Origin of the sequence: Gilliamella sp. B2785, from assembly GCF_026537005.1 — a bacterium.
Lineage (GTDB): Bacteria > Pseudomonadota > Gammaproteobacteria > Enterobacterales > Orbaceae > Gilliamella > Gilliamella apicola_E.
The window spans coordinates 115343-346028 of record NZ_JAFNNC010000001.1 but is presented as its reverse complement, the minus strand read 5'-3'; the positions used below and the strand labels follow the sequence as shown (position 1 = coordinate 346028).

Genomic DNA, 230686 nt, shown 5'->3' with positions numbered 1-230686 from the left:
TCAAAGATATGTCTGATGAAGAGATCTTCAGACTAAACCGTGGTGGTCAAGACCCCGAAAAAATGTTTGCTGCATTTGCAAGAGCAAAAGAGACAAAAGATCGCCCAACAGTTATTTTAGCCCACACCATTAAAGGTTATGGAATGGGTGAAGCCGCAGAAGCGAAAAACATTGCACACCAAGTCAAAAAAATGAATATGGATGGCGTTCGCCATGTTCGTGACTTCTTTAACATTCCGGTTACTGATGAAGCACTTGAAAAATTACCTTATATCAAATTCGAAGAACATAGCCCTGAATACAAATATATTCATGAACGACGTCAAGCATTACATGGTTATGTGCCTTCACGACTAACTAAATTCTCAGGAACGGTTTCTATCCCTCCTTTAAGCGAATTTGCGCCATTACTTGAAGCACAATCTAAAGAAATCTCAACCACTATCGCTTTTGTGCGTGCGCTTAACATCATGCTAAAAGATAAAGACTTAGCACCGCGACTAGTACCAATTCTCGCTGACGAAGCGCGTACGTTTGGTATGGAAGGTCTCTTCCGCCAAATTGGTATATATAACCCACATGGTCAACAATATACCCCACAAGATAAAGAGCAAGTTGCTTACTATCGTGAAGATGAAAAAGGTCAAATTCTCCAAGAAGGTATTAACGAATGTGGCGCGACTGCATCATGGTTAGCGGCTGCTACTTCTTATAGCAATAACGATTTACCGATGATTCCTTTCTACATCTATTACTCAATGTTTGGCTTCCAACGCATTGGTGATTTAATGTGGGCGGCGGGTGACCAACAAGCTCGAGGCTTCATGATTGGAGGAACTTCTGGTCGCACAACATTAAACGGTGAAGGCTTACAACACCAAGATGGTCACAGCCATATTCAAGCATTAACCATCCCTAACTGCTTATCATACGATCCAGCCTACGCTTATGAGGTCGCGGTTATTATGCAAGATGGCTTACGTCGTATGTATGGTGAACAAGAAAATGTTTACTACTACATCACAACACTAAATGAAAACTATGCCCAACCTGCAATGCCTGAAGGTGCAGAAGAGGGGATTCGTCGTGGTATTTATAAGTTAGATACCGTTGAAGGCCAACAAGGCAAACCAACAGTTCAATTATTAGGTTCTGGATCAATGCTACGTCATGTTCGTGAAGCGGCTGATATCCTTGCTAAAAACTATGGCGTCAGTTCTGACATTTACAGTGTAACGTCATTCACCTTACTTGCTCGAGATGGTCAAGATTGCGAACGTTACAACATGTTACATCCAAGCGAAGAAGCAAAAGTGCCATATGTTGCTCAAATAATGAATAACAATCCTGCTGTTGTTTCCACTGATTACGTGAAACTTTATGCAGAACAAATTCGAGGATTTGTACCAGCAGAAAGCTACCGAGTACTCGGAACAGATGGATTCGGTCGTAGTGATAGCCGAGAAAATTTACGTCATCATTTTGAAGTCGATGCATCTTATGTTGTGATTGCAGCACTAGGAGAACTAGCTAAACGTGGTGATATTCAGCCAAGTATTGTTGAAGACGCGATTAAAAAGTTCGAAATCAATGCTGACAAACTCAATCCACGTATTGCATAAGAGGTAAAAATAATGAGTATTGAAATAAAATTACCTGATATCGGAAGCGATGAAGTTGAAGTAACAGAAATCCTAGTTAAAGTCGGCGACAAAGTTGATGTAGATCAATCACTATTAACTGTCGAAGGCGATAAAGCATCGATGGAAATACCGGCACCACAGGCTGGTATTGTGAAGTCAATCATTGTCAAAGTTGGCGATAAAGTGACGACAGGTGTTAGTATTATGGAATTTGACGAAGAGGGCGCAAGCGCGTCAAAAACGCCTGCTCCAGAAGTTTCAGCTCCAGCTCCAGCTTCTGCGCCAGCACAAAATAGTAGCCAAGTCGTTGATGTTAATGTTCCAGACATTGGTGGCGATGAAGTAGAAGTGACTGAAATATTAGTTAAAGTTGGTGACTCTGTTTCAGTTGATGATTCACTCATCACCGTTGAAGGTGACAAAGCTTCAATGGAAGTACCGGCAACCCTAGCTGGTACAGTAAAAAGCATCACTGTTAAAATTGGCGATAAAGTCAAAACTGGCTCCAAAATAATGGAGTTTGAAACGAATAGTGCACCCGTTAAAGCTGAACCTGCGCCAGCTCCAGCTCCAGCTCAAGCTCAAGCTCCTGCACCTGCACCAGTTGCTGAGACAGCTAAACCTGCACCAACTGCAAATGAATTTGTAGAAAACGATGCTTACGCACATGCCACACCATCAGTTCGACGATTAGCAAGAGAATTTGGTATCAATCTTGCAAAAATCCAACCTACAGGCCCTAAACATCGTGTACTTCGTGAAGATATCCAAAACTATGTCAAAAATGCCGTAAAACAAGTTGAAAACGGTGGATCATCTGGTGCATTCCCTGGATTATTACCATGGCCAAAAGTCGATTTCAGTAAATTTGGTGAAATTGAATCTTTACCATTAACCAAAATTCAAAAAGTATCCGGTGCAAATTTACATCGAAACTGGGTGATGATTCCTCATGTTACTGAATTTGATGAAACAGATATCACTGAACTAGAGGCATTTCGTAAGCAACAAAATGCTGAAGCAGAAAAGAAAAAACTCGACCTCAAAATTACTCCGCTCGTGTTTATCATGAAGGCCGTAGCGAGTGCTTTAACTGCTTATCCGCGTTTTAATAGTTCATTGTCAGAAGATGCACAAACCCTTATCATTAAAAAATACATCAACATCGGTGTGGCAGTTGACACGCCAAATGGTTTAGTTGTTCCTGTATTTAAAGATGTAAATAAAAAAGGCATTATTGAACTTTCACGTGAACTTGCTGAAATCTCCAAAAAAGCGCGAGACGGTAAACTCACAGGTAGTGATATGCAAGGTGGATGTTTCACTATTTCAAGCCTTGGTGGCATCGGAACGACATCATTTACCCCGATTGTAAATGCGCCAGAAGTGGGCATACTTGGTGTATCTCGCTCAAGTATGAAACCAGTATGGAATGGTAAAGAATTTACACCACGCTTAATGTTACCTTTATCATTATCCTTCGATCACCGAGTGATTGATGGCGCAGATGGTGCACGCTTCTTAAGCCATATTGTTAATGTTTTATCCGACTTACGTCGACTAGTGATGTAAGGGGGGAAATCAGTTATGAGTCAAGATATCAAAACACAAGTTGTTGTATTAGGTGCTGGGCCAGGGGGTTATTCCGCTGCTTTCCGTGCCGCCGATCTTGGATTAGATGTGACATTAGTCGAACGCTACTCAACCTTGGGTGGTGTTTGCCTTAATGTTGGCTGTATTCCTTCTAAAGCATTATTGCATGTTGCTAAAGTGATGGATGAAGCAAAATCCCTCACCGAACATGGCATCCATTTTGGAACGCCAAAGCTAGAACTCGACAAAGTTCGTGCTTGGAAAGAAAAGGTCATCAATCAGCTTACTAACGGGCTGGCAGGCATGGCCAAAATGCGTAAAGTTAATGTGATTCAAGGTGAAGCGCAATTCACCGGTAGTCACACAATGGATGTTACCTCTGCCAAAGGTATAACTAAAATTACCTTTGATAATGCTATTATTGCAGCAGGATCTCGACCAATAACCTTACCTTTCATTCCTCATGACGATCCTCGTATATGGGACTCAACCGATGCGTTAGCATTAACCACTATTCCTAAAAAATTACTGTTAATGGGTGGTGGTATTATTGGTCTGGAAATGGGTACCGTATATCACGCATTGGGTTCAGAAGTGGATGTGGTTGAAATGCTAGATCAGGTGATCCCAGCTGCGGATAAAGATGTGATAAAAGTCTTTACCAAACAAATTCAAAAGAAATTTACCTTACGCTTAGAAACTAAAGTAAATACGGTCGAAGCCAAACATGATGCAATCTATGTCACCATGGAAAAGAAAGATGGAACCATCGAAACTCACACTTACGACGCAGTACTAGTGGCGATAGGTCGAGCGCCAAATGGTAAACTTATCAATGCTGAAAAAGCTGGAGTAAATGTGACCGATCGTGGTTTTATTGAAGTCGATAAACAGATGAGAACTAACGTTCCACATATCTATGCGATCGGTGATATTGTGGGTCAACCAATGTTGGCTCATAAAGGGGTTCATGAAGGGCATGTTGCAGCTGAAGTGATAGCTGGTAAAAAACATTATTTCGATCCGAAAACCATACCATCCATTGCCTACACCGAACCAGAAGTTGCTTGGGTAGGATTAACTGAAAAAGAAGCGAAAACAAAAGGTATCGATTATGAGGTCGCCATATTCCCATGGGCAGCATCAGGGCGAGCAATTGCGTCTGATTGTTCAGAAGGGATGACTAAACTAATCTTTAACAAAGCCGATAATCGCCTTCTTGGTGGTGCGGTAGTTGGAGCGAACGGTGGTGAACTACTTGGAGAGATCACTCTTGCTGTGGAGATGGGCTGTGATGCAGAAGACATTGCATTAACCATCCACGCTCACCCAACCTTACATGAATCAATCGGCCTCGCGTCCGAAGTGTATGAAGGTACGGTTACCGATCTACCTAATCCAAAAGCGTTAAAAAAATAATTAGTATTTTCCTAGTATTAATGAAATAAAACCATGCCGTTAGTTAACTAACGGCATTTTTATATGTGTTTAAAGAAATATCATTTTATAAAGAAGTGAGTACCAGAAAACTTTATAGTTAGGAAAATCCAATTGGAAATGATATATCAAAACGATATAATTTAATATTTGATATGGTTTTCAGATTATATTGTTGAAACTTTTATTATTTTTCTTAATTCTTTTAACTTATTAATTGTCATGATAAATAACAAAAAGAGGAATTTATAAAATTCCCCTAATTGTTTCATGGTAATCCTTTTTAGCTTTTCTAAACTAGGAATCTATTTGACTAGAATATACCAATCACTACACCTACCGATGTAATAGCTGTAATGATCAAAATGACTTTTGTCGCCGTCATCTGTTTTGCTGATACTAACCACCATGCCAATAGCACCATAGATAGAGGTAATATTTTCGGGAATATACTATCAAGTACACTTTGTAATGATTTCATGCTTTCGCCCATAGGTATTTCCAAGGAAGAATTAAGCACAATATTACCTGCAGCTAAACCACCTACGACCATTATACCAAGTACATTAAACGCATCAGTAATACGTTTGACGTTATCACCAATAATATTATCAATCGCATTAACTCCCAATTTATAGCCGTAATGGAAACTAAAATAGGAAATCAATGGGCCTAAAATACCATAAGATAAAATATAAAAAATAGGACCGATAGCATTACCACCCGCAGCCATTCCCATGGCTATTGATAACAATATTGGTACGATAATACCTTGAATGAGGGAATCACCAATTCCGGCTAAAGGCCCCATTAGCGTGGCTTTAATATTTACCGGTAATTCTTCTGGCACATTTTTACCTAAGGCGATCTCTTCTTCCATAGAGGCAACAATGCCGTTAATAATTTGGCCTGTTTGTGGTTCGGTATTATAAAACATAGAATGTCTGACTAATAAGCGGCGCTTCGCTTCAGGATCATTTTTATAATACTTTTCTGCAAAAGGAATATAGGAAAAAGCCCACGCATGTGCTTGTAATTTTTCATAACTCATTGATGATAAATGGGTAAAACCCCATCGATACCAAATTTGACGTAACTCTTGTTTTGTTAAACGTTGTTCATCCATTAATTTATCCATGTTATTCTCCTTTTTAAAACAGATCATCATCTTCAAAAACATCTGAATTTGATTGATTTGTTTCTTTAATTGTTGCTGCCGATTTACTGCTTGCAATAAAATATAAGTAAGCAACTAAAGCCGAGATGAAGACTAGGGCTATCATACTTAACTCTGCAAAAGCTAATAAAACAAAGCCAGCGAAGAAAAAGATTAACTGAACTTTCGATTTAATCACAATATTCATCAGCATTGCGATACCTAATGCTGGTAAAACACCACCCAATACTGAAATAATTTTAGTAATTATTTCTGGTACATTAGTTAATAACCATTCCACCAATCCAGAGCCATAATAAATAGCTAAAAAGACTGGAACGGCACGTAATAGAAAAGTGGTAATTTGTGGATAAAATAGGTGATTTAAAATAATACCACGAGTATTGTTTGTTTCGGCTGCGTGTTGAGCTTTACTATTCCAAAATGAATATAATGCCATTCGAGTATTATAAAATATCAACCCAAAAGTTTGGCCCAATAAAACAGAAAGCGTTACTGCTACGGCAGGCTCTTTGGTTGTGGCAAGAGCTAAACCAATACCGCCATAAGCTGCATAAGTGATTTCACTATTCGTTGCCCCTCCTGTTGATAAATTGGCAATAAAAACAGCTTGAACAGCTAAACCGCACAATACACCAGCTTGTATATCTCCAAAGGCTAAACCAACTAATAAACCCGCAACCAAGGGTCTTCCAACTATATAAAATCCACCTGACATACCAAAAAGCCATGGTGATTCAATCGCGCCTAAATAACAAAATATCCCTGTTAATAAAGCGGGAATAAAAAGCGTTGTTTCCATAATTTTTCCCTCTGAATATGAAACTTACAAAGTGTCGTATTTCTTTTTCATTACGTCCCAACTTTTAACTTCATCATCAGGTAGTAATTGAAATTCGATCTTAATTCCTTGGCTTTCAATATAATCAAACGCTTTGCAATCGTTTTCATCAATGGCAACTGTTCGTCCTAAAACTTTTGCTCCTGCTCTCGTATTCATACAACCGATATTTAATGTTGCAGGCAATTTAGCCCCAGCTTTTAACAATTTTTCAAATGTCTGTGGTGAATCACTAATTAAAAAAAAGTTTTTATTCGACTCAATCCCTTGTTTTATTTTTTCTACACCTTGTTCAACTGTATAAATCCCAATTTTTAGTGTTCCTGCTGCTGCTTTCAGAACACGTTTGCGTAATTCGTCAGCAGCTATATTGTCACCAACTACCAGGATGCCATCGACAGGTCTGAATTTTGTCCAGCGAGTCATTATTTGACCATGAATCACACGATCATCGACTCGAGTTAAAGTAATTGTCATAAATATTCACTCCTATCATTTAATTAAAAATCTAAGTCTTCATTTTCATTCTCAGTGATTGATGCCATTGATACTGAAGTTTGTCCCACTTCTAAAATTGAATCGATAGCTTCATGAATATTGAGTTCGTTAATTAGTGTTCCTGCTTGAATTAGCATAGGTAAATTTAATCCTGTTAATAAATGAATTTTATCTGGATGACCTAACATATAGCGAAAAGTTTCGTTATAAGGTGTGCCTCCTTTAATATCACTAAGTACAATCACAACTTCATTATTCATAATGTATTTATCTAAAACAGTTGTTAATCGTGATGAAAAATCACCGATCCCTTTATCATCAAGCTTGACAGCAATAAATTGAGATATATCACCAGCGATCATTTGGTAACTCAATAAGATGCCTTCGCATAATTCCCCGTGTGAAGTAACAACTACTTTCATTCTGATCTACCTCCTTAAAATATTTTTCAAATATATACTTACATATTTGTCATTCAAAAAAAATATATTATGATTTATTTTTCATTATTTGAGAGGTTTGTCACATTTCAACTAACATTTCTGTTGACAAAAAATAATTAATTTCTAGTATATGTAATTACATATATTATTGAGGAAAAAACATGAAAAACTACTCTTTACGTGAATTGAGTCAACTTATTGATCACACCAATTTAAAACCAGATGCAACGATTGCTATGATGGAAAAACTATGTAAGGAAGCCAGTGACTATCATTTTAAAATGGTTGCAATCAATCAAGTTCAATCAAAATTGTGTGCTCAATTATTAAAAGGCACAGAGGTAGATATTGGCGCTGCAATTGCATTTCCTTTAGGTCAAACAACGATTGAATCGAAATGCTTTGAAACAAAAAATGCAATAGATATTGGCGCGACCGAAATTGATTACGTCATCAATATTTCTGAATTAAAGGCTGGTAATTTAAAATATATTGAACGTGAAATGTCAGAAATTGTAGAAATTTGCCGTCAACATAATGTTATCTCAAAAGTAATTTTTGAAAATTGTTATTTAACCAACGAAGAAAAAATAGCACTTTGCAAGATTGCAGTTAAAGTAAAACCTGACTTTATTAAAACATCTACCGGATTTGGTCCTTCAGGTGCGACAATTGAAGATGTAACATTAATGAAGTCACAAGTAGGTGATTTTGTAAAAGTTAAAGCAGCCGGTGGTATTCGTAATGCTGAAACATTTATAAAAATGATTAAAGCAGGGGCTGAACGTATTGGAACAAGTGCAGGGATTGCAATTATTGAAGAGATCAAAAAAGATTTACAAACAAGAAATAAACAGACAATGGAAATTTAACAAATTAATTATATAAAATATTATCAGTAATATACCCACTTATTGAGTGGGTATATTTTATCAAAATTAGTTCGAATGATTTAATTCAAAAACAAATGAGTTAATATCGCCACGATATTTAGATATTGAATATTCAACTGGTGTTCGATCATAGCTATAACCAATCGAATGGAAATAAAAAATAGGATCACCTTCTTCAATATCTAATAAATCGCTGGTTGTTTCATCCGCTTTCAATACATCTAACTTTCGACGTATTTGAAGAATTGGAAAACTCATTTTTTCTAAAACTGAATATAGTTTTTCTTGTTTAAAGTCATTATCTAAAAAGTTAGGTAATAATTTTACAGGTAAATAAGTCGTTACTAGCACGATTGGTTTGTTTTCTGCATAACGCAGTCGTACTAATTTGTATATAGCATCAAATTCATTGATACCTAAATGGTTTGCAATATCATTGGTTGCTTTATCCAATTTAAACGTTAATACTTTGGTTGTTGGATGAAGTCCCTTACGATTCATTTCTGAATCATAACTTTCAATAATATGGGTAAATTCTTGATTGATTTTTTGCTGTTTAACAATTGTTCCCCGACGTTTACGGCGTTCAAGGTATCCATCATTAACCAAAAATTGAATAGCTTGACGAACAGTAGGGCGACTGACTTGATAAATAGCCGTTAATTCAGACTCTTTAGGGATCAATTGCCCTTCAGCATATATCCCTGATTGAATTTTTTTTAATAAATCTTGCTGAATAAACAAATGACGTGGAATTTTATTATTAGAATCCATGATGCTTATTTTTGATTATTATATTAAGACATATTAATATAATACAATTGTCATGTAAAACAATCATATTTAACCTATTAATAGTTAACTATTTTTTTAATCATCAACCATTAAACAAATGCTTTAGCTAAATATCCCGTACCTTCATAATAATAAGAACCTGTTTGATAAGCGATAAAAGCTGATTCCCCTTTTTGCAATATTAGTGATTCTGATTTTGTGGTAAATGTGACTTTACCATCTAAACACAACACAATCTGCGCACTTTTAACTTGTTCAAAATGCTTACTTTCATCACTCTTTATAATTTCAAATTTAAAGTCATCAACGGGTACAGGAAAATAAAACTTATTCTCCCTCACAACAGGTTTAGTTAACAATTGGTTTAATGGTGTGCTTTCAAAATCAGTATTATTAAGTAATTCGCTACTATCGATATATTTATGTGTTAGGCCTGCTCTTAATACATTGTCTGAATTAGCCATAATTTCAAGCCCACAGCCAAACAAATAAGAATGTGGAGTCTGCGCACATAAGAACATAGCTTCCCCTGGCTTAAGCTCAATGATATTTAAAAGCAGAGGCATAAATAAACCAATATCATTAGGGTAATCGTTTGCCAACATTTTAATGGTGCAAAACGGCTCCTCATTAAAAGAATCGATATTAATTAAAAGTTTTTTAATCAAAGATGTTTTACTTGGATAGGATAGTGTCAATAAGTATGCAAAAAAATGCTTTAAAGAATGACGATTATTTTTTAAGAGTGATATTGGCGAAATTAAATCGGGAATGGCTACTTTTTCAAAAAGGGAAATAATTTCGTCAATAGCACGAAACGAACGCATGGCTTTAAAGGGTGTTAATGCATAAATAAGTTCGGGCTTATGATTTGGATCTTTATAATTCCGATTGGGGGCATCTAATGGTATACCTAATTGGTTTTCTTTGGCAAAGCCCAGTTTTGCATTTTTAAGAGTTGGGTGAACTTGGATTGATAACGCTTTTTGGGCTGAAAGAATTTTAAATAAAAAGGGAAGTGTTCCAAAATAGTTAAAGGTCTTATTACCTAACATTTCTTGAGGATTATCTTGGATTAACTTATCAAGCCTGATTTTTCCAAGTTTAGCATCAATAACTAAAGAACAACCAAGTGGGTGAGTCCCCATCCAGACTTCTGCCATCGGTTCTGAAGTTGGGTTTGGAATACCAAATAAATTGGTTATGCCATCTATACTGCCCCAATCATAATGTTTAATTGTATTTTCCAGTTTCCATATCGTCTGGCTCATATTGACACCCCTAAATACGTTTTTAGATATAAGTTAACTATACTCTCCACGTAACAACTTGCAATAAAAAAGCCAGTTTTAAAAAGCATTAAACTGGCTTAATCGAGAATTTACTGCAACTAATTAAATTTACTTCAACTAATTAAAAGAAGTATTTAAATCTTACACGAGCACCATAACGATCATCGGTGTTATCGCCATGAGATTTACTTCTATCAAGTAATGACCAATAAGCACCTAAATAGATATTAAAATTATCCATATCTAACACATCATCAATTAGATATGAGGCATTAACAGTATGAATTTTATATTTACCTTTGCTATTTATATGGCCATCTTTAACACGATTATATGGATTAAATTTTTTGATATCATTGTTCGCAAATAAGTAACCTAAGCCGATTTTTTCCCAAACAATATTTGTGCCAATGGTCATATCTTTTTCATCTTTAGCATTCATATAAGCAAAGCTGGCATTAAATCTGAATCCTGCTGCATCCCAATCGCCTTGATTGTTCCATGAAAAAGTCGCGCCATAACCAGTTCTTTGTGATTGATCGCGGAATTTACCGTTATCATCATGATAACCGTAAGCATTTTTTACCACATTGGTTTCGGCAGCAATTGCGGTTGAAATGCTTTCATTTTTCCAAGATAAAACGGGACGTAAATAGACCACGTTTTTCTTCTTATCGATTTCATAACCATGATAAGCCGATTTATTAAACATTTTCTCGCCATTATTGACCAATGCATTTAACTCAAAATTGACATTATCAAATAGCGGTGTATTTAACTGAATACCGCCACCATTATTACTACGTCCACGACCCTCTTTCAACATATAGATATAGCCAAAGCCGTCTTCATATAAATCATTGGCAGTATTACCTGAATATTCAATAAAGGTATCTTGTCCAAGCGGGAACATATCATAAGCTTCATAACGACCAATTTTAATATTCCACTCGTTTTTCTGACCAAAATAAAATGCCGCATCATCCAGATTCACATCACCACCTAAATCTGCTAAGGGTTGCACCACGAATCCAGCAAAGTTTTTGTTGTTAATTTCACGATAGCCATCTAAACCAATCAATATACGACCATTGATATCCCAACGATCTTTGTCAGAAGGTTTATTTTTTTTATCAGCAGTCTCCCTCAAAGAGCTAAGTTGCTGTTTGCTACTAGCGGCATCCACATTAAATTCGACGTCTCCATATAACTTTAACTGTCCTTGCGGAGTATCCCATTGAATAGCCGCATTTGCCATTGAACTTAACCCAATCAGACTACACATAAACATCTTCTTCATAAAATTAACTCCTTGAATAGTTATAATATTTAACAACAGTTTTATGTATGCGATAACAAAATTTAAAGCAAAATGGTGGTTCAATCTTAATAAAAGCGTTATTGATTCGTGATGACATCGTTTACAAATGATGTTATATGGAGTTAAGTAAATTTAAAATGACCAAAATTGAAATCTGTGACACGTGTAACATTTTTTATTCAATCTAATAATCATATCCTCACCAATACAGTGCGATTAACAATATTGTTTAGCTTAGCCATAAGTAAGTAGAAACTGTATTTTAAAGGCAATTAAGTATATAATGCCGGGCAAATTCAATTAATCATTATCAAATATATAGAGTTATGAAACCTTCAATTATCAGTAAATTGGAAACGCTACAAGAGCGTTATGAAGAGGTTCAAGCATTACTATCTGATGCAACGGTTATTGCCGATCAAAACCGATTTCGAACCCTTTCAAAAGAATATGCACAATTAACCGATGTGGTTAAGTGCTTTGCTAATTGGCAGCAAACTCAAGAAGATATCGAAACTGCCAAGATGATGCTATCTGATCCTGAAATGAGTGAAATGGCTCAAGAAGAGTTAAATGAAGCCATGGCTCAAGTTGAACAGCAAGAAAAACAATTACAAGTACTTCTGTTACCGAAAGATCCGAATGATGACTACAACTGTTTTGTTGAAGTTAGAGCGGGCACAGGTGGTGATGAAGCTGCAATCTTTGCTGGTGATTTAGCCAGAATGTACACAAGATACGCCGAATCTCGCAACTGGCGTGTTGAAATCATGAGTGCAAATGATGGTGAATATGGCGGTTATAAAGAAGTGATCATGTTAGTCAGTGGTGATGGTGTTTATGGCCACTTAAAATTTGAATCAGGTGGACATCGTGTTCAACGCGTACCTGAAACTGAGTCACAAGGTCGTATTCACACATCTGCTTGTACTGTTGCTGTTTTACCTGAGATTCCTGAAGCAGAAATGCCAGAAATCAATCCAGCGGATTTAAAAATTGACACCTACCGTTCATCCGGTGCAGGTGGTCAGCATGTTAATACCACTGATTCAGCAATCCGTATTACCCATATTCCAACTGGGATTGTGGTTGAATGTCAGGATGAACGTTCACAACATAAAAACAAAGCGAAAGCGATGTCAGTATTAGTTGCACGTATTCAAGATGCCGAAGCGCGCAAACGTCAACAAGAAGAAGCATCAACCAGACGTAACTTATTAGGCTCGGGTGATCGTTCAGACCGTATCCGAACATATAATTATCCTCAAGGACGGGTTACTGACCACCGTATAAATCTTACCATTTATCGCTTAGATGAAGTGATGGAAGGTAAATTAGATATGCTAATTGAACCAATAGTACAAGAGTACCAAGCAGATCAGCTTGCAGCGTTATCGGAACAGGATGAATGACCTATTTAGAATGGCTTAAATTTGCGTCGCAAACCTTAACTGAAAGCGAAAGCCCAAAACGTGATGCAGAAATTTTATTGAGTTTTGTTACTCATAGAACACGCACCTTTTTAATGGCTTTTAGTGAAACATCATTAACTGACGATGAAGTCATTGCGTTAGATGCTTATTTAAAAAGACGTCAAGAAGGTGAGCCGATTGCCTATATTACGGGCGAAAAAGAATTTTGGTCATTAAAATTTAATGTCTCCAACTCGACATTAATCCCGCGCCCCGATACTGAAAAGCTTGTTGAACTTGGTTTAGAATATTTGCCAAAGGCACCTTGTGAAGTTTTGGATTTAGGGACTGGAACCGGAGCGATAGCAATCGCCATGGCAACTGAACGTCCTGATTGCTTATTTACCGCAATCGAAAAAAACAAAGATGCGTTAATATTAGCTCAAAAAAATGCCAAGCAAATCGATGTTAATAATGTTTACTTTTTACTGGGAGATTGGTATAAACCAATAAAAAATCGTAAATTTTCTATGATTACCAGTAATCCCCCTTATATTGACCCGACCGACGTTCATCTATCGCAAGGCGACGTTCGTTATGAGCCTCGCAGTGCATTAGTTTCTGAAGATGATGGACTTGCCGATATTAAAGTCATTGTACAAGGCGCAACTAAACATTTAAATCAATATGGTTGGCTGCTAATCGAGCATGGTTGGAAACAGGGCTTAGCGGTGCAAACTATTTTTAAACAACACGGATTTCAATTAGTCGAAACCTTCACCGATTACAGTGGCAATGACAGAGTCACACTTGGTCGTTGGTTTAAACCTTAACTAGGAATGAGTTTATGATTAAACAAAAAAAAGTAAAAGTAGGTAATATTACGGTAGCTAATGATTTACCGTTTGTATTATTTGGTGGTATGAATGTGCTTGAATCACGTGATTTAGCCATGAAAATTTGTGAACATTATGTCACAGTAACCGATAAACTGAATATTCCTTATATTTTCAAAGCCTCTTTTGACAAAGCTAATCGCTCATCAGTTCACTCTTATCGAGGACCTGGGTTAGAAGAAGGGATGAAAATCTTCCAAGAATTAAAACAGCAATTTGGTATAAAAATTATCACTGACGTTCATACCGAAGAGCAGTGCCAACCCGTTGCCGATGTCGTTGACGTTATTCAATTACCCGCTTTTTTGGCAAGACAAACAGACCTAGTTGTTGCAATGGCGAAAACTGGTGCGGTAATCAATGTCAAAAAACCACAATTTGTTAGCCCAGGACAAATGGGCAATATTGTCGAAAAATTTGAAGAAGCGGGTAATGACCAAGTTATCCTTTGTGATCGTGGTAGCTGCTTTGGTTATGACAACCTTGTTGTTGATATGCTTGGCTTTAACGTAATGAAAAAAGTTAGCAAGGGTTCGCCAGTGATTTTTGATGTAACTCATGCGCTACAATGTCGTGACCCAATGGGAGCAGCGTCAGGTGGTCGTCGTGGTCAAGTTACTGAATTAGCTCGTTCAGGGATGGCGGTAGGTATTGCTGGATTATTCTTAGAATCACATCCTGATCCAAGTCATGCAAAATGTGATGGTCCATCAGCATTACCGTTAGCAAAACTTGAACCATTCTTAAAACAGATGAAAGCCATTGATGAATTAGTAAAAAGTTTTGAAGAGCTAGATACTGAAAACTAATAGCGCTATCAATTCCTAAGAGAAATGTTATACATTTCTCTTTTTTTTACCCATTACTCACCCCATTAAACTTATTCATTTCATTACTAATTCTGCCCATAATTTCATGACTTAAAAACCATCAAAAAAATAGAGCTTGATTAATTTATCACGTAAAAAAAGAGCCGAAAATCCCACAAAAATAAGCCGAATTCTCATCATTTTGGTGATTTAGATCACGAATTTAGATTAATTAATTTGCGAACTAAAATATGTTTATGCATTATAAAAATGCATATTTGTCCAATCTCCACCTAAATATGTTTCGTAGTTTAGAAAGCAATTCAAAGTAATAAACAATTCAGTTTGGCTTATAACATCCGATTAAGGAAATTTAACGGTCAGTTATATAATTATGGGAATGAAATTATGAGTCTGGATAATGCACTTGATTTACCCTATCGTTTTAATCATTTTACTAAACTTTTTTTATCGATAACCATTTTAACCAGTATATGCCCCGCACAAGCTCAGTATGCTAGTGAATTTATTGATGATGCATCATTAACCGGTAACGTATTTTTTTGGAATCGTGATCGAGAAAGAAAAAATATTGAAGAACATAAATATGAAAAAAACCTCAGGCACTCATCATTCAACACAAATTTAGATTTTAGATCAGGCTATATTGCTGATCACCTTGGTATTGAACTGGGCGGATATGGTGCATGGGAAGTCAGTAACGGTGGCAATGGTCATCCTAATGAAATTGGTTTTAGTGGCGCCCGCACCCGCTGGGATGAGGATTGGAAAAAAGATGTCAGTGGTGTGAGTTTTTATAAAGCACAAGTCAATTTTAAACAAGATGAACGGTTTTGGCTAAAAGCCGGTTTTATTCAGCCATCTGGTCAAACACTATTAGCCCCTCACTGGAGTTTATTACCGGGTACTTATCGAGGTTTTGAATTAGGCACAACGCTCGATTTTGATCAAGCTGGTGCCTTATCGATGTCTTATATGTGGACAGATAAATATAAAGCGCCATGGTACAAACGCCTTTATGAATTTAAACAATGGGGAAAAGGGAAGAAGATTGATTATCTACACTCAGCCGGTTTGAAATATGACTTTAAAAATGATTTAGTGTTAGAAACCGCCTTTGGTCAAGCCAAAAATTACATGAATCAATATTTTGGTAAAGCATCTTATAAAACAGATATGCTTGATAATCCGTTAACCATGAGTTATCAATTTTATGGCGCCAAAGACCAGTCTCATAAAGGGGATAAGGTCTATGACGGCTTAGCATGGTTACAAGCGGCAACATTAGCTTACCAAGTTGGACCAGTTGGTCTACGCCTTGAAGGGGTAGCAATTAAGGCTGAAGGTAAACAAGGCTTCTTTTTACAACGTATGACGCCAGATTATGCTTCATCTAATGGACGACTAGATGTTTGGTGGAACTCACGATCGGACTTTAATGCTAATGGTGAAAAAGCCCTATTTGCTGAAGTGACTTATGACTTAGGGAATCTATCAACGTATCTAACCGGTTGGAGAACGGGGGCATCTTATGCTTTTGGTTGGGATGCAAAACCAAATTCAATAGCAAAAAATCAAAAGAATCGCTTAGTTGAATCAGCTTACAATTTTGATTTAGGCTACACTATTCAAGACACTTGGGCTAAAGACACCTCTTTCCAATTACATTACACCAAATATAATAACCATGAAAATCATATCAACAGTTGGGGTGGTGGATATGGCAACATTTTCCAAGATGAACGAGATATCAAGTTTATTGTCACAATACCTTTCACTGTGTTTCAAGCAAAGCAAAAATAGGGAAATATTATGAAAAAATCTAAAATATTGTTTACTTCAATCGTTTCTCTGCTAAGTTTTGGAGTAGCTTCTTCGGCTTACGCCTCTCAGAAAATTGTTGATGAAATAAGTTCAAAGCTTAGTGTCAAATATACTATTGTTGATAATCAAGCTGGTGAACATGGTGTTGATTGTGCAATTTTAGGTGCTGATTGGGCATCTTGTTTCAAAGCTACAATCTCGTTAAACAATGATGGCGAAGCTATCAACGACAAAGATTGGGCAATCTATTTTAGTAGTATCAGAATGATATTGGCGGTTGACAATGATCAATTCAAAATCACTCATCTTACCGGTGATCTTCATAAAATAGAGCCAACTGAAAAATTTACCGGATTTCCGGCTAAAGCCAGCATAGATATACCTATTATCGGTGAGTATTGGCAGTTAAGCGAATCGGATGTTATCCCTCGCTGGTATGTAACATCCACCGACGCCACACCAAAAGTGATCAGTAATACTGAATTGGATGATTTTGTTTCCCTAACTGGTGAACAGTGGAAGCGCACGCCCGATGATCATAATATTTTAATGACGACGGTTAATCGATTTGAACGTAATGCCGATATTAAGCCACTTGATAAAAAGGCCATGCGCGGGCAAATTATTCCAACGCCGGTGAAACTTACCCTTGCTGAAAAAGATATACAGCTTGGTAAAAATGGCATTCATCTTCAATTAAAAGGACTTAATGACGCCAGCTTAGCCGTACTCAATCAACAATTTAACAATTTAAATATCCCATTAACGGATAAAGGTTATAAGATTGTAGCAAATATTGATGCGGCCAAATTTAAAAATGGCGTATCAGGTGCTTATCAACTGAATATTGGCGATAAGCAAGCGACTATAACTGCCTTTGATGAACGGGGAATTTTTTATGGTGTAGAATCGATCTTATCGTTGATTCCCGTTAACGAAAACCCAACCATTGCTATGCTAAAAGTCGAAGATTACCCACGCTTTGACTATCGGGGCATTATGTTAGACACCGGACGTAACTTTAAAACAAAGCAAGCGGTGTTAAGATTACTCGATCAAATGGCGAGTTATAAATTAAACAAATTCCATTTTCACCTAAGTGATGATGAAGGGTGGCGAATTGAGATCCCAGGTCTTCCGGAATTGACCGAGGTCGGTAGCAAGCGTTGTCATGATCTGAGCGAAAACAAATGCCTATTACCGCAATTAGGATCAGGACCTGATAGTGATAATTTAGGTAGTGGCTACTTTAGTCGTGATGATTACATTGAAATTGTCAAATATGCTAAAGATCGCTTTATTGAGGTGATCCCTGAAATTGATATGCCAGCACATGCCAGAGCGGCAATTGTGTCTATGGAAGCACGTTATCAACGCCTAATGCAAGAAGGTAAACAAGCAGAAGCTAATGAGTTTCGTTTAGTTGATCCAAGTGATGATTCAAATACCACAACGGTACAATTTTACGATCGAAAAAGTTACCTAAATCCTTGCTTAGATTCATCTAAACGCTTTGTCGATAAAGTGATCACTGAAATTGCCAAAATGCATAACCAAGCAGGACAACCACTGACTGTTTGGCACTTTGGCGGTGATGAAGCCAAAAATATTCGTCTTGGTCCAGGATATCAAGATATCCACGCAAAAGAGGCGGGTAAAGGCTTAATCGATCAGAGCATTGAAGATCTACCATGGGCAAAATCCCAAGCCTGCCAAACATTGGTTAAACAAGGCACCATCAAAGATATAAAACATCTACCGAGTTATTTTGCTATTGAAGCCAGTAAAATAGTTAAAAATCATGGCATCAATCACATGCAAGCATGGCAAGACGGCGTAAAATATGCCGAAAGTGCCAAAGACTTTGCTGTCGATAAAGTCACTGTTAACTTTTGGGACACACTTTACTGGGGAGGTTTTGATTCAGCGAGTGAATGGACCAACAAAGGTTATCAAATAGTGATATCGAATCCTGATTATGTTTATCTTGATTTTCCTTACGAAGTTAATACGTTAGAACCCGGTTATTATTGGGCTACTCGTTTTAATGATGAACGTAAAATATTTAGCTTCGCGCCGAATAACTTACCCCAAAATGCTGAAACATCCGTTGATCGTGATGGAAACCCATTCAATGCTAAAGGCACGTTAGATTGGTCTGGCAGTTACGGCTTATCAGCACAACTATGGAGCGAAATTGTTCGTACTGATAATCAGATGGAATATATGATATATCCAAGGTTAATAGCTGTCGCAGAACGAGCATGGCATCAAGCTGATTGGGAAATAGCTTACCAAAAAGATCGTGAATTTTCGAAAGGAACGACGCATTATGTCGATCAAAACCAATTACTTAAAGATTGGACATTATTTGCTAATTTAGTGGGACAACGCGAATTATCCAAACTTGATTTAGCCAAAATTGTTTATCGCTTACCAACACCGGGGGCGAAAATTGAAAATGGTAAACTCATTGCTAATATCGTCTATCCGGGATTAGCCATTGAATATTCAACTAATCAAGGCGAAAGTTGGCAGCGTTATAAAGGACCCGTTGCCATTAACAATGTTGAACATGTATTGGTTCGTAGTGTCTCTCCAAATCAGAAAAGAACCAGTAGGGCTGTAGGCTTAAAAATGTAAAATATAATTCTTATCCGCTATTTTAGCGGATAAGAATAAATCCCAAAAAGTTGAAGGGTGATTAAGAAGGGGATTAATTAGTGCAAAGTTTCCACATCTTCAGCATCATCATCACTGCCATCCTCGAAGTAGGTTCCCCAACCGTCATAATTAACCCCGAATTGGTTTGCCAATGTAATCACCTGAGCAATTTGATTATTGATTGACTCAGCATTTAACGGACTTTCAGCGATAATATCAAAACCAATAACAACATTGCCTTCATCATCAACATCCTCATCAGGATCTGTTGCTTCATAGCCTAATTTATAAGCTTCTACCGCCACTTTTTCGAGCTGATCGAAGTTTTGTGATGAGATATGGTGCTCAATAATATACATAGCATGTGGATCACTACCGTCTTCTAAAAGTTCCTGAATAATAGCAAGAGTGTCTTGCTGAGCAAGCTGAATTTGATCTTTCATAATATACCTTTTAGTGGTCGTGCAAATTGTGTGGTATATTACACGTTTAAAAATAATTTTCGAGAAAAAAGTGATTGTCGACTTACATTCGCACACAACTGCATCAGATGGCATCTTAACGCCAACTGAACTGGTTAAAAGAGCTGCAGATAATCAAATCAACATGCTAGCTATCACCGATCACGATACGATCAAAGGTTTGCCTGAAGCAAAAGAGACTATCGCGCGTGAAAACTTACCAGTAAAATTGATTCATGGTGTAGAGATATCGACGATATGGAAAAATAGCGAAATTCATATTGTTGGATTGAATGTCGATATTGAAAATTCGCAGTTGCTTGAATTGTTATTAGCCCAAGAAAAAGGCCGAATTGATCGAGCAATAAGCATTAGTGAAAAATTGGCTAAAGTCAATATTCACGACGCTTATCAACAAGCCCAACAATATTCGAAAGGCGATATCGTTTCTCGAGCCCATTTTGCTCGCTTTTTAGTGGCTAATGGTTATGTCAAAGATATGAAACGAGCATTTAAAAAATACCTAGGCAAAGGTGGTTATGCTTATGTTCCGGCCAATTGTTGCGGTATTGCTGATGCGATTAATGCCATTCATTCTGCTGGTGGACAAGCTGTATTAGCACACCCATCTCGTTATGATTTGACCCTAACTAAATTAAAATTATTAATTAGTGAATTTAAAACATTCGGCGGTGATGCGATTGAAGTTTCACAAAGCCGACAAACACAAGATGATTTACAAAAACTAGCCAAACTGGCTAATGAATTTGAGTTATTGGCTTCGCAAGGCTCTGATTTTCATGATTTGGTTAATTATCTTGATTTAGGTAAAACAACACCATTGCCGGGTAGCGTAACACCTATATGGCATGATTGGGTATAAATTAAACCGTGATGAAAAACCCCGTTCCTCACATTTTTTAACCAGCAATCAACAAAGAAGAATATTATGAGCCAAACATTTTATATTCACCCAGATAATCCACAAACAAGATTATTAGATCAAGTTGTCAAAATATTAAATGACGGCGGTGTAATAGCATTTCCGACTGATTCCGGTTATTCGCTAGGTTGTTTGCTTGATAACAAGTATGGTGTAGATCGCATTTGCCAAATTCGCAACCTTGATAAACACCATAACTTCACCTTAATGTGTCGTGATCTATCCGAACTCTCATCTTATGCGTTCGTTGATAACACCACTTTTCGGTTGCTAAAAAACAATACACCCGGAAAATACGTCTTCATCTTACCTGCAAGTAAAGAAGTGCCACGACGCTTAATGAACGAAAAACGCAAAACCATAGGACTTCGCATTCCCGATAATAAAATAGATTTAGCGCTTCTCGAATTACTTGGACAACCTTTAATGACCACCACGCTAATTTTACCTAACGAAAATGAAGCCCAGTCTGATCCTGAAGAGATAGAAGATAAAATCGGTCATCAACTTGATGCCATCGTTCATGGTGGCTATATCAGCGAACAACCAACCACAGTTATTGATCTAACTCACGATTATCCTGATATTATCCGAGAAGGAAGTGGTGATACTTCACCTTTTAAATAAAAAAGATTAAACATTATATAGGGAAAGAAATGAAGAAAATAATGGCACTTATTTTAATTATAAGTATTGGATTAATGTCATTGGTACTCTATCTATCGATAAAACAGATCAATTTTATCAACTCTTCACTAAGTACTACCGGCACCGTTATTGACTTTGAAGAGTCGTATTCAAAAGATTCTAATGGCAATCGATCCGTATCTTATTATCCTATCTTTCAATTTGTTGATACTCAGGAACAAGTCAGAAAGGTTAAATCAAATGTTGGTAGTAATCCTTCAGCTTATCAGAAAGGTGATGTGGTTGATATTATCTATGATCCGCAAAACGCTGATCATGCTAAAATTAACGATACTTTCTCAATGTGGCTTGGAGAAATAATTTTAGGCATACTCGCAAGCCTACTATTTTTAACAAGTGGTGGTTATTTTTATTTTAAATCTAAAAAAAATAAACTAAAACGTGCATTGCTAGCAAGTGGCCGACAAATTGAAGCCAAGATAAATTCGATTGAAAAAAATACCTCATTAACTGTCCGAGGTCGCTCTCCTTACATCATTTATAGCCAGTGGCAAGACAGAACAGCACCCGATGAGATTCATCTTTTTAAAAGTGAAAACATTTGGTTTGATCCAAAACCTTTCATTAATCAAGAGACAATAACCGTCTATATTGATGAAGCAAACCCAAAACGTTATTATGTCGATATTCGTTTTTTACCCAAGGTAAAATAAACCAACTTTAGATAAAGATACCTGTGAAGGTAGCGAGGCAAAATGAAAAAATTGAATTCTGAAAAATTACAAAAAGTATTAGCCAATTTAGGCAATGGTTCTCGTCGTGAGATTGAAGCCATGATCGTAGCTGGCAAAATTAGCGTTGACGGTAAAATAGCAACGCTAGGCGATCGCGTTGACGTCAATGCCAACCCTAAAATTCGCATCAACGGCCACTTAGTCCAGTTAAGAAGCAAAGAAAAAGAAGTCTGTCGCGTACTAGCTTACTATAAACCAGAAGGGGAGATCTGCTCTCGCCATGATCCGCAAGGTCGTGCAAACGTATTTGAACGATTACCACGAATAAAAAACGCACGCTGGATCAATATTGGTCGGCTTGATATTAATACCTCTGGATTATTACTCTTCACAACCGATGGCGAACTAGCCAACCGCCTTATGCACCCAAGGCATGAAATCGAACGGGAATATGCGGTACGAGTATTCGGCAATATTACCGACCAACAACTGAATCAACTTCGCAAAGGTGTACAGCTTGAAGATGGTCCAGCTGCATTTAACTCCATCAAACCACAAGGTGGGGATGGCTTAAATCAGTGGTTCAATGTGGTTATTACTGAAGGTCGCAACCGAGAAGTCCGTCGCATGTGGGAAGCCGTAGGTGTCCAAGTTAGCCGATTACTCCGAATTCGCTATGGTAATATCACCTTACCGAAAGGCTTATCTCGTGGCACATGGATGGAACTAGGCATAGATTCGGTTAATTACTTACGACAATTAGTAGGCTTACCAGAGGAAGTAAAAAGCTTTACCAGCAAATCAACCTCAGAAAAGCGCATTCCAAAACGGGTAAAACTCAATCCAAGAACGAATAAACGCGTAAGCAAAACTCGTATTTAAAGTGCGATTAACCCTTAAATAAAATATTATTTAAGGGTTAAAAAATCTTAACTTCTTTCATCAAGATGATCCCATTTTATCAATAGACCCATGAATTAAAACAATTATACGCATAATCTATCTTCAAATTTCTACAACTCTAATCAAAGCAGATTAAATAGTGAAAAGACGATACGTAAGTAAGCTAAAAATAAAAAAATAAAGAGAAATGAAAACTATCGTCTATAAACAAAAAAATCCCACAAAAAGTGAGATTTTATAAAAATTTAAAATCAGATTTCTAGGCAATTATTCAAGCCCTAAAACCATTCGCCCATTTTTGGTTGCAACATTCACCACATTATCTAAATCAGTATAACGACAACCCGTCACGAGTAATTTAAGCTCTTCCCACATATTACCGGTTGAAAAAGGTAACATATAATCACTCACATTATCCGTACCGATTGCAACAGGAATACCCGCAGCAGCCAGTTCATCCACAGGCGTTAAAGAATTACGAGTAGGGCCATGTTCTTCACGACGAGGGCTATCAATCCAAGCAAATGGACAAGCAATCACCATCATCTTTGCCTCTTTCATTTTTTGATAAAGTTTTTGGCGATATTCCAAACTATGCGCAGTAATCGAAATACTATGAATGGCGACCACCTTACCATGCATACCATGCTCAATAGTTTTGTCGGTAAGTTGCTCAGTTTCGATCTCATCTGATGAATTAAATTGATCAACATGCACATGTACCATTTTGCCTAATGATTTACCTGTTTGCATCAACACATCTAAATGGACAAGCCCCATACCTTCACCATGATCACGCTCATCACGACGAGGCAAGCCACCGATAATATCGACTAAATCAGCCCCTTTATCAAACCAATAACGCGCCTCTTTATCAATAACCCCTTTAAGCGTTTGGTTCACTAATTTAATGGTAATATCTTTTTTATACGTCTCACGCGCCCGCAGAGCACCTCGAATCGCCCGTTCCTCAGCAATCGGATCAATATCAACAAACGACCCCATTGCTGACACACCTTGCTCAATCATCCGCTCAACTGCCATGCTAAAATGGCGATAATAATCATCTTCGCTCATAGCGGCTTTTACTTTATCAAGCGTATCCCATTTCTCAATCAACGTCTGTTTTTGATAGACATCAAAACTATCAACCGTAATGGTAAAAGCACGGTCTGCGTGCATATGTGAATTAACCCAACCACCATTTTGCTTAATTTTATTCATCAAATATGCTTTTAAACTTTGATCTCGACTCGTTGATAACAGGGTTTTACTATCGGTCATAATGGGCCTCTACAATTGAGTTACTTTTAAAATTAATTGGACAAAAAAAATCCCCCAAAAAGGAGGATCAAACTACTTTACATTCATTATTGTTTAGGACTGCAAAATTACAATTTGTCATAAATAGTTAACTTTAATCTTGAATAAATTGCAGAGAATTCTAATCATTTGAATGATAAGATCAAGCACTTTAAATTAAAAAATATTTAAACAAATGAAATGGTTAAAGTATTATTTTTGAGATTTTAACCCAACCAAATCATCATAAAATAGTCTATAGTTTCTAAACAAATAACCCAAACTTAGCTAACTGATTATTTAATAATAATTAACGAGAGTCGAAAAAATGAGATTAACATCATCAATGTAAAAATAATTGAGGAGTCTATACCGTCACAATATTGTATTGACTGCAAATTTAATAATTTATCAGCACAAAACAATAAAAGGGTTAATTCCAAACTCAACACAGCGCGACCAAATTTAACGCCAATGTTTACTAATCAAGGTGATATTCAGAAAAATTAGTAAAATCTTTAGAAAATGCCAAGTCATAACAATAATAGACAATCATTAAACCCAGTGAATGCCTTCTACACAATATTCTTAATCCCAATAAATAATATCTAAAGACAGCATAAAAGCGTTGAAAACGTATAATCTTTTTAATAAAAAGTTGAGGAGTGGGGTTTTTGATCTTCTAAATTCCATTTCAAAATTATTTAATGATCAACGTCATTGATTTTAAACTCAAAGATAAAATCTTCAGGATCAATAATCACATTCTTAAAGATTTGTAATTGAAATATATTTAATTAAAACAACAATTAACCAAATATCATTTTGATCCTTTTTAGATCTTATTTACTAAAGTTAACGCAAATGAGCGAAAAAAAGTGTTGCATCGTGTTTTTCCAATCACTATACTTTTTACACGGTTTTAGTTACGAGGCTAAAACATAACTTAGAAGTGTAAAATTTTAAATAAATCAAAAAACTACTTGACAGGATTGTCGTACATGTTCTATAATTTTCAACAGGCAACAGGCAACAGGCAACTTGGCCAACCTATAATTTAAATTCGTCTAAGTTCAGCTCCCATCTTAAATTTTTTACTGACGTTTATTTTTCTGCGCAGTCAAGTGAAATTCTGCGAATTTTCGCGCGATTGCTTCCGCGATCCTCTTTTCGATCGTTTTCCGGATCCATTTTCAGATCCTTTTCGCGATCCTTTTTCGGATCCTGTTTTCGATCCTTTTCTAAATTATCCCGGCAGATTGTTTTTTTCGTGGTCTTTTTCCTTCCTTTTTCGGGTCACGCATTGACATCACAGACAACAGCAAATCAGATACAGGGCACTCCTCCTTATCTGACTTTCGACGGTGGTCGTACACGTGCTGTCGATACTAACGGTCTGCTTGGGATTACACTATCTGATGGTACGCAATATACGCCATCAACTAATTCTTCATCTTATTCAAGACCTATCGTCTTGCCGGTTGAGGGTCAGACTTTAGCTGATATTCGTATGTTCGTTCCTACTGATACAAATTCAGTCGATTTAAGTACACTTATCGGTCCACCTTATAATTATTGGGGGGATGATGATGGTGATAGTGACATAAATGCTACTGGTTCTTTAAGTTTATTGATCTTAGATAGATTTAATCAAGCTGTATCACGTAATTCCGTGTTAATGACTTGTAATTCTCCTTATAGTATTACGTTATCCAGTACTAACGGTACATTATACACACGTTATGGTGTTCCTAATCGTATTGATTTCAGTGCTCGTAATGCGTATTATCACGTAATTCCTAAGACTACGCCGGTGCTTTGTTTTGTAAGACCTGCTTCGTTTAGTGGTATAGATGGTCCTTCTTCGATGTGGAACCCTAGAGGTGGTTTTATCCCTCAGTCAACTGACCCATCACATTACGGTTTAAACTTTCCTACAACTGGCGCTAATGGACTGTACTTTGAATTAGATATTAGAGGTAGTCTTCAGCCATTGTCTTGGTCTTCGTCTCCAGTTTCTCAGGGTGGTATCACAGTCACAATGTCTAATCCTACTGCTACACGCGTTCGTGTTACTTTAACTGGTCCTTACGCTACCACATCCCAGCATAATTCAGACAATCCTGGTCGTGTTTCCACTCCATCTTTGCCTCAGACCTTTGAGTTGGTTGGTCGTGACCGTCAAGGTAATCCTGTCGTTAAATATGGTTTTACTTTGAAGCAGTGGTTTGTTCACCGTGGTGATAAGGCTGATACTTATCCTAATACTTTATCTTGGTGTAATAGTATTGGTTATCGAATGCCTCGCGTAAAGGATTTAACCAACGCTGTTCATACTTATCCTGGTGTAGTCGTACCTAGTGCCACCCCTTCCTCACCAGGAAATGAGTTTATGCGTCATATAGGTTCTGGCTTTTTCTCGGAGTGGGGCGTTATGTCTTACTATCGCGTTGGCTTCATCAGCCATTGGCACTGGACTAGTGACCCCTATGTCTATGGTAATGCCCAGGATACCAATTTTGTCGTGCAAACAAACTCCGGTCATGTGAATGGGTACTCCTATCCTTATCCCCACCCGGGGCTTTGTGCTTATCCTTAGTTCTTATTTCTTCGTCCTTAATCCATAATCCATAATCCTTAGGGCGGGGGTGGGAGTGATAAAAAATAGTATTAGGTGATTAAAAGTAAGCTACGAGTCAACGTCGTTTAGCCATAAAAAGCGATTTTGTGGCTAAGCGACGCTACAATTACCCGCCTAGGCGGGTTTATTTTTGCGGGTTTTTATCGTAAAAAAAGTTGAGGAGCGGGGTTTTTGAGGTTTTAAATTTCATTTAAAAAATTATTAAAATATCAAAATCACTAAATTTCTAATTCAAAGCCCTAAAATAAAATTTTTAAGGATCAATCGGCCTAATTTTAAAAATTTGTAATTGCAATATATTCAATTAAAATATCAGTTAACCAACTATAATCTAGATCATTTTTAGATCCTCTTTGCAAAAGTTAACATAATTGAGTGAAAAAAAGTGTTGCATCGTGTTTTTCCAATCACTATACTTTTTACACGGTTTTAGCTAATAGGCTAAAATTTGACAGAAAAGTATAAAATTGTAAATTAATCAAAAAATTACTTGACAGGACAGTCTAAAATGCATTATAATTTTCAACAGCCAACAGCCAACAGCCAACCTGCCAAACCTATCTTTTAAATTCGTCTAAGTCCAGCTACCAGCTTAAATTTTTTACTGAAACTTATTTTTCCACTCAATCAAGTGAAATTCTGCGAATTTTCGCGCGATCGCTTCCGCGATCCTCTTCTCGATCTTTTTTCCGATCGTTTTCCGGATCCTCTTTCAGATCCTGTTTTCGATCTTTTCCCAAATTATCCCGGCAGATTGTTTTTTCCGCGGCTTTTTTTCTTCCTTTCTCGGGTCACGCATTGACATCACAGACAACTAGGAATGCGATACAGGGTAGTGCACCTTATCTGACTTTCGACGGTGGTCGTACACGTGCAGTTGATACTAATGGTCTGCTTGGGATTACACTATCTAACGGAGCTAATTACACGCCTTCTAACAATTCATCATCTACAACCCCAATCGTCTTGCCGGTTGAGGGTCAGAGTTTTGCTGATATTCGTATGTTGGTTCCTACTGATACTGATTCAGTCGATTTAAGTACACTTATCGGTCCTCCTAATAACTATTGGGGAGATGATGATGGAGATTCTGGCGTTACTGTTATTGGTTCTTTAAGTTTATCTATCGTCGATAAAAACGGTCAAACGGTATCACGTAGTGCAGTGCCAGAGATTTGTAAGGCACCTTATAGTGTTAAGTTATCTAGTACTAACGGTACATTATCTACTCGTTACGGATTTCCTAATCGTAGTTCTTTCAATGCTAGTAATGTGACTTATTACGTCAATCCTAAGGCTGCGCCGGTGGTTTGTTTTGCCAGACCTAACTTAAGGTATGGTAAGCTTGGTGATTATACTCCTAACCCATCTTGGGATTTTGCTGGTCCTGCTTCGATGTGGGACCCTTATGATGGTTTTATCCCTCAGTCAACTGACCCATCACTTTACGGTAGAAACTTTCCTACAATTGGTGCTAACAAACTGTACTTTGATTTACTCATTGGTGGTGTTAATCAACCTTTGTCTTGGTCTCCTGTTTCTCGTGGACGTATCACAGCTACAATGACTAATTCTACTACTACAAGCGTACACGTTACTTTAACTGGTCCTTACGCTACCACATCCCAGCATAGTTCATCTAGTCCTGGCCCTGTTTCCACTCCTCCTCTGCCTCAGACATTCGAGCTGGTCGGTCGTGACAATAATGGTACTCCTGTCGTCAAATATGGTTTTACTTTGAAACAGTGGTTCGTCAATCGTGGTCGTAATCTTTACACTTATCCTAATACTTTATCTTGGTGTAATCGTATTGGTTATCGTCTTGTTAAGGTAAAGGATTTAACCAATGCAGTTCGTACAGAATCTCCTGCTATCTCTGGCGCCACTCCTTCCTCATCTGGTAATCATTACCAACGTAGAATTGGTTCAGGCTTTTTAACTGAGTGGGGGGATATAACCGGTTACTCTGGCGTTGACTTCGGCTACAATTGGTTCTGGACTAGTGACCGGAATCCTAATAGCCAGTCTGTCGTGAACATAATCGTTGGTAGTGCATCTTGGACCCAAGTTAACGACCACTACGTGCTTTGCACCTATCCTTAGTCCTTATTTCTTCGTCCTTAATCCTTAGGGCCGGGGTTGGGGGTGAGGAAAAAAGTATTAAGCAATTAAAAGCAAGCTACGAGCCAACATCGTTTAGCCATAAAAAGTGATTTTGTGGCTTAGCGATGTTTGAATTACCCGCGGGTTTATTTTTTTTATTACAAAAAAAGTTGAGGAGCGAGGTTTTTGGGGTTCTAAATCCTACTTTTTAATATTGTTTTATATGAATAATCCAGCTTTAAGCTGTGGTGTTTAGTTGTGTTTTTATATCAAAAAGTTGAGGATTTTTTGGGGATGAATTTGGTTTTATAAAACTTCCCTCAATTTTAAACGCTGAAATTTTTAAGATGTTTTTAAGTGGCGATATACCACCGATATTGAACAATATCGGTGGCTGGTTTTGTTACATTTTTTCAACCGTTTTAATACCAAGCATATCTAAACCGGTTTTAAGGGTTTTTGCCGTTAAAGATGCCAGTTTTAGACGGCTATGTTTCAAGTCTTCATTTTCGGCAGCCAAAATTGGGCAGTGCTCATAGAAGCTAGAAAATAGGGTGGCGATATCATACAAATAGGCGCACAGCACATGCGGTGTGCCTTCTACAGCAACGGTTGAAACGGTTTCATCAAATTGAATTAATCGAATTGCTAATGTTCGCTCTTTGTCCGTGCCTAAATTGATATTACCAGTTAAGCTATCTTCGTTGATATTTGATTTTCTAAACACCGACAGTACGCGTGTATAGGCATATTGTAGATATGGTGCAGTATTGCCTTCAAATGACAACATGTTATCCCAATCAAAAACATAATCGGTTGTACGATTTTTGGATAGGTCGGCATATTTCACTGCGCCAATCGCCACAGCATCAATCACTTTGGCAAGTTCTGTTGGAGAAAGATCGGGATTTTTACTTTTAATGAGTGCTTCTGCACGCTCTGTTGCTTCGTCAAGCAGGTCGTTTAATTTTACGGTATCACCTGAACGAGTTTTAAACGGCTTGCCGTCTTTACCTAACATCATACCAAACATGTGGTGTTCAAGTTTTAAGGATTCTGGTACATATTTCGCTTTATGCACGATATCCCAAACTTGTTCTAGATGTTGGTGTTGACGTGAATCGGTATAATATAAAATACGTTCAGCATGAAGTGTTTCGTAACGATATTTTACACAGGCAATGTCGGTTGTTGCATAAAGATAGCCACCATCACGTTTTTGGATAATAACGCCCATTGGTTCGCCTTCTTTATTTTTATATTCATCTAGAAATACGACGATGGCACCGTCACTTTCAACCGCTAATTTTTTCTGTTTTAGATCGGCAACAATGCCTGGTAGCATACTGTTATAGATGCTTTCGCCCATTGTATCTTCAACCGATAAGGTGACATTAAGGCGTTTATATGTGGCAATGTTTTGTGTCATGGTGATATCCACCAGTTTTCGCCACATTTCACGACAATATTGGTCACCACCTTGAAGTTTTACGACATAATTACGGGCTTTTTCGGCAAAGGCTTCGTCTTCGTCGTAATGTTTTTTTGCTGCGCGATAGAACGATTCTAAATCTGAAAGTTCCATGTCATTGGCATGTTCGTTTTCCATTTTTTCAAGATAGGCGATTAACATCCCAAATTGGGTTCCCCAATCTCCAACATGGTTGGCTCGGATAACATTATGACCAAGAAAGCTTAATACTCGGACACTAGCATCACCAATAATAGTTGAGCGTAAATGGCCGACGTGCATCTCTTTTGCTACGTTTGGTGCAGAGTAATCAACCACAATAGTTTGTGGTTTGGCTGGTAAAGTAATATTCAGTTTATCACTATTTAGCGCGACTTCGTTTTGTTCAGCAATCCAACTATCTTTTAAAAAGATATTAATAAAACCAGGACCGGCGATCTCGATTTTATCGGCAATATCATCAATATCAAGATGTTGTAAAACTTTTTCAGCTAATGCTCGTGGTGGCATTCCCAATTTTTTAGCGGTAGACATGATACCATTTGCTTGGTAATCACCAAATTGGGCTTTAGCTGATTGCTTGATTAAAGCGTCGCAGTTTTTATCAGCACCCGCCATAATCATTGCTTGAGAAACACGTTGTGTTAATAGTTGTTGAATATTCACACTGAACCTAATCGATTAAAATAAAATGCCCAATATAATACTGATAAATTGATAAATTGTCACTGTGGGATTAGTTAAGGACAAGTAAATAGCTGATTCTTTTATAAACAAAATTTTTTTATTTAGATGTAATTTATTAACTTAATTATAAAATAGATAAAAAAATAAAGAGAAAACAGGTGCCGAAATTTATTTAACTACCTGATTATCAATATCCTTTTGCTCTTTTCAACGTTGGTGTTTGCTCAAGGCCATCTGCAACAACTCAGATTCACAATTGACAAAATAGTATGATAATTATGGTGAAAATATCTTTTTGGATGAATATGCAAAACTCACTCCCCCCTTAAATAAGCAAGAAATCGATTTTCCGATTACAAATGGGGCTAAGCCGAAATTTTATAAAGCTATCAGTTTGATCAAGCGCAGTTACTCTCTTCCAAAATCATAGATAAGTTTGCAGGCAACCGTTGAAGGTAACTATTTACAATTATACCTTCACCCTCTAAACTAATGTCGTTCTCAACGGGGTGCCCTAGTGGGCTGAGAGTGTCAGATTGACTGACATAACTCGTCGAACCTGAACTGGATAATGCCAGCGGAGGGATTTGAGTTATTATATCTGCTCAAACCTTTTGTCTTTTACCTATTTCTTTGGAGGCAAAATGTTTTGTAAAAACTTTTTACTACCTGTTATTTTTCTATTTTCACTTTTTAACCCATTAGCCAATGCAGAACTGCCTACTTTGACGGTTTATAGCTATAATTCCTTTATGTCACAATGGGGACCCGGTGAGGCTATCAAAAAAGGGTTTGAAGCCCAATGCAATTGCCAACTTGAGGTTGTGACATTAGGTGATGGTGTGTCGGTTTTAAATCGTATTCGTCTTGAAGGCGATAAAACGAATGCGGATGTTATTTTAGGGTTAGATAACAACCTATTAGAGCAAGCCAAACAAGCGAATATTCTTATTCCTCATCAAATCGCTAAACCCGACAATCTCAACACCAATTGGTGGGATGATAGTTTTATGCCTTATGATTTTGGTTATTTTGCTTTTATCTACAATAATAACAAAGTCAAAAATCCACCTCATTCTTTACATGAATTGGTCGAAAATAAAGCCGGTTGGAAAATCATCTACCAAGATCCAAGAACCAGTACACCAGGACTCGGTTTACTATTTTGGGTAAAAAAAGTTTATGGTGATAAAGCAGCCGAAGCGTGGCAGCAAATCGCTAAAAACACGGTGACGGTCACCAAAGGTTGGAGCGAAGCTTATGGTATGTTTTTAAAAGGCGAAGCGGATTTTGTCCTTAGTTACAGTACATCGCCAGTGGCACATATCATTAATGAAAACGAGCATCACTACGAGGCAGCTATTTTTGATGAAGGGCACTATCGTCAAGTTGAAGTAGCCGGAATCATTAAATACAGTCAAGAAATTGACCTAGCGCGCCAATTTTTACGTTATTTGCTGACACCTGAAGTCCAACACCAATTTGCTGAGAAAAATGTGATGTATCCGATTATCAAAACGGATCTACCTAATGCCTTTGCGCAAATTAATTCGGTCAATAAATCGTTAGAATTTGAGCCAGCAGAGATTGAAAAACATCAAAAGGCTTGGATTCGAGAATGGCAATCGGCAATTAGTAAATAGATCCGTATCGCCAATGTTGAAATTTAAATCGTTATTACCCGGAATGAGTGCAGCGAGCTTAATACTCATTATTTTAAGCTCGGCACTTATTGCTATTTGGCGATTTGCCTTAGAGTCAGGAAATTTGACGATTTATCTTGATAGTTATGTACTTCATATTGTTTGGATCACTTTTTATCAAGCTTTGTTATCGACAATACTTTCGCTGGCATCAGCAATATTAATGGCTAAGGCGCTCTCCTTTATTGATTTTAAAGGTAAAAAGTTACTGATAAAAATAATGCCAATTACCTTTATTTTACCCGCTTTAGTGGTTGTGACAGGGTTGTTGTCGGTATATGGGCAACAAGGTTTACTGGCTTACATTTGCCAAGTACTGCATATCCCATTTTCATTTCCTATTTATGGCTTGCAAGGTATTTTGTTGGCTCATGTTTTTTTGAATTTTCCTTATGCTTGTGTGCTCTTTTACAAAACATTAAACAGTGTTGCGATAGAACAAAGACAGCTAGCGGCACAACTTAATTTTTCAACATTTACCTATTTTAAATTACTTGAATGGCCGTTACTTCGTAGACAAATATTGCCTATGGCAGCACTTATTTTTATGCTCTGTTTTTCGAGTTTTGCCATAGTGCTTGCATTGGGTGGTGGTCCAAAATACACCACGCTGGAAGTGGCTATTTATCAAGCGGTGCGAGACTTTGATCTATTACAAGCCGCATTACTATCTTGCGTGCAGTTGGTTTGCTGTATTGTTTTTATCAGCTTGATGCAGAAAATAAATAGAAATGATAGAAAGCTGAGTGTTAAATTTAGTCACTCCAACTATCAATTACCGATAACCAATTGGCTAAAAATGATTAGCATGATCATTATCGTAATAGGGGGATTATTTATCCTGTCTCCGATGATTACCATACTTTTTCAAGGTTTCTATTTTTTCCAAATCTCATTACTCACATCGATGTTGCAACAAGCCTTACTCTATTCAATCCTTATTGCTATAGGTTCGGCTATGATAGCGATGTTACTTGGGTTACTTTTGCTATGGACCAATTGCCGACTATTGATTAACCAACAACGTCAATTAAGTAATCGGCTTATGATGGTTGCCTCCTTGATATTAGCTATACCAAACATGGTATTAGCATCGGGATTGTTTTTATTGTTATTCGGTTTTAGTCATAACACTGTTTTTATCTGCTTATTAATTATGGTTTGTAATGGGTTAATGGCGTTACCTTTCATCCTTAAAAATTTAGCTACGCCGATGTATGATATTACGGCACGCTATTGGCAGTTAACCCAAACCCTTAATATCAATGGATTAATGCATTTTTATTTGGTCGATTTTAAGGGGTTAAAAAGCCTTATGTTGATGAGTTTTGCCCTTGCTGCCATATTGTCATTGGGCGATTTTGGGGTAATAGCTCTGTTTGGCGGGCAGTCGGTGACCACGTTACCTTATTATTTATACCAACAGATATCGCATTATCATTATCAAGAAAGTATCGTGACAGCCGCGATATTATTACTTTTATCTTTTAGTTTATTGGTTGTGATGGATTATGATCGAACTTCAAAAAATTGAATATCAATATGACAACTTCAACATGCACTTTACGCTAAATATTGCTGCTAAAGAGCGGGTTGTTATTGTCGGACCAAGTGGCGCGGGCAAAAGTACATTACTTAGCTTGATTGCGGGGTTCATCTTTCCTAAATCAGGACAAATCATTTTAAATAACCAAAATGTCACAACAACGTTACCCGGTAAACGCCCTGTATCGATGCTATTTCAACAAAATAACTTATTTAGCCATCTAACGGTTGAACAAAATATTGCTTTAGGCATCAAGCCGACATTAAAACTGAGTCGAGCTGAACAAATGACTATTAATGATATTCTGGTTCGTGTCGGGCTGGAAGGCTTTAACCATCGCTATCCCGAACAGCTATCGGGTGGCCAACGGCAACGCGTGGCACTGGCTCGCTGTCTTATACAACATCGTCCTATATTATTATTAGATGAGCCATTTTCTGCTCTTGACCAAGCTCTGCGCTTTGAAATGTTGGCATTGGTGAATCAGGTTTGTAGTGAATTTAATCTGACCTTAATGATGGTATCGCATTATCTGGATGAGTCACTTAGCCATTTTTCTCGCTGTGTGGTTATTGAAAATGGAAACGTCATTTTTAATGCAGAACCAAAACAGCTAGCTGAAAATCAAGAGATAGCTAAATTGTTAGGGATAAGTTATTATTCATAATTAGAACCTTCCGTAAAAAAAGTTGAGGAGTGGGTTTTTTGGGGTTCAAAATTCTGTTTTGCAATGTTGTCTCAAATAAGTAATTCCGCTTTAAACTATGGCGTTTTTTAGTAGCTGTTTTTTCCATTAAAAAAAGTTGAGGAGCCGGGTTTTTGAGGTTTTAAATTTCACTTAAAACTTTTAAATGATCATAACCACTATTTTAAATACTAAAATAATTTTTTCAGGATCAATAACCGTGATTCTAAAGATTTGTAATGATGATAATCTTTAATTAAAACAGCGCTTAATCAATTATCATCTAGATCCTTTTTAGATCCTATTTACAAAAGTTAACCCAATTGAGCGAAAAAAAGTGTTGCATCGTGTTTTTCCAATCACTATACTTTTTACACGGTTTTAGCTAATAGGCTAAAATTTGACAGAAAAGCATAAAATTGTAAATTAATCAAAAAATTACTTGACAGGGTAGTCTAAAATGCATTATAATTTTCAACAGGCAACAGGCAACAGGCAACCTGGCCAACCTATCTTTTAAATTCGTCTAAGTCCAGCACCCAGTTTAAATTTTTCACTGAAGCTTATTTTTCTACTCAATCAAGTGAAATTCTGCGAATTTTCGCGCGATCGCTTCCGCGATCCTCTTCTCGATCTTTTTTCCGATCGTTTTCCGGATCCTGTTTCAGATCCTGTTTTCGATCCTTTTCCCAATTATCCCGGCAGATTGTTTTTTCCGTGGCTCTTTTCCTTCCTTTTTCGGGTCACGCATTGACATCACAGACAACAGCAAATCAGATACAGGGCACTCCTCCTTATCTGACTTTCGACGGTGGTCGTACTCGTGCAGTTGATACTAACGGTCTGCTTGGGATTACGCTATCTAACGGAGCTAATTACACGCCTTCTAACAATTCATCATCTACAACCCCAATCGTCTTGCCGGTTGAGGGTCAGAGTTTTGCTGATATTCGTATGTTCGTTCCTACTGATACTAATTCAGTCGCTTTGAGTTCTCTTATCGGTCCTCCTAATAATTATTGGGGAGATGATGATGGAGATAGTGACGTTACTGCTACTGGTCGTTTAAGTTTATCTATTGTCGATAAAAACAATCAAGTTGTATCACGTAATTCCGTGTTAACGACTTGTAATTCACCTTATAAGGTTACGTTATCTAGTACTAACGGTACATTATCTACTCGTTATGGTTTTCCTAATCGTAGTACTTTCAGTGCCCGTAATGTGACTTATTACGTCAATCCTAAGGCTGGGGCTGTGGTATGTTTTGCTCGTCCTAATTTGACTTACGGTACAGGTGATTTTGCTGGCCCATCTTCGACGTGGGACCCTAATAAAGGTTTTCTCACTCGGTCAACAGACCCGTCCTCTTATGATCAAAATTTTCCTACTACTGGCGCTAATCGACTGTACTTTGATTTAGATATTAGTGGTAGTAGTCAGCCATTGTCTTGGTCTCCTGTTTCTCATGGTGGTATCACAGTTGCAATGTCTAATTCTACTGCTACAAGCGTACGCGTTACTTTAAAGGGTCCTTACGCTAGTTCATCCGAGCAGGAGTCATCCATTCCTGTTTCTATTTCTAAACCTACTTTGCCTCAGACCTTCGAGTTGGTCGGTCGTGATAGTCGAGGTAATGCTGTCGTCAGATATGGTTTTACTTTGAAGCAGTGGTTCGTCAACCGAGGTTCTAAGCAGGACTATTATTCTCGTGCTTTATCTTGGTGTAATAGTATTGGTTATCGAATGCCTAGCGTAAGGGATTTAACCAATGCATCTTGTCCTGACAACGATTCTTTCTGTCGTAGTTCAGTCGGCGCCACCCCTTCCTCACCTGGTAATTGGTACATGCGTCATATAGGTTCTGGCTTTTTCACGGAGTGGGGTGGTATGTCTGATTATTCAGGCGTTGGCTTCCTCTACGACCCTTGGTACTGGACTAGTGACCCGGGTGTTGGTAACCAGTCTATCGTGGACCCGAACGACGGTCACGTGAGTTTGTTCTACCACAGCAACTACACACTTTGCGCCTATCCTTAGTTTTTATTTCTTCGTCCTTAATCCTTAGGCCGGGGGTGGGAGTGATAAAAAATAGTATTAAGTGATTAAAAGTAAGCTGACTCAACGAGTCAACGTCGTTTAGCCATAAAAAAGCGATTTTGCGGCTAAGCGACGTTTGAATTACCCGCTAAGGCGGGTTTGTTTTTGAGGTTTTTTATTACAAAAAAAGTTGAGGAGCCGGGTTTTTGAGGTTTTAAATTTCACTTAAAACTTTTAAATGATCATAACCACTATTTTTAATACTAAAATAATTTTTTTAGGATCAATAACCGTGATTCTAAAGATTTGTAATAATGATAATCTTTAATTAAAACAGTGCTTAATCAATTATCATCTAAATCTTTTTTAGATCCTATTTACAAAAGTTAACGTAAATGAGCGAAAAAAAGTGTTGCATCGTGTTTTTCCAATCACTATACTTTTTACACGGTTTTAGCTACAAGGCTAAAATTTGATATAAAAGTATAAAATTACAAATAAATCAAAAAAATACTTGACAAGGTAGTCTAAAATGCATTATAATTTTCAACAGGCAACAGGCAACAGGCAACCTGGCCAACCTATCTTTTAAATTCGTCTAAGTCCAGCACCCAGTTTAAATTTTTCACTGAAACTTATTTTTCCACGCAATCAAGTGAAATTCTGCGAATTTTCGCGCGATCGCTTCCGCGATCCTCTTCTCGATCTTTTTTCCGATCCTTTTCCCAATTATCCCGGCAGATTGTTTTTTTCGTGGCTTTTTTCCTTCCTTTTTCGGGTCACGCATTGACATCACAGACAACTAGGAATGCGATACAGGGTAGTGCACCTTATCTGACTTTCGACGGTGGTCGTACTCGTGCGGTTGATGTTAACGGTCTGCTTGGGATTACACTATCTAACGGAATTAAATATACACCTTCAACCAATACTTCATCTTCTTCAGCACCAATCGTCTTGCCGGTTGTGGGTCAGAGTTTTGCTGATATTCGTATGTTCGTTCCTACTGATACTACTTCAGTCGATTTAAGTACACTTATCGGTCCTCCTAATAATTATTGGGGTGATGATGATGGAGATTCTGGCGTTAGTGCTACAGGTTCTTTAAGTTTATCTATCGTCGATAGAAACAATCGGCCTGTATCACGTGATACAGTGTTAACGACATGTACTGATTCTGCACCTTATAAGGTTACGTTATCCAGTACTGACGGTACATTATCAACTCGTTACGGATTTCCTAATCGTAGTACTTTCAGTGCTCGTAGTGAGACTTATTACGTCAATCCAAAGCCTGGTACTCCAGTTTGTGTTAGATTTGCTCGGCCTAACTTAAGGTATGGTAAGCGTGGTGATTGGCCTCATGACCCATCTGTTGATTTTGCTGGCCCAGCTTCGATGTGGGACCCTGCTAAGGGTTTTATCCCTCAGTCAACTGGCCCATCTTCTTACGGTAGAAACTTTCCTACAACTGGTCTTAATGGATTGTACTTTGATTTACTCATTACCGGTAGTAGTCAGCCATTGTCTTGGTCTCCTGTTTCTCAGGGAGGTATCACCGTCACAATGTCTAATTCTACTGCTACAAGCGTTCGTGTTACTTTAACTGGTCCTTACGCTACTCAATCCCAGATTAATTCATCCAGTCCTAGTCGTGTTTCCACTCCATCTTTGCCTCAGACCTTCGAATTGGTCGGTCGTGATACTAATGGTACTCCAGTCGTCAAATATGGTTTTACTTTGAAGCAGTGGTTCGTGAACCGTGATTCTAAGCGGGACTTTTATCCTAATACATTATCTTGGTGTAATAGTATTGGTTATCAAGTACCTAAGGTAAAGGATTTAACCAATGCATCTTGTCGTGGTAGTCAATCAGGCGCTCACTGTCAGGGTTCAGTCGGCGCCACCCCTTCCGCCCTCCATAATTTTTACATGCGTCATATAGGTTCTGGTTTTTTCACTGAGTGGGGTCGTATGCCTGATTATTCAGGCGTTGGCTTCAGCGACTATTATTACTGGACTAGTGACCCGGATGGTAGTCGCCAGTTTGTCGTGTACACAAGCTACGGTCACGTGATTTTGGACTACACCTCCTCCAGCTACTCCGGACTTTGCTCCCATCCTTAGTTCTTATTCCTTCGTCCTTAATCCTTAGGCCGGGGGTGGGAGTGATAAAAAATAGTATTAGGTGATTAAAAGTAAGCTGACTCAAGGAGTCAACGTCGTTTAGCCATAAAAAGCGATTTTGCGGCTAAGCGGCAAAAATGCTGGGCACCGAGGTGGTGGTTAAAAATATAGATATTAAAGGAGTAATATAAAATGAATATTGAAGACAAAATCGCGTTAAGTAAAAGTCCGGTTCAGTTTATTGCTGAAGGTAATTTTTTAAAGCTTTATAATCAATCATTATATGTGGTTCAGCAATTATTGGGTTTTAACTTAAAGGCAACGGCAAAATATATAAAAAAAATTGATGAAATTATTATTTGCGGTGGGTTTCCTACCCGTTCTATTACTAAACGCTATCCCAATGCAAGCCCTAATTTAACGGGGTATGAGTTATTGGGTGATTATGATTTAAGTGGCTATGAGCTATGGTACCAAAAGCATTGCCAAATACCGAAGCAAAAAACACCACAATCCCTTCTCACAACATCCCAAGAGATAAACGAACAGTTAAACGAATTCCACGATATGAATAAACCCTTAACGGTTCAACATCTATTATTTTTACAATCATGGCAGGCAAATAAATATCCTGCTATGGTAGATAGTGCGTTTATTCAGGCGTTGAAGAATTATTTTAGTGAATTGCATTAATAGCAGAGGGATATTGAAAATAAATCATCCGTTTCAACTAGGGTGGTTTTTTTAATTTTTTATCGAAAAAAAGTTGAGGAGTGGGGGGGTTGGGGTTTAAAATTCTGCAATGTTGTCTAAATAAATAATTCGGCCTTAAACTGTGTTTTTTTAGTAGCCGTTTTTTGCATCAAAAAAAGTTGAGGAGCGGGGTTTTTGAATCCCTTTCTTCATAATCAATCAATAAATAATCTTTATTAGTTCCATCTTAAGGTTTTGTTAATCTGTTTTTGTTAGTTTAGTTGCACTTTTATTTGTAATTATTGGAGCAAAATTTGGATAGAAATTTTAGTTGGCGCTCGTTGGTTTATGCTATTTTGTATTTCTGTTACTTTTCTTGTGCATTACAACTTTACATTGCATTGTCAGGACATGCTAATTTTATTGGGCTTCGTGACTCGATAATTTATAGTATGATTTGGCTGGTGCCTATTCTCTTTTTTCCTAATATTACCAAAAAATTTGCTACCGTTTATGGCATTATCGTCGGTGGGTTGTCACTAATTTCGATTGGTTATTTTACGATATATCGACAGGAGTTTTCGCAGAGTGTTTTTTTTGTGATGGCGGAGTCGAATTATAATGAGTCGCATGAATTTATTTCCCAGTACCTTAGTATTAAGCTCATTGCTGTACTATTGATTTATATTTTAGTTGGGGTGTTTTTGTGGTTTAAGGTTAAACCGGTTTATGTAAAAAATATGACTAAATGGTTAGTGTCGATAATCATTGTGGTTTATGCGTTGATGCCTTTGTTTATTAGTGTGGCGATTAAGAAGACTTCGTTTGAGCGCGCTACCCAGCATCTGTTAAGTCGGATGGAAACGACGGTTCCATGGCAATTGCTCAGTAGTTATATTGCTTATCGTTCTCAGCTTTCTAATATGGAAAAAATCTTAAATCATCTCGAAACCTTGCCTAAATTCGAAAATTTAACTGATGCCAATGGAAATACTCCAAGAACGTTAGTGCTGGTGATTGGTGAGTCAACGACTCGTAGCCGTATGGGGATTTATGGTTATGAGCGTGATACGACGCCGTTAATCGAGCAATTTAAAAAAGATAATCCTAATTTTCTTGCTTTTAATGATGTTGTTTCATCAAGACCTTATACGATCGAGATTTTGCAACAAGCGTTAACTTTGGCCGATGAGCAACATCCTGATTTATATCTTTCTAAGCCATCATTAATTCATTTGATGAAACAGGCCGGCTATAAGACTTTTTGGATTACCAATCAACAAACGATGACTAAGCGCAATACGATGTTGACGATGTTCTCTAAGCAAGCTGATGAGCAGTTTTATATGAATAATGATCGTAACCAGAGTTCCAGACAATATGATTCGTCGGTTTTTGAGCCGTTTAAGAATGTGCTAAATGATCCTGCTGAAAAGAAATTTATTGTTATTCATCTGCTCGGTACGCATATGAAATATGAGCTGCGCTATCCGGAAGGTGAGGAGTATCAGCGTTTTAAAGATAAGACTGGCGTAAATTTTGATTTGGATAATGATAAGTTAAAAGTTTATAACAGTTATGATAATGCGGTCGCGTTTAATGATTTTGTTACTACTGAGCTGTTTAAGCTATTTAAGAATAGTGATCCAAATGGTTTTATTTTGTATTTTTCCGATCATGGTGAGGAAGTTTATCAAACGGCTCCGCATGATGTTTTAGGGCGTAATGAGAAGGCGCCAACTAAAGCTATGTATACGGTTCCTTTTATGCTTTGGCAATCGCCTAAGTGGTTAGTGAGTCATCCTAATAATCATTTTGAGTCTTATGTGAATCGAAAATTTAGTACTCAGGATTTGATTCATACTTGGTCTGATTTGGCTGGGTTAAGCTTCGATGATTATCAACCCGAAAAAAGTATTGTGAATGAAAAATTTGCACAGCCAACTCGATGGATTGGTGATCCTCATGGTAAGGAGGGGTTAACCGATTTCGATCAGCTCGCTAAATAGTGATTTACAGATAAAGTAAAGGTATGGTATTGTATATTTATACAGTTATTTTCTATATACTAATACCTTCATTATGCGAAAAATTATTCATGTCGATATGGATTGTTTTTATGCAGCTGTCGAAATGCGAGATAATCCACGTTATCGCAATGTGCCGATCGCCGTAGGTGGCGATCCACGTAAGCGTGGTGTGGTGGCAACTGCGAATTATATTGCTCGTCAATATGGTGTGCATAGTGCGATGTCAATGGCACAGGCAATTAAGCTGTGCCCTAATATTAAGGTCATTCCTGGTCGTCATGCTGTCTATAAAGAGGTTTCCAATCAAATTCATCAAATATTTAAGCGTTATACTCAAGCCATTGAGACGCTTTCGCTTGATGAGGCTTATTTGGATGTGACGGATTGTAAGCTCTGTCATGGTTCTGCTACGTTAATCGCCCAAGATATTCGACAAGCAATCTATAAGGAACTTGAGTTAACCGCGTCAGCAGGTGTGGCTCCACTTAAGTTTTTAGCTAAAATCGCATCTGATATGAATAAGCCAAATGGGCAATATGTGATTACACCCGATCAGGTTGAAGGATTTATTGAGCAACTTCCACTGAAGAAGATCCCCGGTGTCGGTAAAGTGACCGAGAAGAAGCTAGCAGAGTTGGGGCTTTATACCTGTAAAGATGTGGTTAATTATGATTTGACTAAGTTACTTAATCAGTTTGGTAAGTTTGGACGTATTTTATATGAGCGTTGCCAAGGGATTGATGAACGCGAAGTCTGTAATGATAGGCAACGCAAGTCAGTTGGGGTAGAGCGCACGTTGGTTGATGATATTCACAGTTGGGATGAGTGTTTAGCGCAATTTGATCCGCTATTTGAGGAGTTGGAGAAGCGTTTAAGCAAAGTTCGCTCCGATCTCTCTATTGCTCGCCAAGGTGTGAAATTTAAGTTTGATGATTTTCAGCTTACGACTCAAGAGCATGTTTGGTCTAAGTTGGATAAAGCTGATTTGATTGAACAAGCTCATAAAGTTTGGCTAGAAAGGCGCAATGATCGGGGTGTTAGGTTAATTGGTTTTCATGTGACGTTGATTGATCCACAAGTTGAAAAGCAACTTATTTTTAAGTTTTGATTGATGATGTGTTGATTAGATGAGAAAGGATCTGATTTTAATTCGCAAATCAGATCCTTTATATTATTAAATGATTATTTTAAGTTTTGACCATTGGTCTTAATTACATTTTTATACCATTCGAATGACTCTTTTTTATAGCGTTTCATGCTTCCGTTACCTTCGTTGTCACGATCAACATAAATCACGCCATAACGTTTTTTCATTTCGCCAGTGGTGAATGAAACGACGTCGATAATCCCCCAAGCGGTATAACCAATCACATCAACACCGTCGTAATCCATCGCTTTTTGCATCGCTTTAATATGCGCGCCGAGGTATTCGATTCGTGGTTTATCGTGAATTTGGTTGTCGTGCTCAAGTTCATCAATCGCCCCAAAACCATTTTCAACAATAAATAGTGGTAGTTGATAACGATCGTATAAGCGATTAAGTGTGTAACGTAATCCTTCTGGGTCGATCGGCCAACCCCAGTCACTGCTTTTAATGTATGGATTTTCAACTGCATTTGGTAATGCACCATTGACGATGTTGTCACGGTTGTCGTTTTTAACATCCGCTTTTACGACCGTTGACATGTAGTAACTAAAGCCGATGTAATCAACCGTACCTTGTTTTAAACAAGCTAAGTCTTCTTCTGTAATATCAAGTTTGTAGCCTTCGCGTTCAAACTCTTTTAATGCGTATGATGGATAATATCCACGAACATGTACATCAGGGAAGAAGAAGCGTTGATGCATAGCAATTTCTGATGCCATCATGTCTTCAGGGTTACATGAGTATGGGTAAATTGGCACGTGAGAAATCATACAACCAATTTCAAAGTTAGGGTTGATTTTTTTACCAGCAATAACCGCTTTAGCACTGGCTAATAATTCGTAATGCGCAACTTGGTAAAGCACTTCTTGTGGATTTTCACCTGGTTTAACTTGTACACCTGAGTTGGTCCAGAAGAAGATTGGGTTACTGGTGTCCATTTGGTTGTTGATTTCGTTAAAAGTCATCCAATATTTAACTTTGTTTTTATAACGTTCAAAACAACTTATAGCAAAACGTTCAAAAAACTCTACGGTTTTACGATTACGAAAACCACCATATTGGCGAGCAATGTGTAATGGGATTTCAAAATGTGAAAGGGTAATAACCGGTTCAATTCCATTCGCAATGAGTTCATCAAATACGTCATCGTAAAATTGTAGGCCTGCTTCATTTGGCTCTAGCTCATCGCCTTTAGGGAAAATTCGAGTCCAAGCAATTGAAGTACGGAGGCATTTTAGTCCAAGTTCAGCAAATAATTTGATGTCTTCTTTATAATGATGATAGAAATCAATTGCTGTATGATTTGGGTAAAATTTGCCTGCTTCGATATCTTGAGTGATTTGTCTTGCAACACCATGTGCGCCAGCGGTCATGACATCAACCACGCTTGGTCCTTTGCCCCCTTCATTCCAGCCGCCTTCGAATTGGTGAGCGGCTAATGCACCGCCCCATAAAAATGGTTTTTTAGTCATTTTTGATTCCTTGTTATTGCTTAATTTCGAATATGATATCGTCAAGATTCACGTCTTTATTTTCAGTTAATGTGATCAATTGGTATTGATCTGTATTAACAATAATAATTGGTGTAATTAATGGATAACCCGCTTGTTTGACCGCTTGTGGATCAAAGCTGATTAGCAAATCACCTTTTTTAACTTGTTGACCCATACTGATGTGATAACTAAATTCGTTATTAGTTAAATTAACGGTATCTATTCCAACGTGAATTAATAATTCTACGCCGTTATCTAGGACTAAGCCGATAGCATGTTTTGAACTTTCAAATACCGCACTAACTACGCCATCAAATGGTGCATAAACATGGTTATCTGTTGGTTCGATAGCAATACCTTCACCCATTAATTTTTGTGCAAAAGCGGGATCTGGCACTTCGCTTAGTGGTAATGCTTTACCGATCATTGGGCTAGTGATATTCACTTTATCAAGAACGACTTTTGGGGTGTCGTTTTCAATTTTTTCATCACTTTGTGCTTTTTCATTAGTACCAAAAATTTGCATTAAAATCACTGGCCCCAATAGTGCTATTGCTGAACCCAGTGCTACGCCGATGATTGATCCATAATGTTCTGGATTAATTGCATTAACAATAGTTAGTGGTCCAGGTAATGCTGCATAGGTGTAGTAGTAAGGCGTAAAGATACCAGCGACCATCCCACCAATTGCAGCACATATACAGCCATAAATAAATGGTGTTTTAAAGCGTAAGTTAACCCCATAAATAGCTGGCTCTGTGATACCAAATAGACCCGTAATAAATGCAGAGATTGATACACCTTTCATCTCTTTTGAGCGAGTTTTGATATAGAATCCTAATGCTGCACCGACTTGTCCAATTACCGCGATAGTTTGGTAGGCTTGGAAAGAGTCCTTACCATATTGGTTAATGTTTTCGATAATAACTGGTGTAATACCCCAATGCACACCAAATATAACCAGAACTTGCCAAAATGCCCCGATAATTGCACCCGCGACCCAAGGCGCAAGGTTTACAATCCAGTTGTATCCGCTTGCAAGGTAGTGCGCTGCACCAGCTGTAATTGGTCCAATTACTAATAAGGTTAATGGAACCATAATCACTAAGCAGATTAATGGCATGACTAATGGTTTAATAATGCTGTGTAAGCGAGGTTCTAAGAAACGCTCTAAATAAGAGAGTAACCATACTAAAAATAGTGGTGGTAATACGGTTGACATATAGGTGGTTTCAGATAACGGTAAACCAAATAAGTCAAATGTTCCCCCATTTTTTATTGATGTTGCAATTTCTGCCCATGTTGGTGATAGTAGCGCTGCACAACATGCTACTGCAATATAGATGTTGCAACGGAAATGTTGCGATGCAGTAATGGCAATAAAGATAGGTAAAAAGGTAAATGGCGCCCAAGAGATAAAGCTAAATACTTGGCAAGTGCCAGTTTGTTCAAATTCTGGATAGGCAAGCTTAATTAAAATTAAGATCCCTTGTAATATACCTGCTCCCGCTAAAACATAAACGAAGGGAGCAAAAACAGCTGACATTGTGGCGATAACACGATTTAACATACTACTTTTGCTATTTACATCAACTTTATTGTTTCCACTCATTAATTGCGTAAATGCATTATAGACTTTGTCTACATTTGTGCCGATAACAACTTGAATTTGTCCACCTTTTTCAACCACGGTGATAACACCCGGCAAACTGGCGATTTTCTCTTTCGCTTCTGCTGGGGTGGTTTGAGTAACGACACGCAAACGAGTTGCACAACGCGCGACAGAAACAATATTATTTTCGCCGCCTAACTCATTTAATATATCAACTGCTAATTTATTATAATCTCTAATTTTAGATGACATCAATTAAGCTCCTTTTAACAGGTAAGAGAGCATATCTTATCCTTAAATTGAAAATTGTTAATGACCAATTTTATTGTTTGTGATCTAGATCGCGTTTTCTAGCAATTTTGATTTATTTAATTAACGATAAGTATAGAATGTCAATCATTTATACCAATATCAAAGAACGACTAATGTTAAAATACCAAGATGTGGCAAAGAAAATTCAACAGTCGATTTATCAACAAAATCTGCCTAAAGATACACAATTGCCTAATATCGAAGGGTTAATTCAACAATATCAAGTTAGTCGTACCACCATTATCAAAGCACTTAATCGCCTTGAAAGGCACGGTGTGATCTATCAAATTCAAGGCAGTGGTATTTTTGTTAGGCAACCCAAAAAACGGGGTTATCTGAATTTTTTAGAGAGTCATGGTTTTAGTGTTGACCTAAATGATTTACCAGGCGCTTCACAAGTATTTAATGTTGACGTTATTCAGCCTAATGCCAAAGTAAAAGAGAACTTACAGTGTGAAGATGGTGAAGAAGTCTATTATATAAAACGATTACGTTTGGTTGAAGGCAAGGTTTATGGTTTTGAGCAATCTTATTATCGTAAAAAGATCATCTCTTACCTTAATCGAGAAATTGCCGAAAACTCAATTTTTAGTTACGTTAAAGAGATTTGTAAAATCAATATTGGTTTTTCTGATAAATATTTTAAAGCGATAAAGTTAGATGAGGAGATCGCCCCTTATTTAGGATTAAAACCTGGCGATCCCGCTTTATGTGTTGAAGAGATTTTTTATACTACAGCAGGCGAACCTTTCGATTTTTCAAGAATTATCTATCATTACGACAATGCAAAATTCTATGTACAAAGTCATTCAAAATAGTCGAAGGTATTTCATTTAGTTAATAAAATAAATTACTAACTAAATGAAATTTTATCAATTTAACAGCTACTACTTTTGTTCAACTTTTTTAAGTGTTTCGAATGTACCTGATAAAGTTAATGTGACTTCATATTCTGGTGGGGTATTGATATCTACATCCATAGCATCATCAACACTTCTATCCATACCTAGATAACGGTTTTGACTTTTGGCGTTGTTAAATGATGAATATGATGTATCAAAATCTCTTGAGTCAAGTGAAAGTGTAATTGGTGCGCCTAGTACATACTGTTTATCCAGTAATCGTTCAACTTTAGCGCTTAATTTGTTTAGTAAAAGGGTTTCATGCTCGTTTAGCGCAGCTTGAATTGCTTCAGGCGAAACACTATAAGAGATGTTATTGTTGACTTGCATCTTTAATTCTTGCGCTTTAGCAATAATTTTACCAATAAGATCTAATTTATTTATTTTTATTTTTAGTGTGTTATTGACGAAATAGTGTTTTTCTTCAATTTCTTTAGCCTCCATTTCGCGTACCATATATTTTTTAATTGATACGTTCGTTAAGCCTATCTTTTTTAATTCGTTAGCGATATTGTTAAAGTCTTTGTACAGATCATCCTTTGCTCTACTTTCTCTATTACTGGTTGTAGCAATGGAGAATTCATAGTAGTTAGTCAAATTTTTATCGTCAATCTGATAAATGTTGTTTATACCATATTTATCAAGTATTTTATTAAGATTGATGAAGCTATCATTATTATCAATCGTTAATACAACATTAAGAATAGCTGCATAAGTGGTATTGTTTTTACTATCTGGTTTCGTAACAGTTCTAACACTGTTTTTGTAGTCGGTGGTAACTAAATTATCGTCGGTAATATTAAGTGTATTTAAATAAGTTTTTAACTTCTTCATTGTTTCGACATTAAGATTAGAAGCTTCCGTTGATGTTTCACCCTCTGTTTCTAAGGTTACATAAAATTCAACTGTATCGGGTTTTAATATAATGTTATCAGTAATTTTGGAGGTAATTTCTCCAACAGGGATAAGGTTCTTTCCATATTTTAATTGCTGTAGTTCTAAATAATTATTGCTAACGTTTAACGCATTATTTTGGGCGTGAGATGGAAAGATGGTACTCATATTCATTAATAGGATTAATAATAAGGTTTTTTTCATTTTATTTCCTTTATTCAGTCTAGTGAAATGGGCTAGTAAAGTAGGTTCAATGTAGAAAGATAAGATGATTATAATTAATCTAATTGGAAAGTTGTAAAAAAATTGTAAAACTTTATGAATATAAAAAAGCGTCTTACGACGCTTTATTATTTTATTCCATATTCAGCACGATAGGCTTCGACTTGGGTGACTTGGTCTTTTCGTGATGGATCTTGGTAGAGGTATTGGATCAAATCATCTAAAGTAATAATTGAAATTACATCACAATGATAAGTCTGTTTGATTTCTTGAATAGCAGATAAATCACCTCGGCCTTTTTCTTGACGATCTAAGCAAATCAATACGCCAGCAAGTTTAGATTGATTGTCTTCCAAAATTCGCATTGATTCACGAATTGCTGTACCAGCGGTAATTACATCATCAACTAACATAACGCGTTGTTGATATATTGAACTACCTACTAGATTACCACCTTCGCCATGGTCTTTCGCTTCCTTTCGGTTAAAGCAGTAAGGAACATCAACATTGTGGTGTTCAGATAGGGCAACCACTGTTGATGAAACGATTGGAATGCCTTTGTAGGCTGGACCAAAGATAACATCATATTGTAAATCTGCATCGATTAATGCAGCGGCATAAAAACGACCTAATAACGCTAAATCTTTACCGGTATTAAATAGTCCTGCATTAAAAAAGTAAGGGCTTTTTCGACCTGATTTTAAAGTAAACTCGCCAAATTTTAATGCTTGCCTATCTAAAGCAAATTCTATAAATTCACTTTTATATGATTTCATCGATCCTCTCCAATTAATCTTTTAAAGCTTGTTTTTGCGCTTCTGTAATAGTTTTTATACCATTTTTTGCTAGTTCTAATAGGGTTAATAATTCTTCATGACTAAATGGTTCACCCTCGGCAGTGCCTTGAACCTCTATGATACGACCATCATCTGTCATAACGACATTCATATCGGTTTCAGCATTAGAATCTTCAATGTATTCTAAGTCGCATAGAGCTTCACCGTTTACAATGCCTACCGATACGGCAGCCACTAAAGATTTAATTGGATTTTCTTTGATTTTTCCATTAGAAATTAATGTGTTTATTGCATCAACGAGTGCAACACAAGCTCCGGTAATCGATGCAGTTCGTGTGCCACCATCGGCTTGAATAACGTCACAATCTAAGGTAATGGTGTACTCACCTAATAATTCAAGGTCAACCATCGCACGCAGTGAACGGGCAATTAGGCGTTGGATTTCCATTGTTCGGCCAGTTTGTTTGCCTTTTGCAGCTTCTCGTTGTGTTCTTGAATTTGTTGCGCGAGGTAACATGCCATATTCAGCAGTGATCCAACCTTGATTTTGACCTTTTAAAAAGCGGGGTACAGATTCATCAATTGTTGCATTACAAAGTACTTTGGTTTCACCAAATTCGACTAATACAGAACCTTCTGCATGCTTAGTGTAATGACGGGTTATTTTGATTGGGCGGACTTGTTCCGCAGATCGACCAGACGGGCGCATGCAATTCTCCAGCAGTTTATTTTATCTTCGAATTAATTTTTTAGGGGGACATCAACAAGAAAGCGTCGATGTTTAGCCTAAGCTAAGGGCACATTATACAGAATTTGTGATACAATGCACACTAAGTTTTTATAAATTTAGGAACCTATTATGATTTCTAGTATGACCGCGTATGCGAGAAAAGAGTTGAACCAATCATGGGGTAATGCGTCTTGGGAGTTGCGTTCGGTCAATCAACGCTACTTAGAAACCTATATTCGTTTACCAGAACAATTCCGCTCACTTGAGCCGATCGTTCGTGAGCGTCTTCGTGCTCGATTAACTCGCGGAAAGATTGAATGTAACTTACGCTTCGAACTTGATCCCGCTACTCAGAACCAAGAGTTATCATTAAATATTGAGCTGGCTAAACAGATATTAAATGCAGGTGATTGGATTAAACGTGAATACCAAACCGGTCCAATCAATCCGCTTGATGTGTTACGTTGGCCGGGAGTGATGTCGAGTAAAGAACAAAATTTAGATGCAATTTCGCAAGAAATTTTAGCTTTACTTGAAAAGACAATCGATGAATTTATCACTGTTCGTGAACGTGAAGGTAAAGCCTTAAGCGAATTAATTACTCAACGCTTAGACGCAATAACTCTGGAAGTTAATAAAATTCGAGATTGGATGCCACAAATCTTAGATTGGCAGAAAGAGCGTTTAAAAAGTAAACTAGAAGAAGCCAATATTGAACTTGATAGCTCACGTCTTGAACAAGAAATTGTGATGGTTGCACAAAAAATTGATGTGGCTGAAGAGTTAGATCGATTAATGACTCATGTCAAAGAAACTTATGCAATCTTAAAGAAAAACGAAGCAGTAGGGCGCCGACTTGATTTTATGATGCAAGAATTTAATCGTGAATCAAATACCATCGCTTCAAAATCAATTAATGCGGATGTAACTGCAAGTGCGATTGAACTTAAAGTATTGATTGAGCAGATTCGAGAGCAAGTACAAAATATCGAGTAATTTAATGAGCAAGTATTTTGTCATCGGCAAAGTCCTTCACTCAATATAGTCTTAAATGTTTATATCGATTAACAGACTGATTTATTATTTACTCTAAAAAACAATCAATGTAGATTAAATTAACAATAGGGGCGCAATGCCCCTTTTTTATATCAAGATATTATGAATTGCTTTTTCAAAGATTATTTTTAATTAAAAAGAAAAATCTTTACTTTTATCTAGTCTAATAAACTTTACTTTTCATAGAGCAAGTTTAAAATGCACCAGTCAAATTAATAACTCAGTCCTAGTTATTGGAAAAAATAACAAAAATTGACAATTATCATTTAAACATAGCTAGAAGTTTTTTTATTAGTATTATAATTTTTAAGGAATAATAAGGAATAAAACAATGAGCTCTACAGTTAGTCATTATCAGTTGTCACAAAAATTTAATCCGCTTTTAACCATTATCTTTACTTTAATAGGTATTTTTGTCGCAATTGCTTTGGGCATTATCTATTCAATCATCTCTTATTATTCTCCGTTTGTCATAATTGATATTGGTTTAGTCGTTGTAATGGGATTGACGTTAGCCTATCTTGCTTCATTTCTTGCAAAAGCAGCAAAAGTAAGAAATACCATGGTTAATTTTTTTATGGCATTCTTTATCTGTTTATTTGCTTACTACTCAAGTGTATGTGGATTTGAAGTAGGCCTTTTTTCGGGTGATTTTACAGATTATATTGAACTGTTTTTTTCACCATTCACTGTCGTTGACATCATGTTTGATGAAATTCTTCCATACCGTGAAATATCCATCACCAGAAAATCGAATACAAGTCAGATTTCTGGTTTAATGTTGGGTGTTGTTTATTTAATTGAATTACTTGTTTTCTTCTATCCATTAATCGTTTCATTTCATATTGACGATTATTATTGTGAAGATTGCCAAGCATGGTACAAAAAATATCAATTCTTTTCATTAAGTAATGAAAGCCTAGAAACTAAACTTTCTGCCAATTTAACTGGTAGTTATGCCGATGTATTATCGCAAACAACTTTTTATACTGATACAAAAGGAATAGTTAACCAAGTCGATCAATCAGCAGGAAATATCGATGTATTAGAATATCAATATTGCCAATGCCCAAAATGTCGTCAGAAAAGCATTCTTACCATAGAGAAGAAATTATTGAAAAAAGACAAAAAAGAGTATGAATTAAAAGGTGTTAGTGATGGATTTATAGTCCAAGATGCCTATATCGATAACAAAACCGATGCATTATTTGAAAAAGAAATATAAATTGGTAAAAAAGATAAATGAATAAGAAAGATAAAAGGGGACTGATGTCCCTTTTTTTAATGGTGATTTTTAGGATAGTGTCGATTTTTAATTGATTTAAAGTACCAATATAACGCAGCATAAGCGATCCCCGTCGATAACAAATCAGCAGTTGGTGATGCTGCCCATACACCATCTAAATCAAAGAATAATGGAAGAATATAAAGTGTTGGTAACAAGATTAAAATTTGTCTTGAAAGGCTTAACAAAATAGAAATTTTTGCCATACCAATACATTGGAAGAAACTGGTAGTTACCATTTGGAACCCAACAAACGCAAAAGAAAATGTAGTATAACGTAGTGCAATTGCAGATATTGCTACTAAATCAACATCAGAGCTAAATGCTCTAACCAGCACATCAGGAATAAAACAACCTAGTACAAAACCAACGCTAGTAATGACGGTGGCAATTTTAACCGCATAAATAAACGTTTCCTTAACCCGAGCATAATTTTTGGAACCGTAGTTATAACCAATAATCGGTTGCATACCTTGGTTTACGCCAATAACAATCATAATAATCAGGGTAATTAATCGGTTAGCGTTAGAATAGCCGGCAATTGCATCATCACTTGAAACATGTGATATTGGTGCATAATGGGTTAACTGCCAGTTGATAAATACCACAACAACCGACGCAGCCACCTGCATAGCAAACGGTGACATACCAATCGATAAAATAGATTTAACATAAGTAAAATCGAGCTTAAAGTTGCGACGATATAATTTAATATTGCTGTTTTTGCTGATAAAGTGTTGCATTACAAACAAAAAGCTAATAAACATCGATAGCGTAGTTGCAAACGCTGCGCCACGCATTCCCCAACCTAAAGCAATAATGAAAATTGGTGCGAGAATAATATTAGCAATCACACTGATAAACATCGTTACCATGGCTTTGAAAGGATAACCACTGGCGCGCATCATGTTGTTGTAATTAAATGTTAGTGTGATAAAAATACTACCCGGTAAAAATACCTCTAAAAATTCCCGTGCATAAATATGATTAGTGGGGCTTGAACCGATAAAGTGTAAAACCGGATCAATAAAATAAAGTAATAATGCTAAAGTAATACCGCTAAGCACGGCAGTTAACATAAACGATGTGCCTGCTACTCTTTCGGCTTTATCTATCTCGCCACGACCTAAAAATATCGAAATACGGCTTGCCGAACCAATACCGACCAACATACCAATGCCGGCAGCAAGATTCATCACAGGCAAAATAATACCAGCGCCACTTAACGCTTCGCGACCGATCCAATGACCAATAAAAATTCCATCAATAATATTGTAAAGCGTATTTACTGTTGTCCCAATAATTGATGGTAGCGCATATTGCCAAAATATTAGGCTAATTTTTTTATGTTTAAAATCATCATAAATATCGCGTGAGTTTGTCATTTTTATTCACATTGAAAAAAAGTTAAAGTTGCTAAGAATTTTAGAATATACGTAAAAGTATAAAATTGACTTGAATAATCATAACTAGTTTAACAGAGATAAAAATTGATGATAGCACTTTTTTAGTGCTTTGATAAAATAGTCGATTATCAAATCGTCTAGCGTAATAGGAATTTTCATGAGTGTACAAATAGAAAACGTTGTTTTACATAAATTAATAAGAAAAAGCGATACGGAAATCGAATTACAACTTCGTGACTCACTACTGAACAATGAACAAGCGGTAACCAACTTGATTGAAGATATAAACCGCGTTTATAACAACAAAAGTAAAGCTTATGGACTATTTAATAGTGAAAGCCTTTTTGAACAGTCGCTTAAAGAATTACGTATAGGTAATCAAGACTTCCTTAATTTTAGTCAAGAATCTACCAAACAATTACGTAATGAACTGGCCAAATATCCATTTGCTGAAGGTGGCACCGTTATTTTTTGTCATTATCGATATCTAGCTGTTGAGTACCTTATTATTGCTGTATTAAATAGCTGTTTAAGTATGTTAGTCAACGAACAACTCAATATATCAGAAACCCAGTATTTAGATATTGACCATGCCGACATCATTGCTCGTATAGATATAACCGAATGGGAAACGGCTCCTGACTCAAAACGTTACCTAACTTTCCTAAAAGGACGAGTAGGGCGTAAGGTTTCTGACTTCTTTATGGATTATTTAGGTGCGAGTGAAGGATTAGATGCTAAAGCGCAAAATAAAACACTTGTTAAAGCGGTTGATGACTATTGCCAAGAAATGCAATTTGACAACAAGAATAATGCCCGTGAAAATGTTTATAATTATTGCCAAGCGCAATTACAAGCAGGTGAAGAGATTGAACTGAAAAATCTTGCTAACGAATTGCCAGCGACTGACGAGAATAATTTTATGGAATTTGTCAAAAATAGTGAATATGATCTAGAGGACACTTTCCCCGTTGATCGTAGTGCACTACGCCAACTTAAAAAATTCTCTGGTAGCGGTGGTGGATTAACCTTAAGCTTTGATTCTGATCTATTAGGCGAACGAATCAAATGGGACCCGCAAACAGACTCACTTGTGATTAAAGGTGTTCCACCTAATTTACGTGACCAACTTCAACGAAACAGTGGCTCAAACTAGGAAAAAATTATGAAATATATTGGTGCTCATGTGAGTGCTTCTGGTGGTGTCGATAATGCTCCAATTAATGCTTATCAAATTGGTGCAACGGCTTTTGCTTTATTTACTAAAAATCAACGCCAGTGGCATGCAAAACCGCTTGAATCAGCAGTGATTGATAGTTTCAAAAAACGCTGTGAACGATATGGATTTACTAGTAAACAAATCCTACCGCATGATAGTTACCTTATCAATTTAGGTAGCCCTGATAGTGAGCAACTCGATAAATCCCGAACAGCTTTTTTAGACGAAATGCAACGCTGTGAACAGCTAGGGTTAACTTTACTCAACTTTCATCCTGGTAGTCACCTACAAAAAATTTCGGTGGATGAGTGTTTGGCGCGTATTTCCGAATCGATAAATATCACTTTAGATAAAACTAAAAATGTTGTCGCAGTGATAGAAAACACCGCAGGGCAAGGGTCTAATCTTGGTTATAAATTTGAACATCTTGCACAAATCATCGATAAAATAGAAGATAAAAGTCGTGTTGGTGTCTGTATTGATACCTGTCATGCGTTTGCTGCCGGTTATGACTTACGCACTGAAAAAGCCTGCAAAGAGACCTTTGAAGAATTTGAAAAAATTGTTGGCTTTAAATACTTACGAGGTATGCACTTAAACGATGCTAAAAGTGAATTGGCAAGCCATGTTGATCGTCATGATAGCTTAGGCAAAGGAACCATCGGCGAAACGGCATTTAAATTTATCATGCAAGACTCGCGAATCGATGAAATCCCTCTCATCCTCGAAACTGTCGATCCGGATCTTTGGAAACAAGAAATAGCGTGGTTAAAAGAGCAGGAAAAATGAAAATAATAAAAATAAAGTTATTAATATTATTATTACTGAGTTGTTTTGTAAATGCTAACGAGGAAATACAAAATCATTCAGATAACACTATAAAAGACTTAGATATTTTTATCGTTGAGAAAAAAGACAACCCCATTTTCTATTTTACTTCAGTATCAGAAAGAATTAATTTTAACTCATATGATGAAAATGGAAATACTCGAATCGTTCCACACTTAATTCCAGATGAAATAGGTAATTATAAGAAAGATAGCTATAAATTAACAAAAATCTATCGACAACGTTTTTTGAAAGAAGCTGGAATATCTGAAGACGATAATTTCTATCTTTATGATTACGAACATAATCGACTAATTACTTACCCTATTCGCAAATTAGAAGCTTTTGCAATCATAAATATTTATAGTATCGGTAAAGCACCACATCATGATGAGAAGAGTTATCAATTTGGTTTTAAACTGAACCTTAAGCAATTACCCAACTTAAACCCTAAAAATACATTTGTTTATATCGGTAAGGAAAGTCCGTTTGCTATGCAACAACTAACGCGAATAGACTGGCAAAAAATTGACAATCAAGATTTTCCAAACGTCTCGAAAAATAACGATATACCTGTTCAAAATAGCATTACTCAAAGCTATTTAGCTCAATTAAATGAATTAAATTACTATCTTCAAGATGAAATAATTAAGCATGACAACTTTACTGGGACCTATCATAGGAAATTGGTAATAGCTGATAATGAAAAAAACATTTTTACTTATTTTGAATATTTCCATACTGAAAGTTCAAGGATTGGAAGTCTAACTGACAAAGATTTTAATGAAATGAATAAAGACAAATGGACTGGCAAATTGTTTAAAAATCAACCTTTAGTGGCATTTGGATTTGAATCAATGATATTTCCATATTCATATATTTATTATATTGATCCATTATATACATTTAAACGTTTAGATATAAAATCTGATTATCGACAGGAAGATCATAGATCAAGATAAAATTCAGATTAATTTTGTGGATATGTACTTAAGGAGTAGGTAAACAATGAAAAAAATACTAATTGTATCTATTATTTCTTTAATAAGCTTTGGTGCTTATTCTCAAACATCAGTGCATCCAAAAACAGTGAATCATTCACCATCAACTGAAAAAGTAAATCTTCATCAACTAACGTTTATTGATTATATAAAAGATAAAAAGCCATTTGCATTCGTTTCTGTGACAGAAGATTTACTTGCTCATGGCGATAAATCAATTGAGGCTTTCTTTTTGATACCAGATGAAGAACGAACTCACTCAGATCCTGTCAATGCACAATATTCAAAACCCTATTATTCAATTGACGGCAGATACCACGACATTTTTCTTGGCAAAATAGGTTTACCAAATTCGTCAATATTTATTTATGACAAAGCCACTAAGCAATCAGTATCATTTGATATTAAAGATCTCAAAATATCAGCGGTGATTAAACCGAATCAAAACCAAGGTCCATATTTCGAATCAGATTATTTATATGGTTTTGAAATTGATGCAGATAAAGTTAACAACTTCGAACAACCCTTAGTCTACATTGGTGAACAAAACCCATTTATTCAATAACGAAGTTAAATTAATAAGCATGCTGGTCAATTAGTTTTTTCTTCAATTGAGGTAATTAAATCGATGATTTCCGGAAGAATATCCAAAATCAAAGCTAACTGTTGCATGACCAGCAAATCATTATCTTTATCATCATCGGACACAATCTCAAGATGATCATCCACCATTTTCTTTAAAGGAAGATATTCAGAGTCGATCTTCTTATTGCTCAAAATGGTAATAATATAAAGCGAAACATCATCAAATAGTTCAAGCGTGTGGGGCGAGATGTTTTTATCACGATGCGCCCCTAAGGTTGATAAGTAACTGATAAATGTATGATTAAGTGTTAATAATCGGAAACCTTGCTCAATCAGATCGGGTTTTACATGAGGCTCTTTGGTCATTAAGCTGATAAGTGAAGATAAATCGGCGTTACTATCATGTGCAGCTCGCCGTGCAACACGGTATTTAGGATCATTGGTTTTACCTGATACGTATTGACTACCAATTAGCGCCAAATAGTGACTATCATCATGGCAGACTCGATCAAGTAATTTAGGTAAGTTTCTAAACTTCCAATCAGGCCAGATAAAACTGACCGCAAACCATGCAATAAAACATCCAATTAACGTTGCTATAATACGTGATATTGCCACCGAAATACTACTTTCACCGATCAAGCTAAAACTAAAAAATACTAATAAAGTAATGAAAGCAGTCGCATAGGCATATTGCGAATTCTTAAATAGAAAAAACAACCAGCCGGTCAAAATAATCAACACTAATTGTGCTTCAATACTTGGAAATAAATAGGTTAACGGAATCCCGATGATGATCCCTAAAATTGTCCCGATTACTCGCAATTTTAAGCGGTATTTAGTGGTGGAATAGTTAGGTTGGCAAACAAATAAACTGGTTAAAATAATCCAATAGCCATGTGAAAGATGAGAGAAGAAAATCACCATATAACCCACAAAAAGCACTAGACTCATACGAATAGCATGGCGAAATAATGATGATTTCAAAGTTAAATTTTGTTTAATTCGTGAAAATATATCATGAAAGCGAGTTAGTTCCTCATCAATCAACTGATTATCTTCTTGTATCTTAGATAGGTGTTGCTCGGTATCAATATTGGCCAATAATAAATCGATGGCTTGCAAATTTTGATAGAGATTTTGCAACGATTTAATAAATAACATATTGGCATTAGGATGCTGTTGATATTGGACGATTGCCTCTTCTAAATAAGCAAAATAACGAGCAAACAGCGGATCATGGTGATAAGTTTGATTTAATTTAATCGATACCGCCAATTTGGCACAAGCTTTAGCTTGTAAATTCAAAATTCTTGCAAAACGAAATAACAGATCGCTATGCTTAAAGTGTTCACTGAGCGCTTGATAATCACCATGAGACGAACTTGCTCGTTCGTGAATATCTTGGGCAACAAAATAATAACTAAGCATCTTTCTAATATAAGATTGACCACGAAAGCCTTTTAAACGATTAAATAGCGAACGCTTGGTATCATTAAACGCATTAATCACTTGAGTGTTGCATTCTGTCAATTCAAGCGTTTGTCGTCTAAAGCCATCAGTTTCATCAGGATCAAACATCGCTGCTTTGGCATCAAGATAAAGTGATAATTTCAAGAAGCAATTTGCTAATGTCTGCTGAGTTGTACGAATCGGTTGTACTATAGATTCAATTAATGAAACAATGTTATACCAAAGTGCACCCAATAGTAGAAAGCAAGGCAGAGTATAGTTATCATCAAACAGATTGTGGCCCAGCATGGTATACGCAGCAATCAATAACGAACCAAAAGCAATCACGCCATATCGTTGTCCAAGCGTACCAAGCATAATAAACATAAACGTCGAGCTAACTAATCCAACAATAAATAACAAAGGAAAATTAAACAACAACTCGACCGAAAACGTTGCAATCGCAAAACAAACTAACGTAAGTAAAATATTGATACAGCGACTGAGCAACCGGGTATCAATCTCTGTCAGGCCTGCGGCAACCACGCCTAAAGTGAGTGGAATCACCAACGAAACTGAACCAAAATACCAAGGCACGAGCGTAGAGCCAGTTAAACTAACCAGCATACGAATACTAAATAGCAAATTACTGCTATAAAAAACTTTACGCAAAGATAAGATAAAAGAATGCACGTTATTTAGTGTTTGAAATGAGTTAACATCATAATGCAAAGCATACTATATAATTAGCGAAAGTAAATTTATTAATATCAAATCAGACTTAAAAGTATTGAATGGTATACTTTTTAAACCAAAAAAAGTTGAGGAACGGGGTTTTTGAAGCCTAAAAATTCGCCTTTTAACAATGTTAATTATAACTTTTACTCAATTTTCACCCGCATGTTGATAATTTTTTTTTATTATTAATTCATTTGATAACACGCTATATTATGCGTTCAAAAAATTTTACAGGATTAAATCATGAAGCGTCTATTTAAAATTGCCTCGGTAGCGATGTTGTTAAGTTGTGCTTGGACAATTCAAGCCAAAGTGCCTGAATCGATTAAAATTGGGTCGGATACATCCTACGCACCGTTTGATTTTATTGATAAAAATGGTGAAATCAGTGGCTTTAATATCGAAATCACCAAAGCACTTTGTGAAAAAGCCAAGATCAAGTGTGAGTTTCAGACTACTGATTTTGATGCGTTAATTCCCTCTTTATTGTCACGCAAAATCGACATGATATCCTCTTCATTGATGATGACGGAAAAACGTAAAAAACAGATAGCTTTTTCCGACGAAATTTTTATTACTAATTCTCGCTTAATCGCAAAAAAAGGCTCTGATTTGTTACCAACCATTGAGTCATTAAAAGGTAAGCGGGTTGGCGTTGAGCAGGGGACTTCTCAAGAGCATTTTGCTAATGATAAGTGGCGCCCAAATGGTGTAGTGATTGTGCCATATCAAAATCAGTTACAAGTGTTTTCGGATTTAGCAGCGGGGCGTTTAGATGCGGCATTGCAAGATGAGGTTACTGGTAGCTACGCCTTTTTAAAACAGCCTCAAGGTAAAGACTTTGCGTTCGCTGGTGATGTGCTTAGTGATAAAGGCTATTTTGATGTTGGTGTTGGGCTAGGATTCCGTAAAAAGGATGATGAGCTTCGTGAAGCGTTTAATCAGGCACTTGTTGAAATTTTAAATGATGGCACCTATAAGAAAATCAATGATAAGTATTTTGATTTTAGCGTTTATGGCAATAAAAAATAAATTATATGCAAGGCTATAGTTCATTAATATTACAAGGTGCACTAGTTACAATTGAATTAGCGATTTGTTCGCTAATTCTTGCCATAATGATGGGGGTAGTTTGTGCTCTTGGCAAATTATCTCAAAAGCCTATTTTGCAACTACTTTGTCAGGCTTATACCTCATTAATTCGCGGTGTGCCTGATTTAGTTTTGATGATGCTGATCTTTTTCGGTTTGCAATTTTTGTTAAACAGCATTACTGATTTTTTTGAAGCTGATATGATCGAAATCAATCCTTTTGTGGCAGGTATTATAACCTTAGGATTTATCTACGGTGCTTATTTTACCGAAACCTTCCGCGGTGCTTTTCAATCGGTTCCCAAAACATTAATTGATGCTGCTACTGCATTAGGCTTAAATAAGCGTCAAGTTTTTATCTATGTGCGATTCCCATTGATGATGCGTTATGCTCTTCCCGGAGTTGCTAATAATTGGTTAGTCATTTTAAAAGCCACGGCACTTGTATCATTATTAGGATTGTTCGATCTAGTAAAAGCAACCAAAACCGCTGGCGAGGCAACCTATCAACCGCTATTTTTTGCCTTACTAGCCGGAGCGTTTTATCTATTTTTTACTTCTATATCTAATGTTGTTTTATGGTGGCTTGAGAAACATTATTCCGCCGGTGTCACTAAAGCGAAATTATAATCGAGCCATATTATGTTAGAAATCATTCAAGATTACTGGAAAGCTCTATTATGGTCGGATGGCTACCATATTACAGGTCTGGCAATGACGCTTTGGATCTTGATTTTGTCTGTGTCATTAGGTGGGATTTTAGCATTAGTGTTAGCGGTGGGGCGAAATGCTAACCATATCTTCATTAAATGGCCGATTTGTTTGTTTACTTATGTTTTTCGTGGGACGCCACTTTATGTACAGTTATTGATTATCTATACCGGCATATATACATTGAGTTTTGTTAGCGAACATAAGTATTTAAGTGACTTTTTCCAAAGTGGATTAAATTGTACTATTTTAGCTTTTACACTCAATACTTGCGCGTACACTACTGAGGTTTTTGCTGGCGCGATTCGTAATGTACCAAGTGGTGAAATTCAGGCTGCTACCGCACTTGGCTTTAATCGCTGGCAACTGTATCGCTATATTATTTTACCAAGAGCTTTTCGAATTGCATTGCCTGCTTATAGCAATGAAGTGATTTTTATGTTGCACTCAACCGCATTAGCTTTTACTGTGACGGTTCAAGATGTGATGAAGATTGCCCGTGATATTTATGCTGAAACCTATCAACCATTTCATGCCTTTGGGATTGCAGCGGTGATCTATTTGTGTGTGAGTTTTGTTCTGATTTTTGGCTTTAAACAACTTGAAAAACATTGCTTAGCTTACATGCGGGTTAATGAAAAAGTGATATAAAAAAGTCAATCAAATAGAATTTTACCAAATAAAAAAACAGGCAACGTTTTGCATTGCCTGTTTTTAGAATCAACCAATTTAATTGATGATTAAATCATCAGCAGGCACTCCGTCACCATGACTATCACCACCATCTTTGGCGCCAGGCAGTGCTCGGGTGCGGTCAATTGGTAAAAAGTTACCGTTTGAAGTTTCGATCTGGCACTCACTCCAAAAAATAGAATATTTGGTGTTAGCGTGCATACTTTCACCACGGAAATAACATTTTGCAGCGCTGTATAAATCATTTCGACAAATAAGTGCTATTAGTAACCAAACACAAACTACGGCAATCGAAATCCATTTTAAATTGTGACACAAAAAAGACCAAAAACCTTGTTTACGAATACGACAGTAAGCGAAGACTAATAATATAACGCCAACAAATCCTAAAAATTCATATACCCAAAATAACCACATATTGTTATCTCCTAAGCAACAATTATTGGATATTTTATACTAACTTTAAGATTACATCCATGAACCATTACGAATAATACCAACCGCGATACCTTCAATGGCAAAATTTTGTTGCTCTAAATCAACATCGATTGGCGCAAATTCAGGATTTTCCGCTAGAAGTTTTACATGCCTTCCTTTTTGCGATAATCGTTTTACGGTGACTTCGTCATCAATGCGCGCAACAACCACTTGGCCGTTTTTTACATCTTGAGTTTTGTGAACGGCAAGTAAATCACCATCTAAAATACCAATATCCTTCATTGACATGCCTTGAACTCTTAATAAAAAGTCAGCTTGTGGTTTGAATAATGCTGGTGACATTTGATAATGGCTTTCGATATGTTCTTGTGCCAAAATTGGTGAGCCAGCGGCTACTTTACCAATTAAAGGGATGCCTTCAAAGTCGGATGCGTCATCTGGTTGTTCAAGTAATAAACGAATTCCACGAGATGAGCCAGCTATCATCTCAATTGCCCCTTTTTTAGCTAATGCTTTTAAATGTTCTTCAGCTGCATTGGCGGATCGAAATCCTAATTTTTGGGCAATTTCCGCTCGAGTCGGTGGCATACCGGTTGTTTGGATATTTTCTTTAATTAAATCATAAATTTGTTGTTGGCGTTCGGTTAATGGTCTCATGGTTTATTCCTGTTTTTATATACAGATACATGTGATTATATACAGCTATACGAACAAAACAACTGTTTTATCTAATTTTTTTGATATTAAACATTAAAAAATCCACAAAAAGTATTATTTTTGATCTAAATCACAAAATATGGTGGCATTTTTTCATCAAAATGCGTTATTGATGATATTCTGACAGAGATGATTTAAATGTTTTATGTAGGACCTTTTGCGGGTAATTATTAAAATTATTTTAGGGATAGATGCGATATATTCTGTTGCCCAGTTGTATGATATAATCCCTTAATATAGTCATTTTAGTTGGAATTTGATTTATGTCTTATATTGTTGCCCTTAGTGGAGGCATTGCAAGTGGTAAAAGTACCATAGCCCATCTATTTGCTCAATTAGGCGTTCCAATTATTGATGCTGACATTATTGCTCGCCAAGTGGTTGAAGTAGGTACGCCTGCTTTGGAGCAAATTACTAAACATTTTAGCCAAGAAATCTTGTTAGAAAATGGTGAATTAGACCGTAGCCAATTAAGAGAGATCATTTTTAACAATGATCATGAACGGTTATGGTTAAATAATTTATTGCACCCGATTATTGCTCAAGAGACGCAAAAACAGTTTGCTCAGCAAACCAAACTTTATGTGATATGGGTGGTGCCTTTATTAATTGAGAACAATTTACACCAGTTGGCTGATCGCGTTTTGATGATTGATATTCCAGAAGCGTTACAATTAGAACGCCTGATTAATCGAGATAGAATTAGTGAGTCATTGGCAAAAAAAATGATTGCAACACAGGTTTGTTTGACCGATCGTTTAGCCTTTGCCGATGATATTATTGTGAATGATGGTGATTTAGAGTCACTGAAAATTCAAGTAGATAACTTGCATAAGCAATATCTACATAACTTAAAAGTTAAGAATAGCTATGAATAACATAATTTTCGAACATCCATTAAATGAAAGAATGCGTACTTGGTTACGGATCGAGTTTTTACTTAAACAATTACATTTACATCGCCATTTCTCACAAAATAATGCATTATTGTTTTTTCATGCATTATCAGAGTTATTAGAAATCGTTGAGCGTAATGATGTTAAAGGCGATTTAATTAAAGAGATCGAAGCTCAAAAACAGAAAATACTATCTTGGATTGAACTTGATGGTGTAGACAAAGAGTTACTTGGCGATATGCTTAAAAAATATGATCTTTTTTTAACAAAGTTTAATTCGAGTTTACGCTTAGGACAAGCTTTGAAAGATGACCGTTTTATTACGGCAATTCGTCAGCGTTTGATGATCCCAGGTGGATGTTGTAGTTTTGATTTACCATCATTTCATTTATGGTTAAATCAAACACAAGAAAAACGCAATTCACAAGTTGATGAGTGGTTAAAACATATTGCGGTGCTTGATGAGCCTTTGAAAGCTTGTTTACAATTTATTCGACAATTAGGCGAATTTAGTCTTTTCACTTGTACCAACAATTTCTTCCAAGAAACCAATGGTGATGTGAGTTTGATTCGAATTCGTGTTGCTTTGGATAAAAATGTTTATCCTCAAGTATCCGGTCACATGTCTCGTTATAGTATTCGTTTTTTACCCCTTTATGCTGGCGATAATAACAATATTGATGCAATCGAATTTGAACTTGCATGTTGTTAGTCAAATAGAATTTAAGAGCGTTTAAATGAATAAAAATACCATTGTAAAATGTCCTACCTGCCAAAAAGATGTTGAATGGTCTGAAAAAAGTCCATATCGTCCGTTTTGTAGTAAACGTTGCCAATTGATTGATTTAGGTGATTGGGCCACAGAAGAACATCGCATCGCTGATAAAGAACTTTCTGAACAAGATCTTTGGAGTGAAGACGAAATTTCTGATCTGATGAGTAAGCATTAATGAAGATTTTAGGCATTGAAACCTCGTGCGATGAGACGGGGATTGCTATTTATGATGACAAGCAAGGTCTTATCGCCAATCAACTCTATTCACAAATCAAATTACATGCTGATTACGGTGGTGTTGTACCTGAGCTCGCTTCGCGCGATCATATTCGTAAGACGGTACCGCTCATTCAAGCTGCATTGAAAGAAGCAAATTTAAAACCCAATGATATTGACGGCGTGGCTTATACCGTTGGGCCTGGGTTAATTGGTGCATTAATGGTTGGTGCTTCTATCGGTCGCTCGCTTGCTTATGCTTGGAATGTGCCTGCGGTTGCGGTGCACCATATGGAAGGCCATTTACTCGCGCCGATGTTAGAAGATAATCCGCCCGAGTTTCCTTTTGTTGCTTTGCTCGTTTCCGGTGGTCATACTCAATTAATTAAAGTCACTGGTGTTGGCGAATATGAGTTACTCGGCGAATCGATTGATGATGCCGCAGGTGAAGCGTTCGACAAAACAGCAAAATTATTAGGTTTGGATTATCCTGGTGGTGCTAAATTATCTAAGCTTGCTGAGCAAGGCGATGCGTCACGTTTTCATTTTCCAAGACCGATGACAGATAGACCGGGTTTAGATTTTAGTTTTTCCGGTCTAAAAACGGCTGCAGCAAATACTATTCATCAACAAGGGCAAGACCTTGACGAGCAAAGCAAAGCTGATATTGCTAGAGCATTTGAAGATGCATTAGTCGATACGTTGTTGATTAAATCACGTCGAGCTTTAGATCTCACCGGTTTTAATCGTTTAGTTATCGCTGGTGGTGTTAGCGCCAATAAAACGTTACGCCGTAAATTAGCTCAACTAATGGCTGAGCGAAAAGGGCAGGTATATTATCCGAGATTAGAATTTTGTACAGATAATGGTGCGATGATTGCTTATGCAGGTATGATCCATCTTAAAACCTCACAATTTGCTGATCTGGCAATAGAAGTCAAACCAAGATGGCCATTAAGTGAACTTAATGACAAATAAATTGTTCAAGCTATATTAAAAAGGTTTTTAATGAAAACATTTATCCCCGGTAAAGATGCAGCACTTGAAGATTCGATTAACTATTTTCAACAACAATTGGAAAAATTTGACTTAGTTGTTAAAGAAGCTTCTTGGCTTAATCCTGTACCTAACGTATGGTCGGTACATATTCAAAATACTAAATGTCCACTCTGTTTTGCCAACGGTAAAGGCGCCAGCAAAAAAGCGGCATTAGCTTCTGCTCTTGGTGAGTATTTTGAAAGGCTTTCAACCAATTACTTTTTTTCTGATTTTTATTTAGGTGAAAAAGCTGCCAATAGTGAATTTGTTCATTATCCAACTGAAAAATGGTTTACGATACCGAAAGATAATAGCTTACCTAAAGGATTATTATCGCCAAAATTACTCAAGTTTTATGATCCGGATCATGAATTAACTGCTACCGATTTAATTGATTTACAGTCAAGTAATGGTGAACGTGGGATTTGTGCTTTACCGTTTGTACAACAATCCGATGGTCAAACCATCTATGTACCGGTTAACTTAATAGCTAATTTATATGCTTCTAATGGAATGTCAGCAGGCAATACTCCAAACGAAGCACGAGTACAAGGTCTGTCAGAAATATTCGAACGTTACACTAAAAATAGAATTATTACTGAGGCAATCAGTTTGCCAACCATACCTGTCGAAGTACTCAATCGTTATCCAGCAGTATTAGCTGCAATCGACGCTCTAGAAAACGAAGGCTTCCCGATTTACTGCTTTGATGGCTCATTAGGTGGCGAATTCCCCGTTATTTGTGTTGTTTTATTTAATCCTCAAAATGGTACTTGTTATGCCTCTTTCGGTGCGCATCCTAATTTTGGTGTGGCTCTTGAGCGAACCGTTACCGAACTCTTACAAGGACGAAGTCTTAAAGATTTGGATGTGTTTTCACCACCAAGTTTTGATAATGATGATGTTGCTGATTTAAGCAACTTAGAAACGCATTTTATTGATTCAAGTGGCTTAATCTCGTGGGATCTGTTTAATGAAAAACCGGATTATGAATTTGTAGATTGGGATTTTTCAGGATCGACAGAGCAAGAATTTGCTAATTTAATGGCAATTTTTAATCGTCATCAAATTGAAGTCCTGATCATGGATTACCAACATCTTGGGGTTTATGCTTGCCGTATTTTAGCTGTCGGCATGTCAGAAATCTATCCACCTGAAGATCTATTGATCGCAAACAATAATATGGCGATCCATTTACGCGAATTGATCTTATCGCTTCCTCATCAAAAGCGAACAGCAAAAGAGTTGCTGGCAATTATTGAACAGTTTGATGATGAAGGTTTAGATGATTTTGCTCGTGTTCGTGAACTGCTTGGCATTGCAACAGGTAAAGATAATGCATGGCTGACTTTACGAATTGGTGAATTAAAAGCTATGCTGGCATTAGCCGCTGGTGATTTACCGCAAGCAAAATTGTGGATCGATTGGACGGTTGAAATGAACGAATCCATCTTTACGACTGAACGTAACCATGCTTATCGTTGTTTGCAAACCTTAGTGAATTTTATTATTGAACGAGGCGAAAACCAATTTAGTGATTACCAAAATGCATTCAATAAAATGTATGGAAAAACTTGCGTTGACGAAATGTGGCAATATGCAACAGGCAAAAAACAGTTTTTTGGTCTCGCTGATTTGATTAGCAATGAGCATAATCATCCAATGGATCAATTTGTGATGCATCAAAAACTTTTAGAGGTCTACAACAAATTAAAGCAGACCATGTAAAATTGCTGTTTTTTAAGATAAATCATTATTTAAAGAGAAAGTATTCATCATCAGTGATAAACCTAAACCGTCTTTGCTGATGATTTTATGTACATTTGAATTTGATATTTAGTGATAAAAGGACTATATTTGAGACTTATGTCACAAAATTCAAGTTTTATGCTTACTAAACTTAAAAAATTCACTTAGCATAAAATGAATCCTTAAACGGGTTGTTCTATAATAATATATTATAGTTTTATATGATAAAGCCTTTTTGAGGCATCGTTTTTCTAAAAGCAATAAGTAGATTCCCTTATTGCTTTTCATTTTCTCTCTAGCAGTTTGAACGCTGGCATAATTATTTAAATCAAGTCGAACAAAGTTAAGTCAAAAATTTTCAATTTTTAGTTTTTTTAAATTAATCCATTTATTGAGGCTAAATGATGACAATTCTTACCGTAGGTTTTGCTTGTTTAGATCTAGTTTGTTTTACTTCACCTAATTTAGAAAAAAACGGTGTTATCCCGCCAGATAATATAGTCCGTTGTGGAGGTGGTTCTTGTGCTAATACGGCTTATTTGCTTGCACTTTGGGGCGAAGCTATTTATCACATTAGTCATTTAAATAATGATTCCTATGGTAATCAGATTGTTTCTGAACTTACTGATGCAGGCGTGAATACTGAGCAATTTATTTTTTCAGAAAACATGATCACCCCATTAGAAGCAATCACCATTGATGAACAAACCGGAATGCAAACCATTATATCGCATCGATTAACCACGCCACCAAAATTAACTGATGATGAAAAAAATAAACTCAATCACTTTATGCAAACCATTCGTGGCTACAATATTGTTATTTTAGTGGATGGATATGAAGCCGAATTAAGTGAATATATCATCAAGAATTTACCTAAAACGAAAGTTATTATGAGTATAGATAGTCTGTCTGATTCAAGTCTGTACCTAGCTCAACATGCAGATTATGTCATTGTAACTGAGCAATTTGCGTGTGCATTTTTAAAAATAAAATCCTTTAGTGATAAGAAAACAATTAAAGACGCATTTAAAAAATTGCGTAGTTTAACTAGCGGTAAAGTCATCATCCGCATGGGTGAAAAGGGGAGTGCATATCTTGATCGTCAAGAGGTCATCATTATTCCCGGTTTTAAAAACCAACCGATTGATAAGATGACCGAAAGTGATATTTTTCAGGGCGCTTTTGCTTACGGCATTAGTTATGATTGGCCATTAGAAAAGACCCTATTATTTGCAAATCTATCAGTTGCTGCTGTTAACCAGCAAAAAAGAGGGCGAAGCGCTATGCCAAACTTGGTTGATATCAATCGAGTAGGTAAAACGTTTAGTAAGCATTTTACTTCCTATTTTTAATTAATGATATTTTATAGAAGGTTTGCAAACATCAAAAACCCCGCTCCTCAACTTTTTTTAGAGTAAAAAGGGGGCTTCGAGTTTTTCAATTAAACAGATTTTAGGTAAGTTTGGACGTTTTAACCTGTATTTCATTAAGGAATAAACGTCCGAATCAAGAGAGATTTTAGAATGTGCTTTACAAATTATGTTATCAATGAGATTAACCTTGTCTGGCAAACTCAGCAGCTTGATTGATGAGTTCATCGCTAGGCGTAACACCGGTGTATAAAATAAATTGTTCAACGGCTTGTAACACAACAACATCTGCACCGGTAATCACAGTTTTATTTAATTTTTTTGCATAATTAATTAGTGGTGTTTCAATTGGTAGGGCGACCACATCAAATACAATATCAGCATGATTAATCAGGGCTTCACTGAATGCTAGTTGATCTGCTTCAACGCCACCTTGCATACCAATAGGGGTCACATTAATAATTAATTTTGCTTGTTCAGGCGTAATGGTTGATTCATCCTTAACCCATTTATAATTGTAACGCTGAGCTAAAGCTTCGCCTTTAATCTGATTTCGGGCACATACAATCCCATGTTTAAAGCCAGCATCATAAAAAGCGCCAATTACCGCATTAGCCATGCCTCCATTGCCTTTTAGAACAAATGGCGTGTTGTTGTTAATATGATTTGCCTTAATTAGTTTTTCTACAGCAATATAGTCGGTGTTATACGCTTTTAAATAGTGGTCGGTATTAACGATCGTATTCACTGCTTGAATGGATTGTACTGATACATCTAATTCATCAATAAATTCTATACAAGCTTGCTTATAAGGCATCGAAATTGCACAACCACGAATAGATAATGCTTTAATGCCATAAATTGCATCTTTCAAATTATTGGTGGTGAAGGCTTTATAGATATAATTTAGATCCAATTTTTCATATAAATAATTATGAAAGCGAGTACCAAAATTACTTGGTCTAGCTGAAAGTGACATACAAACAGTAGTATCTTTGTTGATAATTCTTGCCATTAACTAAAATCCTTGTGATCATACTAATTAATTTAGTATTCTAGCATCTTTTTGACCGATATATATTTAATTATGGTTGCAAATAACACTGGCCCCAAAATAAATCAGGAAAAAAACACAGTAAAAGTGATGATATATCTTTATTGTCACCAAAAACACCACACCTCAAAAAAACAGTTATGCGATGAGTGTAATGATCTATTACAGTACGCTATGCAACGATTGACTATGTGCCGATTTGGCGAGTCTAAAACTACCTGCGAACTCTGTTTAAAACATTGTTACCGTAAAGACTACAAACAGCGAATAAAAGAAGTCATGCGTTATTCTGGTCCAAGAATGATGATTTATCACCCTATAATGGCTATCAAGCATCTTAATAAAAACTTAAAAACGATTTTGAAGAGATTTGTAGAAAAGCGCTTTTCTAATGCAAAAAAAAGTTGAGGAGCGGGGTTTTTGAGCCTCGAATTATCAACTTTTGTCAGGGTTATCTTCTAATTTGCCTATAAATTCAATTGTTTTCACTTATTTTAGATGTTCTTTGCGATTTGTTCGCAGTTAAACACTAAAAATGCGAATGATTATCTTTTAAAATGTCGCCATTTATTGAAATACAACCGTATTTGATAGGAAGTATGATATTTACCCTTGAACACCTTTCTATAGGTCACGAGGCTGTTGTTAAACGCCTGTTACCTGACTCTTTACCTTTTCGAAGCAAACTTTTAGCTATGGGAATGACACCCGGATGTAAATTGAAGGTATTGCGAATTGCACCACTAGGTGATCCGATTGAAATAAGCCTTCGAGGTTTTTTGCTCTGTTTGCGTCGACGTGAAGCAGCAGCCATCGAAGTTGAGGTAGTTGCATGAAAATTGCGTTAATTGGTAATCCCAATTGTGGTAAAACCACCTTATTTAATTTGTTAACAGGCTCAAAGCAGCGTGTTGGTAATTGGCCTGGTGTGACGGTTGAGCATAAGTCAGGCTCATTTGATTATCAAAATACACAGTATGATGTTGTTGATTTGCCTGGAACTTATTCCATTGAGTCAGATTCAACCGCTCAAGATGAATTTATTACACGTCAGTTTTTGTTAACAGACAAAGACAGTTTGATTGTTAATGTTATTGATGCAACCAATTTGCAACGTAGCTTGTATTTAACTTTTCAGCTAATTGATATGCAAGTGCCGATGATAATTGTGCTTAATATGGTTGATGCACTTACAGCGATGGGGGAAAAGTTAAATATCGCTAAACTTGCGAAACTATTAGGTTGCCCAGTTGTGGCTATTTCATCTACGCAGAAAATGGGATTAACACAATTTTATCAGCAAATACAAATTAGCACTCTAGATCTAAAAATAGCAAAACCAACAATAGATACCTTAAATTGGGATTCAAAAGTGATCTTTAATCGCTATTTGGATGAATTACCCGTGACGAGCAAAATCCATCAATTTAACCGGTGGCAATTAATAGAAGCATTGCTTAATGGTTCTGATCCCTCATTTGATTTAGTTGAAAATGAGAAGTTAGAGACTTGTCGTCGTTTGGTATCGATTAATTTTGATTATCAAGTTGATGTAGCCTTAGCCTCTATACGTTACGATACGATTGATATGGTTTGCAAAATGGTGGTCGATAAACCTCGTGAGGCCAGCTTAAATCTTACTGAAAAATTGGATAAATTAGCTTTAGGACGTTTTACTGGGATTCCATTCTTTTTGTTTGCAATGTATGCCATGTTTTTGGTTGCGATTAATTTTGGTTCGGTTTTTGTTGATTTTTTTGAAGGTATTTTTAGTACGATTTTTGTTGATGGCTTTAATTACCTTTTAAATATGCTACATGCCCCAACTTGGTTAACGGTTATTTTAGCTGACGGGCTTGGTAATGGGATCACGACTGTATCAACATTTATTCCAGTTATTGCGGCGATGTTTTTTGTTTTATCTTTTTTGGAAGATTCAGGTTATTTAGCTCGAGCTGCGATGATTGTAGATCGTTTTATGCGATGTATCGGACTACCCGGTAAAGCCTTTGTACCAATGTTAATGGGATTTGGTTGTGGCGTGCCAGCTATTATGGGGACAAGAACATTAGACAGCCCACGTGATCGTCTCTTATCTATTTGTCTAATTCCTTTTATGTCTTGTAGTGCACGTTTGCCAGTTTATGCATTGTTTGCTGTGATATTCTTTCCTAATTATGCATCGGTTGTGGTTTTTATGTTGTATTTACTTGGTATTTTTGTGGCAATGCTGACCGGTTTTGTCTTAAAAAATACTTTGCTACAAGGCGAATTAACACCATTTATTATGGAAATGCCGGTCTATCGTATTCCGACTTTACGCAGTATGTTGCGAATAACTTGCCAACGGCTAAAAAGCTTTGTTTTACGAGCAGGTAAAGCAATTGTAGTGATGGTGACAGTACTTAGCATATTAAACTCATGGGGTGTAGATGGTTCGTTTGGGCATGAAAATTCGAATGACTCTATGCTATCTGTTATTGGCCAAAAAGTGACGCCAGCTTTTACACCAATGGGGATTGATAAACAAAATTGGCCAGCTACCGTGGGTATTTTTACCGGAATTTTTGCCAAAGAATCAGTGGTTGCAACTTTAAATTCACTCTATTCAATGGATCATCATGAGCAAGAAGAGTTTTCATTTTATGGTGGAATTAAGTCAGCTTTTTCCACAATTCCTGCTCATCTTATTGATTTAGCAAACTCAATTGGTGATCCACTCGGGCTCGTTAATCAAGATAGCCGACAAGATGAATTATCTGTTGATTCAATTACGATAACTAAAATAAGCAATTCTTTCATTACTTCAACTTCTGCCATTGCTTATCTCATTTTTATTCTACTATACACACCGTGTGCAGCAGCATTAGGCACCATTTATCGTGAGGCAGGGCTAAAATGGATGATCTTTGTTGCAGTTTGGACATTTGTTATTGGGTGGTTATGTGCGACGGTTTATTACCAATCTAGTTTATTAGGCCATTCAACATCTGCACCATATTGGCTAACTGGTATAGGGGTATTTATTATTCTGACTTTTGTTGTTATGCGTAAACTTGGCAATCTGCCATGCTTTAATCATTATCAGTTACCTAAACCACGCTCACACAATAAATCGGCTTGTTGTGAATAATAGACTTTAATTTTTATGCTTATAACATCAATCCGAGATTATATTCAATTACGGGGGCGAGCCAATTTGCTAGATGTGGCTCGTCACTTTCGTTTGCCTGAAAGCGCCGTTGAACCGATGCTTAATTTTTGGGTAAATAAAGGAGTCATTAAATTAGTAAATAATAATTTATTAACTTGTGCTGGTAAGCAGTGTTCGGCATGTGTTAGTTGTAATTTAGTCGTTTATCCCAATTATGTTTGGGTTCAGTAATTTATCTTCTTTTAACAATCTTAATTAAATCAGGTTAACCAGCCTTAAATAGACTAAATGTATCAAATGTATTAATCTTTAACCTTTGATTAAACCCTGTCACTTTTTTAAAAATTTAACCGCTTATTTTGCCTATTTTTGTTATCTTTTAAATAAAAAGGTCAATATATTTTTTATTCAATATCTTTTTTCGAGACTTACATCACAAAATTGAATTTATTTATACCTCAAAGTAACAAATGATATTAATATGAACGCATGTTCATTTTGGTGTGATGAAACACAAAATATAAAACATGAAGCTATTGGTGCAGATGATGCTGTATGTAAAGTGAGACAAAGCATTGTAGAATATTAAAACAGTATTTTAGTTTACATTGCTTAAATAAAGTCATGAAATACATGCAGTATAAGCCGTGATAGATTATCCGCCGTGAAAAATAGTGATCACATTATGGCAATGGATGCAAAAGGGTTGAATTTGCTAAAAATTGATTCAACTAAGGTAAAAATCATAATTTAAAAGTGGTCTATTTTCTGAAGAAGTAGAACGTTTTTTATTACGATGAGTTTTAAAGTAACGAGTTGTTGAATTACGCTTAAATTTAGCTTTGTTTTTATACTATTTTTGATAAAAATAGCCTGAACTGAAACGACTTTATCCTGTCGTTTTATTACTTAATAAATGTTATTATAATTATGTTTAAAAAACATGTAGTAGAGGAATTTGAAGTATGAGCCAATTAGATGAATTTAAAAAATTAACTGTCGTGGTTGCCGACACAGGTGATATTGATTCGATTAAACAGTTTTCTCCAGAAGATGCAACGACTAATCCATCGCTTGTGTTAAAAGCAGCTCAACTTCCTCAATATCGTTCTTTAATTGATTCAGCTGTTGATACAGCTAAAAAATTAGGTGGCAGTAAAGAACAGCAATTGGTTAATGCTTGTGATCAAGTTGCGGTGAATATAGGCGCCGAAATTCTAAAAACAGTTCCAGGTCGAATTTCAACCGAAGTCGATGCTAGATTGTCGTTTGATAAACAGGGATGTATTGAAAAAGCTCGGAAAATTATCGATTTATATAAACAAAAAGGCATTGATAAATCGCGAATTCTAATCAAAATCGCTTCAACTTGGGAAGGAATTAAAGCAGCGGAAGTTTTAGAGAAAGAAGGTATTAACTGTAATTTAACTTTACTATTTTCCTTTGCTCAAGCGCGAGCTTGTGCAGAAGTTAATGCATTTCTAATCTCACCATTTGTTGGACGTATTTATGACTGGTATCAAGCAAAGAAACCAATAGAACCTTATGTTGCCGATCAAGATCCGGGCGTAGTATCTGTTCGTAATATTTATAACTATTATAAACAGCATGGTTATAAAACAATTGTGATGGGAGCAAGTTTCCGTAAAGTTGATCAAATATTAGCGTTAGCGGGTTGTGATCGTTTGACCATTTCTCCTAATTTGTTAGCGGAAATGCAACAATCAAATGCGCCAGTAGAACGCAAATTGAATCCGAATCAAACAATTGTAGAACGTCCATCGTTAATGACTGAAGCTGAGTTTAGATGGCAACATAATAGTGATGTAATGGCAGTTGAGAAATTAGCTGAAGGCATTCGAGCCTTTGCGGTCGATCAAGGTAAACTTGAAGATATGATCGGGGCACTGCTTTAATTATTAATAAAAGGGGAGATAGTTCCCCTTTTTAATTTTGTTACAAACCTGTTTTATTTGTCTGCTGATCGCAGACTATCAATGAATTATTAAATATTTTTTGGAGATCATTATCATGAATGCAACCACACTATCCCACCGCGAATTAGCAAATGCGATAAGAGCATTAAGTATGGATGGCGTGCAAAAGGCAAAATCAGGTCATCCAGGTGCACCAATGGGGATGGCTGATATGGCTGAAGTACTTTGGCGTGGATTTTTAAAACATAATCCAACCAATCCAAATTGGGCAGATCGTGACCGATTTGTGTTATCCAACGGTCATGCGTCAATGTTAATCTATAGCTTGTTACATTTGACTGGTTATAACGTAACGCTTGATGATTTAAAAAACTTTCGTCAATTAAATGCTAAAACAGCAGGTCACCCTGAATTTGGTCATGTTCCAGGTGTTGAAACCACAACAGGTCCACTTGGTCAAGGTATTGCTAATGCAGTGGGTATGGCAATAGCTGAAAGAACATTAGCTGCTCAATTTAATAAGTCTGGCCATACAATTGTTGACCACAATACTTATGTATTTATGGGTGATGGCTGTATGATGGAAGGGATCTCTCATGAAGTTTGTTCTTTAGCGGGAACCCTTAAATTAGGCAAACTTATCGCTTTTTACGATGATAATGGTATTTCAATCGATGGTGAAGTTGAAGGTTGGTTTACTGATGATACAGCTAAACGTTTTGAATCTTATGGATGGCATGTGATTCGCGGTATTGATGGACATGATGCGAAAGCGTTGGCTGAAGCTATCGAACAAGCACAAGCTGTAACTGATAAACCATCATTATTAATGTGTAAAACTGTCATCGGTTTTGGTTCGCCTAATAAAGCCGGTAGCCATGAAAGTCACGGGGCTCCTCTTGGTGATGCTGAAATTGAAGCAACACGTAAAGCATTAGGTTGGTCTCATCCTGCATTTGAAATTCCAAAAGAATATTATGATGCATGGGATGCAAAAGCTAAAGGTAAACAACGTGAAGATGAATGGAATGCTCGTTTTGATGCCTATGCTAAAGCTTATCCTGATTTAGCGAAAGAATTTAAACGCCGTATGAATGGCGACTTACCAAGTAATTGGCAACAAACAGCCAAAGATTTTGTTAATAAATTACAAGCAAATCCAGCAACAATTGCAACTCGTAAAGCGTCACAAAATGCAATTGAAGCATTTGCTCCAGTATTAACTGAATTTTTAGGTGGTTCTGCTGACTTAGCGCCAAGTAATTTAACCATGTGGTCTGGTTCTAAAGAAATTTTAGCCAACCCTGCTGGTAACTATATCCATTATGGTGTGCGTGAGTTTGGTATGTCAGCAATTATGAATGGTATTTCTTTACATGGTGGCTTTATTCCTTATGGTGCAACCTTCTTGATGTTTATGGAATATGCTAGAAATGCAGTACGTATGGCAGCATTAATGAAGATTCGCTCTTTATTCGTTTATACTCATGATTCAATTGGATTGGGTGAAGACGGCCCAACACACCAACCAGTAGAACAAATGGCAAGCTTACGCGTGACACCAAATGTAAGTACTTGGCGTCCTTGTGACCAAGTTGAATCAGCCATTGCTTGGCAATATGCGGTTGAACGAAAAGATGGTCCAACTGCACTTATCTTCTCAAGACAAAATCTTAAACAACAAGAGCGTACAGCTGAGCAATTAGCTAATGTTTACCGTGGTGGTTATACCTTAAATGATTGTAGCGGTACGCCAGAACTTATCCTTATTGCAACAGGTTCAGAAGTTGAGCTAGCTGTTGAGGCTTATCACAAATTAACCGAAGCAGGTAGAAAAGTAAGAGTTGTTTCAATGCCATCAACTGATGCATTTGATAAGCAAGATCAAGCTTATAGAGAATCAGTATTACCATCTTCAGTAACAGCTCGTATCGCTATCGAAGCTGGTATTAGTGACTATTGGTTTAAATATGTCGGTTTAAACGGCAAAATCATTGGCATGACAACCTTCGGTGAATCAGGCCCAGCAGAACAACTATTTGCTAAGTTTGGTTTCACGGTTGAAAATGTTTTAAACCAAGCCAAAAGCCTATTGAAATAAATCATAGTTTCATTAACAAAATAAAACTTCGCTAATAACTTTAGCGAAGTTTTTTTATATTTCTATTTTATATTTTTTAGATCCCAATTCTTAAATCCCCCTTTATCTATTACTTTTGTCGCTAATAACTCCATAACCAATTTATAACATTCTTTTTATAACTTATTTTTAATATGATTTATTTTTATAAATTATTTATTTTCAATTAACTACAACTATTTTTATTAAACTATATTTTAGTTATTTTGAATTATATTCATGAGGAAAATTGACCTAATATATGATTTTTTTCCATTTATGTTACTATGGGTAAAACATTTGTTATATTAGCTGACTATTGTTAATTATAGGAGTGATTTATGAGATGGGAAGAAAAGCGAGATTTAGTCAAGATTGCGACTTGGTATTACCAATACGGTTGGACTCAGGCTCAGATAGCTCAGAAGATAGGTATTTCGAGATCAATTATTTCTAAAAAATTACAAGATGCGAAAGAATTAGGTATTGTCGAAATTTTTATCAAGGATGAAACAGCATATACAGTTGAATTAGAGCAAAAACTTGAAAGTAAATTCAAATTGGAAGAAGCGATTGTTGTTGCTACGCATGATCTATCTTATGAGGAATCTACCAATTGGTTAGCTAAAAAAGCAGTTTACGCATTGAATAAACGAATTTTGAAAGTTAAAACTTTAGGTATTTCATGGGGAAAAACGATTAGGAAATTCGTTAACGAGTTCCCTTATATCACTCATAAAGAGCTTGTTATTGTACCTTTAATTGGTGGCATGGGCGCCGAGGAAGTAGACTTACATTCAAATCAAATTTGTTATGATCTTAAGAAGAAGATGCAATGTACATGTAAATACCTTTATGCTCCTGCACTGGTTGAAGACGAAACAATGAAAAAAGATTTATGCAAAAATAAATATATAAATGAAGTTCTCAATGAAGGTAAAACGGTTGATATGGCAATCGTAGGTATTTCTAATCCTTATCATAATAGTACTATGGAAGAGATTGGTTATATTAATAACAAAGATCTTGAGGAGTTTCGTTATTACGATGTAGTAGGAGATTGTAATTCACGTTTTTATACTTCTGACGGGAATGAATCGAAAAGCCCTATAAATCATAGAATTATAGGTTTAGGGTTAGATGATTTACGTAAAATTCCAACAGTAGTTGCAATTGTCTCTGGTGAAAATAAAGAAAAAGCGGTCGTTGCAGCTTTAAATTCTAAGATTATTGATGTTATCGTTATGACTGACAAAATGGCAGAATATGTTTTAAATATTAATCATTAATAATTTTATAGTATTAATTTTAGTTAATAAGCCTCTTTATTTTATAAAAGAGGCTTTTTTATGTCCTAAATTTGTAATTGGTGACAAATGTCATTTATTGTGACAAAAGTCACATAACGTTACTTTCCTAATTGTAGTTATGATTTGTTATGTTATCTTTATGATAAATAGTTAGTATATCTATTTAATTAAAAAAATTAATAAGGAGAACATAATAATGACCATATATAAACAATTGTTACAAAGAGAAGAAAATGACAACCCGATTAAAGTTGGTGTTATAGGTGCTGGTCAAATGGGAAGAGGAATGATAGCGCAAATAGCAACCATTCCAGGAATGAGTGTAACCTGAATTAGTGATATTAATTTAAAAGCTGCACAACAAGCAGCGAAAGATTATAAGGCTAGTGCTAGTAAGAAAAATAGTATTCTGGTTTCTAAAAATTTTAAAGAAGTGATCCAATCAAAAGATGTTGAAATAATCGTCGATGCTACTGGGGTGCCAGAAGTAGGTGCAAAAATTGCCTTAGAAACATTATTGGCCAAAAAACATTTAGTTCTTCTTAATGTTGAAATTGATATCACGATAGGTCCTTTGATGCATAAACTATTTAGTGCTGCAGATCTTATCTATACCGGTTCTGATGGTGATGAACCAGCTGCAACTCTTGAAATGTACGAATTTGCTAAATCAATGGGTATGGAAGTATTAGTTGTAGGTAAAGGGAAAAATAATAAATTAAAAATCGAGGCAAACCCTGATACTGCACAAGCTGAAGCTGATTCAAAGCATATGTCATCTCATATGTTAGCAGCATTCCAAGATGGTACGAAAACGATGGCAGAAATGAATTTACTTTCTAATGCAATGGGATTTATTCCAGATGTAGTGGGTATGCATGGTGTTAAAGGTGATTTAGATTCTGTTCTTAAAGATTTAAACCTTAAAGAAAACGGTGGTGTTCTTAATAAATTTGGCGTTGTTGAATATGTAGATGGTTTAGCACCTGGGATTTTTGTTATTGTTAAAGGACAAAATCCAAATGTTAGTAATGAATTGAATTACTTGATGAAAAAAGGTGATAGGGATCATCATATTTTATATCGTCCTTTCCACTTAGCTAGCCTTGAAACACCAATGACGATTGCTAAAGCGATTTTAAATCACGATACCGCCATTGTTCCTTGTGGCGCTCCTGTATCTGAAACTGTTGCGGTCGCTAAAAAGAATATTAAACGAGGTGAGAAACTTGATGGTATTGGTGGTTTTTGTGTCCGCGGTGTTATTGAAACACATGCAGATATGAAGAAAAACAAAAATATTCCAATTGGTCTTATCAGCGGTAATGTTGTTGCTAAACGAGATATTCCAAATGGTAAGTTTTTAACTGAAGATGATGTTGTTTTAGATGAAACAACAACAGTTTGGAAATTACGTAAACTTCAAGATGAAGTCTTTAGTTAAAAATATAAGAACTGCTGAGCAATAAGGCTCAGCAGTTTTTAAAGCGATGTGTTAACTAGATTTAATAGGGTTGAAAAATATGAATATTGTAATAATTGCCACTGTTATTTTTGTTTTACAGTCTACATTGAGCTTAATGCAAATTAAGTATTATCAAAGATATATATACAAAATAACTCAACAATATTCAAATTCTAAAAATTATCATCTTTATACAGCTATTGAACGTAAATGGTTTGGTTCAAGTGCGATTGTGGTTATGGTAATTGATGAAAATAATATGATTAAGGATTGTCAGATTTTAAAAGGAAAATCTGTATTTGCCAAATTTAAACCTTTACCAAAATTTAATGGGTGCTATCTATCACAAATTTTAACTAATTTACAAGAAGAGAGTGGAACTAGAAGACTCTCTCTTGAAGAAAAAGCAATTATAAAAATGGGAACAAATCAAGTTCCTATTTGATTAAACATTAATAAAAGCGTTATTACAACTTTAAAGGAGATAATAATGGAATATATTGAGTGGTTTGGAACCCATTTTATTGGGTTGTTTCAGGCTGGTGGGCAAGTCTTTGTTGGATTTATGACTGGAATTGTCCCGCTTTTAATTGTGCTATTGACATTTACTTATTCTTTAATTGCTTTTATTGGTGAACAAAGAGTCACTAAAGCTATTCAATTTTCTGCTAAGAATATGTTATTGCGTTACAGTTTAATGCCAATACTTTCAGTTTTAATGTTAACTAACCCAATGGCTTATACTTTTGGTCGCTTTGTTAAAGAAGAGCAAAAACCGGCTTTTTATGATTCGGTTGTTTCTTTTTTGCACCCAGTGACCGGTTTGTTTCCTTATGCAAACGCAGGTGAGTTATTTGTATTTCTAGGTATTGCAAATGGTGTTATGGATGCGGGTTATAACATTTCGAGTCTTTCTGTTCGGTACTTTTTAGCTGGTGTTATTATTATTTTAATGCGTGGTGTTATTACCGAAATGATTACTAAATTTTTGATGCGTAAAGAAAATCTGTAGGGGAGAGTCACGATGTATAAAACAATTTTTATCGAGAAAGGCCAAGGTGGCTGGGGAAAAGGTTTTTCTTTAACGCCAACTGCTGAAAAACATAAAATACTTTCTGTTACTGGTGGTGGTATTCATCCAGTAGCCCAAAAAATTGCTGAATTGTCAGGTGGTGAGGCTGTAGATGGCTTTAAAAATGCAATTCCAGAAGATGAAATTTTGTGTGCAATTATTGACTGTGGTGGTACTGCTCGAATTGGTGTTTATCCAATGAAAAAAATTCCTACCATTGATGTTATTCCATCTGCGCCAACTGGTCCTCTAGCAAAACATATTACTGAAGATGTTTTTGTTTCAGGCGTTAAACCTCAAAACATAATGTTATCAGAAGGTCATAATGAACAATCAACGACGACATCTTCGCAGGATCAACAACAGCAAACGGTTGAAGATCCAGTTTTGGATCGCGAAAAATTCAAAGAAAAATATGCACAAATAAAGAAAGAACATTCCCAAAATCAAAAGGAAAGCTTGTTGATTAAATTATCACGAGGTATTGGTAAGGCAATGGGGATCTTTTATCAAGCTGGTCGCGATTCGACAGATATGTTAATTAAAAACATTATTCCTTTCATGGCATTTATTAGTATGCTTATAGGGATTATTAATTACACAGGAATTGGTAATATTATAGCTACAACATTGTCACCTTTGGCAGGTTCAATATGGGGGATGATGGTTATTGCGTTTATTTGTAGCTTACCATTTTTATCTCCAATTCTTGGACCAGGAGCAGTTATAGCGCAAGTGATTGGGGTTCTGATTGGTTCGCAAATTGCAATTGGTGCAATTCCAGTTGCGTATGCATTACCTGCGTTATTTGCTATTAATGCTCAGGCTGGATGTGATTTTATTCCTGTTGGATTATCTTTAGGTGAAGCAAAACCTAAAACAGTTCAATTTGGTGTACCCGCAGTATTGTATAGTCGTATGATAACTGGAATATTGGCTGTTGTTATTGCATGGGTTATGAGTATTGGAATGTACTAAACTAAAAAAGGGTTAAATATGGCTAAAAGTATCATTACTGAAATCGGTTCAATTGTTCCAGAATTCAAGGAAGAAAAAGTTATCATTTTATTTGGTCCAATGGCAACACCTGATTTACGTGAAATTTGTGTTATTCATGAATTTCATAAAAAGCCTAATCAAACATTGGTTGAAGGTAAAGAGTTTACGTTAGGTAAGCATAAATATACCATTAAACAGGTTGGCAGTGAGGCAAATAAAAACTTTGAAGAATTAGGTCATATTTCTATTTATTTTAAACAAAGTGATGATGGCATTTTGCCAGGTGCAATAGAAGTTGAACCTGCTGTTTTTCCTGATTTAAATATTGGTGATGATATTTGTTTTGAATAATAGCTAGGAATTTATCCATTTTGTAGACAATAATTATTATTTTTGATTCAACAAATTTTGAAAAACCATCACTATTAATTTAGTGATGGTGAATTGATCTTAATCAGTAAACATCAATACTTAATACGGATTAAGATCTTTCTTCAAATTATCAAATGGATATAACTTATTTTTCCAATCTTTAATTTGAATATCTTTTTGTTCGGGGATATCAATCAGATTATATTGCATATAATCATGGTGAACGTTTAAGTCAATCCCCATCCAATGACTTAGTAGATATACGAATTGATACCCGGTAATTTGTTTATTGATTTTAATTTGATTCTTTTCTGATGAATCAAAAAATATTAATGGCACTTGATAACTATTTTGGTATTCCCAATTATGTCTTAAATCTTGATATTTCTCAGCGTGAGAAAGCCCATGATCGGCAAAGTAGACTACAGAATAATCTTCATTGTGTTTTTTCAATATATCAATCGTAGATTTTATTAAGTCATCGGTTTCTTTAATGCTACTGACATAACAAGATATATTTTCGTTTTTGAGATCGAACTGAATATCAAATTGTAATCTTTTACAAAAATGAGGATGTGAGCCAATTAAATGCATAATAATAAGTTTTGGCTTATCTTGCTTTTTAGATAATAAGGAGTCCAATTCTGGTAATAGTAAAGTATCATATTTACCACGAGTTGATTTACCATTGTACTCACCTTTTTTAGTGTAAAAGATATTTTTACTATAAGCGGAAATTCTTGGTACAGTTATTTCCATTCTACCTAATTTTCCTTGATTAGATAGCCAATAGGTTTCAAATCCAGCATCATTAGCAATAGCAATAATATTATTATTTAATTGTGCATTGACTTCATTATCATCTAAATAGCTAGACTGACTAATTAAATGTGGAATTGAGGATTGGGTATTTGATGCAGGAACAATTAATCCGTCCCAAATCACCGAGGCATTTTTATTGGTGAAAGGAGTATTATCATATTTAAAGCCATAAGCACTCATGTAATCTTTACGAACACTTTCACCAATGATAACAACATAGGTTTTATGTTTAGGATTGACAGAAACAATGGGTATTGTATTGGGTTGTTGTATTTGTCTAAGTTGTTCAGCCTTTTCAGTCTGATATATTTTTGCACTTGAATATAAATCGAAGCAAAACTCAAATAAGGGATATTTGAAGTTATCCATTATTAAAGTTGTTATCGAAGATAAAGTAGTTGGCTGATATTTGATGGCACTTTTAACCGGTTTATAAAAACAAATCATTAATGCTACTGCAATAACATAATAATTTTTTATTTTAGGAAATCTAAACTTTTTAAAAAAAAGAATAAAGAAAATTACTAATAGGAATGGTATTAAATAAAAATAGAGAGGTAATTGCGAACAGAATTCTTGCATTTCATCGATATCAGTTTCTGATATGGCACTGACTACAGCAACATTGGGATATCCATAGTAAAATCCTATTGGAAAATAAAGTGCAGCTATGACGAATGTTAATCCGAATAAGAAACGGAAAAAAGTGAATCTAGCTAAAAAAATTAGAGAAAAATAAGTAAGAAGTATCCTATCAAATCTTAGCGGGTAACCTAATAAGTAAACCAATACTACTGAAAGAAAAATACAAATAACATGCGATAGTAATTCTTTTTTTAACATTACAAATTTATATTAATAACAATCCATTGAAGAGGTCAAAAATTATATAAGTAATTAAATTTTAAGCAATATAAATTTATTTACAATTTAATTTCTTTTATGACTTTTATATTTATTAAGTTAGATTAAGTATAGATATTAACAATTTTAAATAAAATATTGCCAAACTCACTCTGTTTATTGATAAGTTTGGCGAGAAATTTTTATTATCGTGAAGCTCTTTTCAGTATGATATCTTGTGGTTGTTTTTGAATGTAGATCATTCTACCGATAAGTAAGAACGCTGCTACAGCTAGTCCTAAAATAATTCCTATCCAAAAACCGGCAGCACCAATTGGCTGTATGACAAGATCGGTTAATCCTAAGATATATCCAACAGGTAACCCTACTACCCAATAAGAGATAAGCGTAATAAAAAATATACTTTTAGTATCTTTATAACCACGTAATACATTGCTTGCTACAACTTGTAAGTAATCAGATACTTGATAGATAGCGAGTAGAATAATAAGTTGTAGGCAAATAGTGATAACATCAATCTCATGGGTGAATATAGTAATAATTGGTGACCTGAATAACACCAGAATTAATGCTACCACTACGGCTATCATGAATGATATGGCTAAACTTACATAAGCTGTTTGTTTGGCCAATATGGGTTTGTTTTTACCTAATAGGTAACCAACTCTAATACTAGTTGCTACCCCTAAAGATAAAGGTATTGCAAACGTTAAACTGCTAATCGTAAAGATAATTTGATGTGCAGCAACAGTTATTTGACCAAGTGGTGCAATAAGTAATGCAACTACCGCGAACAAGCTCATTTCAAAAAAATAGGCTAAAGCAAGGGGAGTACCTAATACAACTATTTTTTTGATAATAGCAAAATCAATCAGTTTTGTTAGTGGTGTTTTACGAATATCCCGTTGAGTAGTTGTCGTTAATGTATAGATACGAATTAAAGCAAACATTAACCAAAAGATTATTGCTGCGGTAATGCCACAGCCTACACCACCAAATGCTGGCAATCCTAATTTACCGTAAATTAAAACATAATTAATGGGGATATTAGCAAGTAATGCAATAAATATAATCACCATAGCAGGCTTTGTGTTAGATAAACCTTCACATTGATTACGATAAACTAAAAATAGCAAGAAAGCAGGTACGCCCCACATGATTGAGCGTAAAAATGATACCGCTACATCAACCATTTCTGGATCGATTGGATGGTCAGCTGAGCTTCTAAAACTAATTATTTTGTCCGAATTGTACAAAACTAGCATCATGATTATGGATAAGATCAAAGCAATCACAACACCTTGACGAGTCTGAACAGCAACTTGTTCACGTTTAGCCGCACCATTTAAATTGGAAATTATCGGTGTTAATACCGTTAATAAGCCTTGTCCAAATAAAATAGTAGGCAACCAAATTGATACAGCTATGGCTACACCCGATAGTGCTGTTTTGCTGTAGTTACCTGCCATAATGGTATCAACAAACGTGATCGCGGTTTGAGATATCTGTGCAATCATGACAGGGATTGCCAACGTAACTAAGTTTTTTATTTCGTGTCGATAATGTTGCTTCATTGGATTTATTTACTGTTTTACAGTACCCCATAAATCATATTCATCTGAATGTTCAATATTTACTTGAACAATATCGCCGACTTTAACATCTTTTTCTTCATTTAGGTAGACAACACCATCTATTTCTGGCGCATCGGCCATGCTTCGCCCAATAGCACCTTCTTCATCAACTTCATCAATCAATACAGATAATGTTTTACCTATTTTATTTTGAAGTTTTTGTGTTGAAATCGATTGTTGTAATTGCATAAAACGGTGGAAGCGTTCTTGCTTTATTTCTTCTGGTATTTGATCAGCTAGTTGATTTGCTGCAGCACCTTCCACTGGGCTATAAGGGAAACAACCAACACGGTCTAATTGCGCTTGAGATAAAAAGTCGAGTAATAGTTCGAAATCTTTCTCAGTTTCACCAGGGTAGCCAACAATAAACGTTGAACGTAAGGTAATTTCAGGGCAAATCTCACGCCAATGATGAATTCGCTCTAAGGTTCTTTCAATTGTGCCTGGGCGTTTCATTGATTTTAAAACGCTAGGGCTAGCATGTTGTAAAGGGACATCTAGATAAGGTAATATTTTTCCTTCAGCCATTAATGGAATCAAATTGTCGACACTTGGATAAGGGTACATATAATGTAGACGCACCCAAATACCAAGGGTAGATAATTGCTCGCAAAGGGTATGAATATCAGTTTTTAATGGCATACCGTTCCAAAAGTTTGTACGATTTTTGACATCGATACCGTAAGCAGACGTATCTTGTGCGATAACTAAAAGCTCTTTTACGCCACTATCGACTAAACGTTTTGCCTCATCAAGAACATTACCGATAGGACGACTAACCATCTCACCACGTAATGATGGGATAATACAAAATGTACAGCTATGGTTACAACCTTCAGAAATTTTTAAATAAGCATAATGTTTAGGCGTTAATTTTACTCCTTGCTCTGGTACAAGGCTTGTAAATGGATTGTAGCTAGGTTTTGGCGCATATTTATTAACATGTTCAAGAACAGCTTCGTAACTATGAGGTCCTGATATTTCTAGGACTTTAGGATGAACATTACGTATCTGATCTTCTTTCGCGCCAAGACAACCTGTCACAATAACTTTGCCATTTTCATTAAGGGCTTCACCGATGGCCTCTAATGATTCTTGTACAGCACTATCAATAAAGCCACAAGTATTAACAATAACCAAATCAGCATTGTCGTAACTTGGCACTACTTGATAACCTTGAGTACGTAGTTCAGTTAAAATTCGCTCAGAGTCAACTAAATTTTTAGGACAACCAAGGCTCACAAATCCAATAGTAGGGGATGACATATTCATAGTAATTTAAAATTTATTGAGGTATTTATCGAGAATCTAAAAGTTTATTCATTTAGATTAAAATAATAGGTGAGCATTCTAACATAATTAAATTAGTCGAAATAAAAATTTTTAATTTGCAGTGATGAATATGGAGAGAAACGAGAAACAAGCCCTTATTGAAATAAGGGCCTACATTATGATAAAAAATTATTTCAATGCATTAATGACTTCATCAATTTGACGATCCAAACTTTCGACACCACCACCCGATAAGTACCAAAGATCAGGTGTTAAATAGATAACCTCAGTTTTACTTTTCGCTAATACTTTTGGATTTAAAAAGTCGTTTTTCATTGCTGATTGACCAATAGCTTTACTTCGGTCAACGACATAAACAATATCAGGTTTTACTTTACTAATATAGCTGTTATCAATAAAGGTCGGTTTTGGTTTGCCACTAGGCTGTGGTGTTAATGGTACAGCCCGTTTTACTTTCAACACATCATGAATTAATGCTGCGCTTGAACTGCCATTAATAAGAATCATTTTTCCATCATTATGAATAGCAACTATTGCTTTTTTGTGACTGGCTTGTGCAACAGCTTGTGCGTTGGTCACTTTTGTATCAAGCAATTGAATCAAATCTTCAGCTTTCTTTTGAGTTCCAGTTATATCTGCTAGAACATTGATATGATTTTTAGTTGATTCAAGATAATTCTTCGCGTCAACACTTAAATTAATTACTGGTGCAATTTTTGATAATTCTTCAGTTCGACTAGCTTGACGACCATCAATAACGATGAGTTGCGGTTTAACTTGTTTAATTGTATCGATGCTTGGTTCTTTCATACTACCTGTATCAGAGACACTTTTATATTGTTCAAGATAAGAAGGAAGAACGGAAAGAGGTGTTCCTACAACAATAGAACCTTTACCTAATGCATCTAAGGTATCTAAAGCACCATAGTTCATTACTACCACTTTACTTGGTGATTTAGGAACAACAACGGTTTGTTTATTATCTGGATTCACAGTGATTGATGATTGGCAACCTGATAACCCTAAAGTAAAAGCTATTAGAGTGCTTAATAATATTTTTTTATTCATATTGATACCTTCCGCTTTGATGAAAATGATAACCATTATTATTTAAATGGTGTGAAATGTCTAGATATAAATAATTTTTCGTAAAGATATTGATAATTATTATCGAAAAGTTATTGATAATTATTCTCACGTAGGTTATTGTAACGCACGGCTTGCTTTGCAAAATATCAATATAAATAATAAGGTTATAAAACATGAATACTAAAATTAAACTGGCAACACATGTCATAAATACAAGTATTTTATTATCATTATCTGGTTTAGCGATAGCAGACACTGATAAAAATACTGATACTATGGTGGTGACAGCATCAGGATTTTCTCAACAAATTAAAGAAGCTCCAGCAACAATTTCGGTAATCACGCCAGAGGAAATCAGCAAGAAACCTTATCGTGATGTGACTGATGCGCTTAAGGATATTCCTGGGATCACGATAACTGGTGGCGGTGATTCAACTGATATTAGTATTCGTGGTATGGATGCCAAATATACTTTATTATTAATTGATGGTAAAAAAGTTAGCACTCGTGAAACCAGACCAAATAGTGATAATTCTGGTTTTGAACAAGGCTGGTTACCGCCTTTAACTGCTATAGAACGTATTGAAGTTGTCCGAGGACCAATGTCATCGTTATATGGTTCAGATGCTATGGGTGGGGTCGTCAATATCATTACTAAGAAAGTTTCAAATAAATGGCATAGCGGTATTCGAGTTGAATCAATCATGCCTTATCGTTCAGATGAAAAAAATACCTATGTAGGTAGTTTTTCAACTATGGGACCAATTATTGATGATATTTTAGGGATTCAATTATATGGTCAATATAGTAAGCGTCATGAAGATACATTTTTGAATGGCCATTCCGGACAAAGATTACGTAGTATAAATGGAAAATTATCGCTTAATGCTTCAGACACACAAAAATTTGATCTAGATTTTGGTCGCTCTAGACAAAATAGTAATGCATCAGCAGGAAAAACAAGACCTCTTAGTCGTGGTAATTTCAATCGAGATAATCGCCGAAACTCTTATGCGTTAACTCATAATGGTTTATTTGGTGATGTATCAACGACATCTTTTATTGCTCATGAAGACAATAATAATCCAGAAAGAAAAATGAAAATTCGTAATACTGATGTTGACTCACGTATGACAATTCCATTTTCAATCAATATGTTAACTATCGGTGGTAAATATACTTATCAAGAACTTCATGATAAAGGCAACCAGTTAAAGAAAACTTTAACCAAAATCGATCGTTGGAACTATGCGTTGTTTGCTGAGGATGAGTTAAGTATTTTAGACAATTGGAGTATGACATTAGGTCTTCGCTATAATAAAGATGAAAACTATGGTAATAACTGGAATCCAAGGATTTATAGTGTCTGGAATATTAATGATAACTTTACTTTAAAAGGTGGCTATTCAACTGGATTTGCGACGCCTCAACTGCGTCAAGTTGTTTCTGACTGGGGTCAAGTTACTGGTGGTTCTGGAACGGGTAATAAAGGGATGATAATGGGTAATCCAGATCTTAAACCAGAAAAAACAAATGAATTCGAAATAGGTGTCGGTTATACCAATGAATATGGTATTGATGCTTCTGCAACGGCATTCTATACAAAATATAAAGATAAGATCCAATCTTATTATATTTGTCGTGGTGCAGCTGGTTCAAGAAATTGTCAAATTTCTGGTTATAGGGAAAAATTTGATTTTGTTCAAGGGCGAGAAAATGTTGATAAAGCCGATCTTAAAGGTCTTGAGCTTTCATTTAAAACACCATTGTTTACTGATTTCGTATTAAGTTCTAATTACTCTTGGATCAAAACAGAGCAAAAAACCGGTAAAAATAAGGGTAACCCTTTAAACCGTACACCAAAACAAAAATTCAATACTCAACTTGATTGGAATCTTACTCAAGAGTTGGATTTATGGACTAAGGTTGCTTATTATGGGGTAGAAACTACCACAGATCGCAGTGGTAAGAAAATTGAATATCCAGGCTATACCTTCTGGGATGTCGGTGCGTCTTTCCAAATAAATAAAAATGCTAAAGTATATGGTGGCGTTTATAACTTGTTTGACAAAGATGTTTCAAACGATGACTTTGGTAAAACATTAGAAGGGCGTCGTTACTTTATTGGAACAGAAATTAATTTTTAATATTTAACTCTCACCAAGTAGCTATACTTCATAGCTACTTGGTAAAACTGTTTATTTAATCCATAATAAAACCGATTTGAAATTTTAATAACTCTTCTTTCTTTATTTTATTAATCGTTTTTAATTAATTAACTCTCTTTTGAAATTATTTTTTATTGATATTTGCAAAATGATCTTTGATTAACTAAAAATTATGTTTTATTTATTTTATTGATCAAATAGTTAAAATTATCCTTTCTTAACCTTTCTTAAAAATTTTTTAATTCTTTTTATTAACTTATGATCTTATTATAAAAATTCTATATTAATTATTATTAATCATATAAATATAATTTTTATAAAATTGTAGGCTAAATCAACACCTATCTTATTTTAAACTTCTAAAGCTTAATTTGTACATTTGATAGCCAGTCACGATCAAATGGTTATTGATTGATCGGAAGTTTCGATCAATAATTTGATCGTTTTCAAATTTAAAAGCTTTAATGTCTGATCTTTAAAGAAACAATTTCACATAACAAGCTGTATAAATCATATCCAGTTTAGCTGTTTGATGTCGTGTATTAAAAGAGGACATATAAAGGAGTTTTATTAGATTTATTTGCAACAGCATGTTAATAAAAAGGAGATTTAGCTTGAACTGGTTAGCAATATTAAAAAATGGAAACTTTAATTCAGTTTCTATCTCAGGCAATGGAGTATTCAAAAATAAACAAAATTATTTATTGGTCATCTTGCTATTGTCATTTGTTAATAATATTAACGCATTACTTCCTGTCTCAGCGACTCAATTGGTTCATGGTAATTCACCAATGATAGCGGTCAATGATGAAATGGTTGATTCAACTGGCTTTAAGGAAAAATTGAGTGTTGTTAGTATGCCTGATGGTCGGTTACGCACTTCAGAAAGTGATATTAACGATTTTAAATTGGAACCGGATACCACTCTTAGCCAAATAAGTTGGGTAATTCAAGGAAAAGAGGGTTCAAATGAAGTAAAAAAAGTTATTGAGGCCAATGGTCAAGATGTCAATTTGATGGATATCGCCAATAATCTCAATATCAGTATTTTTGATCAAGATGGTGATACAGGTATTCCTGATGGCGTATTAACGGCGACTTGGTATTATAGTGTTCCTGGTGGTTATAATGGTAATAAAAAAGGGCTAGAGGACTATAAAAAAGTACCTGAAAATGAGTTAACTAAAACAATAGATCCTTGCAAAGCACCTTATAAATTAGAGCTTTCAGTTAAAAATATAAAAGTAGAAACAGAATATGGTCTGCCAAATGAGTCAGAACATATTTATAACGATCTTTTTAAAACATATTATTTTAAATCCAAAATTAATCAAGTGTGTTATGCCCGGCCTTATCCAATGTTGGATAAAACTAAATGGTCTTGGATTCAATATAATAATGATGAGCCTAGTGGTTATGGTTGGGGAGCATCAATAGATCCTACACCTAATCCAAAACATGGTGGTGGTTATAATAAAGATGAGTGGCATCCAGAATTAGGATTTTTACTCAATACCAGTGCTGGGCATAATAATCGTTTTCCTCATACTGCGTTTAAAGGGGCATCATTCCAACTTTGGATGAGTAATCATCAGCAAGATTATTTGTTTTCAACAGATGATGAGAATCTCTCAATTGATAAACTTGGTATTTTAACTTTTAAGGGCAAACCTAAAAAAAGAACCATCCAAATTTTTGCATGGCCTAAAGATGCAAACGGAGAATCTGATAGGATTGTATTTTGGAGTGATTTAAATTTCTGGGCAATACCCGGAGAAGAGAAATTAACATATTCAGATGATCTTTGTGGTGGAATTCAAAATCAATTAACACTTACTGACTGGATTAATACGCCTCAAGCAACCAACCCAAATACTAACGCAAGTTTTAGAGAAACCGGAAATGCGATGACCAGAAAAATGAATGGTGGTCTAAGTGGTGAATGGGGACAGTTAACAGTTGATAGATATGCTGAATCTGGGTTTCCTACATCCGGTGCAATTAATGGTACTTTCCAACGGCATGCATGGGTTTCTGATTTCACTATGGAGCCGCAAGGAAAAGTACATCGTGTTGTATTTATGTTAAATGGTGGAATTTTTAAAGCTTATAACAATCCTTGGCCTAGTGCACCTTTCTCAGTAACGTTTGAAGTTTGTAAAGAAACTTGGTAAGAACGCATAAATTCAATTAGATATAGGCCCATGTGATAATCATCGCATGGGTTTGATTAATCTGCATGACAACCCTTTAACTATGAAAAAAAGTTGAGGAACGGGGTTTTTGAACTTAAAAAAGTGAATATTTTTTATTAAAATCTAATTTTACTCCATTTGTATATAATGGTGAGAGTGCTAAAGAAAAATGATGTCTAAGCTCAATCCACTGTTATATAAATGAAGGTAGCTTTATTCTATTTCTATAAAATACAAGTTAGCTAAGTCATAATAGCTCATCAACCAATTTGCCATTACCAAACAAGTTCTATTTCTCATCCTAATGAAGAAAAATATATATGTTAAATTATGTTCTGCATTGATTAAATTGATAATAATTTTAATAATTTAACTATACAAAGATAGTGCAAATCTCGAAAATTAAAGATTATTAATCGATAAACTAAACATTGCGAAATCATTTATTAGACATGGAGAATGGCAAGCTAGAGGATTTTGTAATATATTAACAATCAGCTAAGCTAATAATGAAAGGCAAGCCTAATGGATATATTTGAAGATAAACAAGAGTCAGAACTACTTACTGAAATTGCCGTTGCTTACTATGAGTATGAACAAACGCAAGAAGAGATTGCCAAGAGATTTGGTCTTTCACGTATTAAAGTAGGGCGTTTGCTAAAAAAAGCGAGAGCGGAGGGGATTGTTGAGATTAATGTCAAATATCACCCGATTTTTAGCTCGCGTATTGAGCAGCAATTCGTTAATAATTTTGGTATTAAAAGAGCGTTAATTGCTTTAGATCACCAAGATGAGGATGAGCAACGACGACAAGTGGCGGCACTTGTTTCAAATTATTTATCCAGCACTTTGAAAAATGGTATGACGGTAGCGGTTGGACAGGGGCGTAATGTGGCTGCAATTGCTAGTCATGTAGGCGTTTTTCCTGAAAAACAGTGTAAATTTATCTGTGGTATTGGTGGTACTCAGCGAGTTGGAGAGATTATTGATGCCGATCATATTAGCCGTAGCCTTGCGAGAAAATTTAGCGCAAGTAGCGAAACTTTGTATGCACCAGCTTATGTTGAGAATCGTGAACTGAAACGTGCGTTTATGCAAAATCGGGTTATTAAAGATACGATCGAACGCGCGAGTAAAGCTGATATTGCTTTAGTTGGTATTGGTGATATGAATGAAAACTGTTACATGGTACAGTTAGGCTGGTTTACCCCGCAAGAAGTCACATATGCTACTTTAAATCAAGGCGTAGTTGGTGATATTGCAGGTTATGGTTTTTTTGATATCAATGGCAATCCTGTTGATACAACCATGAATGATAGGGTAATTGGTTTAAGTATTGATGAGCTACGTAACATTCCTTGTGTTATTGCCATTGCATCAGAAAACACTAAAGCGACAGCAATTTTAGGTGCGCTTCGCTCTGGTGTCATTGATATTATTGCTACTAGTGCTTCAAATGCTAGGATGGTGTTGAACCTAAATAAAATTTAAGTTGTATATAAGCTATTTGTAACAATGTAGCTATTTATTATCACTTTGTTAATTATAATAAGCGTTTAATAATTCTATCAACCCGAATTCGGCTTAATCGTTTAATTAATTTATGTACATTTTTGGGATAGAACACGCTAGCTTGAATTTGTTGAAAATGTGTAACTAAAGTCGTTTTTTCTCGAATTGCGACGAGTTCTTGTTTGATTTGTTTTTGTAATTCGTGTTTTGGATCGTGGATTAATATTGCATTTTCCAGATCTAAACGCCATGCTCTAGGATTAAGATTATTACCTGTGATCATCATCCAACTATCATCGACCCAAATACCTTTTAGATGATAGGTTTGATCGCTATCTTTCCATAACCTAATGATTAACTGTTCTTTGTCTATGAAATTTTGAAGGCGTTCAACAAAGCGTCTTAAGTTGATTTCATATAAATAGGGTAGTCCACCCGAAATATTAAATGGCTGATCTTCTGGAATATAAAAGTCGTTAGCAACTTTATCACCAATAATGATCTCAACTTGTTTTCCTTTTCTTAGGAGGCGAATAATATCGCGCACTAATATATTGGGTAAATTGAAATACGGAGTACAAAATATAATTTTTTGTTCAGTGACATTTATTAAATGGTGAATGACCTTATTGAGCTGATTATTTCGCCCAAGACCAACTATTGGAGAGACCGATAATGTATCATTATCCGTATCTGCCACATATTGATAATTTGCGTCGGTAAGATTTTGACGTAACGCTTTAATTTCTGGTTTAATTTGTTTGCGAGTTTTATGTTCACCAACATCTAAACGTTGCACACCTTCAGCTGAAAGGAAATTGTCATTGACGTAATTGACCATGGTGTCAGATAGCGCTTTATTGGTTATAAAGTGATATCTGTCATAGCGGTATTTATCGAGTTTATGTAAATATACATTGTTGATACTCGCACCACTATAAATGACGGTGTCATCGATGATCAAACCTTTTAAGTGCAGTACACCAAGTACTTCACGGCGATTAACGGGGACACCATAAATAGGAATATCAATATTTGGATGTTGCTGTTTTAGATCATAGTAATACCGTGCATTCGTTTGGGCTTTATCTTCACCTATTCGCCCACGTTGAGCACGATGCCAATCAACAAAAATCTTGATATCTAAATCTGGGCGCGCTGTTTTTGCTTGATAAAGTGCATCAAGTACCTCACGGCCGGCTTCATCTTTTTCTAAATAAAGTGCAACAATGTAGATACGGTGCTTAGCTTTCATGATATGCTCAAGCAATGTAATTCGATAAGATTTTGGATCGTATACAATATGATATTGCTCAGCATTTTGCTGAAGTTTTGCTAATTCATTTAGATGCTTTTGATGGTTGTATTTAATAAATGGTATTCGCATGATTTAAATATCATTAAAACTGACACAAAGTGTAGAATATCACAATTTATGTCAGAAAATAACACTCCTATTTTTCATAGGTTATCCTATGTTTAAATTAATCTGTTTTTATTCAGTCTATTAACTCAATATTTAAGATTGTTCATTAACCCAAGTTTGAATAATTTTATAGCTTAATGCTAGCACGACTGGACCAATAAATAGTCCCATAATACCAAAAGCCAGAATACCTCCAATTACACCAAAAAGTATAAGTAAGAAAGGTAGATCGGCCCCTTTTTTTATCAAATATGCTCGCATTACGCTATCTAGTGTGGTTAATATGATGGCAACTACAATTAATACAATACCTGATACGATATGACCATCCCAAAATTGCCAAATAATACAGCCAATCATTACGATAACTGGTCCAATTTGAGCAACACAGCAGATGAATAAAATGAGGGTTAATATGCCTGGAAATGGCATTTTGGTAATAATAAAGCTTAAGCCACCAATTAAAGCTAATGTAATGGCGGTGACAACCACGCCTAATGCAACCGCTCGTATAGATTGACCGGCTAATGTAACGGTAGTTGTTCCATATTGTTTAGATAAACGATTAGCTAAAACATAAACATATTTAGTAATGCTTTCACCTTTAAGAAATAGTAATAAACTAAATATAATCATCACACCAGCATGGAATATGAAAACGCCAATGTTGGTGACTTGTTCTAATAGCCAGCCAATCATTGTACCAATATAGGGTTGAATATCAGATACTAATTCCGACCCATCGGTTTTAATAATTTCGAGCCATTTTTGGTGTAGCTCCTCACCAAACATAGGAACGTTTATTAACCAGTCAAAAGTAGGTAATTCTCTATGAGATAGGTTTCTAACCCATTCGATAAGGTAATGCCCATTTTGAGCGACACTACTAATGATGAGAAGAAAAGGAATGACACAAACAAATGCCAATATTAATGCCATAACTAACAGTGATAACCAACGTTTATTAAACAGCTTTTGTTGGATTTTTATCATTAATGGCCAAGTAGCAATAACCACCATAACAGCCCAAAAAAAGCCAAACAAAAATACTTCTATCACTCGATAAGTTACTGTTATAAGTAAACCTATCAGTAATAGATTTAAAATTAGCTTTAGTAAATCATCGGTTTTTTTTTCTGCTGGCATTTTTACCTCATATTCTTTAATCTAGATAATGTTATTATACGCATTATGTTTTGAAAAGCATACGATGTCGTATCAATTAGACAATTTTCTTGGAGATATAAAATGAAAAAATTAATGTTGTTAGTCTTGATGGGTGTAACATTATCAGCGTGTGCAAATACACAAAAAGTCCCTCAAGTTGCGCAAAAATTGAATGAAATCGCGCCATATCCTAACGCTAAAGTCGGTGCTACGCGTTATGTGATTCATCTTCCTAGCTTAAAAGATGAAGCTAACGCAAAAGTAGAAATATTAGTTGGTAAAGATATGAATGTAGATTGTAATGCACATAATTTAGGTGGGGTAATTAAAGAAAAAGAGCTTAAAGGATGGGGATATTCTTATTACGAAGTTGAAGAAGTTAAAGGAACGCTTTCAACCATGATGGCTTGCCCTGAAAGTGCTAACAAAAACCAGTTCGTTACAATCAGACATAATTTAGGTTTATTAAATTATAACAGTCAGTTACCATTGGTATTTTATGTACCAAACGATGTAACAGTTAAATATAGAATTTGGCAACCAGATTCAAAAGTTTTGCAAGCCACTGCCGAATAAAAAACGTTAATTAATTGTTAATAGCTCGCTAACAAAGGGCTGATTGATTAAAATATAGTCATTCGGTCCTTAATCTAAGTTTATTTGATTTTTTATGTAGACATCTGTAAAAAAAAAGGTATTTTATCCCTCGTAATGCAAGGTTAGCTCTACTTGCTCATTAATTCAATTAATGACTCGTAATTGCCTGATTACCTCGGTTTCGCCGTTAATTAAGATAATGGTAAAATTTGGGGGTCCGTTGTGTTTCACAATGGGCTTGTGTCTAACATGTAATATCCCTAACTAGAGGAGAAGTGGTGAGCATGTTTACTCAACGTAAAACAATTCTTTCAATCATAGCTGGTGTTTCACTAGCATTATCTCAATCTGCTATAGCTAAAGATCGCGTTGTGCATTTTTATAATTGGGCAGGTCAAATTGGTAACGATACTATCACTGATTTCGAAAAATCGACAGGTATCAAATTAGTTTATGATGTGTATGACTCTAATGAAGCACTTGAAGGTAAATTAATGGCCGGTCATTCTGGCTTTGATGTCGTTTCACCTTCTGATAGTTTTTTAGCAAGACAGATCAAAGCTGATATCTATTTACCATTAGATAAAAGTAAATTACCAAATTGGAAAAATCTTGATCCTAATTTGATGAAATTAATGGCAAACCATGATCCTGATAATAAATATGCAATTCCTTATGTATGGATGACGACAGGTATTGGTTATAACATTGATAAAGTTAAAGAACGTCTTGGTGATAATGCTCCAGTTGATAGTTGGGATCTAGTCTTTAAACCTGAAAATATGGAAAAACTTAAAGATTGTGGTGTTGCTTACTTAGATGCGCCAACTGAAATCTTTGCGAGTGCACTTAAATATTTAGGTAAAGATCCGAACAGTACTGATGCGAAAGATTATACCGGTGCCGCTTACGAGTTGTTAGAGAAAGTAAGACCAAATATTCGTTATTTCCATTCATCACAATATATAACTGATTTAGCTAACGGTGATATTTGTGTAATTTTAGGTTGGTCAGGCGATATATTACAATCTCGTGATAGAGCTAACGAAGCAAATAATGGTGTGCATATTGGCTACCATATTCCTAAAGAAGGTGCATTAGTATTCTTTGATACATTTGCTATTCCTAAAGATTCAGCTAATCCTGATGAAGCTCACGAGTTTTTAAACTTCGTTATGAAGCCAGAAATTGCTGCACAGGTAACTAATGATGTTAACTTTGCTAGTGCAAATAAAGTTGCTAACGATCAGTTTGTAAAACCAGAAGTGAAAAATGATCCTGCGGTTTATCCAAAACCAGAGGTTATGGAAAAATTATTTACCCTTACAGTAAAAGATCCTAAGCTTGAACGTGTGATTACTCGCACATGGACAAAACTTAAAACGGGTAAATAGCCGTTTGAACGTCAAATTATTGACTTATATATTCTAGGCGGAGAGGTTTAATAACCTTTCCGTCTCGTTTTTTTTGGCTTGTTGTTATGAGGAAAAAAGTGTGAACGATAAAACAACAAATCAGGTACAGCCTAAAAAAAAGATGATAACTCCATTATTGGAGATCAAAAATTTAACTAAAGTTTTTAATGACGACTATTATGCCGTCGATGATGTAAATTTAACCATTTATGATGGGGAAATTTTTGCCTTATTAGGTGCATCGGGTAGTGGTAAATCGACCTTATTGCGTATGCTTGCAGGGTTTGAACAACCAACATCCGGACAAATTATTTTAGATGGTAAGGATTTATCGCAAGTTCCTCCTTACAATCGTCCAATTAATATGATGTTTCAATCGTATGCTCTTTTTCCTCACATGACGGTTGAGCAAAATATTGCTTTTGGTCTTAAACAAGATAGATTAGCTAAAAGCGACATTAAACAGCGTGTAGAAGAGATGTTAGCGCTTGTGCATATGGAGCAATTTGGTAAACGTAAACCTCATCAATTATCTGGTGGTCAAAGACAACGAGTTGCTTTAGCAAGAAGTCTAGCCAAAAGACCAAAACTTCTATTATTAGATGAACCGATGGGCGCTTTGGATAAACAACTTCGTGATCGTATGCAACTTGAAGTGGTTAGCATTTTAGAACAAGTTGGTGCGACCTGTGTAATGGTAACCCATGATCAGGAAGAAGCGATGACAATGGCAGGGCGCATCGCGATTATGAACAAAGGTCAATTTGTGCAAATTGGTGAGCCTGAAGAGATTTACGAGCATCCAAATAGTCGTTATAGCGCTGAGTTCATCGGTTCAGTAAATGTATTTGATGGCATTTTACAAGAAACATTAGAAGATGGATTAATTATTAGTTGTCCTATGATTAAGCACTCTTTAAAAGTTGATTATGATTCACCCGCTGTCGAAGGGGTTCCTATTCAAGTTGCCTTAAGACCTGAAAAAATCAAACTTTGTGATGAAATTGCTGAGGATGCCTATAACGTTGCAACAGGTGAAGTTGTTGAAATTGCTTATTTAGGCGATCTTTCAATTTACCACGTAAAATTGCAAAGTGGTCAGATAATTATTGCACAGCTACAAAACGAACATCGCTATCGTAAAGGTATGCCTACTTGGGGTGATATTGTCAACCTTAGTTGGGAAATCGATAGTTGTGTTGTGCTTACTGAATAAACACAAGAGGATATATTGATGCGATCCATTATATGGGGTTTGTTATTAAATGCCTTGGTGTTACTCGGTATTTATTTACGTTTTGTAACAACAAATGCATTTGACAATCTTTTTTTAGATGCGTTATTTACATCAATGGTATTAAGCTTTTTATTATCATGTTTAGGTGCATATTTAGCGCATTATAAACCATCTAAATTTGCTTATCGGTTGATAATAGCTGGTAGTATTTTATATATACCTGAATTAGTCGGTTTGGTTGCTATCTATTATGCTTATAAAAAGATGCGACAACAACGTGATGATTCCGACTTAATGACATTATATGGTCGTTTGTTAGTTATCGCGATTCCTTATTTTTGGATGCTGTTACTCTTTTTATTACCATTTTTAATCGTATTTAGAATCAGCTTTTCGGAAGTGGCGATAGCCGTTCCTCCTTATACTGAACTTTTTAGTTATGAAGATGGACTGGTAAATATTGTTTTAAATTTTGGTAATTATCTAAATTTATTAGCTGATACTATTTATCTAGACTCCTATTTACAGTCATTGAAAGTGGCTGCAATTTCGACATTATTATGTATTTTGATTGGTTATCCATTAGCATGGGCTATATCGCAATGCAAACCATCTACTCGAAATATTTTATTATTGTTGATTATATTACCATCATGGACATCATTTTTAATTCGTGTTTATGCGTGGATTGGAATATTGAATCCTAATGGTTTGTTAAATCATTTCTTAATGTGGTTAGGTGTTATTGATCAACCGCTAATCATTATGAAAACTTATCTAGCTGTTTATATCGGTATTGTATATTCTTACTTACCGTTTGTGGTGTTACCAATTTACACATCATTAAGTAAAGTCGATTCAACCCTAATTGAAGCAGCATTAGATTTAGGCTGTAAGCCAATCAAAACCTTCTTTAGGATTATCGTACCATTAACTAAAAATGGTGTTATTGCTGGAGCCATGTTGGTATTCATTCCAGCGGTTGGGGAATATGTAATCCCTGAACTGTTAGGGCCTTCAGATAGTCTAATGATTGGTACTCAACTATGGGCTGAATTCTTTAATAATCACGATTGGCCAGCTGCATCAGCTGTCGCAACAGTGATGTTATTGATATTAATTGTCCCTATCTATTACTTTAACAAATTCCAAAACCGACAAATGGGAGGTAAATAAATGAATAATTTACCATTAATCGTGCGATCAGCATTGATTGTTTTTATCTCCGCATTCTTAGGTTCATTGGTGCTATCGGTTTTGATTTCAGGATTTGCTTTATTAAGTAGTAGTAGCTTATATGTGGGATGTTTTGTCTTCAGTCTTATTTTGACAATTATTGTAACGATATCATTGCTAGGTAAATTTTTAAAAGGATTAATTCTATTATTAGTGTTTTCCTTTTTATATATACCGATGATCATTTTGATTGTTTATTCTTTCAATAGTTCAAGACTTGTAACTGTTTGGTCTGAATTTTCAACTAAATGGTATTTTGAATTGATCCATAATGAAGCCTTACTTAAAGCGGTAGGATTGAGCCTTTCTATTGCTGCTGGTGCTGCATCATTAGCAATTGTACTTGGTACCTTAGCTGCTTACGCCATAATACGATATAGACGGTTCCGAGGATCTAATTTGTTTTCGTTTATGACAACGGCACCACTAGTTATGCCAGATGTAATAACCGGTTTGGCATTACTATTGCTATTTGTTGGAATGGGACAAGTACTTGGTTGGCCAACACAAAGAGGTGCAATTACTATTTGGCTCGCTCATGCAACATTTTGTACCGCTTATGTGACAGTTGTTATTAGCGCAAGATTACGAGAGTTAGATAAGTCAATTGAAGAAGCTGCATTAGATTTGGGTGCAAATCCATTAAAGGTATTTTTCATTATAACGTTACCTATGATTGCTCCAGCTCTTGTATCTGGTTGGTTATTGGCATTTACTTTATCACTTGATGATGTGGTTATCGCTAATTTCGTGACAGGGCCAGGTGCGATGACGTTACCAAAACTGGTATTTTCTAAAGTCCGATTAGGGGTTGACCCTCAAGTTAATGCCTTAGCGACAATTATTTTATTAATTGTTGGTATTATTGGCTTCATTTCATGGCTTTGGATGCGTCGAGCTGAAAAACGGCATTTGCGTGAAATTCGAATGCATTAATTGCCTCATCAAAAATTGCCGCTTTATGCGGCAATTTATTTATCCTCATAAAATATACGTGTTTTTTTTATTGAATTATATTATAGTGTTTGATGTCAGTTCACTGACAAAAAATTCTCAGGGCGGGGCGCAATTCCCCACCGGTGGTATAGCCCACGAGCGCTTAATAAAATAGATTTTATTAAGGACTAGCAGATTTGGTGAGATTCCAAAGCCGACAGTTAAAGTCTGGATGAAAGAGAGTAGCTTATCTTTTCTATATTTGCGCTATAGCAAAATCACTATGGTCAAGCACTTGCCCTGATTCTGGTATTTAATATATTTATAACTTAATGAATTCAAATTAATTAAGAATAAATATAATTAGTTTAATAAAACAGGATAGGTATTTACCATGAATCAGTTTAACTTAAATGAATTCGGAACACCCATCGAGCGTGTCAAAAAAGCAATCGCATCAATCAAAGCTGGATCTGGCGTATTAGTGCTAGATGATGAAGATCGCGAAAACGAAGGCGATATTATTTGGGCTGCACAAACAATTACAACACAACAAATGGCGCTAACGATTCGATATGGAAGTGGTATAGTTTGTCTATGTATGCCACAATCTTTTTGCGATAAATTAGAGTTGCCAATGATGGTTGCTAACAACACCAGTAAAAACCAGACCGCTTTTACTATTACTATTGAAGCTGCGAAAGGCGTAACAACTGGCGTATCGGCTGCGGACAGAGTCACTACGGTAAAAGCTGCGGTTGCAGATAATGCAAAACCAAGTGATTTAAATCACCCAGGCCATGTCTTTCCATTAGTCGCAAAAGAGAATGGCGTCTTGAGTCGTCGAGGTCATACAGAAGCTTCTGTAGATTTAGTTTCATTAGCGGGCTTTAAACCAGCAGCAGTAATTTGTGAATTAACGAATGATGATGGAACAATGGCTAGAGCACCACAAGTTGTCGAATTTGCTAAAAAGCATCAGTTACCAGTAGTTACAATTGATGATATTGTGGCCTATCGTAAATCATTATAAGCCTTTCAAGAAACCGCCGAAATATTCGGCGGAATAATTTACTTAACCCAAAACTTTTAAAGCACAAGTTTTAGTGATTTTTACACCATTTTCTAATGCTGATGTATCAAAAGTCATATCTGGATGATGTAGACCTGGTATTAAGTCAACACCCAATCCCCAAAAACCTGATTTTACATCTCTTTCACGAGGATAATTGAAGAAATCTTCTCCACCTGGGGTAAAAATAGGATCTTTTAATCCATCTTTGCCAAGCACATCTATAATAGATTCAGCAATAATTTTTGTGACTTCATCATCAATTTCAGCTGCTGGTATCTCTTTTGATACTTTGATATCAGCTTTAGCACCAATTGATGCAACGCTGAGTTCGATTGCTTTAAGTGTTTTTGCTTTTAAATCATCCATGGCAGGATTAGTTGGGGCTCTTAAATCCCAACAAACATAGGCCTCTGATGGAATAGCATTCGTTACACCTGCATCACATATACAACGCGTTGCTTTCACGCTATAAGTTAAGCTAGGCGCTAGATGAATAGTATTCACAGCTTGAATTGCCATAGTTGCAGCATCTAATGCATTTACGCCTAAATGTGGTCTTGCACCATGAGCAGGAATACCATGAATATTTACTTCAACTGTCGTTGAGGCTGAATAAAACATGGCAGCTGATGCAAAGCCTTTTGGGCATTCATCTTTAGGACGTACATGTAAGCCAATGATCATATCAACATCGTCAATAGCACCGCCTTCTATCATGGCTAAAGCACCTGAACCTAACTCTTCAGCAGGTTGAAAAATTAGTTTTAATTTTCCTTTTTTTAGATTACCTTCTTTAATGAGTTCTTGGGCTGCAGTTAATAACATTGATGAGTGACCGTCATGTCCACAAGTGTGTCTCGCACAGTGTTCACCATCAATGATATGACCTAGAGCATCCATATCAGCTCGTAATGCTAACACTGGACCGGGTTTTCCACTGTCATATTCAGCAACAATTCCTGTGGTATTGTTAATGTTTCGTGTTACTTTATAGCCAGCAGCTTCAAGTTTATCCGCGATATAGGCTGAGGTTTTAAATTCTTCAAAACCCAACTCAGGAATTTGATGTAAATAGTGGTAATGTTCAAGTACATTAGACATAGATATCTCCTTTATCACACTATAAATCGCATGATGATCATCGCAATTAAAGCATTAACTATACTGTTAAGCATTAATAGTGGCCAATATTTTTTAGGTACATCAGCAACACCCAATAAACGTCCCATATATTGTAATTGTGAGCCCATTAAGAAGATAGCTGGTGCTAAGATCGTGATATCAACACCACTTAAAATACCGCCAGAAATTAAATTTACAGCAACACCCGTACCTGCTGAAGCTGATAGCCAAGCGGTCAACAATACAGTTATAGCTTCACCCGGCAAACCAAATAGCCCCATAACGGGTGCAAATACTTCACCGATTAATTGCATCAAACCTAATCTTTTTAATATTTCCGTGATAACAAATGCCATAATAATGTTAGGCATTAAATTGTTTATTGCAATATTGAAGCCTTTGCGTGCACCAATAACGAAAATATCTAATGGATTGTTAGTCTGTTTTTGATTGGTTGAGTTATTCATTGATAAAATCCTTTTTATAAACTGAATTTAAAATCATGCGTACTAAAATCGCACCAACGAATTTCAATACAATCATAATGACCAATGGTGTAAATATTGCGACAGTCATTGAAGCGAAAAGCGCAGAACCAATAGAAAAATAGTTATTAATTAAGCCTGCTCCTGAATATTGCCAGGCGCTGATAATGATAAGATCTTTTTTACTGATCTGTTTTTCATCATACAACTCTTTAGTTAATACGGCTCCAGCGTCAGTACTTTGTAAATCAGTAATTAACGCAAGACCCGTTTTACCAGGAACCCCTAAAATAGGTTTAAGAAGGGGAGTTAATAGTTTGTGAGCAGCACGAATTGTACCGTAATGGGTAAAAATTTCTAAAACACCTAACGCAAGCATCACTGTCGGTATTAGTGATAAGGCAAAAATAAAGCCGGCTCTGGCGCTATTTCCACCTTCACCAACAAAAGTATTTTTTTCAGGGTGAAGCATCGTACCAAACTTACCACTTAAGCTGGTAAAATCAAATGCACCTAACCAAGCTTTTCCATCCACGTTATAAAATAGCCCGGAAAAAAACAGTATGGCAACAACTAGTGACACATAGGCCTTTATTCCGACTTTAAACTCATTGTCCGATTTATTTGACATTGTCTATTCCTTTTTGATTTATCTGACTTATTTTCTAATATAAATATTAAATAAGTTACACTTAAAGTACTTGAATTATTTTGATTTAAAATGAATTAAAATACTAAGCGACGTATTCTATATTGATTTAATTGAAAAAAAACCCCTTTCCTCAACTTTTTTTTAAAATTAGATAGATTTTATTCGTCAATTACGCGTTGAGTAAGATTGATCATTTGCTGGGTTTAAGGATAGGATCTAAGCTATATTAAGTTATCATTTTTGGTAATTGATTTAAGTTAAATGGATTAATTTTATTTCGGATTTTCTCTCAATTTTTGAGAAAGTTATTTAAAAGCATACAATTATCAATAATTCTAGGCTTGCCATTTTTCATCCGTCATTATAGAATTGTTAATAAATAGTAAGAAATAGCATTAAAGTGTTTCAGAAACTATCGATATTATATATAAGGTTGAACTGTTTCTCTGCATAAACATCATAATCTTTAGGTGGCAAATGTTTTAGTTTGCGAACCGTCTTTTTTTTCGTTAAGTCCATTAATGAAAAGATGAAATTAAGCAATTTAAATTGAAAATAAAAAAATAATGAGGTCATTATGTACAGCAGGAATAAAGAGTGGGCATTTGTTGTTCTCACCTGCTTTTTTGAATTGTGTTGGGTATTTGGATTTACTACTGCGAGCCAGTGGTGGCATTGGGTAATTGTTGTATTAGTCATTATTGTTGATTTTACGTTTTTAACTAATGCATGTAAGACTATTCCTACAGGCACTGTCTATGCAATATTTTCTGGTGTTGGCGCGATTGGCTCATTACTGATTGATATGGTTGTATTTGGCAAACAAATTAAACTGATTGAAATATTTTTTGTAGCATTAATTATCATTGGTGTTGTGCAATTAAAACGAGCTGATAGCTAATTAAGTAAAATTTGGATTGAGATATGGGATGGTTATTTATTTTAACTGCTGCAATTTTCGAAGTTATTGGCGCTATAGGTCTTAAGCTATACTCGCAACAAAAAAGCTTGTTGCGATTAATGTTTTATTGGGGCGGTTTTTTTGTTTCATTTATACTATTTTATTTTTCACTCAAGTATCTGGATTTAAGTATAGTTTATCCAGTGTGGGTAGGGTTAGGTACTTCGGGTGCGGTTTTGGCTAATATGCTCATCTTCAATGAACCGAAGAATTTCACTCGAATATTTGGTCTGAGTGTGATTATTATCGGTATCGTTGGTTTACATGTTACCGTTTAGTTGTAAATGAGTTTTCATTCTCACAATTATATTAATTTGAGAATAGAGGATTTGCATTAGAATATAAAGTTATATAGAATATCCCCACTAACTAAATGGGTTGTTAGCTCAGTCGGTAGAGCAGTTGACTCTTAATCAATTGGTCGCGGGTTCGATCCCCTCACAACCCACCATTCACCAGATTTATCCAATAAGATGATAATTCTTCTTCGAAAATAATTATTGATTTATTAAGGCGTTACATATACTATTTCTCTTTTATGAAGTTGAATCATAAATTTGTTATGATTCTTAATAACACGTTATAATTATTTAAGTATATAAATTTCAAATGTTTTCACTAACTACAGGCCAAGCAATTCTAATTCTGTTAATAGTTGCACCGTTTTATTTTTGGTATATCTATTTACCGATTCTTCTCATAGGTATTTTTTTGCTTTGTTTCAATAGAAAGAAGCGGGAAAATCAAAAAAATAGATTTTATTATAAAGTTGGTAAATTTTTAATTGGATTTATCATTGTTAGCTTAATTATTTCATTATTAAGCATTTTGTGTTTACTTAATAGCTGAATCATTTTTTGAGATGATGCTGATAAGATAAGAGTATTGAATGCTAATTGAAGTGCAGGTATTTAATTGAACTTGAACAATTTTTTCAATGTATGAGATTGAATAGACTACTAAAATCTTTTGGTTAAGTGTTTGTATTTTATCAAAAATAATGAGCAATTGTTGTGCTGAGTAACCTATTAAATAGTTCAGTTTGATTATAAAAAGTTCTGAATCAAGTGTATAAATCAATGAAAATTGATAATTACTTTAAGGGACTCATCACTCGAAAAGTAATATACTAAAAAGTAATCCGTTTTCTTTTAACTTTTTACTTTATTATTGAGGAGTGATATATTACATCAAGGTATTGAGTGGATGATAAACGTTATATGTTTAATGGGTATTTTTTTAATAGCTCTTTTCTGATCCCTCATACCCCAGCATTTATTCTATTTTTTCCTGAATTGTGTGTTTATTGAGTTTGTATAGATCATTTTTACACTAAGATTTATGGCGAGTCTTCATTTTATTTCAACTAACTTATGAGTCATAATATGAATTCATATCTATTACTTTTTATTGCGATTATTTGTGAAGTGATTGCAACTTCTTCATTAAAGCTTTCTAACGGTTTTACGCATTTAATGTATTCAATAATTACTATTATTGGTTATAGCGCGTCATTTTATGTTCTTTCATTGGCCTTAAAAACTATTCCTGTCGGTATTGCTTATGCGATTTGGTCGGGAATCGGGATTATTATTATCAGTTTGATAGCTTGGATTTTTATGAAGCAATCTTTAGATCTAGCAGCATTAATTGGTATGGGCTTTATTATATTTGGTGTGGTTATTATTAACTTATTTTCAAATGTTAGCGGGCATTAATATAAACATATTGCGTTGATAATAACTTAAATACTATATGAACGTTATCTGACTGTAGTTCGCGTTTGAACATAAAAAAACCGGAGTTGTTCTCCGGTTTGCGTTTTTCAAAATATTTCTAAGCTAATTATAATAGCTTGTTTCTCAACTTAGATTTCATTAGCGTGTTGTTTTAAGTAGCTAGCAACGCCATTTGGATTTGCTTGCATACCTTGCTTTCCTTTTGTCCATTGAGCAGGGCAAACTTCGCCATGTTCTTCATGGAATTGGAAAGCATCAACAATACGTAGCATTTCATCAATGTTACGACCGATTGGTAAATCATTAATTGTTTCATGACGAACAACGCCTGATTTATCAATAAAAAATGATGCACGAAGAGCAACACCAGCTTCAGGATGTTCAACACCATAAGATTGCATAATGCTATGCTTTATATCGGCAACGATAGGGAATTTCACTTCTCCAATACCACCTTTATCTTGTGGTGTGTTACGCCATGCATTATGAACATATTCTGAGTCCATTGAGACACCAATTACTTCGACACCACGTTTTTTGAACTCTTCTAAACGGTGATCAAATGCAATAATTTCTGATGGGCATACAAAAGTGAAGTCCATAGGCCAGAAAAATACTACGGCATATTTACCTTTAATATGCTCAGCTAAATTAAAATTATTTACAATTTCGCCAGTACCTAGTACTGCTGCTGAAGTAAAATCTGGTGCTTTACGAGTGACTAATGTCATAAAATTTTTTTCCTTGTGTAGCTAATGTATATACTGAATATGCGTTTTATTATATCAATCTTAGCCAATACGCCAAGTCGTTATCAGCAATTGATTTCATAAGTTTAACCTATGGTAAATAAATTATTATTCGGTTTTAATTATCGTTTTATTGGGTTTTCCCTTATTTTTAATGTCTCGGTGACGTTGTTTTAGCTTTTTCTTTTTAGTCTCTTCTTGCTTTTTAGCCGCATTTTTCTGTTTAGCTTTTTGCGAAGGTTTCTTTTTTGTTACTGGTTTAGGTGCTTTGGTTTTTGGGCGTAGTTCATCAATTGTTCTTAATTTGATAGGCTCACGAATATAACGTTCAATTTTTTGTAATAACTCATTATCGTGTGCCTCAATCAACATAATTGCTGTACCTTTTTTCCCTGCTCTAGCGGTTCGACCAATTCGATGTAGATAAACATCAGCCGTTTTAGGTGCATCAAAATTTATAACATGGGTAATATCGTTAATATCTATCCCTCTAGCAGCAACATCAGTTGCTACCAGTACGTTGACCGTGTTGTTATTCATCCGTTTGATGGCTTCGTTACGTTTGGCTTGAACCATTTCTCCTTCTAAATAACAACTATGAATTCCAGCTTGATGCAGCAGTGAAACCAATTCATGTACACGTTCACGTTTACGAACAAAGACGATAGTTTTTTTAACTTCTTTCTGCTTTAATAAGTGAGTTAACAACGCGACTTTATGTGTTAAATCATCAGCACGATAATAAAATTGTAAAATCTTCTTTCGTTCTTTTCGAGAAGGATCTGCATTGATTTCAATAGGTTCGTTAAGAATTCGATTAGCAAAACTATGTAAACCTTCTCCTTCTAACGTTGCTGAAAATAATAATGTTTGTTTACGCCAGCGTGTTTCAGCTGAAATGGTTTCAACGTCTTGAGCAAACCCCATATCTAACATGCGATCGGCTTCATCCAAAATGAGCATTTCAACTGCACGACAATCAAAATTTTCTTCTTTAATGTATTGTAATAGACGTCCGGTTGTTGCAATGACTATATCCTGATTTTTGCTGAAAACTTCGGCATGATTCATATAAGCAACTCCACCTGTAATCGTGGCTATACTCAAGTGTGTTGACTTGGTTAGTAGTTTTGCCTGTTCAGCTATTTGCATAGCTAATTCTCGAGTGGGGGTTAAGATTAATATTCTTGGAGGCCCAGGTTTTCGACGCGGAAAATCAAGCAGATGTTGTACTGCTGGAATTAAAAATGCCAATGTTTTACCGGTTCCTGTCGGAGCTGATCCTAGAACATCTTTACCGTCTAGGGCTACAGGGACAGTTTGTGCTTGTATTACTGTGGGTTCGTTAATGTTTTGCGCTTGCAGATTTTCAATTAAAATATCATCTAACTGTAAATCAGAGAAAGTTTGCGTTGTCATAGTGCTCTTCTAATCTATCATTTTGCCCCACATTATAACGGCAATCGCTATAACTACAATCTTTATCAGCAACCAATCATATTATATGAAAGTAAAAATTGTTTTAATTGCAGACGCTTTATTTGATAGGCAACTACTGGCGTATGAGCTTATCATAAGCTGGGGATTATGATAGAATTATGATTTTTAGAAATTATAAAATACTATTCACTCTTTATCAAAATTGATGGTCGAATTATAAATATGACAGAATCTTTTTCGAACGATAAATATAACCAGCAGTTACAAAATAAAATAATCAATTTAAAAACGATATTATCTGATTTTCAATTACCCGAGTTAGTGACTTATTCTTCACCTATTAGTCATTATCGAATGCGTGCTGAATTTAGAATTTGGCATAATGGTGATGAGCTTTATCATATAATGTATGATAAGAAGAAAAGAGTCAGAATAGATAGTTTTCCTATTGCTTCAAAACTGATTAACAAGGCAATGCAGTCGATTTTACCTTTAATTCAATATAACGATAATTTGCGTCATAAGCTTTTTCAAATTGATTATTTCTCTACACTTAGTGGGCAGTTATTAATAACACTTTTGTATCATAAAAAATTAGGTGACGAATGGATAATTGCTGCTGAGCGTTTAAAACAACAATTAGCTGAACTAGGGATTAATGCTAATCTGGTTGGTCGAGCAAGTAATCAAAAAATTGCCATTGATGCCGATTATGTTGATGAGGTTTTACCAATATTTGATAAGACTTTTAAATATCGACAAGTTGAAAACAGTTTTACTCAACCTAATGCGGCTATCAATATAAAAATGTTGGAATGGGCTGTTTCGGTAACTAAAGAGTCTAAAGGTGATCTTCTAGAGTTTTATTGTGGTAACGGTAATTTCTCTATTGCATTGGCTCAAAATTTTAATAAAGTCTTAGCAACTGAGATTGCAAAAGCTTCCGTCTATTCAGCACAACATAATATCAAAATCAATAATATTGATAATTTAATTATTGTGAGATTATCTGCTGAGGAGTTTACTTCTGCCATTAGGAAAGAGAGGGATTTTAATCGATTAAATGGTATTAATTTAGATGATTATCATTGTCAAACTGTGTTGGTAGATCCTCCTCGAGCGGGATTAGACGATAAAACGATTAATATCATTCAAAGTTATGATCGAATTGTCTATATTTCATGTAATCCTTATACTTTAAAAGATAATTTGCAACAACTTACACAAACGCATTATATAGAACATTTTGCTATGTTTGACCAATTTCCTTATACTGATCATATTGAAACAGGTATTGTATTACGTAAAAAGGAATATCAATAATATTCAAAAACGGTTAATCTGTTTTAAATAAGATAAATTTTATGCCAAATTAACTGTTTTATTCCAATTATTTCATATTAAGTGGTTTAAAAAGCAAAAAAAAACCCTAGATAAACTAGGGCTGCATTAAATTGCAAGGAATGGATGAAAGGAAATAAAACAATGAAACAATACTGTCTAGCCTCATGAATCATTGTGGTGCTACTATAGCAAACCTAAACAGACGTTTTAATGACTGCAAAATTACAAAATAGTCACTGAAATGTCATGATGTCATTTGACTTCCTAATATATCCTATAACTGCATTATGCAATTTCGATAACCTGATAAAACATTAAGGAATATTCAATATGAAATTGTTAGTTGTTGAAGATGAACAAAAAACCGGTGAATATCTTCGTCAAGGTTTAGTTGAATCAGGATTTATTGTAGATCTTACTGATAACGGACTCGATGGTTATCATCGAGCAATGACTGAAGATTATGATCTGATTATTCTTGATGTAATGCTGCCTGATATTGTGGGTTGGAAAATTGTACAGTCTTTGCGTGAAGCAGGGAAAGATACTCAAATTATTTTACTTACTGCAATGGGAAGTGTTGAAGATAAAGTGAAAGGACTCAATTTAGGCGCAGACGACTATTTAGTTAAACCTTTTTCTTTCGCTGAATTGTTAGCAAGAATTAAATCCTTATTAAGACGAAACGTTCCACAAGTCAATAATTATCAATTAAGCATTGCTGATTTAATTATGGACTTACCTAAACGAACAGTAACCCGAGGTGATAAAAGAATTGATTTAACGAATAAAGAATTTTTATTACTAGAATATTTTTTACGTTATCCCGGAGAAGTTTTACCAAGATCCCTTATTGCTTCACAAGTATGGGATATGAATTTTGACAGCGATACCAATGTAATTGATGTAGCAATTAGGCGATTGAGGAACAAAATCGATGCCGATTTTGAACCTAAATTAATTCATACAGTCCGTGGAATGGGATATAAATTAGATGTCTTGGATGAAGCAGAGTAACTTCATATCGTTTCGTATACCACTTATCGTATGCCTGCTAACCTGCGGGCTACTTTATTGTTTCAGTTATCTTATTGAACATACGTTTGAAAAAATTTCAATTCAGCAAAATGTTTCGGAATTGAATTCAGTTATTACCTCAATTGAACGTGAACTTACCTATTATTCACCCGATGAAAATCGAGATGAATTCTTTCAAAATCTACTACTCATTTTGACCGGTCATCATCATCTATTTGTTTATATCATTGATGATTCAGGAAAAATTGTGTATCGCACTCGTGGTCCTAATTTATCTATTGCTTTATCACAAGAAGATTTTGAACGATTGATTACCGAAAATAGTACGGCGATTTGGAATATCGATAAATCATCTTATCGTATCGGTGCTTCCAGAGTTCTACTGGATGAAGGGCGTCAATATACGACAATAGTTGCAGTAGCGCGCAATTTACAGCTTGAATTTATAAATCGATTGAGAAATGGATTAGGTTTACTAATTGCTATTTCTTGTGTGTTAGCATTGATTGGATCGTTAATTTCCATTTATTACACACAAAAACCAATTAATCGTTTAATTAAAAAAATTGAACGAATTAATATGAAAAGCTTAAATTATCGTATTTCAACAGCTTCGGTTCCTGTAAAATATGTGAGTTTGGTTAAGGCGTTTAATAATATGCTTCATCGAATGGAAGATGTCTTTGAACGACAACGCAATTTTACCGCAGATATTGCCCATGAAATGCGAACACCAATCACAAATCTAACGACACAAACGCAAATTGTTTTAAATAATGGGCGCTCTACAGAAGAGTACCGAGAAATTTTATATTCTAATTTAGAAGAGTATGAAAAAATGTCTCAGATGATCTCGGATATGCTTTTTTTAGCACAAGCCGATAATCATCAGCTAGTACCTAATCTTATCGATATAGATTTACATTCGATGATTAGTTTAATGTGTGAATATTTTGAACCTTTGACTGATGAGAAAAATATTACTTTTGAACTTGAAGGTAATTGTTCTCATATTCAAGGCGATAAAATGATGTTAGGGCGGGCGATAAGTAATATCATCTCCAATGCGATTCGTTATACCCCTGAAAATCAAACAATTAAGATTAAATTGGGTCAACTCACGCAAAAACGAATTCAAATTATCATCTCTAACCCTGGTAAAAAGATTGAAAGTCGTCATTTACCTCATCTTTTTGACCGCTTTTATCGAGTTGATGAATCGCGTCATCGAAATAACAAAGATAGCTCAGGTACCGGAATTGGTTTGGCTATTGTAAAATCGATTATCGATACACATAAAGGTCATATTTATGTTGAATCAGATGATCTGTCTACACGTTTTATAATCAATCTTCCGACCGTTATTTAACATCATAATCACTTATTAAGAGATTAGCTGCAGCGTATGCGGCTTTTTCTCTTAGATCTTGCGGTACTAGTTGATTATCGACTACTTCATTAAGTACCATCATTACCGCACCTAACGCATCTTCAATATAACCTAAATCATTACTGCCAATTTGAGCATATCTTTCACGAATTAGCTCATGATATTTGTTCATATTATTATCTTCCTATTTATTGAAACTCAAATACAATTTAAATAAACGCAGTTAACATTTGATAAACTTCATTGGATGTGATTGATTGCATCGTTTTATCTTTTGAAATGATGCTGTGTTGGTTTTTGCCATATCCTCCAATTAGGTTTGGATCGGTTTTTCCAAATAAAGTTATATTAGGACGATCTAGTGCCGCTGTTAAATGGCTTAATCCTGTATCTACTGACACTACAGCTTTTGAACCCGCAATAACCGTTGCGATTTCGTTAAGAGAAAGCTTTGGTAATACTTCAACGTGATTAAATCCTTGTGCTAAGCGTAAAGCCCGTTCTTGCTCATGAGGAGCTCCCCATGGTAGTTTAATCCTTAGTCCTGTTGGTTGAATTAATTTAATTAATTCTCGCCATGCTTCTTCTGTCCAGTGCTTTTCGTCGCGAGTAGTAGCATGAAGGAATACTAAATATTTCTGGTTATCATCAGGTAATGCAGTTAAGAAATGACGAGCAATAGCATAATCACCGATTGAATCAGGTTGCAAGTAATTAAGACTTTTAGCAAACAGCATCCGAACACGTTCTATGGCATGCATCTGTTTAGGGACATGATGTTTAACATCATAAAACCAACTAGCGATGGGTTCTTTGATGCTTTGTCGATCTAAGCCATGCTTAATACCTCGCGCTTTACGAGTAATTAAAAATGCGCTTTTTATTAAACCTTGTGCATCAATGATGCAATCATACTGTTGTCGTCTTAAATGTTCTATAAATTGGTGGCGTTCTTGACGAACCGTTTTAGCAAACCAGTTTTTTCGCCAACGCCTTATTGCAACTGGGATAACTTCATCTACAGCAAAATGCCAACTTGGAATCTGTGAAAAGTTTTCTTCAACTACCCAATCAAATGTAATATTTGGTAGATTGTTGGCGGCATCGGTTAAAGCCGGTAAAGTATGCAACACATCACCCATTGATGAAGTTTTAACAACCAATACACGCATAATTAATTACTCTTTTCACAGCGAACGATAAGTTTCATCAATGTTTCAAAAACATGATCGGGTTTTATATCAATTAGACTTTGATGATAACCTTGCTCACTATCACCTTTACGGACGCGGTGGTAGCCAGTAATGAGTCTAATGACTTCAGCTTTATTTGATAATGGGGGAGTAAAATCAGGGCTACTTGGTCCATAAAGTGCAACTAAAGGCTTATCAAGTGCAGCTGCAACATGCATTAAGCCTGAATCATTAGTGACAATTGCTTTACATGCCGCAATCAAGTTGATCGCTTGTTCTAATTTTGTTTGGCCAGCAAGATTAATACACTGATCACCATGCGCCATTTTGGCAATAATCTGTTCTCCAACAGCTTTATCTTTTTCTGAACCAAAGATAATAATTTTAGCATGTTGTTTTACTATCAAATCAGCCAATGCAGCATAGTGATAATCAGGCCAACGTTTAGCCGGGCCAAATTCAGCGCCAGGACAAAATCCAATTAAAGGAACATCTGTAGGAATATTAAAGTTTGATAATGCTTGCTCAACCTCATCCTTTTCAACACTCAGTTTTGGCCATAAAATTGGTTGAGGAATATCTTTTGCTGAATGGATATCTTGTTTAGGGTAGGCAAGGGCGACATAACGTTCGACCATTAATGGAAAAGCTTTTTTATCAAGTATGCGCATATCATTTAATAAACCATAACGCATCTCACCCTTCCAGCCAGTGCGTTTAGGAATTTTAGCAAAGAAAGGAATCAGTGCTGATTTAAATGAGTTAGGTAAAATGATTGCTTGGTCGTATTGACGTAATTCTTTTCCTAGCTGGTAACGTTTAGTTAATGCAAACTCCCCATGATTAATTGGCATAGCAATTGATTGATTGACTTCAGGCATTTTATTCAATAAAGCACGGCACCAAGCTGGTGCCATTACATCAATTTCAATACTTGGCTCTAGATGCTTTAAAGTGCGATATAAACTTTGTGACATCATCATGTCACCAACCCAAGATGGACCAATAATCAGGGTTTTCATTGTTGTTCCTCTTATTGCTCGTTTAACCATTTCATATATTCAGTTGTACCTTGTGCAACTGTTTTAAACTCAATTGGACATCCTGTTTTTCTAAATTTAGTCAAATCAGCTTGAGTAAAGCTTTGGTAACGTCCTTTCAGGTGTTCTGGGAAAGGAATATAATCAATTTCACCTTTTTGATGATAATTTAAAACTGCATCAGCTACTGATTGGAAAGATTCAGCTCGTCCAGTTCCACAATTAAAGATGCCAGAAACATTATTTTTCCAGAACCATAAGTTTACCTCAACGACATCTCCAACATAAATAAAATCACGTCTAAAATTATCACTTCCAGTAAATAATTTAGGTTTTTCCCCTTTATTGATTTGTTCATTTAAATGGAATGCGACGCTAGCCATGCTACCTTTATGGTTTTCCCGTGGACCATAAACATTAAAATAACGAAATCCACAAATTTGTGAATTTGCTTGTGGTAATATTTCACGGACATATTGGTCGAATAAGAATTTTGAATAACCATAAACATTTAATGGTTTTTCATAGGAACGCTCTTCAATAAAATTATCGCTCCGACCACCATAAGTGGCAGCTGAGGATGCATATAAAAAAGGAATATCAAAATCTAAACAATAATGGAGCAAATCCTTAGAATAATTATAATTATTTTCCATCATAAATTTGCCATCCCATTCTGTTGTGGATGAACAAGCACCTTGATGGAAAATAACTTCAATATCAAGATTTTCGCCAGATATTATTTCTGCTATAAATTCATCTTTATCCATATAATCAGCAATATCTAAATCGGCTAAATTTGAAAATTTAGTACCATCAGTTAAATCATCTACCACTAAAATATCTTTGTGCCCTAGATCATTTAATCCTTTAACGATATTACTCCCAATAAACCCAGCACCGCCAGTAACAACAATCATAATCACAACCTTTGACTAGTAAAAATAATATAATAACGATTTATTGGCAAATTTTCGAGTATTCATTTCTACATCTTAGTTTTGTTGCTAATGAATTTATGATAAAAAATGACACGATTTAATGGTATATATCAGTTATGTGAATCATACCTATGAATTTTTTATTAACATCAAGTACCGGTAAAACTGTTATTGGTCTTGGCTTGTGTTGTTCCATTATATTTAAAGCATCTGATACTGTTTGGTGTTGTTCAACTGTTACAGGTGTTGATATCATTAACTGAGTAACATTAATATTTAATAAATCTGGATAAGTCTTTAGCTGTCTTCGAATATCGCCATCAGTGATTATACCAAGTAATGCATTTTCCTTATTTACTATTGCAACTGCACCTATTCCAGAATTAGTCATCACAAAAATGGCATCAGAAATAGATTTTTCAGCAGTAATCGATACCTGTCTATTATGTTTTTCTACCAATTGCTTAACAGTCATTAAACGAATTTGCCCTAAACTTCCGCCAGGATGATAAAAAGCAAAATCATTTTTGGTAAATTTTTTAGCGTTCATAACTGAAATTGCTAAAGCATCACTTAATGCTAATTGGACAGTAGTACTTGTAGTTGGCGCTAAATTTAATGGGCATGCTTCATTAGTTATATGCGCATCTAAATTATATGTTGCAAATCGGGCTAACGTCGATGAAGGATTACCACAAATTGAAATTAGTGGAATGTTAATTTTTTGTATGGTGGATAAAATATTAAGAATCTCGGCTGTTTCTCCGCTATTTGATATCGCAATAATGGTGTCAAATTTAGTAAGGCTACCTAAGTCACCATGGATTGCTTCAGCTGGATGTAAATAAAATGATGGTGTTCCAGTACTCATAAATGTAGCTGAAAGCTTACGAGCAATATATCCTGGCTTTCCCATTCCAGTTACGATAACTCTTCCTGACGTATTCAAAATTAACTCGACAGCATTAAAGAAACTTTCGTTGATGGTATCAACAATATCCTCTATTGCAGCTGCTTCTTGTTTTAAAACTTGTTTCGCCATTTTTAAAGTTTCACTTTTAAGTGTCAAAAGGTTTGCAGATTTTGTGGTCATATCTCAATTATCCTTATTTATAAATTGATTTAATTGAATTAATTCTGTCAACAACGAATTAAACATGTTTAGAAATTGTACTAATAAAATGAAAAATAATTTTGATGATTCACAAAATACTTACGATGAAAAAGTGAAAGTTTGATTGGGATCACAATTGTTAAACTTGGTTGTGAAAGTGTTAAAAGATTAACATTTTGTGAATTATCTTATTACTACAATGCCCTCAAATTAATCGAGAAATTAACTATGAAACAAGAATTACCGAGATACAAAAGAATTTTAGAGTACTTAGATGAATATGATGTTGCCAATATCAATTCATTATCTAAGCTATTTTCCGTTTCGCATATGAGTATTAGGCGTGATTTAAAGCTTTTGCAAGAAAAAGGCCTAATAAAAGTATCTTATGGTGGTGAAATAAAGAGGAGTTTTTTAAATGGTACTCCTCTATATAACATCAAGCAAAATCGATTTTCAGAAGGAAAAAAGAAGGTAGGTAAAATTGCAACAGGATTATTGCAACCAGGAATGGTGATCTTTATTGATGCAGGCACAACAATGCGAGAATTTGCATTGAACATCAATGTTCCTATTACAGTTATTACTCCAGATTTACACGTTGCTCTTGAATTATCTTCCCATCCAGAAGTGAATACCATTATTTGCCCTGGTGAGATACAAGCGTCTAGTGCAGCCATTTATAACTCACAATCAATGAAGTATCTATCTGAACAGGTTATCGATTTGGCATTTATTGGCGCTGATGGTTTTAATCTTGAAGATGGCGCATTAACGACATCTCAAATTAAAGCTGACTGTAAATGGATGGCCTTAACCCGATCTATTCAATCTGTTTTGCTTGTTGACAGCAGTAAATTAGGACTTAGATGTCGATTTAAAATCTGTGATTTGAGTCGCTTTAATTACCTTATAACTGAAAAGCAATTTCCAAGTAATTTTGAAAAGCAATTATTAAAACAGGATATTAAATATATGTTTGAAGTCGTGTAACAAACTACCTAATGGTAGATGTATAAAAAGTTCATTAACTGAACTTAATTTTTGAGAGGAAGCAAAAATATGAAAGTAGCCGTTGTAGCTGATGATTTAACAGGTGCTAATGCCACATGTGCTTTATTAAGCAAAAAAGGGTTTAACGCGATCACTTGTTTGGAAAAATTTAATGAAGATCTTAGCAAATTTGATGTTATTTCGTTTGCAACAGATTCTCGTTCAATACCTTATAAAGAGGCATATTCGCGTGTTGTTGATTGCATAAATCAATTTAGTAAATATCAACCTTTAATTAGTAAACGAATTGATTCAACATTACGAGGAAATCTAGGAGCAGAAGTTGATGCCGTTATTGATAATGATCCTAATTTAATGGCTTTAGTTGTTCCAGTTTACCCATCGAGTGATCGTATCTGTGTAGGTGGTTCTTTATTAGTTAATGGCGTTCCATTACAAAATACAGCGATGCGTAACGATCCTAAAAATCCGATGACTGAGTCTTCAATTATTGAATTATTTCGATGTCAATCCCGTTATCCAGTTTCTCATATTGCACTAAAGGATGTTTTAGAAGGCAAAGATAGAATTGAGCAACGGTTAAAACAAATATATCAACAGGGAGGACGAATTGTCATATTTGACGCAACAACAGATACGGATATAAGCGTTATCGCTCAAGCAGCTAATAATATTAATTTGCCTGTTTTTTGTGTAGATCCTGGACCATTTACTGCGCAATTTGCAGATCTTCGTTATTCGTCTGAAAAAAAAATGGCAAACAAAGTCTTTGTTGCAATAGGAAGTGTTTCGGATCTTACTCAAAGACAAATTAAAAAATTGAGATATGACCGGAAAGTTTGGTTAGAAACAGTTTTAGTCGATGAATTAATTGAGATTGCAAAAGACACTAAGAAAGCTAAACCTATCGTCGATAAATTGTTAGAAAAAGTCGAACAATTTGATGTTATTGGTATTGATACAGTTGAAATGCCTGAGCATGTCTGTGACTTAAATAAACTCGCTACTAAACATAATATGAATAAGAGCGAAATTAGCAACACGTTAAATCAAGCCATTGCTGAAATTACTGCACAGGTATTACTCCATCCTGAATCTATCATACGTGGCATTTATACCAGTGGAGGTGATGTAACCGTAAATGTTGTTAATCGCTTAGGCAGTAGTGGGTTCTTGCTAAAAGATGAAGTAGAGCCATTAACGGTATACGGGCATTTGGTTGGAGGACAATGCGATGGTTATTCGATTGTAACTAAAGGTGGTTTTGTTGGTAATGATAATACTTTAGTTCATTGTATCGATTATCTGAGTACAAAAATTTCATCACATGAAAGTTTAAAGCATTAATAACCCTGAGTTAATTTAGTTAATAAATAAAAATAGAGTTTAATAAATTCTGAAAAAAGTTAAAGGAGTAAGACATGAACCATCGTAGCTTAATTGGCGTGCCTATGGGCGATCCAGCAGGAATCGGTCCTGAAATTGTTGTTAAAAGTATCGCTGCACCAGAAACGTATAAATATGGATGTGTAGTGGTAACTGGTGATAAAAAAGTATTAGAAGATGCCTGTAAATTCTCCAAAGTAAATTTACATATCAATCAAATAACTGATCTTTCACAAATACAAGATGAACCTAATGTTTTGAATCTTATTCAATGTGGCCAATTAAATTATGACACTTTCAAAATTGGTCAAATTGAAGGCCAATGTGGGCAAGCTGCATTTAATTATATTAAAGTTATAACCGAGCTTGCTATGCAAAAGAAACTTGATGCTATAGCAACTACACCAATCAATAAAGAGTCGTTAAAAGCAGGAAATGTTAATTATATCGGTCATACCGAGATATTAGCAGACCTTACTGGCAGTAAAGATCCTTTAACCATGTTTCAAGTTAGAGATTTACGAGTCTTTTTCCTAACACGCCATTTGGCTCTTATCAAAGCCATCGAATCATTAACACCAGAAAGAGTATGTGATTATGCTATCCGTTGTAATGAAGCATTAATCAAATTAGGTATTGATAAACCTAAAATGACCGTTGCAGGAATAAATCCTCACTGTGGTGAGCATGGTCTTTTTGGTCATGAAGATGATGATGTCCTATTACCTGGTATTGAGTTGGCTAAACAACAAGGGATTGATATTAATGGTCCGAAACCGGCAGATAGTGTTTTCCATTTTGCCATGGGTGGGGGATATGATGCAGTGTTATCTCCGTACCATGATCAAGGTCATATTGCAACGAAAATGGTTGATTTTCATCGTACTATTTCAATTACCAATGGTATGCCTATTCTCCGTACTTCAGTTGATCATGGCACAGCAAATGACATTGCCGGTAAAGGAATAGCCAATCCAGTTAGTTTGATTGAAGCAATTCGTTTAGCTGCGCTTTACGCACCAAATTTCAAACGTTAGTAAGTATTTATACTTATAACTATTTATTTTTCGATAGTGATTATCATTGTCGAAGGAGGGTTTGCATATGTCTAAAAAAGAAAATAATAAAAAATCACTTTATCCTTATGTCTTATTAAATGGCATTATTCTAGTGGTTGTAGGATTAATTGTTTTTTATTTAGGAAGTTTACATAGTATTGAAAAAAGTAGCTGGCGAATGGTAGCTGGTTTGCTTGTTGCAATAACTTTATTACTTTTTATGATTTTAAAAACAAGAATTCAAGCATTTCCTGCATTAATTATATCTGCTGTAATTACTGGATCATTAGGGGGAATGCCTGGTGAGTTTATGATAGCAACAATTAGTAAAGGCTTTGGTAACACACTTGGTAACATCGGAATTGTAATTGGTTTTGGTGTTATGATGGGGTCTGTTTTGCAGATGAGTGGTGCTGCACAAAAAATGGCTCAAGTTTTTATTAATTTATTAGGGAAAGGAAGAGAAGAATTAGCCCTAGTTATTATAGGATTATTAGTTAGTTTAGCTGTTTTTTGTGATTCAGCATTTATTGTCCTATTACCTCTTGTAAAAGCAATTTCTCGTAGTACAGGTAAGTCCGTTGTGGGACTTGGTTCAACATTAGCAATGGGATTAGTTATTAGTCATAGTATGATCCCGCCAGCAGTTGGGCCATTTGGTGTTGTTTCTCAGTTTGGTATTGGACTAGGTGAATATATGCTATGGGCAATGGTTGTAGCTATACCTATTACTATTGCTGGATTTATTTATACTCGTCATGTGGGTCGTAGCATTTATCAAATTCCAACTGAAGATGGTGAAAACTTCACACGGGAACGCTTAACTGTTACATCACAAAATATACAAGATGACCAACAATTACCAAGCGCATTAGCATCTTTTGCACCAATAGTTACTCCAATTATTCTGATATTAACTGCGACATTAGTTAATGAAATGAAATGGGATAACTCTATTGCTATTATGTTAAAAACTATCGGGCACCCAATTGTTGCTGTTGGAATTGGGCTATTAATTGCAATTATGGCCTTAACCAATTCATTCCCAAGAAAAGATGTTGTACATCAAATGGAAAATTCAATTCGATCAGCAGGTATTATATTGCTTGTCATTGGTGGCGGTGGCGCATTAGGAATGGTGTTGCGTGATTCAGGGACAGGGCAAATAATCGCAGAGTATATTGTTCAAATTGGAGTCCCAGGTATTTTGTTACCGTTGACAATCTCGACTTTGATTCGATTAATACAAGGATCAGGTGTGGTTGCAATGATTACAGCAGCAAGTATTACTGCCCCAATGATTGGGACACTAGGTGTAAATCCAATTATGGCAGGGTTAGGGTGCTCAATTGGATCATTTATGTTCTCTCACTTCAATGATGCATACTTTTGGGTGGTTAATCGTTCATTAGGGGTTACAGAAGTTAAAGAACAAATTAAAGTTTGGAGTATGACAACTACAGTTCTTTGGGCTGCAGGAACGGTTACATTATTAGTTGTTAATGCAATTTTCTTTTAAAATAAAAAAGGATAGCGTAAAGGAATATGCTATCCTTAATATCTTCTATAAATTTCAATTTAATAATTTTGCAGTAACTAAAATATATCTAGCTAAGTTAATATAAGGTTCGCTTTGGCAGTATTGTTTTTCAATTTCTAATAACTGATCAAAATGAGTTTCTGCTTTTGACTTATTAGTTAAATAGTCATGAAAGACTCGGATTCCTGTTTTATTCGTAATCTCAAAACTTTGTTCAATTAGCCATTGATACACTTGATTTGGATCACGAGGATAATCAGGCGATAAGGTTTTCTTTTTGCGTTTAGCAAGTCCTGATTGAGTATATCCAAAATTACCTAATGTCACCGTTTTAAATAATAGCCCATGATAGTTATAAAACATTAAAGATAAATAACCCTCTTTTTTTAGATGTCTTTTTAAAGATTGGATTATCTGTACAGGATCAGCTACCCACTCTAATACAGCATGGCAAATCACAAGATCAAAAGGTTGATCGATAAACTTATCAAGATTTTGAATTGAACAATGAATAAAGTTTAAGGTTAAATTTTCTTGCTGCGCTTGATGGCTAGCTAAATCCAGCATTTGTTTGGAAATATCACAAACAGTTATATTGTGTCCTAATTTGGCAAGTCTACACGCTATTTGTCCTTGACCACCACCAGCGTCAAGGATGTTGATAGGTTTAGGATATTTGGCTAATATGTTTTCAAGTTCTTGCCAAACAATAGCTTCTCGGATTTTGCCTTTAGTTGTACCATAAATATTTTTGGCAAATTTATGGCTAATATCATCAAAATTACGATCGTTAACAGTCATATTTATTATTTAATTTAGTTACTTCTAAATTAATCTGAGCAATTTTTTCTGACATTTGTTGATAACATTGTTCCATCAAAGTTCTTGCATCTTCTTTACGTAAATTTTTTGTCTCAATAGGCGAGAGCATTTCGACAATCATATGACCATTATTGAGGCGATTTAGCTTAATGTTATTCGTATCCGATACACAAATTGGCACAATAGGGACTCCAGCTGCAATAGCTGCTTTAAATGCGCCTGTTTTAAAGGGTAACAAACCTCGCCCTTTACTACGGGTTCCTTCAGGAAACATCCAAATTGATATACCACGTTTTTTTATTTCTTTAACGACCAAATTAATCGTATCACGAGCTTTTGATTTATTGTTACGGTCAATCAAAATATTTCCTGTAAGGTAATAAAGTTGACCAAAGAATGGAATCAAAGCAAGACTTTTTTTGCCTACTGTAACTGTTTTAGGCTGTACAATATCAGCAGCGACAACCATATCATAATTATTTTGGTGATTAGCAATAAATACACAGCTACCTAAATTTTCAATTTCGGGGTATTTACGAGTATCGACTTTTACTCCTAATATTGGTTTAAAGAAAAAGCTGAAAAGATGGGCAAATCGAGCCACATTTTTGGGGTTGCGAGGATTGAATAAGCAAAAAATAACGCCTAGTACACAAGTTAAAATACCAATAAATAACACGATGATTAAGCGAAAAAGAAAAACCATAATTTACCTCATAAGTTAACTTGGCGTATTATATACGTAATCTATAAGAATATACAGTTTGTTAAATATCGCTTTGAAGGATGTTTATGCACGAATCAACAATCATTTGGGATGAAAATCAAACCCCAATTTCTCGTTATTTTGATGATATCTATTTTAATACCAACGGCGCAATCGATGAAACACGTTATGTGTTCATTGAAGGAAATAGTTTATATGAGCGTTTTTTACAACATCAGCGCGAAAGCTTCACTATAGCAGAAACAGGTTTTGGTACAGGTCTAAGTTTTTTAATTGCTTGGCAAATGTTCAAACAATTTAGAGAGAATAAACCTAATAGTCCTCTTAAAAGATTGGATTTTTTTAGTGTTGAAAAATATCCTTTATCTGAAAAAGAAATGTCAAAAGTTCATAGTAAAATAATCAACAGTAATGATTCTTTGAGTTTACTAGCCAAACAATTAAGAGATTCTTTAAACGAGTCTCAAAGTATCGTTTTAGATGATACTCATTTAGTTATTTGTTATGACGATATCACTCACTATCCAAAGTTTTTAAAACAACAAAATTGTTTGATTGATGTTTGGTTTTTTGATGGTTTTTCACCTGCAAAGAATCCTGAAATGTGGTCGGAATCGCTTTTTAAAAAGTGCTATGACTTAACGAATGAAGGAGGTTCTTTTGCTACTTTTACAGCGGCAGGCTTTGTTCGACGTAATTTAATCAATGCAGGTTTTAATGTCAAAAAACATAAGGGATTTGGGGTTAAGCGAGAAATGCTTATTGGCAGTAAATCTTAATTTAGTTTGCCAATTTTGACAAACTAAATTAGAGTTTGAAATTAATTAAATTCAAATTGATAAATAAGATCTAAAGTTTGTGCTAGACCAGAAGCAGCTTCCACGTATAAATTTGGTAAAAGTCTATATCGTAAGGTAAAGGTTGCTAATGAGTCAAAAATACCTACACCGTATTTTAATTGTAGATTAGGTAAAATATAGCCACTTACTACCACTTTTGAATTATTACCTGCTCCTTGAGTATCTAAAGTTAGATTTTTAATTCCAAAAGCATTACCTATATCACCGATGAATTTTCCTGTTTTTGCTGTCCCAACACCAACTAAAAATGCCGTCATCATATCGTTGTCACTCTGATCGGAGCTATCAAGACCTTGACCTCGAATTAAATAAGAAAGTGCTTCTTGTTGTGACATAGCTGGATCAGAAAATATTTCGATCTTAGGATCTTCTGTAGATCCTTTAACTCGAATCCCTGCAGTAATATTGCTATTATCCATTGAGTCAGGATTTCTTATTGCTTCTATGTCTAAGATAGCTTGATCGGTTGGTCCTGAAAAAGTGACAACTCCTTTGTGGATAATTAAATCTTGTCCATAGGCATGGAATCGACCATTAGGAATAAGAATTTCACCATGTAAATCCAACCCTTTATTAGTCTGTGTAGCGATCAATTTCCCTTTTAATGATGCTTTTAATCCAAATGCATCGACCGTGACGTTATCACCAATATTGATTTCGATATGACTATTAATTTTCATACCAAAGTTTTGTGGTTGAATTTGTTTATAGTTCCTATCCAACATTACTTCATCAGGAGAAACATCAATACTTGAAGGCGGAAGTGAATCAACCGTAATTTTACCTTTTGGAATTGAAACTTTACCAAGTACCGTTAGTTCATCTTGCGTTGCCTCGATCTTAATGTCTGGAATGACAGACATAACAATCATTGGCGGTACAGTAACCTCCATAGCGGCACCATTTACAGTTATATTAGCTTGCCATTTTTCGAAGTTATTCCAACTAGCTTGGCCATTAATATTGATATTTCCAGATTTAGTTACTAATACACCTTTTAATGTTGATGATTTACCATTAAATTTAATATCAACCATAGCGGATTTTACATCAATTGGTAATTGATAAGTCTTAATATCACTATGTCTTAAATTGATGCCACCATTTAAGATTGGGTCCATTAATGAGCCAGAGAATTTGATATTACCATTGATAGCGCCTTTGGCATATTCATCTTTACTCAATAACGGATTCACAATCGCTAATGCCAAATTGTCAATATTCAATTGGCCACTTAACTCTTTTTTGGCGGTAGGATCTTTAATTAATAAATCACCAGTGATCTTTCCTAATTTATTTAAACTAAAACGCCAATCTAGCTTAGCTTGTTGCTCATTAAATTCTGCATTGATATTGAATAAATCAAATGGAATCGGCAAAGCTTGATTAGTGATCATTTGTTTAACATAAACTTTATTACTAGTTATATTTGCTTTGATACTTGGAATTTTGCTTGAGTCATCAAATTTAATATTTGCCTTTCCATTTATGAAACCATCAATTTTAGTTTCACCATCATTTGGAATAGGTAACTTAGCCAGATCAATATCTTTTAATGTAATTGATGTTTCATTATTTGGCGCAATAGAAAATGATTTATCTAAACAGATACTTGAAATATTATCACGCCAACAATGAGCGCCAATAGTTGGAATTTCTTTAGTGATATCATAAGAAAGACTGATCGGCTTGGTTAATTGCCAACGGCTCTTATCACCTAATGTTATTAAACTACGTGGTATATTTCCAGTCCATATAGTATGTTCTTTATCAAGTTCACCAGTTAAAGAAGTTGTCATGGAAAGAGGGCTACCATCAAGATTGATGGTTAAAGTGTGATGAGCTTCATTACCTGAAAGTTCTATGTTAGCTTTTTTGATACTTTCACTTGCAATATCGATATTTTGACCAACTAGATTCAATTGACCACTAAATTGATTGGTATATTGAACTTTGCCAGTTAGGTTTGCTTTGGCTATCGAAATAGATTCATAACTTAATGCGTTAATATTTAAATTTGTATTAATAACAGGGGAAGCACTATTTCCTGTCATTTTAATATTACCTACAACAGCACCATTGAGATTATCAGCCAGTAATGATAAAGCACTTAAATTAAGTTGCGCATTCAAATTTCCCTTATCTGTAGAACCATTGATGTTAATTTGGTTTTTACCCCAAACCATTTCAAGGTTATTGGCTGATATAGAGTGGTTAGAATCGGCAAACAAATTACCATTAGCTGAAAAGTTTGCTTGTTTTATATTACCCTTTAACTGCATATCCGGTATATTTAATTGCCATGAGTCCTTATCGAATGCCCCTGTGGTTTTTAATTGTCCGGCTAAACGAATAGGGTAGGCAGGTAATTCTTTAGTAAGATCAACATTATCTAATTTTATATTAGTATCCCATTTTAAAGCTTTTTGCCAATCTAAATAACCTGTAATATTAATGCTACCTTGAGGTAATTTAATATTAGCATGATCAAAGGATGCTGATTGATTTGTGCCATTACCAACAACGTCGAAACTGGTATCAGGTAAACCTTCACCTTTAATATCGCCTTTGGCTAGCATATTATATTTTTCGGTAATTCCATCTAGTGCGATATCAAAATTATTAAACTGATATTGTGGCTTACCTTCAATTGGCCATTGAATATGTTTACCATTGATTTTAGCCATTAATGGTAAATATTTCTCAATAAAGTTAATTTGCCCATCAATAGTAATTTGATTCAATCCGTTAATATTGGTGTAAGTGGACAATTGACCTAATAATTTTCCTGAAAACTCTCCATTGAGATGATTACTTTCAGTATCCACTTTCACTAAAGCAAAAATAGGCCAATCATCGCCTAAGGTAATCTGCCCTGATACAAAAGCATGCCCATTGGCATATGGTGTTATAGCATCAGTTTCAACTTGTTTTACAATAATATGATTATTAATCATATCCGTTTTAATACTAACCTGGTTGAAATGGTAATCTTGACCACCAATATGTAGCAACCAATTGTTACCGGTTAAACTAGTAACATCAAAATCTAATGGAATATTAACTTGTGGTAGTGACGTAATTAGAGGTTGATTAAATATTTGGTTAATTTTTTGATTTAATGGTAAATCATCATTTGAAGTAGTAATTGATTTATTATCATCAGTATCGGCAAAGATAGCTGATAAATCCATAGCAACTGATGGATAAACATAAATTTTTTCATTTACCCATCTAGCTTTACCTGTAAAGTCTGACATGCCAAATTGCATATCATTGACTTTTACATTGACATTAGTGATATGGGTCTGCTTAAGATCAATTGGTAGTGGTGTACTAATTGTTTCTCGTTTTTCGGGAATAGGTTCATCTGGTGAACGATTGATTTTGTCAGTATCAATAATAACGCTTACACCATCAGCATCAAACTGTTTGACACAAATTTTGGTTTGAATCAAACATGAACCATTCAATTTGAATTTTGCATCTTTTACTTTAACATCAATGCCCGGAAGTTCTAATGACAGCCCTTGAAGGTGTAAATTATGAAAAGTGCCATCTATTTGTTCAATTTTTAATTCTGGTAAAAACTTATTAAGTACGTAAGTTGTTAGTTTTACACCTAAACTGGTATAGATCATCAAAATAATAAAGGTGATGAGAAAAACAAAAATGGATAACACGACAATACTGCGTTTTTTCCACTTTCGGATTCGCTTTATTTTTTCAGCTTTTTTTACTCTATTTGGATTTTTTGCCATTTTATAATTCGCTTCCCAAACCAATATATAGATGTATTGAGCCTTTATCTTTTTTGTTTAGAGGTGTTGCTAAATCGAACTTAATTGGGCCTACCGGTGAAGCCCATCGAACACCTAAGCCTGTACCTGTATAAAACTTAGCTTTATCGACTTTATCTATCGCTTCACCCGTGTCAATAAATGCCGCTCCCCACCAAGAACCAGTAACATTGTATTGATATTCAGCAGAACCGGTTATCAGTTTTGACGCGCCTTTTAATTTACCTTTTTTATCTTTAGGTGATATGGATTGGTAACTATATCCGCGGATGCTTCGGTCACCACCAGCAAAAAATCTGAAAGAGGGCGGAACTCGTTCAAAGTTACTGGCTTGGATAATGCCGAAATTACCTCTAGCAATGAATCGATGAGATTGATTTATTGAACGAATCCAAGTTTGTTGCGTTTGAAAACGCACTAAATTGATATCAGATCCTAACGCATCAGCACCGCCTTCAATTGAAAAACGTTGAGAATCCCCCCACATAGGCAATAACTTACCATCATTACGAACACGCGAAATACTAACTGATGGATAATATAAGTTGGTTTTGTAACTGTCATCACCTTGAGTGAAGTTGTCCCGCAACATATTTAAGCCTAATGCTGTTTGCCAACCATCAAAGTTATCCCAATTACGAAGCACGCCAAATGTATAAGATCGAGAATAGGTATCGTTATTATCGATTTTCTTATAACCACCTTGGATAGTATAATATTGTTCAATCGGATTTTTTTTCAATGGGATTTTATAGCTCATCGTAATAATCTGTTCAGGCGATGAGAGGGATAAGCTACTTTGAAAACTCTGTCCTCGGCTATTAATCCAAGGTTTATTCCAACCAATTTTACCATGCACACCATTATCGGTTGAAAAGCCTAAACCTAAGTCCATTGCATTTCTTTTTCTAGGTGTTGTTGCAACTTCAATGGGTAATGCTTTATCTGCTGTAAGATGAGGAAAATCTGGTGTAACCACAACAGAATTAAACCAGTTAGTTGAACTAAGACGGCGATTTAATAAAGATAAATCTTCAGCAGAGTATTCATCACCTTCTTTAAACGGTACAATATTTTGAAGATAATCCTGACGGATTTTTGCATTAGGAAAATTGACTTTACTAAATTTGTAACGCTTACCTGTATTAAAGTCTATATTCCAAAAAGCTTGATGATCAAATTGAGCTATCGCCAATTGATGAGTAGGCATATCTGCGTCAAAGTACCCTTTTTTTAACGATATGCTTTGTAATCCTTTCTTGAAATTCTCATAAGTGCCATGGTTCAACACATCACCAATTTTAGGTAATTGTGTCGCCATTAATTCTTGAAAATCTTTATCTTGTTTCCCTTCACCATTCAGATTGATATTTAATTGTTTTATTCTGACAGGCTGTCCAGGAGTTATTTTTACTGCTAATACTTTAGGATCGGTTTCATCATATTCAAAAGTAGGGGAATAATAACCTAAAGCACGTAATGCTTTTTGCGTTTCACTCTCAAAATAACGTTTGAAATTTGGCGTATTATTAATCTTATCGGGCGTAATTAAAGAAAGGCGTGCGTCAACATTTTCTTCAAGCTCTCCAGACAATCCTTTAATGGATAACTTCATATCTGCATAAGTTGATGCTGTCGTAACCATTAAAAGTAAGCATAATGAGCGAGAAAATCGTAACACATACACCTCGATAATGTTTAAGATTCAAGTAATTTCACATGTCCAATATAAGGTAAGTGGCGGTAATGTTGTGCATAATCGATACCATAACCAACCACAAACTCATCAGGGATGGAAAATCCAATATATTTAACAGGTACTGCTACTTCACGCCGAGATGGTTTGTCTAGTAATGTACAAATTTCAATACTACGCGGATGACGCAACTTAAGTATTGCCATCACTTTGCTAAGCGTATTACCTGTATCAATAATATCTTCGACAATTAACACATCTTTATCGCGAATATCTTCATCTAAATCTTTTAATATTTTAACATCTCTATTACTTACCACCGCATTGCCATAACTCGAAGCCGTCATAAAATCAACTTCATGCCCAACAGTAATAGCACGGCTTAAATCAGCCATAAAAATAAACGAACCTCTTAACAAACCAACTAATATAAGCTCGTTTTGACTTTGAGCATAATCTTGGCTAATTTGTTGTCCTAATTTACTTACTCGTGTTTGGATATCTTCAGCCGATATCATCGTTTCTAATGTGTGCTTTTTCATCAATAATGCTCAGTGTACTTTAAAAAAATCAGAACAGATTTTAACAATTTTCATAGGTAAAAAGAATAACTAAACTAATTTTTTATCAAATAATTAAGAAATGATTAAAAGAATTTTCTTTTAAATATTAAATTAATCTTCAATTGTTTTGAGGATTGATTGTTTATTTTGCTTTTTTTGTTGGCGGCGCTTCTGAAAAAAAGCGCTTAACATTGAACTACACTCATCAGCCAATACGCCACCAATGATTTGAGCATAATGATTAATTCCTGTTCGGGAAAGAATATCAATGTAAGAACCTGCCGCACCAGTTTTAAAATCACTTGCTCCATAGACCACACGCTTGATGCGACTATGAATGATTGCACCCGCACACATGATACAAGGTTCAAGGGTGACATATAAAGTTGTATTTACTAATCGGTAATTCTTTTTATGCTGACCGGCTTGTTTTATTGCCATAATTTCCGCATGAGCAGTTGGATTATGATTAATTATTGATTGGTTATAACCTTCACCAATGATTTGGTTATGTTCATCAACAATAACCGCTCCAACAGGAATTTCGCCTAGTGATTCTGCGTGTTTTGCTAATTCTAATGCTCGTCGCATCCAAATTTCATCTAACATACTCAATATTATAGATTGTTTAAATTAAGCACATCGCGCATATCATAAAGTCCTTCAGGTTGCTCAGCAAGCCATAATGCAGCACGGACTGCACCATTGGCGAACGTCATTCGGCTTGAGGCTTTATGGCTAATTTCGACTCTTTCGCCAATATCGGCAAAAATAGCCGTATGCTCACCAACAATATCACCAGCACGAATAGTTGCAAATCCAATAGCGCCTTTTGGTCTTTCACCGGTATGTCCTTCACGGCAATAAACTGCGCGGTCGTTCAAATCGCAGCCTAAAGTATCAGCAATTGCTTCGCCCATAGCTAGTGCGGTGCCAGAAGGTGCGTCAACTTTATGACGATGATGTGCTTCTATAATTTCGATATCAGTATAACTACCCATAATTTTAGTCGCTTTTTCAAGTAACTTGAGCACTAAATTCACGCCAACGCTGAAATTTGCAGCAAATACAATAGCAATTTGCTTAGAGGCTGTTGCAATAGCTTTTTTTCCTGCTTCATCAAATCCTGTTGTACCGATAATCATCATTTTCTTATTGTCTGTACAAAAAGCTAAATGAGCAAGTGTGCCTTCAGGACGAGTAAAATCGATTAATACATCAAATTGGTCTTTTGCCTGTTGTAGATTATCAGTCACTTTAATTCCACAGGCCCCAATTCCGGCAAGTTCACCAGCATCGCTACCGACCAATGATGATCCTTCTCGTTCAAATGCGGCACCTAATGTAACCCCTTCTATTTGTGACACAGATTGAATAAGCTGTCGCCCCATTTTTCCACCAGCGCCAGCAATAGCGATACGAATCATACTTGTAGCCATATAACTTTCCTTAACTTTTTTATCAGATATTTATAACAAATTATTATAGCGGAAAACTTTCAAGTTATATACTTAAACAAAATGATATACATTTCATACTTTATGAGACTAAGTCGAAACTAAATAGCAATAACGGATGCCATAAGACGGCACTTTTAACCATATTTTTAAGAGGATTGATTTGAAGGGGGCATTTTTGCCTATTATTGATGATTTACACTTTAGTCAAAAAGCGTTGTTTTACATTATAGATAATACTTTCTTAGTATATCCACTTTTTATTGCGAAATATTGAGAGATCAAATAAAGCAATTGATTTGCGATTGAACTTGATAATAGGGACGCGAATGCGCCCATATAAACTTATAGCACTTTTAATAATTCTACATCGAAAATTAATGCACTATAAGGAGGAATCGAAGCGCCAGCCCCTTGCGAGCCATAGGCTAATTCTTGAGGAATATATAAACGCCATTTTGAACCTTCTGGCATTAATTGTAATGCTTCAACCCAACCGCGAATCACACCATTGACAGGGAATTCAGCTGGCTGTCCTCTTTCAACTGAGCTATCGAATACCGTACCATCAATTAACTGTCCAGTATAATGGACTCGAACACGGTCTGTTGCTTTAGGGAATGCACCATCACCTTGTTTAATAATTTCGTATTGTAAACCAGATTCAGTCGATTTGATGCCATCTTTTTTTAGATTCTCAGCTAAAAAGTCTTTACCTGCTTGGGCAATTTTTTCAGCTTGTTTAGCTTTTTCTTTAGCTGCTTCTTCATGAACATGACGAAGGGCATCATGTAATTCTTGTAAAGGTAAAGCCGGTTGATTACCGCTTAGCACATCTTCCATAGCAAGTTTTAATGCATTTAACTCTAAATTATGTAAGCCAGATTCTTTTAGCTGTTGGCCAATTTGAAGTCCAATTGCATAACTTGCTTTTTGCTCAATTGTATCTAATTTCATTTTTTACCTGTCATTTGTTGAGAATAGTTTTTTATTATAGAGCATTAACATTCGAGATAAAAAGTAAAATATTAACAGTTGTTAATTATCATCAATATAAGCAAACATTTTATATCCTATTACCTAAAGTTTTTTTTATTTTATCTAGCGCTTAGTCAAAATATCAGCGATAATAAGCGACATTATATATTTGAATGGATTAATTTAGATGTCGTTTTTCAAACTTATTCCGCTTGCAATTGTGACTAGTATATCGATAACTGGTTGTTCACTTGTTGACCGTTTAGTTTATAGACCTGATATCAATCAAGGTAATTATATCTCTCCAGAAGCGATTGAATTATTACAAGTTGGTCAATCCAAAGATCAGGTCGTATTTATTATGGGCTCGCCAATGTTAACTTCAGCTTTTGGTGGTAATGTTTGGTACTATGTTTTCCGTCAACAACCTCAACATGGAAAATTAAGCCAAATTAATTATGCTATTTACTTTAATGAGATGGGTATAGTTACTGATATTAAAACTTCCTCTTTAGAAGGTTCTTTATCTTTAGAAGAGATGAACCAACAGGGTATTTCAGACCCAATTAATATAAAATCTGATGATGATCAACCGAATAGTTCACGTCCGCCACAAGCCCCTGAAGAGTAACAATCGGAATATAATTTTCAAAAAAACCTCGTCATTCTGCGAGGTTTTTATTTATTTAATTCGATAAATTACTACTGTGGAAATTATTAGTGATTAGCTACAGAAGCAATGATTGAAAAGATGATTAAAAAGTAGATAAAGAAAAGAATAACTGTACATATAATTCCAATTAATACATATTTCCAATACCCATGTAAATTTCTGATAGCTTCAGTAAAGTCTTCTCCTCTACCGAGGGCTGCTGCTAGACTAAATGCACTACCGGATTGAAAAAGTTTAACTCCGTTGATTATTACTGGAATACCAACAATAGCTGTAATTATACCTAAACAGCTAATTGCACCTAAAACAATATTTACTACGCCAAAGATTTGTTGCATAATCCCAATAAATCTCAATTGGCTTTTTAACAATTCTGTTGATTTAATTAAAATAGTATCTGTATTATCTGTTAACATTTCCATTCCTATCACTACCAATTATTATATTTAAAAAAATGCAAGTCAGAATAACACGTTATTTACCTATGTCGATGTAAATTTGTTTAAGAATTGTACATGGTTAACTTTTATATTAATCACATCATTCTAAGGTGCCCCCTGAAATAACGAAAAGACTAGCTCTAACGTGCATTTGAGTAAGACAATTAAATGGGAAATTAGTACCACTGGGAATGATATTAGAAAAAGACTTTAAACATCTTAAAATTAGCTGATTAATGCCTGATTAAGGCTAAAGTGTATTTACAATGAAGGTTTAAAGAGTGTAGATGAAGTTGTTCCAAGTATAATAATATTTTAATATAACCAAAAAAGACAGTTTTAATCACCGGTATATCAATGAAATCAACCTTAAATAAATTTTCTGTAGCACCAATGCTCGATTGGAGCTACTGGCCTTTATTTAAATAGTTTATGGTTCATATGGATGCCTATTGGGATCCAAGATTAAGCAATAAAGAACAAAAATATCCTAAAATATCAGATAATTTTTTAAACAAAAGGTTGAATTATAACTTGCGTTATACTATTATTATTGCATCGACCCCGTCGCAGTACGCATGTCTAACTCATTGATGACTTGCCGATCCGTCGGGGATTTTCCTTTGTAGAGGGTAATGAATGTCTACCGCTATCTTAGTAGATGCTGCATTTTTTATTAAGCGATTTCGTACACTAGAACCTCATAATGCATATAATGCCAAAAGGGCAGCAGATTTAGTTTGTCGCTACGCATTGTTGCATTTAAAGCAAAAGCACCGTTTAAAAAACTCCACTTCTTCTGATGGTTATTATGAACATCGTGATTTATATCGTATCTTGGTTTATGATTGTTCGCCTATTTCTAAAAAATTACATCATCCGTTAACTAATAAATGTATTGATTTTTCTAAGTCGAAAGAAGCTATTTTTCGAAATGAATTTCATGCAGCCTTGAGAAAAAAGAGAAAGGTGGCTTTGAGACTAGGTGTTTTATCTGGTGATGTGAGTTTTACTTTGAAGCCATCTTTTATTAATGATCTGTTAAAAAACAAAAGAAAGTATGATTCTGTGACAGAAAATGATATCACTATATCAACTAGGCAAAAAGGTGTTGATATGAGGATGGGAGTTGATATTACTACATTATCATTGAAAAAATTGGTAAAACAAATTGTGTTATTTACTGGTGATTCAGATTTTGTTCCAGCATCTAAACTCGCCAGACGGGAAGGGATTGATGTGATTTTAGACCCTATGTGGTTAAAAATACATGATAGTCTGCATGAACATATTGATGGGTTAAAATCAGTTTGTAATAAGATTCAAAGTAAATCAAAGAGTAAAGTGAAATCTGTTAAAAAAGAAAATAATAAATAAATTAAAATATTACCGATTATTTAAAAACATATTACTTCAAGCCCTTTCGGGCTTTTTTAGTTTATTGCTGGGTAATTGGTTTATTTCTGATTTTTGGCAAAAATCAGTGCCAGCGCGGATGATTGCGATCAAGTACAATATGTTGGGTTTCTTGGTTTAATAGTAGTCGGGCATTTTCTATATCGCGACGGAATTAAACAGCCATTGAGTAAAAAAGTTCTTTAAAGCCAGAATCGATGGATTGCAATGCTGGATAAATAAGTTGGATCTGTTCTCTCATATGCACGGTAATAGTTAATAGTCTAGATCGAGTATATAATTCGTCGTCATCGATTATAGCGTTCTTGCTCGAAACACCACCAGCAACTTCATCGCATTATCAAATTGCTCTGCAGTTAAATCTTGGTAACGTGGAATTTTGAATGCTTCATATAATTTAGTGTAAACAGCTTGATAATGTTCGTTAGTACGATATGCTCGTTCTTGTTCTGAGCGTTTGATTACTTGTTTTTGTTCAATGCTGTTTGTTAAAAAATATGATCCTATTTTTCGGATTATTGGTAACAATTCATTAGTAGCGCATTTTCTAAATCAGTATTGTACGGTGATTGTTTTTAACAGCATCACGACATCTTAAAACTAAAGTATACATTCCTGATTCAGATACAATTGAAATATGTTGAGCACCCATACTACAATGACTCTTAGCTAAACCGACAGTCGCTTTTTCATCATCAAGCTTTAATTTCGATGGCTTTTGGTTTTAAATTGCGTTCAGCATGTATTTTTATATACCTGTCTAACCACTGATTTACAGAGCTGCGTGTAAATATATTTAATTCAAATAGCGATGATAAAAAGGAGATTGTAACTCCGAGCTAGTAAAATTGGTTATTTTATTAGCTCATGAGTTACTTTTTTAAAATTTTTTATAATTTTTGCAAATGTGGAACAAAATCAATATCAACGTTACAAGCGTCTAAATATTTAAAAATTGTTTTAATACTAGTGCAATCAGGGCTTTTCTCAATTCTGCTGATATTTGAAGCGGACAAATTTAATCGTTCTGCTAACTCTGTTTGTGATAATCCAGCAATTTCACGAGATTTAATTAGCAGCTCTCGTAATTTCCATGTTTTGTCTGATTCATTATATGCTGCCCGTGCTATAGGATCAGCCAATGCTTGCTCCTTAATCTCACTAAACGGTGTATTGTGTTTTTTAGTCATTTTCAATCATCTCCTTAAGTCGGATTCTAGCTGTTTTTAGTGCATCTGCGGGGGTTTTTTGTGTTTTTTTAACAAACGCATGCAATAAATAAATAGTTTTTGAATGTTGATACACGTAAATAGTACGAGCAATATTGTTGCGTTCGATGACTCTCAACTCGAATAATCCACCTCCCAATGATTTACTAAACGGCATTCTAAGCTGTTCAGCAGTTTGCAATTTTTCAATCAGGTCGATTGTTTTACCTCTTAGCACTGGTGGCAAATTTAAAATCTCGTTTTTTGCCTCATCATGAGTTTTTATTGTAAACATTTCAGCAAATCCATATATCATTTTTTTTAATTATATCAAAAATGATAAAAATATCAATTTTAATAAAAATATCAAAAAGTATAAAAGCAACTGGACTTCATTTTTGATGAGAGTTACTGTGTAGTCATTGAAATAATCAAAAACATAGATTAAGAAAATGGAACGTAGACAATTAGATAAAAAATTAGATGTTATTACAAAAATAATTGATTCTGCTTCAGATGCTATTCAATCTTTATATAACTAATTTAGCAATGAAAAATATTTAGAAGCTAGGTTAATTGAAAAATTTCTATTAGAACGCCTTCTTGCATTACGTGACACAGATGTAAAGATTGAAGAATTGAAAATACTTAATTCAGCTCAATAACTCAGAATAATTTAGGGTTATGGCCCTAATAAGGAGAAAAATATAAAAGAATTAACTCTATTAAAGGAAATTATACGAGATGTTGAAAGTGCAAACGGACGACGGAATTGAACAGATAACTTTTTATTATTGATAAACTAGCAAGCAAGTAATATTTTTGAAACTTACAATATTAGTAGTAACGTAGTTAAAGCGATTATTAGGCGAGCTATTGAAACTGACGGTGCATCCTTGAAGTATTAGAAAAAGCGGCTTAGGTTGCTATATCAATTTTAAGCTTTACTTATCTAGTCCATTTATTTTATCAAATTTATCATTTAATCAATTTTAGAATAAACTAATATAAATATTCCACAGTGTTTGTAAATTACGATGCCCAGTAACTTGAGCAACTTCTTCTATTGAAAAGCCTTGTTCTAATAAACGGCTTGCTCCTTCTCTTCGCAAATCATGGTAACGCAAATCTTGAATACCTAGTTCATTTCTAACGCGTTTGAATCCAGAAGTAACCGAACTTGAATTATACGGGAAAACTAGATCGTCATCTTTTGGTTGAGATTGTAAGATATTCAATGAGTCGCCAAGTAAAGGTACTAACATGTAATTACCTATTTTATCTTGGATCTTTTCAATTTCTAACTAAGATGGCTTTTTGCTCATAATTAATATCATCCCATCTTACTGAACATACTTTACTAATTCGCATACAAGACAATATTGAAAAATTTAAAATATCAACAAATGGGATATTTGAATTTTTGTGTAACTGTCGCTTTTTCAGTTTATCAATTAACTGTTCTAGCTCATCATTGATCGGGCGTCTAGTCCTACGTTGGCTTTTACCAATCAAATTCATTTATATCAGTAATGGGCGTACATTTTTTACGACAGTATCGTCGATATTAATACCATATAGTGGACGAGCAGCCTTTAGTAATGATTTAATGTAACTTACATCATGACTAACCGTTGCTGGCCGTGTTCCTGATTCTACTCTACTTCGACAATGCTCTATAATGTGATGTGTTTTAAAATCAGATAATTTAATATTAGCTATATCGCTTTCAATTGCATTTGAATTACGTATCTTTTAGTTCGACCTGCTTTTTCTCCTAGACTCGGATCTGAAAGATATTTATATAATAGGTTTCCAAGAGTTAATTTTGTTACGTTGTTTTTTACTAGGATCCCGAATTGCTCTATTTTAGATACCTGGTTGTTACCCCATGTTTTTGCTATTTGCTGTTTGCTGAACTTTTTTACTCACGATAAATGATCATAGTTTATTCTTTAATTATAAAGGTACAGCGATATCGCTGAGTTCCATCCGCACGAACTTTTTTTCTATGATATAATGAGCCATAATTTCAAAGCTTAATTATTTACGTCCTATCGCCGTGGGACCCTGTGTGGGATCCTAACAATGAAAAAATATAATAAAATAAGCAAAAATAATATTTTAATATAATCGATAAAAACAGCCTTAAACACCGGTATATCAATGAAATCAACCTTAAATAAATTTTCTATAGCTCCGATGCTCGATTGGACTGACAAACATTGTCGATATTTTCATCGAATATTAACTAAACAAACATTACTTTATACCGAAATGGTAACCACTGGCGCAATTTTATATGGTAAAGGAGACTATCTTGCCTTTAATGAACAGGAACAGCCAGTAAGTTTACAATTAGGTGGAAGTGATCCCATAGCGTTGGCTAAATGCGCTAAGTTGGCAGAGGAACGAGGATATAATGAGATTAACCTTAATGTAGGTTGCCCATCAGATCGCGTTCAAAATGGTATGTTTGGTGCTTGTTTAATGGGAAAAGCTGATTTAGTCGCAAATTGTATTGATGCCATTCATAAAGAGGTAAATATACCTGTCACGGTAAAAACACGCATAGGTATTGATAACCAAGATAGTTATTCATTTTTATGTGATTTTATTGAAAAAGTGATGCCATATACCGATACATTTATTGTTCATGCTCGCAAAGCATGGCTTTCGGGGCTAAGCCCAAAAGAGAATCGAGAAGTACCACCACTTGATTATGAGCGAGTTTATCAGCTAAAGCGTGACTATCCGCAGTTAACTATCGCCATAAATGGTGGGATTAAAACCATTGAAGAAATCAAACATCATCTAAACTATGTTGATGGTGTCATGGTTGGGCGAGAAGCTTACCAAAATCCAATGCTATTAACTCAGATTGATCAGCAAATTTTTGGAGATGATACTCCAATTATTGATCCTATTGTCGCAATACAAACTCTTTATCCTTATATTGAAACACAACTTAGTCAAGGCGGACAACTCAATCATATTATGCGACACACCTTAGGAATATTTAATGGTAGAAAAGGTGCAAAACAGTGGCGACGTTACCTTAGCGAAAATGCGCATAAACCAGGAGCGGGAATTGAAGTTGTTGAACACGCGTTAACTTTCATTCATTAAAGAATTTTGTCTAGCTTAATTGGTCATGCGTCTGATTGCGTATGATTGATAAATCAGTATATACTAACGAACAATTTTACTTAGGACTTTTCTTCTGTGCGTTTAAATCCAAGTCAACAACAAGCTGTGGAATATGTTTCGGGGCCATGCCTTGTATTGGCTGGTGCGGGTTCGGGCAAAACTCGGGTAATCATTAATAAAATAGCTTATCTAATTCGAGTAAAAGAGTATTTACCTCGTCATATCGTTGCCGTGACTTTTACTAATAAAGCTGCACGAGAAATGAAAGAACGTATTGCTCAATCGCTAAGTAAGCAAGAGGCAAGAGGTCTGAAAATTTCAACTTTTCATACTTTAGGCTTAGATATTGTTCGACGAGAACATAAACATCTTGGTATAAAATCTAATTTTTCATTATTTGACGACCACGACCAAATTGCTCTACTCAAAGAACTAACACAACAATGGTTCGATGGAGACAAAGATCTCATCAACCAATTACGCTCTACCATCTCAAATTGGAAGAATGATATCGTTGATTCGACAGTAGCAATGGCTAGAGCACAAACCAACAAAGAAAAATTATTTGCTCACTGCTATCAACTTTACGAAAAACAACTTAAATCTTGCAGTATATTAGATTTCGATGATCTAATCTTACTACCTACATTGTTACTAAAAACAAATGAAGAAGTTAGAGAAAAATGGCAAAACCGTATCCGCTACCTGCTTATTGATGAATATCAAGATACTAATACCAGCCAATATGAATTTATCAAATTATTAGTAGGTAGCCGAGCTAAATTTACGGTTGTTGGTGATGATGATCAGTCGATTTACTCATGGCGGGGGGCTCGTCCTAAAAATTTAATTCTACTAAAACAAGACTTTCCTAAGTTAGAAGTGATTAAATTAGAACAAAATTACCGATCATCAGGAAGAATTCTAAAAGTTGCTAACATCTTAATCGAAAACAATCCGCATATCTTTGAAAAAAAATTATTTTCAGAACTCAGTTATGGTGAACATTTAAAAGTGATCTCCGCCGACAATGAAGAACACGAAGCGGAAAAGGTTGTTAATGACTTGATTGGTCATCGTTTTGCTAATAATAGCCAATACGGTGAATATGCTATTTTATATCGCGGAAATCACCAGTCTCGCTTAATTGAAAAAATGCTAATGCAGTATCGAATACCTTACCGAATTTCTGGTGGGACATCTTTCTTCGCTCGCATTGAAATTAAAGACTTAATGGCATACCTACGCCTATTAACCAACCCTGATGATGATAATGCTTTTATCCGCATTATTAATACACCAAAACGAGAAATAGGGCCGGTAACTATCCAAAAACTGGGTGAATGGGCAAATCAACGTGGTGTAAGCTTATATCATGCAAGTCATGATATGGGGCTAACCGAATTATTATCAGGTAAACGGATGGAAACCCTACATGCCTTTATCCATTGGTTCGATTCTCTGATTGAAAAATCACATTCCGAACCAATGGCCGCGATTCATGAATTATTACATGGGATTCACTACGAAAGTTGGATCTATGAAACGTCTACCTCACCAACAGCCGGGCAGATGCGAATGCGTAATGTTGAACAATTAGTTAGCTGGCTAAATGAAATGTTACAGGGTGATGAAATAGACGAAGCATTAACGCTAGAACAAGCAGTAGCAAGATTTACGTTACGTGATATGTTAGAAAGAAATGAAACAGAAGAAGAGCTAGATCAAGTACAATTAATGACATTACACGCCTCAAAAGGCCTCGAATTTCCTTATGTTTATTTAGTTGGTATGTCTGAAGGGGTATTACCTCATCAAACAAGTATTGATGAAGACAATATTGAAGAAGAGAGACGACTTGCTTATGTAGGCATAACTCGAGCTCAAAAAGAGCTAACCTTTTCATTCAGCCGACAGAGAAAACAATTTGGTGAAACAGTTTATGTTGAACCAAGTCGCTTTTTACTCGAACTTCCACAAGACGATTTAGCTTGGCAAGATCAGCGTAATGAACTATCACCAGAAAAGAAAATGCAACAAGGTCAAAGCCGGTTAGCGATGCTAAAAGCGCAAATAGCTAGCGCAAAATAAATTATCTATATATTAAAAACAATTAACTACTGCTCAAATTATTAAAGTAATTTATCGCCATAATTGAAAAAAAAGTTGAGGAACGGGGTTTTTGAGATCGAATAAATGAATATTTTTTCATTTTTTCTGATTATTAGTATTGAATTTATTGCCGATAACGTCAAAATTGACGATATTTTGTCTACATAGATTGATAATCAATTAAAAAGCATTGACGGATCAAAATAGCTTTATATAATACTCAGCGTTTAATCGACTAAATCCAATCGATGTCTCCTTAGCTCAGCTGGATAGAGCAACGGCCTTCTAAGCCGTAGGTCACAGGTTCGAATCCTGTAGGGGACGCCATTAAAAATAAATATAACTATAGGTTTAATGTTAAATATTTAAGTCTTGATTATCTTTATTTACATTTTGCGACGCAGATTGTGATCACATCTAAAATTTGCACAAATGGATAGCATTCAAGTTATTATGTTATTTCAACCATTTTAACGTTTCTTACCCACCAAATTCTTTTAAGTTGTACTGTAGCAGATCAAGCTTTTTCATTTATATTTCATAAAGCAATGTTAGGTCAAAGCGAAAAAAGAATTGAGCTTGCTATTGCTTTATATACTCCAGAGCCGTCAAAGGGTGAATTAACGGCTTTCGGTTTAACAAAAGCTGATTATTAAGATAAGTATATAGAAATATGGCAAGATAATTTAAAAGCTTTTAGATTATTCAAGGTGATGTCTACTCAATGAGGTGCAAGCATGGGCAGCATAATAAGGCTTGATTACAATTGCCTTTCGTTGGTAGTGAAACTTAAGGATATCTGTGAAAATGAACGCATTTTTAATACATGAATTATATTCTTTAATACAATTTGGTAAAATTAACTCATTTTCGTGTTCTCCATGTACACCGGAATGAATTTTTTGAAAAAAATATTATGATAAAAATCGAAAATTCAATAGGATTATCGATAACTGAATTTTAATGTAAAAAGTTTGACTTCAATACTAGAGGTTATTTTGAAAGAGTAATGTGACTATCTGAATATTAATTACAAATCACAGTGAGTAATAATGCCGATGAACTTATTGTTCATAATCTTTCTCAATTAGAAACTACCCCATATTTTATCCCAGATTGGGCAAATAACTTCACCAATAAGCCTCTTATGCAATTTTTGGATGTTGAAAATGAAAAAGGATATTCTGATTTAATTTGTCTGGGTATTGATGAATTAATACCCAGTATCGTTTTGTCTTCTTTAGCTTCTGAAATAAAAGTCGGATTAGTCAATTATGATAAATAACTAGAAAAGGATAAAATAGAAAAAAATAATTAATGGAGTTAATTAAATGATTTATTTGAATGGAATAGGTTTTTTTATATTGTCACTATTTATCTTTTGGTGGGTTTATTTATTAGTTTTCGTAATTGGTATAATAATTTTATGCTTCGCTAAAACCAAAATTATGCGAAGATTAGGTATTTTATTGATAATCACACCAATAGGTTGTTATATTTTTGCCTATTTATTATACGGATTTTTATCATTAATGTGGATTTGACCTATTTTAATTACCTTTTTTCCTAAATAATAAAAAAGCGGAAGTCTATTTCCGCCTTTTTTATTAACAATAAAATATAATTAAATTTCGCTATTTACCTTTTCTATTTCTTTTCTCTTTTTTCGGTTTTTTATTTGATGATAACTGCAAAGCCTGTACACTTTGCACTAAGTCAGCCAATTGCGTAACAATTTGGTTTCCGGTATCACTTTCATCACCACCTAGTGTTTTATTGCGTATAAAATCAGCTTTGATTTGTTGCCAACGTTTAGTTTGTGTATCAGTTAATACGCCACGAATTTCAGCGAGTTTAAGAAGATTTTCTTCAGCACCATTAGTTAATAGTTGAGCTTCACCTAAATAGTGATCGTTGATGATTTGATTAAGTTCATCATCATTCATAACAGAAGAAACCTTCTCAGCAAGTTTATTCATGTTTCGATAACTACCTTGAAGTTTGAAAGGTGGTTCTGTACGGTATTTATCTGATTGAGCAGCACTAACAATGTATTGTTGGTTAACTTTGAATACCACTTCTCTAATTTTCAATAGGTGACTAAGTACTGCAACAATTTCACTGATTTCTGCTTGGCTGTAAGCGTAACTTAATTCATTGCTATTAAGTGGCTTGCCTTGTGCATGGTCAATGAGTTGATAAAGATCATTTAAGTCACGTAGTGCAAGAGGTGCTAGAATTGGATTTGAAGTTAAGCAGTTTTCAATATAACTTGAAGCAAAAACTTCATCCATACCACCAAGAACTTCACCTAAATTATAAATATCTGCACGGTTAGCTAACATATCTGGTATTTTGAATACTTCTCCTGATTCAGTATACGGGTTACCTGACATAATAACGCAGAATTTTTTACCTCGGAGATCATAGGTCTTAGTTTTTTCTTTCCAAACACCTTCTATTCGGCGTGAACCATCACAAAGGGAGATGAATTTTTGTAAGAATTCCGGATTGGTGTGCTGTATATCATCAATATAAAGCATGACGTTATTTCCCATTTCAAGCGCTAGATTAAGTTTTACTAGCTCTTGTTTGGCAGTTGCATTCGGTGCTTGATTTGGATCGAAAGATAACACACTATGGCCTAAAGCCGGTCCGTTAATCTTCATAAAGATTAATCCAAGACGATTAGCAACATATTCCATTAATGTCGTTTTACCATAACCCGGTGGAGATATAAGCAGTAATAACCCCATTAAATCGGTACGTCTAGTTTCACCAACCGTTCCCATTTGTTTAGCTAAGTTATCACCAATGATAGGTAAGTAAACTTGATTAATGAGTTTGTTTCGCACAAACGAACTTAATGGTTTAGCCTTAAATTCCTCTAGATGTAGAAGATCACGTTGTTCATCGAGTACTTCCTGACGAAGACTTTGATAATGCAGAAACTCCGGAATAATAATTCTGGACTGTTTACGCATGCGACTAAAGAAATCATCAAGATTAATATTCAACACTCCCTGAATTATACTTGGATGATCGCCAAGTAAATCGTTGACGGAAATATCAAGCTCAAGCTCGCTAATTCCCAGCGTAATGCTACTTTCTTTATCTAACATACACAATACTAAAGCTTCAGCAATATAGTCTGATAGTTTTTGATATTGGGGTAGGGTACAAAGACCTTTAAACCAACTTTCGATTAGAATCCAGCGATCGGCAAGTCGTTTTTGAAGATTGCTTTGTGATTGGTTAAAATCACCCCACATATGAGATTCCTCGAGGCGGGCTTTTAAACCTTCAAATAGATAGTGGCCATATTTACTTAACGTAAATTCTTGTGGTGTTTTGGCTAATATATAGCTTAAATATTCAGTTGCTTGTTTTACATGATATTGTTCATGTTGAATAGGGTACTTTTCTAAAAATTGGGTTAATTCAAAAGACATCTCTGTTTGAAGATTTCTTATACCTTCATCATGACCAAATAACGCCTGTATATCTTTACAAGTTTTGGCTCGCTCTGGCCATAATTTGGCAATATCACTCTTTTGATTATGATGCCAAAAAAGGATAGCTAAGCTTCGGGCTAAAGGGTTATAGCGTAATAGACCGGCCGCTTCACCTAGCGGAATCAGTTTAGCTAATATTTTTAATGCATCGTGATCGTGAATCCCTTTTTCATAGCCCTCACGATATCGCATTGACGCATAATCTCTTACTGTTTTAGCTAATACTTCAGGTTGGTTTAATTGGTTTTTTAAATCTTCATAACTTAAATCATGCTCTTTTTTAAGCGCTGAATTAATTATTGAATATGCTAAATATTCACCACGGTAAACACTAGGCGATTCGGATTCTAATGAAATTGACCAGAAAGGTTTATAACTTTCTAATTTAGGGTGATTGATTCTTTCCTGATAATCAGTACCCGTTAATTGCAAATAAAGATGCTCTTCTTTTGGTACAATGGTTAAATCAAGTTCTTGGGTGTTGACACTAAACTTATGTCTTGGCCCCAGTTTGATTACATTTCCGCCAGATTCAAATATTTCTGATTTATCTCGTAAGGCTCGTATTGATTGATCTCTGGCACTTTGGAAACGAGATTCAATATCATCTGCTTTGACATTATCAAAAAGTGCCCTTAATTTTTCGACTATTTCACGAATTTTTAAAGCTAAAGCGTCGGCAACAAAAAAAGCATTTAACTCATTTTGATCAGAAAATTTAGCCGTTCTTCTTGGTATACTATCTAAAATTCGATTGGCAGCCGTAAGTAACGCTTCTGTTCGTCTTGTTCTATCTTCAAGTAGTGATTGTTTGTGAGTTTCAAATGATTCTAATATCTCTTCCCGTTTAGCCAGAATATCATTAAGGAACTCTTCACTTTCACTAAATTGATTCTCAAGCTCTTCAAGTTGTACTAGAAGACGAGATAGCTCATCATCACATTTTTCAGGTGTTGTTGCCATACTCAAGGCATTGGCGATACTTTGGCCAAATAATTTAAATTGAGCACCAAATTGAGCGACCATTTCAACATTAGCTAAATTTTTTCGTTTTTGTTGGATTTTAGCTTTTGTTTGGTTAAGTTTTGCATAGACTTCAGCTATTGATTCTATGATTTTAGTTTGTAATGTGACGTCATCAAATTTTAGGGTTGCTATCAATTGTGAAAGCATATCTAAATCAGTTGACATAGTTTCTGTTATTTCAACAGATTCAAGTAATTTTGCAACAGTATCTGCTTTGGTAATTTGCTGTTCAATATCGTCAATTTTTATATTGAATGGCTCTAATGCTTTATCACTTCCTAAAAACTCAGCTGTAGCTAATGAAACCTCAGCTTGTCTAGCTTTTAGTTTATTTTCCATTTCATCGATTTGGTCTAAATCAATGTATCGGTAAGTTCTTAATGTGACTAAACTGCCAAGTTGTAATTTTATTGCATTTAATGCATCAACAAATTCTTGTGTTTCTTGCCAGCTATCAGGGTAAAGCTTGGTTAATAAATCTTGTTGATTAGAAATTGCCTCACGCATAGCGCTTTCGGATTGACGTCGAATGCTTTCGACTTTTTCATACTCATCTATAACTAATTCACTCGTTTGTGAAATATTACGAAGAATAGGGGAGAATGATAGGTGTTTCTCGTCATTGAGCCAAAAGTAATTATCAAAGAGCCGTTTTGTATCTTCACTTAGTTTGCTATAGAGTTGTGAAGAGACTGCCTGGTTATCGATTTCACGCGAGATAAAATACAGATCTGAAATTCCGCGAACAAGTTCAGCATTACCTATTTTTCCGAGGAAGCTATTATTTGTCGGTTGTTGTGCTGCATATTCATCACTATAAAAAGGAGTTTGCCAAATTTGCATTGGATGAACTCTAGTTGGCTCATCACTTTCTCCTTCAAAAACGACCATTCGACCATCTTCAAAAACGGCGTAGCCATGACCTAAAATTGGGTTATCTAGTTTGCGTTCAATCATATTATAATTGAACAGTGCTAGTCGCCCATTGCTTGGGTCATAGAAAATGTATAAAACATCTTCACCATTTGGTGAACGGCGAATTCGTCTGAAACGCATACCTAACATTGATTGGTCAAAAGTTTTATAATCTCCATTTTGTAAGTAGTACCCCCCAGGAAATATAATTCCATGATCTTCTGGAAGTTGAATACATGATTGACCAATAAAATCTATACGATGGACTTGCTGGGTTAGCGAGTTATAAACTAAATAGCGCCAATTGTCTTCGCGGTAAGGGAGAATTTTCAATAGGATTAATGAACCAACTTTTGCATATTCTATTTTAGCATCATTAATTGATTGATTTTTATCAACAACCTCTTCTCGATAAATTCCTAAACCATCATTAGTATTATTTTCACACTTTATTGTTAAGTCACCACCAATGGTTTCAACAAATACTGTATCAAGAACATTGATATGAGGAAATCGCCCATTAACAATATCTTCACGTGTTGTTTCGATCCATTCAAAATCGTAGGCAGGTGGTAGTGCGATATCTCGCTCACCTCGATTATCTATATACTCGATTGTTTTTTTATCGCTAGATATAGACCATCGAAATACACGAATATCACTAATTCGTTCTCCAATTTGAAAACTAGCAAGAAGTTTTCCATCACGTTCAACAAGCTGAAGTAACTGGGCATTTTTATAATAAGTATAAAGCTCATTAAAGTCTTGTATAAATCTATCTATATTTAAGAATGTATTTGAGAGATCAACCGGATCAGCTTCATAATTGTTATCACGTTCAACTAATTGATAAAGTGAAAATACATCTTCTATCTTGGTTTCTTTTTTTAATCCTAAATAGACGTTATAACCAAACAACAACCAATCACCAAAGCGAACAATATCTCGTGCTACACAGTTATTTTCCGTTCTAATACGAATACGGCTAATAATGGACATGTCACTTTTACCAAACTCAGATAGCCTTTCCTGATTTAGAGCTTCTGTCTTTTGATTAAGTTCTTGTCCTAAAGAGGTTAAACGTTTACGAAGAATTTCATAAGCTCCGCCTTCCGCGACTGCTTTATCAATTGATGTTTGTTGCTGATCTTGGGTTTCTGACATGTTTTACTCGTTGAAGATAATACTGAAATACCTAATGTTTTAGGTAGGAAATGAATCCTACCTAAAACTGATTACATTATAGATAAATGGCTATTCTGATAGTAACCTATTCATTTTCATTATTGGATGACAAAAATTGTTTTGCTAACGCTTTTAAATCAGTGTTTTGCAAAGTCTCTTTTATGTTTATGTTTTTGTCTCCCGATAAGCGAGATAGTACTGATTGTAATGCAGATTGTAGTACAGGGCTCTGATTAACAGTTCCTTCTATTGCTTTACCTACACTAATTGCTTTAGAGAAGCTATTAAAGAAGTTATCATTACCGCCTACAATTTCAATATTGGCTTTACTGAATGCTGCAGCAAGCACGTCAGCTTGTTCTCTAGCAATTTCTTTGTTAGCAGCAATAGCAGCCATGGCTTGTTCGAAACCTTTTTCAAGCGCTAAGCGGAATTCCTCATGATTTTTCGATTGTTCATTCATCGTACCCATTGCTTGGAACTTATCTACTAAACCATTTGCCTCAGCAGTTAATTTTTCGCGAATTACTAACGCTTCTGCAAGACCTTGTTCTTTTGTTGCTGATGCTTTTGCGAATCCAATACGTTCATCACCACGAGCTTGAGCAGAAAGTTTTTCCTCAAGTACTTTAGCTTCAGTTAAACCTTGTTTTTCTACTGCAATTGCTTTGGCTTCAATAACTTTAGCTTCTGCTAAGCCTTTTTCTTGATTACCTTTCGCTTCAGCTAATAATGTCTCAGCTGTAATATTTGCTTTGACTAAACCTTCTTTTTCTTCTGCTTCTGCTCTTGCTTTACGTACTTTAGCTTCGGCAAGGCCTATTGCCGCTTCTTCGGCTTCTATACCCTGAGCTAATTGTTTTTTAGCTTCAGCTTGTTTAGCAGCAGCTTCTAATTCAGCTTGAGCCATCGTGCTGATTTCAATTGCGCGATGTTTAGATGATTGTTCATCTGCCTCAGCTTGTTTTACTTGTTTAACTAGCTCTTGTTCAGCTCTAGCTTCAGCTTCAATAATTGTTGTTTGTTTTTCACGATCTGCTCTTGAAACTTCACGAACTTCTTTAATGTTTTCCTCTTCAACTGCAACTGTTTTTTCAACTGCTACACGTTCACGAATAACATTAGCAATCTGTTTCTTTTCCTCTTCTACAACTTTGTCTTTCTCTATTCGTTGTAGTTCAACTTCTCGTTCACGAGCAACAATTTCAAGTGAACGAGCTCGGATTACACGTTCTTCTTCAATCGCAATAGCTCTTAGGCGGTTATTCTGTGCAACTTCTACTTCACGTAAACGATTCTCTTCTCTTACTTCAATTTCTTGTTGGGTTTGAATTCTAGCTTGTTCAGCTTTCAAACGTTCTTCTTCTTGAACTTTTAATGTTTCAGCGGCTTCTCTAGCTCGAATAGTTTCAATTTCACGTTTTTGTCGAGCCTCAGCGTCAGCTTGTTGACGTTCTAATTCAAGTTTAGCTTCGATAGTTTCAGTATCTTTTTTCTTAAGAGCTAACTCTAGATCGCGTTCTCGCTTATTGGTTTCATCTTTATGTACAGCAGTTATAGCTGTAATTTTATTAATACCTTCAGCATCAAAAATATTATCTGGGTCGAGTGATTTAATTGGAGTTTGTTCTAAATAATCGATAGCAACATCTTCAAGGGCATAACCGTTAAGGTCTTTACCTATTACATCAATGATACGTTCACGGAAATTCATTCGATCTTCAAACAGCTTTGCAAGTTCAAATTGTTTACCTACGGTTTTCAATGCTTCTGAAAATTTAGCACTAAATAATGTGCTTACCGCTTGTTGGTCTGATGCACGATCTACACCGATTGATTTGGCAACTTTAAGAACATCTTCTGTTGTTTCATTAACGCGTAAATAGAAGGCTACGCAGATGTCAGCCCTAAGGTTGTCTTGGCAAATTAAACCATCTTTACCTCTTCGTTCTACGTCAAAAGTGATCAAGGAAATTTTCATGAACTCTTTTTTGTAGATGATTGGATATACCAATGCACCAGTAAAATGAACTTTAGGTTTTGACGTCATGTCATTAACAATAAGCGCCGTACCTTGAGGAACCTTTATGTAAAATGCCTTAAATAATAGGAAGAATCCGACAATTACAAGGAATATACTTCCAACTATTACCAAAAAAAACATTATAGTATCACTGCTTAAAGACATATTTTTCTATTCTCCAAATTAACTTCTATTAGCCATTAAAATCTTTTAGGCTAATTATTTCATAACAATTTGTTGTTTCATCATACTGAAGGATTACGGCTTTATCACCGCGCTTGAATTGATAAGATTCATCACATCTTACCTCTAAAATAAGGCCCGCTCCTCCATCTTCACAGGTAGCTTGTCCTTTAGTTCTGGTTACGGTACTTGAGCGTATTTCGATAACTTGTCCTAACAATGATTTATGATTGTGGTTAATTATCAACTTTCTAAATAAAGGACGAAGTGGTTTAATAAAAAAAGCAGTTAAATAGACTGATAAAATAAATGAGATAATTAAAAGAGCTATCCCTGCTAAATAATAAAGAAATACAAAATTATACAAAGGTAGGATTAATAGACGAAAGGCAAAATAACAAATTGACCATCCAATTAAAGAGATCAATGTGATGATGAGAGTCATTGGTACTTCATTGAAGCCAAATTTCATTAATAAACCACCTAATCCAGTAGATGGAACATCACTATAAACATCATTGACACTGATATCAAAATCTAAACAGTCAACGCTTAATAGTCCTAATGCTGCAACAAACCAATATAAGATACAGATTGTTAACAATGCACTAAAGATAATTACGGGAAAAGAAAAAAATATTCCCCAAAACAGTTCCATTATATTCCCTTCATCTATCCAAACTAGTTTTAACTAATTAATTATTTTATAATTGTTTTTGCTATTCTAACTTAAAAATATCAAAACGCGAAAACTTTAATTTGATTGTTTTTCTTTTAATCTAGCTAAAATTGAAGCTGCATTATTATTGCCAGCTTTAATACCGGCCGCTTCTAATTTACTATCAAGCGAATCAGGATTTTCAGTTGCTGCTAATTCTTTTTTTGCTTCAAAAGTGGCAGCAGCTTTTTCTTGACGTTTTTTGATTCTATCTAATGAATCGAGTGCAGTATGCAATTTAGCTGTTGAACCACCGTAACGCTGTGCTACTGCAGATTGTGCTTTTTGGACACTTTCAGTAGCTTTAACTATATCAACTTGTTGTTTTAAATTACGAATATTGATTTCAGATTGTGAAATAGTTTGTCGTAAATTTTTAACACTTTCAGCAAAATAGTTAGCTTGCTTTTTGTTATTTTCATATTGATTTTCGAGTACCGAAAGTTTTTCCGCTACTTCCAAAGCTAACTCTTCATTGTTATTTTCAAGTGCTTTAATAGCATATGCTTCATATTCAGTTATTTGAGCTTTTGTTGATTCAACTTGTTTCTCTGCTAATTTTTGTTCTGCTAGAATATTAGCTAATGATTCTTTAGCTTGTCTCAATTCTTCATCAGCATCTCTAATTTCTTGGTCTAATATACGTAACGCTTGAGAATCAATTATTGATTCGCCAACTTCATTTATTCCACCACGTAATGCTGTTACTAATTTTTTGAAGATAACCATATTTAACTCCTTCTATAACTATTCGCTTTAACTATTCAATATTAAAAAAATGCTCATAAGCTTCAGTCGCTTTGATCACATTGTCTGATAACATTTCGAGTTCATAAATAATATCGTTTAAGGTTGAGGATGAACTAAGTGCACCATACATAATGTAATTGATTTCTCCATCTCCTGTTTTTTCAATTGCTATAGTTGATAAAGCAAATAGTTTTCTAGCAGACAGAATTTCTTCATTAAATGATGAAGGATTTTTGATTAGTGAAACTGGCCAAAGTAGTGCTTCTACAATAATTTGCTGATTTGAAACGCTTAAAAAAAGTGGTAAATCACCATAGTCATGCATAATGATATGTAAACAAGCATCGACACCATCAATTATTTCAATACTTGCAGAACCTTGTTTGATTAAATCAGTTTGATTTAATTCTTGGAAAAGGTCATTAATTTTCCAGATTTCTTTATTTTTCATTTCATTGTTTTCCTTCACATGGTACAAAAAAGATTTATTTTCTACAGCTGGTTGACGAAATTTTTTTTCGATTTCAAGTAACTCAGCAGTATTTTCAGGCAATATCCAAACTTCTTTTTTTATCAACCCCTGTTCTCTTAAACGTTGTCGGTATTGTTGTTGATAAAATGCTGAGCTTTTAGCTTCTTTGGTTTTTTTCATAAATTTTGGTTATTCTTTAATTTTTTATACAACTTATATTAGCATAATTTTATCACATGTAAATATTACATGTGATATTTTTTATCAATTTATTGATGCTAAATTTACTTTAATTTTAATAAAAAACTAAACACCTTTAGGGAGGTTTTATAGAAGGCTATAGAATAAATAACCCGCATGATGCGGGTTATTTATTTGAAAAAATGATATATCATTCTAGAAATCAACATCTAAACCTAATTGGAATGTTCTGCCTGGAGCAGTAAACATGTTTAGATATTTATGATCTGATGTGCTGTATAATTTATTATTACTTAGATAATCCCAATATTTTTGATCGGTAAGATTATAAACTCCACCATTCAATTTAACATTCTTAGTAATATTAATATAACCAGTTAAATCAATAATGCCATGACCGGCGATTCTAAAATAGTCATCTTTAGAATTAGGAAGTGGTCTACCATCATTACCATAAGATTCTCTAGATGTCGCTTCGGCTTTTTTACCTTTTTGGAATGTTGCTGTAACAGCCACACCATAAAATTTATTCGGATCATCCCACGCTAAACCGACAACACTTTTCATTGGTGCTATTGAATCCATTTCAATATATTTATCACCTAAATAGCTTGATTTTGATTTGCCTTGGTTATAACCAATTGCAAATTTAGCGCTTAAGCCATTAGCAGATTCTACCCATTTGCCGATATTGAATTCACTGCTCAATTCAGCACCATAGATGTATGCCTTATCACGATTTTCTGCTTGATAAACAATTCGGTTACCTGTTCCGACAAAGTTCTTTCTATAACGTGTATAAGCGATGAAATTTTTATATTTATTATAAAAAGCTGAAGATGTTAAAGTTACACCTGAAACAGGATGTCCTTTCAAACCTAATTCAAAATTGTCACTGGTTTCAGTGTTAAGATTTGAATCACCAACAAGTACATACATATTGCTATGCGCTAAATAAGATCCATATAATTGGTTCTGATTTGGCATTTGTGCGGAACGTTTGTATTGTAAATAAGCAGTGAAGTCAGGATTAATATCATACATAAATGACATAGAAGGTAAAACTTGGAAATCACTATTGCTACTATATTGTTTACCTAACTGGCTACCATTGATGTTTGTTACAGCCATATTTTCTAAATTACGAGGTTTAGTATTTTGGTAAATAACTCTAACACCAGGTACTAGATAGAAATTATTACTATCTTTAATATTAAAACTAATTCTGTCTTCGAGGAATCCCCCTAATTGATAACTTCGACTATCTGCTTGGGGTTTAGTGTAATCTCCGTCTGGAAATATTCTACCATTTTGAGATTGGGCTGAAGTAAAGAATGGTGATTCATCTTCACTCCATTTACCATTTAAACCAGCGCTAATTTTCTGATTTTCATAGTTTTTAACTAAAGTAGTAATAAAATTATAAGTTTTTGTATTGTAATTTGTTTGAGTATTAAAATTACCTTTAGTTGTATGTCTAATATCGGTACTATCATAGACATTGGTTCGTTGATAATTTAATTGAGTAGTTAAACTATCAATCCAGCTTATAGCAGTTGGTTTCCATTGATCTTTAATAGCAAGATTAAAGCGATTGTTTTTGCTTCTTTGATGATCAAGTGACTCAACTTTTTTACCGTATTTATCCCAAGTATCATAATGAGAATTTTTGGTTTTATTATTGTAATCAACTGTTGTATTAATTAAATGTTCTTCTGTCATTTGCCAGCCAAAACCAGCTAAAATCGAGTTGGAGTGCCAGTTTTCTGGATAACTACTTATTGAGTCTCCATTATTACGTGTTTGCTGGCCATCGCGTCGACTTAAAACCAAAATACCATTTAGATAATCATCACCACCAGCCATAGTTAAGCCCTGGTGGAAACTTCTATCTGAACTATCATAGTTATTTTGATAACCAAAGTAGGTCGTTTTACCCGGATAGAGGTAATAACTTGCCGATTTGGTTTGGAATGAAACTGAGCCACCGAGGGCATTATTTGCATTACTAACCGATGTCGCTCCTGATTGAATATCAACTTTATTGTACATATAGGTATCAATATAATCTCGGCCAATACCGTAAGATCCAAACCCAGCTCGTCCAACAGAGTTAACCCGACCTTGAGCTATTGGTAAAGGCATACCATCAATATCGATTGACACGCGGTTAGCATCTAAACCACGAATATTGTATCCAGTAAACCCACCACGGTCCCAACTACTTTTACCACTACCTGAACCTGAAATACTTCCTGGGGCAGAAATTAGAGGTTGATAACGCATTATAGTACCAAAATTAGTACCTCCATCACGGCGAATATCTTGCTCAGAAATTTCAGTATTCATTCCCGGATTTTTTGTTGCTTCATGAGCTGTTACAGTAATAGTATCAATGTCTTTTTCATCATTATGTTTATCAGTAGCGAAAGTAGGTAGTGCTAATGTTAAACCTATTGCTAATGAACTTGTCTTTTTTAAATATTTAAAATTCACATTTTTATCCTTTCAAACTTAATATGTTTAATGCGCGCATTTATTGCTTCAATTAATAAAAATATTATTAAAATAGTTTATTCAGGGTAAAAGCTTTGGAAAAGCAATTTTGCTGCTTCATCAACTCTTGGCCCGATTCCAAATAAGTAACTATCATCTATAACCGTAATACGATTATTTTTAAATGCACTCGTTTCAGTAATACCTGGAATAGTATTGACTTTGTCTAAACCACCTAATTGATCAATCGAATATTTATTTAAAATGATAACTTCTGGATTGATAGCTATAATTGATTCTGCAGTGTAACTTTTGAAGCTATTATGCGTTGCCAAATTTTCACCACCAGCGATAGTAATTAATGCATCAATTGTAGTATTTTTACCTGCTACAGAATTGGAACCACTCATACTCATTAGGGATAAAACTTTTGTTTTTTGTGGGTGAGTTGCGATTTTGGCTTGAATGTCGGCAAGATTGGCTTTAATTCTATTGATTAATTTTTCGCCTTCTTCTTGTTTATTTAATTTAGATGCAATTTTATTGATATTTTCGTATAACAGTTCAATTGTACCAGGTACACGCCTTAATGCTAATACATCTACTTTTGACTCAGAAACTTTTTCGATAACATTATCAGGTTCTACATCATTTAATGTTATAAACAAGGTTGGTCTAAGCGATAAAACACCTTCAATATTTAATAATTTCCAATAACCGATTTGTGGCAATTGTTTAACTTTCTCAGGATAACTGCTTGTTTTATCAACACCTACGACATCATCTCCAGCACCTAGTGCGAATACAATTTCAGTAAGAGATCCTCCAGCAATAACAATTCTTTCATTTGCTAAACTATAATTGAGAAGACTGTTGATACTAAATATTAGTAAAAATAGGCTAATCCTTTTTATAAAATTTTTCTTCATGATTTAATTTACCTACCATGGTTTTCAATTTTGGAAGAATAATATAGTGAAAATGATAACCATTATCAACATAAAATATTGGGGGATTTAATAGCAAAGCATTAGAAACTGATCAAGCATTAATGATAAATTAAAATTTATTCAAATAAATAATAATGTTATAACAAATTATTACAAAAATAATATATTGATATTTTGGGGGATATGAAAATTAGAATGATATCTTGTAGGGAAATTTTGGTACTTTTTATTTCTGTTTCAGTTTATTTAACTTAAATATAATTTTACTCATATTTTCATAGAGTAATTCTATTTTACCAGCTTCACATTTTGCACTTAATCATCAAGTTTTGATTGATTAAATAACTTAAGAAAATTATCGATTATGCTAAATATTATAAGGAATTAAGAAATAAAATTGACTTAAAATTACCGAAATATCAATACAAGATAAGCGTTTATTTGGGAAACAATAATGTTATCCATAGTAATTTCATCTTTAGCAAAATATGTAAATACAATTTGTATAAAGGTTCCACGAGTTACTAATCAATACAATAAATCGATCAGCATTATTAAAAAAAAGGTTTTTATTTGCTAATTTTTTATGAAAATACTAGCGTTTAGTTTGAAAACTGAGCATAAATTTTAAAAAATAATCAGATTTAAATAGATAAATAAGAAAATAATTAAAAAAATATTGATAAATGATAATAATTATTATTTAATTCACCGAGATTATTTTTATGAATGGATGTTATGAAATCATTTGATGTAAGTGCGTTTTACGCTTCAAACTCAGTTTTACCTTTTAAAGATCGTTGGGCAGTAATGCCTTTACAAGCAAGTTTACCCGTATCACCTCAAGAATTGGAACAACAATGGAGTATTGTTCAAAATTCAGATCTATCTGGACGAAAACGTCTAATTTATATACATATTCCTTTTTGTGATATTCATTGTCAATTTTGCGGATTTTATCAAAATCCATTGCGTAAGTTTGATACCAAAACTTATATTGATTACTTATTACAAGAAATATCCCTAGAAATTAACAATAAAGCGATGCAGTCTGCGCCAATTCATGCTATTTATTTTGGCGGTGGAACACCTTCAGCTTTAGCTGCAGGACAATTAGCTCGTGTAATAAATTATCTAAAAAAACATGCTCCTCTAGCACCTGACTGCGAAATTACTGTAGAAGGGCGAATTTCTGATTTTGATGAGGATAAAATTGATAGTTACATTGAGGCTGGGGCAAACCGTTTTTCGATAGGTATTCAAACCTTTAATACCGAAATTAGACAGCGATTAGGACGCCAGTCTTCTGAAAAGGAAATTATTAAAAGTTTTGAACGTATTGCTGCACGAGATAGTGTTGCTTTAGTTTGTGACCTTATGTTTGGACTACCTAATCAAACTCCAGTTACTTGGCAAAGAGATTTAGAAATCGCCGATCAATTGCCTCTCGACGGGGTTGATCTTTACTCCTTAAATCTTTTACCAACAACTCCATTAGCTAAAGGTGTTGAAAATAAAAGAATAGAGATTCCAACAGTAACTGATAAGTGCGATTTTTATCATCAAGGAGCTAAATATTTAGATAGACAGGGATGGACTCATTTAACCAATGCTCATTGGGCTAAAACGAGTCGTGAACGGAATTTATACAATTTTTTAATCAAACAAGGCTCACACTTTTTTGGATTTGGTTCTTGTGCTGGTGGAAAGCTAGACGGGCAATCATATATGATCCATCGTGATTTAAATCAATATTATGCCTTATTAGATCAAGGTAAAAAGCCCCTAATGATGTTAACCGGTAAACCATTACTCGGTGACTGGCTGCATAAATTACAAGCAGGTATAGAAAAAGGGCGTGTTGATCTAACGCAACTTACCAATCAAGCTGAATTATTTGATCCATTAATCAAGCAATGGCATGAAGTAGGATTACTACAAAATGAAGATCGTTGTTTACGATTGACTTTATCGGGACGTTTTTGGTCAAGTAATATTGTACAAGCTTTGCAACAGCTTTTACTACAGCTTAATAATCCTGAGCATATTGAATTACAAAAGAAGATGGCACAAGCTAGACAAGCCATGCAACAAGGTAATGGTATGCCTAAATCTCACCCACATATGCAAAACATCCAAGTAAAAACAAAAAATTAAAGGAAATTACTATGGCAGATAAACAAACCCTTTTAAGTAATCTTGCAACTTATATGCAATCTAACCCTGAAGAATTACTAGAGAAAATTGCCCAAGATCATAAAGTCACTATGACGCAAGTGATCCAAGCAATACCTGATGCAAAAATCGTAGATGGAAGTAACTTTGATACAATTTGGGAAGAAGTAACAACTTGGGGTGACGTATTGTTTTTAGTTCATACTGGTGACATTATTGCTGAAATTTCAGGTGAATTGCCTCCTGGAACTCATAGCCAAAAATACTTTAACTTACGCCATCAAAAAGGGTTAAGTGGTCACATAAAAGCAGAACATTGCCAATATATTGCATTTATTGAAAGAAAATTTATGAAAATGTCGACTGCTTCTATTATATTCCTTAATCATTTAGGTCAATCAATGTTTAAAATTTTTGTTGGGCGTGATGAAAAACATCAATTAAAAGCAGAACAACTTGAAAAATTTAGAGCTTTAGCAAAAAAAATCAATTAATTTTAAGAAACAATAAAATGAAAACAGTAATTATTTTTGGTGTAAGTTCAAAGCTAGGAACTGGTTATCAAGTATCTCAATTAATCAAACAATGCCACCCTGAGTGGCGTTGTATTGTATTAGTTCGTGATGCCGATTTTGCAAAACAATTATCTGAACAAGGTATTGAAACTCATGTTGGCGATGCAACTGACGTTGAATTAGTGAAACAGATATGTCAACAAAACGGTAGTGACGCGACAGTAATTTCAACTTTAGGTGGAGAAACGGGTAATTACATTGCTCAGCGCATTATCATTGATTGCGCAGAACAGGTTGGAATTAAACAAATGATATTAGTGACCTCGCTTGGTTGTGGTGATTCATGGTCAACATTATCCTTACGAGCTAAGCAAGCATTTGGTAATGCGGTTCGAGAAAAATCACTAGCTGAAATTTGGTTACAAACCAGCTCATTAAATTATGTGATCTTAAGACCAGGTGGTTTACGAGATGGAGAAACAACCAATCGCGGTGAATGTTATTTCGCTAAGGAAGTTCATGGTTTTGTATATCGCAAAGAATTAGCCAGAATAATCATTGATAAAATTGCTAATCAACAATTTGATAACCGAGCATATAGTGTTGTTGACCCAAGCTTAGCGGTGAGTTATTAGTATTAAAAATATGAGGTTAATCGGTGCGAAAATCTAGTCAACAATTATTGTTATTGGGATTATTTGCTTTACTATTAATTTTAATTGTCTATTCGGCAAACTCAGGCGCATTAAAACTTTCTTTTAATCAATTAATGAGTATGTCATTCAATGATCCTTTATGGAATATTTGGTTCAATATTCGATTACCTAGAATTATACTCGCAGTAGTAGTTGGTATGGCATTAGCTAGTGCTGGCGCTGTTATGCAAGGATTATTCAGAAACCCTTTAGCTGATCCTGGTTTATTAGGTATTAGTAGTGGTGCAAGCCTAATGGTAGGTATAACGATATTATTTCCTGCCGTTTTTCCTCCGATTATGATGCTTTATGGAAAAATGATTGCTGCATTTGCTGGTAGTTTATCTATCTGTATTCTTATATACCTCTATAGTCTTAATGAACAATGTAATTTAGCTAAAATGATTTTGTTAGGGGTCGCAATTAATGCCATCATTGGCTCAATATTGGGAGGACTCAGTTACATTAGTGATGAATCACAATTACGTCAACTTTCGTTATGGTCAATGGGACATTTAGGAAAAGGCTCTTGGGACTTGGTCATTGTATCCATTTCATTAATTTTACCTACGTTATTATGTGTTATTAAACTTGCTCATCATCTCAACATATTACAGCTGGGGGATGAAGATGCTCATTATTTAGGTATCAATGTTGAACGCACTAAACGCTATCTATTATTACTTAGTGCTGTACTGATTGGTACTTCTGTTGCAGTGAGTGGCATTATTGCTTTTGTTGGATTAGTTGTACCTCACATGATTCGTTTACAAGTCGGTGCAAACCATAAATGGCTAATACCTGGCTCTGCATTAGGTGGTGCTTGTTTACTTTTATTAGCTGATACTTTAGCTAGAACATTAGTTGCTCCAACTGAAATTCCTGTCGGTCTTTTAACCAGCCTAATTGGTGGTCCGTATTTTCTTTGGCTTATTCTGAGACATAAATAACTGATGGAGATTTATTGTGTTAACCGCTAAAAATTTAACATTTGGTTATGGTCGTCGAATGATAATTAATGATGTATCTTTATCAATAAATTCAGGCGAAATTGTAATTATCATTGGTCCTAATGGCGCAGGTAAGTCCACTTTATTGCGTTTACTAACAGGTTATCAAAAACCATTATCTGGTGAATGTTATCTATTAGATAAACCATTATCACAGTGGCCACAAAAACAATTAGCAAAAATAAGAACAGTTATGCTTCAACAAAGCCAACTTACTTTTCCTTTTAAAGTAAAAGAAGTAATAGCAATGGGACGAGCTCCTTATGGCAAAATACATTTTGATGAATCAATTCACGAAGTGATGGTACAAACTGATTGTTTACAATTTGCTGACCGAGATTATAGAGGTTTATCCGGAGGAGAACAGCAAAGAGTTCAATTAGCTAGAGTCTTAGCTCAATTGTGGCAACCGCAATCTAATGAAAAATTATTATTTTTAGATGAACCTACCTCTGCACTTGATCTTTATCATCAACAACATACTTTAAGATTATTAAAGCAGTTAGCTATTAAACAGAAATTGGCTGTATGTTGCATCTTACATGATCTCAATTTAGCTGCTTTGTATGCTGATAAAATTATTCTTGTTAACCAAGGAAAAATTGTAGAACAAGGCGTACCATCTGAAGTATTAACTGTTGAAAATATCAATCGATGGTATGGTGTTGAATTAGGTGTTTATAATCACCCTAAACATTCATCAATACCTCAAATCTATTTAAATCCCTAAAGGATAAATCTAATATCATCCGCTCCATTTTCGTTCAAAATGAGTATATAATTAAGCAAACTTAACAATTGGGGCTGATGATGATTAACGAAAATAGTAATAATTCTATTCTGGTTTCAGATCTACTTGCAGCACACCCTGTCTTTAGTTGTCAATTGGATGGGAAGGGCAAAGCCAACCCTTTAAATGATAAAAGTGAAGCTTCAATTTCACAACCTTATTGGATACATCTTGATTTTGCTAAAAGCGAAACAATCAATTGGATTAACCAAACAAATTTAATTCCAGATCTTGTCAAAAATGAATTGATTAAACCCAATCAGTTTCCTAAAGAAATTCGCTTTGATACAGGCATTTTAGTCGTACTTAAAGGTGTTAATTTTACACCTAATGAGCTACCTGATCCTATCGTCACTTTCCGATTTTATATAACTGATAATTTTATAATATCAACTAGGCACCAAAAAATTGATGCCATCATCAAATTAAAAGAAAATTTAGAAAAAGGTATTGGCCCTGTAGATGTTGCTGATTGGCTAATTCAACTTTCTGAATTAATTTGTGATCAAGTTAATTTATCTTTTGATGGGGTTCACAATAAAATCATCAAATTGGAAGATCTATTATTAAATCAACGGATTTTTTCTCACAAGGAAATTGGAAGAGTTCGTAAACAACTTTTTATATTACGTCGTTTACTTTCCCCACAGCGCGATATATTTGTCAAAATTTCGACTGAAAGAATATCTTGGATTGATGACAATGATCGCCAGCGATTGCATGACATTTCTAGCCAACAAAATCACTATGTCTCTGAAATTGATAGTTGTTTGATTAGAATTGGTTCCGTTATGGAACAAATTAATAGCATTTTGGCCGAATCGACCAATAAACGTATTTATTTAATGTCCTTGTTTACCATCATTTTTACACCAATTACTTTTATCACTAGTTTGCTTGGTGTTAATTTGGCCGGCATTCCGTTCAATGAAAAAGAGTGGTCATTTATTGGGTTAATATTACTATTAATTCTGATCAGTATACTTTCAGTGGTATGGCTTAAGCTAAAAAAATGGTGGTAAAAAATTAAGCTTAAATATGAAAAAGGAAATATATTGATGTATTTTGATAAAATTATTAATAAAAAAGATATTGAATCATTATTTCAAAGTACAACTCAAACAATTATTCAAGCTTATTGGGAAGGAAATATCGGTTTTGCATATGCTGATGATTTATTGCGGCCTACATCAGTAGCAATTAATCTTGGTTGCTTCTTTTTTTTAGCAGGTCAACCAAACCAGCAAATGCTTCACTATATTCCAAAAGTATATAGTGATGATTATGCAATTCTTATCCCTATTGATAAAACTTGGCAAAATTTAATTGAAAATGTATATCGCAACAATTATGAAAAAATTACACGTTATAGTTTTTATACTCCTACAGAATTTGATATTCAGAAACTACAATTAATTATCTCAAAATTACCTGAAAACTATCAATTAAAAGCTATTGATGAAAAGTATTATCAGCAAATTCTCAATCTTGAATGGGCTAAAGACTTGTGTAAAAACTTTAATTCATACTTGGATTTTGAAAAATCAGGATTGGGATTTATTATTTTAAAAGATAATGTTATTGTTTCTGGTGCATCATCTTATTTAGCATATAATAATAGTATCGACATTGAAGTCGATACAATAGTTGAGGAAAGGCGAAAAGGACTTGCATTGATTAGTTCGGCAAAGTTAATTTTAGCTTGCCTAGATCGTCAAATAACACCTAACTGGGATGCTCACAACAAGCCCTCTTTAAAGCTTGCTACTGAGTTGGGTTATATTTTAAATCAACCCTATAATGCTTATGTCGTTTGGAATTTATGATTAACACTAATTATTATGCAATCTAAAGAACCTTATCGTCTATTTATTGCCGAAAAACCGAGCTTAGCTAGAGCTATTGCTGATGTTTTGCCTAAACCCCACCAAAAGGGAAATGGATTTATCAAAGCCAGTAATGGTGATATTGTTAGCTGGTGTATTGGGCACTTATTAGAACAAGCAACACCTGAAATATATGATGAACGCTATAAAAAATGGGTTTTAGACGATCTACCCATTGTTCCTGCAAAATGGATATTGATACCCAAAAATAGTACCGAAAAACAATTTAACACCTTAGTTGAATTGATTAAATCAGCTGAACAAATTGTACATGCGGGTGACCCAGATAGAGAAGGGCAATTATTAGTTGATGAAGTACTTAACTATTGCCAGTTACCACCAGAAAAGCGGAAAACTATTCAACGTTGTTTAATCAGCGATTTGAATGCTAGCGCTGTTGAAAAATCACTAGAGCAATTACGTAGTAATCAAGATTTTATCCCATTATCTACTTCTGCTTTAGCAAGAGCAAGAGCTGATTGGTTATATGGGATGAATATGAGTCGTGTTTGTACTCTTGTGGGGCAACGAAGCGGTTATCGTGGTGTACTTTCTATTGGGCGCGTACAAACACCGATTTTAGGATTAGTGGTTAGACGAGATTTAGAGATAGCGCAATTTGTTCCTAAACCATTTTATGAAGTTTATGCCATATTACAAACCAAGGATAACGAAACCTTCAAGGCCAAATGGCAACCAAGCGAGGCATGTGAACCTTATCAAGATGAAGAGGGCAGAGTTTTAGTTAAAGGTTTAGCAGAAAACGTTTGTCAACGAATTAAAGATCAGACAGGTACTATTGATAAAGTAAGTAATAAAAAGAAAGAACTTGCACCACCTATGCCATTTAATTTATCTGCTTTACAAATTGAAATGGCAAAACGAAATGGTCTAAGTGCACAGGATGTACTTGATATTTGCCAATCATTATATGAAAAACATAAATTAATTACCTATCCTCGTTCAGATTGCCGTTTTTTGCCGGAAGAGCACTTAACACAAATTAATGGTGTAAAATCTGCGATTGAAAACAATTGTTCTGCGTTACAATTTGCAATTAATAATGCTGATTTCACTTTACGTTCCAAAGCTTGGAATGATAAAAAAGTTGAGGCTCACCACGCTATTATTCCAACATTGCGTAAAGTGAGAACCGAAAGTTTATCTAGTAATGAGTTAGCCGTCTATCAAGTGATTGCTACACAATACTTAGCACAATTTTATCCAGCTTATAAATATGCTGAGTTACAGATTGATGTTGATATCAATGGTGGTAAATTTATCTCTAAAGCCAATCAAATGTTGGACGAAGGCTGGAAAGTACTGTTTAGAAGTAAAAATTATCAAGCAGAGAACGATACCGATAATAGTGAGAATAATGGTTTATTAACTAAGTTAGTTAAAAAAGGCGAATCAGTCCTATGTATTGATACCGAATTACTTAGTAAAGAAACTCAACCTCCAAGACCATTTACGGATGCGACTTTACTTTCTGCAATGACAGGTATAGCTAGATTTGTTAAAGATCCTGAGATAAAAAAAATATTACGCGAAACTGATGGATTAGGTACTGAGGCAACAAGAGCTGGTATTATTGAGCTTTTATTTAAACGTCAATTTTTAACGCGTCAAGGTAAATCAATTCGTTCAACGAAGGTAGGCCAAAATTTGATTTTATCATTACCGGAAAGTGTTTCAATGCCAGATATGACTGCACATTGGGAGTTACAGCTTGAGGAAATTAGTAAAAAAGAATTCAGTTATCAACAATTTATGTATCAATTAAATTCGTCTTTGCTTACATTAGTTGAACAGTTAAAAAATTCAAGATTGAAAATTCAATCATAAATTTCTATTACCAAAAGGACAATAAATAGTTTTTTTATTATTTATTGTCCTGTCTAATAATAAAATCTAAATAATAATTATTCTCCTAAATCCGTAGACTCTTTTTTGTCAATTTCTTTAGAGAGTGTATCAATTGGTCTATTTTCATCGAGGATTTTAGCAAATACTTTATTTGCTCTAGTTAAAAATTGTTTATCCTTTAAAAGGATGCGGTAACTATTTAATCTTTTTAATGGTCCTTGAGCAAATTGCGCAATAATGATTATTAGAACAAAAATCGTCAATACAGAAATAATGACATTAATAATCCATTCTGATTTGAAAATAGTATGGAGATTATATATAACCATAAAAAAGGTAAATAGACTAACAGCAGCAGTTAAAATCACGTCTTTAATTAAAAAAGGTCTAAGAAATGTAATACGGTTTTTTTCAATACCGAAATATTGAGTTAATTGATTTAATTGACTCAATTCAATAACATTATGAATATCTGCATTAACAACAGAAATAGCAATTCTTTCTTTGTTAATATTGCCTGGTTTATAAAAACAAACTTTTTCCCAAATCAGTTTTTTCTTGATATTGTTTAAATAATCTTTTTGATAACTAGGTTGAGGTACTTTTTCTAATATATCTGTATATCTAATAATATTGTCAAAGTAATTATTAGGTGTGTTTCTTTTATAAATAAAGCCAATAATTGATAGAGCGAAGATAATAAATAAATTAAACCAATTATCTTGCAACAATTGAGTAATATCCATCCAATTTAACCAGTGTTGTTAACAATTGGTTAATTGTAACTGATATTATGTAAAACGGGTATTAATTCTACATTTCATCATCCTAGTAGTGGTGTTTTTAATCAATTGCAACTTTATTACAAGTAATCGGTTGACTTCTTGAATGCAAAAGCGTATAAAATGCTCGCCTTTGAGCTTTTCTTACTTTTTTAACGATAAGAGATGGTTAAAAATGAGGTTTAAGAAAAGTTGAAATACAAAGTGATGAGTTCAATTTACAGGAGAAATATGGACAGTCAATCGGGTCACCCCAAACTATGGGGAGATAAATTCAAACACATCATTATCGGTTAATGAACCTGTCTAAATAGTTATTTTTTCAGTTCACAAGCCGAAATTGATAAAAACGGTAACGGTGAACGATATGCAGTTTTCTACACGCTATCACACAAATTCAAAATACCTTTGTGCTCATAAAGCACTTTTGCGAGTGTTATATCTTACAGATAAGCATTTAGAGCCACCTAGTTGTATCTAACTTTTAACTAATATTATTTTTAATATTTTTATTTCATGTTAAGCCTTAACTGCAATGGTTAGTTATTGCTTTACGTTTAAATTTTAGTCGATAAGAACTTAATAACTCCTAGTTTAACGTTAACTAAGAGTGGGTTCCTTTTGCCTGAAAAATAGATAGGTACAAACTATGATTAAAAAAACATCTCAAGTAAAGACAGATAATACTTTAAACATAAAAGCACTTGAAGAAGCTCAAAATAGCTTAGATAGCATTTTGTCTAAATTTCAATCAAGTCTTTCGGGGTTAACTCAAGAAAATGTAAAATCTCGATTGGAACAGTATGGTAAAAATGAAGTGGCTCGAGAAAAAGTGCCATCAGCTTTTGTCCAGTTACTTTTAGCTTTTAAGAACCCATTTATATTTGTACTATTAATATTAGCACTGGTAAGTTTTTTTACTGATTACTGGTTGCCATTACAAAACGGTGAAGAGACAGATCTAACTGGAATTATTATCATTTTAACCATGGTAACACTTAGTGGATTATTGCGTTTTTGGCAGGAGTTTCGTTCAAATAAAGCTGCTGAAGCATTAAAGTCAATGATCCGAACTACAGCCACAGTTCTACGTCGTCGTAATAAAAATATGCCAACTGAGCATATTGAAGTTCCTTTAAGCGATATCGTTCCTGGAGATATTGTGTTTTTATCAGCTGGGGACATGATTCCTGCCGATATTCGTTTAATCGAATCGCGAGATTTATTTGTGAGTCAAGCGGTGTTAACCGGTGAATCAATTCCAGTTGAAAAATATGACACCTTAGGCGCGGTATCGCAAAAAACGACAGAAGAGATAGATTCTTCAAAAATTGATAAGGACAATGTACTTGATGTAAACAATATTTGTTTTATGGGCACCAATGTAGTGAGTGGAACAGCTAAAGCTATTGTTGTTGCAACAGGTGCTGATACACATTTTGGTTCATTAGCAAAATCAATAGTGGGTTCAAGAGCCGAAACCTCATTTGATCGCGGTGTAAATAGCGTAAGTTGGTTACTAATTCGCTTTATGTTAGTGATGGTTCCGATTGTATTACTAATAAATGGATTTACCAAAGGCGATTGGGGGGAAGCAACATTATTTGCATTAGCTGTTGCTGTTGGTTTGACGCCTGAAATGTTACCGATGATTGTTAGTGCAAATCTAGCTAAAGGTGCTGTTGGCATGGCAAAACGAAAAGTTGTGGTAAAACGTTTGAATGCTATTCAAAACTTTGGCGCGATGGACATTTTATGTACTGATAAAACCGGTACTTTAACACAAGATAAAATCATTTTAGAACATCACTTAGACATTAATGGGCAGATTGATCCATCTGTTTTACAACTGGCCTGGCTCAATAGTTACTATCAAAGTGGAATGAAAAACTTGATGGATAAAGCGATCATCCGTTTTGCTGAAGAAAAAACCAGTGTTAAAAAAGTGGGTGTAGGTCTTTATAAAAAAATTGATGAATTACCATTTGATTTTGTTCGCCGTCGTTTATCGGTTGTTGTACAAGGCAATGATGAAAATCATTTAATGATCTGTAAAGGCGCAGTTGAAGAAATGCTATCTATTTCAGATTTTGTTTATGAAAACGGCGAGTACTTACCGTTAGACGAAAATCGTAAACAAGCATTGATTGAACTTGCACACAATTATAATAAAGATGGATTTAGAGTGTTAGCAGTAGGTGTAAAAGATATTTCAGCATCACAAACTAAAGCTCAATATAGTGTCCAAGATGAAAAATCATTAGCCATTCGTGGGTTTTTGACTTTCTTAGATCCACCTAAAGAGAGTGCTTATGAAGCTATTTCTGCATTGAATGAACATGGTGTTGGCGTTAAAGTTCTAACTGGTGACAATGAAATCATCACGATTAAAGTATGCCGAGAAGTTGGCTTAGAACCGGGTATACCTTTACTTGGTAACGAAATTGAAAAAATGAGTGACGCTGAGTTAAAAGAGCAAATTGAGCAACGCACTATTTTTGCTAAGTTGACTCCATTACAAAAATCTCGAATCATTAGATTGTTACAAAGTAATGGTCATACTGTTGGATTTTTAGGTGATGGTATTAATGATGCGCCAGCGTTGAGAGATGCAGATGTTGGTATTTCAGTGGACACCGCTACTGATATCGCTAAAGAATCAGCTGATATCATTTTGCTTGAAAAAAGCTTACTTGTATTAGAAGAAGGTGTAATTTGCGGACGCGAAACTTTCGGTAATATTATGAAATACCTAAATATGACCGCAAGTTCTAACTTTGGTAACATCTTCTCTGTATTAGTGGCTAGTGCATTTCTACCATTTTTACCAATGCTTGCGATTCATTTGCTTATCCAAAACTTATTATATGATATCTCACAATTATCATTACCTTGGGATAAGATGGATGAAGAGTTTTTACAAAAACCTCGTAAATGGGATGCACAAAATATTGGACGTTTTATGATCTGGATTGGACCAACATCCTCTATTTTTGACATAACAACATATGCATTGATGTGGTTTGTTTTTGGTGCTAATAGTGTTGCAGCTGAATCATTGTTTCACTCAGGTTGGTTTATCGAAGGATTGTTATCACAAACTTTAGTTGTACATATGCTAAGGACTCAGAAAATACCATTTATACAAAGTACCGCGGCATTCCCAGTAATAGTAATGACTATGCTAATTATGGCGGTGGGTATTTATATTCCTTTTTCACCAATAGGTAGCCTAATTGGTCTTCAACCATTACCATGGTCCTATTTTCCATGGTTAGTTGCAACATTATTAAGTTACTGTGTGGTTGCTCAAATAATGAAAAGGATTTATATAAAACGCTTTGGACAATGGTTCTAAAATAACAAAATTGATGTAAGTGACGATGTTGCTTACATCATTAACTAAAGAAGTATAAATATTGAACTAGTGTGTTATAGTAGTGAGGAGTACACATTTGATAAATATAATTGATAATAATATTTGTATAAATAATCGAGCTTTTTAGAAATGTTTTTAAGGAGCCTATAAATAACAATAAGAGGAGTAAAAAATGAAAACCCCACACAAAAATTTAATTACACTAATCAAACATCGCAAACTGAAAAAAGAACAAGAGAAAGTTAATAAATAACTTTCTATAAATGATTTGCAAAAAATTGCTATAAAATTAAACCCCACAGCTTGGGGTTTTATAACACAATAAAGCTTTATAAGCTTATATTTGATGAGTTATTTAGAAGCTTTTTTCAAAATTTCGTAAAGTTCATCTTTTAATTTTAGCTTCAGTTTTTTTAGACTTTCAATCGTTTCCGAAGTATCAATTGCAATACCAGACTCGATATTTTTAATTTTTTGATCGAGCTCATTGTGCTCATCAAATAATTTTTGGAAATGTAAATCTGAGTTTTTTAGTTTAGAGATTAAATCACGGTATTCTGGAAACATACAGCCTCCTTATAAGATTAATTAAAGTAATAGCAGTTAACAATAATTCAGCTTACAATATTCTCAATTGTTTTAATAGCAATTTTTGAATGGGAGATGTCTATGAATGAAAAGATCGTTATTGCAAAAAGTGAAGGTAATGATTTATACATCCTTGCATCGTTGGCTAATCGCCATGGTTTAATTACTGGTGCAACAGGTACAGGTAAAACCGTAACCCTACAAAAGATGGCAGAAAAATTCTCGCAGATTGGTGTCCCCGTGTTTCTTGCTGATGTAAAAGGTGATTTGACCGGTTTAGGGGAAAATGGCCTATTATCTGAAAAATTAAAAGCACGGCTAGAAAGTATTGGTGTAAAAGATTGGCTTCCTAATTCTTCTCCTTTAGAAATATGGGATGTATTTGGTGAAAATGGTATTCCCGTTCGCAGTACAGTTTCCGATATAGGTCCTATATTATTAGGTCGATTATTAAATCTCAATGACATTCAATCTGGCGTTCTACAATTAGTTTTTAAAATTGCCGATGATAATGGATTATTATTACTAGACTTTAAGGATTTAAGAACATTCATCCAATTTATTGGTGATAACGCTAAAAAATTTACTACCCAATATGGCAATATAAGTTTATCAACTATTGGTGCTATTCAACGTGGATTGCTTACTTTAGAACAGCAAGGTGCTGAATTCTTTCTAGGTGAGCCGATGTTTGATATACATGATTTAATGCAAACTAATGTTGATGGTCGTGGTGTTATTAATATTTTATCTGCCAGTAAATTATATAATTCACCAAAATTATATTCAGTATTTTTACTTTGGTTATTATCAGAACTATTCGAGCATTTACCAGAAGTAGGTGACCTTGATAAACCAAAACTTGTATTTTTCTTTGACGAAGCACATTTACTTTTTAATGATATTTCTCCCGCATTATTAGAAAAAATCGAACAAGTTGTTCGCCTTATTCGTTCTAAAGGAGTGGGGATTTATTTTGCTACACAAAGCCCAACCGATATTCCAGAAACTATCCTTGGTCAATTGGGGAATCGAGTGCAGCACGCTTTACGAGCATTTACACCTAAAGATCAAAAAGCAGTCAAAGTGGCAGCTCAAACCATGCGAGCTAACCCAAATTTTAACACCGAAAAAGCTATTATGGAGCTTGGGGTAGGAGAGGCTTTAATTTCATTTCTAGATGAAAAGGGGCGCCCTAATATTGTTCAACGCGGAATGATAATAGCGCCAGAATCAAAAATGGGGCCTATGGATATAGAAAAACAGTTGACGATTATTCAAAAATCTCGCTTTTATGATAAATATTCAAAAACCATCGATCGCGAATCAGCCTACGAAAAACTTAAACAGGGTTTTAGTATAAATACTGAAAATAGTCAAAATTCAATAGAAACTGATTCCAATCAGAATCCATCTGATAAAGAGGAACATGGTGGTATAATGGACTTTTTAAGTTCACTTATTTTTGGTAGAACCGGCCCAAAAGGTGGACAGCATGACGGTATCGTTCAAAGTGTTGCTAAAAGTGCGACTAGACAGATGGTAAATCAAATTGGAAGACAAATTACTCGAGGAATCTTGGGTGGTTTCAAAAAATAGGTTAGATTAATAAACTACAAAAAGGAGTTATAGATGTTAAAATTGTTTATTGAATGGTACAAAAAACGCTTTAGCGATCCTCATGTGGTTTCGTTAATGATTGTTATCATTGTTTTATTTTTTATCATCTATTTTTTCAATAAAATTTTACTGCCTATTTTGATTGCTATCGTTTTATCTTATCTACTAGATAGACCGGTTAAGTATTTACAACAAAAGAGAGTTCCTCACACATTAGCTGTTGTTATTGTACTATTTGTATTTATGTTTGTCGGCTTAACCGGAATTATGATTTTGTTACCATTGATTTGGCAACAAGGTGTTAGTTTAATAACAAATATTCCAAATATGTTGAATTTTGTAAATAAATTCATCACATCATTGCCTGAACATTATCCGGAGCTTATCGATGTTGGTCTATTTGACTCAATACTCCAAGGTATAACTAATAAAGTTATGCAAACAGGTAACTCATTGCTCCAGTTTTCAATCAGCTCACTGTTTAGCTTAGTTTCTGTTGCTATAAATGCGGTATTAGTTCCGATTATTATGTTTTTCTTATTGAAAGATAAATCTAAGATATGGGGATATTGTTCGAAAATATTACCAAAAAATCGAACAATATTAAACAAAGTAGCTACAGAGATGGATCAACAAATATCTAATTACATTGTAGGTAATGTTTTACACATCATTATTTTAACTGCTTGTGTCTATATTCCATTTTGGTATTTTGGTTTAGATTATGGATTATTGTTAGCAGTGTTAGTTGGTGTTTCAGTGCTTATTCCTTACATTGGTATTATTATTTCAAGTATCCCTATTGTCCTAATTGCACTTTTCCAATGGGGGGTTACTGCACAATTTGGATATTTAATGTTCTTTTATATCCTTATTCAGGCTCTTGATGGCAATTTATTGGTTCCTTATCTTTTCTCTGAAAAACTTAACTTGCATCCTTTAGTGATTATTGTAGCTGTTATCATTTTTGGCGGGTTATGGGGATTTTGGGGCGTATTTTTTGCTATACCATTAGCAACTTTAGTTAAAGCGATTATAAATGCTTGGCCAAATCTTGAAGAGATTAATAATATTAAAAGTGAAAAAAAAGCAGATTAATGAAAATATAATCTGCTTTAATTAGAAGTGTTAACTATGGTTCTTAAGATAATCTAAAACCACAGTGTGATGGTTGGTCGTTTTGAAGTCATCAAAGACTTTCTCGATCTTACCATCTTTACCAATCAAAAAGCTTATACGATGGATACCGTCATAAGTTTTTCCCATAAACTCTTTTTCGCCCCAAACACCAAACGCTTCAGAGGTTTTATGATCCTCATCTGAAAGTAGAGTAAAATTCAACAATTCTTTATCAACAAAACGCGATAGTTTTTCAGGTTTATCCGTACTAATACCAATAACAACTACATTATATTTCTTAAAATCGTCAGCACTGTCTCGTAAATTGCAAGCTTGTACTGTACAACCAGGAGTCATCGCTTTCGGATAGAAATAGAGCAAAATACGCTGACCTTTGAAATCTTTTGAACTAATTAGCTCACCATCCTGATCAGGCAGAGAAAATTGAGGTGCTTTTTCACCTTCTTTTAAAGGATTAACCATAAATTTATTACCTATGTTAATAGTTAAAATTTTAATCGCTATGGGTATAATTTACTATATTTTATCAAATTAACTTATGTTTTTAAAAAAACGACTTGCTGCATCAATCGTATGATCGATTTCTTTATCTGTGTGCATAAGTGACATGAAACCTGCTTCGAAAGCTGAAGGCGCAAAGTAAACCCCTTCGGCGAGCATATGATGATAGAATTTCTTGAATAATTCAACATCACAATTCATTACATCCTTATAACTGCTCACTTCTAGAGCATTTGTAAAGAAAAATCCAAACATTCCTCCTGCATGATTAACCACAAACGGAATATTATATCGTTTTGCTTCTGCATATAGGCCATTAACTAGTGAGGCAGTTTTTTCTTCTAACTCTGAATAAATACCAACATCCATTAACTTTGTCAACGTGGCATAACCCGCTGCCATAGCAACAGGATTCCCTGAAAGTGTTCCTGCTTGATAAATTGGTCCAGTTGGTGCTAATTGTTGCATAATTTCAGCACGCCCGCCAAAAGCACCTACAGGCATACCGCCACCTATAATCTTACCTAAGCAAGTCAAATCAGGAACTAAATCATAATATTCTTGAGCTCCGCCAAGTGCAACCCTAAACCCAGTCATCACCTCATCAATAATTAATAAAGCCCCGTAAGTATCACACAAGCTTCTTAATCCTTGTAAGAACGATTTTTTAGCTGGGACACAATTCATATTGCCTGCCACAGGTTCAATAATAATTGCAGCAATTTCATTAGGATATTGCTCAAATTGTTTTTTTACTGATTCTAAATCGTTATAATCACAAACTAATGTATGTTTAACAAAATCCTCAGGCACACCCGGTGAAGTAGGGTGTCCAAAAGTGAGCGCGCCAGAACCGGCTTTAACAAGCAAATAGTCAGCATGTCCATGGTAACAACCTTCAAATTTGATTATTTTGTCACGTCCTGTATAGCCTCGTGCAAGGCGAATTGCACTCATAGTTGCCTCAGTGCCTGAATTCACCATACGTAACATTTCTATTGATGGAATTAATTGTGTAACTAGGTTAGCCATTTTTGTTTCGATTTCGGTTGGCGCACCATAACTCAAACCATTACGAACAGCGTTAATAACTGCATTGGCAACATCAGGGTCATTATGACCTAAAATCATAGGTCCCCAAGATCCGACATAATCAATATAAGCTTTTTCATCAACATCATAAATATAAGCACCATTAGCTTTCTCTATAAATAATGGCGTACCACCAACTCCATTAAAAGCACGTACAGGTGAATTAACACCACCTGGCATAAAAGCCATTGCTTCGCGGTAAAGTATTTCAGATTTAAATGTTTTAAGCATAATTATGGTCTTCTTTATAGTAATTGTTGTCGTATTTATTCATAAAATTAACTTAAATTCAAGCAAGCTATTACAAATTTAACTAATTGATGTTTTCATTTTGTATTTTATTTTTTCAAGAGTATATAATATATCAGTACTTAAAGTAGGAGAATAAAATGAGCGATGCGTTACCCATTAATTTTACTGATGCTGCTGCAAACAAGGTAAAAACTTTAGTAACGGAAGAAGAAAATCCAAATCTTAAATTAAGAGTCTATATCACTGGTGGTGGTTGTAGTGGATTCCAGTATGGTTTCACATTTGATGAAAAAGTAAATGAAGATGATCTGGCGATCGAAAAAAATGGTGTCTCACTTATTATTGACCCTATGAGTTTACAATATCTTGTTGGAGGCACTATAGACTATATTGAAGGATTGCAGGGTTCTCGTTTTGTTGTTGATAACCCAAACGCAACTACAACCTGTGGTTGTGGATCATCTTTCAGCGTCTAATTAGTAACAAAACATTAGCCAAAAATTTTATTTATATTAAATCCAAATTTTAAGGGAATTGATTAAAATTTCCTTAAATGTGACAAACATTGAGCAGTTAGACAATTATTTTAATTTTTTTATTGACGTAAATTTTAAGATAGGTAAAATGCACAGCATCCAAAACGCAGTTACCTTTCGGTAATAAGTTTTGAGCCCGGGTGGTGAAATCGGTAGACACAAGGGATTTAAAATCCCTCGGCCTTTTTGGCCGTGCGAGTTCAAGTCTCGCCCCGGGCACCATTAAAAACACTTTTTTTTGTAAGCGGGAATAGCTCAGTTGGTAGAGCGCAACCTTGCCAAGGTTGAGGTCGCGAGTTCGAACCTCGTTTCCCGCTCCAATTTTTTTTCAATCATTATCCTCAATCAAATTTATCATTGAAATTCATTACTCAATTCGTATTACAAATAAACTATCTAGATTTTTTTCATAGCTAGAAATATTCAATTTTTTATAATCTTTTAAAAAATGCTCCTCCATTTTCCAATTCTGAGATGATTATTTAAAAAATTTATCTAAATTAACAATAATTAATTAATAAAACTATTTCAAAGATTATTTTTCCTTTTATTCAGATACTTTTACCGCTAATATTGAGCCAGTTAGTTTTATAAGATTTTTAAATTTGTAATGGAGTATTAACTAATGAGTAATCACAGCTCATATTCGATAGCTGGCTCTATCTATGCTAATTACATTATTCAAAGTATTGCTTTAATAGTAATTATGCAATTTTCTGTCGAAATTTCTGCACAATTAAAAACTGATGATGTTATAGGTATTGGTTACGTTGCATCAGGAATAGGATATGGAAAAATATTATTAATGTTTATTGGAGGAATACTATCTGATAAATTTGGACGCAAACCATTTATCCTTATGGGCATGTCTTGTTATATTATCTTTTTCGTTGGGACTCTCTTTTGTCACAATATACATGTTGCATTTTGTTTGGCTATGTTTATTGGTGCTGGAAACTCATTTTTAGATACCGGCTCCATGCCTGCTTTAACCGAATGCTTTCCTCGTTCGGCAGGTACTGCAAGTGTTTTAATTAAAGCATTTATTTCAATAGGAACGTTAGTCTTACCATTCATTGTTACATTCTTTCATGCTTATGATTTATGGTATGGCTATGCTTTCATCGGTTTTGTTACTTTTATCATTATTAATTTTTTACTTTTAGCGCCAAGAACATTTCCTTCCAAAAATACAGTTATTTGTGGCAATGAAGGCCATAGTGACTATTTCATTGGTAAACCGAATATTTTCTTTGAAGGTATTTTATTAATAATTATGGGCTTCACCACCACTGCAACCTTTGTCATCATTTTACAATGGCTACCTGCGATTGCAGAGAAAGGTATAGGAATGGAACCAATCGCTTCTAAACAATTGATCAGTTATTATAGTACTGCATCAATAATTTCCGTGTTTACAACAGCCTATATTGTTAAAAAATTCATAAAACCAATTTATTGCATTATTATATTGCCGTTACTTTCTGCATTAACTTTATTAATGTTTTTATTTAATCTTAATCCTACAATGAGTTTAATTGTGGCAATAGGAATGGGATTAACAGCAGCAGGAGGTATATTACAACTCACTTTAGTTGTTATGCAGCAGCTATTTCCTGATCGTAAAGGGTTTGCAGTTGGAACAATGTATACTTTCAGTGGTTTATCATTTATTGTCATTCCACTAATAGTCCCTAAGTTAGCATTAATCAATGTTAGCTATGCTATCTTAGTCGATCTAGTTGTTGCATTATCAAGCGTCATATTAGGTTTAATTGTTTATTCACGTTTCAAAAAAGTTATTGATATGAATAAAATTTAATTACTTTCAGCAATACTAAAAAAGCACCTTATCACGATAAGGTGCTTTACGATGATAAGTAATTTAAAGTAAAAAAAATGGTAAATTAGTAAGCCTAGAATTTTTAGAAAGTTATCTTAAACATCAAAATAATACTGGAAAGTATTTATCGCTGATTTTCGTGTTTTTTATGGCTTAATGTTGGTGTTTTTAGTATTAATCCTAGGTTTGAAAAAACATCTAAGAATTATCAAATGCGATTATATAATTTGAGAAAAGCTTAATAACAGTTTGGAGTTACTTTATTAAGCAAGAATTATCAATTATCACCGAGCGAGGTGGTATTGAGGTAATAACATTACTAAAATCTTTACATGAAATGCCAATTTCAATTTAGCGTAGTGATGATGAATTTACATTGAGTCATTCTCCAATTGAACGAGCAAAAATGTATCAATAAGATACGAAAAGATTACTTAAAAAACTCGCTGAATTTTAATCATTAATAATTGGAGAGAAGCATGAGAGCTAATATTGATGGACACTTTTTATTAATTGGATTAATGGCATATCCAATTCGGCACAGCTTATCACCAAAAATGCAAAATATAATTTACTCTAAATTAGATATTCCCTATGTCTATTTAGCTTTTGAAGTGACGCAAGAAAAATTACCTGATGCTATAAAAGGCTTACGTGCATTAGGTTTACGCGGTAGTGCTGTTTCAATGCCGAATAAACAACTCGTGTGCCAATATTTAGATAAATTAACACCAGCAGTAGAGCTTATTGGAGCCTGTAATACCATTTCAAATGATGATGGAGTATTAACCGGATATAATACTGATGGAATAGGATATATGCGCTCATTAAAAGAGGCGGGTGTTGATGTTATAGGTAAAAAGTTGACTTTACTTGGTGGAGGCGGTGCTGCAAGTGCTATTGCCGTACAAGCCGCATTAGATGGCGTTAAAAAGATTTCAATTTTTAATCAAAAAGATGAATGCTTTGACAAAATTGTAGAAATAGTTAACCGAATAAATGCAAAAACTGACTGTGAAGCAGTAGTTTACGATTTAGCTGATCACTCAAAATTACGTCAGGAAATTGCTGAAAGTGCAGTATTATGTAATGCTACTGGTATTGGTATGAAGCCGTCAGAAGGAAAAAGCTTAATTACCGATCCAACTATGCTAAGAAAAGATCTCGTCGTAACCGATTGTATTTACAGTCCACGTAAAACAAAATTATTAGAAATAGCCGAATCGCAAGGTTGTAAAACGTTAAACGGTATCAGTATGATGTTATGGCAAGGTCATGCACAAATTAAAATTTGGACAGGAAAAGAAGCTCCAATTGATTATGTTAAAGAAAAAATGGGCTTTAATGATTAAAAATTTTAGTTAACTTATTAAAATTATTTATAACTACAGACTATTCTCTCAGTCAATTAAATTAAGAGAGTAGAAAAGATAAATTGGTGGATAGATGTCAAAAATTACAGTTAAAGGTTTAGATATTGGTGTTGGAGCGCCTAAAATTATTGTTCCAATTGTAGGAAAAACAGAAGAAGAATTAGTTAATGAAGCTGAATTTTTGACAAAAATTGACTTTGATATGGTTGAATGGAGAGTAGACCATTTTCAAAAAGTTGATGATGTTGAAAAAGTAAAACAAACAGCAAATAAATTACAAACAATCATTGGCTACAAACCCATTTTATTTACATTCCGTACCGCTAATGAAGGCGGAGTTTATCCTGCTACGATTGAATTTTATATCAACCTTAATAAACAGATGATAAAAAGTGGTTTAATAGATCTTGTCGATATCGAAGTTTTCACTGGTGACAAATATGTTGAAGAAATTGTCCAGTTAGCTCATCAGCATAACGTTTTAGTGATAGCCTCCAATCATGACTTTGATAAGACTCCGCCAAAAGATGAAATTGTAGCAAGATTACGCAAAATGCAGGATCTTGGTGTAGATATTCCTAAAATTGCCGTAATGCCACGTTCGCGTGAAGATGTAATTAACTTACTTGCTGCAACAGCTGAAATGAAAGACAAATATGCACGTAAACCACTAATTACTATGGCAATGGCTGGAACAGGTGCGATTAGCCGAATTGCAGGTGAAACTTTTGGGTCAGACCTCACTTTTGGTGCAGCAAAAAATGCATCGGCACCAGGGCAGCTAGATGTAAAAGATCTAAGAAACATCTTAAATATATTACATAAAAGTTTGGCTTAAAAAATCTAGCGTTCTAATAAACAACTTAAGTTAAAAAAAGATAAACGAAAGATAGTCAATATATAAACTCTTTGGTTCAAATTATTAATATTAAATGACTAATATGAAGACTATATTAAAATCTATATCAATAGTATTTTAGTGAATTAATAACATAAACCTGTTTAACCATTTTTATTGTATTATTCGAATTTAAACAACTTAGTTTGTTGATCCAAATAGGTCAGTAAATCTGGTATGCGATATTTGCCGGCCATTGATTGAATATGATCTGCTGCCTCTTTAAGTAACATTCCTAATGATGTTATATAGATTGGATTATTACTTTTACCACGCATTACTTCAATGGCATATTGTTTATTATCGGTAAAAGATTTTTTTGCAACGCCGATAATAGGTATCTTTTTATCCAGTGCTTCATAAAGATGACCACCTAAACCAAGATTACCACCATTCAAATGAACATAACCATCGACTATAATCACATCAATCGAATTGAGATCAACCTGAGACAATAATGCTAATATACAAGGTAATTCACGTTTATAAAATTGGCCTGATTGATAAGGCAGAACATTCGATTGATAATCATTGATAACAGATTTTATCTCATTGATACCATCAGTAAATTGCTCAAATAAAATGCCAACAGTTTTTGCCTTATCATTTAAATAGTAAACATCTATTGCAAGTATCATTTTTTTAAAATCCTTTTTGGAGTAGAATAACAATGCTCTCGTATTAAACTTTCTAATCTCTATTAAAAAACAAGTAGTCATTGATTTCAAATAAATAAAAATTTAGTTAATTCGTAATACATCTTTTATTTATCCGATTAGACCAGATAGCTAAGCAATGGTCGTTTAGATTGGATCTACACTTGGAGGCAGGAATGTATTTACTTGAAATGGCACCAAAATTTTTAATTGCACTTATCATTTTACTTATTTATGTCAAATTATCAGGAAAAAGCCAAATCGCACCGATGTCACAGCTGGATCAGGTTGGTAGCATGGTTATTGGTGCATTGGTAGGTGGAACATTACTTAATGCTAATGTTTCTGCGTGGGAAGCCGCTGGAGCTGTGGCGATTTGGGCAGGTCTTCTTATCTTAGTGCGATTTATCAAATCTAAAAATTCAAAACTCCGAGATGCTATTGATGGTGAACCTATACAATTAATCAAAAATGGCAATCTAATCTCTGAAAATTTCAAAAAAGCAAATTTACCTGTTAGAGATTTTGAAACGCTAATCAATATTCAAGGAATTTGCGCATTTAGTGAATTAAAACAAGTGTGGTACGAATTAAATGGATCTTTAACCATTATCAAGAAAGGAGATAAAGATATCGCAGTACTGGTGATTGAAAATGGCGCTATTAGTCAAGACAACCTTGAACAACTCCACAAAAGTGAAACATGGCTTAAGAATGAAATCAAAAAACAAGGTTATAAAGATATTGATGAAGTTTTTTGTGCAGAATGGTTTGATGGTAAATTATTAGTTTACCCTTATGATGAAGTCCGTAATTCAAAAAATAAAGAATAATTGAGGAAAGCAAAATATAAAAGGGGAAGAAGTTTTACTCAATTCCCCTTATTAAGAGCTTGTTATCTTAGTTGGCTATCTTTACTACCACGTCGATTATATAATATTGCAGATTTTGCCAATTGCTTATCTATTTCTTGTTGGCAAGCTAAACAGTATTGCACACCTGGTAAGGCAATTTGTCTGGCTTTTGCAATAGTATCGCCACATTCAACACAAAACTCGGCACTAGGTTTATCGTGTTTTAGTTGGCGTCTGGCGATTTCGATAGCATCTGTGATTGTACTTTCGATCTGTTGGTTAACGGCATCGTCAGATGCCCAGCCACTAGCCATAATTACACCTCCTAAAAATTTATATTAGATGAATAATATGGTGCTTATTTGACCAGTTTCAAGTAATATGAACACATCATTTAAAAAGCAAAGTAAGTGTTGTATTTTTTATAAAGATCGTTTCTGTTAATGTAAGTTAATTGGAGGTTTTTATGCAACAATATGAACAAGCAACATTTGCAGGTGGATGTTTCTGGTGTATGGTAAAACCTTTCGACAAATATGAAGGCGTTATTAATGTGATCTCAGGTTACACTGGTGGTCATAAGGAAAATCCAACTTATCAACAAGTTTGCCAAGGCAACACAGGCCATACAGAAGCGGTGCAAATTACCTTTGATCCAACGATGATCAGCTATAAAAAATTACTGGATATTTTTTGGCAACAAATTGACCCGACAGATTCGCAAGGACAATTTGCTGATCGTGGCGATTCTTATCGTCCAGTAATATTTTATCATAACAAATTACAACAACAGCAAGCGATCGCATCTAAACAAGCGCTTGAAGAAAGCAAACGATTTAATCATCCGATTGATGTCGCTATAGAACCGGCAGCAATATTTTATCCCGCCGAAGCGTATCATCAAGATTACTATAAAAAACAGCCAGAACATTATAACCGTTATTATCAATTATCTGGACGAGCTAATTTTATTGCAGATAACTGGCAAGATAAGTCAGCAACCAAAAGTGAGTAAATATGCAAAAGTACCCGCAATATAGCAGTAAACAAAAATGGATTCATTGGACATCGGCTTTACTTGTCATAATGGTAACCATGCTCCTTTTAATTAAAGTGACAATGTCACATATATTGGGTGGAATGGCAATAGTCTATTTATTACATAAATCCTTTGGAGTGCTTGTTTTGCTATTAACAATATGGCGAATTATGGTGATCCGCAGTCAAGGTGTGCCTGATGTCTTACCGAAAGACAAAAAACTGCAACGAATTTTGTCAAAATCCACTCAAGGAGTGATCTACCTTTTACTGCTAATTACGCCATTATCGGGGTATTTAATGAGTGGAAGGGACCTTAATATATTTGGTTTAATATCGATCCCTGCTATTGATATGCCATATCACCAAATGTTTCATTCATTACATTTGATTAGTTCTTATGTACTAGCTATTTTAGTTATATTTCATGTATTAGGTGCGTTGTACCACTATTTTTGGGTTAAAGATAAAGTATTGCAATCAATGTTAAGTAGCAATGATTAACACAAATTTAAACGTTTATTTATATCACATTTATAACGTGAGGCAGATACAACATGAACAAATCAATGAAAGATAAAGCTATATCAGCACTAACACCAATGCAATATCACGTCACACAGCAAAATGGTACAGAACCTCCATTTGATAATCAATATAACGCTAACCACCGCGATGGGATCTACGTTGATATCGTCTCTGGTGAACCACTGTTTACCTCACTAGATAAGTTTGATTCAGGCTGTGGTTGGCCAAGTTTCTCTAAACCGATTAAACAGCAACAAATTGTTGAAAAGGAAGATAACAGCCATGGAATGCGTAGGATAGAAGTCCGCTCATTAGAAGCTGATTCACATCTTGGTCATGTATTTAATGATGGGCCCGCAGCTTTAGGAGGATTGCGCTACTGTATCAACTCAGCAGCGCTAAAGTTCATACCAAAAGAAGAATTAGAAGCTCAAGGCTATGGCGACTACTTAAAATTGTTTAAATAAATTAATCTTACGCATCCTTTATTTAAATAAAGGGTGCGAACTAAACCAATCAACCTTAGCCTGAAGCCTACAAAATCATTGTTTAACTTAATTGGTATACGTAAAGGAAATTTTGAAGAATATTGCGGATGAAATTGGCATATAACTTATCAAGTTTATATGCCAATATCGTAGGAGATCAAAGCTATAATTTAATTTTTTCTTTTAAATAAAATATAACTGATTAACAAAAACACAAAGCTAGTTAGCATAGAGCCAACAATAGGGTAAATGCCCATCACAATACTGGCTTGAGCAAAAAGATTATCGGCGATATAAAAGATAAAGCCAAAAGTAATACCTATAATCACCCTAATACCCATAGATACACTTCGTAATGGTCCAAAAATGAAAGATAAGGCCAACAACAACATCACTGCAACTGAAACGGGTTTAATCAGCTTTTTCCAAAATAACAAATCATAATATTTTGTATCTTGGCCCGAATTTTTCAAATATTGCGAATATTGATAGAGTCCTGATGCTGACAATGAATCAGGGTCAAAAGCTACAATACTCAACTTATCAGGTGTGATATTAGTTTTCCACTGCATAGTAAGTGAGTTCGTACCCGTTATTTGTTGTGGATTGGTTAAATCATTCATCTCGATTTGTGATAACGTCCAACTTCCATTTTCAAACACTCCGCTATCAGCATGAGTAATCGATAGTAATTTATTTTTATCAACTTTATAAATATCAATATTTGAGATAGAACTATCATTATTAACATGGTCGATATAGATATAATCATTACCATCTTTCGCCCATAAACTGCCTTGTTGAGCTAATAAAGAATTACCATAAAGCTTTTCTGAGCGCATATTACGAGCGGTTTGTTCACTGATAGGAGCAACCCATTCACCAATTGCCATTGTTATAAGCACTAAAGGGAGAGCAGTTTTCATCACAGCTAATGCAATTTTAAAACGACTAAAACCTGAAGTTTCCATCACAATAAGCTCGCTTCTTGAAGCTAAAATCCCTAAACCGATTAAGCCGCCTAAAAGTGCTGCCATAGGGAAAAATATTTCTATATCTTTAGGTACCATTAGCAAAGAATAAAAACCAACTGACAAGGCATCATAATCAACTTTGATTTTTCTAAGTTGGTCAATAAAACGAATAATTCCTGACAAACTAATTAATAAAAATAAGCAAATGCCAATGGTATTTAAAATAGTTTTACCAATATAGCGATCTAAAATCGAAAACATCGTTCTCCCCTTAAGACGCAATAAATTTTAAACGAAGTTTACGCATAAATAAGTTATCCCAACAATTTAAAATCAAAGCCAGAACAAAATACCCTAGATTAATCAGATAAAACCACAAAGCGGGATCTAAGCGACCTTTACCAGCATTAGCTTTAACCGAACTAGAAAGTAAAAAATAGACTAAATAAAGCAGTAACGCTGGTAAAATTTGTGCAAGCCTTCCTTGTCTTGGATTTGACTCACTCAATGGAATCACTAAAAAAGCCATCAAAGGAACCGAAATTATCAACGTCAATCGCCAATAAAATTCAGCATTAGCCTTCGGTGTTGGATTTTCATGAAGCTCAAGCAATCCTAATTGCTGAACATCCACTTTATCATCATCAACATTGCTTTCTAGCTCCTTAGGTTTAATAATACCTAAATAGTTATGAAAATTCGAAATTCTAAAATCTTTTAATTGTGCCGTGCCTTCATAACGATTTGCATTTTCAAGTGTGATGATTTGATTACCATCTTTATCTTCTTCAGTTTTCCCTTTATTAGCAATAATAATAGAAGGGCGTTGAGCATTTTTCGGATTAATTTGGGCTATAAATACGTTATCTAGCTTATTATGATCAACATTACCAATATAAATTACCGAGTTGCCATCAGGTGTTTGTTGAAATTGGCCAGCTAACAAACCGGCTAAACTTGGATTAATCTTGGCATTTTCGACTAGCTGATCTTGTCTCACGCTAGACCAAGGTCCAAACCAAAGGCTATTGAGTGCTGTGAATATACAGGTGATCACACACAGAAATAGCACAACCTGATAGTTAAGTCTTCTCTTAATCCCACATGCATGCATTGCGACCATCTCGCTGTCCGAATAAAGCCGACCAAAGGTAACAAGCACACCTAAAAACAGACTTAGTGGCAAAATAAGATCAGCCATATTCGACACACCTAACACTAAAAGTGGCATAATCAAATCACGTGGAATACTGCCATCAATAGCGCTGGATAAAATTCTGATTAATTTTTGAGAAAAGAAAATTAGCAATAAAATAAACAGTATTGCACCTTGTGTTTTCATCGTCTCTTTAATTAAATATCGGCGAATTATCACTTTTTTACCTATCTATCCGTTTTATCAAATCGCACTATTATAATCTGATTTGCGTTGTTTCGTTATCTTTTTGTTGCTATCGTTTAATGAACCGATAAAATGTTACTATTCACCATAAAAATCTTACAAGAGAACGCTATGAAATACTCAATCAAAAACAGCTCATTAATCACATTACAAAAAGAAGAATGTTTAGTGGTAACTGTCCAATTAGGCAAGAAACAAACTAGTTTAATCAAGGATATAGATGAATTAAGCAAGGGTATGATTAGTCAGCTGATCAAGTCAGATGACATTAACTGCGAATTAGGTAAAACCACCTTTTTATACGCTTGCCCGAATTCTCCGAAAATATTAGTTGTAGGGTGTGGCCAAGCAAAAAATTTTGATATTAACGCTGCAAAAAAAATGATACAAGCAGCTACAAAAGAGTTAATAACTAAACAAGTTAAAAATATAAGTTGGGACATTCTGACTCTAAATCCTGCAATAAGTGGTGAAATTGCTAAACAACTACCACAAATTACTAGCGAATTAACCTATAGTTTTGACCAATTCAAATCAACAAAATCAGAAAAACCAAGCTTACAAAAAGTAACGCTACTTTATAGCGATAAAAAAACAATCAAGCATGTAGAAAGTCAATTATCGCAAGGACAAATTATTGCAAATGCTATTGTCAGTACCAAAAACATTGCCAACATGCCATCTAACATCGGCAATGCTAAATACTTAGCAGAGCAGGGCAAAAGTTTAGGTAAACAGCATTCAAGCTTGAAAGTGACATGCTTAGGTGAAAAAGAGCTTGCTAAACTTAACATGAACGCTTATTTAGCGGTTGGACGAGGCTCAGCTAACGAATCAATTATGACAGTCATCGAATACCATGGCGCGAAAGACAAAAAAGCCAAACCATATGTATTAGTTGGTAAAGGATTAACCTTCGATTCAGGAGGCATATCCATCAAACCATCAGCCGGTATGGATGAAATGAAATATGATATGTGCGGTGCCGCCACTGTGTTTGGTGTAATGCAAGCTGTGGCTGAATTAAAACTACCTATCAACGTAATTGGCGTGATGGCTGGTTGTGAAAATATGCCAGATGGTAATTCATACCGTCCTGGTGATATCTTAACCACCATGTCGGGCACCACCGTTGAAATCATTAATACCGATGCAGAAGGTCGTTTAGTATTATGCGATGCTTTAACTTATGTTGAACGTTTCCAACCCAAGACTGTGATTGACATTGCTACACTTACTGGTGCTTGTATCATTGCACTCGGTCATCATTATACTGGCGTGATGGGTAATAACGCAGAGCTTACTGAACAACTGGTAAAATCCTCAAATCAAGCGGGAGACAAAGCGTGGTCATTACCGATTGATAGTGATTTCCAAGAACAAATCAAATCAACCTGCGCTGACATTGTCAATGCTGCTGGTCGAGATGGTGGAACGATTACAGCCGCTTGTTTCCTATCTCGCTTTACTGAAAAATACCAATGGGCACATCTTGATATTGCAGGAACAGCTTGGAAATCGGGTGCAAACAAAGGTGCTACAGGCAGACCAGTCGCGATGTTAATTCAATACTTACTTAACCAAAAATGAGTAAATACATGAAAAAAGTGATATTTTATCTACTTGAAAACCCAACCCCAGCCAATGATGCCGGGGTTTTATTCAAAGAAAAGCTTGCGTGTGAAAAAATTGTTGAAGCATGGCAAAATCGGCAACGTGTGTTAGTGGCCTGTCAAGATCAAGCGCAAGCTGAACGTATTGATGAATATTTATGGCAACTCGATACTGAAAATTTTGTTCCCCATAATCTAGCTGGCGAAGGCCTGAAAAGCGGATCACCTGTCGAAATCTGTTGGCCACAAAAGCGCAGTAGCAATGGTTCACGTCACTTACTTATCAATCTACAAGAGCAATACCCTGAATTTGCTGGTGTATACCGCGATATTATTGACTTTGTCCCTATCGAAGAACAACAAAAATCGCTAGCCCGTGAAAGGTATAAAACCTATAAACAAGCAGGCTTTAATCTTAAAACCATTCCGATCTTAATTAGCTAGCATTGCTAGATTTATCAGTAAAAGAGATGGGGAATTCCAGTAGTTGAGTCGATTATACCTGTAATATTTATGTAGTTTCTCTTCATCACTGTAGCGTTAAATCCAAATCCTCTAGATTGTGTTCAAAAAATATCCAAGATTAATTTTCTCTGACTAATACGATAGGTATAACAAATTGATTAACAAATATCTTTAATTTATACTCTCGAAAAGATCAGGAAAGATCAAAATACAATAAAAAAAACAATAAAAAACAAGTTGTAACAAAAAAGGACTAAAATATGTTCAAATACAATTTTCTTCTTAAAAAGAAAAAGATATTACTATCAACTTTAGGCTTGCTTACTATATCTAATTCAGCTACGTCAATCTCGGTATCCACCTTAAAAAGTATCGAAGGTTACCCACCTTATGTATCATTTGATAATGGACAAACCAAATCGGAGTATCTATCCCCTTTGTTGTCAATCACATTACCCAATGGTGAAGAAATCACTGCGCATACCGATACCTCATCGACTGAACATCCGATTAAATTTGATAACGAAGATGTCAAATTCTCCGATATAAAAACTATCGTCACATTGCCTTCGCAAAACGCGAATTACCCTCGACTACCGATTCAAGATGTCATCCTCAATTCTAATTTTTGGGGTGATGATGACGGCGATAATAACCCGGTAATAACTGGCGATTTACTGGTAAACTGGACTGACGGTGACGGTAATGATCTAACCAATTTTGTTAAAAATAATCAAAATGCTGTATTAGATCCTTGTGATGCCCCTTTTAAGTTATTGATATCTGCTGACAATGGCACGATCAGCACGCAATATGGTATTCCTAACCAAAGTTCTTTTATCGGCGAACAACACGCTTATTATATGTACCCGAAAGTCGCTTCTGGGGTTAAATTTTGTTATGCACAACCGAATCTTAACAATGAAGGTGATGTAGATAACACTTGGGTTAGAGGTAAGGGCTTTACGATAAATGATACCGATAATCCGGGAAACAATTTTCCAACGATTGGATCTAACAACTTATTTTTCGACCTTAAACTTGCTGGCTTAAGTGTTGCTGAAGTTATCGATATCAATGGTACTAACGTTTCATCTCTTGGTGGAACTGGGGTACATTTAGCCTTAAGTGAGCATAACGGAAAATTGCGAGTGACCTTAAAAGGGCCTTCAGCTGCAAGCAATGGCGGTAAATTTGTACCTTCAGTTTTTAAATTGTACGCCGATCGCAACAAAACTAATGTATTTTATTCATTTTTTATCCAGCGCTGGATGATCGCCTTCCCGGATGGCCCTTCAGAAAATTGGGCTGCTAGTTCTGATCGTTGTAATACCTTAAATGGTACATACCATCTACCGGCAGTATGGGATTTTACAAACTCTAATCGTAAAGTCGACGCATCCGGCAACCAAATTAACTGGGAAGAAGGTGTACCAGGAGTTGGCGAAATTTACCGTAGGAAGATTAGCTACCGAAACAGTGCGACTACCGAATGGATGGGTGGTATATTCTCTGAATGGGGTAAGGTAACCAGGGAATATTATCCGGATAGTGATTGGATAGTTTATGATAGTGATTATGGTGACGCATATTATTGGGCTGCGACCGTCCATAGTCCCAAAAATCATTACGTAGTTGAATCAGGAACTGGCGTTGTTGGTTTCAGAACCGACAGCTATAATAATTTCTTAAGCAGTTGTGTGGCTTGGTAATTATCGTTGTTGAGAAAAAACCTTATAGCAATTTTTGTTATAAGGTTTTTTTAAAGATAATTTAACAGTCTATTTTCTTTGTATAACCATTAATCCACTCACAAACTCAGCCTTATTGAATTGGTAATTCTTCCGCTTTGCTTTTTGTAAAAAGTCTATATACCAACGCGTATCTCACCATCGCTTTTAGCATGATTGACTAACTAATTAGGCAAACTTTATTAAGGCGCAAAGTTGTATTTTTAATTTTGTAAAATAAAAGTGGAATATTAAACACAAGAGCAAAACCCTGAATTTGCTGGCGTATATCGCGATATTATTGACGTTGTCCCCATTGAAGAACAATAAAAATCGCAAGCACGATAAAGATATAAAACCTACAAAGAAGCTAGATTTAACCTAAAAACCATCCTAATTTTATGTTCTTAAATTTATAAAAATAAGGTTGTTATCAATAAATTTATTATTACAAGGAATGGCTATATCTGATGTGGCAAGATAGTTCTAGCATCAGTAATACTATATAAAGACGGCATCAGGAGCTGGAAAATCTGCTCAATAAAATTTCAAAATCCTATCAGCATCACAAATTATAAAAAGACCTTAGTCGAAGGTTGGCAAAGCTTTATTGAAAGGAAATTTCACCTATGAATAATATTGTCGCTATGTGTAACCTATTAAATTAATGAAGAATTTATTAAATTGTTTGTTATAATAGACAATAGTCAATTCTATACAGGAAGTAAAATGTTTAAAAATTTATTGGCGCTCTCAATATCATTATTGACTCTAGTTGGTTGTCAAGAGCGACAAAAAGTTACTGCTGAAATGCTAGAAGGAACTTGGGATTGTAAAGTCGACGATAGTCGCGGTACAAGCTATCATTATTACGACTCAAAATTGAAAGGAATACAATCTTATACACTCAATAATACAGGTTATGTAGCGTTTATTAAGAAACAGGAAGAAGGGTTCGAAGTAGAAACAAAATATTATGCGTTTATTGCGCCTATTTCTCCTGATGATAACTACGCAAAACTCAATGGTGCAATTGAATGTGAATCGATAGATCAAATCAATAATATTATAACTGAAATTGAGTATAAGTTTATTTCAAAAGATGAATTAAAAGAAAGTTCATTTACAAAATACGAACATTGTGATCCAAGAAGAACCTTTATGGAATTTAATATTGAAGCTACTTGTAAACGTGTACCTTGAATTTAACTTCCTTTTGCGTTTTTTTGTTGTAGAAAGATGCATTGTATTTAGAATTAAAAGGATTTTTAGTATCAAATAATCAAAAGATTAAGATTGATTGGATTAAGGATAATTTGGTCTTTACAAGGATGTACAAATAATGAAAACGAAAATAATAGTAGCTTTAGTTTTTTTTATTACTCTGATACAAAATGCGTATGGGATTAGGGCTTACAGAAGTTATTATACCCCACGAATTCATACGCATTATTCCTCTAGACACCCTTCAAGGGGTGGCGATGGAGATGATCCTTCTATATTTATCTTTTTTCTATTCGTCATGGCTGTTGGTGTCATTTTTTATCATATTTTCAAAAACCTACAAGAATCAAAACAAAAGAAAAAATTGGAAGAAGATAAACGTAAAAAACAACTTAATTCAGAAAACAGAAAAGATAAAAAAGATTAAGAAAAAAGAAGATGCAAATTCATCAAAAAGATGTGCAAATAATTTGGGAAAGAATAATAAATTATATGTTATCTATTATTTATAGGATTGCATTATGATAATTCAGGGATGACGATATTTAACTTTTCCAGATTATTATTAATCTTTATCAATCGCGTGTATGGCTTTTTAAAATTAATAAAAAAAAGTTGAGGAACGGGGTTTTTGAAGTTTAATTAGCGAGTAGTTCTTGCACAATCGCATATATTGCTTTTTAAAATTAATGAAAAAAAGTTGAGGAACGGGGTTTTTGAAGTTTAATTAGCGAGTAGTTCTTGCAGAATCGCATATATTGCTTTTTAAAATTAATGAAAAAAAGTTGAGGAGTGGGGTTTTTGAAGTTTAATTAGCGAGTAGTTCTTGCACAATCGCATATATTGCTTTTTAAAATTGATGAAAAAAAGTTGAGGAACGGGGTTTTTGAGGTTTAATTAGCGAGTAGTTCTTGCAGAATCGCATATATTGCTTTTTAAAATTGATGAAAAAAAGTTGAGGAACGGGGTTTTTGAGGTTTAATTAGTGAGTAGTTCTTGAATCTTATCTTGTTTTTGGGTTAAAAATTGAATCTCAATCAAATTAGGCTATAATGCCGCTTTGTTTAAATTTTGTTATTTATGATGAATATTGGTTTTATCGGTGCGGGTAAAGTAGGTTGTACGCTGGCTAAATATTTTAAACACAATGGCTTACAAGTTGCTGGTTTTTATAGTCGTAATGTGGACCAAGCGAAAATCGCAAGTGATTTTACAGAGAGCAAAACCTATTTAACGTTACCAAGTTTAGTTGATGATTGTGATTGTCTCTTTTTAACGGTACCAGATAGTCAAATTAGTCTGGTTTGGCAGTCACTTAGTCAGTTACCTATCAATGATAAATGGATTGGTCATTGCAGTGGTTTACTAACTTCACAAATATTCACCATTCAACAAACTGTTCATCCACTCTCGTTTTCTTTCCATCCTTTATCGGCTATCTACGATCGTTTTACCAGCTATAAAAGCCTGGAAAAAATATCTTTTACTTTAGAAGCTGATCCAACGCTATTACCGGCATTACAAAAATTATTGTCGCCTTTGAGTAATTCGATAGCGATATTATCAGCAGAACATAAAGCGCTTTATCATGCAGCTTGTGTGATGTTGAGTAATCATGTAGTCGCATTAGCTCAAGTGGGCAGTGATATGCTAGAAAAATGTGGATTAGATAGCAGTTTTTGCCAACAAGCATGGCATACACTGTTTTTAGATAATGCTAAAAATATTTGTAATGTAGGACCAATCGAAGCATTAACTGGTCCTGTTGAACGAAATGATATCAAAACGATAAAACAACATCTTGCCAACTTACCGAATGATATTAAACCGTTATATCAACAACTATCGACAATATTAGTTAATATCAGTCGTCAAAAACATCCGGATAGGGATTATCATCAATTAGAAATGGAGCTGTTACCTTGAAAAATACAATTTTGACTTTACAACAACGCAAACAAAATCAAGAAAAGATCACCATGCTAACCGCGTATGACTATACGACAGCAAAATTGATGGATGATAGCGGTGTCGACTGTTTATTAGTGGGTGATTCATTAGGTATGGTTATGCTGGGTTATGAAAGCACAGTATCAGTCACTATGGACGATATGATCCATCACTCTAAAGCCGTGGCCAGAGGCGCTAAAAAAGCATTGGTTGTAACCGATTTACCGTTTATGTCTTACCATGCATCTGTTTATGATGCCGTGCATAATGCTGGGCGATTGATACAAGAAGGGAATGCCCAGGCGGTGAAGCTTGAAGGTGGACAAGCATTTTGTGAGCATATTAAGATGATCGCTCAAGCCTCAATTCCTGTCATTGCCCATATTGGCTTAATGCCACAATCAGTATTAGCATTAGGTGGTTACAAAGTACAAGGTAAAAATTATCAAGCAGCAAAAGCGATTATTTTAGATGCTTTAGCTGTTGAACATGCAGGCGCTGCGGCAATTTTACTCGAATGTGTACCTGCTGATTTAGCTAAATTTATAACTGAACTTGTTAGCGTGCCTACTATTGGGATTGGCGCTGGTCATGGTTGTGATGGGCAAGTTTTAGTCTATCAAGATATGTTATCTATGTACGATGGTGTATCGTCCAAATTTGTTAAATCCTTTGCCCCAATGGGGGATCAAATGAAACAGGCATTTGCGGATTATTGCCAAGAAGTTAAACAGCAACAATTCCCTGCACCTATTCATGAGTTTGCTATTGATGATGAGATCATGACCAAACTCAAATCTGAATTTTCAAACTAGCTTGGAAGGATAATAAACATGAAAGTTATAACCACTATTGATGAAGTTCGCGATCAGGTTAAATCATGGCGTAACAATGGCGAAAGTATTGGTTTAGTGCCGACCATGGGTTATCTGCATGAAGGTCATCAAAGCTTAATGGCTAGTGCTAAAAAAGATAATCAAAGAGTCATTGTTACCATATTTGTTAATCCAATGCAGTTTGGACCTAAAGAAGACTTAGCTAGCTATCCGCGTGATTTAGAAAGAGATAAGAAAGCTTGTCAGCAAATGGGCGTTGATTTGATTTTTTGTCCGTCCGCCGATGAAATGTATGATGCGAATTTCAATAGCTATATCAATGTTAATGGTTTAACTGATGCGCTTTGTGGAAAAAAGCGACCAGGACATTTTAAAGGTGTTTGTACAGTTGTCACCAAACTATTTAATATTACTCAACCTGATCGTGCCTATTTTGGACAAAAAGATGCGCAACAATTAGCCGTCATTCAACGAATGGTACAAGATCTCAATATTCCCATCGAAATTATTGGTTGCCCGATTGTGCGTGAAAGTGATGGACTGGCTAAAAGTTCGCGCAATAGCTATTTGTCTGAACAAGAACGCCTAGCCGCTATTTGCTTATATCGTTCAATTGAACAGGCTAAGCAAATGATCAAAGCGGGTGAAAAATCAGTTGCAACCATCTTAAAAGCCATGCAAAACGTGATAAATAATGAACCATTAGCTAAAATTGACTATATTGAATTTGTTGATTTTGCAACGTTAACCAATGTTGATGTATTAAAGCAAGATAGTCTATGCGCTTTAGCGGTTTATATTGGTAAAACTAGATTGATCGATAATTTTATTTATCATCATTAACAATCCATTTATTGAGATAAAAGATCGCTTATCGACAAGCGATCTTTTGTTTACCATATTCCTACCGTCTAGGAAAATCGATTTAATCAACGACTTTATTCGTCTAGCAATTTATTGTTATGTCTTTTTACTGTAGAATAATAGCCATTTTTATGCCTTGAATTAGGATTGATGCCTTTATTATGAAAAATACGACTTATAATCCACAAGAAATCGAACAACCTATCTATCAACATTGGGAAGAAAGTGGTTACTTTAAGCCTAATGGTGACAAATCTCAGCCTAGTTATTGCATTGCTATTCCACCACCAAACGTAACGGGTAGTTTGCATATGGGACATGCATTTCAACAAACTATTATGGATGCATTAATTCGCTATCACCGTATGCAAGGTAATAACACGCTTTGGCAATCAGGTACTGACCATGCAGGTATTGCTACCCAAATGGTGGTAGAACGTAAAATTGCCGCTGAAGAAAATAAAACTCGCCATGATTATGGTCGAGATGCTTTTATCGAAAAAATTTGGCAATGGAAAGCTGAATCAGGTGGAAGTATTACTAAGCAGATGAGACGTTTAGGTGATTCTGTTGATTGGGATCGTGAACGTTTTACGATGGATGAAGGCCTTTCTAATGCTGTTAAAGAAGTTTTTGTAAGACTTTATCAAGAAGATTTGATTTATCGCGGTAAACGCTTAGTGAATTGGGACCCTAAATTACGCACAGCAATTTCAGATCTTGAAGTTGAAAATCGTGAAGTTAAAGGATCAATGTGGCATTTGCGCTACCCATTAGCGGATGGTGCAAAAACGGCAGATGGTAAAGATTATCTTGTTGTCGCAACGACTCGTCCTGAAACACTATTTGGTGATACTGGTGTGGCGGTTAATCCTGAAGATCCTCGTTATAAAGATCTCATTGGTAAATTTGTTATATTACCTTTTGTCAATCGTCGTATTCCTATTGTTGGCGATGAACATGCGGATATGACAAAAGGTACGGGGTGTGTAAAAATCACACCTGCTCATGACTTTAATGACTATGAAGTAGGGCGTCGTCATCAACTACCGATGATTAATATCTTTACCTTTGATGGTGAGATTCGTACGCAAGCAGAAGTATTTGATACTAATGGTGAGTCAAGCACCGCTTACTCAACTGAGATTCCGACACAATTCCAAAATTTAGAACGCTTTGCTGCACGTAAATTAGTTGTTGCAGAGTGTGAAGCTCAAGGTATTTTAGAAAAAATTGAACCACATGATCTCACCATTCCTTATGGTGATCGTGGTGGCGTGGTCATTGAACCAATGTTAACCGATCAGTGGTATGTTCGCGCTAAAGTCTTAGCTGAACCAGCAATAGCTGCTGTAAAAAATGGCGATATTCAATTTGTACCTAAACAGTACGAAAACATGTATTTTTCATGGATGAATGACATCCAAGATTGGTGTATTTCGCGCCAATTATGGTGGGGACACCGAATTCCGGCTTGGTATGATAATCAAGGTAATGTCTATGTTGGTCGTGACGAAGCTGAAGTTCGCCGTGAAAACGGTCTATCTGCTGATATCGATTTATCACAAGATGATGATGTACTTGATACTTGGTTCTCATCAGCGCTGTGGACATTCTCAACCTTAGGTTGGCCAGAAAAGACCGATGATTTAGCGACTTTCCATCCAACGAATGTTCTTGTAACTGGTTTTGATATCATCTTCTTCTGGGTCGCAAGAATGATTATGATGACGATGCATTTCATCAAAGATGAACATGGCAAACCTCAAGTACCTTTCAAAACAGTTTATGTAACTGGCTTGATTCGTGATGAAGAAGGGCAAAAAATGTCAAAATCTAAAGGGAATGTTATTGATCCTTTAGATATGATTGATGGGATATCACTTGCCGATTTATTAGAAAAACGTACTGGTAACATGATGCAACCACAGCTTGCTGAAAAAATTGCCAAACGTACTGAAAAACAGTTCCCTAATGGCATTGAAGCCCACGGTACCGATGCATTACGTTTTACTTTAGCGGCACTGGCGTCCACTGGTCGTGATATTAATTGGGATCTAAAACGTTTAGAAGGTTATCGTAATTTCTGTAATAAACTATGGAATGCTAGCCGTTATGTATTAATGAACACTCAAGATCACGATTGTGGATTTAAAGGTGGTGATTTAGAGTATTCATTAGCGGATAAATGGATCTTAGCGGAGTTTAATCAAACGGTGAAAACATACCGCGAAGCATTTGATACTTATCGTTTCGATTTAGCGGCTAATATCTTATATGAATTTACTTGGAATCAGTTCTGTGACTGGTATTTGGAGTTAACCAAATCAGTATTAGCTAATGGCGAGCAAAATCAACAACGAGCAGCTCGTCATACGTTAGTAACAGTCCTTGAAGCACTCTTGCGTTTGGCTCATCCAATCATTCCATTTATAACTGAAGCTATTTGGCAAAGTGTAAAACCATTAATGGCCATCAAAGCAGATACTATTATGTTACAACCAATGCCAGCCTTTGATAGCAAATTAGTTGATAATGAAGCAGTTGCTGATATCAATTGGATTAAAGATGCCGTTATCGCTGTTCGTAATATTCGTGCTGAAATGAATATTGCGCCAAGCAAACCGTTACAATTATTGATCAGAAAAGCATCACCGACGGTGCATCGTATTATTAGTGACAATGTCACCTTTATAGAGTCTTTAGCAAGATTATCAGAAATTGTCTTGTTAGATGAAGGTGAAGCAGGGCCATTATCGGTAACCAAATTGGTTGATGGTGCAGAGCTACTTATTCCAATGGCTGGTTTGATCAATAAAGATGATGAGCTAGCTCGACTTCAAAAAGAAATAGCTCGCATTGAAGGCGAAATTGCACGTATTGATAACAAGCTTTCCAATGCTAGCTTTGTTGATAAAGCACCAGCAGCTGTAGTGGCTAAAGAGAAAGAGAAACAACAAGGCTATGTTGCTGACAAAGCTAAATTACAAGAGCAGTATGAAGCAATAAAAAGTCTTTAAGAACATCAATAAAAAACCTCTCATATGAGAGGTTTTTTTATGATTAAAACTTGTAACCGACACCGAGCATCACAACCCAAGGATCGAGTTCGTATTTTGCCGTGACTTTAGTATTACCTAAATGAGTTTTAGCTTTAGTTTCAATATCGATATAACGGACTTGCGCGTTAATCAGCCAATTCTCATCTAAAGAATAATCAGCACCTACTTGTGCAGCCCAGCCCCAGGAATTATCTAAGTCTAAGCCATGAAAGCCTGCTTTCTTAGCTTCACCACTAAGTTTTTCATCAAAAAAGAAAGTATAGTTAACACCAAGGCCAACATAAGGTTGGAACTCATAGCTACTATCAAGCGGATACCACAGTGCGCTCAATGTTGGTGGTAAATGTTTAATTTTTCCTAAATGAGCACCGGATAAACCAGTAGAATTACCACCGCCAAGTTTCACTTGATGACTAAAAGGTGTGGCACCTAATAATTCAATAGCAAAATTATCAGTAATCATATATTGAAAATTCAGGCCTAGTTGCGTGTCATTATCGGCTTTAGCCTTAAGATCACTCTTTGCACCACCTACTTTAACATGATCACTTTTATCTTGAGGATGAACATAGACAGGACCACCACGGATGATAATTTGGTCGGCACTATGCGCTAGAGCGGCTGAGCTTGCTAATCCGAAAGTAACTAGCATAGCAATTGACGATACTCTCATTTTTATCTCCTTATTATATTTATATAAACTGCTAACTGAGCGTGATATATGCTTCATTAACAGACCGTTCTTTAATATAATGCTTAAAAGGATTAACAATTACCTAAAGGTATTGATGAATATCTTAGCACCATAACATGAGTAATGATATGGTAGATTTTTTAGATGAATTAATTAATAGTGCTTTTTGTTCAATTGATTCAGATTCAATAGGTAAATTTGATTTAAATTCGCTTTTGATGACGCCAAAGCCACTTGCCACTGATAAGTCGATGATAAAAGAAGATGCTTCGAATGATCCAATCTAAGAACATACCAAACCAAACACCAATCACACCAAAGCCGAAATAAACACCAAAAATATAGCCTACTACAATACGGCACATCCACATACTACCGATAGCGACCCACATGGTATAGCTAGCATCTTTCGCCCCTTTAAAACCATATGGCAAAACAAAGGATGACGCCCAGAATGGGGTAAATAAGGCATTAAACCAAAGTAAATGTTTGGAAATTTCGATAACTTCTTGATCATCGGTATAGAGCGAACTTAATAATCCAGCGAACGGAATGGATAAAAACGCTAAAAAGCAGAGTAATAAACTTGTTAAATGAAAGATATACTTAAGTTGCCGTGTTGGTTGATAGATTTGCCCCATACCAATGCGCTTACCAACAATTATGGTTGAGGTTGCGCCAAGTGTTCCACCTGGCAAATTAAGCAATCCAGCAATTGAAAATGCGATAAAGTTTGCCGCAATAGTCGATGTGCCCATGCCAGCAACAAAGGTCTGCGTGAGTAATTTTCCAATATTAAACATCACCGACTCAACACTAGCCGGAATACCAATCCCTAAAATATCAATCAGTATCTTGCCATTAAATGAATGAAAATAACTGCGAAGTGGGATAAATAATGCCCGGCTTGGTTTGATGGTCAACACCAACAAAATAAAAAACATCCCACAATAACGAGATGTAGTTAAACCAATACCTGCACCGATAAACCCAAGTCCTTGCCAACCGAAAGCACCATAAATTAGTACATAACTAATCGATAGATTCAGAATGTTCATAAGGATATTTAAATACATTGGAATTTTAGTATTGCCAGCGCCACGCAAAGCGCCACAACCAACTAAAATAAAGGCAAGGGCGGGGTAACCTAAAACGGTTAATCTTAGAAAGGTTAGTGTTAATTCCTTAACTTCAGGATCGGCCTTACCGGCAATAATCTCAACAATCCAATAGCCTGAAAACTCAACGAACAAAAATAGTAAAATTGAGATTATTACTAATAGCGTAATAGATTGTCTTGCTGCTACTACCGCTTTTTTACGATTATGTCGTCCTAAACTAAACGCGACTACGACGGAAGTTCCGAGTGCAACCGCCATAAAAAAGGACATCACAATCATATTAAAGCTTTCGGCCAAACCGACGGCAGCCATCTCGGCCTTACCAATCCAACTTACTAAAAATGTACTGAATATACCCATTAAAATGACAGACAAATTCTCAATCAGAATTGGCATTGCTAAAGGATATATTTCGCGCCAAAATAGCACATTGTTTGAACGTCGTTTTTTATAAAGTTGAAGATTCTTCAATCGACTTAGAACATCCAATTTAAGGCCTAAAGTTTTATTCGATAATTTGTGGCTATTATAACGCCTTTATGTGATAAAAATGAAATTATGTTTTAAAAAAATGGCTATCAATTTTAATTGATATAATACTTAACATTATCCGTGCATTGTCTCCTTAATCTCTGATATTTAAGATTAAAAATTAAATGATGAGGTAATTTTAGTGCTAATTAAAATAGGATTTAGCTATAGCAACATTTCAACACATAGTTAAGTAAAGGAAATAAACCTTTTTTAAGTGCTTAAAAAGTAATGTTGAGATAAGAAGAGATAATTATCAAAAAAAGTTGAGGAACGGGGTTTTTGAGGTTTAATTAGCAAGTAATTTTTACTCAATCGCGTGTATTGCTTTTTAAAATTGATAAAAAAAGTTGAGGAGCGGGGTTTTTGAGGTTTAATTAGCAAGTAATTCTTACTCAATCGTTTGTATTGCTTTTTAAAATTGATAAAAAAAGTTGAGGAATGGGTTTTTCGAGGTTTAATTAACAAGTAATTCTTACTCAATCGTGTGTATCGCTTTTTAAAATTAATAAAAAAAAAGTTGAGGAGCGGGGTTTTTGAAGCTTTAATTTTCTTCACAAAGCGATCTTTTCGCCTTAAACTTGAATGCTTTTTCAGTTCGCTATATTATAGCTGCCTTATTTTCCATTATTTACTTAAGCAAACGTTAAAGAGTACGAATGTTAATCAACGCCAAAGATATTCTCGAAAAATTAAATCCTCATAATAAAGTGAATTATGATTCAATTTTAAAAGAAGTGATTGCTGATTGGCAGTTGGCAGCGGCTCGACCTAAGTTGTTAATCCATAGTTGCTGTGCACCATGTAGTACTTATGTACTGGAATATTTAGCACAGTATGCTGATATCACGATCTATTTTGCCAATTCAAATATTCATCCCCGTGTGGAATATGAGTATCGCAGTGTCGTTCAACAGAAGTTTATTGCTGATTTTAATCAAAAGACTGGCAACCAGGTGCAGTTTTTAGAAGCACCTTATCAACCGGCTGAGTTTATTAAACAGGTAGAGCATTTGCGTGATGCGCCAGAAGGTGGTGAGCGGTGTCACCTTTGTTATAAGATGCGGTTAGATTTGGCGGCGATTAAGGCGCAAGAGTTGGGCTTTGATTATTTTGCTAGTGCGTTAACGCTAAGTCCTAAAAAGAATAGTCAAAAAATCAACCAACTTGGTTTCGAAATTCAGGAAATTTTTTCAGTTAATTATTTACCTTCCGATTTCAAAAAGAATAATGGTTATAAGCGTTCTATCGAACTTTGTAAGGAGTACGATGTTTATCGTCAATGTTATTGCGGCTGTATTTTTGCTGCAAAAGCACAAGGTGTCGATCTGAAGAATGTAATTGCTATCGCTAAGCAAGGGCTGGAGAAAGTATAACTCGATATTGATCCTCTTCAAAACATCCAAAATGTCATTTCCCTAACAAATTGATTAAAAATCTGAAAGATTTCGCTATAATAATTTTATAAAAGAAGAATAATTATTATTTATAATCCTATTATTGGTTAAGTCTAATTTTGCAAAATGTGAGTTTGTTTATGCCAAAAATATATAGGCTTGGATTGGATGTTGGTTCTACAACAGCTAAGTGTGTTGTACTCGATGAACAGGATAATTTTATTTATACCAATTATGTTCGTCATAACACCCATATTGTTAATACCGCTTTATCCCTGTTAGATGAAATTAAACAGCAGATTGGTGATGATGCTATTGTGTCGGTTAAGGTGACAGGCTCTGCTGGGATGGGGATTTCTGAGAAGGCCGGTATCGCTTTTATTCAGGAAGTTGTAGCAGCATCAGAAGTGGTACAACGCAAATATCCTGAGGTGCGAACTCTAATTGATATCGGTGGGGAAGATAGTAAGATGATCTTCTTTTTTCCTGATCGTCCGCCCGATATTCGTATGAATGGGAGCTGTGCTGGAGGAACCGGTGCCTTTATCGATCAGATGGCAACTTTACTTAATACCCCTGTGCAGGAATTTGACCTGCTTGCAACCAAACACGATAAAGTCTACCCAATCGCTTCTCGTTGCGGTGTGTTTGCGAAAACCGATGTGCAAAATTTAATTAGCCGTAATGTTTCCAAAGAAAATATTGCATACTCTGTTCTACATGCAGTTTGTATTCAGTTAGTGAATACGCTAGCGCGTGGTTATGATATTGTGCCAAAAGTGATGCTGATTGGCGGGCCGTTTTCATTTATTCCAACTTTAGGCAAAGCCGCATTAGAAACGTTAAAGTTAAATGAGGAACAAATTGTTACTACAGAGCATCCTACGTTATTGTCGGCTTGGGGAGCGGCAATCCATGCTATTGAACGTAGTGAACTTACTATCAATGATTTCATTGATAGGCTAAGTGCGTCAAATAAGATTCAAGTCAATCAATCTTTTCGCTTAAAACCGTTATTTAACCAGTCGCTATCATTTAATGATTGGCAACAAAAACGCAAATATATCGAAATTCCTCGCCTAGCTTTAACCTCTTATCAAAAGCAAAACGCTTATTTAGGTATCGATAGTGGTTCAACAACGACTAAGATTACGCTAATTAGTGAGAATGATGAGCTACTTTTTACCTATTATGCACCCAATAATGGTCATTCAATTAAGGCATTAATTAAAGGGTTAACGGTACTTAAGGATGAGATTGAGGCATCTGGTAAAGAGATTGTAATTGTTCGTACTGGTGTTACTGGTTATGGAGAGGAGTTGTTGAAAGCAGCTTTTGCCATCGATGATGGTTTGGTTGAGACAATGGCTCATTTTGCCGCGGCTAAACATATCGACCCTAAGGTGAGTTTCATCATGGATATTGGCGGTCAAGATATGAAAGCTATTTTTATAGCTAATGGCGTGGTGAATCATATTGAGCTTAACGAAGCTTGTTCGTCAGGTTGTGGTTCATTTATTGAGACTTTTGCTAAATCCCTTAATTCAAATACTATTGATTTTGCTGATGCAGCGTGTAAATCCAAGAATCCTTGTGATTTAGGAACGCGTTGTACGGTATTTATGAACTCTAAAGTGAAACAAGCACTACGTGAAAATGCGACTGTTGGCGATATTTCAGCTGGACTTGCTTTTTCGGTGATTAAAAATGCGATTCATAAAGTGCTTAAGCTTCATGATATGCGTAAGCTTGGCGATCATATTGTGGTTCAAGGTGGTACTTTTAAGAATCCTGCTGTGTTTCGTGCTTTAGAGCAGTTAACTGGTGCTCAAATCGCTACTTCCAATATTCCTGAATTGATGGGGGCTTATGGTGCAGCGCTAGTTGCGAAAAATCATTATATAAATAATCAAACCCCTTCGCAGTTTATTGGCTTAGATAATCTACAAAAAGCTGAAGATAATAAAGCTAAACCTTCACGTTGTAAGGGGTGTGAGAATAATTGCGATATTATGATTTATCGCTTTGCTAATGGTCAACGTTATTATTCCGGTAATAAGTGTGAGCGATTTTTAAGCAATAATCAGCATCAAAATAAAAATGCATTTAATATGTTTGATTATAAGAATGCATTGTTATTCGATAGAGCTAATATGCTTAATGTTGACGCTAAACTCCATATCGGAATCCCTCGTGTTTTAGGGCAATATGAAAATTTTCCATTCTGGCATACGTTGTTAACTAGAAGTGGAATAAATGTGACGCTTTCACCCTATTCGACATATGATCTTTATGAGAAAGGGGCAGGTACCGTGATGTCAGATAGCATCTGTTTTCCTGCCAAACTTGTTCATGGCCATATTTTGGAGTTGATCGAGCAGAAGGTTGATCGCATTTTTATGCCGATGGTGGTATTTGAGTCTGACCATTTTGATAATGCAATTAATAGTTATAACTGTCCGATTGTGAGTAGTTATGCTGAGGTGATAAATAGCGCGATCAATCCAAAGACGAAATATAATGTGCCGTTGGATTATCCAGTAATTAATTTTAGTGATCAGAAGTTACTGAAAAAAGGATGTATCAATTATTTAATGTCGCTCGGTATTCCTAAAAATGTGGCGAGTCAGGCTTTTGCAGATGCACTAGTTGCTCAAGCTGAATATAAACAATCACTGAATAAAAAAGCTGTTGAGGTGTTGAATAATGCTAAAGAGACTGGTCGTTATGTGTTTATTTTAGCGGGTAGACCTTACCATAGCGATAGTTTAATTAATCATAAAACACCTGAGATTTTAAATGCGTTAGGTTGTGATGTCATAACCGAGGATTCCGTGTTGGGTGAAATCAGTCGATTATCGCCAGAGTTACAAATCTGTTCACAATGGAGTTATCCAAATCGATTGTATGCAGCAGCAAGTTTTGTTGCTGAGCAACCCAAAAATATTCAGTTTGTGCAACTTAACTCTTTTGGGTGTGGTCCTGATGCAATTGTTACCGATGAGTGTAAGGCGATTTTAGAATCCAAAGGTAAGACATGTACGATTATTCGTGTCGATGAGATCACTGCAACTGGCTCAGTACGTTTGCGTTTGCGTTCGATTATTGAATCAATCCGCATGAATCATCAACAACCATTAAAAATAGTTAAGCGTAAAAATACGACTATTTTTGCTAAGCAAGACAAACAGCGCCGTACTATATTGGCGCCATTTATTTCAGATTTTTATTCTCCATTGTTACCTCCAATTTTTGCTTTGTCTGGCTATAAGCTTGAAATCCTTCCAAAACCAGACAAAAGTTCGGTCGAGTGGGGACTTAAATATTGTAATAATGAGATTTGTTATCCAGCAACGATTATTGTTGGAGATATTATTAAAGCGCTAAATTCAGGTAAATATCAGCGTGATGAAGTGGCTATCGGTATTACCCAAACAGGAGGCCAGTGCAGGGCGAGTAGTTATCTTTCTTTAATTAAGAAAGCAATGATTAGTAATGGTTATGAAGATATTCCGATTGTGTCGCTAAGTACAGGTAATATTAATGAAATCGAACAACCAGGCTTTAAACTTAACTGGCTGAAAACATTACCAGCAACTTTTTTTGCTATGCTGTTTGCCGATTCGATTTCAAAGATGTTTTATTCGATTGCGCCTAGAGCAAAATATAAACAGCAAGCTAATCAGTTAAAAGAACTTTATATTAGAAAGTTACAGCAAATTATCAATCAACATAAAGGCAAAAAGGCGATCTTTTTGCTATTAAAAGAAGCTGTCGATCATTTCAATCAAATCGAAACCTTAAATAAAGATTGCCCTCAAATTGGAATTGTTGGGGAGATTTACGTTAAATATAACGGTTTCGGAAATCAAAATAGCATAGATTGGCTAGTCGAACAGGGGATAGAACCGGTTATTCCGCCAATGATCGAGTTTTTTGCTCAGTCTTTTGTTAACTATGATAGTAATGTTGATAATTATATTATTAACAAGAGTTTTGTTGCTTATTTTGTTCACTTTTTTGAAAAAGTAGCGCAGAAGTACATTGATCAAACTAATCAGATTTTGTCGGGATTTAAATATTATCAACCATTCCACAATATTCGTGATATGGCGACAAAAGCGGAAGAAATTCTTAGTTTAGCTAATCAATATGGTGAAGGTTGGTTAATTCCAGCTGGTATTATGACTTTTGCTCAACACGGTATTAATAATGTGATTAGTCTTCAACCGTTTGGCTGTATTGCTAATCATGTTGTTTCAAAAGGGGTAGAGAAACGTATGCGTGACCTTAATCCAAAACTTAATTTGCTTTATTTGGATTTTGATGATGGCGCAGGTGAAGTTAATGTGCTTAACCGTTTGCATTTTATGGTGAGTTCATTAAAGTATACTCAATTACAACGTATTGTTTAATTATGGATTAAGGGACGAAAATGTTTTCTATTTATCAATTAAAATCGCGCTTTCAAGCATTGCTTCGTCCTTATGTGAAGTTGCTCTATGATTCACAAATAACTGCCAATCAGGTGACAATAGGTGCTTGTGTTGGGTCGATATTAGTTGCTATGTTTGTTGGTTATTTTGCAGATCATGTATGGTTATTTTTGTTAATACCATTATGGATGTTTATTCGGATGGCACTCAATGCGATTGATGGTATGCTAGCAAGAGAATATAACCAAAAATCAAATCTTGGTTCTTATTTAAACGAGATTTGTGATGTGGTTTCTGATTCTGTATTACTATTAATCTTTACTCAATTGAATCAGGTCAATAACAGTTTAGTTATTTTAGTCGTTTTGTTATCTTTTTTAACTGAGTTTGCTGGAGTACTCGGTGTGATGATTGGTAGCACACGACGTTATGATGGCCCCATGGGTAAAAGTGATCGGGCTTTTGTTTTTAGCCTAATAAGTTTAGGCATTTCTACCTATTTGTTACCACTTGATTGGCTTAATACTGTATTGTGGCTAATTATCTTTTTGTTATTAATTACGGTAGTTAATAGAGTTAGGAAGGGATTGCAAGAATCAACAAGTATCAAGGATTAGCTTATGCGTGAACAGCAGCAAAAAACATTTATTAGTCATGATGGTTGTCAATTATTCTATCGTTATTGGCCAGCTGTCGAGACTAATGATCAAATGACTTCAAAAGCAATTGTACTTTTTCATCGAGGTCATGAACACTCTGGACGAGTAGCCCATTTGGCTGATGAACTTGATTTACCTGACTTTCATATTTTTGCTTGGGATGCGAGAGGAAACGGTCAATCAGAAGGTGAGCGTGGTGATGCTCCCAATTTTGCCACGCTAATTAAAGATGCTGATTGTTTTATTAAGTATATCATTGAGGAATACTCTTTGAGTATGCAAGATATTGCCGTTATCGCTCAAAGTGTAGGGGCGGTAATTGCAAGCGCTTGGGTGCATGATTATGTGCCAAATATTCGCGCCTTGGTTTTAGGATCACCCGCATTTAGCGTTAAGTTATATGTACCATTAGCTGTGCCAGGACTTAAGTTACTGTATAATCTAAAAGGAAATTTTTTCGTAAATAGTTATGTCAAACCGAATTTATTAACGCATGATGTTAGTCGGGCTGAATCTTTTAATAAAGATTCATTAATTACTCGACCTATTTCAGTTAGATTATTGCTTGATCTTTATGCGGTATCAGATCGAATTGTTAAAGATGCCAACGCCATTACTGTTCCCACTCAATTACTCGTTTCTGGCTCTGATTTTGTGGTGCGTCGTAAACCGCAGAAAATTTTTTATGATAATTTGGGAACAAACCAAAAAGAGTTCCATATCTTACCAAAATTTTACCACGATACGTTTGGCGAGAAAGATCGTTATATGGCTATCGATAGGGCGAGGCGGTTTATACAAGGCTGTTTTGCAAATCAACCCAATGTTCCGGTATTAACAAATGCTGATCGAGTTGGTTATACTCGCATGGAAACCGATAAATTAGCATTACCGCCTTCTGGATGGATTAAGTCATGGTATTGGAAGTGTGTTCGAGCGACCTTAAAACATGCTGGTAAAATGTCGGATGGTATCAAGCTAGGCTTAGAAACAGGATTTGATTCAGGTAGTACACTAGATTATGTTTATCGAAATGAACCTTCTGGTTCCTCTAAACTCGGTCAATTTTTTGATTATCTCTATTTGCAATCTATTGGCTGGCGAGGTATTCGACAACGTAAAAACCATTTAGAGCAATTGTTAAAGCAAACTATTGAAAAGCTACAATCTGATGAAGTTAACATTGTTGATATAGCTGCAGGACATGGTCGCTATATTCTAGAAACGATTAATCAAATTGCCCATAAACCAAATTCGGTTCTATTACGTGATTATAGTGATATCAATATTCGTGATGGGCGTATACTCATAGAACAACAAGGTTTAAGTGATATTGTCCGTTTTGAAAAAGGTGATGCATTTAGTCGTAATGAACTTTCACAATTATCTCCAAAACCTAATTTAGCGGTGGTTTCAGGTTTATATGAATTGTTTGATGATAATCAGTTATTACGTGAATCTTTGTTAGGGTTGTCCGATGTGATTCCAGCAGGGGGATATTTAATTTATACCAATCAACCTTGGCATCCTCAACTTGAATTTATTGCTAGAGCTTTAACCTCTCATCGAGAAGGGAAAGCATGGATTATGCGACGACGGACTCAGCTTGAGATGGATCAGTTAGTTGAGGAAGCTGGATTTACTAAAGTTACCATGTTGGTAGATCAGTGGGGTATTTTTACCGTTTCGCTTGCACAACGAAATTCGAATTAATTATGCTAAAAGTATTTAACCGGCTTAACTTTTATAAGTGTATATGGTTAGTCGGTTTATCGGTGTTCTTTTTTACTAGTTACAATTTTGCTAACTGGTTTACGTCTCAACGTGAGGGGGTACCGAGTCTGTTTTTTAGTTGGGAGCGTAATATTCCACTTTGGCCATGGACGATTGTTCCTTATTGGTCTATCGATCTCATGTATGGTTTTGCCATTTTACTAACATCTTCATGGCAATCTCTTAAGACTCTTGGTTTACGGCTGTTAACGGCGCAAGTCATTTGTATTATTTGTTTTTTGCTTTTTCCACTGAAATTCTATTTTGATCGTCCGGCTTTGGACGGATTTTTTGGATTGATGTTTGATATTTTGATGGGATTTGATAAGCCATTTAATCAAGCTCCTTCATTACATATTACGTTATTAGTTATTTTATGGCAGTTTTACGCTAACTATTTTCGTGGATTGAGTCGTTATTTTTTACATATTTGGTGCTTGTTAATTGGACTTTCAGTTTTAACCACTTGGCAGCATCATTTTTTTGATATTCCAACTGGATTATGGGTTGGGTGTTTTTGTATTTGGTTATGGCCGGATAAGAGAGAAAAACAGATAAAACATCGACCGTCAAGCTATTGCTGGGCTTTGATTTATTTTGGCTTGAGCTTGTTATCACTGGCCGTTGTTGTCTATTATTCTGTATGGGCTCTAATATGGTTGGCTGGTGCTTTGTTATTGGTTGCTGCTAATTATTTGTTCTCATCAGGCTTTCAAAAACAACAAAATGGCCATTTTAAGCTTCCCGTTATTTTGCTTTTTTTCCCATATTTTATCATTATGTGGCTAAATTCAAGGATATGGACAATCAGACATCAAACTGATGATTTGATTGTTGATGAAGTTTATTTAGGCCGCATTCCATCCAGTCAAAGCTTAAAGCAAAATCATTATAATTCGGTGGTAGATTTGTGCGCTGAGTTACCAATTGGGCATTTTGAAGGGGCATACTCCCTTATTCCCGTTTTAGATATGACTCCTCTTTCGCAGGAAGAGTGTCAACAAGCCGCGAAAACTATTGAACTTTATCATCAACAAGGTAAATTATTAGTTTGTTGTGCTTTAGGTTATTCTAGAAGTGCAACTGCTGTGATTGCGTGGTTATTATGGACGAAAAGAGCCAATAATCTACAAGAAGCAATAAACAAAGTAAAAGCCTGTCGGAATTCGATTGTTATATCTAACCAACAACAATTGATTTTATCCAATTGGTTTTCAACGATTAAAGAAGGGATAGGGAGATGTTAAGTTCGGACCCATTGCAAAATAGTATTAGCAAAACCGATTTGGAGATATTTTGTCATTATTTATCAATTAGCAGACAGATTGATATTTATTCTATGCTTTTATCCGTATTGGGTGCTTTTGTTGCTTTGATAAGTTTTGGGGAAGGGGCTTTAACCATTTTTTGTTTGATTATTTTTCTCCTTGGTTTAGTAAGTAAATATTACGCTATAAGAGTCGCTTTTGATAAAAAGTTATTTGAATATTTAGCCAATCATTCAGACCATTTGCAAAATGAATTGTTGGCGATGGATAAGGCGTTAATCAATTTAAAACTCATTAATGCTTCAACATTAAGGACAGTGGATGATCGCCAAAAGGGAGTTTTATCGCTGTTAAGATTCCAAATAATTTTATTTTTATTACAAAATTGTTTAATCGTTTTTGCTGTCATTAATGGTATTATCAATAATTAACGGATTTTTTTGTAACATTACACACAAGGAGAATTAAGATGTCCCATTATCAATATGATACATTTTTATTGTTTTTGGGCATCGGTTTGTTTTTGTTAGTAGCATCGATAATTGGTCAGCTTCTAAAATACCGCTTCAAATCCCCCAGTATTGATAATTTAAATGCTCGAATTAATGCATGGTGGGTGATGGTAGCCATTATTGGTGGGGCTTTTTGGTTAGGTCAATTGGCAGTGATATTTTTGTTTTTTATTGTTTCGGGCTTAGCTTTACGTGAATTTCTTATTTTAACGCCGATTAATCGCTACGACTATTTTGCATTAATTTTTGCATTTGGTATCGCTTTACCTGTGCAATATATTTTGGTCGCTTATGCTTGGTATGGTCTATTCAGTATCTTTATTCCAGTTTATGCGTTTTTGTTCCTGGCAATATTTGCTACGATTACAGGATCGACCCGAAATTTTTTAGAAAGAATAGCGGATGTACAATGGGGATTGATGATTACGGTTTATTGTATTTCATGTGTGCCAGCATTATTAGTGTTAGACATCGAAAATTATCAAGGTCGTAACCTGTTGTTAATCGCTTATCTAGTACTCGTCGTTCAGCTATCAGATGTATTGCAATACGTTTTTGGAAAATTATTTGGAAAACATAAAATTAGCCCAAATGTCTCACCAGCGAAAACGATAGAAGGGTTTGTTGGCGGTATTTTATCAGCCAGTTTTATTGGGGCATGTATGTTTTGGATCACGCCTTTTACTTTTCTGCAATCGGGCTTAATTTCGCTAATGATTACACTTTTGGGCTTTTTTGGGGGATTAGTGATGTCTGCCATCAAACGTGATCGGGGTGTAAAAGACTGGGGAAGGCTTATAGGTGGTCATGGAGGAATACTTGATCGCTTCGATTCAATCTGTTTTGCTGCTCCAATTTTTTTCCATGTGGTGAGATATTTCTGGGTAGAGTAATTTTAGTATTATTAATAAACAGCTATTAATAATCAGAATGTTATGAATAAATTTCAAAAATTAACGCTAAAAAAGAGCAAAAAAAATGAATTTATGATATAAATACATGTATCGTATTAACGTTAGATATAAGTAAGGACATATAATATGCTAAAAGAGCAAATGGTAGTAAAAAATTCAACTGGTTTACATGCCCGCCCAGTAACGACACTTGTTAAATTAGCTGGTCGTTATAAATCATCAATTGAACTTGTTTATAACGATAAAGCTATTAAATTAAAAAGTATGATGGGTTTACTTGGTGCTGGCGTTAAAGGCGGTTCAACTGTTGAAATCATCTGTGATGGTGAAGATGAAAAAGCAGCTATGGATGAAATCCGTGAATTATTTGCTACAGGTTTTGGTGAATAATTTTAAGCGATTTTAATCAAGTTTTATTACTTAAAAATGAAAATCCCGTCGACCTTGGTCGACGGGATTATTTTTAAAGGGCATGAACTAAATACTTTTAAGTAGACCTAATAGAATTATCTAATCTTTGATAATTGAATCCAATTCCGAATGATCAATTGATGGTAATGTTGTTGTAAAAAATCGAGTTAAATAAAGTAGATAACAGAATCCAAAAGCCAACCATATCAATCCAACCATCATTGCTGTCGATTCAAGGCTAGTCCATAGCCACAACGAAAGTAGTAAACCAATTGCAGGCATTAGTCCATATTTTAATAGCATCAACACTGTTTTCTTGGTTTCACCACCTAAGTAGCTTTTGATAACGCATAGGTTGACAAAGGTAAAAGCGACTAATGCACCAAAACTTATCATCGATATCACTAAGGTTAAATCAAGAACCAAAGAGAATAATGAAAAAATAGAAACAAAAATTATTGATAAGTAAGGTGTTCTAAAACGTGGATGAATTCTATAGAAGATTCTTTTAGGTAATACACCTTCACGTCCCATAGCATAAAAAATTCGAGACACACTAGTTTGTGCTGTCATTGTTGAGGCAAATACACCAGTTAAATATGCTGTTTGGAAGAAATTATATATAAAATCATTACCAAAATTGCCAAGAATATTGGTTAAATGACTTATACTGTCAACTCTGTGCATTACATCCAAACTCGCTGTATCTCTATTATCAACAAAATCAGTCCATTGCGGATACGCTAAATGCGCACAATAGGAAACAACTAGGAATATACAACCAGCAATAAGTATGGTGCCAATAATAGCTCTTGGTAAGGTTTTTTTCGCTTCATTTGATTCTTCAGCCAGTGTCGCTATTGCATCAAAACCTAAAAATGCAAGGCATAATATGGCGGCTCCGGAAAATAAACCACTAAAGTCATCTGGTGTAACTGATATTGGTTTGAGCATCGCTTCGGGTGTTAAATCAACATTTATTAACGTTATAATAATAAACAATACGATAAATAACGCTTGAAATAAATTTAAAGTGATATTGGCCCAATTGATTAACTTGATACCAAGATAATTTAATATACTGACACCCATAATCGATACTAATACAAATACATAGGCTGGAATATTCTCAAAGTGCTCATGTAGATATATTCCTAAAACCAAATAATTTAATATTGGTAAAAATAGGTAATCAAGAATTTGTGCCCAACCAACTAAGAAACCAACTTTTCCACCAAAAGTTCGTTGTACATAGGTATACGCCGAACCAGCAATAGGGAGTTTATTTGCCATTCGGCAGTAACTCAATGCTGTGAAAAAGATCATGGCAAGGGTGATGATGTAGGCTATAGGTAAGTGTCCATTACTGACAACGGTAACTTCCCCATAAGTGGTAAAGATCCCTAAAGGAACCATATAAGCTAAACCAAATGCAATTAATGCAGGTGTGGTTAAAACTCGTTTCATTTTTATTGCGGACATGATTTATTTTTGCTCCTCTGTCCCAAAAAACAATAAAAAACTACTAAGTATAGTTTTGCCTTTTACCCGCTTGAAGCGGCAGGGAATTCTGCCACATTATCATAATTATGCAAGCTAATTTTTATTATATTGACATTTAATTTAGTAAATTCTGGATTTAACCATTTAATATGAATTATTTCTGAACAATTCTTAATAAAAATAGATTTTTTAGACTCAAAGAAAGTGATTTATATTTAGGTTAAGCTCTCTATTATGAATAAGAATAAAAATAGATTAAACCAAGGTTATTTGCCTATAAAAATAAATCGCATTTTTAATTTCTGAAGAAAGGGAAATATTAAGGATTTGATATAAAGTAATGAGAAAATATATTTATAGGAATATTATGGTTAAATACTTTTCTAATAATAGTGACATTTTTATGTGATCCAATAATTGGCGTGTTAACAATTTTTTCAACTCCACATACGCATAAGCCAGTTAAAAGTACATTGTTAACGAGTAATAGAGAGTAAGCCTATTCTATTCTTTTCTTGTCAGTAGGCAAAATAAAAAAATTATTATATTTAAGGAAATTAAGGAAAACTAATGAAAAAAGTACAATTTGTTGTATTAACAGCATTATTATCGACGACGGCTTACGCTAATAATTGCGCTACCTATTTCGAACAAAAAGCTTTTGATAAAGCTTTTATTGCTTGTAACACTGAGGCTGAGCAGGGAGATAAAGATGCTCAGTTTAATTTAGCATTTATGTTTTATAACGGCGACGGTGTCGAAGAAAATACTGAAAAAGCACTATATTGGCTTACTCAGGCAGCGGAACAAGGGGTTTCTATTGCGCAATATGGTTTATCACGCATGTATGAAGAAGGTGAGGGAGTCGAAGTCGATAAAGAACAAGCGCTCTATTGGCTCACTCAAGCAGCGGAAGCCGGATCTGTTCAAGCACAATATGACTTATCCAATAGGTTTGAACGTGAAAAATGGCTCACTAAAGCAGCAGAGCAAGGATTTGTTGTTGCGCAAAATGATTTAGGGCGACATAATTTAGGGCAACATGGTAATAAAGAAAAAGTGCTATATTGGCTAACTAAAGCTGAGCAACAAGGGCTTATTTCTGCACAAACTGGATTAGCAAACATTTATGAAAATGGACTCAGTGTCGAAGTCAATCAAGAAAAAGCGGTGTATTGGTATACAAAAGCTGCGGAACAAGGGGATGGTTGGGCGCAATTAGAGTTAGCAAAGAGATATGACAAAGGAGACGGTGTTGAGGTCAATAAAGAGAAAGCAGTATATTGGTACACTAAAGCAGCAAAAAAAGGATTTGTTGAGGCGCAATATTATTTAGCAGTTTTGAATAATGAAGGTGACGATGTTATAGCAGAACTACGTAAAAGGTTAGGTAGAAAAATCACTGAACCGGAATATGGAATTGCTCAAGCGCAATATCATTTAGCAGAAATGTATGACAAAGGTGACGGTCTCGAAGTTAATAAAGATAAAACGGTATATTGGCTCAGTAACGCAATGAAAAAAAAGCTAAGTCAAACACAATATCGTTTAGCAAAAATGTATGACAAAGGAGACGAGATCGAAGTCGATAAAGAGAAAGCACTATTTTGGTATAAAAAATCAATAGATAATGGTAACACTAAAGCAATGCATAATTTAGGCATTATGTATTATAAAGGTGATGGTATTGAAAAAAATAGCGAGTTAGCTAAAAAGTATTTTGAACAAGCTTGTGAGCTAAAATTTAAAGAAAGTTGCGATATCCTTCACAAAGGAATCAAATAAACATTATTCATAAGTCATGCAAATTAGAAACATGTTAAAAGAACTGCCTCACATATTAATGCAGTTCTTTTTTATACAGCTTTAAAATGTTATTTATTCTGTTAACACAATTACTTTTTTGATATAAATTAGCTTAACAATGACATTTTAATACGGCTCAAGATATTTGGTTGGCGTGTTAGTCATTTTATCAACTGCATATACCGATAAGCGATTTAAAAGTACATTGTTAACAAGTAATAGATAGTAAACGTATTTTTGTTCTTTTCTTGCCAGCAGGCAAAATAAAAAAATTATTATTATTTTTAGGAATTTAAGGAAAACTAATGAAAAAAGTACTATTTGTTGTATTAACTGCATTATTATCGACGACAGCTTACGCTAATAATTGCGCTACCTATTTCGAACAAAAAGCTTTTGATAAAGCTTTTATTGCTTGTAACACTGAGGCTGAGCAGGGAGATAAAGATGCTCAGTTTAATTTAGCATTTATGTATTACAACGGCGACGGCGTCGAAGAAAATACAGAAAAAGCACTAAATTGGCTTACTCAGGCAGCGAAACAAGGGGTTTCTGTTGCGCAATATGGTTTATCACGCATGTATGAAGAAGGTGAGGGAGTCGAGGAAAACAGAGAAAAAGCACTATATTGGCTCACTCAAGCAGCGGAAGCCGGATCTGTTCAAGCGCAATATGATTTATCCAATAGGTTTGAACGTGAAAAATGGCTCACTAAAGCAGCAGAGCAAGGATTTGTTGTTGCGCAATATGATTTAGGGCAACATGGTAATAAAGAAAAATCGCTATATTGGTATACTAAAGCTGAGCAACAGGGGCTTATTTCTGCACAAATTGGATTAGCAAACATTTATAACTATGGGCTCGGTGTCGAAGTCAATCAAGAAAAAGCGGTGTATTGGTATACAAAAGCTGCGGAACGAGGGGATGGTAGGGCGCAATTCGAGTTAGCAAAGAGATATGATAAAGGAGACAGTGTTGAGGTCAATAAAGAGAAAGCAGTATATTGGTACACGAAAGCAGTAAAAAAAGGATTTGTTGAGGCGCAGTATTATTTAGCAGTTTTGAATAATGAAAGTGACGATGTTATAGCAGAACTACGTAAGAGGTTACCTAGAAAAAGCGATGTACCAGAATATGGAATTGCTGAAGCGCAATATGATTTAGCAGAAATGTATGACAAAGGTGACGGTCTCGAAGTTAATAAAGATAAAACGGTATATTGGCTCAGTAACGCAATGAAAAAAGAGCTTAGTCAAACACAATATCGTTTAGCACATATGTATGACAAAGGATACGAGATCGAAGTCGATAAAGAAAAAGCACTATTTTGGTATAAAAAATCTGTAGATAATGGTAACACTGAAGCAATGCATGATTTGGGCGTTATGTATTATAAAGGTGATGGTATTGAAAAAAATAGCGAGTTAGCTAAAAAGTATTTTGAACAAGCTTGTGAGTTAAAATTTAAAGAAAGTTGCGATATCCTTCACAAAGGAATCAAATAAACATTATTCATAAGTCATGCAAATTAGAAACATGTTAAAAGAACTGCCTCATATATTAAGGCAGTTCTTTTTTTATATAGACTCAAAATGTTATTTATTCTGTTAACACAATCACTTTTTTGATATAAATTAGCTTAACAGTGACATTTTAATACGGCTCAAGATATTGGGTTGGCGTGTTAGTCATTTTATCAACTGCATATACCGATAAGCGATTTAAAAGTACATTGTTAACAAGTAATAGATAGTAAGCGTATTTTTGTTCTTTTCTTGCCAGCAGGCAAAATAAAAAAAATTATTATATTTTAGGAATTTAAGGAAAACTAATGAAAAAAGTACTATTTGTTGTATTAACAGCATTATTATCGACGACAGCTTACGCTAAAAAGTGCGATATTCTATTTTATCAAGATGATAAAGTTGTAATTTCTTGTAAATTGGGGGCTGAAGAGCTAGATAAGAAAAATCAGCTATTTATAGAGCGTATGTATGACAGAAGCGACGGTGTCGAAGCCAATGCAGAAAACTCGCTCTATTGGTACACAAAAGCAGCGGAAGACGGATTTGTTGAGGCGCAATATGATTTAGCATCTATGTATGACAAAGGAGACGGTACCGAAATTAATAAAGAAAAAGCGTTATATTGGTACACAAAAGCAGCGGAACACGGATTAGTTGAGGCGCAATATGGTTTATCACGCATGTATGAATTAGGAGACGGTGTCGAAGCCAATAAAGAAAAAGTGCTCTATTGGCGCACAAAAGCAGCTGAAAAAGGGCATATTTCGGCGCAATTAGAATTAGCATATATGTATGACCGAGGTGATGGTGTCGAAGTCAATAAAGAAAAAGCACTCAAATGGTACACTAAAGCTCAAGCAGAGAAAGAACTGTTTGATATAGCGCTTTATCCTTTAGCAGATATGTATTCCAAAGGTAATGGTGTCAAAGTCAATAAAGATAAAGCGCTCTATTGGTACACTCAAGCAGCGGAAAAAGGGCTTGATTATGCGCAATATCATTTAGCACGTATGTATGACAAAGGTGATGGTGTCGAAGCCAGTAAAGAAAAAGCGCTCTATTGGTATACAAAAGCAGCAAAACAAGGGCATGATTATGCGCAATTAGAGTTAGCATATATGTATGACCAAGGTGATGGTGTCGAAGTCAATAAAGAAAAAGCACGCTATTGGTACACTAAAGCTCAAGCAGATAAAGAATGGTTTGTGATAAATCAATATAATTTAGCACGTATGTATGACAAAGGTGACGGTGTCGAAATTAATATAGAAAAAGCACTATATTGGTATGAAAAAGCAGCAGATAATGGTAACACTCAAGCAATACATCAGTTAGGCGTGATGTATTATAAAGGTGATGGTATTGAAAAAAATAGCGAGTTAGCTAAAAAGTATTTTGAACAAGCTTGTGAGCTAAAATTTAAAGAAAGTTGCGATATCCTTCACAAAGGAATCAAATAAACATTATTCATAAGTCAGGCAAATTTGAAATCTGTTTAAAGAACTGTCTTACATATTAAGGCAGTTCTTTTTTTATACAGCCTAAAAATGTGATTTATTCTGTTAACACAATCACTTTTTTGATATAAATTAGCTTAACAGTGACATTTTAATACGGCTCAAAATATTTGGTTGGCGTGTTAGTCATTTTATCAACTGCATATACCGATAAGCGATTTAAAAGTACATTGTTAACGAGTAATAGATAGTAAGCGTATTTTTTGTTCTATTTTTGCCAGCAGACAAAATAAAAAAATTATTATATTTAAGGAAATTAAGGAAAACCAATGAAAAAAGTACAATTTATTGTATTAACAGCATTATTATCGACGACGGCTTACGCTAATCATTGCGCTACCTATTTTGAACAAAAAGATTTTGCTCAAGCTTTTATTGCTTGTAACACTGAGGCTGAGCAGGGGGATAAAGATGCTCAGTTTAATTTAGCATTTATGTATTACCACGGCGACGGCGTCGAAGAAAATACTGAAAAAGCACTATATTGGCTTACTCAGGCAGCGGAAAAAGGGAGGCGTGAGGCGCAAAATAATTTAGGGGTTATTTATGACGAAGGTGAGGGTGTCGAAGTCGATAAAGAAAAAGCCCTCTATTGGTATACTAAAGCAGCTGAACAAGGGTTTAGTAAGGCGCAATATAATTTGGGACTTATGTATGCCAAAGGTGAGGGTGTCGAAGTCGATAAAGAAAAAGCACTCTATTGGTATACTAAAGCCGCTGAACAAGGAGATGTTTGGGCGCAATATAAATCAGGGGTTATGTATGACGAAGGTGATGGAGTCGAGGTCAATAAAGAAAAAGCGGTATATTGGTATACTAAAGCCGCTGAACAAGGGGATGGTGAGGCGCAAAATAATTTAGGGGTTATGTATTACAAAGGAGACGGTGTCGAAGTCAATAAAGTAAAGGCGTTATATTGGTATACAAAAGCCGCAGAACAAGGTTTTGATTACGCGCAATATAACACAGCCAATATGTATTACAAAGGAGACGGTGTCGAAGTCGATAAAGAAAAAGCAGTATATTGGTATACAAAAGCCGCAGAACAAGGAGTTAATTGGGCACAAAATAATTTAGGGGTAATGTATCAGCAAGGTGAGGGCGTTAAAAAAGATATAACGTTAGCCAAAAAATATTACAAACAAGCTTGTTCACTCGGTTTAGAAGAAGGTTGTGATAATTATAATTCCATAAAGTAAACATCATTAATCAATATAGAAGAGTCAATTTATACTAAAAGAGCTGTCTTAAATATTAAGGCAGTTCTTTTTTTATACAGCCTCAAAATATTATTTATTCTGTTAACACAATCACTTTTTTGATATAAATTAGCTTAACAGTGACATTTTAATAGGCTCAATATATTGGGTTAGCGTGTTAGTCATTTTATCAACTCCATATACCGATAAGCGATTTAAAAGTACATTGTTAACAAGTAATAGATAGTAAACGTATTTTTGTTCTTTTCTTGCCAGCAGGCAAAATAAAAAAATTATTATATTTAAGGAATTTAAGGAAAACTAATGAAAAAAGTACTATTTGTTGTATTAACAGCATTATTATCGACGACGGCTTACGCTAATAATTGTGCGACCTATTTTGAACAAAAAGATTTTGCTCAAGCTTTTATTGCTTGTAACACTGAGGCTGAGCAGGGAGATAAAGATGCTCAGTTTAATTTAGCATTTATGTATTACAACGGCTACGGTGTCGAAGAAAATACTGAAAAAGCACTATATTGGCTTACTCAGGCAGCGGAACAAGGGGTTTCTATTGCGCAATATGGTTTATCACGCATGTATGAAGAAGGTGAGGGAGTCGAGGAAAACAAAGAAAAAGCACTCTATTGGCTCACTCAAGCAGCGGAAGCCGGATCTGTTCAAGCGCAATATGATTTATCCAGAAGGTTTGAACGTGAAAAATGGCTCACTAAAGCAGCAGAGCAAGGATTTATTGTTGCTCAATATGAATTAGGGCGGTCGTTCGATTTCGATAAAAATAGAAAAAAAGTGCTCTATTGGTACACTAAAGCTACTAAACAAGGGTTTGTTTATGCGGAGCACAGTGGTTTATCCTGGATGCTTGATCATGAAGGAAATAAAGAAAAAGCGCTATATTGGTATATGTTGTATTAACAGCATTATTATCGACCACGGCTTACGCTAATAATTGCGCTACCTATTTCGAACAAAAAGCTTTTGATAAAGCTTTTATTGCTTGTAACACTGAGGCTGAGCAGGGAGATAAAGATGCTCAGTTTAATTTAGCATTTATGTATTAGAACGGCGACGGCGTCGAAGAAAATACTGAAAAAACGCTATATTGGCTTACTCAGGCAGCGGAACAAGGGGGTTCTATTGCGCAATATGGTTTATCACGCATGTATGACGAAGGTGAGGGCGTCAAAGTTGATAAAAAAAGCATTATATTGGTACACAAAAGCAGCAGATAATGGTGACACTCAAGCAATGCATAATTTAGGTGTTATGTATTATAAAGGTGATGGAATTGAAAAAAATAGTGATTTAGCTAAAAAGTATTTTGAACAAGCTTGTGAGCTAAAATTTAAAGAAAGTTGCTATATCCTTCATAAAGGAATGAAATAAACATTATTTCTATATAAGGAGATATATGGTGTTGATATCTCGCCAGTGCTGATTTTTAAACTGACGGAATGAGTAAAAGAGTATGTGATAGAGTGGCAGAATTCTCTACTTGATAATTTTTATTCAATTGTTTATTTGGACTGCTTAGTGGTCAAAGTGAAATAAGATAAAAAGTATCATCAATAAATCGGTCTTTTTTGCGCTAGCCATCAATTTAGAAACCAAATATCAACTTTTTGGCTAGGCTCAGAATCAAAGAGCCAAATTAAGGATACTCATAGTTTCATTTACGTTATGAGTATCCTCAATCAAAAAAATATTAAAATAAAATTGTATTTATCTATAGAAGGATCTATAAACTTATCAAAATATTTATATAAAGGTAAATAGTCAAAATATAATATTGCAAATATACTTTTATCCTTTTTTTGTTTCTTCTTAAATCTTCTATTTTAATTTCTAATAATACCTGTATGACAAAACAGCCACATAATTTTCATGCTAAACAATGAAAAAGATCATTTTATTATTAAGTAAAATCATTATTAAGGCCGTATCTTAATAAGTATGTATTTTTGAAAGTAATGATTACTTTAATCATCAATAAATTTTAAATATTTCATATTTGTGAGCAAGATCAAATTATTTAATCAAAAAATTAAGTGTCAATAAAAAATGAACGTTATATATTTGTTTTGTATATCTTTATTTTACTAAAATTTTATACTAAATAATTATCAAGAGGACTTATTTATGGCTTTAATTCCGGTTATTCCCGTCGAACTAACTGATAATCTTGCTCAAGATAAATCATTAGTGATCAAATTAATGGCAGAAAACAGTAACGAGTATTTAAACAATGTCACACAATTTTTCCAAGATGTTATGAATCATGAAAAAGAAATGGATACAGATGTACTAACAGATATTGCTTTGCCTCATGCTAAAAGTAGCGCAGTAAAAACACCATTTATTGTGGTAGGTAAGTATAATCCAGGAATAATTTGGAATAATGAAAATAAAGTTAAGTTAGTAGTAATGATTGGCGCTCCAGAAAATGCGGATAAAGAGCATTTGACAATAATTGCTAAATTGGCATCTAATTTGGCTGATGATGATTTTATTGAAGAACTTTTAAATAGTGATATTCAAACTGTAGCAAAATTAATCCGAGGTTTATATGAGTAAAGAATCGCTAAAAAATAAAAAAATTGTGGCCATATGTGCCTGTACAGCGGGTATGGCTCATACTTATATTGCTAAACAAAAAATTGAAAATGAAGCTAAAAAACGAGGATGGGATTGTAAGGTCGAAACACAAGGCGCAGCAGGGATTGATAATGTATTAACAGAACAAGATTTAAAAAGTGCCGATGTAATTTTGTTAGCAACAGATATTTCTATTGATAATGCTGAAAGGTTAGAACCTTTTAAAAATGTGATTAAGGTCAGCACCGGTGAAGCGGTTAAAAACACGGTTAATATTTTTAACAATGCTGAAGCACTATCATCTAAAAAAGAAGTTAAGGAGAGTATTGGAAAAGAAATATTTAGGTCATTAAATACCGGTATCAGTAAATTTTTACCAGTTATTATTGCTTCAGGTATTCTTTTTTCAATAGTGTTAATGACTGGTCATGTAACTGGTGACACTATTTTACCAAGTAATCAATTCTTTGCCGATTTACAGCAAGTTGCGTTTTATGGCTTTGCAATGATGGTACCTGTGCTTGCGGCATATATGGCTTATTCGATTGGTGGTAATGCCGCCTTAGCTCCAGCATTTATTATGGGATATGTAGTAAATAATCCAATTGGTGCTAATCATGTAAGTACAGGCTTTATTGGTGCTATGATTTTCGGTGTTTTAATTGGTTATTTTGTAAAATGGTTTAAAACAGTTAAAGTCCATCCAGTTATTGCCTCTGTTATGCCTGTTATGATTATTCCAACTGTGACCTTATTAGTTATGGCTCCTATTTATATTTATGGCTTGTCATATCCGCTTGATTGGTTTGTAAAAGCGATGGTCGAAACTTTAAAAGGCATGTCTGAAGTTAACGCAGCATTTTTAGGTATAGGTATTGGTGTTCTTGCAGCGCTAGATATGGGCGGACCATGTAGTAAAGCAGCTACAGCCTTTACATTAGCAGCTATGGCAGAAGGTGTTTACGGTCCTAATGGTGTATTTCGTATGTGCTGTGCAATTCCTCCTTTAGGATTGGCTATTTCTTCTTTGATTGTGTCTCGCTCTAAATATACTAAGGAAGAAAAAGAGTTTGGTATTACTGCGTTCTTTTTATCCCTAGCTGGTATTACAGAAGGGGCGATTCCATTTGCGGCTAAAGATCCAAAACGCGTTATTATTGCGATCGTTGTTGGTACAGCAGTTGCGGGAATGCTAGGCATGATTAATGGTATTGATTCATTAGTTGCATTTGGTGGTTTAGTTGCGTTAGGTGGTGTAACCAAAGGTGCATTATGGTATGTCATTGATATGTTTATCGGAGCATTTATTATTGCTGCGATTTTACATTTTTCTCGAAAACCAGCAGTGGAAGGCGATGTTATTGTTGATGCTGATTAATCATTGAAAAATTACCCCGACTAATAGGCGGGGTAATAAATTTTTTAACGATTATTAGGCGTGTTGATAAACTGTTTTCCCTCCAACCATCGTCGTTAATACTTTGACATTTTGAATATCCGTTGCTGGAATGGTAAATGGATTACGATCTAAAATAATTAAATCTGCAAATTTTCCTTTTTCGATAGAGCCTATATAATCATCTTGTTTTAACACATAAGCGGCGCCAATTGTTGCACAGCGTAGGACTTCGGTCGCTGTTAAATTGCGGTCACTATTTAAACGAGGGTGCTGTGCATCAATTTGTCTGGTCATGGCGATTTGGAAATCATACCATTCATTAAGTGGATCAATTGGCCAATCGCTACCAAACGCACAGGTGACTCCAGCATCTATATACTGACCGTGGGCTTCTAAACCATTATAGCGTTCGGCACCAAATAAGGTTTCGTATTGTTCTACCATTGCTGAGCTACAGCCAGCCCATTGGAATGAAAATACTACACTGGTTTTTAATTGTTTATAACGAGCAAATTGATGCATTGCACTGAGTTCATTATGTGCAGTACTTGGACGAATATCCGCATCTGGTAGTGTTTTTCGCATTTTTTCAATCGCGTTAAGAACAACTTCAATTGCTCCTTCGCCAACAGTATGCATGTGAGGATGAAATCCAGCTTTAGATGATTCGAGTATTAATGCATCTAACATCTCTGTTGAATAATATAGATCACCGAGGCGATCTTTTTCATTTTCTAATTGATAAGGTTTTAGTAAGCGAGCTGTCATTAATGGTGCTTGCATCACTCCATCGACAAATAATTTGGTATGCGATACTTTTATACCTGGCTTAGGTTGCCAGTTTTTATCATCATAACGCTTAGCAAATTGTTTAACGCGATCAATAACAGCAGGAATATCCTCAATAGTACCGACATCATCAGGTGGTAATTCACGTGCACCAAATAAACGTATTGAGAGCTGATCTTGTTGTTGTAATTTTAGAAATGCATCGGCTTGTGTTTCAGTGATGCGTGCATCCATAACTGACGTTACACCTTGCTTATTTAATTCAGTTTGTGATAATTTAGCTATGTTTACTGCTTGTTCATCGGTAATTTTAGAGATGCTGTCAAACGCGCGCATAGCAGGGGCATCTTCTAATATACCGTTTAATTCGCCATCTTCAGTGCGTCCAATTTTTCCATCAGAAGGCTCTGGCGTATTACGGTCAAGTCCAAATTTTTCTAAAGCAATGCTATTTGCAACAAGCGTATGACAATCATTTGAAAACAGAATTACGGGGCGCGTGGTATTAAGTTTATCAAGATCAAAGCGGGTAATGTCGGTTCCGATTGGTAACACTTCTTGGCGTAACCAGCCACGAACTTGTAACCAATTTTCACTATTGTCTGCGGAATCATTATCTAAATATTCTTGAATAATGGCTAAGGTAGTATCAACAGTTAAACTTTGATAATTTAAATTACATGATGATAATTGCATACCGCCCCAAAAGGTATGTAGATGAGCATCAATTATGCCGGGCATCATTGTTTTACCTAGTAGATCATGAATTATTGTACAATTATCAACATATTGGGAGTTATTTATCTCTTGTGTGGTACCAGTTGCAATAATATAGCCATTTTTAATTGCAAGCGCTTCACAAACGGTATCATGCTCGTCTGCAGTGTAAATGTAACCATTAATATAAATAACATCGGCTTTTGCCATTATTTGTAATTCCTTAAGTAGAAGTTCAAAATGATAGGCGAACGATAGCAGATTTATAAAAAATTTGTCAAATGCAATAATTTTCTTTATTGTGTGTCAAGATTATGCTACAACTAACATATTTAGTTACAGCGTCACAAGGTGAGCTTATGAAATATCAACAATTAGAAAACCTTGAATGCGGTTGGAAGTGGCACTATTTAGTAAAAAGACATTTAGAAGGGGAGCCTATCACTCGTTATGTTGAAAAGAGTGCAGCTCAACAAGCCGTAAATGAACTATTGTTATTGGAACACAAACCGACAGCCGTCGTTGATTGGATTAAGCAGCATTTAAATCCCGATTTAGATAACCGCATGAAGCAAACCATTCGGGCGCGACGAAAACGACATTTTAATGCCGAGCAGCAAAATACACGTAAAAAGTCTATTGATTTAGAATTTCTAGTCTGGCAAAGATTAGCTAATTTAGCTAAACGCCGGGGATGTACGTTGTCACAAACAATTACACAATTAATTGAAGATGCAGAGCAAAAAGAGCAGTATGCAAGTAAAGTGTCGACAATTAAAGATGATTTACTGTCATTACTTGATGTTAATTTAGACAGTAAATAACTTAAACTACAGGATAAATAGGTTTAATTATGGGAAAATCCCTTGTTATTGTGGAATCACCAGCAAAAGCAAAAACAATTAATAAATATCTTGGCAAAGATTTCGTGGTTAAATCAAGCGTGGGGCATATTCGAGATCTTCCAGTTAGTGGTAGTAGCCACCGCAATGAAAAAACCAGCAAAGATAAAGCCGAGAAGAAAGTAAAACGATCTGAAAAGCAGATCTTAGTCGATCGTATGAGTGTCGATCCTTATAATGGTTGGAAAGCTCATTATGAAATTTTACCCGGTAAAGAGCGGGTAGTTGATGAGCTTAAAAAGTTAGCCAAAGATGCGGATAGGATTTATCTCGCAACCGACTTGGATAGAGAAGGGGAAGCCATCGCGTGGCATCTAAAAGATGTTATTGGTGGTGATGATGATAAATATCGACGTGTTGTATTTAACGAAATCACTAAAACTGCGATTCAAAATGCGTTTAAGCATCCTGCTATGCTTGATATGGATCGTGTTAATGCTCAGCAGGCACGCCGATTTATGGACCGCGTAGTTGGTTTTATGGTGTCGCCATTACTTTGGAAAAAAGTAGCAAGAGGGTTGTCAGCTGGTCGAGTCCAATCCGTTGCGGTACGATTAGTTGTTGAACGTGAACGTGAAATCCATGCCTTTATTCCTGAAGAATATTGGGAGCTCTATGCTGACTTAAAAACAGCTAATCAAGAAAAACTAACTATGCAAGTTACGCATTATAAAGATGATGCGTTTGAACCGAAAGATCGGGTTGCTATTGATATTGCTTTAGCAGAGCTAAATAATAAACAATATCAAGTAACCAATATTGAAGAAAAGCCAACTAAAAGCAATCCAACTGCGCCATTTATTACGTCGACTTTACAACAAGCTGCAAGTACTCGCCTTGGCTTCGGGGTGAAAAAGACAATGATGTTAGCACAGCGTTTATACGAGGCAGGTTATATTACTTATATGCGTACCGACTCTACAAATTTGAGTCAAGACGCATTAACGATGGTCCGAGATTATATTGGTGAAAATTATGGTGATAAATATCTACCAAAATCACCGAATGTTTATACCAGTAAGAAAAACTCACAAGAAGCGCACGAAGCTATTCGTCCTTCTGATGTTAATATACAAGCTACAAGTCTGAGTGATGTTGAAGTTGATGCTGTTAAGTTGTATCAACTAATATGGCGTCAATTTGTTGCTTGTCAAATGACATCAGCTGAATATAACTCAATTACTGTTACTGTTAAAGCTGGGGATTTTACTTTAAAAGCAAAAGGTCGTACTTTACGTTTTGATGGTTGGACAAAAGTACAATCTCAGTTGAGTAAAAACAATGAAGATAAAATGTTACCCGCTGTATCTGTCAACGATATTTTAGAGTTACTTAGCTTAAATCCAGATCAACATTTTACTAAACCACCTGCTCGTTACAATGAAGCTTCTTTAGTAAAAGAGTTGGAAAAACGAGAAATTGGCCGTCCTTCTACTTATGCAACGATCATTTCAACTATTCAAGATCGTGGATATGTACGATTAGATAATCGTCGTTTTTACGCAGAAAAAATTGGTGAAATTGTTACCGATAGATTAAGTGAAAATTTTAATGATCTTATGAGTTATGATTTTACCGCTCGTATGGAACATGCACTTGATGAGATCGCTAATAAAAAACAAGAATGGCGCGAAGTTTTAGATCAATTTTTTGAAGATTTTAGCCAGCATCTTGAAATCGCTGAACAAGATCCAGATCATGGTGGAATGCAATTAAATCCTTTAGTTTTAACACCAGAAATTAAATGTCCTAATTGTGGTCGTGAAATGGGGATTAAAACTGCAGGAACCGGCGTGTTTTTAGCTTGTTCTGGTTATGCATTACCGCCAAAAGAGCGTTGTAAGCAGACAATTAACTTAATTCCAGAACATGAAACCTTAAACATTTTGGAAGAAGCTGAAACAGCTGAAACCAACGCTTTAAGAGCACTTAAACGTTGCCCTAAATGTCATACCGCTATGGATAGCTATCTGCTTGATAATGAGCGTAAGCTGCATATTTGTGGTAATAATCCTATTTGTGATGGTTCTTTGGTTGAAAAGGGTACATTTAAAGTAAAAAGTTATGATGGGCCCATTATCGAATGTGAAAAATGTGGATCAGAAATGCACCTTAAATCAGGTCGTTTTGGACTCTATATGGGCTGTACTAATCAAGATTGTAAAAATACACGTAAAATCTTGAAAAATGGTGATGTGGCTCCTCCTAAAGAAGATCCAGTTGATTTGCCTGAATTACAATGTACTAAATCAGATGCACATTTTGTCCTTAGAGATGGTGCATCAGGTATATTTTTAGCAGCGCATAATTTCCCAAAATCACGGGAAACTCGTGCACCATTAGTTGAAGAGTTACAACGCTTTAAATATCGTTTACCAGAAAAATTTATTTATTTAACTGAAGCACCAAGCCATGATCCAAATGGTAATCCAAGTATTGTTCGTTATAGCCGAAAGAATAAAGAACAGTATGTTACTTCTGAAGTTAACGGCAAATCTACTGGTTGGGTCATGCAATATGTTCATGGTAAATGGGTTAATAGTAAAAAATAGGTAATAACACTTAATCATTTTATAAAGAATAGCTCAGGTTCAGTAGCTGTTTAATATAAAAAGCCGTTTTTGTGGTAAGGTGTGAAGGGAATTACCTTAAAAAACCCCTTTCCTCAAGTTTTTTTTGAGAAAAGGGAAAGGTATATAGTTAAAGGAGCCTTTGTCATGAAGTTGCAACAGCTGCGTTATATTGTTGAGGTTGTTAATAATGATCTCAATGTATCGCTTACCTCTGAAAAACTTTATACCTCTCAACCTGGAATAAGTAAGCAGATTAAATTATTGGAAGATGAGCTAAATGTACAAATCTTTACCCGTGTAGGTAAACATCTTTCAGAAGTTACACCAGTTGGTGAGCAGATTATAGCTTTAGCCCGTGATATTTTGAATAAAGCACAAGATATTAAAATTTTAGCTAAAGAGTTTAGTCAACCAAATCAAGGCTCATTAACGATAACAACCACTTATACTCAAGCTCGTTATACTTTACCTCTTGTTATCCAACAATTTATGCAACAGTACCCGAGTATCACTCTTCATATGGAACAAGGGTCATCTCCTCAATGCCTGATGCAAGTACAAACTGGACAAGCTGATTTTGCTATCGTGACCGATTTATCAGATCTTAGTGATGATATGATTGCATTACCTTGTTATCATTGGAACCAAGCTGTCATTGTCATGAAAGATCACCCTTTAGCTAAAAGCAGTTTAGTTACAATTGATGAGCTATCTAAATATCCATTAGTTAGTTATGATTTTTCTAATGATGGTTCCGATCTTAATCAGGCATTTATTAAAGCTAATCAAGTCCCAAATATTGTATTTAGCACTACTGATGCTGATTTGATTAAAACCTATGTCAAATTAGGTGTTGGTGTTGGCATTGTGGCTAAAATGGCGGTTGATGAAAGTTCAGATTGTGAATTTGTGGTGCTAAATGCCGGCCATATATTCCCTTACAGTACAACTTATATCGTCTTTGCGCGATCTCTGTTCTTGCGTAATTATATGTATGATTTTATTAGTCAATTTTCTCCACATTTAAATAGACAAACAATAGATAAAATTAGTCTTTGTGAAAACAATGTAGCAGTGCAAGCTATGTTTAATGGAGTTAAATTACCTGTTAGATAAATCGATAGGTCATTTTGAAATGTATTTTAAGAAACCAAGCTCAAAGATTGTGCCTCGCTTGGTTTCTTTTTAATATTATTTATGTCTAGCTTTTAAAATGCCAATCACATCTTGGAGTGATAGATTTTGATCCTGTAGTAAGACTAATAGATGGTAAATCAAATCTGCCGATTCATTTTTCAATTCTTCTTTATCTCGTACAGTGGCAGCAAGGGCTGTTTCTACACCTTCTTCTCCGACTTTCTGAGCAATACGCTTAGTACCATCATGATAGAGTTTTGCAGTATAAGAGGTGTTAGGATCAGCTTGCTTACGAGAGCCAAGTAATTGTTCTAAA

General features: G+C 34.9%; 189 protein-coding genes, 4 tRNA genes, 5 pseudogenes and 2 riboswitches (2 of these 200 cut by a window edge). Of the genes and pseudogenes, 129 read left to right on the top strand and 69 right to left on the bottom strand.

Annotated features, from left to right (window positions below):
• The 3 genes in view from aceE to lpdA are tightly spaced (at most 15 nt apart) and all read left to right on the top strand, a layout consistent with a single transcriptional unit that may run on beyond the window.
• Positions 1 to 1622 carry the 3' portion of a pyruvate dehydrogenase (acetyl-transferring), homodimeric type gene (aceE, locus tag J3U24_RS01560; RefSeq protein WP_267337536.1) on the top strand. The gene continues 1045 nt to the left of window position 1, outside the view, so only the last 1622 of its 2667 coding nucleotides appear in the window; the start codon falls outside the window, past its left edge; the stop codon is at positions 1620 to 1622.
• 12 nt (positions 1623 to 1634) lie between these two features.
• Complete coding sequence (aceF, locus tag J3U24_RS01555) at positions 1635 to 3215, top strand: pyruvate dehydrogenase complex dihydrolipoyllysine-residue acetyltransferase (RefSeq protein WP_416380503.1); 1581 nt, start codon at positions 1635 to 1637, stop codon at positions 3213 to 3215.
• Between the two features lie 15 nt (positions 3216 to 3230).
• Positions 3231 to 4655, top strand: a complete 1425-nt coding sequence (gene lpdA / locus J3U24_RS01550; protein WP_267337537.1) for a dihydrolipoyl dehydrogenase — start codon at positions 3231 to 3233, stop codon at positions 4653 to 4655.
• A 331-nt stretch (positions 4656 to 4986) separates the two neighbouring features.
• On the opposite strand, the gene J3U24_RS01545 is transcribed toward lpdA, so the two are convergent.
• From J3U24_RS01545 to J3U24_RS01530, 4 genes are read right to left on the bottom strand one after another with little or no spacing between them, the layout of a single operon-like run.
• Positions 4987 to 5811 carry a PTS system mannose/fructose/sorbose family transporter subunit IID gene (locus tag J3U24_RS01545; protein ID WP_267331292.1) on the bottom strand — a complete coding sequence of 275 codons (825 nt, stop codon included), beginning with the start codon at positions 5809 to 5811 and terminating at the stop codon, positions 4987 to 4989.
• 13 nt (positions 5812 to 5824) lie between these two features.
• On the bottom strand, positions 5825 to 6652 hold the full coding sequence (locus J3U24_RS01540; protein WP_267337538.1) for a PTS mannose/fructose/sorbose/N-acetylgalactosamine transporter subunit IIC: 828 nt from the start codon (positions 6650 to 6652) through the stop codon (positions 5825 to 5827).
• 24 nt (positions 6653 to 6676) lie between these two features.
• Positions 6677 to 7168 (bottom strand): PTS system mannose/fructose/N-acetylgalactosamine-transporter subunit IIB, encoded by a 492-nt coding sequence (locus tag J3U24_RS01535; RefSeq protein WP_267331294.1) that lies wholly within the window; start codon positions 7166 to 7168, stop codon positions 6677 to 6679.
• Between the two features lie 23 nt (positions 7169 to 7191).
• Positions 7192 to 7611, bottom strand: coding sequence for a PTS sugar transporter subunit IIA (locus tag J3U24_RS01530; RefSeq protein WP_267337539.1), 420 nt, complete (start codon positions 7609 to 7611; stop codon positions 7192 to 7194).
• A 182-nt stretch (positions 7612 to 7793) separates the two neighbouring features.
• Here J3U24_RS01530 and deoC point away from each other — a divergent pair, with 182 nt between their 5' ends.
• Positions 7794 to 8504: a deoxyribose-phosphate aldolase gene (deoC, locus tag J3U24_RS01525; protein WP_267337540.1), complete on the top strand. Its 711-nt coding sequence runs from the start codon at positions 7794 to 7796 to the stop codon at positions 8502 to 8504.
• Between the two features lie 66 nt (positions 8505 to 8570).
• Here deoC and J3U24_RS01520 read toward each other — a convergent pair whose 3' ends face one another.
• The 3 genes from J3U24_RS01520 to J3U24_RS01510 all read right to left on the bottom strand — a co-directional run bounded on the left by J3U24_RS01520 (position 8571) and on the right by J3U24_RS01510 (position 11912).
• Positions 8571 to 9299, bottom strand: coding sequence for a GntR family transcriptional regulator (locus J3U24_RS01520; protein ID WP_267331297.1), 729 nt, complete (start codon positions 9297 to 9299; stop codon positions 8571 to 8573).
• A gap of 110 nt (positions 9300 to 9409) precedes the next feature.
• A complete protein-coding gene (manA, locus tag J3U24_RS01515; RefSeq protein WP_267337541.1) occupies positions 9410 to 10591 on the bottom strand; it encodes a mannose-6-phosphate isomerase, class I in 1182 nt (393 codons plus the stop codon).
• Between the two features lie 142 nt (positions 10592 to 10733).
• The gene (locus tag J3U24_RS01510) at positions 10734 to 11912 is read right to left on the bottom strand and encodes a carbohydrate porin (RefSeq protein ID WP_065561919.1); all 1179 of its coding nucleotides are present in this window, start codon (positions 11910 to 11912) and stop codon (positions 10734 to 10736) included.
• Positions 11913 to 12259: 347 nt separating this feature from the next.
• On the opposite strand from J3U24_RS01510, the gene prfA reads away from it, so the two are divergent.
• The 5 genes from prfA (at position 12260) to J3U24_RS01485 (ending at position 19538) form a co-directional block, all read left to right on the top strand.
• Positions 12260 to 13345, top strand: a complete 1086-nt coding sequence (prfA, locus tag J3U24_RS01505; protein WP_065561918.1) for a peptide chain release factor 1 — start codon at positions 12260 to 12262, stop codon at positions 13343 to 13345.
• On the top strand, positions 13342 to 14178 hold the full coding sequence (gene prmC / locus J3U24_RS01500; protein WP_267337542.1) for a peptide chain release factor N(5)-glutamine methyltransferase: 837 nt from the start codon (positions 13342 to 13344) through the stop codon (positions 14176 to 14178). Before prfA ends, prmC begins: the two co-directional genes overlap by 4 nt.
• 17 nt (positions 14179 to 14195) lie before the next feature.
• Positions 14196 to 15050, top strand: coding sequence for a 3-deoxy-8-phosphooctulonate synthase (gene kdsA, locus J3U24_RS01495; RefSeq protein WP_065561962.1), 855 nt, complete (start codon positions 14196 to 14198; stop codon positions 15048 to 15050).
• Between the two features lie 408 nt (positions 15051 to 15458).
• Positions 15459 to 16874: an OprD family outer membrane porin gene (locus tag J3U24_RS01490; RefSeq protein WP_267337543.1), complete on the top strand. Its 1416-nt coding sequence runs from the start codon at positions 15459 to 15461 to the stop codon at positions 16872 to 16874.
• Positions 16875 to 16883: 9 nt separating this feature from the next.
• Positions 16884 to 19538: a beta-N-acetylhexosaminidase gene (locus tag J3U24_RS01485; protein ID WP_267337544.1), complete on the top strand. Its 2655-nt coding sequence runs from the start codon at positions 16884 to 16886 to the stop codon at positions 19536 to 19538.
• Positions 19539 to 19615: 77 nt separating this feature from the next.
• On the opposite strand, the gene rraB is transcribed toward J3U24_RS01485, so the two are convergent.
• Positions 19616 to 20002 (bottom strand): ribonuclease E inhibitor RraB, encoded by a 387-nt coding sequence (gene rraB, locus J3U24_RS01480; RefSeq protein WP_065561915.1) that lies wholly within the window; start codon positions 20000 to 20002, stop codon positions 19616 to 19618.
• Positions 20003 to 20030: 28 nt separating this feature from the next.
• On the opposite strand from rraB, the gene rnm reads away from it, so the two are divergent.
• The 4 genes from rnm to rluB all read left to right on the top strand — a co-directional run bounded on the left by rnm (position 20031) and on the right by rluB (position 23227).
• On the top strand, positions 20031 to 20903 hold the full coding sequence (gene rnm / locus J3U24_RS01475; protein WP_218060026.1) for an RNase RNM: 873 nt from the start codon (positions 20031 to 20033) through the stop codon (positions 20901 to 20903).
• 66 nt (positions 20904 to 20969) lie between these two features.
• The gene (locus J3U24_RS01470) at positions 20970 to 21590 is read left to right on the top strand and encodes an L-threonylcarbamoyladenylate synthase (protein WP_065561914.1); all 621 of its coding nucleotides are present in this window, start codon (positions 20970 to 20972) and stop codon (positions 21588 to 21590) included.
• Between the two features lie 29 nt (positions 21591 to 21619).
• Positions 21620 to 22324 carry a DUF3592 domain-containing protein gene (locus J3U24_RS01465; protein WP_267337546.1) on the top strand — a complete coding sequence of 235 codons (705 nt, stop codon included), beginning with the start codon at positions 21620 to 21622 and terminating at the stop codon, positions 22322 to 22324.
• Between the two features lie 42 nt (positions 22325 to 22366).
• Positions 22367 to 23227 carry a 23S rRNA pseudouridine(2605) synthase RluB gene (gene rluB / locus J3U24_RS01460; RefSeq protein WP_267330904.1) on the top strand — a complete coding sequence of 287 codons (861 nt, stop codon included), beginning with the start codon at positions 22367 to 22369 and terminating at the stop codon, positions 23225 to 23227.
• Positions 23228 to 23515: 288 nt separating this feature from the next.
• On the opposite strand, the gene J3U24_RS01455 is transcribed toward rluB, so the two are convergent.
• A complete protein-coding gene (locus J3U24_RS01455) occupies positions 23516 to 24532 on the bottom strand; it encodes an amidohydrolase family protein (protein WP_065734544.1) in 1017 nt (338 codons plus the stop codon).
• Between the two features lie 1288 nt (positions 24533 to 25820).
• Between J3U24_RS01455 and J3U24_RS01450 the strand changes: the two genes are divergently transcribed.
• Both J3U24_RS01450 and J3U24_RS01445 read left to right on the top strand, forming a co-directional pair.
• Positions 25821 to 27149 (top strand): hypothetical protein, encoded by a 1329-nt coding sequence (locus J3U24_RS01450; RefSeq protein WP_267337547.1) that lies wholly within the window; start codon positions 25821 to 25823, stop codon positions 27147 to 27149.
• An 840-nt stretch (positions 27150 to 27989) separates the two neighbouring features.
• The gene (locus tag J3U24_RS01445; RefSeq protein WP_267337548.1) at positions 27990 to 29294 is read left to right on the top strand and encodes a hypothetical protein; all 1305 of its coding nucleotides are present in this window, start codon (positions 27990 to 27992) and stop codon (positions 29292 to 29294) included.
• 403 nt (positions 29295 to 29697) lie between these two features.
• Here the strand turns inward: J3U24_RS01445 and argS are convergent, their stop codons facing one another.
• Positions 29698 to 31431, bottom strand: coding sequence for an arginine--tRNA ligase (gene argS, locus J3U24_RS01440; RefSeq protein ID WP_065734541.1), 1734 nt, complete (start codon positions 31429 to 31431; stop codon positions 29698 to 29700).
• A gap of 516 nt (positions 31432 to 31947) precedes the next feature.
• Positions 31948 to 32056, top strand: a riboswitch (TPP riboswitch).
• Positions 32057 to 32096: 40 nt separating this feature from the next.
• On the opposite strand from argS, the gene thiB reads away from it, so the two are divergent.
• The 8 genes from thiB to dinB all read left to right on the top strand — a co-directional run bounded on the left by thiB (position 32097) and on the right by dinB (position 43384).
• Entirely contained in the window at positions 32097 to 33095 is a 999-nt protein-coding gene (gene thiB / locus J3U24_RS01435; protein WP_267337549.1) for a thiamine ABC transporter substrate binding subunit, read from the top strand.
• Positions 33096 to 33108: 13 nt separating this feature from the next.
• Positions 33109 to 34689, top strand: coding sequence for a thiamine/thiamine pyrophosphate ABC transporter permease (gene thiP, locus J3U24_RS01430; RefSeq protein WP_267337550.1), 1581 nt, complete (start codon positions 33109 to 33111; stop codon positions 34687 to 34689).
• Complete coding sequence (gene thiQ / locus J3U24_RS01425; protein WP_267337551.1) at positions 34667 to 35368, top strand: thiamine ABC transporter ATP-binding protein ThiQ; 702 nt, start codon at positions 34667 to 34669, stop codon at positions 35366 to 35368. The genes thiP and thiQ overlap by 23 nt, the downstream gene beginning before the upstream one ends.
• 735 nt (positions 35369 to 36103) lie before the next feature.
• On the top strand, positions 36104 to 37426 hold the full coding sequence (locus J3U24_RS01420; protein ID WP_267337552.1) for a hypothetical protein: 1323 nt from the start codon (positions 36104 to 36106) through the stop codon (positions 37424 to 37426).
• 753 nt (positions 37427 to 38179) lie between these two features.
• Positions 38180 to 39553, top strand: a complete 1374-nt coding sequence (locus J3U24_RS01415; RefSeq protein WP_267346958.1) for a hypothetical protein — start codon at positions 38180 to 38182, stop codon at positions 39551 to 39553.
• A gap of 192 nt (positions 39554 to 39745) precedes the next feature.
• Positions 39746 to 40246, top strand: coding sequence for a hypothetical protein (locus J3U24_RS01410; RefSeq protein WP_267337019.1), 501 nt, complete (start codon positions 39746 to 39748; stop codon positions 40244 to 40246).
• A 314-nt stretch (positions 40247 to 40560) separates the two neighbouring features.
• Positions 40561 to 42255: a phosphoethanolamine transferase CptA gene (cptA, locus tag J3U24_RS01405; protein WP_267337018.1), complete on the top strand. Its 1695-nt coding sequence runs from the start codon at positions 40561 to 40563 to the stop codon at positions 42253 to 42255.
• Between the two features lie 73 nt (positions 42256 to 42328).
• The gene (dinB, locus tag J3U24_RS01400; protein ID WP_065561749.1) at positions 42329 to 43384 is read left to right on the top strand and encodes a DNA polymerase IV; all 1056 of its coding nucleotides are present in this window, start codon (positions 42329 to 42331) and stop codon (positions 43382 to 43384) included.
• Between the two features lie 74 nt (positions 43385 to 43458).
• On the opposite strand, the gene J3U24_RS01395 is transcribed toward dinB, so the two are convergent.
• Positions 43459 to 44895, bottom strand: coding sequence for a 6-phospho-beta-glucosidase (locus J3U24_RS01395; protein WP_065734534.1), 1437 nt, complete (start codon positions 44893 to 44895; stop codon positions 43459 to 43461).
• Between the two features lie 13 nt (positions 44896 to 44908).
• Positions 44909 to 46780, bottom strand: coding sequence for a beta-glucoside-specific PTS transporter subunit IIABC (locus tag J3U24_RS01390; RefSeq protein ID WP_267337017.1), 1872 nt, complete (start codon positions 46778 to 46780; stop codon positions 44909 to 44911).
• Positions 46781 to 46953: 173 nt separating this feature from the next.
• Here J3U24_RS01390 and J3U24_RS01385 point away from each other — a divergent pair, with 173 nt between their 5' ends.
• On the top strand, positions 46954 to 47658 hold the full coding sequence (locus J3U24_RS01385; RefSeq protein WP_065734532.1) for a GntR family transcriptional regulator: 705 nt from the start codon (positions 46954 to 46956) through the stop codon (positions 47656 to 47658).
• Between the two features lie 69 nt (positions 47659 to 47727).
• Here the strand turns inward: J3U24_RS01385 and J3U24_RS01380 are convergent, their stop codons facing one another.
• The 3 genes from J3U24_RS01380 to rph form a co-directional block, all read right to left on the bottom strand.
• Positions 47728 to 48840, bottom strand: a complete 1113-nt coding sequence (locus J3U24_RS01380; protein WP_267337016.1) for an SIMPL domain-containing protein — start codon at positions 48838 to 48840, stop codon at positions 47728 to 47730.
• Positions 48841 to 48986: 146 nt separating this feature from the next.
• Positions 48987 to 49634: an orotate phosphoribosyltransferase gene (pyrE, locus tag J3U24_RS01375; protein WP_065561745.1), complete on the bottom strand. Its 648-nt coding sequence runs from the start codon at positions 49632 to 49634 to the stop codon at positions 48987 to 48989.
• Between the two features lie 13 nt (positions 49635 to 49647).
• Entirely contained in the window at positions 49648 to 50364 is a 717-nt protein-coding gene (gene rph, locus J3U24_RS01370; protein WP_065561744.1) for a ribonuclease PH, read from the bottom strand.
• A 150-nt stretch (positions 50365 to 50514) separates the two neighbouring features.
• Here rph and J3U24_RS01365 point away from each other — a divergent pair, with 150 nt between their 5' ends.
• On the top strand, positions 50515 to 51381 hold the full coding sequence (locus J3U24_RS01365) for a YicC/YloC family endoribonuclease (protein WP_267337015.1): 867 nt from the start codon (positions 50515 to 50517) through the stop codon (positions 51379 to 51381).
• A gap of 391 nt (positions 51382 to 51772) precedes the next feature.
• Entirely contained in the window at positions 51773 to 52666 is an 894-nt protein-coding gene (locus tag J3U24_RS01360; protein ID WP_267337014.1) for a hypothetical protein, read from the top strand.
• Positions 52667 to 52722: 56 nt separating this feature from the next.
• Here the strand turns inward: J3U24_RS01360 and J3U24_RS01355 are convergent, their stop codons facing one another.
• A complete protein-coding gene (locus J3U24_RS01355; RefSeq protein ID WP_267337013.1) occupies positions 52723 to 54111 on the bottom strand; it encodes an MATE family efflux transporter in 1389 nt (462 codons plus the stop codon).
• A 178-nt stretch (positions 54112 to 54289) separates the two neighbouring features.
• Between J3U24_RS01355 and yejK the strand changes: the two genes are divergently transcribed.
• From yejK to J3U24_RS01335, 4 genes are read left to right on the top strand one after another with little or no spacing between them, the layout of a single operon-like run.
• Positions 54290 to 55288, top strand: coding sequence for a nucleoid-associated protein YejK (gene yejK, locus J3U24_RS01350; protein ID WP_267337012.1), 999 nt, complete (start codon positions 54290 to 54292; stop codon positions 55286 to 55288).
• Positions 55289 to 55297: 9 nt separating this feature from the next.
• A complete protein-coding gene (gene nfo / locus J3U24_RS01345; protein WP_267337011.1) occupies positions 55298 to 56140 on the top strand; it encodes a deoxyribonuclease IV in 843 nt (280 codons plus the stop codon).
• Positions 56137 to 57141 (top strand): hypothetical protein, encoded by a 1005-nt coding sequence (locus J3U24_RS01340; protein ID WP_267337010.1) that lies wholly within the window; start codon positions 56137 to 56139, stop codon positions 57139 to 57141. The genes nfo and J3U24_RS01340 overlap by 4 nt, the downstream gene beginning before the upstream one ends.
• 46 nt (positions 57142 to 57187) lie before the next feature.
• The gene (locus J3U24_RS01335) at positions 57188 to 57745 is read left to right on the top strand and encodes a hypothetical protein (protein ID WP_267330922.1); all 558 of its coding nucleotides are present in this window, start codon (positions 57188 to 57190) and stop codon (positions 57743 to 57745) included.
• A 26-nt stretch (positions 57746 to 57771) separates the two neighbouring features.
• On the opposite strand, the gene yccS is transcribed toward J3U24_RS01335, so the two are convergent.
• A complete protein-coding gene (gene yccS / locus J3U24_RS01330; protein ID WP_218060024.1) occupies positions 57772 to 59862 on the bottom strand; it encodes a YccS family putative transporter in 2091 nt (696 codons plus the stop codon).
• Between the two features lie 336 nt (positions 59863 to 60198).
• Here yccS and J3U24_RS01325 point away from each other — a divergent pair, with 336 nt between their 5' ends.
• Genes J3U24_RS01325 through hisM form a run of 3 tightly spaced genes read left to right on the top strand, consistent with a single transcriptional unit; the run spans position 60199 to position 62408 of the window.
• Complete coding sequence (locus J3U24_RS01325; protein WP_065561733.1) at positions 60199 to 60987, top strand: lysine/arginine/ornithine ABC transporter substrate-binding protein; 789 nt, start codon at positions 60199 to 60201, stop codon at positions 60985 to 60987.
• Positions 60988 to 60992: 5 nt separating this feature from the next.
• The gene (locus tag J3U24_RS01320; RefSeq protein ID WP_065734523.1) at positions 60993 to 61676 is read left to right on the top strand and encodes an ABC transporter permease; all 684 of its coding nucleotides are present in this window, start codon (positions 60993 to 60995) and stop codon (positions 61674 to 61676) included.
• Between the two features lie 12 nt (positions 61677 to 61688).
• Entirely contained in the window at positions 61689 to 62408 is a 720-nt protein-coding gene (gene hisM, locus J3U24_RS01315; RefSeq protein WP_065561731.1) for a histidine ABC transporter permease HisM, read from the top strand.
• 78 nt (positions 62409 to 62486) lie between these two features.
• On the opposite strand, the gene J3U24_RS01310 is transcribed toward hisM, so the two are convergent.
• Positions 62487 to 62867 carry a hypothetical protein gene (locus tag J3U24_RS01310; RefSeq protein WP_267337009.1) on the bottom strand — a complete coding sequence of 127 codons (381 nt, stop codon included), beginning with the start codon at positions 62865 to 62867 and terminating at the stop codon, positions 62487 to 62489.
• A 51-nt stretch (positions 62868 to 62918) separates the two neighbouring features.
• Positions 62919 to 63545: a transcriptional repressor LexA gene (gene lexA, locus J3U24_RS01305; RefSeq protein WP_065734520.1), complete on the bottom strand. Its 627-nt coding sequence runs from the start codon at positions 63543 to 63545 to the stop codon at positions 62919 to 62921.
• Positions 63546 to 63868: 323 nt separating this feature from the next.
• Here lexA and coaE point away from each other — a divergent pair, with 323 nt between their 5' ends.
• The 6 genes from coaE (at position 63869) to J3U24_RS01275 (ending at position 69634) form a co-directional block, all read left to right on the top strand.
• The gene (coaE, locus tag J3U24_RS01300) at positions 63869 to 64483 is read left to right on the top strand and encodes a dephospho-CoA kinase (protein WP_267337008.1); all 615 of its coding nucleotides are present in this window, start codon (positions 63869 to 63871) and stop codon (positions 64481 to 64483) included.
• Entirely contained in the window at positions 64476 to 65213 is a 738-nt protein-coding gene (zapD, locus tag J3U24_RS01295) for a cell division protein ZapD (RefSeq protein ID WP_065734518.1), read from the top strand. Before coaE ends, zapD begins: the two co-directional genes overlap by 8 nt.
• A 25-nt stretch (positions 65214 to 65238) precedes the next feature.
• Positions 65239 to 65451: a DNA gyrase inhibitor YacG gene (gene yacG, locus J3U24_RS01290; RefSeq protein ID WP_065734517.1), complete on the top strand. Its 213-nt coding sequence runs from the start codon at positions 65239 to 65241 to the stop codon at positions 65449 to 65451.
• Positions 65451 to 66470, top strand: coding sequence for a tRNA (adenosine(37)-N6)-threonylcarbamoyltransferase complex transferase subunit TsaD (tsaD, locus tag J3U24_RS01285; protein ID WP_267337007.1), 1020 nt, complete (start codon positions 65451 to 65453; stop codon positions 66468 to 66470). Before yacG ends, tsaD begins: the two co-directional genes overlap by 1 nt.
• Before the next feature lie 30 nt (positions 66471 to 66500).
• Entirely contained in the window at positions 66501 to 68258 is a 1758-nt protein-coding gene (ycaO, locus tag J3U24_RS01280; protein WP_267337006.1) for a 30S ribosomal protein S12 methylthiotransferase accessory factor YcaO, read from the top strand.
• A 422-nt stretch (positions 68259 to 68680) separates the two neighbouring features.
• On the top strand, positions 68681 to 69634 hold the full coding sequence (locus J3U24_RS01275; RefSeq protein WP_267337005.1) for a carbohydrate kinase family protein: 954 nt from the start codon (positions 68681 to 68683) through the stop codon (positions 69632 to 69634).
• Positions 69635 to 69836: 202 nt separating this feature from the next.
• On the opposite strand, the gene J3U24_RS01270 is transcribed toward J3U24_RS01275, so the two are convergent.
• Positions 69837 to 70667 carry a shikimate 5-dehydrogenase gene (locus J3U24_RS01270; protein ID WP_267337004.1) on the bottom strand — a complete coding sequence of 277 codons (831 nt, stop codon included), beginning with the start codon at positions 70665 to 70667 and terminating at the stop codon, positions 69837 to 69839.
• 72 nt (positions 70668 to 70739) lie between these two features.
• Between J3U24_RS01270 and J3U24_RS01265 the strand changes: the two genes are divergently transcribed.
• The 12 genes and pseudogenes from J3U24_RS01265 to J3U24_RS01205 all read left to right on the top strand — a co-directional run bounded on the left by J3U24_RS01265 (position 70740) and on the right by J3U24_RS01205 (position 83113).
• A complete protein-coding gene (locus J3U24_RS01265; RefSeq protein WP_267337003.1) occupies positions 70740 to 71114 on the top strand; it encodes a nitrous oxide-stimulated promoter family protein in 375 nt (124 codons plus the stop codon).
• A gap of 191 nt (positions 71115 to 71305) precedes the next feature.
• Positions 71306 to 71542, top strand: a complete 237-nt coding sequence (locus tag J3U24_RS01260) for a FeoA family protein (protein ID WP_065561721.1) — start codon at positions 71306 to 71308, stop codon at positions 71540 to 71542.
• Positions 71539 to 73839, top strand: coding sequence for a Fe(2+) transporter permease subunit FeoB (gene feoB, locus J3U24_RS01255; protein WP_267337001.1), 2301 nt, complete (start codon positions 71539 to 71541; stop codon positions 73837 to 73839). Before J3U24_RS01260 ends, feoB begins: the two co-directional genes overlap by 4 nt.
• Positions 73840 to 73854: 15 nt before the next feature.
• Positions 73855 to 74091: a FeoC-like transcriptional regulator gene (locus J3U24_RS01250; protein ID WP_267337000.1), complete on the top strand. Its 237-nt coding sequence runs from the start codon at positions 73855 to 73857 to the stop codon at positions 74089 to 74091.
• A 734-nt stretch (positions 74092 to 74825) separates the two neighbouring features.
• Positions 74826 to 75776 (top strand): transaldolase, encoded by a 951-nt coding sequence (gene tal / locus J3U24_RS01245; protein WP_267336999.1) that lies wholly within the window; start codon positions 74826 to 74828, stop codon positions 75774 to 75776.
• A gap of 115 nt (positions 75777 to 75891) precedes the next feature.
• A complete protein-coding gene (gene tkt, locus J3U24_RS01240; RefSeq protein ID WP_267336998.1) occupies positions 75892 to 77898 on the top strand; it encodes a transketolase in 2007 nt (668 codons plus the stop codon).
• Positions 77899 to 78257: 359 nt separating this feature from the next.
• On the top strand, positions 78258 to 79205 hold the full coding sequence (locus J3U24_RS01235) for a sugar-binding transcriptional regulator (RefSeq protein WP_065734499.1): 948 nt from the start codon (positions 78258 to 78260) through the stop codon (positions 79203 to 79205).
• Positions 79206 to 79422: 217 nt separating this feature from the next.
• Positions 79423 to 80670, top strand: a pseudogene (locus J3U24_RS01225) (NAD(P)H-dependent oxidoreductase).
• Positions 80671 to 80749: 79 nt separating this feature from the next.
• Positions 80750 to 81136: a transcriptional regulator GutM gene (locus tag J3U24_RS01220; protein WP_267336997.1), complete on the top strand. Its 387-nt coding sequence runs from the start codon at positions 80750 to 80752 to the stop codon at positions 81134 to 81136.
• 45 nt (positions 81137 to 81181) lie between these two features.
• The gene (locus tag J3U24_RS01215) at positions 81182 to 81703 is read left to right on the top strand and encodes a PTS glucitol/sorbitol transporter subunit IIC (protein ID WP_065734496.1); all 522 of its coding nucleotides are present in this window, start codon (positions 81182 to 81184) and stop codon (positions 81701 to 81703) included.
• A 12-nt stretch (positions 81704 to 81715) separates the two neighbouring features.
• Positions 81716 to 82741, top strand: coding sequence for a PTS glucitol/sorbitol transporter subunit IIB (locus J3U24_RS01210; protein WP_065734495.1), 1026 nt, complete (start codon positions 81716 to 81718; stop codon positions 82739 to 82741).
• Positions 82742 to 82759: 18 nt separating this feature from the next.
• The gene (locus J3U24_RS01205; RefSeq protein ID WP_065734494.1) at positions 82760 to 83113 is read left to right on the top strand and encodes a PTS glucitol/sorbitol transporter subunit IIA; all 354 of its coding nucleotides are present in this window, start codon (positions 82760 to 82762) and stop codon (positions 83111 to 83113) included.
• A gap of 120 nt (positions 83114 to 83233) precedes the next feature.
• On the opposite strand, the gene J3U24_RS01200 is transcribed toward J3U24_RS01205, so the two are convergent.
• The 4 genes from J3U24_RS01200 to J3U24_RS01185 form a co-directional block, all read right to left on the bottom strand.
• A complete protein-coding gene (locus J3U24_RS01200) occupies positions 83234 to 84403 on the bottom strand; it encodes a phosphoethanolamine transferase (RefSeq protein ID WP_267346955.1) in 1170 nt (389 codons plus the stop codon).
• A 602-nt stretch (positions 84404 to 85005) separates the two neighbouring features.
• A complete protein-coding gene (locus J3U24_RS01195; protein ID WP_267336995.1) occupies positions 85006 to 86394 on the bottom strand; it encodes an MATE family efflux transporter in 1389 nt (462 codons plus the stop codon).
• A gap of 9 nt (positions 86395 to 86403) precedes the next feature.
• Entirely contained in the window at positions 86404 to 87720 is a 1317-nt protein-coding gene (rimO, locus tag J3U24_RS01190; protein WP_065734491.1) for a 30S ribosomal protein S12 methylthiotransferase RimO, read from the bottom strand.
• A 195-nt stretch (positions 87721 to 87915) separates the two neighbouring features.
• Complete coding sequence (locus J3U24_RS01185) at positions 87916 to 88815, bottom strand: siderophore ABC transporter substrate-binding protein (RefSeq protein WP_267336993.1); 900 nt, start codon at positions 88813 to 88815, stop codon at positions 87916 to 87918.
• Positions 88816 to 89009: 194 nt separating this feature from the next.
• On the opposite strand from J3U24_RS01185, the gene J3U24_RS01180 reads away from it, so the two are divergent.
• The 3 genes from J3U24_RS01180 to J3U24_RS01170 all read left to right on the top strand — a co-directional run bounded on the left by J3U24_RS01180 (position 89010) and on the right by J3U24_RS01170 (position 94690).
• Entirely contained in the window at positions 89010 to 90983 is a 1974-nt protein-coding gene (locus J3U24_RS01180) for a TonB-dependent receptor domain-containing protein (protein ID WP_267336992.1), read from the top strand.
• Positions 90984 to 91618: 635 nt separating this feature from the next.
• A complete protein-coding gene (locus tag J3U24_RS01175) occupies positions 91619 to 93178 on the top strand; it encodes a hypothetical protein (protein ID WP_267330224.1) in 1560 nt (519 codons plus the stop codon).
• A gap of 546 nt (positions 93179 to 93724) precedes the next feature.
• The gene (locus tag J3U24_RS01170) at positions 93725 to 94690 is read left to right on the top strand and encodes a sugar-binding transcriptional regulator (RefSeq protein WP_065563273.1); all 966 of its coding nucleotides are present in this window, start codon (positions 93725 to 93727) and stop codon (positions 94688 to 94690) included.
• A 52-nt stretch (positions 94691 to 94742) separates the two neighbouring features.
• Here J3U24_RS01170 and pssA read toward each other — a convergent pair whose 3' ends face one another.
• Together pssA and ydiK are read right to left on the bottom strand one after the other, a co-directional pair.
• Positions 94743 to 96098, bottom strand: a complete 1356-nt coding sequence (gene pssA / locus J3U24_RS01165; RefSeq protein WP_267336991.1) for a CDP-diacylglycerol--serine O-phosphatidyltransferase — start codon at positions 96096 to 96098, stop codon at positions 94743 to 94745.
• A 132-nt stretch (positions 96099 to 96230) separates the two neighbouring features.
• Positions 96231 to 97283 (bottom strand): AI-2E family transporter YdiK, encoded by a 1053-nt coding sequence (gene ydiK, locus J3U24_RS01160; RefSeq protein ID WP_065734485.1) that lies wholly within the window; start codon positions 97281 to 97283, stop codon positions 96231 to 96233.
• 102 nt (positions 97284 to 97385) lie between these two features.
• Between ydiK and eco the strand changes: the two genes are divergently transcribed.
• The 6 genes and pseudogenes from eco (at position 97386) to ribB (ending at position 103758) form a co-directional block, all read left to right on the top strand.
• The gene (eco, locus tag J3U24_RS01155; RefSeq protein WP_065563276.1) at positions 97386 to 97880 is read left to right on the top strand and encodes a serine protease inhibitor ecotin; all 495 of its coding nucleotides are present in this window, start codon (positions 97386 to 97388) and stop codon (positions 97878 to 97880) included.
• Between the two features lie 305 nt (positions 97881 to 98185).
• Positions 98186 to 99295: an extracellular solute-binding protein gene (locus J3U24_RS01150; protein WP_267337023.1), complete on the top strand. Its 1110-nt coding sequence runs from the start codon at positions 98186 to 98188 to the stop codon at positions 99293 to 99295.
• A gap of 100 nt (positions 99296 to 99395) precedes the next feature.
• On the top strand, positions 99396 to 100532 hold the full coding sequence (potG, locus tag J3U24_RS01145) for a putrescine ABC transporter ATP-binding subunit PotG (protein WP_081299544.1): 1137 nt from the start codon (positions 99396 to 99398) through the stop codon (positions 100530 to 100532).
• A 324-nt stretch (positions 100533 to 100856) separates the two neighbouring features.
• Positions 100857 to 101729, top strand: a pseudogene (gene potH, locus J3U24_RS01140) (putrescine ABC transporter permease PotH); the annotation flags it as partial.
• 237 nt (positions 101730 to 101966) lie between these two features.
• Positions 101967 to 102725, top strand: coding sequence for an ABC transporter permease subunit (locus tag J3U24_RS01135; RefSeq protein WP_416380372.1), 759 nt, complete (start codon positions 101967 to 101969; stop codon positions 102723 to 102725).
• Positions 102726 to 102834: 109 nt separating this feature from the next.
• A riboswitch (FMN riboswitch) is annotated at positions 102835 to 102973 on the top strand.
• Between the two features lie 146 nt (positions 102974 to 103119).
• The gene (gene ribB, locus J3U24_RS01130) at positions 103120 to 103758 is read left to right on the top strand and encodes a 3,4-dihydroxy-2-butanone-4-phosphate synthase (protein ID WP_220224838.1); all 639 of its coding nucleotides are present in this window, start codon (positions 103120 to 103122) and stop codon (positions 103756 to 103758) included.
• A 42-nt stretch (positions 103759 to 103800) separates the two neighbouring features.
• Here the strand turns inward: ribB and J3U24_RS01125 are convergent, their stop codons facing one another.
• The 3 genes from J3U24_RS01125 to J3U24_RS01115 are packed head-to-tail and all read right to left on the bottom strand — an operon-like array spanning position 103801 to position 106038.
• Positions 103801 to 104901 carry a M20 peptidase aminoacylase family protein gene (locus J3U24_RS01125; protein ID WP_267336989.1) on the bottom strand — a complete coding sequence of 367 codons (1101 nt, stop codon included), beginning with the start codon at positions 104899 to 104901 and terminating at the stop codon, positions 103801 to 103803.
• Between the two features lie 14 nt (positions 104902 to 104915).
• Entirely contained in the window at positions 104916 to 105389 is a 474-nt protein-coding gene (locus J3U24_RS01120; RefSeq protein WP_065563280.1) for a YjiG family protein, read from the bottom strand.
• Positions 105382 to 106038 carry a nucleoside recognition domain-containing protein gene (locus J3U24_RS01115; protein WP_065734480.1) on the bottom strand — a complete coding sequence of 219 codons (657 nt, stop codon included), beginning with the start codon at positions 106036 to 106038 and terminating at the stop codon, positions 105382 to 105384. The genes J3U24_RS01120 and J3U24_RS01115 overlap by 8 nt, the downstream gene beginning before the upstream one ends.
• A 598-nt stretch (positions 106039 to 106636) precedes the next feature.
• On the opposite strand from J3U24_RS01115, the gene J3U24_RS01110 reads away from it, so the two are divergent.
• The 4 genes from J3U24_RS01110 to J3U24_RS01095 all read left to right on the top strand — a co-directional run bounded on the left by J3U24_RS01110 (position 106637) and on the right by J3U24_RS01095 (position 108738).
• Positions 106637 to 106960, top strand: coding sequence for a DMT family transporter (locus J3U24_RS01110; protein ID WP_267336988.1), 324 nt, complete (start codon positions 106637 to 106639; stop codon positions 106958 to 106960).
• 23 nt (positions 106961 to 106983) lie between these two features.
• On the top strand, positions 106984 to 107298 hold the full coding sequence (locus tag J3U24_RS01105; protein ID WP_065563283.1) for a DMT family transporter: 315 nt from the start codon (positions 106984 to 106986) through the stop codon (positions 107296 to 107298).
• A gap of 97 nt (positions 107299 to 107395) precedes the next feature.
• Positions 107396 to 107471 (top strand) — tRNA-Lys (locus J3U24_RS01100).
• 934 nt (positions 107472 to 108405) lie between these two features.
• Positions 108406 to 108738: a DMT family transporter gene (locus J3U24_RS01095; protein ID WP_065563209.1), complete on the top strand. Its 333-nt coding sequence runs from the start codon at positions 108406 to 108408 to the stop codon at positions 108736 to 108738.
• 149 nt (positions 108739 to 108887) lie between these two features.
• Here the strand turns inward: J3U24_RS01095 and J3U24_RS01090 are convergent, their stop codons facing one another.
• Entirely contained in the window at positions 108888 to 109490 is a 603-nt protein-coding gene (locus J3U24_RS01090) for a peroxiredoxin C (protein WP_065563210.1), read from the bottom strand.
• A gap of 126 nt (positions 109491 to 109616) precedes the next feature.
• Positions 109617 to 110927: an ATP-dependent RNA helicase SrmB gene (srmB, locus tag J3U24_RS01085; protein WP_267330230.1), complete on the bottom strand. Its 1311-nt coding sequence runs from the start codon at positions 110925 to 110927 to the stop codon at positions 109617 to 109619.
• A gap of 243 nt (positions 110928 to 111170) precedes the next feature.
• On the opposite strand from srmB, the gene trmA reads away from it, so the two are divergent.
• The 3 genes from trmA (at position 111171) to J3U24_RS01070 (ending at position 114699) form a co-directional block, all read left to right on the top strand.
• Positions 111171 to 112271, top strand: coding sequence for a tRNA (uridine(54)-C5)-methyltransferase TrmA (gene trmA / locus J3U24_RS01080; protein WP_267336941.1), 1101 nt, complete (start codon positions 111171 to 111173; stop codon positions 112269 to 112271).
• Positions 112272 to 112622: 351 nt separating this feature from the next.
• Positions 112623 to 113309, top strand: coding sequence for a heavy metal response regulator transcription factor (locus tag J3U24_RS01075; RefSeq protein WP_065563213.1), 687 nt, complete (start codon positions 112623 to 112625; stop codon positions 113307 to 113309).
• Positions 113287 to 114699, top strand: coding sequence for a heavy metal sensor histidine kinase (locus J3U24_RS01070; protein ID WP_267336940.1), 1413 nt, complete (start codon positions 113287 to 113289; stop codon positions 114697 to 114699). Before J3U24_RS01075 ends, J3U24_RS01070 begins: the two co-directional genes overlap by 23 nt.
• Here the strand turns inward: J3U24_RS01070 and J3U24_RS01065 are convergent.
• The 5 genes from J3U24_RS01065 to J3U24_RS01045 form a co-directional block, all read right to left on the bottom strand.
• The gene (locus J3U24_RS01065; RefSeq protein ID WP_065734473.1) at positions 114692 to 114892 is read right to left on the bottom strand and encodes a YaeP family protein; all 201 of its coding nucleotides are present in this window, start codon (positions 114890 to 114892) and stop codon (positions 114692 to 114694) included. The genes J3U24_RS01070 and J3U24_RS01065 overlap by 8 nt on opposite strands.
• Before the next feature lie 37 nt (positions 114893 to 114929).
• Positions 114930 to 115892, bottom strand: a complete 963-nt coding sequence (rfaC, locus tag J3U24_RS01060; protein ID WP_065563216.1) for a lipopolysaccharide heptosyltransferase RfaC — start codon at positions 115890 to 115892, stop codon at positions 114930 to 114932.
• Positions 115893 to 115894: 2 nt separating this feature from the next.
• The gene (gene rfaF / locus J3U24_RS01055) at positions 115895 to 116935 is read right to left on the bottom strand and encodes an ADP-heptose--LPS heptosyltransferase RfaF (RefSeq protein WP_220224830.1); all 1041 of its coding nucleotides are present in this window, start codon (positions 116933 to 116935) and stop codon (positions 115895 to 115897) included.
• 11 nt (positions 116936 to 116946) lie between these two features.
• Positions 116947 to 117873 carry an ADP-glyceromanno-heptose 6-epimerase gene (gene rfaD / locus J3U24_RS01050; RefSeq protein ID WP_065563218.1) on the bottom strand — a complete coding sequence of 309 codons (927 nt, stop codon included), beginning with the start codon at positions 117871 to 117873 and terminating at the stop codon, positions 116947 to 116949.
• Positions 117874 to 117991: 118 nt separating this feature from the next.
• Positions 117992 to 118987 carry a KpsF/GutQ family sugar-phosphate isomerase gene (locus J3U24_RS01045; RefSeq protein WP_267336939.1) on the bottom strand — a complete coding sequence of 332 codons (996 nt, stop codon included), beginning with the start codon at positions 118985 to 118987 and terminating at the stop codon, positions 117992 to 117994.
• A 249-nt stretch (positions 118988 to 119236) separates the two neighbouring features.
• Here J3U24_RS01045 and J3U24_RS01040 point away from each other — a divergent pair, with 249 nt between their 5' ends.
• From J3U24_RS01040 to J3U24_RS01025, 4 genes are all read left to right on the top strand, one after another.
• Positions 119237 to 120001 carry a DeoR/GlpR family DNA-binding transcription regulator gene (locus tag J3U24_RS01040; RefSeq protein WP_141673957.1) on the top strand — a complete coding sequence of 255 codons (765 nt, stop codon included), beginning with the start codon at positions 119237 to 119239 and terminating at the stop codon, positions 119999 to 120001.
• A 69-nt stretch (positions 120002 to 120070) separates the two neighbouring features.
• A complete protein-coding gene (locus J3U24_RS01035; protein ID WP_267330234.1) occupies positions 120071 to 121369 on the top strand; it encodes a four-carbon acid sugar kinase family protein in 1299 nt (432 codons plus the stop codon).
• A gap of 74 nt (positions 121370 to 121443) precedes the next feature.
• A complete protein-coding gene (pdxA, locus tag J3U24_RS01030) occupies positions 121444 to 122445 on the top strand; it encodes a 4-hydroxythreonine-4-phosphate dehydrogenase PdxA (RefSeq protein ID WP_267336938.1) in 1002 nt (333 codons plus the stop codon).
• 199 nt (positions 122446 to 122644) lie between these two features.
• Entirely contained in the window at positions 122645 to 123985 is a 1341-nt protein-coding gene (locus J3U24_RS01025) for a GntP family permease (RefSeq protein ID WP_065563268.1), read from the top strand.
• Between the two features lie 54 nt (positions 123986 to 124039).
• On the opposite strand, the gene cmoM is transcribed toward J3U24_RS01025, so the two are convergent.
• Together cmoM and J3U24_RS01015 are read right to left on the bottom strand one after the other, a co-directional pair.
• Positions 124040 to 124807, bottom strand: a complete 768-nt coding sequence (cmoM, locus tag J3U24_RS01020; protein ID WP_267330236.1) for a tRNA uridine 5-oxyacetic acid(34) methyltransferase CmoM — start codon at positions 124805 to 124807, stop codon at positions 124040 to 124042.
• Positions 124797 to 125534 carry a 1-acylglycerol-3-phosphate O-acyltransferase gene (locus J3U24_RS01015; RefSeq protein ID WP_065734458.1) on the bottom strand — a complete coding sequence of 246 codons (738 nt, stop codon included), beginning with the start codon at positions 125532 to 125534 and terminating at the stop codon, positions 124797 to 124799. The genes cmoM and J3U24_RS01015 overlap by 11 nt, the downstream gene beginning before the upstream one ends.
• An 86-nt stretch (positions 125535 to 125620) precedes the next feature.
• On the opposite strand from J3U24_RS01015, the gene mnmD reads away from it, so the two are divergent.
• A complete protein-coding gene (mnmD, locus tag J3U24_RS01010; protein WP_267336937.1) occupies positions 125621 to 126334 on the top strand; it encodes a tRNA (5-methylaminomethyl-2-thiouridine)(34)-methyltransferase MnmD in 714 nt (237 codons plus the stop codon).
• Positions 126335 to 126375: 41 nt separating this feature from the next.
• On the opposite strand, the gene J3U24_RS01005 is transcribed toward mnmD, so the two are convergent.
• The 6 genes from J3U24_RS01005 to J3U24_RS00980 all read right to left on the bottom strand — a co-directional run bounded on the left by J3U24_RS01005 (position 126376) and on the right by J3U24_RS00980 (position 134888).
• Positions 126376 to 130176 carry a translocation/assembly module TamB domain-containing protein gene (locus tag J3U24_RS01005; RefSeq protein ID WP_267336936.1) on the bottom strand — a complete coding sequence of 1267 codons (3801 nt, stop codon included), beginning with the start codon at positions 130174 to 130176 and terminating at the stop codon, positions 126376 to 126378.
• A gap of 1 nt (position 130177) precedes the next feature.
• The gene (locus J3U24_RS01000) at positions 130178 to 131896 is read right to left on the bottom strand and encodes an autotransporter assembly complex family protein (RefSeq protein WP_324123763.1); all 1719 of its coding nucleotides are present in this window, start codon (positions 131894 to 131896) and stop codon (positions 130178 to 130180) included.
• Positions 131897 to 131913: 17 nt separating this feature from the next.
• Positions 131914 to 132453: a hypoxanthine phosphoribosyltransferase gene (gene hpt, locus J3U24_RS00995; protein WP_065563227.1), complete on the bottom strand. Its 540-nt coding sequence runs from the start codon at positions 132451 to 132453 to the stop codon at positions 131914 to 131916.
• A gap of 132 nt (positions 132454 to 132585) precedes the next feature.
• A complete protein-coding gene (gene tadA / locus J3U24_RS00990; RefSeq protein WP_267336934.1) occupies positions 132586 to 133083 on the bottom strand; it encodes a tRNA adenosine(34) deaminase TadA in 498 nt (165 codons plus the stop codon).
• Positions 133084 to 133091: 8 nt separating this feature from the next.
• Entirely contained in the window at positions 133092 to 133913 is an 822-nt protein-coding gene (gene dapB, locus J3U24_RS00985; RefSeq protein ID WP_267336933.1) for a 4-hydroxy-tetrahydrodipicolinate reductase, read from the bottom strand.
• A gap of 363 nt (positions 133914 to 134276) precedes the next feature.
• Complete coding sequence (locus tag J3U24_RS00980) at positions 134277 to 134888, bottom strand: FKBP-type peptidyl-prolyl cis-trans isomerase (protein WP_220224823.1); 612 nt, start codon at positions 134886 to 134888, stop codon at positions 134277 to 134279.
• A gap of 208 nt (positions 134889 to 135096) precedes the next feature.
• Here J3U24_RS00980 and bamE point away from each other — a divergent pair, with 208 nt between their 5' ends.
• Complete coding sequence (bamE, locus tag J3U24_RS00975) at positions 135097 to 135540, top strand: outer membrane protein assembly factor BamE (RefSeq protein WP_065563231.1); 444 nt, start codon at positions 135097 to 135099, stop codon at positions 135538 to 135540.
• A gap of 86 nt (positions 135541 to 135626) precedes the next feature.
• Here bamE and J3U24_RS00970 read toward each other — a convergent pair whose 3' ends face one another.
• Positions 135627 to 135998 carry a DUF5362 family protein gene (locus tag J3U24_RS00970; protein ID WP_267336932.1) on the bottom strand — a complete coding sequence of 124 codons (372 nt, stop codon included), beginning with the start codon at positions 135996 to 135998 and terminating at the stop codon, positions 135627 to 135629.
• A gap of 663 nt (positions 135999 to 136661) precedes the next feature.
• Between J3U24_RS00970 and J3U24_RS00965 the strand changes: the two genes are divergently transcribed.
• A complete protein-coding gene (locus J3U24_RS00965; RefSeq protein ID WP_267336931.1) occupies positions 136662 to 137399 on the top strand; it encodes an NYN domain-containing protein in 738 nt (245 codons plus the stop codon).
• Positions 137400 to 137732: 333 nt separating this feature from the next.
• Here J3U24_RS00965 and J3U24_RS00960 read toward each other — a convergent pair whose 3' ends face one another.
• The 4 genes and pseudogenes from J3U24_RS00960 to J3U24_RS11555 form a co-directional block, all read right to left on the bottom strand.
• Positions 137733 to 137966 (bottom strand): ORF6C domain-containing protein, encoded by a 234-nt coding sequence (locus J3U24_RS00960; protein ID WP_267336930.1) that lies wholly within the window; start codon positions 137964 to 137966, stop codon positions 137733 to 137735.
• A 362-nt stretch (positions 137967 to 138328) separates the two neighbouring features.
• Positions 138329 to 138628 carry a helix-turn-helix domain-containing protein gene (locus J3U24_RS00955; RefSeq protein WP_267336929.1) on the bottom strand — a complete coding sequence of 100 codons (300 nt, stop codon included), beginning with the start codon at positions 138626 to 138628 and terminating at the stop codon, positions 138329 to 138331.
• The gene (locus tag J3U24_RS00950) at positions 138621 to 138941 is read right to left on the bottom strand and encodes a type II toxin-antitoxin system RelE/ParE family toxin (protein ID WP_267336928.1); all 321 of its coding nucleotides are present in this window, start codon (positions 138939 to 138941) and stop codon (positions 138621 to 138623) included. Before J3U24_RS00950 ends, J3U24_RS00955 begins: the two co-directional genes overlap by 8 nt.
• A gap of 697 nt (positions 138942 to 139638) precedes the next feature.
• Positions 139639 to 140674: pseudogene (locus tag J3U24_RS11555) on the bottom strand (site-specific integrase).
• Between the two features lie 138 nt (positions 140675 to 140812).
• Here J3U24_RS11555 and dusA point away from each other — a divergent pair.
• From dusA to J3U24_RS00925, 4 genes are all read left to right on the top strand, one after another.
• A complete protein-coding gene (dusA, locus tag J3U24_RS00940) occupies positions 140813 to 141775 on the top strand; it encodes a tRNA dihydrouridine(20/20a) synthase DusA (protein ID WP_267336925.1) in 963 nt (320 codons plus the stop codon).
• 96 nt (positions 141776 to 141871) lie between these two features.
• A complete protein-coding gene (gene rep / locus J3U24_RS00935; protein ID WP_267336924.1) occupies positions 141872 to 143887 on the top strand; it encodes a DNA helicase Rep in 2016 nt (671 codons plus the stop codon).
• 271 nt (positions 143888 to 144158) lie between these two features.
• A tRNA-Arg gene (locus J3U24_RS00930) sits at positions 144159 to 144235 on the top strand.
• Positions 144236 to 144950: 715 nt separating this feature from the next.
• Positions 144951 to 145193 (top strand): DUF6334 family protein, encoded by a 243-nt coding sequence (locus J3U24_RS00925; RefSeq protein WP_267336923.1) that lies wholly within the window; start codon positions 144951 to 144953, stop codon positions 145191 to 145193.
• Between the two features lie 349 nt (positions 145194 to 145542).
• Here the strand turns inward: J3U24_RS00925 and J3U24_RS00920 are convergent, their stop codons facing one another.
• The 7 genes from J3U24_RS00920 to J3U24_RS00890 form a co-directional block, all read right to left on the bottom strand.
• Entirely contained in the window at positions 145543 to 150528 is a 4986-nt protein-coding gene (locus tag J3U24_RS00920) for a DNA repair ATPase (RefSeq protein WP_267336922.1), read from the bottom strand.
• Positions 150529 to 150634: 106 nt separating this feature from the next.
• Positions 150635 to 152713, bottom strand: a complete 2079-nt coding sequence (locus tag J3U24_RS00915) for a hypothetical protein (RefSeq protein WP_218058451.1) — start codon at positions 152711 to 152713, stop codon at positions 150635 to 150637.
• A gap of 52 nt (positions 152714 to 152765) precedes the next feature.
• Entirely contained in the window at positions 152766 to 153413 is a 648-nt protein-coding gene (locus tag J3U24_RS00910; RefSeq protein ID WP_065734408.1) for a hypothetical protein, read from the bottom strand.
• A gap of 96 nt (positions 153414 to 153509) precedes the next feature.
• Positions 153510 to 154202, bottom strand: a complete 693-nt coding sequence (locus J3U24_RS00905) for a PspA/IM30 family protein (protein ID WP_065734407.1) — start codon at positions 154200 to 154202, stop codon at positions 153510 to 153512.
• Positions 154203 to 154233: 31 nt separating this feature from the next.
• Positions 154234 to 154875: a YjfI family protein gene (locus tag J3U24_RS00900; protein WP_267330274.1), complete on the bottom strand. Its 642-nt coding sequence runs from the start codon at positions 154873 to 154875 to the stop codon at positions 154234 to 154236.
• A gap of 216 nt (positions 154876 to 155091) precedes the next feature.
• Complete coding sequence (locus J3U24_RS00895; RefSeq protein WP_065734405.1) at positions 155092 to 157392, bottom strand: TonB-dependent receptor domain-containing protein; 2301 nt, start codon at positions 157390 to 157392, stop codon at positions 155092 to 155094.
• Between the two features lie 77 nt (positions 157393 to 157469).
• The gene (locus J3U24_RS00890) at positions 157470 to 158321 is read right to left on the bottom strand and encodes a heme/hemin ABC transporter substrate-binding protein (protein ID WP_065734404.1); all 852 of its coding nucleotides are present in this window, start codon (positions 158319 to 158321) and stop codon (positions 157470 to 157472) included.
• Between the two features lie 750 nt (positions 158322 to 159071).
• Here J3U24_RS00890 and hutW point away from each other — a divergent pair.
• The 8 genes and pseudogenes from hutW to J3U24_RS00850 form a co-directional block, all read left to right on the top strand.
• Positions 159072 to 160385 (top strand): annotated as a pseudogene (gene hutW / locus J3U24_RS00885) (heme anaerobic degradation radical SAM methyltransferase ChuW/HutW); the annotation flags it as partial.
• Between the two features lie 125 nt (positions 160386 to 160510).
• Positions 160511 to 161011, top strand: coding sequence for a heme utilization cystosolic carrier protein HutX (gene hutX / locus J3U24_RS00880; RefSeq protein WP_267336919.1), 501 nt, complete (start codon positions 160511 to 160513; stop codon positions 161009 to 161011).
• 17 nt (positions 161012 to 161028) lie between these two features.
• Positions 161029 to 161667 (top strand): NAD(P)H-binding protein, encoded by a 639-nt coding sequence (locus J3U24_RS00875; protein WP_065734206.1) that lies wholly within the window; start codon positions 161029 to 161031, stop codon positions 161665 to 161667.
• Positions 161668 to 161690: 23 nt separating this feature from the next.
• The gene (locus tag J3U24_RS00870) at positions 161691 to 162677 is read left to right on the top strand and encodes a FecCD family ABC transporter permease (protein ID WP_267336918.1); all 987 of its coding nucleotides are present in this window, start codon (positions 161691 to 161693) and stop codon (positions 162675 to 162677) included.
• 16 nt (positions 162678 to 162693) lie between these two features.
• Positions 162694 to 163467, top strand: a complete 774-nt coding sequence (locus J3U24_RS00865; RefSeq protein ID WP_218058400.1) for a heme ABC transporter ATP-binding protein — start codon at positions 162694 to 162696, stop codon at positions 163465 to 163467.
• 80 nt (positions 163468 to 163547) lie between these two features.
• The gene (zntB, locus tag J3U24_RS00860) at positions 163548 to 164549 is read left to right on the top strand and encodes a zinc transporter ZntB (protein WP_065562483.1); all 1002 of its coding nucleotides are present in this window, start codon (positions 163548 to 163550) and stop codon (positions 164547 to 164549) included.
• A gap of 36 nt (positions 164550 to 164585) precedes the next feature.
• Positions 164586 to 165353, top strand: a complete 768-nt coding sequence (locus J3U24_RS00855; RefSeq protein WP_065562484.1) for a GNAT family N-acetyltransferase — start codon at positions 164586 to 164588, stop codon at positions 165351 to 165353.
• A gap of 15 nt (positions 165354 to 165368) precedes the next feature.
• On the top strand, positions 165369 to 167261 hold the full coding sequence (locus tag J3U24_RS00850) for a DNA topoisomerase III (protein ID WP_267336917.1): 1893 nt from the start codon (positions 165369 to 165371) through the stop codon (positions 167259 to 167261).
• Between the two features lie 77 nt (positions 167262 to 167338).
• Here the strand turns inward: J3U24_RS00850 and J3U24_RS00845 are convergent, their stop codons facing one another.
• Positions 167339 to 168028, bottom strand: coding sequence for a hypothetical protein (locus tag J3U24_RS00845; RefSeq protein WP_267336916.1), 690 nt, complete (start codon positions 168026 to 168028; stop codon positions 167339 to 167341).
• Between the two features lie 685 nt (positions 168029 to 168713).
• Between J3U24_RS00845 and mgtA the strand changes: the two genes are divergently transcribed.
• Positions 168714 to 171422 (top strand): magnesium-translocating P-type ATPase, encoded by a 2709-nt coding sequence (gene mgtA, locus J3U24_RS00840; protein WP_267336915.1) that lies wholly within the window; start codon positions 168714 to 168716, stop codon positions 171420 to 171422.
• Positions 171423 to 171794: 372 nt separating this feature from the next.
• On the opposite strand, the gene J3U24_RS00835 is transcribed toward mgtA, so the two are convergent.
• On the bottom strand, positions 171795 to 172010 hold the full coding sequence (locus tag J3U24_RS00835; protein WP_065562488.1) for a YdcH family protein: 216 nt from the start codon (positions 172008 to 172010) through the stop codon (positions 171795 to 171797).
• Between the two features lie 102 nt (positions 172011 to 172112).
• Between J3U24_RS00835 and J3U24_RS00830 the strand changes: the two genes are divergently transcribed.
• Both J3U24_RS00830 and J3U24_RS00825 read left to right on the top strand, forming a co-directional pair.
• Positions 172113 to 173630 (top strand): helicase HerA-like C-terminal domain-containing protein, encoded by a 1518-nt coding sequence (locus tag J3U24_RS00830; RefSeq protein WP_267336914.1) that lies wholly within the window; start codon positions 172113 to 172115, stop codon positions 173628 to 173630.
• A 33-nt stretch (positions 173631 to 173663) separates the two neighbouring features.
• Positions 173664 to 174749, top strand: coding sequence for an AI-2E family transporter (locus J3U24_RS00825; protein WP_065562490.1), 1086 nt, complete (start codon positions 173664 to 173666; stop codon positions 174747 to 174749).
• A 30-nt stretch (positions 174750 to 174779) separates the two neighbouring features.
• Here J3U24_RS00825 and bcp read toward each other — a convergent pair whose 3' ends face one another.
• Positions 174780 to 175253, bottom strand: a complete 474-nt coding sequence (bcp, locus tag J3U24_RS00820; protein WP_065562491.1) for a thioredoxin-dependent thiol peroxidase — start codon at positions 175251 to 175253, stop codon at positions 174780 to 174782.
• Between the two features lie 69 nt (positions 175254 to 175322).
• Positions 175323 to 176615, bottom strand: coding sequence for a glutamate-1-semialdehyde 2,1-aminomutase (hemL, locus tag J3U24_RS00815; RefSeq protein ID WP_267330279.1), 1293 nt, complete (start codon positions 176613 to 176615; stop codon positions 175323 to 175325).
• Positions 176616 to 176773: 158 nt separating this feature from the next.
• Here hemL and erpA point away from each other — a divergent pair, with 158 nt between their 5' ends.
• The 6 genes from erpA (at position 176774) to aroD (ending at position 181226) form a co-directional block, all read left to right on the top strand.
• Positions 176774 to 177112, top strand: a complete 339-nt coding sequence (gene erpA, locus J3U24_RS00810) for an iron-sulfur cluster insertion protein ErpA (RefSeq protein WP_065734199.1) — start codon at positions 176774 to 176776, stop codon at positions 177110 to 177112.
• Positions 177113 to 177306: 194 nt separating this feature from the next.
• Positions 177307 to 177394, top strand: a tRNA-Leu gene (locus J3U24_RS00805).
• 22 nt (positions 177395 to 177416) lie between these two features.
• A tRNA-Gly gene (locus J3U24_RS00800) sits at positions 177417 to 177492 on the top strand.
• Positions 177493 to 177797: 305 nt separating this feature from the next.
• Entirely contained in the window at positions 177798 to 178994 is a 1197-nt protein-coding gene (locus tag J3U24_RS00795; RefSeq protein ID WP_065734198.1) for an MFS transporter, read from the top strand.
• A 500-nt stretch (positions 178995 to 179494) separates the two neighbouring features.
• Positions 179495 to 180367: a shikimate dehydrogenase gene (locus J3U24_RS00790; RefSeq protein WP_267336913.1), complete on the top strand. Its 873-nt coding sequence runs from the start codon at positions 179495 to 179497 to the stop codon at positions 180365 to 180367.
• A 94-nt stretch (positions 180368 to 180461) separates the two neighbouring features.
• The gene (gene aroD, locus J3U24_RS00785; RefSeq protein WP_267330280.1) at positions 180462 to 181226 is read left to right on the top strand and encodes a type I 3-dehydroquinate dehydratase; all 765 of its coding nucleotides are present in this window, start codon (positions 180462 to 180464) and stop codon (positions 181224 to 181226) included.
• 182 nt (positions 181227 to 181408) lie between these two features.
• Here the strand turns inward: aroD and J3U24_RS00780 are convergent, their stop codons facing one another.
• Positions 181409 to 181924, bottom strand: coding sequence for an endonuclease V (locus J3U24_RS00780; RefSeq protein WP_267336912.1), 516 nt, complete (start codon positions 181922 to 181924; stop codon positions 181409 to 181411).
• 194 nt (positions 181925 to 182118) lie between these two features.
• Here J3U24_RS00780 and J3U24_RS00775 point away from each other — a divergent pair, with 194 nt between their 5' ends.
• Complete coding sequence (locus tag J3U24_RS00775) at positions 182119 to 182775, top strand: DUF421 domain-containing protein (protein ID WP_065562497.1); 657 nt, start codon at positions 182119 to 182121, stop codon at positions 182773 to 182775.
• A 62-nt stretch (positions 182776 to 182837) separates the two neighbouring features.
• On the opposite strand, the gene J3U24_RS00770 is transcribed toward J3U24_RS00775, so the two are convergent.
• Positions 182838 to 183110 (bottom strand): DksA/TraR family C4-type zinc finger protein, encoded by a 273-nt coding sequence (locus tag J3U24_RS00770; RefSeq protein WP_065562498.1) that lies wholly within the window; start codon positions 183108 to 183110, stop codon positions 182838 to 182840.
• A gap of 152 nt (positions 183111 to 183262) precedes the next feature.
• On the opposite strand from J3U24_RS00770, the gene msrA reads away from it, so the two are divergent.
• Genes msrA through msrB form a run of 3 tightly spaced genes read left to right on the top strand, consistent with a single transcriptional unit; the run spans position 183263 to position 184829 of the window.
• Entirely contained in the window at positions 183263 to 183811 is a 549-nt protein-coding gene (gene msrA, locus J3U24_RS00765) for a peptide-methionine (S)-S-oxide reductase MsrA (RefSeq protein WP_267336909.1), read from the top strand.
• A gap of 2 nt (positions 183812 to 183813) precedes the next feature.
• On the top strand, positions 183814 to 184338 hold the full coding sequence (locus tag J3U24_RS00760) for a cytochrome b (protein ID WP_267332022.1): 525 nt from the start codon (positions 183814 to 183816) through the stop codon (positions 184336 to 184338).
• A gap of 53 nt (positions 184339 to 184391) precedes the next feature.
• Positions 184392 to 184829: a peptide-methionine (R)-S-oxide reductase MsrB gene (gene msrB / locus J3U24_RS00755; RefSeq protein WP_065734192.1), complete on the top strand. Its 438-nt coding sequence runs from the start codon at positions 184392 to 184394 to the stop codon at positions 184827 to 184829.
• Positions 184830 to 185020: 191 nt separating this feature from the next.
• Here msrB and lptG read toward each other — a convergent pair whose 3' ends face one another.
• Both lptG and lptF read right to left on the bottom strand, forming a co-directional pair.
• Positions 185021 to 186085: an LPS export ABC transporter permease LptG gene (lptG, locus tag J3U24_RS00750; protein ID WP_065734191.1), complete on the bottom strand. Its 1065-nt coding sequence runs from the start codon at positions 186083 to 186085 to the stop codon at positions 185021 to 185023.
• Between the two features lie 10 nt (positions 186086 to 186095).
• A complete protein-coding gene (gene lptF / locus J3U24_RS00745; protein ID WP_267336908.1) occupies positions 186096 to 187199 on the bottom strand; it encodes an LPS export ABC transporter permease LptF in 1104 nt (367 codons plus the stop codon).
• A 138-nt stretch (positions 187200 to 187337) separates the two neighbouring features.
• Here lptF and J3U24_RS00740 point away from each other — a divergent pair, with 138 nt between their 5' ends.
• From J3U24_RS00740 to J3U24_RS00700, 9 genes are all read left to right on the top strand, one after another.
• Positions 187338 to 188816: a leucyl aminopeptidase gene (locus J3U24_RS00740; protein ID WP_267336907.1), complete on the top strand. Its 1479-nt coding sequence runs from the start codon at positions 187338 to 187340 to the stop codon at positions 188814 to 188816.
• Between the two features lie 8 nt (positions 188817 to 188824).
• On the top strand, positions 188825 to 189283 hold the full coding sequence (locus J3U24_RS00735) for a DNA polymerase III subunit chi (protein WP_267336906.1): 459 nt from the start codon (positions 188825 to 188827) through the stop codon (positions 189281 to 189283).
• 281 nt (positions 189284 to 189564) lie between these two features.
• Positions 189565 to 191016: a hypothetical protein gene (locus J3U24_RS00730; RefSeq protein ID WP_267330285.1), complete on the top strand. Its 1452-nt coding sequence runs from the start codon at positions 189565 to 189567 to the stop codon at positions 191014 to 191016.
• 762 nt (positions 191017 to 191778) lie between these two features.
• Positions 191779 to 192237 carry a hypothetical protein gene (locus tag J3U24_RS00725; protein WP_267346954.1) on the top strand — a complete coding sequence of 153 codons (459 nt, stop codon included), beginning with the start codon at positions 191779 to 191781 and terminating at the stop codon, positions 192235 to 192237.
• 139 nt (positions 192238 to 192376) lie between these two features.
• Positions 192377 to 192685 (top strand): hypothetical protein, encoded by a 309-nt coding sequence (locus J3U24_RS00720; protein ID WP_267336902.1) that lies wholly within the window; start codon positions 192377 to 192379, stop codon positions 192683 to 192685.
• 653 nt (positions 192686 to 193338) lie between these two features.
• A complete protein-coding gene (locus tag J3U24_RS00715) occupies positions 193339 to 194184 on the top strand; it encodes a Rossmann-like and DUF2520 domain-containing protein (RefSeq protein WP_267336901.1) in 846 nt (281 codons plus the stop codon).
• A complete protein-coding gene (panB, locus tag J3U24_RS00710; RefSeq protein ID WP_267336900.1) occupies positions 194181 to 195023 on the top strand; it encodes a 3-methyl-2-oxobutanoate hydroxymethyltransferase in 843 nt (280 codons plus the stop codon). The genes J3U24_RS00715 and panB overlap by 4 nt, the downstream gene beginning before the upstream one ends.
• Positions 195024 to 195041: 18 nt before the next feature.
• On the top strand, positions 195042 to 195887 hold the full coding sequence (gene panC / locus J3U24_RS00705; protein ID WP_267336899.1) for a pantoate--beta-alanine ligase: 846 nt from the start codon (positions 195042 to 195044) through the stop codon (positions 195885 to 195887).
• 182 nt (positions 195888 to 196069) lie between these two features.
• A complete protein-coding gene (locus J3U24_RS00700) occupies positions 196070 to 198928 on the top strand; it encodes a valine--tRNA ligase (RefSeq protein WP_267336898.1) in 2859 nt (952 codons plus the stop codon).
• A 43-nt stretch (positions 198929 to 198971) separates the two neighbouring features.
• On the opposite strand, the gene J3U24_RS00695 is transcribed toward J3U24_RS00700, so the two are convergent.
• Both J3U24_RS00695 and J3U24_RS00690 read right to left on the bottom strand, forming a co-directional pair.
• Entirely contained in the window at positions 198972 to 199643 is a 672-nt protein-coding gene (locus tag J3U24_RS00695) for an OmpW/AlkL family protein (protein WP_267330290.1), read from the bottom strand.
• Positions 199644 to 199867: 224 nt separating this feature from the next.
• Positions 199868 to 201256: an EmmdR/YeeO family multidrug/toxin efflux MATE transporter gene (locus J3U24_RS00690; protein ID WP_305082835.1), complete on the bottom strand. Its 1389-nt coding sequence runs from the start codon at positions 201254 to 201256 to the stop codon at positions 199868 to 199870.
• Between the two features lie 719 nt (positions 201257 to 201975).
• Between J3U24_RS00690 and J3U24_RS00685 the strand changes: the two genes are divergently transcribed.
• From J3U24_RS00685 to J3U24_RS00650, 8 genes are all read left to right on the top strand, one after another.
• Positions 201976 to 202692, top strand: coding sequence for an epoxyqueuosine reductase QueH (locus J3U24_RS00685; RefSeq protein WP_065563497.1), 717 nt, complete (start codon positions 201976 to 201978; stop codon positions 202690 to 202692).
• 161 nt (positions 202693 to 202853) lie between these two features.
• Entirely contained in the window at positions 202854 to 207128 is a 4275-nt protein-coding gene (locus tag J3U24_RS00680; RefSeq protein WP_267336897.1) for an acyl-CoA dehydratase activase-related protein, read from the top strand.
• Between the two features lie 20 nt (positions 207129 to 207148).
• Entirely contained in the window at positions 207149 to 207766 is a 618-nt protein-coding gene (locus J3U24_RS00675) for a CDP-alcohol phosphatidyltransferase family protein (RefSeq protein ID WP_065563495.1), read from the top strand.
• Positions 207767 to 207769: 3 nt separating this feature from the next.
• Entirely contained in the window at positions 207770 to 209521 is a 1752-nt protein-coding gene (locus J3U24_RS00670; protein ID WP_267336896.1) for a bifunctional alpha/beta hydrolase/class I SAM-dependent methyltransferase, read from the top strand.
• A 2-nt stretch (positions 209522 to 209523) separates the two neighbouring features.
• Entirely contained in the window at positions 209524 to 210828 is a 1305-nt protein-coding gene (locus J3U24_RS00665; RefSeq protein WP_267336895.1) for a phosphatase PAP2/dual specificity phosphatase family protein, read from the top strand.
• Complete coding sequence (locus J3U24_RS00660) at positions 210822 to 211280, top strand: hypothetical protein (RefSeq protein WP_267336894.1); 459 nt, start codon at positions 210822 to 210824, stop codon at positions 211278 to 211280. The genes J3U24_RS00665 and J3U24_RS00660 overlap by 7 nt, the downstream gene beginning before the upstream one ends.
• A 38-nt stretch (positions 211281 to 211318) precedes the next feature.
• On the top strand, positions 211319 to 212254 hold the full coding sequence (locus J3U24_RS00655) for a phosphatidate cytidylyltransferase (RefSeq protein WP_220226125.1): 936 nt from the start codon (positions 211319 to 211321) through the stop codon (positions 212252 to 212254).
• Between the two features lie 147 nt (positions 212255 to 212401).
• Positions 212402 to 212665 carry an HPr family phosphocarrier protein gene (locus tag J3U24_RS00650; RefSeq protein ID WP_065734887.1) on the top strand — a complete coding sequence of 88 codons (264 nt, stop codon included), beginning with the start codon at positions 212402 to 212404 and terminating at the stop codon, positions 212663 to 212665.
• A gap of 120 nt (positions 212666 to 212785) precedes the next feature.
• Here the strand turns inward: J3U24_RS00650 and J3U24_RS00645 are convergent, their stop codons facing one another.
• Positions 212786 to 214168 (bottom strand): APC family permease, encoded by a 1383-nt coding sequence (locus J3U24_RS00645; protein ID WP_267336893.1) that lies wholly within the window; start codon positions 214166 to 214168, stop codon positions 212786 to 212788.
• A 591-nt stretch (positions 214169 to 214759) separates the two neighbouring features.
• Here J3U24_RS00645 and J3U24_RS00640 point away from each other — a divergent pair.
• From J3U24_RS00640 to J3U24_RS00600, 10 genes and pseudogenes are all read left to right on the top strand, one after another.
• The gene (locus J3U24_RS00640) at positions 214760 to 215974 is read left to right on the top strand and encodes a tetratricopeptide repeat protein (protein ID WP_267336892.1); all 1215 of its coding nucleotides are present in this window, start codon (positions 214760 to 214762) and stop codon (positions 215972 to 215974) included.
• Between the two features lie 326 nt (positions 215975 to 216300).
• Positions 216301 to 217500 carry a tetratricopeptide repeat protein gene (locus J3U24_RS00635; protein WP_267336890.1) on the top strand — a complete coding sequence of 400 codons (1200 nt, stop codon included), beginning with the start codon at positions 216301 to 216303 and terminating at the stop codon, positions 217498 to 217500.
• 326 nt (positions 217501 to 217826) lie between these two features.
• Positions 217827 to 218981 carry an SEL1-like repeat protein gene (locus J3U24_RS00630; protein ID WP_267336889.1) on the top strand — a complete coding sequence of 385 codons (1155 nt, stop codon included), beginning with the start codon at positions 217827 to 217829 and terminating at the stop codon, positions 218979 to 218981.
• A 326-nt stretch (positions 218982 to 219307) separates the two neighbouring features.
• Positions 219308 to 220237: an SEL1-like repeat protein gene (locus tag J3U24_RS00625; protein WP_267336888.1), complete on the top strand. Its 930-nt coding sequence runs from the start codon at positions 219308 to 219310 to the stop codon at positions 220235 to 220237.
• Positions 220238 to 220561: 324 nt separating this feature from the next.
• Positions 220562 to 221173 (top strand): tetratricopeptide repeat protein, encoded by a 612-nt coding sequence (locus J3U24_RS00620; protein WP_267336887.1) that lies wholly within the window; start codon positions 220562 to 220564, stop codon positions 221171 to 221173.
• Complete coding sequence (locus J3U24_RS00615) at positions 221155 to 221319, top strand: hypothetical protein (RefSeq protein ID WP_176701545.1); 165 nt, start codon at positions 221155 to 221157, stop codon at positions 221317 to 221319. Before J3U24_RS00620 ends, J3U24_RS00615 begins: the two co-directional genes overlap by 19 nt.
• A 6-nt stretch (positions 221320 to 221325) precedes the next feature.
• Positions 221326 to 221490, top strand: a pseudogene (locus tag J3U24_RS11550) (hypothetical protein); the annotation flags it as partial.
• Complete coding sequence (locus tag J3U24_RS00610) at positions 221447 to 221644, top strand: tetratricopeptide repeat protein (protein WP_267336886.1); 198 nt, start codon at positions 221447 to 221449, stop codon at positions 221642 to 221644. The pseudogene J3U24_RS11550 and the gene J3U24_RS00610, both read left to right, overlap by 44 nt.
• 753 nt (positions 221645 to 222397) lie before the next feature.
• Positions 222398 to 222832 (top strand): PTS sugar transporter subunit IIA, encoded by a 435-nt coding sequence (locus J3U24_RS00605; protein ID WP_065734881.1) that lies wholly within the window; start codon positions 222398 to 222400, stop codon positions 222830 to 222832.
• Positions 222825 to 224231, top strand: a complete 1407-nt coding sequence (locus tag J3U24_RS00600) for a PTS fructose transporter subunit IIC (protein ID WP_065563481.1) — start codon at positions 222825 to 222827, stop codon at positions 224229 to 224231. Before J3U24_RS00605 ends, J3U24_RS00600 begins: the two co-directional genes overlap by 8 nt.
• 54 nt (positions 224232 to 224285) lie before the next feature.
• Here J3U24_RS00600 and J3U24_RS00595 read toward each other — a convergent pair whose 3' ends face one another.
• On the bottom strand, positions 224286 to 225968 hold the full coding sequence (locus tag J3U24_RS00595) for an amidohydrolase (protein WP_267336885.1): 1683 nt from the start codon (positions 225966 to 225968) through the stop codon (positions 224286 to 224288).
• Between the two features lie 149 nt (positions 225969 to 226117).
• Between J3U24_RS00595 and matP the strand changes: the two genes are divergently transcribed.
• From matP to cysB, 3 genes are all read left to right on the top strand, one after another.
• Positions 226118 to 226582 carry a macrodomain Ter protein MatP gene (gene matP / locus J3U24_RS00590; protein WP_065563479.1) on the top strand — a complete coding sequence of 155 codons (465 nt, stop codon included), beginning with the start codon at positions 226118 to 226120 and terminating at the stop codon, positions 226580 to 226582.
• A 29-nt stretch (positions 226583 to 226611) separates the two neighbouring features.
• Positions 226612 to 229212: a type I DNA topoisomerase gene (gene topA / locus J3U24_RS00585; RefSeq protein WP_267336884.1), complete on the top strand. Its 2601-nt coding sequence runs from the start codon at positions 226612 to 226614 to the stop codon at positions 229210 to 229212.
• A 165-nt stretch (positions 229213 to 229377) separates the two neighbouring features.
• Positions 229378 to 230349 (top strand): HTH-type transcriptional regulator CysB, encoded by a 972-nt coding sequence (gene cysB, locus J3U24_RS00580; RefSeq protein ID WP_267336883.1) that lies wholly within the window; start codon positions 229378 to 229380, stop codon positions 230347 to 230349.
• Positions 230350 to 230424: 75 nt separating this feature from the next.
• Here cysB and hisIE read toward each other — a convergent pair whose 3' ends face one another.
• Positions 230425 to 230686: the 3' portion of a bifunctional phosphoribosyl-AMP cyclohydrolase/phosphoribosyl-ATP diphosphatase HisIE gene (hisIE, locus tag J3U24_RS00575; protein WP_065563476.1), read on the bottom strand. Its footprint extends 365 nt past the window's final position; 262 of the gene's 627 nt are visible here — the last part of the coding sequence; the start codon falls outside the window, past its right edge; the stop codon is at positions 230425 to 230427.

Bases quoted from the DNA above. Each gene is read 5' to 3' on its own strand.
- trmA (WP_267336941.1), top strand. From the start codon at position 111,171: ATGACAGAATCTTTTTCGAACGATAAATATAACCAGCAGTTACAAAAT.
- J3U24_RS01325 (WP_065561733.1), top strand. From the start codon at position 60,199: ATGAAGCGTCTATTTAAAATTGCCTCGGTAGCGATGTTGTTAAGTTGT.
- msrA (WP_267336909.1), top strand. From the start codon at position 183,263: ATGCAACAATATGAACAAGCAACATTTGCAGGTGGATGTTTCTGGTGT.
- prfA (WP_065561918.1), top strand. From the start codon at position 12,260: ATGAAACCTTCAATTATCAGTAAATTGGAAACGCTACAAGAGCGTTAT.
- J3U24_RS00855 (WP_065562484.1), top strand. From the start codon at position 164,586: ATGTATTTTGATAAAATTATTAATAAAAAAGATATTGAATCATTATTT.
- J3U24_RS00830 (WP_267336914.1), top strand. From the start codon at position 172,113: ATGAATGAAAAGATCGTTATTGCAAAAAGTGAAGGTAATGATTTATAC.
- J3U24_RS01150 (WP_267337023.1), top strand. From the start codon at position 98,186: ATGTTTACTCAACGTAAAACAATTCTTTCAATCATAGCTGGTGTTTCA.
- J3U24_RS00970 (WP_267336932.1), bottom strand. From the start codon at position 135,998: ATGTTAACAGATAATACAGATACTATTTTAATTAAATCAACAGAATTG.
- J3U24_RS01410 (WP_267337019.1), top strand. From the start codon at position 39,746: ATGAATATTGAAGACAAAATCGCGTTAAGTAAAAGTCCGGTTCAGTTT.
- J3U24_RS01125 (WP_267336989.1), bottom strand. From the start codon at position 104,901: ATGTCTAATGTACTTGAACATTACCACTATTTACATCAAATTCCTGAG.
- rimO (WP_065734491.1), bottom strand. From the start codon at position 87,720: ATGTCATCCCCTACTATTGGATTTGTGAGCCTTGGTTGTCCTAAAAAT.
- manA (WP_267337541.1), bottom strand. From the start codon at position 10,591: ATGAGCCAGACGATATGGAAACTGGAAAATACAATTAAACATTATGAT.
- J3U24_RS00795 (WP_065734198.1), top strand. From the start codon at position 177,798: ATGAGTAATCACAGCTCATATTCGATAGCTGGCTCTATCTATGCTAAT.
- J3U24_RS01275 (WP_267337005.1), top strand. From the start codon at position 68,681: ATGATGACAATTCTTACCGTAGGTTTTGCTTGTTTAGATCTAGTTTGT.
- ydiK (WP_065734485.1), bottom strand. From the start codon at position 97,283: ATGCCAGCAGAAAAAAAAACCGATGATTTACTAAAGCTAATTTTAAAT.
- J3U24_RS01200 (WP_267346955.1), bottom strand. From the start codon at position 84,403: ATGATTTGTTTTTATAAACCGGTTAAAAGTGCCATCAAATATCAGCCA.
- J3U24_RS00685 (WP_065563497.1), top strand. From the start codon at position 201,976: ATGTTAATCAACGCCAAAGATATTCTCGAAAAATTAAATCCTCATAAT.
- J3U24_RS00605 (WP_065734881.1), top strand. From the start codon at position 222,398: ATGGCTTTAATTCCGGTTATTCCCGTCGAACTAACTGATAATCTTGCT.
- J3U24_RS01535 (WP_267331294.1), bottom strand. From the start codon at position 7,168: ATGACAATTACTTTAACTCGAGTCGATGATCGTGTGATTCATGGTCAA.
- thiB (WP_267337549.1), top strand. From the start codon at position 32,097: ATGTTTTGTAAAAACTTTTTACTACCTGTTATTTTTCTATTTTCACTT.
- hpt (WP_065563227.1), bottom strand. From the start codon at position 132,453: ATGAAAAAGCACACATTAGAAACGATGATATCGGCTGAAGATATCCAA.
- tal (WP_267336999.1), top strand. From the start codon at position 74,826: ATGAGCCAATTAGATGAATTTAAAAAATTAACTGTCGTGGTTGCCGAC.
- J3U24_RS01250 (WP_267337000.1), top strand. From the start codon at position 73,855: ATGCTTATAACATCAATCCGAGATTATATTCAATTACGGGGGCGAGCC.
- J3U24_RS00775 (WP_065562497.1), top strand. From the start codon at position 182,119: ATGTATTTACTTGAAATGGCACCAAAATTTTTAATTGCACTTATCATT.
- J3U24_RS00780 (WP_267336912.1), bottom strand. From the start codon at position 181,924: ATGATACTTGCAATAGATGTTTACTATTTAAATGATAAGGCAAAAACT.
- J3U24_RS00715 (WP_267336901.1), top strand. From the start codon at position 193,339: ATGATGAATATTGGTTTTATCGGTGCGGGTAAAGTAGGTTGTACGCTG.
- J3U24_RS01455 (WP_065734544.1), bottom strand. From the start codon at position 24,532: ATGACCGATAGTAAAACCCTGTTATCAACGAGTCGAGATCAAAGTTTA.
- eco (WP_065563276.1), top strand. From the start codon at position 97,386: ATGAAAAAATTAATGTTGTTAGTCTTGATGGGTGTAACATTATCAGCG.
- J3U24_RS01360 (WP_267337014.1), top strand. From the start codon at position 51,773: ATGAGCTCTACAGTTAGTCATTATCAGTTGTCACAAAAATTTAATCCG.
- J3U24_RS00915 (WP_218058451.1), bottom strand. From the start codon at position 152,713: ATGTTTTTTTTGGTAATAGTTGGAAGTATATTCCTTGTAATTGTCGGA.
- J3U24_RS01390 (WP_267337017.1), bottom strand. From the start codon at position 46,780: ATGTCATCTAAAATTAGAGATTATAATAAATTAGCAGTTGATATATTA.
- J3U24_RS01005 (WP_267336936.1), bottom strand. From the start codon at position 130,176: ATGGCAAAAAATCCAAATAGAGTAAAAAAAGCTGAAAAAATAAAGCGA.
- J3U24_RS01540 (WP_267337538.1), bottom strand. From the start codon at position 6,652: ATGGAAACAACGCTTTTTATTCCCGCTTTATTAACAGGGATATTTTGT.
- msrB (WP_065734192.1), top strand. From the start codon at position 184,392: ATGAACAAATCAATGAAAGATAAAGCTATATCAGCACTAACACCAATG.
- tkt (WP_267336998.1), top strand. From the start codon at position 75,892: ATGAATGCAACCACACTATCCCACCGCGAATTAGCAAATGCGATAAGA.
- J3U24_RS00665 (WP_267336895.1), top strand. From the start codon at position 209,524: ATGCTAAAAGTATTTAACCGGCTTAACTTTTATAAGTGTATATGGTTA.
- J3U24_RS01090 (WP_065563210.1), bottom strand. From the start codon at position 109,490: ATGACATTAGTCACTCGTAAAGCACCAGATTTTACTTCAGCAGCAGTA.
- hutX (WP_267336919.1), top strand. From the start codon at position 160,511: ATGGCAGATAAACAAACCCTTTTAAGTAATCTTGCAACTTATATGCAA.
- J3U24_RS01045 (WP_267336939.1), bottom strand. From the start codon at position 118,987: ATGACCACAAAATCTGCAAACCTTTTGACACTTAAAAGTGAAACTTTA.
- bcp (WP_065562491.1), bottom strand. From the start codon at position 175,253: ATGGTTAATCCTTTAAAAGAAGGTGAAAAAGCACCTCAATTTTCTCTG.
- J3U24_RS00630 (WP_267336889.1), top strand. From the start codon at position 217,827: ATGAAAAAAGTACTATTTGTTGTATTAACAGCATTATTATCGACGACA.
- prmC (WP_267337542.1), top strand. From the start codon at position 13,342: ATGACCTATTTAGAATGGCTTAAATTTGCGTCGCAAACCTTAACTGAA.
- deoC (WP_267337540.1), top strand. From the start codon at position 7,794: ATGAAAAACTACTCTTTACGTGAATTGAGTCAACTTATTGATCACACC.
- J3U24_RS00700 (WP_267336898.1), top strand. From the start codon at position 196,070: ATGAAAAATACGACTTATAATCCACAAGAAATCGAACAACCTATCTAT.
- J3U24_RS01545 (WP_267331292.1), bottom strand. From the start codon at position 5,811: ATGGATAAATTAATGGATGAACAACGTTTAACAAAACAAGAGTTACGT.
- J3U24_RS01135 (WP_416380372.1), top strand. From the start codon at position 101,967: ATGATCATTTTGATTGTTTATTCTTTCAATAGTTCAAGACTTGTAACT.
- J3U24_RS01465 (WP_267337546.1), top strand. From the start codon at position 21,620: ATGAAGAAAATAATGGCACTTATTTTAATTATAAGTATTGGATTAATG.
- ycaO (WP_267337006.1), top strand. From the start codon at position 66,501: ATGAAAACATTTATCCCCGGTAAAGATGCAGCACTTGAAGATTCGATT.
- J3U24_RS00595 (WP_267336885.1), bottom strand. From the start codon at position 225,968: ATGGCAAAAGCCGATGTTATTTATATTAATGGTTACATTTACACTGCA.
- hisM (WP_065561731.1), top strand. From the start codon at position 61,689: ATGTTAGAAATCATTCAAGATTACTGGAAAGCTCTATTATGGTCGGAT.
- J3U24_RS01220 (WP_267336997.1), top strand. From the start codon at position 80,750: ATGAATATTGTAATAATTGCCACTGTTATTTTTGTTTTACAGTCTACA.
- lptG (WP_065734191.1), bottom strand. From the start codon at position 186,085: ATGTTTTCGATTTTAGATCGCTATATTGGTAAAACTATTTTAAATACC.
- J3U24_RS01185 (WP_267336993.1), bottom strand. From the start codon at position 88,815: ATGAATAAAAAAATATTATTAAGCACTCTAATAGCTTTTACTTTAGGG.
- J3U24_RS01180 (WP_267336992.1), top strand. From the start codon at position 89,010: ATGAATACTAAAATTAAACTGGCAACACATGTCATAAATACAAGTATT.
- J3U24_RS00635 (WP_267336890.1), top strand. From the start codon at position 216,301: ATGAAAAAAGTACTATTTGTTGTATTAACTGCATTATTATCGACGACA.
- J3U24_RS01075 (WP_065563213.1), top strand. From the start codon at position 112,623: ATGAAATTGTTAGTTGTTGAAGATGAACAAAAAACCGGTGAATATCTT.
- J3U24_RS00620 (WP_267336887.1), top strand. From the start codon at position 220,562: ATGAAAAAAGTACTATTTGTTGTATTAACAGCATTATTATCGACGACG.
- pssA (WP_267336991.1), bottom strand. From the start codon at position 96,098: ATGCGAATACCATTTATTAAATACAACCATCAAAAGCATCTAAATGAA.
- J3U24_RS01320 (WP_065734523.1), top strand. From the start codon at position 60,993: ATGCAAGGCTATAGTTCATTAATATTACAAGGTGCACTAGTTACAATT.
- J3U24_RS01025 (WP_065563268.1), top strand. From the start codon at position 122,645: ATGGTAGCTGGTTTGCTTGTTGCAATAACTTTATTACTTTTTATGATT.
- tadA (WP_267336934.1), bottom strand. From the start codon at position 133,083: ATGTTAGATGAAATTTGGATGCGACGAGCATTAGAATTAGCAAAACAC.
- J3U24_RS00875 (WP_065734206.1), top strand. From the start codon at position 161,029: ATGAAAACAGTAATTATTTTTGGTGTAAGTTCAAAGCTAGGAACTGGT.
- J3U24_RS00675 (WP_065563495.1), top strand. From the start codon at position 207,149: ATGTTTTCTATTTATCAATTAAAATCGCGCTTTCAAGCATTGCTTCGT.
- J3U24_RS01510 (WP_065561919.1), bottom strand. From the start codon at position 11,912: ATGAAGAAGATGTTTATGTGTAGTCTGATTGGGTTAAGTTCAATGGCA.
- matP (WP_065563479.1), top strand. From the start codon at position 226,118: ATGAAATATCAACAATTAGAAAACCTTGAATGCGGTTGGAAGTGGCAC.
- J3U24_RS00650 (WP_065734887.1), top strand. From the start codon at position 212,402: ATGCTAAAAGAGCAAATGGTAGTAAAAAATTCAACTGGTTTACATGCC.
- thiQ (WP_267337551.1), top strand. From the start codon at position 34,667: ATGATCGAACTTCAAAAAATTGAATATCAATATGACAACTTCAACATG.
- J3U24_RS01395 (WP_065734534.1), bottom strand. From the start codon at position 44,895: ATGACTAAAAAACCATTTTTATGGGGCGGTGCATTAGCCGCTCACCAA.
- aroD (WP_267330280.1), top strand. From the start codon at position 180,462: ATGTCAAAAATTACAGTTAAAGGTTTAGATATTGGTGTTGGAGCGCCT.
- J3U24_RS00905 (WP_065734407.1), bottom strand. From the start codon at position 154,202: ATGGTTATCTTCAAAAAATTAGTAACAGCATTACGTGGTGGAATAAAT.
- topA (WP_267336884.1), top strand. From the start codon at position 226,612: ATGGGAAAATCCCTTGTTATTGTGGAATCACCAGCAAAAGCAAAAACA.
- J3U24_RS01210 (WP_065734495.1), top strand. From the start codon at position 81,716: ATGTATAAAACAATTTTTATCGAGAAAGGCCAAGGTGGCTGGGGAAAA.
- J3U24_RS00735 (WP_267336906.1), top strand. From the start codon at position 188,825: ATGAAAAAAGTGATATTTTATCTACTTGAAAACCCAACCCCAGCCAAT.
- lexA (WP_065734520.1), bottom strand. From the start codon at position 63,545: ATGAGACCATTAACCGAACGCCAACAACAAATTTATGATTTAATTAAA.
- J3U24_RS01270 (WP_267337004.1), bottom strand. From the start codon at position 70,667: ATGGCAAGAATTATCAACAAAGATACTACTGTTTGTATGTCACTTTCA.
- rfaD (WP_065563218.1), bottom strand. From the start codon at position 117,873: ATGATTGTTGTTACTGGCGGTGCTGGGTTTATTGGGAGTAATATCGTT.
- erpA (WP_065734199.1), top strand. From the start codon at position 176,774: ATGAGCGATGCGTTACCCATTAATTTTACTGATGCTGCTGCAAACAAG.
- J3U24_RS00645 (WP_267336893.1), bottom strand. From the start codon at position 214,168: ATGTCCGCAATAAAAATGAAACGAGTTTTAACCACACCTGCATTAATT.
- J3U24_RS00980 (WP_220224823.1), bottom strand. From the start codon at position 134,888: ATGAAATTAGATACAATTGAGCAAAAAGCAAGTTATGCAATTGGACTT.
- J3U24_RS00790 (WP_267336913.1), top strand. From the start codon at position 179,495: ATGAGAGCTAATATTGATGGACACTTTTTATTAATTGGATTAATGGCA.
- aceF (WP_416380503.1), top strand. From the start codon at position 1,635: ATGAGTATTGAAATAAAATTACCTGATATCGGAAGCGATGAAGTTGAA.
- rfaF (WP_220224830.1), bottom strand. From the start codon at position 116,935: ATGAAAACCCTGATTATTGGTCCATCTTGGGTTGGTGACATGATGATG.
- zapD (WP_065734518.1), top strand. From the start codon at position 64,476: ATGAATAACATAATTTTCGAACATCCATTAAATGAAAGAATGCGTACT.
- coaE (WP_267337008.1), top strand. From the start codon at position 63,869: ATGTCTTATATTGTTGCCCTTAGTGGAGGCATTGCAAGTGGTAAAAGT.
- thiP (WP_267337550.1), top strand. From the start codon at position 33,109: ATGTTGAAATTTAAATCGTTATTACCCGGAATGAGTGCAGCGAGCTTA.
- J3U24_RS00670 (WP_267336896.1), top strand. From the start codon at position 207,770: ATGCGTGAACAGCAGCAAAAAACATTTATTAGTCATGATGGTTGTCAA.
- yejK (WP_267337012.1), top strand. From the start codon at position 54,290: ATGAGTGTACAAATAGAAAACGTTGTTTTACATAAATTAATAAGAAAA.
- J3U24_RS00640 (WP_267336892.1), top strand. From the start codon at position 214,760: ATGAAAAAAGTACAATTTGTTGTATTAACAGCATTATTATCGACGACG.
- J3U24_RS01340 (WP_267337010.1), top strand. From the start codon at position 56,137: ATGAAAATAATAAAAATAAAGTTATTAATATTATTATTACTGAGTTGT.
- J3U24_RS01235 (WP_065734499.1), top strand. From the start codon at position 78,258: ATGAGATGGGAAGAAAAGCGAGATTTAGTCAAGATTGCGACTTGGTAT.
- J3U24_RS01470 (WP_065561914.1), top strand. From the start codon at position 20,970: ATGAGCCAAACATTTTATATTCACCCAGATAATCCACAAACAAGATTA.
- J3U24_RS00835 (WP_065562488.1), bottom strand. From the start codon at position 172,010: ATGTTTCCAGAATACCGTGATTTAATCTCTAAACTAAAAAACTCAGAT.
- J3U24_RS01365 (WP_267337015.1), top strand. From the start codon at position 50,515: ATGATTTCTAGTATGACCGCGTATGCGAGAAAAGAGTTGAACCAATCA.
- srmB (WP_267330230.1), bottom strand. From the start codon at position 110,927: ATGACAACGCAAACTTTCTCTGATTTACAGTTAGATGATATTTTAATT.
- hemL (WP_267330279.1), bottom strand. From the start codon at position 176,615: ATGCTTAAAACATTTAAATCTGAAATACTTTACCGCGAAGCAATGGCT.
- mnmD (WP_267336937.1), top strand. From the start codon at position 125,621: ATGCACGAATCAACAATCATTTGGGATGAAAATCAAACCCCAATTTCT.
- J3U24_RS00955 (WP_267336929.1), bottom strand. From the start codon at position 138,628: ATGACTAAAAAACACAATACACCGTTTAGTGAGATTAAGGAGCAAGCA.
- J3U24_RS00680 (WP_267336897.1), top strand. From the start codon at position 202,854: ATGCCAAAAATATATAGGCTTGGATTGGATGTTGGTTCTACAACAGCT.
- J3U24_RS01310 (WP_267337009.1), bottom strand. From the start codon at position 62,867: ATGTGGTTATTTTGGGTATATGAATTTTTAGGATTTGTTGGCGTTATA.
- rraB (WP_065561915.1), bottom strand. From the start codon at position 20,002: ATGAAAGATCAAATTCAGCTTGCTCAGCAAGACACTCTTGCTATTATT.
- J3U24_RS00760 (WP_267332022.1), top strand. From the start codon at position 183,814: ATGCAAAAGTACCCGCAATATAGCAGTAAACAAAAATGGATTCATTGG.
- J3U24_RS01215 (WP_065734496.1), top strand. From the start codon at position 81,182: ATGGAATATATTGAGTGGTTTGGAACCCATTTTATTGGGTTGTTTCAG.
- dusA (WP_267336925.1), top strand. From the start codon at position 140,813: ATGAAATCAACCTTAAATAAATTTTCTATAGCTCCGATGCTCGATTGG.
- rluB (WP_267330904.1), top strand. From the start codon at position 22,367: ATGAAAAAATTGAATTCTGAAAAATTACAAAAAGTATTAGCCAATTTA.
- J3U24_RS00950 (WP_267336928.1), bottom strand. From the start codon at position 138,941: ATGTTTACAATAAAAACTCATGATGAGGCAAAAAACGAGATTTTAAAT.
- J3U24_RS00720 (WP_267336902.1), top strand. From the start codon at position 192,377: ATGAAAACGAAAATAATAGTAGCTTTAGTTTTTTTTATTACTCTGATA.
- J3U24_RS01490 (WP_267337543.1), top strand. From the start codon at position 15,459: ATGAGTCTGGATAATGCACTTGATTTACCCTATCGTTTTAATCATTTT.
- J3U24_RS00965 (WP_267336931.1), top strand. From the start codon at position 136,662: ATGTCTACCGCTATCTTAGTAGATGCTGCATTTTTTATTAAGCGATTT.
- J3U24_RS01205 (WP_065734494.1), top strand. From the start codon at position 82,760: ATGGCTAAAAGTATCATTACTGAAATCGGTTCAATTGTTCCAGAATTC.
- J3U24_RS00740 (WP_267336907.1), top strand. From the start codon at position 187,338: ATGAAATACTCAATCAAAAACAGCTCATTAATCACATTACAAAAAGAA.
- J3U24_RS00845 (WP_267336916.1), bottom strand. From the start codon at position 168,028: ATGGATATTACTCAATTGTTGCAAGATAATTGGTTTAATTTATTTATT.
- J3U24_RS01120 (WP_065563280.1), bottom strand. From the start codon at position 105,389: ATGAATAACTCAACCAATCAAAAACAGACTAACAATCCATTAGATATT.
- J3U24_RS00910 (WP_065734408.1), bottom strand. From the start codon at position 153,413: ATGGAACTGTTTTGGGGAATATTTTTTTCTTTTCCCGTAATTATCTTT.
- J3U24_RS01070 (WP_267336940.1), top strand. From the start codon at position 113,287: ATGTCTTGGATGAAGCAGAGTAACTTCATATCGTTTCGTATACCACTT.
- cysB (WP_267336883.1), top strand. From the start codon at position 229,378: ATGAAGTTGCAACAGCTGCGTTATATTGTTGAGGTTGTTAATAATGAT.
- J3U24_RS01105 (WP_065563283.1), top strand. From the start codon at position 106,984: ATGGGATGGTTATTTATTTTAACTGCTGCAATTTTCGAAGTTATTGGC.
- J3U24_RS00730 (WP_267330285.1), top strand. From the start codon at position 189,565: ATGTTCAAATACAATTTTCTTCTTAAAAAGAAAAAGATATTACTATCA.
- J3U24_RS01040 (WP_141673957.1), top strand. From the start codon at position 119,237: ATGAAACAAGAATTACCGAGATACAAAAGAATTTTAGAGTACTTAGAT.
- yacG (WP_065734517.1), top strand. From the start codon at position 65,239: ATGAATAAAAATACCATTGTAAAATGTCCTACCTGCCAAAAAGATGTT.
- pdxA (WP_267336938.1), top strand. From the start codon at position 121,444: ATGAACCATCGTAGCTTAATTGGCGTGCCTATGGGCGATCCAGCAGGA.
- J3U24_RS01095 (WP_065563209.1), top strand. From the start codon at position 108,406: ATGAATTCATATCTATTACTTTTTATTGCGATTATTTGTGAAGTGATT.
- J3U24_RS00890 (WP_065734404.1), bottom strand. From the start codon at position 158,321: ATGAAGAAAAATTTTATAAAAAGGATTAGCCTATTTTTACTAATATTT.
- rph (WP_065561744.1), bottom strand. From the start codon at position 50,364: ATGCGCCCGTCTGGTCGATCTGCGGAACAAGTCCGCCCAATCAAAATA.
- J3U24_RS00825 (WP_065562490.1), top strand. From the start codon at position 173,664: ATGTTAAAATTGTTTATTGAATGGTACAAAAAACGCTTTAGCGATCCT.
- J3U24_RS01485 (WP_267337544.1), top strand. From the start codon at position 16,884: ATGAAAAAATCTAAAATATTGTTTACTTCAATCGTTTCTCTGCTAAGT.
- J3U24_RS00695 (WP_267330290.1), bottom strand. From the start codon at position 199,643: ATGAGAGTATCGTCAATTGCTATGCTAGTTACTTTCGGATTAGCAAGC.
- J3U24_RS00655 (WP_220226125.1), top strand. From the start codon at position 211,319: ATGTCCCATTATCAATATGATACATTTTTATTGTTTTTGGGCATCGGT.
- bamE (WP_065563231.1), top strand. From the start codon at position 135,097: ATGTCGTTTTTCAAACTTATTCCGCTTGCAATTGTGACTAGTATATCG.
- J3U24_RS00920 (WP_267336922.1), bottom strand. From the start codon at position 150,528: ATGTCAGAAACCCAAGATCAGCAACAAACATCAATTGATAAAGCAGTC.
- J3U24_RS01335 (WP_267330922.1), top strand. From the start codon at position 57,188: ATGAAAAAAATACTAATTGTATCTATTATTTCTTTAATAAGCTTTGGT.
- J3U24_RS01355 (WP_267337013.1), bottom strand. From the start codon at position 54,111: ATGACAAACTCACGCGATATTTATGATGATTTTAAACATAAAAAAATT.
- nfo (WP_267337011.1), top strand. From the start codon at position 55,298: ATGAAATATATTGGTGCTCATGTGAGTGCTTCTGGTGGTGTCGATAAT.
- J3U24_RS01265 (WP_267337003.1), top strand. From the start codon at position 70,740: ATGGTTGCAAATAACACTGGCCCCAAAATAAATCAGGAAAAAAACACA.
- zntB (WP_065562483.1), top strand. From the start codon at position 163,548: ATGATTAACGAAAATAGTAATAATTCTATTCTGGTTTCAGATCTACTT.
- J3U24_RS00600 (WP_065563481.1), top strand. From the start codon at position 222,825: ATGAGTAAAGAATCGCTAAAAAATAAAAAAATTGTGGCCATATGTGCC.
- J3U24_RS01110 (WP_267336988.1), top strand. From the start codon at position 106,637: ATGTACAGCAGGAATAAAGAGTGGGCATTTGTTGTTCTCACCTGCTTT.
- ribB (WP_220224838.1), top strand. From the start codon at position 103,120: ATGAATCAGTTTAACTTAAATGAATTCGGAACACCCATCGAGCGTGTC.
- J3U24_RS01170 (WP_065563273.1), top strand. From the start codon at position 93,725: ATGGATATATTTGAAGATAAACAAGAGTCAGAACTACTTACTGAAATT.
- lpdA (WP_267337537.1), top strand. From the start codon at position 3,231: ATGAGTCAAGATATCAAAACACAAGTTGTTGTATTAGGTGCTGGGCCA.
- J3U24_RS01385 (WP_065734532.1), top strand. From the start codon at position 46,954: ATGTTAAAATACCAAGATGTGGCAAAGAAAATTCAACAGTCGATTTAT.
- J3U24_RS00770 (WP_065562498.1), bottom strand. From the start codon at position 183,110: ATGGCTAGTGGCTGGGCATCTGACGATGCCGTTAACCAACAGATCGAA.
- panC (WP_267336899.1), top strand. From the start codon at position 195,042: ATGAAAGTTATAACCACTATTGATGAAGTTCGCGATCAGGTTAAATCA.
- J3U24_RS00660 (WP_267336894.1), top strand. From the start codon at position 210,822: ATGTTAAGTTCGGACCCATTGCAAAATAGTATTAGCAAAACCGATTTG.
- J3U24_RS01065 (WP_065734473.1), bottom strand. From the start codon at position 114,892: ATGAACAAATATCATGAGCTAATTCGTGAAAGATATGCTCAAATTGGC.
- tsaD (WP_267337007.1), top strand. From the start codon at position 65,451: ATGAAGATTTTAGGCATTGAAACCTCGTGCGATGAGACGGGGATTGCT.
- dinB (WP_065561749.1), top strand. From the start codon at position 42,329: ATGCGAAAAATTATTCATGTCGATATGGATTGTTTTTATGCAGCTGTC.
- feoB (WP_267337001.1), top strand. From the start codon at position 71,539: ATGAAAATTGCGTTAATTGGTAATCCCAATTGTGGTAAAACCACCTTA.
- J3U24_RS01195 (WP_267336995.1), bottom strand. From the start codon at position 86,394: ATGAAGCAACATTATCGACACGAAATAAAAAACTTAGTTACGTTGGCA.
- J3U24_RS01260 (WP_065561721.1), top strand. From the start codon at position 71,306: ATGATATTTACCCTTGAACACCTTTCTATAGGTCACGAGGCTGTTGTT.
- J3U24_RS01530 (WP_267337539.1), bottom strand. From the start codon at position 7,611: ATGAAAGTAGTTGTTACTTCACACGGGGAATTATGCGAAGGCATCTTA.
- mgtA (WP_267336915.1), top strand. From the start codon at position 168,714: ATGATTAAAAAAACATCTCAAGTAAAGACAGATAATACTTTAAACATA.
- J3U24_RS00625 (WP_267336888.1), top strand. From the start codon at position 219,308: ATGAAAAAAGTACAATTTATTGTATTAACAGCATTATTATCGACGACG.
- pyrE (WP_065561745.1), bottom strand. From the start codon at position 49,634: ATGAAATCATATAAAAGTGAATTTATAGAATTTGCTTTAGATAGGCAA.
- J3U24_RS00900 (WP_267330274.1), bottom strand. From the start codon at position 154,875: ATGAAAAAAACCAAAGAAGCTAAAAGCTCAGCATTTTATCAACAACAA.
- J3U24_RS01015 (WP_065734458.1), bottom strand. From the start codon at position 125,534: ATGGTTTTTCTTTTTCGCTTAATCATCGTGTTATTTATTGGTATTTTA.
- J3U24_RS01115 (WP_065734480.1), bottom strand. From the start codon at position 106,038: ATGTCAAATAAATCGGACAATGAGTTTAAAGTCGGAATAAAGGCCTAT.
- J3U24_RS01520 (WP_267331297.1), bottom strand. From the start codon at position 9,299: ATGGATTCTAATAATAAAATTCCACGTCATTTGTTTATTCAGCAAGAT.
- dapB (WP_267336933.1), bottom strand. From the start codon at position 133,913: ATGGCTACAAGTATGATTCGTATCGCTATTGCTGGCGCTGGTGGAAAA.
- J3U24_RS00850 (WP_267336917.1), top strand. From the start codon at position 165,369: ATGCAATCTAAAGAACCTTATCGTCTATTTATTGCCGAAAAACCGAGC.
- J3U24_RS01035 (WP_267330234.1), top strand. From the start codon at position 120,071: ATGAAAGTAGCCGTTGTAGCTGATGATTTAACAGGTGCTAATGCCACA.
- cmoM (WP_267330236.1), bottom strand. From the start codon at position 124,807: ATGACTGTTAACGATCGTAATTTTGATGATATTAGCCATAAATTTGCC.
- rfaC (WP_065563216.1), bottom strand. From the start codon at position 115,892: ATGCGTGTATTGGTTGTTAAAACTTCATCAATGGGTGATGTGTTGCAT.
- J3U24_RS01380 (WP_267337016.1), bottom strand. From the start codon at position 48,840: ATGAAAAAAACCTTATTATTAATCCTATTAATGAATATGAGTACCATC.